229 protein-coding genes, 2 tRNA genes, 2 pseudogenes and 1 riboswitch (2 of these 234 cut by a window edge) are annotated in these 224,141 nt (G+C 57.9%); of the genes and pseudogenes, 127 read left to right on the top strand and 106 right to left on the bottom strand.

Annotated elements, in window-relative coordinates; genetic code table 11:
• A protein-coding gene (locus GS646_RS16630) for an SEL1-like repeat protein (protein WP_171679259.1) crosses the window boundary here: on the top strand, positions 1-759 show its end. 1,938 nt of this gene lie to the left of the window's left edge; 759 of the gene's 2,697 nt are visible here — the last part of the coding sequence; its start codon lies off the left edge, out of view; it ends in the stop codon at positions 757-759.
• Positions 760-824: 65 nt separating this feature from the next.
• On the opposite strand, the pseudogene GS646_RS16625 reads toward GS646_RS16630, so the two are convergent.
• Positions 825-1,013: pseudogene (locus GS646_RS16625) on the bottom strand (transposase); the annotation flags it as partial.
• 109 nt (positions 1,014-1,122) lie between these two features.
• Between GS646_RS16625 and GS646_RS16620 the strand changes: the two are divergent.
• Together GS646_RS16620 and rnhA are read left to right on the top strand one after the other, a co-directional pair.
• Entirely contained in the window at positions 1,123-1,452 is a 330-nt protein-coding gene (locus tag GS646_RS16620) for a hypothetical protein (RefSeq protein ID WP_171648247.1), read from the top strand.
• Between the two features lie 51 nt (positions 1,453-1,503).
• Positions 1,504-1,965, top strand: coding sequence for a ribonuclease HI (gene rnhA, locus GS646_RS16615; RefSeq protein ID WP_171648249.1), 462 nt, complete (start codon positions 1,504-1,506; stop codon positions 1,963-1,965).
• A 161-nt stretch (positions 1,966-2,126) separates the two neighbouring features.
• Here the strand turns inward: rnhA and GS646_RS16610 are convergent, their stop codons facing one another.
• A complete protein-coding gene (locus GS646_RS16610; protein ID WP_171648251.1) occupies positions 2,127-2,564 on the bottom strand; it encodes a hypothetical protein in 438 nt (145 codons plus the stop codon).
• Positions 2,565-2,983: 419 nt separating this feature from the next.
• Here GS646_RS16610 and GS646_RS16605 point away from each other — a divergent pair, with 419 nt between their 5' ends.
• A complete protein-coding gene (locus tag GS646_RS16605) occupies positions 2,984-3,871 on the top strand; it encodes an AraC family transcriptional regulator (RefSeq protein WP_171184535.1) in 888 nt (295 codons plus the stop codon).
• 189 nt (positions 3,872-4,060) lie between these two features.
• Here GS646_RS16605 and arsJ read toward each other — a convergent pair whose 3' ends face one another.
• From arsJ to GS646_RS16590, 3 genes are read right to left on the bottom strand one after another with little or no spacing between them, the layout of a single operon-like run.
• The gene (gene arsJ / locus GS646_RS16600; RefSeq protein WP_171184533.1) at positions 4,061-5,326 is read right to left on the bottom strand and encodes an organoarsenical effux MFS transporter ArsJ; all 1,266 of its coding nucleotides are present in this window, start codon (positions 5,324-5,326) and stop codon (positions 4,061-4,063) included.
• Positions 5,323-6,321 carry an ArsJ-associated glyceraldehyde-3-phosphate dehydrogenase gene (locus GS646_RS16595; protein ID WP_171648253.1) on the bottom strand — a complete coding sequence of 333 codons (999 nt, stop codon included), beginning with the start codon at positions 6,319-6,321 and terminating at the stop codon, positions 5,323-5,325. The genes arsJ and GS646_RS16595 overlap by 4 nt, the downstream gene beginning before the upstream one ends.
• Positions 6,318-7,151, bottom strand: a complete 834-nt coding sequence (locus tag GS646_RS16590; protein WP_171648255.1) for a helix-turn-helix domain-containing protein — start codon at positions 7,149-7,151, stop codon at positions 6,318-6,320. The genes GS646_RS16595 and GS646_RS16590 overlap by 4 nt, the downstream gene beginning before the upstream one ends.
• A gap of 226 nt (positions 7,152-7,377) precedes the next feature.
• Here GS646_RS16590 and GS646_RS16585 point away from each other — a divergent pair.
• Positions 7,378-7,453 (top strand) — tRNA-Thr (locus GS646_RS16585).
• A 275-nt stretch (positions 7,454-7,728) separates the two neighbouring features.
• Entirely contained in the window at positions 7,729-8,544 is an 816-nt protein-coding gene (locus GS646_RS16580) for a DUF2189 domain-containing protein (protein WP_171648257.1), read from the top strand.
• A gap of 255 nt (positions 8,545-8,799) precedes the next feature.
• On the opposite strand, the gene dxs is transcribed toward GS646_RS16580, so the two are convergent.
• From dxs to GS646_RS16550, 6 genes are all read right to left on the bottom strand, one after another.
• On the bottom strand, positions 8,800-10,728 hold the full coding sequence (dxs, locus tag GS646_RS16575) for a 1-deoxy-D-xylulose-5-phosphate synthase (RefSeq protein ID WP_171184523.1): 1,929 nt from the start codon (positions 10,726-10,728) through the stop codon (positions 8,800-8,802).
• Positions 10,729-10,744: 16 nt separating this feature from the next.
• On the bottom strand, positions 10,745-11,611 hold the full coding sequence (locus GS646_RS16570) for a polyprenyl synthetase family protein (RefSeq protein WP_171184522.1): 867 nt from the start codon (positions 11,609-11,611) through the stop codon (positions 10,745-10,747).
• Positions 11,612-11,854 carry an exodeoxyribonuclease VII small subunit gene (locus GS646_RS16565; RefSeq protein WP_171092993.1) on the bottom strand — a complete coding sequence of 81 codons (243 nt, stop codon included), beginning with the start codon at positions 11,852-11,854 and terminating at the stop codon, positions 11,612-11,614. It abuts the gene before it with no gap.
• Entirely contained in the window at positions 11,851-12,777 is a 927-nt protein-coding gene (locus GS646_RS16560; protein ID WP_171184520.1) for a histone deacetylase family protein, read from the bottom strand. The genes GS646_RS16565 and GS646_RS16560 overlap by 4 nt, the downstream gene beginning before the upstream one ends.
• 69 nt (positions 12,778-12,846) lie before the next feature.
• A complete protein-coding gene (locus GS646_RS16555; RefSeq protein ID WP_171184518.1) occupies positions 12,847-13,548 on the bottom strand; it encodes a response regulator in 702 nt (233 codons plus the stop codon).
• A complete protein-coding gene (locus tag GS646_RS16550; protein WP_171184516.1) occupies positions 13,545-14,057 on the bottom strand; it encodes a MarR family winged helix-turn-helix transcriptional regulator in 513 nt (170 codons plus the stop codon). The genes GS646_RS16555 and GS646_RS16550 overlap by 4 nt, the downstream gene beginning before the upstream one ends.
• 159 nt (positions 14,058-14,216) lie before the next feature.
• Here GS646_RS16550 and GS646_RS16545 point away from each other — a divergent pair, with 159 nt between their 5' ends.
• The 5 genes from GS646_RS16545 (at position 14,217) to GS646_RS16525 (ending at position 18,752) form a co-directional block, all read left to right on the top strand.
• Positions 14,217-15,083: a branched-chain amino acid aminotransferase gene (locus GS646_RS16545; protein ID WP_171105773.1), complete on the top strand. Its 867-nt coding sequence runs from the start codon at positions 14,217-14,219 to the stop codon at positions 15,081-15,083.
• A 108-nt stretch (positions 15,084-15,191) separates the two neighbouring features.
• The gene (locus tag GS646_RS16540; RefSeq protein ID WP_171184512.1) at positions 15,192-16,142 is read left to right on the top strand and encodes an AraC family transcriptional regulator; all 951 of its coding nucleotides are present in this window, start codon (positions 15,192-15,194) and stop codon (positions 16,140-16,142) included.
• Positions 16,143-16,253: 111 nt separating this feature from the next.
• A complete protein-coding gene (locus GS646_RS16535; RefSeq protein ID WP_171184510.1) occupies positions 16,254-16,619 on the top strand; it encodes a hypothetical protein in 366 nt (121 codons plus the stop codon).
• 137 nt (positions 16,620-16,756) lie between these two features.
• On the top strand, positions 16,757-18,325 hold the full coding sequence (locus tag GS646_RS16530) for an alkaline phosphatase (RefSeq protein WP_171648259.1): 1,569 nt from the start codon (positions 16,757-16,759) through the stop codon (positions 18,323-18,325).
• A 208-nt stretch (positions 18,326-18,533) separates the two neighbouring features.
• The gene (locus tag GS646_RS16525; protein ID WP_171184506.1) at positions 18,534-18,752 is read left to right on the top strand and encodes a hypothetical protein; all 219 of its coding nucleotides are present in this window, start codon (positions 18,534-18,536) and stop codon (positions 18,750-18,752) included.
• A 35-nt stretch (positions 18,753-18,787) separates the two neighbouring features.
• Here GS646_RS16525 and cobO read toward each other — a convergent pair whose 3' ends face one another.
• The 5 genes from cobO to GS646_RS16500 form a co-directional block, all read right to left on the bottom strand.
• On the bottom strand, positions 18,788-19,387 hold the full coding sequence (gene cobO, locus GS646_RS16520; protein WP_171184504.1) for a cob(I)yrinic acid a,c-diamide adenosyltransferase: 600 nt from the start codon (positions 19,385-19,387) through the stop codon (positions 18,788-18,790).
• 56 nt (positions 19,388-19,443) lie between these two features.
• The gene (locus GS646_RS16515; RefSeq protein ID WP_171184502.1) at positions 19,444-20,379 is read right to left on the bottom strand and encodes a DMT family transporter; all 936 of its coding nucleotides are present in this window, start codon (positions 20,377-20,379) and stop codon (positions 19,444-19,446) included.
• Positions 20,380-20,424: 45 nt separating this feature from the next.
• Positions 20,425-21,087, bottom strand: a complete 663-nt coding sequence (locus tag GS646_RS16510; RefSeq protein WP_371732098.1) for an HD domain-containing protein — start codon at positions 21,085-21,087, stop codon at positions 20,425-20,427.
• On the bottom strand, positions 21,071-22,171 hold the full coding sequence (gene aroC / locus GS646_RS16505; RefSeq protein ID WP_171648261.1) for a chorismate synthase: 1,101 nt from the start codon (positions 22,169-22,171) through the stop codon (positions 21,071-21,073). The genes GS646_RS16510 and aroC overlap by 17 nt, the downstream gene beginning before the upstream one ends.
• A gap of 125 nt (positions 22,172-22,296) precedes the next feature.
• Positions 22,297-22,737, bottom strand: a complete 441-nt coding sequence (locus GS646_RS16500) for a 6,7-dimethyl-8-ribityllumazine synthase (protein WP_171184494.1) — start codon at positions 22,735-22,737, stop codon at positions 22,297-22,299.
• Positions 22,738-22,808: 71 nt separating this feature from the next.
• Positions 22,809-23,009: riboswitch (FMN riboswitch) on the bottom strand.
• 54 nt (positions 23,010-23,063) lie between these two features.
• Here GS646_RS16500 and GS646_RS16495 point away from each other — a divergent pair.
• Positions 23,064-23,678: an FMN-binding negative transcriptional regulator gene (locus GS646_RS16495; RefSeq protein ID WP_171648263.1), complete on the top strand. Its 615-nt coding sequence runs from the start codon at positions 23,064-23,066 to the stop codon at positions 23,676-23,678.
• Positions 23,679-23,748: 70 nt separating this feature from the next.
• Entirely contained in the window at positions 23,749-24,357 is a 609-nt protein-coding gene (locus GS646_RS16490) for a glutathione S-transferase (RefSeq protein WP_171184490.1), read from the top strand.
• A 22-nt stretch (positions 24,358-24,379) separates the two neighbouring features.
• Here the strand turns inward: GS646_RS16490 and GS646_RS16485 are convergent, their stop codons facing one another.
• On the bottom strand, positions 24,380-24,823 hold the full coding sequence (locus tag GS646_RS16485) for a cytochrome c family protein (protein WP_171184488.1): 444 nt from the start codon (positions 24,821-24,823) through the stop codon (positions 24,380-24,382).
• A 464-nt stretch (positions 24,824-25,287) separates the two neighbouring features.
• On the opposite strand from GS646_RS16485, the gene petA reads away from it, so the two are divergent.
• The 3 genes from petA to GS646_RS16470 are packed head-to-tail and all read left to right on the top strand — an operon-like array spanning position 25,288 to position 28,028.
• Positions 25,288-25,872: a ubiquinol-cytochrome c reductase iron-sulfur subunit gene (gene petA, locus GS646_RS16480; protein WP_171093027.1), complete on the top strand. Its 585-nt coding sequence runs from the start codon at positions 25,288-25,290 to the stop codon at positions 25,870-25,872.
• Between the two features lie 14 nt (positions 25,873-25,886).
• The gene (petB, locus tag GS646_RS16475; RefSeq protein WP_171093028.1) at positions 25,887-27,218 is read left to right on the top strand and encodes a cytochrome b; all 1,332 of its coding nucleotides are present in this window, start codon (positions 25,887-25,889) and stop codon (positions 27,216-27,218) included.
• An 18-nt stretch (positions 27,219-27,236) separates the two neighbouring features.
• A complete protein-coding gene (locus tag GS646_RS16470) occupies positions 27,237-28,028 on the top strand; it encodes a cytochrome c1 (protein WP_171093042.1) in 792 nt (263 codons plus the stop codon).
• 144 nt (positions 28,029-28,172) lie between these two features.
• Here the strand turns inward: GS646_RS16470 and mtaB are convergent, their stop codons facing one another.
• Together mtaB and dapF are read right to left on the bottom strand one after the other, a co-directional pair.
• Positions 28,173-29,429 carry a tRNA (N(6)-L-threonylcarbamoyladenosine(37)-C(2))-methylthiotransferase MtaB gene (gene mtaB / locus GS646_RS16465; RefSeq protein WP_171184487.1) on the bottom strand — a complete coding sequence of 419 codons (1,257 nt, stop codon included), beginning with the start codon at positions 29,427-29,429 and terminating at the stop codon, positions 28,173-28,175.
• Positions 29,426-30,259 carry a diaminopimelate epimerase gene (dapF, locus tag GS646_RS16460; RefSeq protein WP_171184486.1) on the bottom strand — a complete coding sequence of 278 codons (834 nt, stop codon included), beginning with the start codon at positions 30,257-30,259 and terminating at the stop codon, positions 29,426-29,428. The genes mtaB and dapF overlap by 4 nt, the downstream gene beginning before the upstream one ends.
• A gap of 221 nt (positions 30,260-30,480) precedes the next feature.
• Here dapF and GS646_RS16455 point away from each other — a divergent pair.
• Positions 30,481-30,556: transfer RNA gene (locus GS646_RS16455), tRNA-Lys, on the top strand.
• Positions 30,557-30,773: 217 nt separating this feature from the next.
• Here GS646_RS16455 and GS646_RS16450 read toward each other — a convergent pair.
• Positions 30,774-32,150, bottom strand: a complete 1,377-nt coding sequence (locus GS646_RS16450) for a hypothetical protein (protein ID WP_171184485.1) — start codon at positions 32,148-32,150, stop codon at positions 30,774-30,776.
• A 397-nt stretch (positions 32,151-32,547) separates the two neighbouring features.
• On the opposite strand from GS646_RS16450, the gene GS646_RS16445 reads away from it, so the two are divergent.
• Positions 32,548-32,772: a hypothetical protein gene (locus GS646_RS16445; protein WP_171184484.1), complete on the top strand. Its 225-nt coding sequence runs from the start codon at positions 32,548-32,550 to the stop codon at positions 32,770-32,772.
• A 27-nt stretch (positions 32,773-32,799) separates the two neighbouring features.
• Here the strand turns inward: GS646_RS16445 and GS646_RS16440 are convergent, their stop codons facing one another.
• Genes GS646_RS16440 through GS646_RS16420 form a run of 5 tightly spaced genes read right to left on the bottom strand, consistent with a single transcriptional unit; the run spans position 32,800 to position 37,006 of the window.
• Complete coding sequence (locus GS646_RS16440) at positions 32,800-33,342, bottom strand: DUF3833 family protein (RefSeq protein ID WP_171184482.1); 543 nt, start codon at positions 33,340-33,342, stop codon at positions 32,800-32,802.
• Complete coding sequence (locus tag GS646_RS16435; RefSeq protein ID WP_171184480.1) at positions 33,339-33,956, bottom strand: DUF3833 domain-containing protein; 618 nt, start codon at positions 33,954-33,956, stop codon at positions 33,339-33,341. The genes GS646_RS16440 and GS646_RS16435 overlap by 4 nt, the downstream gene beginning before the upstream one ends.
• Positions 33,953-35,176 (bottom strand): MFS transporter, encoded by a 1,224-nt coding sequence (locus GS646_RS16430; protein WP_171184478.1) that lies wholly within the window; start codon positions 35,174-35,176, stop codon positions 33,953-33,955. The genes GS646_RS16435 and GS646_RS16430 overlap by 4 nt, the downstream gene beginning before the upstream one ends.
• Positions 35,176-35,721, bottom strand: coding sequence for a hypothetical protein (locus tag GS646_RS16425; protein WP_171184476.1), 546 nt, complete (start codon positions 35,719-35,721; stop codon positions 35,176-35,178). The genes GS646_RS16430 and GS646_RS16425 overlap by 1 nt, the downstream gene beginning before the upstream one ends.
• Positions 35,675-37,006, bottom strand: a complete 1,332-nt coding sequence (locus GS646_RS16420) for an NAD(P)/FAD-dependent oxidoreductase (protein ID WP_171184474.1) — start codon at positions 37,004-37,006, stop codon at positions 35,675-35,677. The genes GS646_RS16425 and GS646_RS16420 overlap by 47 nt, the downstream gene beginning before the upstream one ends.
• Positions 37,007-37,198: 192 nt before the next feature.
• Between GS646_RS16420 and GS646_RS16415 the strand changes: the two genes are divergently transcribed.
• Positions 37,199-37,924 carry an SDR family oxidoreductase gene (locus tag GS646_RS16415; protein ID WP_171184472.1) on the top strand — a complete coding sequence of 242 codons (726 nt, stop codon included), beginning with the start codon at positions 37,199-37,201 and terminating at the stop codon, positions 37,922-37,924.
• Positions 37,925-37,927: 3 nt separating this feature from the next.
• Here the strand turns inward: GS646_RS16415 and GS646_RS16410 are convergent, their stop codons facing one another.
• Positions 37,928-39,580 carry a DUF6504 family protein gene (locus tag GS646_RS16410; RefSeq protein ID WP_171648267.1) on the bottom strand — a complete coding sequence of 551 codons (1,653 nt, stop codon included), beginning with the start codon at positions 39,578-39,580 and terminating at the stop codon, positions 37,928-37,930.
• A 61-nt stretch (positions 39,581-39,641) separates the two neighbouring features.
• On the bottom strand, positions 39,642-39,929 hold the full coding sequence (locus GS646_RS16405) for an I78 family peptidase inhibitor (protein WP_171184468.1): 288 nt from the start codon (positions 39,927-39,929) through the stop codon (positions 39,642-39,644).
• Between the two features lie 129 nt (positions 39,930-40,058).
• Here GS646_RS16405 and GS646_RS16400 point away from each other — a divergent pair, with 129 nt between their 5' ends.
• Complete coding sequence (locus tag GS646_RS16400; protein ID WP_170488149.1) at positions 40,059-41,171, top strand: S-(hydroxymethyl)glutathione dehydrogenase/class III alcohol dehydrogenase; 1,113 nt, start codon at positions 40,059-40,061, stop codon at positions 41,169-41,171.
• Between the two features lie 57 nt (positions 41,172-41,228).
• Here GS646_RS16400 and GS646_RS16395 read toward each other — a convergent pair whose 3' ends face one another.
• The 4 genes from GS646_RS16395 to GS646_RS16380 form a co-directional block, all read right to left on the bottom strand.
• Positions 41,229-41,576, bottom strand: coding sequence for a hypothetical protein (locus tag GS646_RS16395; RefSeq protein WP_171184466.1), 348 nt, complete (start codon positions 41,574-41,576; stop codon positions 41,229-41,231).
• A 373-nt stretch (positions 41,577-41,949) separates the two neighbouring features.
• On the bottom strand, positions 41,950-42,888 hold the full coding sequence (locus tag GS646_RS16390; protein ID WP_171184463.1) for a DMT family transporter: 939 nt from the start codon (positions 42,886-42,888) through the stop codon (positions 41,950-41,952).
• A gap of 144 nt (positions 42,889-43,032) precedes the next feature.
• Positions 43,033-43,446: a group III truncated hemoglobin gene (locus GS646_RS16385; protein WP_171093071.1), complete on the bottom strand. Its 414-nt coding sequence runs from the start codon at positions 43,444-43,446 to the stop codon at positions 43,033-43,035.
• A 48-nt stretch (positions 43,447-43,494) separates the two neighbouring features.
• Positions 43,495-46,413 (bottom strand): error-prone DNA polymerase, encoded by a 2,919-nt coding sequence (locus GS646_RS16380; RefSeq protein ID WP_171184461.1) that lies wholly within the window; start codon positions 46,411-46,413, stop codon positions 43,495-43,497.
• 109 nt (positions 46,414-46,522) lie between these two features.
• On the opposite strand from GS646_RS16380, the gene GS646_RS16375 reads away from it, so the two are divergent.
• Positions 46,523-46,987, top strand: a complete 465-nt coding sequence (locus GS646_RS16375; protein ID WP_171184459.1) for a DUF1203 domain-containing protein — start codon at positions 46,523-46,525, stop codon at positions 46,985-46,987.
• On the opposite strand, the gene GS646_RS16370 is transcribed toward GS646_RS16375, so the two are convergent.
• A complete protein-coding gene (locus GS646_RS16370) occupies positions 46,984-47,973 on the bottom strand; it encodes an ABC transporter ATP-binding protein (RefSeq protein ID WP_171184792.1) in 990 nt (329 codons plus the stop codon). The two genes, GS646_RS16375 and GS646_RS16370, sit on opposite strands and share 4 nt — an antisense overlap.
• An 87-nt stretch (positions 47,974-48,060) precedes the next feature.
• On the opposite strand from GS646_RS16370, the gene GS646_RS16365 reads away from it, so the two are divergent.
• The 3 genes from GS646_RS16365 (at position 48,061) to polA (ending at position 51,659) form a co-directional block, all read left to right on the top strand.
• A complete protein-coding gene (locus GS646_RS16365; RefSeq protein ID WP_170533977.1) occupies positions 48,061-48,237 on the top strand; it encodes a zinc-finger domain-containing protein in 177 nt (58 codons plus the stop codon).
• An 82-nt stretch (positions 48,238-48,319) separates the two neighbouring features.
• Positions 48,320-48,790, top strand: coding sequence for a hypothetical protein (locus GS646_RS16360; RefSeq protein WP_171184457.1), 471 nt, complete (start codon positions 48,320-48,322; stop codon positions 48,788-48,790).
• A 70-nt stretch (positions 48,791-48,860) separates the two neighbouring features.
• Positions 48,861-51,659: a DNA polymerase I gene (polA, locus tag GS646_RS16355; RefSeq protein ID WP_171648269.1), complete on the top strand. Its 2,799-nt coding sequence runs from the start codon at positions 48,861-48,863 to the stop codon at positions 51,657-51,659.
• A gap of 42 nt (positions 51,660-51,701) precedes the next feature.
• Here the strand turns inward: polA and GS646_RS16350 are convergent, their stop codons facing one another.
• Together GS646_RS16350 and GS646_RS16345 are read right to left on the bottom strand one after the other, a co-directional pair.
• Positions 51,702-51,932: a DUF2798 domain-containing protein gene (locus GS646_RS16350; protein WP_171184452.1), complete on the bottom strand. Its 231-nt coding sequence runs from the start codon at positions 51,930-51,932 to the stop codon at positions 51,702-51,704.
• A gap of 62 nt (positions 51,933-51,994) precedes the next feature.
• On the bottom strand, positions 51,995-52,750 hold the full coding sequence (locus tag GS646_RS16345) for a hydroxypyruvate isomerase family protein (protein ID WP_171184451.1): 756 nt from the start codon (positions 52,748-52,750) through the stop codon (positions 51,995-51,997).
• Between the two features lie 178 nt (positions 52,751-52,928).
• Between GS646_RS16345 and GS646_RS16340 the strand changes: the two genes are divergently transcribed.
• Positions 52,929-53,885, top strand: a complete 957-nt coding sequence (locus GS646_RS16340; protein ID WP_171184449.1) for a DMT family transporter — start codon at positions 52,929-52,931, stop codon at positions 53,883-53,885.
• Here GS646_RS16340 and GS646_RS16335 read toward each other — a convergent pair.
• Entirely contained in the window at positions 53,868-54,443 is a 576-nt protein-coding gene (locus GS646_RS16335; protein ID WP_253746722.1) for a DUF1285 domain-containing protein, read from the bottom strand. The two genes, GS646_RS16340 and GS646_RS16335, sit on opposite strands and share 18 nt — an antisense overlap.
• A gap of 64 nt (positions 54,444-54,507) precedes the next feature.
• Here GS646_RS16335 and GS646_RS16330 point away from each other — a divergent pair, with 64 nt between their 5' ends.
• Genes GS646_RS16330 through GS646_RS16315 form a run of 4 tightly spaced genes read left to right on the top strand, consistent with a single transcriptional unit; the run spans position 54,508 to position 61,185 of the window.
• A complete protein-coding gene (locus GS646_RS16330; RefSeq protein WP_171648273.1) occupies positions 54,508-55,515 on the top strand; it encodes a MoxR family ATPase in 1,008 nt (335 codons plus the stop codon).
• Complete coding sequence (locus tag GS646_RS16325) at positions 55,512-56,387, top strand: DUF58 domain-containing protein (RefSeq protein ID WP_171184445.1); 876 nt, start codon at positions 55,512-55,514, stop codon at positions 56,385-56,387. Before GS646_RS16330 ends, GS646_RS16325 begins: the two co-directional genes overlap by 4 nt.
• Positions 56,384-59,146, top strand: a complete 2,763-nt coding sequence (locus GS646_RS16320) for a DUF4159 domain-containing protein (RefSeq protein ID WP_171184443.1) — start codon at positions 56,384-56,386, stop codon at positions 59,144-59,146. Before GS646_RS16325 ends, GS646_RS16320 begins: the two co-directional genes overlap by 4 nt.
• Positions 59,143-61,185: a hypothetical protein gene (locus GS646_RS16315; RefSeq protein WP_171093093.1), complete on the top strand. Its 2,043-nt coding sequence runs from the start codon at positions 59,143-59,145 to the stop codon at positions 61,183-61,185. The genes GS646_RS16320 and GS646_RS16315 overlap by 4 nt, the downstream gene beginning before the upstream one ends.
• Here the strand turns inward: GS646_RS16315 and pbpC are convergent.
• Both pbpC and GS646_RS16305 read right to left on the bottom strand, forming a co-directional pair.
• Complete coding sequence (pbpC, locus tag GS646_RS16310; protein WP_171648275.1) at positions 61,182-63,218, bottom strand: penicillin-binding protein 1C; 2,037 nt, start codon at positions 63,216-63,218, stop codon at positions 61,182-61,184. The two genes, GS646_RS16315 and pbpC, sit on opposite strands and share 4 nt — an antisense overlap.
• 36 nt (positions 63,219-63,254) lie before the next feature.
• Complete coding sequence (locus GS646_RS16305; RefSeq protein WP_171648277.1) at positions 63,255-68,681, bottom strand: alpha-2-macroglobulin family protein; 5,427 nt, start codon at positions 68,679-68,681, stop codon at positions 63,255-63,257.
• A gap of 116 nt (positions 68,682-68,797) precedes the next feature.
• Here GS646_RS16305 and GS646_RS16300 point away from each other — a divergent pair, with 116 nt between their 5' ends.
• Positions 68,798-71,056 (top strand): response regulator, encoded by a 2,259-nt coding sequence (locus tag GS646_RS16300; protein ID WP_171648279.1) that lies wholly within the window; start codon positions 68,798-68,800, stop codon positions 71,054-71,056.
• A gap of 84 nt (positions 71,057-71,140) precedes the next feature.
• Here the strand turns inward: GS646_RS16300 and yaaA are convergent, their stop codons facing one another.
• The 3 genes from yaaA to GS646_RS16285 form a co-directional block, all read right to left on the bottom strand.
• Complete coding sequence (gene yaaA / locus GS646_RS16295) at positions 71,141-71,911, bottom strand: peroxide stress protein YaaA (RefSeq protein ID WP_171648281.1); 771 nt, start codon at positions 71,909-71,911, stop codon at positions 71,141-71,143.
• A gap of 133 nt (positions 71,912-72,044) precedes the next feature.
• A complete protein-coding gene (gene recQ / locus GS646_RS16290) occupies positions 72,045-74,084 on the bottom strand; it encodes a DNA helicase RecQ (protein WP_171184432.1) in 2,040 nt (679 codons plus the stop codon).
• 78 nt (positions 74,085-74,162) lie between these two features.
• Positions 74,163-74,450, bottom strand: coding sequence for a YggT family protein (locus tag GS646_RS16285; protein WP_171178365.1), 288 nt, complete (start codon positions 74,448-74,450; stop codon positions 74,163-74,165).
• A 127-nt stretch (positions 74,451-74,577) separates the two neighbouring features.
• Between GS646_RS16285 and GS646_RS16280 the strand changes: the two genes are divergently transcribed.
• The 10 genes from GS646_RS16280 to smpB all read left to right on the top strand — a co-directional run bounded on the left by GS646_RS16280 (position 74,578) and on the right by smpB (position 82,790).
• The gene (locus GS646_RS16280) at positions 74,578-75,945 is read left to right on the top strand and encodes an MFS transporter (RefSeq protein ID WP_171184430.1); all 1,368 of its coding nucleotides are present in this window, start codon (positions 74,578-74,580) and stop codon (positions 75,943-75,945) included.
• Positions 75,942-76,805, top strand: coding sequence for a penicillin-insensitive murein endopeptidase (mepA, locus tag GS646_RS16275; RefSeq protein WP_171093108.1), 864 nt, complete (start codon positions 75,942-75,944; stop codon positions 76,803-76,805). Before GS646_RS16280 ends, mepA begins: the two co-directional genes overlap by 4 nt.
• Positions 76,778-77,662, top strand: a complete 885-nt coding sequence (locus GS646_RS16270; protein ID WP_171648283.1) for an esterase-like activity of phytase family protein — start codon at positions 76,778-76,780, stop codon at positions 77,660-77,662. The genes mepA and GS646_RS16270 overlap by 28 nt, the downstream gene beginning before the upstream one ends.
• A 91-nt stretch (positions 77,663-77,753) precedes the next feature.
• Entirely contained in the window at positions 77,754-78,401 is a 648-nt protein-coding gene (locus GS646_RS16265; protein WP_171648285.1) for a queuosine precursor transporter, read from the top strand.
• Between the two features lie 264 nt (positions 78,402-78,665).
• A complete protein-coding gene (arfB, locus tag GS646_RS16260) occupies positions 78,666-79,085 on the top strand; it encodes an alternative ribosome rescue aminoacyl-tRNA hydrolase ArfB (protein ID WP_171184425.1) in 420 nt (139 codons plus the stop codon).
• A 57-nt stretch (positions 79,086-79,142) separates the two neighbouring features.
• Entirely contained in the window at positions 79,143-79,889 is a 747-nt protein-coding gene (locus tag GS646_RS16255) for an SDR family oxidoreductase (protein WP_171184423.1), read from the top strand.
• 81 nt (positions 79,890-79,970) lie between these two features.
• A complete protein-coding gene (locus GS646_RS16250) occupies positions 79,971-80,987 on the top strand; it encodes a P1 family peptidase (RefSeq protein WP_171184421.1) in 1,017 nt (338 codons plus the stop codon).
• 113 nt (positions 80,988-81,100) lie between these two features.
• Complete coding sequence (locus GS646_RS16245; protein ID WP_171093120.1) at positions 81,101-81,514, top strand: cytochrome c family protein; 414 nt, start codon at positions 81,101-81,103, stop codon at positions 81,512-81,514.
• Between the two features lie 198 nt (positions 81,515-81,712).
• Positions 81,713-82,255 (top strand): isopentenyl-diphosphate Delta-isomerase, encoded by a 543-nt coding sequence (gene idi, locus GS646_RS16240; protein WP_171184417.1) that lies wholly within the window; start codon positions 81,713-81,715, stop codon positions 82,253-82,255.
• Positions 82,256-82,313: 58 nt separating this feature from the next.
• Complete coding sequence (smpB, locus tag GS646_RS16235) at positions 82,314-82,790, top strand: SsrA-binding protein SmpB (RefSeq protein WP_171093124.1); 477 nt, start codon at positions 82,314-82,316, stop codon at positions 82,788-82,790.
• An 83-nt stretch (positions 82,791-82,873) separates the two neighbouring features.
• Here smpB and GS646_RS16230 read toward each other — a convergent pair whose 3' ends face one another.
• The 4 genes from GS646_RS16230 to panB form a co-directional block, all read right to left on the bottom strand.
• Positions 82,874-83,443 carry a carboxymuconolactone decarboxylase family protein gene (locus GS646_RS16230; protein WP_171184415.1) on the bottom strand — a complete coding sequence of 190 codons (570 nt, stop codon included), beginning with the start codon at positions 83,441-83,443 and terminating at the stop codon, positions 82,874-82,876.
• Between the two features lie 78 nt (positions 83,444-83,521).
• Complete coding sequence (gene glpK, locus GS646_RS16225) at positions 83,522-85,000, bottom strand: glycerol kinase GlpK (protein WP_171184413.1); 1,479 nt, start codon at positions 84,998-85,000, stop codon at positions 83,522-83,524.
• Positions 85,001-85,069: 69 nt separating this feature from the next.
• Positions 85,070-85,921 carry a pantoate--beta-alanine ligase gene (panC, locus tag GS646_RS16220; protein ID WP_171648287.1) on the bottom strand — a complete coding sequence of 284 codons (852 nt, stop codon included), beginning with the start codon at positions 85,919-85,921 and terminating at the stop codon, positions 85,070-85,072.
• Positions 85,918-86,757: a 3-methyl-2-oxobutanoate hydroxymethyltransferase gene (gene panB / locus GS646_RS16215; protein WP_171648289.1), complete on the bottom strand. Its 840-nt coding sequence runs from the start codon at positions 86,755-86,757 to the stop codon at positions 85,918-85,920. The genes panC and panB overlap by 4 nt, the downstream gene beginning before the upstream one ends.
• Positions 86,758-86,927: 170 nt before the next feature.
• On the opposite strand from panB, the gene GS646_RS16210 reads away from it, so the two are divergent.
• The 6 genes from GS646_RS16210 (at position 86,928) to GS646_RS16185 (ending at position 94,428) form a co-directional block, all read left to right on the top strand.
• Positions 86,928-88,415: an ABC transporter substrate-binding protein gene (locus tag GS646_RS16210; protein WP_171184407.1), complete on the top strand. Its 1,488-nt coding sequence runs from the start codon at positions 86,928-86,930 to the stop codon at positions 88,413-88,415.
• A 134-nt stretch (positions 88,416-88,549) separates the two neighbouring features.
• The gene (locus GS646_RS16205; protein WP_253746724.1) at positions 88,550-89,548 is read left to right on the top strand and encodes a hypothetical protein; all 999 of its coding nucleotides are present in this window, start codon (positions 88,550-88,552) and stop codon (positions 89,546-89,548) included.
• Positions 89,549-89,588: 40 nt separating this feature from the next.
• On the top strand, positions 89,589-90,536 hold the full coding sequence (locus GS646_RS16200; protein ID WP_171184403.1) for an ABC transporter permease: 948 nt from the start codon (positions 89,589-89,591) through the stop codon (positions 90,534-90,536).
• The gene (locus GS646_RS16195) at positions 90,533-91,348 is read left to right on the top strand and encodes an ABC transporter permease (protein ID WP_171184401.1); all 816 of its coding nucleotides are present in this window, start codon (positions 90,533-90,535) and stop codon (positions 91,346-91,348) included. The genes GS646_RS16200 and GS646_RS16195 overlap by 4 nt, the downstream gene beginning before the upstream one ends.
• The gene (locus tag GS646_RS16190) at positions 91,345-92,943 is read left to right on the top strand and encodes an ABC transporter ATP-binding protein (RefSeq protein WP_171184399.1); all 1,599 of its coding nucleotides are present in this window, start codon (positions 91,345-91,347) and stop codon (positions 92,941-92,943) included. Before GS646_RS16195 ends, GS646_RS16190 begins: the two co-directional genes overlap by 4 nt.
• A 33-nt stretch (positions 92,944-92,976) precedes the next feature.
• On the top strand, positions 92,977-94,428 hold the full coding sequence (locus GS646_RS16185) for an aldehyde dehydrogenase family protein (RefSeq protein WP_253759609.1): 1,452 nt from the start codon (positions 92,977-92,979) through the stop codon (positions 94,426-94,428).
• On the opposite strand, the gene pncB is transcribed toward GS646_RS16185, so the two are convergent.
• Positions 94,425-95,717: a nicotinate phosphoribosyltransferase gene (gene pncB, locus GS646_RS16180; protein ID WP_171184395.1), complete on the bottom strand. Its 1,293-nt coding sequence runs from the start codon at positions 95,715-95,717 to the stop codon at positions 94,425-94,427. The genes GS646_RS16185 and pncB overlap by 4 nt on opposite strands.
• 164 nt (positions 95,718-95,881) lie before the next feature.
• Here pncB and GS646_RS16175 point away from each other — a divergent pair, with 164 nt between their 5' ends.
• Positions 95,882-96,412, top strand: coding sequence for a hypothetical protein (locus GS646_RS16175; protein WP_171093151.1), 531 nt, complete (start codon positions 95,882-95,884; stop codon positions 96,410-96,412).
• Here GS646_RS16175 and pncA read toward each other — a convergent pair.
• On the bottom strand, positions 96,409-97,002 hold the full coding sequence (pncA, locus tag GS646_RS16170) for a bifunctional nicotinamidase/pyrazinamidase (protein ID WP_171184393.1): 594 nt from the start codon (positions 97,000-97,002) through the stop codon (positions 96,409-96,411). The two genes, GS646_RS16175 and pncA, sit on opposite strands and share 4 nt — an antisense overlap.
• A 96-nt stretch (positions 97,003-97,098) precedes the next feature.
• Here pncA and GS646_RS16165 point away from each other — a divergent pair, with 96 nt between their 5' ends.
• Complete coding sequence (locus GS646_RS16165; RefSeq protein WP_171648293.1) at positions 97,099-98,004, top strand: rhodanese-related sulfurtransferase; 906 nt, start codon at positions 97,099-97,101, stop codon at positions 98,002-98,004.
• 65 nt (positions 98,005-98,069) lie between these two features.
• Positions 98,070-98,582 (top strand): potassium channel family protein, encoded by a 513-nt coding sequence (locus GS646_RS16160; RefSeq protein WP_171184389.1) that lies wholly within the window; start codon positions 98,070-98,072, stop codon positions 98,580-98,582.
• Positions 98,583-98,585: 3 nt separating this feature from the next.
• On the opposite strand, the gene GS646_RS16155 is transcribed toward GS646_RS16160, so the two are convergent.
• The gene (locus tag GS646_RS16155) at positions 98,586-98,915 is read right to left on the bottom strand and encodes a hypothetical protein (RefSeq protein ID WP_171093159.1); all 330 of its coding nucleotides are present in this window, start codon (positions 98,913-98,915) and stop codon (positions 98,586-98,588) included.
• A 186-nt stretch (positions 98,916-99,101) separates the two neighbouring features.
• On the opposite strand from GS646_RS16155, the gene betB reads away from it, so the two are divergent.
• Complete coding sequence (betB, locus tag GS646_RS16150) at positions 99,102-100,556, top strand: betaine-aldehyde dehydrogenase (protein ID WP_171648295.1); 1,455 nt, start codon at positions 99,102-99,104, stop codon at positions 100,554-100,556.
• Between the two features lie 220 nt (positions 100,557-100,776).
• Here the strand turns inward: betB and GS646_RS16145 are convergent, their stop codons facing one another.
• The 5 genes and pseudogenes from GS646_RS16145 to fliL form a co-directional block, all read right to left on the bottom strand.
• Positions 100,777-102,915, bottom strand: a complete 2,139-nt coding sequence (locus GS646_RS16145; RefSeq protein ID WP_171648297.1) for a hypothetical protein — start codon at positions 102,913-102,915, stop codon at positions 100,777-100,779.
• Positions 102,912-103,781 (bottom strand): annotated as a pseudogene (gene motA, locus GS646_RS16140) (flagellar motor stator protein MotA). The gene GS646_RS16145 and the pseudogene motA overlap by 4 nt, the downstream one beginning before the upstream one ends.
• Before the next feature lie 47 nt (positions 103,782-103,828).
• Complete coding sequence (locus GS646_RS16135; protein ID WP_171648299.1) at positions 103,829-104,413, bottom strand: MotE family protein; 585 nt, start codon at positions 104,411-104,413, stop codon at positions 103,829-103,831.
• Entirely contained in the window at positions 104,410-104,895 is a 486-nt protein-coding gene (locus tag GS646_RS16130) for a DUF6468 domain-containing protein (RefSeq protein ID WP_171184380.1), read from the bottom strand. The genes GS646_RS16135 and GS646_RS16130 overlap by 4 nt, the downstream gene beginning before the upstream one ends.
• Before the next feature lie 9 nt (positions 104,896-104,904).
• Complete coding sequence (fliL, locus tag GS646_RS16125) at positions 104,905-105,402, bottom strand: flagellar basal body-associated protein FliL (protein ID WP_171184378.1); 498 nt, start codon at positions 105,400-105,402, stop codon at positions 104,905-104,907.
• A gap of 118 nt (positions 105,403-105,520) precedes the next feature.
• Here fliL and fliF point away from each other — a divergent pair, with 118 nt between their 5' ends.
• Genes fliF through fliP form a run of 5 tightly spaced genes read left to right on the top strand, consistent with a single transcriptional unit; the run spans position 105,521 to position 108,708 of the window.
• Positions 105,521-107,104, top strand: a complete 1,584-nt coding sequence (gene fliF, locus GS646_RS16120) for a flagellar basal-body MS-ring/collar protein FliF (RefSeq protein WP_171184376.1) — start codon at positions 105,521-105,523, stop codon at positions 107,102-107,104.
• The gene (locus tag GS646_RS22960) at positions 107,104-107,301 is read left to right on the top strand and encodes a hypothetical protein (RefSeq protein ID WP_253746726.1); all 198 of its coding nucleotides are present in this window, start codon (positions 107,104-107,106) and stop codon (positions 107,299-107,301) included. The genes fliF and GS646_RS22960 overlap by 1 nt, the downstream gene beginning before the upstream one ends.
• A gap of 3 nt (positions 107,302-107,304) precedes the next feature.
• Positions 107,305-107,700, top strand: coding sequence for a hypothetical protein (locus tag GS646_RS16115; protein WP_253746728.1), 396 nt, complete (start codon positions 107,305-107,307; stop codon positions 107,698-107,700).
• Positions 107,693-107,980, top strand: a complete 288-nt coding sequence (locus GS646_RS16110; RefSeq protein WP_171093175.1) for a FliM/FliN family flagellar motor C-terminal domain-containing protein — start codon at positions 107,693-107,695, stop codon at positions 107,978-107,980. Before GS646_RS16115 ends, GS646_RS16110 begins: the two co-directional genes overlap by 8 nt.
• On the top strand, positions 107,980-108,708 hold the full coding sequence (fliP, locus tag GS646_RS16105) for a flagellar type III secretion system pore protein FliP (protein WP_171184374.1): 729 nt from the start codon (positions 107,980-107,982) through the stop codon (positions 108,706-108,708). Before GS646_RS16110 ends, fliP begins: the two co-directional genes overlap by 1 nt.
• A gap of 88 nt (positions 108,709-108,796) precedes the next feature.
• Here fliP and GS646_RS16100 read toward each other — a convergent pair whose 3' ends face one another.
• Positions 108,797-109,396 carry a phospholipid-binding protein MlaC gene (locus GS646_RS16100; protein WP_171184372.1) on the bottom strand — a complete coding sequence of 200 codons (600 nt, stop codon included), beginning with the start codon at positions 109,394-109,396 and terminating at the stop codon, positions 108,797-108,799.
• On the bottom strand, positions 109,386-110,201 hold the full coding sequence (locus GS646_RS16095) for a VacJ family lipoprotein (RefSeq protein WP_371732097.1): 816 nt from the start codon (positions 110,199-110,201) through the stop codon (positions 109,386-109,388). The genes GS646_RS16100 and GS646_RS16095 overlap by 11 nt, the downstream gene beginning before the upstream one ends.
• A gap of 290 nt (positions 110,202-110,491) precedes the next feature.
• On the opposite strand from GS646_RS16095, the gene GS646_RS16090 reads away from it, so the two are divergent.
• From GS646_RS16090 to GS646_RS16075, 4 genes are read left to right on the top strand one after another with little or no spacing between them, the layout of a single operon-like run.
• Positions 110,492-110,947 carry a RidA family protein gene (locus GS646_RS16090; protein ID WP_171184370.1) on the top strand — a complete coding sequence of 152 codons (456 nt, stop codon included), beginning with the start codon at positions 110,492-110,494 and terminating at the stop codon, positions 110,945-110,947.
• Positions 110,944-111,714, top strand: a complete 771-nt coding sequence (locus tag GS646_RS16085) for a glycerophosphodiester phosphodiesterase family protein (protein WP_171093183.1) — start codon at positions 110,944-110,946, stop codon at positions 111,712-111,714. The genes GS646_RS16090 and GS646_RS16085 overlap by 4 nt, the downstream gene beginning before the upstream one ends.
• Before the next feature lie 45 nt (positions 111,715-111,759).
• The gene (locus GS646_RS16080; RefSeq protein ID WP_171648300.1) at positions 111,760-112,947 is read left to right on the top strand and encodes a GNAT family N-acetyltransferase; all 1,188 of its coding nucleotides are present in this window, start codon (positions 111,760-111,762) and stop codon (positions 112,945-112,947) included.
• A complete protein-coding gene (locus tag GS646_RS16075; RefSeq protein ID WP_171184366.1) occupies positions 112,944-113,237 on the top strand; it encodes a 4a-hydroxytetrahydrobiopterin dehydratase in 294 nt (97 codons plus the stop codon). The genes GS646_RS16080 and GS646_RS16075 overlap by 4 nt, the downstream gene beginning before the upstream one ends.
• On the opposite strand, the gene GS646_RS16070 is transcribed toward GS646_RS16075, so the two are convergent.
• The 4 genes from GS646_RS16070 to GS646_RS16055 form a co-directional block, all read right to left on the bottom strand.
• Entirely contained in the window at positions 113,234-113,542 is a 309-nt protein-coding gene (locus GS646_RS16070; protein WP_171093188.1) for a hypothetical protein, read from the bottom strand. The genes GS646_RS16075 and GS646_RS16070 overlap by 4 nt on opposite strands.
• Positions 113,543-113,566: 24 nt before the next feature.
• Positions 113,567-113,914 (bottom strand): hypothetical protein, encoded by a 348-nt coding sequence (locus tag GS646_RS16065; RefSeq protein ID WP_171093191.1) that lies wholly within the window; start codon positions 113,912-113,914, stop codon positions 113,567-113,569.
• A gap of 10 nt (positions 113,915-113,924) precedes the next feature.
• A complete protein-coding gene (locus GS646_RS16060) occupies positions 113,925-114,170 on the bottom strand; it encodes a glycine zipper 2TM domain-containing protein (RefSeq protein ID WP_171093193.1) in 246 nt (81 codons plus the stop codon).
• 101 nt (positions 114,171-114,271) lie between these two features.
• Complete coding sequence (locus GS646_RS16055) at positions 114,272-114,757, bottom strand: peroxiredoxin (protein WP_171184365.1); 486 nt, start codon at positions 114,755-114,757, stop codon at positions 114,272-114,274.
• 99 nt (positions 114,758-114,856) lie between these two features.
• On the opposite strand from GS646_RS16055, the gene GS646_RS22955 reads away from it, so the two are divergent.
• Genes GS646_RS22955 through GS646_RS16035 form a run of 4 tightly spaced genes read left to right on the top strand, consistent with a single transcriptional unit; the run spans position 114,857 to position 117,458 of the window.
• Positions 114,857-116,068: an NAD(P)/FAD-dependent oxidoreductase gene (locus tag GS646_RS22955; RefSeq protein ID WP_171184363.1), complete on the top strand. Its 1,212-nt coding sequence runs from the start codon at positions 114,857-114,859 to the stop codon at positions 116,066-116,068.
• Positions 116,065-116,625, top strand: a complete 561-nt coding sequence (gene rsmD, locus GS646_RS16045) for a 16S rRNA (guanine(966)-N(2))-methyltransferase RsmD (protein ID WP_171184361.1) — start codon at positions 116,065-116,067, stop codon at positions 116,623-116,625. The genes GS646_RS22955 and rsmD overlap by 4 nt, the downstream gene beginning before the upstream one ends.
• Positions 116,618-117,259 carry an HAD family phosphatase gene (locus GS646_RS16040; RefSeq protein WP_171184359.1) on the top strand — a complete coding sequence of 214 codons (642 nt, stop codon included), beginning with the start codon at positions 116,618-116,620 and terminating at the stop codon, positions 117,257-117,259. The genes rsmD and GS646_RS16040 overlap by 8 nt, the downstream gene beginning before the upstream one ends.
• Before the next feature lie 19 nt (positions 117,260-117,278).
• Positions 117,279-117,458 (top strand): hypothetical protein, encoded by a 180-nt coding sequence (locus tag GS646_RS16035; protein ID WP_171648301.1) that lies wholly within the window; start codon positions 117,279-117,281, stop codon positions 117,456-117,458.
• Here the strand turns inward: GS646_RS16035 and map are convergent.
• The 3 genes from map to sfsA all read right to left on the bottom strand — a co-directional run bounded on the left by map (position 117,446) and on the right by sfsA (position 120,058).
• Positions 117,446-118,258: a type I methionyl aminopeptidase gene (map, locus tag GS646_RS16030; protein WP_171093205.1), complete on the bottom strand. Its 813-nt coding sequence runs from the start codon at positions 118,256-118,258 to the stop codon at positions 117,446-117,448. The two genes, GS646_RS16035 and map, sit on opposite strands and share 13 nt — an antisense overlap.
• A gap of 562 nt (positions 118,259-118,820) precedes the next feature.
• Positions 118,821-119,195, bottom strand: coding sequence for a hypothetical protein (locus tag GS646_RS16025; RefSeq protein ID WP_171184354.1), 375 nt, complete (start codon positions 119,193-119,195; stop codon positions 118,821-118,823).
• 167 nt (positions 119,196-119,362) lie between these two features.
• Complete coding sequence (gene sfsA, locus GS646_RS16020; RefSeq protein WP_171184352.1) at positions 119,363-120,058, bottom strand: DNA/RNA nuclease SfsA; 696 nt, start codon at positions 120,056-120,058, stop codon at positions 119,363-119,365.
• A 50-nt stretch (positions 120,059-120,108) separates the two neighbouring features.
• Here sfsA and GS646_RS16015 point away from each other — a divergent pair, with 50 nt between their 5' ends.
• The 4 genes from GS646_RS16015 to GS646_RS16000 are packed head-to-tail and all read left to right on the top strand — an operon-like array spanning position 120,109 to position 123,025.
• Positions 120,109-120,831 (top strand): molybdopterin-binding protein, encoded by a 723-nt coding sequence (locus tag GS646_RS16015; protein ID WP_171184349.1) that lies wholly within the window; start codon positions 120,109-120,111, stop codon positions 120,829-120,831.
• Complete coding sequence (locus tag GS646_RS16010) at positions 120,828-121,538, top strand: GNAT family N-acetyltransferase (protein ID WP_171184348.1); 711 nt, start codon at positions 120,828-120,830, stop codon at positions 121,536-121,538. Before GS646_RS16015 ends, GS646_RS16010 begins: the two co-directional genes overlap by 4 nt.
• Positions 121,539-121,568: 30 nt before the next feature.
• Positions 121,569-122,126 (top strand): peroxidase-related enzyme, encoded by a 558-nt coding sequence (locus GS646_RS16005; RefSeq protein ID WP_171184788.1) that lies wholly within the window; start codon positions 121,569-121,571, stop codon positions 122,124-122,126.
• A complete protein-coding gene (locus GS646_RS16000) occupies positions 122,123-123,025 on the top strand; it encodes an OmpA family protein (RefSeq protein ID WP_171184347.1) in 903 nt (300 codons plus the stop codon). The genes GS646_RS16005 and GS646_RS16000 overlap by 4 nt, the downstream gene beginning before the upstream one ends.
• Positions 123,026-123,103: 78 nt before the next feature.
• Here GS646_RS16000 and GS646_RS15995 read toward each other — a convergent pair whose 3' ends face one another.
• On the bottom strand, positions 123,104-124,009 hold the full coding sequence (locus tag GS646_RS15995; protein ID WP_171093217.1) for a LysR family transcriptional regulator: 906 nt from the start codon (positions 124,007-124,009) through the stop codon (positions 123,104-123,106).
• A 227-nt stretch (positions 124,010-124,236) separates the two neighbouring features.
• Between GS646_RS15995 and GS646_RS15990 the strand changes: the two genes are divergently transcribed.
• Both GS646_RS15990 and GS646_RS15985 read left to right on the top strand, forming a co-directional pair.
• Positions 124,237-124,677 (top strand): DUF4399 domain-containing protein, encoded by a 441-nt coding sequence (locus tag GS646_RS15990; RefSeq protein ID WP_171184345.1) that lies wholly within the window; start codon positions 124,237-124,239, stop codon positions 124,675-124,677.
• A 67-nt stretch (positions 124,678-124,744) separates the two neighbouring features.
• The gene (locus GS646_RS15985) at positions 124,745-125,353 is read left to right on the top strand and encodes a LysE family translocator (protein WP_171184343.1); all 609 of its coding nucleotides are present in this window, start codon (positions 124,745-124,747) and stop codon (positions 125,351-125,353) included.
• 6 nt (positions 125,354-125,359) lie between these two features.
• On the opposite strand, the gene GS646_RS15980 is transcribed toward GS646_RS15985, so the two are convergent.
• Positions 125,360-127,387, bottom strand: coding sequence for an NADPH-dependent 2,4-dienoyl-CoA reductase (locus GS646_RS15980; RefSeq protein WP_171648302.1), 2,028 nt, complete (start codon positions 127,385-127,387; stop codon positions 125,360-125,362).
• Between the two features lie 137 nt (positions 127,388-127,524).
• Between GS646_RS15980 and GS646_RS15975 the strand changes: the two genes are divergently transcribed.
• Positions 127,525-128,019 carry an RNA pyrophosphohydrolase gene (locus GS646_RS15975; protein ID WP_171184338.1) on the top strand — a complete coding sequence of 165 codons (495 nt, stop codon included), beginning with the start codon at positions 127,525-127,527 and terminating at the stop codon, positions 128,017-128,019.
• Positions 128,020-128,085: 66 nt separating this feature from the next.
• Positions 128,086-128,730 (top strand): hemolysin III family protein, encoded by a 645-nt coding sequence (locus GS646_RS15970; protein ID WP_171184337.1) that lies wholly within the window; start codon positions 128,086-128,088, stop codon positions 128,728-128,730.
• Between the two features lie 59 nt (positions 128,731-128,789).
• On the opposite strand, the gene GS646_RS15965 is transcribed toward GS646_RS15970, so the two are convergent.
• From GS646_RS15965 to GS646_RS15955, 3 genes are read right to left on the bottom strand one after another with little or no spacing between them, the layout of a single operon-like run.
• Entirely contained in the window at positions 128,790-129,779 is a 990-nt protein-coding gene (locus GS646_RS15965) for an adenosine kinase (RefSeq protein ID WP_171184335.1), read from the bottom strand.
• Positions 129,776-130,420, bottom strand: coding sequence for an endonuclease III (nth, locus tag GS646_RS15960; RefSeq protein ID WP_171093231.1), 645 nt, complete (start codon positions 130,418-130,420; stop codon positions 129,776-129,778). Before nth ends, GS646_RS15965 begins: the two co-directional genes overlap by 4 nt.
• Positions 130,421-130,477: 57 nt before the next feature.
• Positions 130,478-131,365, bottom strand: coding sequence for a serine hydrolase (locus GS646_RS15955; RefSeq protein WP_171184334.1), 888 nt, complete (start codon positions 131,363-131,365; stop codon positions 130,478-130,480).
• Positions 131,366-131,504: 139 nt separating this feature from the next.
• Here GS646_RS15955 and GS646_RS15950 point away from each other — a divergent pair, with 139 nt between their 5' ends.
• Both GS646_RS15950 and GS646_RS15945 read left to right on the top strand, forming a co-directional pair.
• Positions 131,505-132,356, top strand: coding sequence for a bifunctional helix-turn-helix domain-containing protein/methylated-DNA--[protein]-cysteine S-methyltransferase (locus GS646_RS15950; RefSeq protein ID WP_171184332.1), 852 nt, complete (start codon positions 131,505-131,507; stop codon positions 132,354-132,356).
• Between the two features lie 7 nt (positions 132,357-132,363).
• Positions 132,364-132,969 (top strand): glyoxalase superfamily protein, encoded by a 606-nt coding sequence (locus GS646_RS15945; RefSeq protein WP_371732096.1) that lies wholly within the window; start codon positions 132,364-132,366, stop codon positions 132,967-132,969.
• A 59-nt stretch (positions 132,970-133,028) separates the two neighbouring features.
• Here the strand turns inward: GS646_RS15945 and GS646_RS15940 are convergent, their stop codons facing one another.
• Complete coding sequence (locus GS646_RS15940) at positions 133,029-134,468, bottom strand: aldehyde dehydrogenase family protein (protein WP_171184328.1); 1,440 nt, start codon at positions 134,466-134,468, stop codon at positions 133,029-133,031.
• A gap of 214 nt (positions 134,469-134,682) precedes the next feature.
• Between GS646_RS15940 and GS646_RS15935 the strand changes: the two genes are divergently transcribed.
• Entirely contained in the window at positions 134,683-135,333 is a 651-nt protein-coding gene (locus GS646_RS15935; protein WP_171093240.1) for a peroxiredoxin, read from the top strand.
• Between the two features lie 221 nt (positions 135,334-135,554).
• On the opposite strand, the gene GS646_RS15930 is transcribed toward GS646_RS15935, so the two are convergent.
• Positions 135,555-136,244: an outer membrane protein gene (locus GS646_RS15930; protein ID WP_171105790.1), complete on the bottom strand. Its 690-nt coding sequence runs from the start codon at positions 136,242-136,244 to the stop codon at positions 135,555-135,557.
• Between the two features lie 255 nt (positions 136,245-136,499).
• On the opposite strand from GS646_RS15930, the gene GS646_RS15925 reads away from it, so the two are divergent.
• Entirely contained in the window at positions 136,500-137,135 is a 636-nt protein-coding gene (locus GS646_RS15925; RefSeq protein WP_171184325.1) for a DUF1326 domain-containing protein, read from the top strand.
• 6 nt (positions 137,136-137,141) lie between these two features.
• Here GS646_RS15925 and GS646_RS23240 read toward each other — a convergent pair whose 3' ends face one another.
• The 3 genes from GS646_RS23240 to GS646_RS15910 form a co-directional block, all read right to left on the bottom strand.
• Entirely contained in the window at positions 137,142-138,146 is a 1,005-nt protein-coding gene (locus tag GS646_RS23240; RefSeq protein WP_171648303.1) for a Hint domain-containing protein, read from the bottom strand.
• A 178-nt stretch (positions 138,147-138,324) separates the two neighbouring features.
• Complete coding sequence (gene pnp / locus GS646_RS15915) at positions 138,325-140,472, bottom strand: polyribonucleotide nucleotidyltransferase (RefSeq protein ID WP_171648304.1); 2,148 nt, start codon at positions 140,470-140,472, stop codon at positions 138,325-138,327.
• 118 nt (positions 140,473-140,590) lie between these two features.
• The gene (locus GS646_RS15910) at positions 140,591-140,878 is read right to left on the bottom strand and encodes a hypothetical protein (protein ID WP_171093251.1); all 288 of its coding nucleotides are present in this window, start codon (positions 140,876-140,878) and stop codon (positions 140,591-140,593) included.
• A 75-nt stretch (positions 140,879-140,953) separates the two neighbouring features.
• On the opposite strand from GS646_RS15910, the gene GS646_RS15905 reads away from it, so the two are divergent.
• Positions 140,954-142,555: a BCCT family transporter gene (locus GS646_RS15905; RefSeq protein WP_171184319.1), complete on the top strand. Its 1,602-nt coding sequence runs from the start codon at positions 140,954-140,956 to the stop codon at positions 142,553-142,555.
• Between the two features lie 60 nt (positions 142,556-142,615).
• Here GS646_RS15905 and GS646_RS15900 read toward each other — a convergent pair whose 3' ends face one another.
• The gene (locus GS646_RS15900; protein ID WP_171184318.1) at positions 142,616-143,386 is read right to left on the bottom strand and encodes a nuclear transport factor 2 family protein; all 771 of its coding nucleotides are present in this window, start codon (positions 143,384-143,386) and stop codon (positions 142,616-142,618) included.
• A gap of 181 nt (positions 143,387-143,567) precedes the next feature.
• On the opposite strand from GS646_RS15900, the gene GS646_RS15895 reads away from it, so the two are divergent.
• Positions 143,568-143,945, top strand: a complete 378-nt coding sequence (locus GS646_RS15895) for a helix-turn-helix domain-containing protein (RefSeq protein WP_171093255.1) — start codon at positions 143,568-143,570, stop codon at positions 143,943-143,945.
• Positions 143,946-144,035: 90 nt separating this feature from the next.
• Here the strand turns inward: GS646_RS15895 and rpsO are convergent, their stop codons facing one another.
• The 6 genes from rpsO to rbfA form a co-directional block, all read right to left on the bottom strand.
• Complete coding sequence (gene rpsO, locus GS646_RS15890; protein ID WP_170329634.1) at positions 144,036-144,305, bottom strand: 30S ribosomal protein S15; 270 nt, start codon at positions 144,303-144,305, stop codon at positions 144,036-144,038.
• 143 nt (positions 144,306-144,448) lie between these two features.
• Positions 144,449-145,462, bottom strand: coding sequence for a calcium-binding protein (locus GS646_RS15885; RefSeq protein WP_171184316.1), 1,014 nt, complete (start codon positions 145,460-145,462; stop codon positions 144,449-144,451).
• A gap of 94 nt (positions 145,463-145,556) precedes the next feature.
• Positions 145,557-146,060: a DUF1643 domain-containing protein gene (locus GS646_RS15880; protein WP_171093258.1), complete on the bottom strand. Its 504-nt coding sequence runs from the start codon at positions 146,058-146,060 to the stop codon at positions 145,557-145,559.
• 21 nt (positions 146,061-146,081) lie between these two features.
• Positions 146,082-146,987, bottom strand: coding sequence for a tRNA pseudouridine(55) synthase TruB (gene truB, locus GS646_RS15875; protein WP_171648305.1), 906 nt, complete (start codon positions 146,985-146,987; stop codon positions 146,082-146,084).
• Between the two features lie 54 nt (positions 146,988-147,041).
• Complete coding sequence (locus tag GS646_RS15870; protein WP_171648306.1) at positions 147,042-147,785, bottom strand: phosphodiester glycosidase family protein; 744 nt, start codon at positions 147,783-147,785, stop codon at positions 147,042-147,044.
• Positions 147,782-148,177, bottom strand: coding sequence for a 30S ribosome-binding factor RbfA (gene rbfA, locus GS646_RS15865; protein WP_171093264.1), 396 nt, complete (start codon positions 148,175-148,177; stop codon positions 147,782-147,784). Before rbfA ends, GS646_RS15870 begins: the two co-directional genes overlap by 4 nt.
• A gap of 91 nt (positions 148,178-148,268) precedes the next feature.
• On the opposite strand from rbfA, the gene dapB reads away from it, so the two are divergent.
• Positions 148,269-149,078 (top strand): 4-hydroxy-tetrahydrodipicolinate reductase, encoded by an 810-nt coding sequence (dapB, locus tag GS646_RS15860; RefSeq protein ID WP_171093266.1) that lies wholly within the window; start codon positions 148,269-148,271, stop codon positions 149,076-149,078.
• A 39-nt stretch (positions 149,079-149,117) separates the two neighbouring features.
• Complete coding sequence (locus tag GS646_RS15855) at positions 149,118-149,801, top strand: DUF2306 domain-containing protein (protein ID WP_171093268.1); 684 nt, start codon at positions 149,118-149,120, stop codon at positions 149,799-149,801.
• Here GS646_RS15855 and GS646_RS15850 read toward each other — a convergent pair.
• From GS646_RS15850 to GS646_RS15840, 3 genes are read right to left on the bottom strand one after another with little or no spacing between them, the layout of a single operon-like run.
• Positions 149,788-150,456, bottom strand: coding sequence for an ureidoglycolate lyase (locus tag GS646_RS15850; protein WP_171184310.1), 669 nt, complete (start codon positions 150,454-150,456; stop codon positions 149,788-149,790). The two genes, GS646_RS15855 and GS646_RS15850, sit on opposite strands and share 14 nt — an antisense overlap.
• Entirely contained in the window at positions 150,453-151,043 is a 591-nt protein-coding gene (locus GS646_RS15845; protein WP_171184307.1) for an HD domain-containing protein, read from the bottom strand. Before GS646_RS15845 ends, GS646_RS15850 begins: the two co-directional genes overlap by 4 nt.
• Positions 151,040-152,176, bottom strand: coding sequence for a TauD/TfdA family dioxygenase (locus GS646_RS15840; RefSeq protein WP_171648307.1), 1,137 nt, complete (start codon positions 152,174-152,176; stop codon positions 151,040-151,042). Before GS646_RS15840 ends, GS646_RS15845 begins: the two co-directional genes overlap by 4 nt.
• A 100-nt stretch (positions 152,177-152,276) precedes the next feature.
• On the opposite strand from GS646_RS15840, the gene GS646_RS15835 reads away from it, so the two are divergent.
• Positions 152,277-153,131, top strand: coding sequence for a LysR family transcriptional regulator (locus GS646_RS15835; protein WP_171648309.1), 855 nt, complete (start codon positions 152,277-152,279; stop codon positions 153,129-153,131).
• A gap of 4 nt (positions 153,132-153,135) precedes the next feature.
• Here GS646_RS15835 and GS646_RS15830 read toward each other — a convergent pair whose 3' ends face one another.
• Positions 153,136-153,318 (bottom strand): DUF1674 domain-containing protein, encoded by a 183-nt coding sequence (locus tag GS646_RS15830; protein ID WP_171093279.1) that lies wholly within the window; start codon positions 153,316-153,318, stop codon positions 153,136-153,138.
• An 88-nt stretch (positions 153,319-153,406) separates the two neighbouring features.
• Here GS646_RS15830 and GS646_RS15825 point away from each other — a divergent pair, with 88 nt between their 5' ends.
• From GS646_RS15825 to GS646_RS15795, 7 genes are all read left to right on the top strand, one after another.
• Positions 153,407-154,666, top strand: coding sequence for an RsmB/NOP family class I SAM-dependent RNA methyltransferase (locus GS646_RS15825; RefSeq protein ID WP_171648311.1), 1,260 nt, complete (start codon positions 153,407-153,409; stop codon positions 154,664-154,666).
• A gap of 90 nt (positions 154,667-154,756) precedes the next feature.
• Entirely contained in the window at positions 154,757-156,496 is a 1,740-nt protein-coding gene (locus GS646_RS15820; protein WP_171648313.1) for a heparinase II/III family protein, read from the top strand.
• 22 nt (positions 156,497-156,518) lie between these two features.
• Positions 156,519-158,108 (top strand): bifunctional phosphoribosylaminoimidazolecarboxamide formyltransferase/IMP cyclohydrolase, encoded by a 1,590-nt coding sequence (purH, locus tag GS646_RS15815; protein ID WP_171648315.1) that lies wholly within the window; start codon positions 156,519-156,521, stop codon positions 158,106-158,108.
• A complete protein-coding gene (gene lspA / locus GS646_RS15810; protein WP_171093286.1) occupies positions 158,108-158,584 on the top strand; it encodes a signal peptidase II in 477 nt (158 codons plus the stop codon). The genes purH and lspA overlap by 1 nt, the downstream gene beginning before the upstream one ends.
• A 50-nt stretch (positions 158,585-158,634) precedes the next feature.
• Positions 158,635-159,150 carry a DUF3035 domain-containing protein gene (locus tag GS646_RS15805; RefSeq protein ID WP_171093288.1) on the top strand — a complete coding sequence of 172 codons (516 nt, stop codon included), beginning with the start codon at positions 158,635-158,637 and terminating at the stop codon, positions 159,148-159,150.
• 81 nt (positions 159,151-159,231) lie between these two features.
• Positions 159,232-160,572, top strand: coding sequence for a pitrilysin family protein (locus GS646_RS15800; protein ID WP_171184295.1), 1,341 nt, complete (start codon positions 159,232-159,234; stop codon positions 160,570-160,572).
• Positions 160,569-161,879 (top strand): pitrilysin family protein, encoded by a 1,311-nt coding sequence (locus GS646_RS15795; protein ID WP_171184293.1) that lies wholly within the window; start codon positions 160,569-160,571, stop codon positions 161,877-161,879. The genes GS646_RS15800 and GS646_RS15795 overlap by 4 nt, the downstream gene beginning before the upstream one ends.
• A 21-nt stretch (positions 161,880-161,900) precedes the next feature.
• Here the strand turns inward: GS646_RS15795 and GS646_RS15790 are convergent, their stop codons facing one another.
• The 3 genes from GS646_RS15790 to deoC are packed head-to-tail and all read right to left on the bottom strand — an operon-like array spanning position 161,901 to position 166,114.
• On the bottom strand, positions 161,901-162,707 hold the full coding sequence (locus GS646_RS15790) for an SDR family oxidoreductase (protein ID WP_171648317.1): 807 nt from the start codon (positions 162,705-162,707) through the stop codon (positions 161,901-161,903).
• 27 nt (positions 162,708-162,734) lie between these two features.
• Positions 162,735-165,068 carry an aldehyde dehydrogenase family protein gene (locus GS646_RS15785; protein WP_171648319.1) on the bottom strand — a complete coding sequence of 778 codons (2,334 nt, stop codon included), beginning with the start codon at positions 165,066-165,068 and terminating at the stop codon, positions 162,735-162,737.
• A 47-nt stretch (positions 165,069-165,115) separates the two neighbouring features.
• Positions 165,116-166,114: a deoxyribose-phosphate aldolase gene (gene deoC / locus GS646_RS15780; protein WP_171184287.1), complete on the bottom strand. Its 999-nt coding sequence runs from the start codon at positions 166,112-166,114 to the stop codon at positions 165,116-165,118.
• Positions 166,115-166,314: 200 nt separating this feature from the next.
• Between deoC and GS646_RS15775 the strand changes: the two genes are divergently transcribed.
• The 6 genes from GS646_RS15775 (at position 166,315) to GS646_RS15750 (ending at position 173,622) form a co-directional block, all read left to right on the top strand.
• Positions 166,315-167,268, top strand: coding sequence for a metal ABC transporter solute-binding protein, Zn/Mn family (locus GS646_RS15775; protein WP_171184285.1), 954 nt, complete (start codon positions 166,315-166,317; stop codon positions 167,266-167,268).
• A gap of 3 nt (positions 167,269-167,271) precedes the next feature.
• On the top strand, positions 167,272-168,075 hold the full coding sequence (locus GS646_RS15770; protein WP_171648321.1) for a metal ABC transporter ATP-binding protein: 804 nt from the start codon (positions 167,272-167,274) through the stop codon (positions 168,073-168,075).
• Between the two features lie 3 nt (positions 168,076-168,078).
• Positions 168,079-169,284 carry a metal ABC transporter permease gene (locus GS646_RS15765; protein WP_171184280.1) on the top strand — a complete coding sequence of 402 codons (1,206 nt, stop codon included), beginning with the start codon at positions 168,079-168,081 and terminating at the stop codon, positions 169,282-169,284.
• Positions 169,281-170,210, top strand: a complete 930-nt coding sequence (locus tag GS646_RS15760) for a metal ABC transporter permease (protein WP_171184278.1) — start codon at positions 169,281-169,283, stop codon at positions 170,208-170,210. Before GS646_RS15765 ends, GS646_RS15760 begins: the two co-directional genes overlap by 4 nt.
• A 262-nt stretch (positions 170,211-170,472) precedes the next feature.
• Positions 170,473-172,335: a DNA mismatch repair endonuclease MutL gene (gene mutL, locus GS646_RS15755; RefSeq protein WP_171184276.1), complete on the top strand. Its 1,863-nt coding sequence runs from the start codon at positions 170,473-170,475 to the stop codon at positions 172,333-172,335.
• Between the two features lie 57 nt (positions 172,336-172,392).
• The gene (locus GS646_RS15750; protein ID WP_171648323.1) at positions 172,393-173,622 is read left to right on the top strand and encodes a DNA recombination protein RmuC; all 1,230 of its coding nucleotides are present in this window, start codon (positions 172,393-172,395) and stop codon (positions 173,620-173,622) included.
• Positions 173,623-173,625: 3 nt separating this feature from the next.
• On the opposite strand, the gene GS646_RS15745 is transcribed toward GS646_RS15750, so the two are convergent.
• From GS646_RS15745 to GS646_RS15735, 3 genes are read right to left on the bottom strand one after another with little or no spacing between them, the layout of a single operon-like run.
• On the bottom strand, positions 173,626-174,030 hold the full coding sequence (locus GS646_RS15745) for a hypothetical protein (protein WP_171093313.1): 405 nt from the start codon (positions 174,028-174,030) through the stop codon (positions 173,626-173,628).
• 45 nt (positions 174,031-174,075) lie between these two features.
• The gene (locus GS646_RS15740; RefSeq protein WP_171184272.1) at positions 174,076-174,726 is read right to left on the bottom strand and encodes a ChrR family anti-sigma-E factor; all 651 of its coding nucleotides are present in this window, start codon (positions 174,724-174,726) and stop codon (positions 174,076-174,078) included.
• 10 nt (positions 174,727-174,736) lie between these two features.
• Positions 174,737-175,393: a sigma-70 family RNA polymerase sigma factor gene (locus tag GS646_RS15735; RefSeq protein ID WP_171648325.1), complete on the bottom strand. Its 657-nt coding sequence runs from the start codon at positions 175,391-175,393 to the stop codon at positions 174,737-174,739.
• A gap of 146 nt (positions 175,394-175,539) precedes the next feature.
• Between GS646_RS15735 and GS646_RS15730 the strand changes: the two genes are divergently transcribed.
• The 4 genes from GS646_RS15730 to GS646_RS15715 all read left to right on the top strand — a co-directional run bounded on the left by GS646_RS15730 (position 175,540) and on the right by GS646_RS15715 (position 177,444).
• A complete protein-coding gene (locus GS646_RS15730; protein ID WP_171184268.1) occupies positions 175,540-176,313 on the top strand; it encodes a DUF1365 domain-containing protein in 774 nt (257 codons plus the stop codon).
• A gap of 85 nt (positions 176,314-176,398) precedes the next feature.
• The gene (locus GS646_RS15725; RefSeq protein ID WP_171093320.1) at positions 176,399-176,716 is read left to right on the top strand and encodes a DUF3775 domain-containing protein; all 318 of its coding nucleotides are present in this window, start codon (positions 176,399-176,401) and stop codon (positions 176,714-176,716) included.
• 239 nt (positions 176,717-176,955) lie between these two features.
• Positions 176,956-177,183: a DUF1127 domain-containing protein gene (locus tag GS646_RS15720; RefSeq protein ID WP_171093323.1), complete on the top strand. Its 228-nt coding sequence runs from the start codon at positions 176,956-176,958 to the stop codon at positions 177,181-177,183.
• A 57-nt stretch (positions 177,184-177,240) separates the two neighbouring features.
• The gene (locus GS646_RS15715) at positions 177,241-177,444 is read left to right on the top strand and encodes a DUF1127 domain-containing protein (RefSeq protein WP_171093325.1); all 204 of its coding nucleotides are present in this window, start codon (positions 177,241-177,243) and stop codon (positions 177,442-177,444) included.
• An 84-nt stretch (positions 177,445-177,528) separates the two neighbouring features.
• On the opposite strand, the gene GS646_RS15710 is transcribed toward GS646_RS15715, so the two are convergent.
• The 4 genes from GS646_RS15710 to GS646_RS15695 are packed head-to-tail and all read right to left on the bottom strand — an operon-like array spanning position 177,529 to position 181,028.
• A complete protein-coding gene (locus tag GS646_RS15710; protein ID WP_171648327.1) occupies positions 177,529-178,671 on the bottom strand; it encodes a saccharopine dehydrogenase family protein in 1,143 nt (380 codons plus the stop codon).
• A gap of 3 nt (positions 178,672-178,674) precedes the next feature.
• Positions 178,675-179,730: a saccharopine dehydrogenase gene (locus tag GS646_RS15705; protein WP_171184264.1), complete on the bottom strand. Its 1,056-nt coding sequence runs from the start codon at positions 179,728-179,730 to the stop codon at positions 178,675-178,677.
• 14 nt (positions 179,731-179,744) lie between these two features.
• Complete coding sequence (locus tag GS646_RS15700; protein WP_171648329.1) at positions 179,745-180,359, bottom strand: glutathione S-transferase family protein; 615 nt, start codon at positions 180,357-180,359, stop codon at positions 179,745-179,747.
• A gap of 18 nt (positions 180,360-180,377) precedes the next feature.
• Entirely contained in the window at positions 180,378-181,028 is a 651-nt protein-coding gene (locus GS646_RS15695) for a histidine phosphatase family protein (protein ID WP_171184261.1), read from the bottom strand.
• Positions 181,029-181,163: 135 nt separating this feature from the next.
• Here GS646_RS15695 and GS646_RS15690 point away from each other — a divergent pair, with 135 nt between their 5' ends.
• The 11 genes from GS646_RS15690 to GS646_RS15640 all read left to right on the top strand — a co-directional run bounded on the left by GS646_RS15690 (position 181,164) and on the right by GS646_RS15640 (position 192,996).
• Positions 181,164-182,351, top strand: a complete 1,188-nt coding sequence (locus GS646_RS15690) for a Zn-dependent hydrolase (RefSeq protein ID WP_171184258.1) — start codon at positions 181,164-181,166, stop codon at positions 182,349-182,351.
• Positions 182,352-182,645: 294 nt separating this feature from the next.
• Positions 182,646-183,740, top strand: a complete 1,095-nt coding sequence (gcvT, locus tag GS646_RS15685) for a glycine cleavage system aminomethyltransferase GcvT (RefSeq protein WP_171096794.1) — start codon at positions 182,646-182,648, stop codon at positions 183,738-183,740.
• An 18-nt stretch (positions 183,741-183,758) separates the two neighbouring features.
• Complete coding sequence (gene gcvH, locus GS646_RS15680) at positions 183,759-184,124, top strand: glycine cleavage system protein GcvH (RefSeq protein WP_171096793.1); 366 nt, start codon at positions 183,759-183,761, stop codon at positions 184,122-184,124.
• Positions 184,125-184,238: 114 nt separating this feature from the next.
• Positions 184,239-187,094: an aminomethyl-transferring glycine dehydrogenase gene (gene gcvP, locus GS646_RS15675; RefSeq protein WP_171189202.1), complete on the top strand. Its 2,856-nt coding sequence runs from the start codon at positions 184,239-184,241 to the stop codon at positions 187,092-187,094.
• Between the two features lie 198 nt (positions 187,095-187,292).
• Positions 187,293-188,447, top strand: coding sequence for a phosphoserine transaminase (locus tag GS646_RS15670; protein WP_171648333.1), 1,155 nt, complete (start codon positions 187,293-187,295; stop codon positions 188,445-188,447).
• A gap of 58 nt (positions 188,448-188,505) precedes the next feature.
• Complete coding sequence (gene serA, locus GS646_RS15665; RefSeq protein WP_171095699.1) at positions 188,506-190,101, top strand: phosphoglycerate dehydrogenase; 1,596 nt, start codon at positions 188,506-188,508, stop codon at positions 190,099-190,101.
• A gap of 121 nt (positions 190,102-190,222) precedes the next feature.
• A complete protein-coding gene (locus GS646_RS15660) occupies positions 190,223-190,951 on the top strand; it encodes a metallophosphoesterase (protein WP_171648335.1) in 729 nt (242 codons plus the stop codon).
• A 35-nt stretch (positions 190,952-190,986) separates the two neighbouring features.
• A complete protein-coding gene (serB, locus tag GS646_RS15655; protein WP_171188530.1) occupies positions 190,987-191,865 on the top strand; it encodes a phosphoserine phosphatase SerB in 879 nt (292 codons plus the stop codon).
• A gap of 42 nt (positions 191,866-191,907) precedes the next feature.
• Positions 191,908-192,237, top strand: a complete 330-nt coding sequence (locus GS646_RS15650) for a helix-turn-helix transcriptional regulator (RefSeq protein ID WP_171188532.1) — start codon at positions 191,908-191,910, stop codon at positions 192,235-192,237.
• Positions 192,225-192,653, top strand: a complete 429-nt coding sequence (locus GS646_RS15645; protein ID WP_171188534.1) for an SRPBCC domain-containing protein — start codon at positions 192,225-192,227, stop codon at positions 192,651-192,653. Before GS646_RS15650 ends, GS646_RS15645 begins: the two co-directional genes overlap by 13 nt.
• A gap of 22 nt (positions 192,654-192,675) precedes the next feature.
• Positions 192,676-192,996, top strand: a complete 321-nt coding sequence (locus GS646_RS15640) for a YciI family protein (RefSeq protein WP_171188536.1) — start codon at positions 192,676-192,678, stop codon at positions 192,994-192,996.
• 5 nt (positions 192,997-193,001) lie between these two features.
• Here the strand turns inward: GS646_RS15640 and GS646_RS15635 are convergent, their stop codons facing one another.
• The gene (locus GS646_RS15635; RefSeq protein ID WP_171648337.1) at positions 193,002-194,000 is read right to left on the bottom strand and encodes an asparaginase; all 999 of its coding nucleotides are present in this window, start codon (positions 193,998-194,000) and stop codon (positions 193,002-193,004) included.
• Between the two features lie 178 nt (positions 194,001-194,178).
• On the opposite strand from GS646_RS15635, the gene GS646_RS15630 reads away from it, so the two are divergent.
• From GS646_RS15630 to GS646_RS15615, 4 genes are all read left to right on the top strand, one after another.
• Complete coding sequence (locus GS646_RS15630) at positions 194,179-194,715, top strand: invasion associated locus B family protein (protein WP_171188541.1); 537 nt, start codon at positions 194,179-194,181, stop codon at positions 194,713-194,715.
• 168 nt (positions 194,716-194,883) lie between these two features.
• Positions 194,884-195,051 (top strand): hypothetical protein, encoded by a 168-nt coding sequence (locus tag GS646_RS15625; RefSeq protein ID WP_171180394.1) that lies wholly within the window; start codon positions 194,884-194,886, stop codon positions 195,049-195,051.
• Between the two features lie 175 nt (positions 195,052-195,226).
• Positions 195,227-196,414, top strand: coding sequence for a 23S rRNA (adenine(2503)-C(2))-methyltransferase RlmN (rlmN, locus tag GS646_RS15620; RefSeq protein ID WP_171095715.1), 1,188 nt, complete (start codon positions 195,227-195,229; stop codon positions 196,412-196,414).
• A gap of 327 nt (positions 196,415-196,741) precedes the next feature.
• Positions 196,742-197,317: a cytochrome P460 family protein gene (locus GS646_RS15615; RefSeq protein ID WP_371732093.1), complete on the top strand. Its 576-nt coding sequence runs from the start codon at positions 196,742-196,744 to the stop codon at positions 197,315-197,317.
• 5 nt (positions 197,318-197,322) lie between these two features.
• Here the strand turns inward: GS646_RS15615 and GS646_RS15610 are convergent, their stop codons facing one another.
• From GS646_RS15610 to GS646_RS15600, 3 genes are all read right to left on the bottom strand, one after another.
• On the bottom strand, positions 197,323-198,981 hold the full coding sequence (locus tag GS646_RS15610; RefSeq protein WP_171188546.1) for a U32 family peptidase: 1,659 nt from the start codon (positions 198,979-198,981) through the stop codon (positions 197,323-197,325).
• Between the two features lie 63 nt (positions 198,982-199,044).
• Positions 199,045-199,383, bottom strand: coding sequence for a hypothetical protein (locus tag GS646_RS15605; protein ID WP_152459322.1), 339 nt, complete (start codon positions 199,381-199,383; stop codon positions 199,045-199,047).
• Positions 199,380-200,300 (bottom strand): DnaJ C-terminal domain-containing protein, encoded by a 921-nt coding sequence (locus tag GS646_RS15600; protein ID WP_171188548.1) that lies wholly within the window; start codon positions 200,298-200,300, stop codon positions 199,380-199,382. The genes GS646_RS15605 and GS646_RS15600 overlap by 4 nt, the downstream gene beginning before the upstream one ends.
• Positions 200,301-200,460: 160 nt before the next feature.
• Between GS646_RS15600 and GS646_RS15595 the strand changes: the two genes are divergently transcribed.
• Positions 200,461-200,844: a hypothetical protein gene (locus GS646_RS15595; RefSeq protein WP_171095725.1), complete on the top strand. Its 384-nt coding sequence runs from the start codon at positions 200,461-200,463 to the stop codon at positions 200,842-200,844.
• On the opposite strand, the gene GS646_RS15590 is transcribed toward GS646_RS15595, so the two are convergent.
• Positions 200,845-201,942, bottom strand: coding sequence for a cystathionine gamma-lyase (locus GS646_RS15590; protein WP_171188550.1), 1,098 nt, complete (start codon positions 201,940-201,942; stop codon positions 200,845-200,847).
• A 3-nt stretch (positions 201,943-201,945) separates the two neighbouring features.
• Positions 201,946-202,788 carry a TIGR00730 family Rossman fold protein gene (locus tag GS646_RS15585; RefSeq protein ID WP_171188552.1) on the bottom strand — a complete coding sequence of 281 codons (843 nt, stop codon included), beginning with the start codon at positions 202,786-202,788 and terminating at the stop codon, positions 201,946-201,948.
• A 79-nt stretch (positions 202,789-202,867) separates the two neighbouring features.
• Here GS646_RS15585 and GS646_RS15580 point away from each other — a divergent pair, with 79 nt between their 5' ends.
• The 3 genes from GS646_RS15580 (at position 202,868) to dapD (ending at position 205,359) form a co-directional block, all read left to right on the top strand.
• Entirely contained in the window at positions 202,868-203,779 is a 912-nt protein-coding gene (locus GS646_RS15580; protein ID WP_171648339.1) for a threonine/serine dehydratase, read from the top strand.
• A 44-nt stretch (positions 203,780-203,823) separates the two neighbouring features.
• Positions 203,824-204,423, top strand: a complete 600-nt coding sequence (locus tag GS646_RS15575; protein WP_171188556.1) for a GntR family transcriptional regulator — start codon at positions 203,824-203,826, stop codon at positions 204,421-204,423.
• A 108-nt stretch (positions 204,424-204,531) separates the two neighbouring features.
• Positions 204,532-205,359, top strand: a complete 828-nt coding sequence (gene dapD, locus GS646_RS15570) for a 2,3,4,5-tetrahydropyridine-2,6-dicarboxylate N-succinyltransferase (RefSeq protein WP_171188558.1) — start codon at positions 204,532-204,534, stop codon at positions 205,357-205,359.
• Positions 205,360-205,416: 57 nt separating this feature from the next.
• On the opposite strand, the gene GS646_RS15565 is transcribed toward dapD, so the two are convergent.
• Positions 205,417-205,752 carry a cupin domain-containing protein gene (locus GS646_RS15565; protein ID WP_171648341.1) on the bottom strand — a complete coding sequence of 112 codons (336 nt, stop codon included), beginning with the start codon at positions 205,750-205,752 and terminating at the stop codon, positions 205,417-205,419.
• A 104-nt stretch (positions 205,753-205,856) separates the two neighbouring features.
• Here GS646_RS15565 and GS646_RS15560 point away from each other — a divergent pair, with 104 nt between their 5' ends.
• Positions 205,857-206,213, top strand: a complete 357-nt coding sequence (locus tag GS646_RS15560; RefSeq protein WP_253284805.1) for a hypothetical protein — start codon at positions 205,857-205,859, stop codon at positions 206,211-206,213.
• On the opposite strand, the gene GS646_RS15555 is transcribed toward GS646_RS15560, so the two are convergent.
• Positions 206,210-207,268, bottom strand: coding sequence for a transporter substrate-binding domain-containing protein (locus GS646_RS15555; protein ID WP_171095742.1), 1,059 nt, complete (start codon positions 207,266-207,268; stop codon positions 206,210-206,212). The genes GS646_RS15560 and GS646_RS15555 overlap by 4 nt on opposite strands.
• A 210-nt stretch (positions 207,269-207,478) precedes the next feature.
• Between GS646_RS15555 and dapE the strand changes: the two genes are divergently transcribed.
• From dapE to rnr, 3 genes are read left to right on the top strand one after another with little or no spacing between them, the layout of a single operon-like run.
• The gene (gene dapE / locus GS646_RS15550; RefSeq protein ID WP_171648343.1) at positions 207,479-208,618 is read left to right on the top strand and encodes a succinyl-diaminopimelate desuccinylase; all 1,140 of its coding nucleotides are present in this window, start codon (positions 207,479-207,481) and stop codon (positions 208,616-208,618) included.
• A 3-nt stretch (positions 208,619-208,621) separates the two neighbouring features.
• Positions 208,622-209,197 (top strand): TIGR04282 family arsenosugar biosynthesis glycosyltransferase, encoded by a 576-nt coding sequence (locus GS646_RS15545; protein ID WP_171648345.1) that lies wholly within the window; start codon positions 208,622-208,624, stop codon positions 209,195-209,197.
• A gap of 47 nt (positions 209,198-209,244) precedes the next feature.
• On the top strand, positions 209,245-211,503 hold the full coding sequence (gene rnr / locus GS646_RS15540) for a ribonuclease R (RefSeq protein WP_171648347.1): 2,259 nt from the start codon (positions 209,245-209,247) through the stop codon (positions 211,501-211,503).
• Here the strand turns inward: rnr and GS646_RS15535 are convergent.
• Together GS646_RS15535 and GS646_RS15530 are read right to left on the bottom strand one after the other, a co-directional pair.
• Positions 211,494-211,880 carry a DUF1801 domain-containing protein gene (locus tag GS646_RS15535; protein ID WP_171188569.1) on the bottom strand — a complete coding sequence of 129 codons (387 nt, stop codon included), beginning with the start codon at positions 211,878-211,880 and terminating at the stop codon, positions 211,494-211,496. The two genes, rnr and GS646_RS15535, sit on opposite strands and share 10 nt — an antisense overlap.
• Positions 211,877-212,575 carry a glutathione S-transferase family protein gene (locus GS646_RS15530; RefSeq protein ID WP_171188571.1) on the bottom strand — a complete coding sequence of 233 codons (699 nt, stop codon included), beginning with the start codon at positions 212,573-212,575 and terminating at the stop codon, positions 211,877-211,879. Before GS646_RS15530 ends, GS646_RS15535 begins: the two co-directional genes overlap by 4 nt.
• 84 nt (positions 212,576-212,659) lie before the next feature.
• Here GS646_RS15530 and GS646_RS15525 point away from each other — a divergent pair, with 84 nt between their 5' ends.
• Positions 212,660-213,373: a YafY family protein gene (locus GS646_RS15525; protein WP_171095754.1), complete on the top strand. Its 714-nt coding sequence runs from the start codon at positions 212,660-212,662 to the stop codon at positions 213,371-213,373.
• A gap of 87 nt (positions 213,374-213,460) precedes the next feature.
• Complete coding sequence (locus tag GS646_RS15520; protein ID WP_253758723.1) at positions 213,461-214,753, top strand: lytic murein transglycosylase; 1,293 nt, start codon at positions 213,461-213,463, stop codon at positions 214,751-214,753.
• A gap of 55 nt (positions 214,754-214,808) precedes the next feature.
• Here the strand turns inward: GS646_RS15520 and GS646_RS15515 are convergent, their stop codons facing one another.
• The 3 genes from GS646_RS15515 to GS646_RS15505 all read right to left on the bottom strand — a co-directional run bounded on the left by GS646_RS15515 (position 214,809) and on the right by GS646_RS15505 (position 218,281).
• Positions 214,809-215,987, bottom strand: a complete 1,179-nt coding sequence (locus GS646_RS15515; protein ID WP_171188575.1) for a peptidase S41 — start codon at positions 215,985-215,987, stop codon at positions 214,809-214,811.
• Between the two features lie 128 nt (positions 215,988-216,115).
• Positions 216,116-217,513 carry an aspartate aminotransferase family protein gene (locus tag GS646_RS15510; protein WP_171188577.1) on the bottom strand — a complete coding sequence of 466 codons (1,398 nt, stop codon included), beginning with the start codon at positions 217,511-217,513 and terminating at the stop codon, positions 216,116-216,118.
• Positions 217,514-217,588: 75 nt separating this feature from the next.
• Complete coding sequence (locus GS646_RS15505) at positions 217,589-218,281, bottom strand: GntR family transcriptional regulator (RefSeq protein ID WP_171188579.1); 693 nt, start codon at positions 218,279-218,281, stop codon at positions 217,589-217,591.
• A gap of 131 nt (positions 218,282-218,412) precedes the next feature.
• Between GS646_RS15505 and GS646_RS15500 the strand changes: the two genes are divergently transcribed.
• From GS646_RS15500 to GS646_RS15480, 5 genes are all read left to right on the top strand, one after another.
• A complete protein-coding gene (locus GS646_RS15500; RefSeq protein WP_171095764.1) occupies positions 218,413-219,498 on the top strand; it encodes a polyamine ABC transporter substrate-binding protein in 1,086 nt (361 codons plus the stop codon).
• 76 nt (positions 219,499-219,574) lie between these two features.
• A complete protein-coding gene (locus tag GS646_RS15495) occupies positions 219,575-220,702 on the top strand; it encodes an ABC transporter ATP-binding protein (protein WP_171095765.1) in 1,128 nt (375 codons plus the stop codon).
• Positions 220,702-221,592 carry an ABC transporter permease subunit gene (locus GS646_RS15490; protein ID WP_171188581.1) on the top strand — a complete coding sequence of 297 codons (891 nt, stop codon included), beginning with the start codon at positions 220,702-220,704 and terminating at the stop codon, positions 221,590-221,592. The genes GS646_RS15495 and GS646_RS15490 overlap by 1 nt, the downstream gene beginning before the upstream one ends.
• Entirely contained in the window at positions 221,589-222,407 is an 819-nt protein-coding gene (locus tag GS646_RS15485) for an ABC transporter permease (protein WP_171095769.1), read from the top strand. Before GS646_RS15490 ends, GS646_RS15485 begins: the two co-directional genes overlap by 4 nt.
• Positions 222,404-223,705 (top strand): FAD-binding oxidoreductase, encoded by a 1,302-nt coding sequence (locus GS646_RS15480; protein ID WP_171188583.1) that lies wholly within the window; start codon positions 222,404-222,406, stop codon positions 223,703-223,705. The genes GS646_RS15485 and GS646_RS15480 overlap by 4 nt, the downstream gene beginning before the upstream one ends.
• Before the next feature lie 9 nt (positions 223,706-223,714).
• Here the strand turns inward: GS646_RS15480 and GS646_RS15475 are convergent, their stop codons facing one another.
• On the bottom strand, positions 223,715-224,141 hold the final stretch of the coding sequence (locus tag GS646_RS15475) for a phosphotransferase family protein (protein WP_371732092.1). It continues 443 nt past the right edge of the window; only the last 427 of its 870 coding nucleotides appear in the window; its start codon lies beyond the right edge, outside the window; its stop codon occupies positions 223,715-223,717.

Genomic DNA, 224,141 nt, shown 5'->3' with positions numbered 1-224,141 from the left:
CTCGCTGAAGCCATGGACTGGTACCGAAAGGGGGCAGAGGCAGGCGCTGGCTTTGCTATGTATAGCCTAGGCCGCTGCTATAGGGCCGGTCTTGGTGTCGAGAAAAATCCGGCTGAGGCCGTGAATTGGTTTCGGAAAGGGGCAGAGGCAGGCCACCCAGACGCGATGACCAACCTTGGACACTGCTACGAGACCGGCTTCGGGGTCGAAAAAGACCTCGCTGAAGCCATGGACTGGTACCGAAAGGGGGCAGAGGCAGGCGCTGGCTTTGCTATGTATAGCCTAGGCCGCTGCTATGGAGCCGGTATTGGTGTCGAGAAAAATCCGGCTGAGGCCGTGAATTGGTTTCGGAAAGGGGCAGAGGCAGGCCACCCAGACGCGATGACCTACCTTGGACACTGCTACGAGACCGGCTTCGGGGTCGAGGAAAACGCGGCGAAGGCCGTGAACTGGTACCGAAAGGGTGCAGATACCGGCAACGGCGCCGCGATGAGGAATCTTGGTCTCTGCTACGACTGCGGTTACGGCATCGAAAGAAACCAGACAAAGGCGGTCGGCTGGTACCGAAAGAGCGCGCGAGCCGGCGACGCCACCGCGATGTTCTACCTAGGGCTTTGCTACGATACCGGCTGTGGTGTCGACAAGGATTCGGTAGAAGCACAACGTTTGTTCCGAAATGGAGCAGAGGCTGGCAACTCGGCCGCGAAACAAATCTTGCAAGACATCTCAAAGAAAAAACTAACACCCCGAAAACCTTAATAGAAAACTGGTAGCTATGAACCAGCGCCAGAAGTACGACAATGGGCTGCGTCTAGGCTCAGGACTCATAGCCAATAGATGACCAAAGCGGCGAGAGCGATTGCTGAGAGGAAGACTTTGGGACACCTGTCGTACCGCGTCGCCACACGGCGCCAGTCCTTCAATCTGCCAAACATGATCTCAATCCGATTGCGGCGTTTGTAGCGGCGCTTGTCGTATCGGACAGTTGTCTTGCGCTGTTTGCGGCCTGGAAGCCGCATTAGCTCAGCTGGTAGAGCAATGCATAGGGCAACCAAACTAGAGAACTAAGCAGCGATCAGGACGTCCATAACGGGCGTCTTTATTCTTTTTTGGAGAAACACAATGGAACTGAATGAACAGAACCGCGTGGCCGACAAACGGTTACGCCGTATCGGCTACGACAAGCGACGAGCGTTCACGAAGCGCCTGAGGTCAACCGCACGTGCCCGTCTGGGCCACGATAAGATTGATGACCAGCTTGCCCCTTGGGCCGACAAACCAAGCCACTGGGCCAGCATGAGAGTGCGCCCTGAGGTGGTAGTCACAGTCAACACCGCGCGTGAGCGCATGGTTAAGCAATTGGAGCGTGAGGTCTCTCAGAGCGAAGCGCTGTCATTCTTGGTTGAGCTTGGCCTGATCGCCATGACCGACCGAAGCGAGAACACCTGCTAACGACGCCGTAAGCGAACCCCAAGAACCTCATAGCGACAGAAAAAGAATCAAATGACAACCACTGAAATCACCATTCACACCGATGGCTCTTGCCTCGGCAATCCCGGTCGCGGCGGCTGGGCGGCAACTCTCCGACGATACGAAGGCGGCCAAGAGATCAAGAAGCGGTCCATACATGGCGGTGCCAAACATACCACCAACAACAGGATGGAAATTACAGCCGCCATTCAGGGCCTTAATAAGATCAAGAAAAACGAGAAAGCCGAGATCACCGTCTACTCTGACAGCAAGTTGCTCATCCAAGGTATGACTGATTGGCACCACAAATGGCAGACTAACGGCTGGCGTAAAGCGGGCGGTAAGGAAGTCGCGAACAAAGACCTCTGGCTTCGGCTACTGGCAGCCTGTGAAGGCAAGAACGTGCGCTGGGAATGGGTGCGTGGGCACAACGGCGACTGCAGAAACGAGGAAGTCGACGCCATCGCCTCAAGGGCCGCTGCAAACCTGCTCTGACTCAGCTTGCACCCCAAGAGAACCGCCCCACCCATTCAAAGGAAAACCCATGCAAGTGACTCACCAGGCACTCATTAAGAAATGACCAAACGTGGTGCGCCTGATTCCATCGCCAAGGGTATCGTCGCCAATATCCTACACATCCGTCGCGTCGACCGAGGTTACTGCGGTGGCCACCACAATTCCGTCGCGTTCGCGATGTCCTGTTCCAGTTCGGCTTCCAGTTTGCTTTCTTTTTCGATGTCGGTCGAGCCGTCTTCGTTCTGGCATAGGTCGTTTATCCACTTGGCATCCAACCGAAACTGAGCGAAATCCATCACCGCGTCCTTGACGGCATTTATCGCTTCACCGTGGTGAAATTCGGTGTGCTCGCGCAGCGTGTCGTTCAATTCCGGCAAAACGGTAAGCAAATCGGACAGTGGGATGCGGATTTCAGCTTTTCGCCCGCGTTCGTCGGCTCCGACGAAGAACTGCACCAAAAGATTGCCTTCCTTCGCGGCGGCCCACGTTATCTTTCCCGTTCGTCTGTCGCCATGGTTCGCGTCCTGCCAATGTTCAACAGTTGTATGGGGAAGTTCGATGCTCTTAATTCGGGCCATATAGCTCGATCCTTAAATTCTAGTAAGTTGTCACAGCCCGGGCAAAAGGTGCCGTGATAGGTTGCTTTCGTATTGCCGATATCACCCACCCGCGCGGCAGATGCAATTAGAGCCTTTGCAGCGCCCATGGTCGCGGTCGACAACCGAAGCAATCGCAACGTCTACTTCCGGTGGTGTAAAGTTCACCACTAAGATGGGACACTACCCGACGGGGCAAAATATCATTGTAAATCATATACTTAGAGATGTTATCGCGTGCGGAGCTTCCCCTCCTGCCGGGGTCGCCATTTATTTCAAGTCTTTCGGATATTGGCGGGTGATGGAACACGATGCCCCCGGGCTTTGCGGGTGCATCAAATGCGTTGTCTGCACGGCGGATAGCTGCGTAAATTGCGCAAGCTTGTTTTGGGAACACAAAAGTGCCGCTGAGATACGCAGATATTTACCCGTCTGAACCGCTGCTCAACAGTGACGCTATGGATCGTCCTTCAGCAGCGGCGCTGATGTCTGTGCGATACTTTCAGGCAGAGCCGGACCAGATGCCCGAAGAAGTGTTTGCGGAACACCATGTTTTGTTGAACTTGCAGGACAGCCCCCACCGCGTGCAGAACTGGCGTGATGGCACGCTGCGGGATTTCACCTTTTGCAAAGATGAGGTCATTGTTACGCCCGCAGGCGTGCGGTCAGGCTGGCGGTGGTTTGGGCCGTCGGATGTCATAGTTGTCACACTGGACCCGGCCAAGGTAGACCGTTTTGCGCAATCTGAGCTTGGGATGCTTCTTGATCCGCAGCAGTTTCGGGATCTTCCGCAATTTTCCGACCCTGACCTTTGCGTTGCAGGTGTTCTGTTGCGGGATGCGCTGGAGACGGATGACATGTCCTCGGCGGTTATGTTCGAGGCCATGAGCCGGGTGTTTCTGGTAAAACTTTTGCAGAAATACGGAAAACGCCGCGCTGAAGATATTGAACTGTCGTCGCGGTTCACGTCCCAGCACTATCAACGCGTTTTGGCTTATGTGCAAAAGCGCCTGGATCGCACGATCACCGTTGACCAACTGGCGTCCGAGGCTGGAATGAGCACGTCGCATTTTGCCCGGGTCTTCAAGGAAACGCTTGGGTCAACGCCTATGCAATATGTCATGTCGTTCCGGATCGAGCAGGCCATGAAGATGATCGAGGATCCCGGCCGTCCCTTCGGGGACATTGCGCTGGCTTGTGGGTTTTCGGATCAGGCGCATTTCACCCGCAGCTTCAAGCAAGTCACTGGACAAACCCCGCGTGCTTTTCGGGCTGCGCTGAACGGTTAAAGCGGGATCTTTGAAAGGCAGACGGACCGGTGCAAGTGATGTGGCCTCTGTCTTCGGACCTTTCATGTCATCGGGCTTGCGCCGAACCAGATAGGTTTCGGAAGATTCCGCCCTGAACACCAACGCTGCGCTGATGGCTTCGAATGCCGCGCCGGTCCAAATAATTTCAGGTCCGTGGCAGCAGAAGGCTCAGGACAGAGCCTCTGACGCCTGATCCGTGAGCTTGCCCGAGGTCAGCGCGGCCAGGGCAACCATCACGGCAGCTGTGCCCAGCACCAAGGCCAACCCCCCGATCTGGTAGGTCAGACCGGACAAAACGGTGCCGACCAGACGGCCTGTGGCATTGGCCATATAGTAAAACCCCACATCCATCGTCACACGCTCGGATCTGGTGAAAGCCAGGATCAGATAGGAATGCAGTGACGAGTTGACGGCGAAGATCGCGCCAAAAACCAGAAGGCCGATCACAAGCGTCACGGTTAACCAGACTTCAGGCCCATCTGACAGCAAAACTGCCAAGGTTAGAGCCGCTGGAACAAAAAAGAGCGCAATGGCCCAACTGCGTGCGGCACCTATCAGATCACCTTCGCTACGGTCTGCGGCGCGCAATATCCTTGGCGCGTTGGCCTGCACGGTGCCATACAGGATGATCCACAGGGCCATGAAAGTGCCGATCATGAAAAACGCGGCCCGATTGCCGTCTTCTGTGCCGTCAGACAGGACAGCGTAGAAATAGATCGGAATTCCAACCACAAACCAAACGTCCCGCGCGCCAAACAGGAAGACGCGGGCGGCGGACAGCCAGTTGACGTTGGCGGATTTCGAAAACACTTCTGAAAATTTTGCGCCCTTGCGCCCTTTGGGCAAACCCGGTGGCATGAAAAGGAAGACCGCCAATAGGATCAGCGCCAGAATCGCCGCCATCACAATGATTGCGGTCATGAAGCCAAGCGTTGCCAACATCGCAGCGCCCAGCAGAAAACCCAGGCCCTTTACCGCGTTCTTTGACCCGGTAAGAACGGCCACCCAACGAAACAAGCCTCCACCCTCAGCCGGTGCCAGTAGTTTCACTGCGGATTTCGAGGACATTTTGGCAAGATCCTTGGCCACCCCGCTTGCCCCTTGCACCACCATCACGAAGGAGACCGAGGCGGCGACGGTCCAGTTCGGATCAAGCTGCGTCATGGCGAGCAGCGCCAACACTTGCAGGCCCAGCCCGGCGTAAAGGGTTGAGGTCAATCCGAACCGAGCGGCAATCCAGCCGGCGGACAGGTTGGTCACAATCCCGGCAATCTCATAAAGAACAAACAGATAAGCCAACTGAACCGGCGAGAAGCCCAAGGTATGAAAGTGCAACAACACCAACATCCTGAGTGCCCCGTCGGTCAGCATAAAGGCCCAATAGGCCGCCGTGACCGCGATATAGGCCGACATGCCTTCGGGCCGTTGGGTCACAGCGTTGCCCCAACCATAAAGGCCACATCCACCAGACGATGCGCATAGCCCATTTCGTTGTCATACCAGGCGTAGATTTTCACCTGCGTCCCGTTCACCACCATTGTCGAGGGCGCATCCACAATCGATGATCGTTCATCATTGGTGTAGTCGGTCGAAACCAACGGGCGCGTCTCGTAACCCAGAATACCCTTCAACTCACCTTCGGCGGCTGCTTTGAAGAAGGCGTTGACTTCTTCGGCTGTCGTTTCCCGCTCGACTTCGAACACGCAATCGGTCAGCGATGCGTTCAGCAAAGGCACCCGCACCGCATGGCCGTTCAGACGCCCTTTGAGTTCGGGATAGATCAGCGTGATCGCCGTCGCCGAGCCAGTGGTGGTTGGGATCAGTGAATTCAGGGCAGACCGTGCGCGGCGCAGGTCTTTGGCAGGCCGGTCTACGATGGTTTGCGTATTGGTTACATCGTGGATCGTCGTCATCGACCCATGGCGGATACCAAGGTTTTCGTGAATGACTTTGACAACCGGTGCCAGGCAGTTGGTTGTGCAGGATGCGGCGGTCACGATCTTGTGGGCGGCAGGATCATAGGTGTCGTCGTTCACACCCACGACAATATTCGCCGTCGGGCCGTCCTTGACCGGGGCGGAAACCACCACTTTCTTCACGCCAGCGTCGAAGTAAGGGGATAGCTTCGCCTCGGTTTTGAACACGCCTGTGCAATCGATCACCACATCGACGCCATCCAAAGGCAGAGCAGTCAGGTCTGTGGTGCCGATGTATGGCAGATGCGTTCCGTTCACAGTGATGCTATTGGCATCGTGGCTGAATTCCGCATCCCAACGCCCATGCACGGTGTCGAATTCCAACAGATGCGCATGCATTTCGGGATCACCAACAGCATCGTTGATCCACGCGATTTTTGCGCCCCGTTCCAGCAAAGGCTTCAGCGCAAGCTTTCCCATCCGGCCAAGGCCGTTTAGTGCGTAGGTTGTCATTTTACGTCCTCAAAGGATGTTCGCCCGATGTCGTCGACAGCGGATTGCAATGCGATCCGATCGAGGCTTTCGACCGGCAGCGATGTAAAGGCTTGAATCCGACGCTTCAGCGCGCCGTAAGCGTTTTGAAAAGCCAGGCTTTTTTCGGCGTCAGTGCCGCCCGCCTTGACCGGATCGACCATGCCCCAGTGACCGCTGATCGGTTGACCTTCCCAAGCGGGGCATTCCTCATTTGCGGCCTGGTTGCAGACCGTGAAAACAAAATCCAGATCAGGCGCGTCCGGCCCTGAAAACTCGGATACATTTTTTGACCGCAGAACCGACGTATCGTGACCCTTGTCTTGCAGGACCTGAACCGCAAACGGGTTCAACTGGGAAAAAGGCTGTGTTCCGGCGGAAAAGACATTGAACCGGTCACCACCAATTTCCCGCAACAGAGATTCGGCAAAGATTGAGCGGGCGGAATTGCCCACGCAAATGAACAGCACGTTGAACTTCCGGTCAGTCATCGTCTCACTTCCCTTGGTTGAAGGCATACAAAGATCAGGTCGGCCACGGCAGCAGTTCACAATCAGAAAATCAAACATTTTCTGCACGTTAGCCATATCTATCGAATAGCGCAGGGATGTTCCGAGGCGCACTTGCGTCACAAGGCCCGACCGTTGCAGCGCGTTCAGATAATTTGACATGGTGCTGGGCTTGATCCCCAGTTCAGACGCCAGTTCCCCAGCAGGCACGCTGTCAGGAAACCGTCGCACTAACATGCGAAACACGGTGATACGCTGCGGGTGGCCAAGAATAGCCAGTTGATCGGTAATCTGTTCTATCATATTTCATGAAATATTGAAATAAAAGCAGTGAGTCAATTTGAACCGACTGACGTTACAAAAAATTCACAGAACGCAGTTTCCACCATATGGGTGGCCTCTTCTTGCCTCCCATCAGCACTTTGGTGCGGTACGTTAAAAGCGGATGTATCTGGACTTGCAGGCATCAGAGTGAGGGTTTAAATGACCCATCGCACCTGGACAGAACCAGTTCCGGCTGCAAAAGATTGCCTCAATAGCTCAGCTGGTAGAGCAGGTCCTTCGTAAGGACAAGGTCGGGGGTTCGAGTCCCTCTTGAGGCACCACTCTTCTCGTGTTTCTCAAAAGAGCCCGTATTGAATTCGTGTTCGTTTTCACGTTTGAGGAGCCTCGGTTGCAAAGGCGTCGACCTAAGGTTCTTTGTGAAAAGGTTCATTTCCCTATGCCCGCAGGCGGCCTGCACGCGGGTGTCGACCGTATCCCGACCTTGCCCCAATACCTTGCGTAAGGCATGCTTGTCTTAGGAGGATTGGTATCTGTTCACCGCTGGGTTTGTCGGTCAACGGATCAGCGCGGCGCTCTGCTTTGGGAGGAATGTGTCATGACATCCAAGACCGCAGGTTCCACACCACCAGACAACCTGACACCGCAGCAATCCATGCCCACGGTCAACAAAGTGACAGCGGATGACATCACCGCAGCGCTTAAGGCTGGGTTTTCCGATTTTCTGGCACGCCCTGTCATGAGCGGCTTTTTCGGCCTGTTCTATACAGTTTTCGGGCTTCTGTTGGTTTGGGCCCTGGTTTGGCTGGGCAAGATCTGGATGATCATTCCTGCAATTGTAGGATTTCCGCTGGTCGCGCCGTTCGCCGCTGCCGGGCTTTATGAAATGTCGCGCCGCTTGCAAAATGGGGAAAGTTTCGGGTGGTCCGAAATCCTTACGGTCATGGCCGATCAACGCAAGCGCGAAATGGGCTGGATGGCCTTTGTGACCTTGTTCATTTTTTGGGTGTGGGTTTATCAGGTGCGGCTTTGGTTGGCGATCATCCTTCAGAATGCATCCTTTTCCGATTTCGACGGGTTTTTGAATACTGTGTTATTCACGCCGCAAGGTTGGACCTTCTTGGCCATTGGCACCTGCGTCGGCGCGTTTCTGTCAGCAGCCCTGTTCACGGTGACCGTTGTCGCCATGCCGATGTTGCTGGACCGGGAAACCAATTTCGTTTCTGCGATGCTCACCTCTGTCCGCGTTGTCAGGGAAAGCCCTGTGGTCATGCTCACGTGGGCAGCAATCATCTCGTTTACCATGCTGATATCGCTGGTTCCCGCATTTTTGGGCCTGATCTTTACTCTGCCGATCCTTGGCCACACCACGTGGCACCTGTACCAGCGGGCCGTGCCGCCCGACGAGGTGTGATCTAACGGTAAGGCGTCTCCGATAGTTGAACGGGGGCAGACATATTTTTTTGCTGACAACGAAGAGGTTTAAGCTGCTTTTTCAGCGCCTATGTTCAACGGAGCGGCTAAGGTTTGTTTATTTGCAGTGAAACAATTTCGACCGACGAACTGGGAGCGCCGATACTCCTTCCACTAAGAACACTTCAATCGGCACAATCCTCATAGCACGCATCCCACTTGCGTCGGAGGAAGTCACCAGACCAATGCGCGCAGCTCAAGCGCGCTTTTCCCCGATTGATGCAACGCCCAAAACGTCCAGAACCTTGGCTTCGATCTGTTCGGCGTTCATGCCGGCCACGGCATACATGTCCGCTGGGCTGGCCTGATCGATGAACGTATCGGGCAAGACCATCGAGCGGTATTTCAGCCCTTGATCAAGAACGCCTTCCTCCGCCAAAAGCTGTGCGACATGGCTGCCAAAGCCGCCAATCGCGCCTTCTTCGATGGTGATCAGAGCCTCGTGGTTGGCGGCCAGATCCAGGATCAGGTCGCGGTCCAGAGGTTTGGCAAAGCGGGCGTCGGCGATGGTTGGGGTGATGCCCTTGCCCGCAAGGGATTCGGCGGCTTTCTGCACCTCAGACAATCGGGTACCGAACGAAAGCAGTGCCACGCGCGCGCCTTTCTGGATCACGCGGCCTTTGCCGATCTCAAGCACTTCACCGCGCTCTGGAAGGTCGACGCCAACGCCTTCGCCACGCGGGTAGCGGAACGCAATCGGCCCATCGTTGTGCGCAACAGCGGTGGCCACCATATGCATCAGCTCGGCTTCGTCGGCAGCTGCCATGACGACCATACCCGGTAGGTTGGACAAATACGCAATATCGAACGATCCGGCATGGGTGGCTCCGTCGGCACCCACCAGACCTGCGCGGTCAATGGCGAAGCGGACGGGCAGACGCTGAATCGCAACATCGTGCACCACCTGATCATAACCGCGCTGAAGAAAGGTCGAATACATGGCGCAGAATGGTTTCATCCCTCCGGCGGCCAGTGCAGCCGAGAATGTCACGCCATGCTGCTCGGCAATCGCAACATCGAAACAGCGCGACGGGTAGCGTTCGGCAAACAGGTTCAGACCGGTACCGTCTGGCATGGCGGCGGTCACGGCAACGATCTTGTCGTCTCGCGCAGCTTCATCCACCAAGGTTTTGCCAAAGACGGACGTGTAAGAGGGCGCGTTGGAGGGTGCCTTTTTCTGCTCACCCGTCACCACATCAAATTTGGCCGTTGCGTGACCCCTGTCACGGGCTTGCTCGGCCGGGGCGTATCCTTTGCCTTTCTTGGTCAGAACATGGATCAGGATCGGACCGGTCGCCCGCGCCTTGACGGTCCGCAGCACAGGCAGCAACTGATCCAGATCATGCCCGTCGATGGGGCCTAGGTAAGAAAAACCAAGCTCTTCGAACAGCGTGCCGCCGACGGCCATGCCTTTCAGCATTTCCTTGGCACGTTTGGCGCCTTCGCGGAAGGGCTCGGGCAGCAGCGAAACCGCGCCTTTTGCGGCGGCTTTCAGGTCATGGAACGGCTCTTCTGCATAGATACGGGACAGATAATTGGACAAGGCGCCCACAGGTGGCGCAATGCTCATCTCGTTGTCGTTCAGAATGACGATCAGTCGCTTGCCCAGATGGCCTGCGTTGTTCATCGCTTCAAATGCCATGCCTGCAGACATCGAGCCATCGCCGATCACAGCAATCGCATCGCCCAGCCCTTCGGGTGTGACACCTCCCAGATCGCGCGCCACAGCAAAACCAAGTGCTGCACTGATCGAAGTGCTGGAATGTGCTGCGCCGAACGGGTCATAAGGGCTTTCGCTGCGCTTGGTGAACCCGCTCAACCCATCCTTCATCCGCAATGTGCGAATACGATCGCGCCGCTCGGTCAGGATTTTGTGGGGATAGCACTGATGGCCCACGTCCCAAATGATCTTGTCGCGCGGCGTATCGAACACTGCGTGCAGCGCTGTTGTCAGTTCGACCACGCCAAGACCAGCCCCAAGGTGCCCGCCCGTCACGGACACGGCCGAGATTGTCTCGGCCCGCAATTCCTGCGCCAGCTGATGCAACTGCGCGTCCGAAAACTGCTTGAGATCCGCAGGGCGGTTCACAAGGTCCAGCAAGGGCGTATTGGGTCGGTCAGACATATGGCGCGTTCCTGGCTTAGCTGTCCCGGGCAATAACGAAGCGGGCGGCGTCCTTCAAGGTTTCTGCTGACGCACCGTACCCATCCAACGCAGCACAGGCCGTTTCAACCAGCTCTGTCGCGCGGGATTTGGCCGCCTCAAGACCCAAAAGCGAAACAAAGGTCGCTTTGCCTGCATCGGCGTCCTTTTGCAGCCGTTTTCCGGCCTTTTCGGCATCACCTTCAACATCCAAAATGTCGTCAGCAATCTGAAAGGCAAGTCCAAGAGCTTGGGCATAATCACGCAGAGGGGTCGGATCGGCTTGTGCCAACCGCGCTCCTGCGCAGACGGACCATTCGATCAACGCACCTGTCTTGCCTGCCTGCAGATGGGTGATTTGTTCCAGTGTCAAAGGTGTAGCCGCTGTTTCGGCTGCGATATCCAGCGCCTGACCCAGAACCATGCCTTGCGCCCCGCTGGCTTGGGCCAGAGTCAGAGCCAATTCTGCACGAATTTGCGCATCGCCGACTTCGGGTCGAGTGCACAGCTCAAACGCCAGGGTCTGCAACGCATCGCCGGCCAACACCCCGGTTCCTTCGTTCCATTTCACGTGAACAGTGGGCCGCCCCCGCCGCAGATCATCATCATCCATGCAGGGCAGGTCATCATGGACCAAAGAATAAGCGTGTAGCGCTTCGATCCCCGTTGCGGGCCAGATCGAACTGCCCACATCCACATCATGCAAGCGCGCGCTTTCCTGCACCAAAAAACCGCGCAACCGTTTTCCGCCTTGCGTTGCATAGGCCATGGCCCGCGTGACGTCGATATCGTCCAGCGCGCCCAGAATCAGGTCAAAGTGAGCCTGAATGCGCGCTGCATCCTGCGCCAGTCTTTCGCGAAACATTTACTGACCGTCGACAGGCGTGGTCCCGGTGGGCTGCCCCGTGGCATCCAGAGTGATGGCGGCCACTTTCTCTTCAGCCCGCTTCAACTCGTCCTCGCACCGTTTCTTCAGGGCCGCACCGCGTTCATACAGCGCGATCGACTGATCCAACGCCACATCGCCGCGTTCAAGCTGGCCCACAACGGCCTCAAGCTCTTTCATGGCCTGCTCGAATGTCATCTGCTCAACTGGGGTATCGGTCATCGTGCTGCCTTCATCAATTCTTCCACATGGGCGCGTGTGGCCGCGGCCAATGCGTTCAGATCATACCCGCCTTCCAGAGTCGAGACGATACGACCGTCACAAACCTCGTCAGCGATCTTGCACAGCTCGGCTGTGATCCACGCGAAGTCGCCGGTGGACCAGTTCAGATTGGCCAGCGGGTCGTCCTGATGGGCGTCAAACCCTGCGGAAATGATAATCAGATCGGGGTTGAACGCCCGCAAGCGCGGAAACGCCTGGGACTCGTACGCGGCGCGCATCTCGGCCCCGCCGCTGCCCGGAGCCAGCGGGATATTCAGAACCGTATCGTGAACCCCCGTCTCATCCGGGCGTCCCGATCCGGGCCAGAGGGGCATCTGCTGGCTGGTAACAACCAGCGCGCGCGCTTCATCCCACAGCAGGTCCTGTGTTCCATTGCCGTGATGAACATCGAAATCGACAACGGCGACACGGTTCAGCCTGTGGTGGTCCAGCGCATGTTTCGCGGCCAATGCCGCATTGCCGAACAAGCAAAACCCCATTGCAGTATCTGTTTCCGCATGGTGCCCCGGTGGGCGAATGGCGCAGAACGCGTTCGACACATCTCCGCTCAGCACCAGATCAACGGCCCGGACAACAGCGCCCGCAGCACGATAGGCGGCGTCTACCGAGCCCGGTGACATGAACGTATCCCCGTCAATCTGCGCAAACCCCTCAGACGGGCGCGTGGATCGAATATCGCGAATGTAACCTTCCGGATGCACCCGCAGCAGATCGTCATCTGCCGCCAACGGAGCGGTCACCCATTTCAGGTCCAACCCTTCCAAGGCGTGCAGGATATGTTCCAGCCGCGCCACTCGTTCGGGGTGACCGTCAGGTGTCACATGGCCCAGACAATCGGCATGGGTCAAAAGGGCAGTTGTCATCGGGGTCCCCTGTTCATCTGGCTAAAAATACCTTCGCCGAAGGCACAAAACCGCCGCGCAGCGGCACGCTTAATCTGGTGCCAGCATATAACCTGCGCCGCGGACGGTTTGCAGATATCTGGGTTGTTTCGGATCCTGCTCGATCTTGCGCCGCAGGCGCGTGATCTGTACGTCCACCGCGCGTTCCTGCGCCTGGCCTTTGTCGCGCCCCAGATCCTCGACCAGCTTCGCGCGGCTGATCGGTTCGCCGGGCTGGGCCGAGAAGATTTTCATCAACTGGCTTTCCGTTGCAGTCAGACGTACCGGCTCTTCACCCTGCCACATCTCGCCCCGCTCGATGTCATATCTGATCGGGCCAAGGTTGAGGATCTTTGCCGCCGTTTCCTCGGCAGGTGTTTCCGGCATCCTGCGCAGAATTGCGTTGATCCGCAGCAGAAGTTCCTTTGGCTCGAACGGCTTCGCCAGATAATCATCCGCCCCGGCCTCAAGCCCTGCAATCCGGTGTTCGGTTTCCCCTTTGGCAGTCAGAAGCAGGATGGGGGTGCTATGTGTCTCTCGCAGCGATTTTGTCAGGCTGACACCATCTTCGCCCGGCATCATCACGTCCAGAATGATCATGTCGAAATCCAGACCCGACAGGACCCGCCGCGCATGGGCCGCGTCCCGAGCCGCCGTGACCAAAAACCCGTTTCGCATCAGGAATTTCTTGAGCAGATCGCGAATGCGCTCGTCGTCGTCAACAATCAGCAGATGGGCGTCCATATCGCTCATGAGGTCGTATCCCGAAGTTTCGTATAGGCATGACGCATATCAGCATCCATCATTGCTTCAAGCACTTTGCGAAATCCGGCCACGGCTTCGGGACCGGCATCTTTGTAGGCCGCGCGCATTCGGGCGCGCTGCGCATCGGACAGAGTGGTTTCCAACGCCTGTCCCTTCTCTGTCAGAAATAGGTGGCGTTCACGTTTGTCCACTGTGCCAACGCGGCTTTCCACCAGCCCATCTTCGATCAAGGTTCGCAAAACCCTGTTTAGAGACTGCTTTGTGACTCCAAGGATCGCTAACAAGTTGTTGACCGTCGTGCCCGGCGCGCGGTTGATGAAATGGATCGCCCTGTGATGAGCGCGGCCATAGGCCATTTCGGTCAGGATGCGGTCAGGATCTGCGGTAAATCCGCGATAGGCGAAGAACATGGCCTCAATCCCCTGCCTCAATTGCTCATCGGTCAAAAACAACAGGCTCTCGCCCCCGTAACGCGGGGCAGGGCGGATGTCGGACATGGTACGCCTCATTCGTTACTCTGGGCCGAGTTTATGTCAGCCTTATTGACATTCCAAGGGTAGAGCGGTATCGAATCGCAGTTTTTGCGCAACATTATGTCCGCATCGGACCTAAGCGGCGCAACAATCGCAAATTCAACCCGGTTCAGGAGGTTTCGCATGGCGGGGTATGATGATCGTGATGGCACCATTTGGTTGGATGGCAAGCTGGTGCCCTGGCGTGAGGCCAATGTCCATATTCTGACCCACGCTATGCACTATGCGTCGTCCGTATTCGAAGGCGAGCGCGCCTATAACGGCAAGATATTCAAAAGCCGCGAACATTCCGAACGTCTGATCGCTTCAGCCGAAGCGCTGGATATGCCTATGCCCTATTCGGTCGATGAAATCGAAGCTGCGAAGGAAGAAGCGCTGAAAGCCAGCGGTCTGAAAGACGCCTATGTGCGTGCTCTGGTCTGGCGCGGCTCGGGCGAAGATATGGGCGTGGCATCGGCCAAGAACCCGGTGCGCATGGCTGTCGCGGTTTGGCCTTGGGGCGCTTATTACGGCGATGCCAAGATGCAGGGCGCAAAGCTGGACATTGCCGAATGGAAACGCCCCAGCCCTGAAACAATTCCGGTTCACGCCAAGGCCGCAGGTCTTTACATGATCTGCACCATCTCGAAGCACAAAGCCGAAGCCAAAGGTTGCTCGGATGCCTTGTTCATGGACTGGCGCGGGTATGTGGCCGAAGCAACCGGTGCGAACGTGTTTTTCGTCAAGGATGGAGAGGTTCACACACCCCTGGCCGATTGCTTTTTGAACGGTATCACGCGTCAGACAGTCATTCAGATGCTGAAAGACAAGGGCATCACCGTGCATGAACGCCGCATCAAGCCAGAAGAGATGGCTGATTTCGAACAATGCTGGCTGACCGGTACCGCAGCCGAGGTGACGCCTGTGGGGCAGATCGGCGAATATACATTCGAAGTGGGCGACCTGACCCGCGAGATTGCGGAAGATTACGAAAAGCTGGTTCGCTCGTAAGCTTTTAAACCCCCGCTTCGGCGGGGGTTTTCTGTGCAGAACGTGCACAACTTCGTGCAAATCGTCCTGTAGGCTGGACGATCTGCACATGTTGCGTATCTTTCGCGCATGTTAGATCTTCTCAGCGATATTCTCACGCGTCTGTCCCTGCGTGGCACGTTTTACTTCCGCACATCGTTCACACCGCCCTTCGGCATTCAGGTGCCGGGCTACGAAAACGTGGCGCGGTTTCATTTCGTGCAGCGCGGTGAGCTTAAAGTGCATGTCTCGACGACTGGCGAGACACTTAGGCTGCGGCAGGGTGACTTGATCCTGATTCCCCACGGTGCGCCGCACGCGTTGCTCTGTGCCGAGGTCAAGCCATTGGACGCGTTGCCTTTGGAACAGGTGCTCGAGGTGGCAGGCTACACAGGCGATGGTGTGCTGGTTTACGGCGGTCCTGACGACGAACGCGATACGCAGTTGATCTGCGGTCACTTTTCCTTCACGGGTCCAGCCGGACGGCAGGGCACTGGGCATATGCTGATCGACCGTCTGCCGCCCTACATCCTGATCGAAAACTACGGAGAGGAGTCCGGGGCCTGGATGGAATCGACCCTGCGAATGATCGGTTCCGAGGTCTCGGGCGCGAAAATTGGCGGCGACCTGATCGCGATGAAATTGTCCGAGGTGCTGTTCGCGCAGGCAATTCGGGTCTATCTGGAACGTCAGAGTCCGCAGGATTCAGCTTTGGCCGGGTTTGCCGATCTGCGCATCTCGCGGGCGTTGACCGCGTTCCATCAAGCCCCGGCTGAGGATTGGAGCGTCGCATCTTTGGCGCGAGAGTCCGGTATGTCACGCACTGCCTTTGCTCAGCTTTTTGCCGAGAAAATGGGAACGACGCCGATGCAATATCTCACAGACTGGCGGATGCAGATCGCCTGCCATGGTCTGACCGAGGCACGCTGGAACGTGGCTGATGCCGCAGCAGAAGTCGGATACGCCTCGGAAGCCGCGTTCTCGCGAGTCTTCAAAAAGCAGGTTGGTCTTTCACCGGCTGCATACAGGGCGATGCACTGATACACCAAAATTTACGAACGATCTGCATGAAATCAGAAACGGTCAGGAATTCAGCGTTCGGGATCACCAGATTAGCTTCCTTTCATCACTGGTTGAGGAAAGGAAAACCTTATGTCCCTTCGTTTTGTTACACGTTCTGTCCACGCGTATCTGGATTACCCGGTCGCCGTTGCCCTGATGACCTTGCCGTTCCTTCTGGGGCTGGGTCAGTCCAATCCGCTGGCCCTGTGGTTGTCTGTTGCAACCGGGGTGGCCGCCTTTGTTCTGACAGTTCTGACCGATCACCATCTGGGGATCTGGCGGGTTCTACCCTACAGGTTTCATCTGGCGGTGGACTTGCTGGTTGGCGTCACCTTTCTGTTTGCACCCAGTATCTTTGGTTTCACGGGTATGGATGCGGCGTTTTACTGGTTGAACGGTGCGGCTGTGGTGCTTGTCATCTCGCTCAGCGCGCCCGAGCAGGACGTCGCTGCCTGACGACGTTATCCACATCTGTCATGGTATCATCATGATACTGTCAAGAAACTGAGCCGCGGGTTTTACAAACTGGCGGCTCATATCGGCGCACCAATCGCGTGGTCGGAGAATCGATCACCAGACAGGAGAGCCTCACTATGACCAAGATCCTACGCCCAAACCGTCGTTCGTTTCTGGCGGGCAGCACCGCCTTTGCCGCTTCACTGGCCATGCCAGCCATCAGCCGCGCCGGATCGCGCCCCGTGTTCACACACGGCGTTCAGTCCGGTGACGTCGATACGACATCGGGCATGATCTGGACCCGCACGGATCGCCCCTCTCGCGTGATGATGGAAGTATCAACCACAGAAAGCTTCGCAGATGCCCGCACACTCCCGCCGATGGATGCCATCCCCAACAGCGATTTTGCTGTCAAACGTCTGGTCGAGGGGCTGCCATCGGATCAGGACATTTTCTACCGGTTCGTTGCTGCCGATCTGAGTGACATCAACACAATATCAGAGCCTATTATTGGCCAATTCCGCACTGCACCGACCTCGCGCCGCAACATTCGGTTTGCCTGGTCAGGTGACACCGCCGGTCAGGGATGGGGTATTGATGACGAAGGTATGCGCACCTACGCGACCATGGCGCAGCACAAGCCGGACTTCTTCATACATTCCGGTGACACCGTCTATGCCGACGGTCCTATGCAGGATGAGGTCGAAAAAGACGGCCAATTGATCTGGAAGAACACAACCCTGATCGACGAGAAACGCAAGGTGGCCGAAACACTGGACGAGTTCCGTGCCCAGTGGAAATACAACATGATGGACGAGCATGTGCGGGCCATGAACGCCGTTTGTCCGACCTTTTTCCAGTGGGATGACCATGAGGTTGTGAACAACTGGTCCGATGCGAAAGACCTGATTTCAGACGACCGATATACCGAGAAGTCGGTGCATGTTCTTCAGTCCCGCGCCGGACGTGCTTTCCACGAAATGACACCGTTGCGCATTACGCCGGCAGAGCCAGGTCGTGTGTATCGCAAGATTTCCTATGGTCCGATGCTGGACGTCTTCTTCCTGGACCTGCGCAGTTATCGTGGACCGAACGGCCCGTCGATGGAGGATGAAATCACGGATCAGTCCCGCATTCTGGGCGCGGAACAACTGGCATGGCTCAAGCAAGAGCTGGCAGGATCTCAAGCGACCTGGAAGGTGATCGCCTCGGACATGCCAATCGGGTTGATCGTCTGGGACAACTGGAAGGAACAGGCCGGAGTAGAGGCAATTTCGAACGGCGATAGCGGGCCGGCCAAGGGGCGTGAGTTGGAGATCGCGGACCTGCTGCGTTTCATCAAAACGGCTGGCATCACCAACACGGTCTGGTTCACCGCGGATGTCCACTACACCGCTGCGCACTACTATGACCCTAACAAAGCACAATTCCAGGATTTTGAACCGTTTTGGGAGTTTGTTTCAGGCCCGCTGCACGCAGGGACATTTGGTCCAAACACCCTGGACGGCACCTTCGGACCTGAGGTCAAATACGTCAAAGCGCCCGCCGAAGGGCAGGGGGTAAACCTTCCGCCCAGCGAAGGTCTGCAGTTCTTTGGTCTGGTGGACATTGACGGCGCGACCGAACAGATGACGGTTCGGCTGATGGACCGGGCAGATACCGAGCTCTGGTCGGTTACGTTGGACCCGCAGAATCGCGCGCTCTGATTTTTTATAAGGGCGTGTGTGCACCCCGAGAAATCCTCGGGGTGTTTTAGGGCTTGAAAATCCCGACTTAAATAGTCAGATTATGCTCAACGCCAGATGGTGTACCATCAAGCTTATGGTTTCGGGGCGGTTTGCAGGTTTAGCATGACTTTGGTGATAGCTTGCCGCCGCTCCGGAAACGAATCTGCCTAAACAGAACGAGGCTGAAATGAGCGAGTCGCTAGATGAAATTATGGCACGCCATGATGCGTTGGCTGCATGTGGATGCACTTGTTGCGACAGTGACTATTGCGCCTATGTCGACTGTCGAAAGCCGCGCCGTAAACAAACCGAAGCGATGCAGCCTGTAAGATCAAAACCTAACGATCTTACCCCACGCGCCTCGCTTCGAGAGATTGTTGAAGCGACCCTGAGCCGTTTTGGCTGAGTGACGCAGGCCAACGGGCCTACGTTAAAAAAGGGTCAAAAATCCACGCCGCGCTGGGCCTTGATCCCCGTTTGGAAAGGGTGCTTTTCCTCAGTCATTTCGGTCACAAGATCGGCATAGTCACGCAGGGCTTGGGGCGCGTCGCGGCCCGTCAGAAATACACTGGTTTTGTCCGAACGCGCGTTCAGGCCGTCGATGACTTGCTCAACTGATAGATACTCGTACCGCAAGGCAATGTTGATCTCGTCCAGAACGACTAGATCGTATTCGCCGCTGGACATCAGGGCGCGCGCCTTGTCGAAGGCGGCGTTTGCGGCAGCGATGTCGCGTTCGCGATCTTGCGTGTCCCAGGTGAAACCTTCGCCCATCGTGTGCCATGTCACCAGATCGCGTTCTTCGAAGAAACGACGCTCGCCTGTTTTCCACTTGCCCTTGATGAACTGCACCACGGCGACTTTCTGACCCCAGCCCAGGGCGCGTATGACCACGCCAAAAGCGGCCGAGGATTTACCTTTGCCCTTGCCGGTGTTGATCAGAACCAGACCGCGACCGGGATCCACTGCCTCGGACACTTTCTTGCGGTGCTTGGCCTGCACCTGCTGCATCTTTTCCTTGTGATCCTGCGCTTCGCTCATGGGGGAACCTCTTTGATTGTCCGGCCCAAACTAGGGGAAGATTACAAAAGGTAAAGTCACGCTTTGGGGTCTGTGACCGACCGGGCTTTGCCCCGCTCGAGCCCCAACTGGTGTTCGCGCCAGATTACAACGACATTGCCTGCGATGACCAAAGCGGCCCCAATCAGGATTGCAAGCGTTGGCAGTTCGTCGAACCAGACATAGCCAATCACAATCGCAAACAGCATGGTCGCGTAGTCATAAGGTGCCAGCATCGAAGCCTGACCAAAGCGATAAGAGGACGTCACCAAAATCTGCGCAACCCCGCCGATCAGGCCCATCATAATCAGTATTAGAGCCTGATTCAGCGTTGGCATCGACCATCCCCAGAACGCAGTCAGCGCCGATAGCAGCGTCGCAGTCATCGAGAAATAGAAGACGATGGCAGCTGGGTGATCAACCTTGACCAGTTGTCGGATATGGATCTGAACAAAGGCGCGCGCGACAGTAGCGCCCAAAACGCATAGCGCACCAATGGTGGCCGCAACCTCCATCTCGGTGCTGCCCAAGCGTGGCCAAATCATGATCAGGACCCCCAGCAGACCAAGCGCCACCGCGCCGATACGGATCAGACGAATGCGTTCGCCCAGCATCACGGCGGCCAGAATCAGGGTGAAGATCGGTGTGGCATAGCCTATTGCCGTCACCTCGGGCAGGGGCAGCAGGCTTAGGCCGGTAAAGGTAAGCCCCATGGCGCTGGTGCCCAGAACACCGCGCCAGAAATGGCCCATGGGTTTCTTGACCACAAAGCCCTTGGACAACTCACCGCGCGCGATGAGCCAGAGGATGATGACGGGAATCGCGAACAGGGACCGGAAGAACACCAATTGGCCCGGTGGGAATTCATCCGATAAAGCTTTGACCAAGGCGGACATCGACGTGAACAGGAACAGCGCGCCCAGTTTCAGCGTCACAGCCAGCAGAGGTCGATGCGATGTTAAGGGTTTTGTCATCGGCGCGAACCTGCGCCTTTGGCGGACAAAGATCAACGGGTGGGTTTAGTCGTTCACCCAGGATTGAGGCAGAGAATCGCCGATTTCCTCGGCGAATTCTTCGAGAAAACGGATCATACGTGCGGTGCGTTGTTCCGCAATCTGTCTGCCGGTCTGTGTCAGCATGTCGCCCGGCAGCCTCAGCAGTTTGACTTTCCAATGGTCGAGTGAGAAATGCAGGTCGTCCAAAGGCCGGTTTTGGGCAAAGGGATCTGCCGCGTCATACAAAGTGCGCCCCAAAGCACCTGAAACGGAAAAGTTGCGTGCGATGCCTATGGCGCCCAAAGCATCAAGCCGATCCGCATCGCGCAGGATGCGTGCCTCGGCCGTTTTTGGAGCAATATTGGCCGAGAAACTATGGGCTTCAATTGCGTGCTGGATGGCTCGAACCTGGTTCGAGTTATACCCCAAACCCTTCAGAATAGGCTCTGATTCCACTGCGGATTTGCGAGATGCCAGATGCCGGTCTGGATCATCCTTTGGCAGATTTACCAGATCATGCAGATAACTTGCGGCCAGCAGCACGGACATATCGGTTTGATCATCCGCGATGGCCTGAGCGTTGGTCCAGACCCGATCCAGATGGGCCAGATCATGAGCCGGATCCGTTTCCATGCGATGCGCGACCACCGCACGCAAGCGCGTGCGCAGATCAGCCGATCCGTCCACGGTTCTCTCCGATCTGACCGCGATGCAGAAGCAGGTGGTCGAGGATCACGCAGGCCATCATCGCCTCGCCAACCGGAACGGCGCGGATGCCGACGCAGGGGTCGTGGCGGCCTTTGGTGATGATCTCGGTCTCTTCGCCTGACTTGGTGATCGTCTTGCGTGTGGTCAGGATCGACGACGTAGGCTTCACGGCAAAGCGCACAACGATGTCTTGCCCGGTCGAGATACCACCCAGAATGCCACCGGCATGATTCGAGCTGTATTGCGGGCCGTTCTGGCCCATGAAGATCTCATCCGCGTTGGCTTCGCCGGTCAGTTCAGCGGCCGCCATGCCTTCGCCAATTTCGACACCTTTGACGGCGTTGATAGACATCATCGAAGCGGCCAGATCAGTGTCTAACTTGGCGTATACGGGCGCTCCGATTCCTGCTGGAACACCGCGCGCGACGACTTCAACGACCGCACCGACCGAGTTGCCGGACTTGCGCAGATCGTCCAGATACGCGGCCCAGTCTTCGGCAGCTTGCGCATCGGGTGTCCAGAACGGGTTCTTTTCGATCTGAGACCAGTCAAAGTTCGCACGGTTGATTTTGTGCGGTCCGATTTGCGTCATATAACCGGTGACTTGTACATTCGGCGCGATCTGTTTGATCGCCTCTCGCGCCAGCCCTCCGGCAGCAACACGCGATGCGGTTTCCCGCGCCGAGCTGCGCCCGCCACCTCGATAGTCGCGGATGCCGTATTTCTGCCAATAGGTGATATCGGCGTGGCCGGGACGGAACTTGTCCATGATATCGCCGTAGTCTTTTGACCGCTGATCGGTATTCTCGATCATCAACTGCACCGGTGTGCCGGTGGTCTGGCCTTCGAACACGCCGGACAGGATCTTTACCTGATCCGGTTCCCGCCGTTGAGTGGTGAATTTGTTCTGACCCGGTTTGCGCTTGTCTAGCCAGTACTGAATCATGGCTTCGTCGATTTGAACGCCCGGAGGGCAGCCGTCGACCGTCGCGCCTAATGCGGGACCATGGCTTTCGCCCCAGGTGGTGACGCGGAAGAGGTGTCCAAAGCTGTTCATCGACATGGGGCGTGCTCCTTTGCGGGTTGTGATTAGCGGGCAAGGCCCCCGGCCTCAAGCGGATTTGGTCTTTGATGACGTGAACGCCGCCCGGTGGGCGGCGCATTTGAGTATTTTTGAAAAGATGAAGCTTAGGCGGCCTGCGCGACTTTCTCGCGGGTATCCGTGATCATCAGTGCGGCCTGAGCCGCTTCGCGCCCTTTCTGAACGAAATGGTCGCGGTAGATCGCGTTGTGGTGGTCGGTTTCCTGATACTGGTGCGGTGTCAGCGAGACCGACAGGACAGGAACGCCTGTGTCCAGTCCGGCGCGCATCAGGCCATCAACCACGGCCTGCGCGACGAAATCGTGGCGGTAGATGCCGCCATCCACAACAAAGGCGGCGCACGCTACGGCGGCGTATTTGCCGGTTTGGGCCAAGTCGCGGGCCAACAGAGGCATTTCGAACGCGCCGGGAACGTCGAAGACATCGACCTGATCGGCGGGGATGAGTTCGAGGAAGCCGTCAAGCGCGCGGTCGACGATGTCGGAGTGCCATTTGGCTTTGACAAAAGCATAGCGGGTGTGTGTCATTATGATCTCCTTTCGCAACAGACACGTCACCCAAGGCGATCACGGGCAAGCACGCCGATTGCCGGCGTGTTGCACGTTCTCTTTCATCCGGACTGTAACCGTCGGCTCTGGCCTCTCACCAGATCTGCTTGACACCCTTTGGCGCTTCCACACTTTGTCCGAAAACCGGTTGCCGCTCTTCGGATCGTGGACACGTCTGGGCCGCTCGCGGGCTTACGGGTCGTCGCCCGCATACCGCCGGTGGGGAATTCCGCCCCGCCCTGAGAACAAGACGGACCTTGCATATCTTGGGTCTGGTCTGCAAGAGATTTGGCAGGAGGACCGCCATGCACCCGAACCCCGCCTTTCGCGCCGACGACCGCACGCGCCATATTGCGTATGCACGTGAACGAGGATTCGGCGTTTTGGCCTTGTCGACAGATGGTGCCCCGCTGTTGAGCCATGTGCCGTTTCTTCTGTCCGAAGATGGTCTGGTGGCTGAACTGCATCTTGTCCGCTCAAATCCCATCGTGCGCGCCTTGGGAACGCCGAAAGCGATGAAGATCGCGGTGCAGGGGCCGGATGGGTATATCTCGCCGGATTGGTACGAGGTCGAGGATCAGGTGCCAACCTGGAATTATGTGGCCGTGCATTTGACCGGGCAGCTGGAGCTGCGCCCGCAGGAGGAGCTGTTGGATCTGTTGAACCGGCAATCAGCCTTCTATGAAGAGCGCCTGCAACCAAAGCCTCCGTGGGATACGGCAAAGATGTCAGACGAGGCTCTGACCAAAATGATGCGGATGATCGTGCCGTGCCGAATACAGGTCGAGGATGTTCAGGGCACATGGAAGTTAAGCCAGAACAAGCCTGATGATGTGCGCTTGCGGGCGTCTGAACAGGTTGCGTCGTCGGGGATCGGGTCCGAATTGAGTGTTCTGCAAGAGTTGATGCGCAACGCCTAGCCGTCGGCGAAGTGTGGGCTTTCGTTTTTGTGGACCTCCTGTAAGGTCGGCACAAACAGGGAGCCTGCCGATGAAACTCTACCACAGTCTGACCTCGCCCTATGTTCGCAAAGTCATGGTATTGCTGCATGAAACAGATCAGCTTGAAGATGTTGAGCTGGAGACAGTGGCCGGAACACCGATCTCACCGGCTGAGCCACTGGTTAGCAAAGCACCGTTGACAAAAGTTCCAGCGCTGGAGCGCCCGGACGGGCCTACCTTGTTCGACAGCCGGGTAATCTGTGCGTTTCTGGATGCCCGTGCTGGTGGAAAGCTTTATCCCGAGGGCGCAGGTCGCTGGGATGTTCTGACACTCGAAGCGCTTGCTGACGGCATTCTGGATGCAGCCCTTTTGATGACTTACGAAGACCGCCTGCGTCCCGACGACAAAAAGTGGGATGCCTGGATTGAATCGCAGTGGGTCAAGATTGAACGGGCCTGTGCTGTACTGAACCAACGGTGGATGGCGCATTTGTCGGGCCCGTTGGATATGGGGCAGGTCGCCGTCGGCTGTGCGCTGGGCTATCTGGATCTGCGCCACGATGCGCGGGGGTGGCGCAAGGGCAATGACGCGCTTGCCAAGTGGTTTGCGGAGTTTGGCGAGCGGCCCAGCATGGTGGCCACCCGCCCTCAGGGCTAAAGCATCCGCAGCCGCGTCTGAGTCACTGGCTGAACGTCGCCAGATACGCGGCGATATCTTCCGCACCTTTCTTGAGTTTGACGCTCATGTTCGGGCGGGCGGTGTCGTCGTCGAGATAAACCTTGATGAACCCGATCGGGTCTTTGGAATAGGCGGCGATGTTTTCTTCGGTCCAGACCAGACCTTCTTCACCGGCGCGGATCATGTCGTCGGTGAACATGCCGATGGGCAGGCGTTCGCTGCCATAACGGTAGTCATTCTCGGATCCGGCAACCCGTCCGATGACGCCATAGAGATTCGGCCCGGTGATTCCGCCTTTGACCAGAACTTTTCCGTCTTTGATGATCGCGTGGCATGACGAGCAGCGGTTATACATCGCCTTTCCCTTTTCGGGGTCACCTGCGGCAAGGGTCTGAGTGGACAGGGCCAGCGTAAATAAAGCTGTGGTCAACAGGGTTTTTGGCATAGGGGGTCTCCTGACAGGAGTTCGCGCGTTTTGCCCGCTGTCCTGTATTCGCGCAAAAAGTGCAACGGGGTAAACCTGCACAATTTGCAATTTAAATCATCTATTTGGGGAATATGATTTTGCAGAAAACAATCCCGTTCCCGCCGGTTGGATTGTGAACATTCAAGGCGCAATTCAGCGTTACATGGCTGGAACGCTCCGCGCCTGCTGGGCGTCGTCTTTGGTGTCTGCTGGCAATCGAATCAAAGCAGCCTGATTCGACCTGATCAACAAAGTTGAGCGCAAGATTCACCAAAAAAACGGTCTCGTTCCCTAAATGAAGCGGCACATGCGGCGTATTGCGCGTTTATGAACGCTGGACGAACACTATTCTCCCCGATAGTAAGCGCGTTTAAGACGCCGCTTTCACGCGGTGCGCGAGCTTTTTGCCCGTCCGCGGGCGCCAGACAATCGGAGATAACCTCGTGTCCCACGCAGAAGACCACGAAGGCACCCGCAGAGATTTCCTGTATTACGTCGCTGGCGGCGCAGGTGTCGTTGCGACGGGTGCAGCCGTATGGCCCCTGATCAACCAAATGAACCCGTCAGCAGACGTGCAGGCGCTTTCGTCGATCCGCACGGATGTAAGCGGGGTTGAGCCGGGCACACAGCTGACAGTTAAATGGCTGGGTAAACCCGTGTTTATCCGTCACCGCACCGGTGCCGAGATTGCCGAAGCCCAGCAACAAGACGAAGAAGCCGTTGGCAACTTGCCTGATCCGCTGGCGCGTAACTTCAACCTGAACGCAGATGCACCTGCAACAGACGCCAACCGCGTCATGCCGTCGCCCGAAGGCGAAGCCGAGGGTGCCTGGATCGTTCAGATGGGCGTTTGTACGCACCTTGGATGTGTGCCGTTGGGTGATGCTGGCGACTTTGGCGGTTGGTTCTGCCCATGCCACGGCTCGCACTACGATCTGGCAGGCCGGATCCGTAAAGGTCCCGCGCCTGAGAACCTGCCTGTTCCACCTGCGGAATGGGTCGACGCAACAACCATCAAACTCGGCTAAGGGAGACCCAGTTTATGTCCGGAATTCCCCACGATCATTACGAGCCGAAGTCTGACGGCGAAAAGTGGCTGAACAGCCGCCTTCCCATCGTCGGCCTGCTGTATGACACCCTGATGATCCCGACCCCCAAGAACCTGAACTGGTGGTGGATCTGGGGCATCGTCCTGGCGTTCTGCTTGGCGCTGCAAATCGTTACCGGCATCATTCTGGTGATGCACTATACGCCGCATGTCGATCTGGCCTTTGCCAGTGTTGAGCACATCATGCGTAACGTGAATGGCGGTTACTTCATCCGTTATCTGCACATGAACGGTGCTTCGCTGTTCTTTGTTGCGGTCTACATTCACATGTTCCGCGGCCTGTATTACGGCTCGTACAAAGCCCCGCGTGAAATCACTTGGATCATCGGGATGCTTATCTACCTGATGATGATGGGTACCGCGTTCATGGGCTACGTTCTGCCTTGGGGCCAGATGTCCTTCTGGGGCGCGACCGTGATCACCGGCCTGTTTGGTGCGATCCCGTTTGTGGGTGAAGCAATCCAGACCTGGCTGTTGGGCGGGCCCGCTGTGGACAACGCCACGCTGAACCGCTTCTTCTCGCTGCACTACCTGCTGCCGTTTATCATTGCGGCGCTGGTCATCGTGCATATCTGGGCTTTCCACACCACCGGCAACAACAACCCCACGGGCGTTGAAGTGCGCCGTGGTTCGAAAGCCGAGGCCGAGAAAGACACATTGCCGTTCTGGCCCTACTTCGTGATCAAGGACCTGTTTGCGCTGGCCGTGATCCTGGTCGTGTTCTGGGCAATCGTCGGCTTTATGCCGAACTACCTGGGCCACCCGGACAACTACATCGAAGCCAACCCGCTGGTCACACCTGCACACATCGTTCCGGAATGGTACTTCCTGCCCTTCTACGCGATCCTGCGGGCCTTCACTGGCGAGGTTTGGGTTGTACAATTCGCAAGCTTCATCACCGGCGGTATCATCGATGCCAAGTTCTTCGGTGTGATTGCGATGTTTGGTGCGATCCTGGCCATGGCGCTGGCGCCCTGGCTGGACACATCGAGCGTGCGTTCGGGAAAATACCGTCCGATGTTCAAATGGTGGTTCTACCTGCTGATCATCGACTTCTTTGCCCTGATGTGGCTGGGTGCGATGCCCGCGGAAGAGCCTTATGCGACCTTCTCGCTGATCGCGTCTGCCTACTGGTTCGCCTATTTCTTCGTGATCCTGCCGATCCTGGGTGTCATCGAAAAACCGCTGACCCCACCGGAGACCATCGAAGAAGACTTCAACGCGCATTATGGCAAGGCTGACGCCGAAGCCACGCCGGCCGAGTAAGAAGAGGGACCGGATACCATGTTCAAGAAACTTGCAATCGGCGCTGCGTTTGCTCTGGCCCTGACCCCTGCTGCATCTTTTGCGGCAGGTGGTGGCGATCAGCATATCGAAGATTTCGCCTTTTCGTTCGAAGGTCCGTTTGGCACCTGGGATCAAAACCAGCTGCAACGCGGTCTGCAAATCTATACCGAGGTTTGCGCAGCCTGCCACGGCCTGCAATATGTTCCTCTGCGCGATTTGGAAGCGCTGGGTTACAACGAAGAGCAGGTCATCACCTATGCGGCGGACAATTTTGAGGTTTTTGACCCTGAATTGGACGATTTCCGCCCTGCGATCCCGACCGACCACTTCCCGGCCAATACAGCCGTTGGCGCACCTGACCTGAGTCTGATGGCCAAAGCCCGCGCAGGCTTCCACGGTCCTTACGGGTTGGGCATCAACCAGCTGGTCAAAGGCATGGGTGGCGCGGAATACATCGCCTCGTTGCTGGACGGCTATACTGGCAAGGAAAAGGAAGAGGCAGGCACCATCCTGTACGAAAACACCGCCTTCCCGGGTGGCTGGATTTCGATGGCCCCGCCGCTGGCAGAAGATCAGGTCGAGTTTGCCGATGGTCACCCCGCCAGTGTCGAAGCGATGTCCGAAGATGTTTCTGCGTTCCTGATGTGGGCGGCTGAGCCCAAGATGATGGACCGCAAGAATGCAGGCTTCGTTGGCGTCATCTTCCTGTCTGTTCTGTCAGTCCTGCTGTATCTGGTGAACAAGCGCCTGTGGGCGCCGCACAAAGGCAAACTCCGTCCTGAGGATTGATCCTTTTTCGGAGTTAGAAATCGAAACCCCCGCGCCACCCGGTTGCGGGGGTTTTTATTTGCGAGGTTGCTTGCAAGGGGCCAGCCCCTTCTTGGCCTTTGGCCAATTCAACCCCGAGGTATTTTGGACCAGATGAAGGGCGGATCAGACGGTGAGTTGGTCTGCAGTCTGTCCGGTGATCGCAGCCGTCACAATCTGACCTTCGGGCTGAGGCGTGGCGAAGGACACTTCGGTGAATTGCTCGGTCCGGCCCATATGGGGGTTTTCCATCAGGATATGATGGGTTTTGCCGATCTGTTCCGATAGGTGCTTTGCGACCTGAGCATCACCGGCCGCGCGCAGTCGCGCCGCGCGTTTTTTGATCACCGTTCCATTGACTTGCTGTGGGATCCGCGCAGCGGGCGTGCCGTCACGCTTGGAGTATGGGAAGACGTGCAACCAGGTGAGATTGCAGTCTTTGACCAGCCTAAGCGAGTTTTCGAAATGCTCTTCGGATTCCGTCGGAAATCCCGCGATAATATCGGCACCAAATGTCATGTCAGGGCGCAGCTTACGGGCGTCTTCGGTGAAGCGGATCGCATCGTCGCGCAAGTGGCGGCGTTTCATCCGTTTCAGAATCAGGTCGTCCCCGTGCTGAAGCGACAGGTGCAGGTGCGGCATCAGGCGTGGCTCGGTCGCGATGGCCTGCATCAGGTTCTCGTCGACCTCGATCGAGTCGATCGAACTGATCCGAAGGCGCGGCAGGTCGGGCACCAGTTTGAGGATGCGCATCACCAGATCGCCCAGCCGGGGCTGTGCGGGCAGGTCGGCCCCCCACGAGGTCAGATCGACCCCGGTCAGAACCACTTCGTTATAGCCCTTGTCCACCAGGCGCTTGATCTGGTCTACGACCACACCTGCGGGCACGCTGCGCGAGTTGCCACGGCCATAGGGAATGATGCAGAAGGTGCAGCGATGATCACAGCCGTTTTGAACCTGCACGTAGGCGCGTGAGCGTGTGCCAAAGCCGTCGATCAGGTGGCCCGCCGTTTCGGTCACGGACATGATGTCGTCGACCTGAACTGCTTCGGTTTCACCGATGAAATCGGCGGCCAAGCCGTTCCAGGTGTCTGGCTGCATCTTCTCGGTGTTGCCGATGACTGCGTCGACTTCAGCCATGGCGGAGAAGGTTTCTGGTTCCGTTTGCGCCGCGCAGCCGGTGACGATCAGACGGGCGTTGGGATTTTCGCGCCGCAGCTTGCGGATCTCTTGCCGGGCTTTGCGGACTGCCTCAGCCGTCACCGCGCATGTGTTCACCACCACAGCATCGGTCAGACCTGCCTGCTGTGACAGCTCTTTCATCGCCTCGGTTTCATAGGCGTTCAGGCGGCAGCCCAAAGTGGTGAATTTGGGCGGGTTCATCCCAAAGACCCCAAGAACTCAGGGGTGAGGGTGCCCGAGAAGACATGCGCTGTTGGGCCGGTCATCCAGACTCCATCCTCGCGCCAGTCGATCCAGATCGTGCCGCCATCCAGCTCGATCTGAACTTTGCGCCCCGTTAGACCGCGCCGTGCTGCTGCAACTGCTGTCGCACAAGAGGATGAGCCAGACGCCAGTGTGATCCCCACACCACGCTCCCAGACGCGCATACGGATATTATCCGGGCCGATCAACTGTGCGACCTGAACATTGGTGCGCTCAGGGTAGAGTGGATGGTGTTCGTAACGCGCGCCAAACTCGGTCAATGGAATTGCCTCGGCGTCTTCGACAAAGAAGGTGCAATGCGGATTGCCCATACCGGTTGCCGTAGGCGCGCCTTCGATTGGCAACTCCAGCGTGTCCATCTCTTCTGCCAGCGGTATGTCCTGCCAGTCCAGTTGAGGCTGTCCCATGTTTACCGAGGTCAGACCATCGCCGACATCTTTCGCAAAAAGGGCGCCGCGTTCAGTTGTCAGGGACAGTTCAGATTTTCCGGTCTCATCCATCAGAAACCGCGCGATGCAGCGTGTGGCATTGCCACATGCGGCCGAGGTTGATCCATCGGAATTGTAGAAGATCAGATGCGCGTCTGCCTGTCCGTTTTCAATCACGGCCAGTTGGTCGAATCCCACGCCAAACTGTCGATGGCCGATTCCCTTTGCAAGAGCCGGGGTGATCCGGGAATCGCGGGCGCGCGCATCCACGATGACAAAGTCATTTCCCAGCCCGTGCATCTTCATGAAGGGCAAACCGGTGTCGAGTCTCTGTTGCATAGCGGCGATATAACCCTGGTCAGAACATGAATCCACCCTGTTGCGCAGAATCGTGAAAAAAGGGGTTGACCCCCCTGCGACACCTGCCTAATTAGGCCGCCTATCGGGTCGCCGGAAACACAAGATGTGATGGTGAAACGAGGCGCAAAATAAGGGCTTGAACCTGATCAGGGAATTGCCTTAAAGAGCGCCACGGATCGAAGAGATCCAGCAAAAAGAGTGGGCCGTTAGCTCAGTTGGTAGAGCAACTGACTTTTAATCAGTGGGTCGCAGGTTCGAATCCTGCACGGCTCACCACTTTTTCATACTGTATCAAACGCTTCCGGCCGCAAAATGTGGCGCTGCAATTTGATCAGCTTGCGACTGTCTTGCACCGACAAAATTCGCAGACACTGGTGGTGTCCAGTGTTCCTGTAACACTGGTTTCGATCGATGAAACCATTTGAATAAAGAGCGTATCGACGCAGGTTTCACAGATGTGTCGATGGTCGTCTTGATGACAAAGGCCGCGGTACTACCACGTAATTCTTATCTCATCACGCTGACCTTCACTTCTAACAATTAATACCGGCTGGTCCGTTACGACCCCAAAAACGTATCTGCTTTTGTGCTCAACCGGGTGTCCATTGCTGGTAACTTTCACTTCGTCCTCTGCCAGACCTTGCGGTAGGGCAAGCGCATACCAGATTGCGCCGGGATCGGGGTCGGGGCTGGTTACATCCAGCGAGATGCTTCTGCCAGCTGGGCTGAATTCATACGCCCTGAGCACAGCACCAATTCGATTGTCTGCAATGGGGAACGGAGCTTGTAGTTCATCGCGTGAGACTGGCAGGCGAACAATAAGATTGCCAATTCGACCGTCCCGAATGGAAAGCGGAAGTGTGACATTCGATGTTCCGGCCGTCTCGTCGATCCCTGCGTTATCGAACGATAGAGAATACAGGTAGTCACCTTCAGGGGCCGTGAAATCTGGGAAACTCCTTGTTTTGAAAGGCGGTTCCATCACTTCTGAGTATCCTGCACCGCTGAGTTCCATCTTGTTTGGGTAAATCGCGCCGTCATTTATTGTCGCCACGGCCAACTGCAAACCGCCGATACCTGGCGGCAGTTCCTCCCACTCAGACTCTGGCGGTTCCGATGTGAGGATGCCTTCGCACATGTTGTAATTGGCTTTCCAGTAGCCACGGGACACACAAGTTGATGAACATGTGTAACACATTGGGTCGCAGTTAAGGTCCTGAAAGAGGTGCGGGCAATTGTCTCCACATGTGAAGTCGCGTTCGTTGTCTGGATCTGTTTCTTCGGTCGAATAGATCCCATCCAAAAGAACAAGTGACGGCTTGGACTTTTCAATGCGAGACGTAAGTTTGAGACGGTTGGGTTTGGAAGACACTTCCTCCGCCCGGTTGGATACCGTGACATCGACGCCTGCTTCGCGAATGAAAATAACTGGGTCAAATGGCTTGGGAAGATCAGATGGAAGCACTGAGACGATCAGATCGAGAGAGCCTGAATCAGGGATCTCCAGGATTGGGATAACGTCACGGAACGTTATGGGTATCGTTTGATCGTCGTCGGGGGGCTTCAGGTCGAAGATATATGTCGCAGATGATGGCACTTCTGCGAATATTTCAGAGACATCGACCCATTCTTGACGCGATGTCCCGTTGGACACGATGAGGCTGCCGTTTGCTGGTTTGCCTTCGTATTCAAATTTGACCGATAGTTTGCCAAAATTCTCTGGTTTTTCTACGTCGGCCAACAACACAACGGGCAGCGCAAGAAGGGACAGGAACGGGAATGCAAGGCGTGCGTATAGCGCCGCCGTGGTTTGTACTAACATTTGCTTAATCCAATACAAAAAAGGGCTTTTGGAAAATTCAGGTGTCAAAAATTCACCTGCCTCATTGTACACTTTTTTCGTTTATCCGTCGAGAATGGGCGCTCTAGTCGCTTAAACCAGCACAGCTTGGCAAAAACGCGCGACATTTCACAGCGCTGGCCCGGCACCTCCGTTTCATCAATGGTCCAATCGGAAGCTGTGTTGTCCCGGTTGAACGTGTCATAACGCGGTTTGATCTGTTTCGGCGACCGATCAAGGAAACACGATAAGACTTCGCTTTCAGCAATTTTATGCGTTGGTATAAGGCACGCTAAACGAGATACTCTTTTCACCCTGACAACGCTTGGTTGCGGGCGCGTTTTTGCCTATGCAAAATTGATTTTTTGCAACTAAACCGGTAGCCTTTCCAAAAAGGTGGACAACACCGGAGGCAGTGAGAGAGCAGATGCCACAAGCAAAAACACGTGTTTTGCGGGCCAGGGTGCCTGCGCGTATGATGGGCAAAAGGGACGGTCTGTTTTTCCTTTGGGGCGAGATCGAGCGCGCGCGCCTCAAAGCGGAAAGCGCGCTTGCGCCCGAGGCGGCCGCTTCTGATGGAACAAGAGCGAAGAGGGCAGGCTCGACCAAGGGATCATTGCAGGTTCCGACCGACGAATTCATCTTTTATTGATGAAATGAAAGGGTGAGCCCACGTCGCCTATTTCTTTTCAAAAAACAGGATCACTTCGCCCAGACGAACGCCAAAACGTGATACGTAGGCGCGGTTCAGCAGTCGATCATCATCCAACAACCACATCCAGTCGTCGAATTTGACACGCATCGTGCCTTCTTTGATCGGCAGGTCGATCTTGTACTTCCAGTTGAACGTATCGCCGCGTTCAATTCCGCTGGCCGTGCCCAAAACGCCAGGGGCAGTCCCTGTCCACGTATCTTCACCGGTTTTCGTCAGCGTCCAGATACGCTGTTCGGTGGCGCCATCGTCATAAACGAAATCTTCGACCAGCGTCAGGGTTTCGCCATCCCATGTCCCGTCGATATCCACCGTAAATCTGCGGGGGATATTGCCCAGAATATCCTGAAACTGACCGTAGGCCACTGTTTTGCCTTCGAAGAACTCTTCGAGATTCAGTTGCCGGTCGGACAAGAAGGTTTTGGGCACTTTCGGCTTGCTGGAACAGGCCGTCAGAAGCGCAAGGCTTGCTATGGCAAGAAAGGTGAGAAGGGAACGGAAAACACTCATTGCAGTGGTTTCCCTTCGGATGTCGCATCATACCCGTTTGCGCCTGGCACATGCGTGGTTTTTACATCGGGAGCAGGGCGCATCGTGGCAACCAGCTCAGCGACCTTGAGGCCGAACTTGCGCATCTCGGATCGGTTCATGATGACACCGTGTTCCGTCAGATACATCCAGTCTGTGACGTCCAAAGTGTGCCCGCCGGCATCTTCAGGCAGAATGATCCGATAAGTCAGCTTGACGGTCGATCCCGAAATGATGCCCCGACCCTCACCAACAATATCGTCCGCCGTTGCCGTGAACGTGTTGCCTGTGCCCAGTGTCAGATACCACTTTCGGGTCATCTGTTTGCCGTTGGAATAGGTGAAGTATTCAGACAGCGTGCCCGAGTTTCCCTTCCATTCGCCGACCATGCGCGCGACAAAGCTGTTCGACATCTTCCCATTGGGGCCATAGATCAGCCCTTCAGACAGGATTTCTCCGTTCAGATGCTCTTTCAGTGAAAAGGCCGGTCCGGTTCCTGTGTAGTCTGACGGAGATTGTGCGCGAAAGCTCAGCAGGCGGGCGCGGATGAAAACTGCGATCAGAAGGACCAGCAGGATGATGGCGATAGCGTTCATTTGCTTGTGACCTCGGTGGGCAGGGTCAAGACCATTCCAAACGCGCCGAGCTTGAGGATGCAGGGCAGCACCGCATAAGCAAGGTTGAGTGTCTCTAGCGCGTCAGCAGAATTGGTCTGACCGGGGGTGAAGCCGCTGCGTTCCAGCAGTGGCAAGGTGAAAAAGGCAGCCAGGGCGAGGCCCAGCTTGCCAGCGAAGGACCAGATGCCAAACGCGGCAGAGGCGTTCAGCCCGGCCCGAGTCAGGACGACAGAAAACATAGCGGGCAGCACGACCATATCCGCACCTAAGGCTGCGCCCGAGGCAAGGCAGATCACGGCAAACCCGGCTAGATTCCCAGCACTCAGGGTGGCGGCACCGATAAACCCCGCGATTGAGAGGGGCATGGCAATCATCAGAGTCTGTTTCGGGCCAATCCGGTTGCTGAGCTTGGCCCAAAGCGGCACACTTGCGCCCGCGCTGAGGAAGAACAGGATCAACAGCGGGCCTGCTTTGCCCGGCAGTTGCAACCGATCTTCAACAAAAAACAAAAACAGGGTCGAGGTGATGGCCACGGGAAGGCTGTTAACCAGCGCAAGCGCCAGCAGGCGAAGCCCTCCGGCCTGACCCAGCCCTGCAAAAGACAGACCGGTGCCGGTGATCGGCGTACGCCTCCAGATCGGAATAGTCAGCAACAGAGTCAGAACGGACAGCAGCCCCAGAAATACCCCAAACGCGGGATAGCCTTGGGCTTGCGCGCCAAATGCAACCAAAAGCGCCGGGGCGCTGGCGGCGATGACCACACCGGTCAGCTGCCCGCCTTCGCGATAGGCGGCCAAGGTCATAAGCTCTTGCGGGTCTGGACGTTTTGCCAAAGTTGCGCTGCGCCCGTACAAAAGGATGGTGCCCAGGCTGTAAGCCGAGAACAGCAGGATCAGAATCGCGATCAGCGCGGCGACACTGGCGCCCTGCGGCAAGCTAAAGAGCAAAGGGAACCCGACCGCCAGCCCTAACGCCGCCAGAGAAGCAAATACAAGCTGGCCCTTTGGCCACTTGTCGATTGCCCAGCCAATCAACGGGTCCTGAACCAGATCAACAAGGCGGATCACCAGCAGAACGGTTCCAATAACCCCCAGGCCAATACCCAGATTCACCGCCGCAAAGCGCGGCAGGTGGATATAAAGCGGAATGCCCGCCGCAGCGAGCATCAGCGCATACAGGCTGACCCGAGGATAAAGCATCAGCGCCCCTGAAGTTTCTGTGTAAACGAGGCTGACCGCGTGTTGTCGCCCAGAAATACAGACATGAAACTGCGTTTGATGCCCGGATAGGACATCGTGCAGGTCTTTTGCCCGTTCAGCCAGAAGCTCACCTTATTCGGCCCATCGGACACCGCGAGAAAGCTGTCCCCCTTCGTCACAGCTTTGAAGCACTGGTCCAGTTGATTGCGCACCGGGGCGGAACGTCCGATCCGCTCCATCTCGTCCAGAGTCGAGTTGACCAGCGCTTTTTTCTTGAAGTTCTTGCGGTAGGTCAGTTGCAGGCCGATATCTTCGCTCCAACTGAACGGCGCGCCGCCGGGGGTATAAAGTTTGGCGTCATAAATTGGCAGACCCAGATACCGAAAGGTTGCTGAGCCACGCAGTTGCGCGTCCTTCAACTCGTCCGTTACGGGCGATGCCAATACCCCTGACGGGGCCAGCAGCGCCGCTGCCAGTAGCGCTGCGTGCAAAATTCCCTTATTCGGCCGCCACAGGGATGGCCGGGTCGTTCCCAGAAATGCCATTGTCAGCTCCGATGGTTTGCGGGGTGCCGTTTATTCGCGCAACGACATGCATCGCGCTGGCAATCCCGTCTTCGTGAAATCCGTGCCGGTTATAAGCGCCGGCAAACCAAGTTCGGTTCTGTCCCTGCATCTCGCGGATTTGCCCTTGTGCTTTCAGGGCGGCTTTGTCGAACACCGGATGGGCAAATTCGACCTGATCATAGATTTTGTCCGCGGGAATTTCTGATGAGGCGTTCAGTGTCACAAACAGCGGATCGCTGTCCGGGATGTTCTGAAGCCGGTTCATCCAATAGGTCACGCCCACATCTCCGGCTTGCGAGCGATACGTCCAGCTGGACCAGCACGCGCGACGCTTGGGCATCTGACGTGGGTCGCAATGCAGAATTGCCGTATTGGGTTGGTAGCGGATCGCACCCAAAGCTGCGGCCTCGGCCGGTGTTGCGCCTTCGCCCAGAATGGCAAGGGACTGGTCCGAGTGCGTTGCCAAGATGATCTCGTCGAATTGATCAGTATGCCCTTGGCTGGTGACGCTGACGCCCATGTCGTCGCGATGAACGTGTTGAACCGGGGCGGCCAGCCTGATGTCACAGCCACGGGCGCGCAAGGCCGCGTCGATCCGGCGGACATATTCGATGCTGCCGCCTTTGACCGTGTACCACTGGTGTTGATTGGCGCGTCCACTGGCCAGCAGGGCATGGTTGCGGAAGAACTGCACAAGCGACCGGGCCGGGAACTGATCTACGAACTCAACCGGGGTGGACCAGATCGCGCCACACATCGGCATCAGATAGTTGTGCCGGAACCAGTGACCCAAACGCAGTTGATCGACCAATTCACCAATCGTTGTGTCGTCGTCCTTGGCGGCCTCGGGCGCTTCTTTGCCGAACCGCAGAATGTCTGCAATCATCTTGTAATAGGCGGGGCGCGCCAGATTGCGTTTCTGTGCGGTCAGGGTGCGCAGATTGTTCAACCCGTATTCGATGCGGCCATTGTCGATGGTCGCTCCAAAGCTCATTTCGCTTTTGATTACAGGTACGTTCAGCTCATCAAAAAGCTGCGTCAGGTAAGGGTAGGTCGCGTAGTTGAAAACGATAAAGCCGGTGTCGACCGGCTGGTCGCCGTTTTTGCCAGCCATCACCGTACGGGCATGTCCACCCAGCCTGGGTTCGGCTTCATACACCGTCACGTCGTTGTTTTCTGAAAGGTAATACGCGGCAGAGAGACCCGAAATGCCTGCACCTACAATCGCAATTTTCTTTCGTACACCCCGGGTTTCGTCGAACATTCCAGCCTCGTTATGTGACATTTTACAATGAGATACGCAGGGTATGGCGTGTTGGATCAATCCGGATGGAAGTTTTTAACAGATGCACTATCTTGTGACTTCGGGTTTCAGCGCCCGCTTCCTTGCGTCACCCTATGATCCACCGCGGATGCAGGGCCGTAAAAAGGATAACTTCAACAAAACGGCGCGGGTATGAGCAGCTTTGACGGAAAAACCTATTGGATCATCGGCGCAAGCGAAGGCTTGGGCCGTGCCTTGGCCGAGGCGTTGAGCCATAAGGGCGCGCATCTGATCTTGTCTGCACGCAACGCCGCGCGTTTGAATGAAATCTGTTCCAAGCTTCCAAATGCACGCGCGATTCATTGTGATGTGACCGATTTAGACTCTGTGCGTAGTGCCGTGGCCGAGGCTGGTCAGATCGACGGGCTGGTTTACAATGCAGGCGCTTACGAGCCCATGCGCTCGGGCGATTGGGATACCGATGCGTCGCTCAGGATCAGCGATGTGAACTATTCGGGGGCGTTGCGGGTGTTAGGTGAAACGGTTCCTGGCTTTGTTCATAAAGGTCAGGGAGAGATCACTTTGATCGGGTCGCTGGCCGGGTATCACGGTTTGCCTGCCGCTATCGGATATGGGGCCAGCAAGGCGGCGCTGATCTCGCTGGCCGAAACGATGCGGCATGATTTGGCGGGCACCGGTGTGACGGTGCGCATTATCAATCCTGGCTTCATCAAGACCCGCCTGACCGACAAGAACAGTTTCAAAATGCCGATGCTGATGACGGCTGAGGACGCGGCAGAGCGCGTGGTCAAAGCGATGTCGCGCCGCCGGTTCCGTACCGATTTCCCGGCACCATTCTCGTGGTTTATTCGTTTGATTGACTACCTGCCGGATCTGCTGGTGTATCGCGGAAAATAGACTCTAACAAAACTGCCCCTGACAGAACCAGCCTGCCGACATGGTGCCTCCGTGCCCGTAGAACAGCCATAGGCGTTCGCCCTGTTCCGTCACCACCACCCAGTAATCGCGCACGCCGCTGCGCCAGTTGGGATCGTCCAACCACCATTCCGGCGCGATCCGTTCCGGGCCAGTAGCCTGGGCCAGTAGCCAGTCGCGTCCGCGCCAGCGGAAGGCGGTTGGGACATCCGGGGTTTCCGGTGCCATAACCGGCTCGGGCTGCCACATCTGCAAGGGGCGTGGGCGCGGCGGTGCAGGCCAGTCGCGCGCGGGTTCCGACCATGCAGCCGCCAGCGTCTGTGCCGTTTTCTCGGGGATATGAGAGGCGGCGGGATGCCGTCTTGTGATCGCCTCCAGCCCCACCCGCGCACCCAGCTTGCCGATCAGGTCATCCACGGCTGTATTGCCCTCAAGCCGGTTACGGGCCACGCGGCGTGCCTCGGCGTGACCGGTGATGGTGCGGGCATGGATGGGCTCGGTCTGGATCGCCTCAAGCCGCAGCATGTCGATGCCATAGCCCGCATCGATCTTGTCAATTTTCATCTCTAACAAAGGACGAATGCGATGTTTGTCATAGGTCGGGCGGGCTAGTCCAATCTCGATGACCTCGGCCGCCTGATCGGCGCGATGCGCCTCTAGCCGCAGGGTGCGGACACCGCGATCTTTCTCTTCCAGCTTGGCGCAGAGGGTGGGCAGCACCCGATCGACAGCGGCCATCACATCCTCAATCAGGCCGATTGGGTTGGGCAACGTCATCCGCACCGCAAAATGATGTGGTGGGCGGGCCGGAGAAACCGGCTCGGGCGCGCTGCCCATGGCCTGATCCAGCCGCAATACCAACCCCCGCCCGAACCGCCGCGCCAGCGACGCGCGTGGCTGTCCCAGCAAGTCACCGATTCGGCGCAGGCCCAGACGGTTCAACTGCGTCACAACCGGGTCGTCCAATCGCAGCGCCGCGATGGGCAGGGGGCTGAGCGCGCCATAGGATTGCCCCGGCGCTGCAATACGCGCGCCACCACCCAAGGCCATCACCTGCGGTGCAGTCCCGCCTTTGGTCCAGTGCCGCCGCTTTCCTGCCCGGGCGCGGGTGGCGCGGGCTTCCTGGCTGATGGCGTCGCCGTTGCGGTCGGATGTGGCCTCTTGCCCTGCATAGCGCGCCAAAGCCCAGGCTGCGCCCAGCGTGTCGGCAATGCCCATTTGTACGCTGAGGCCCATATCAGCGCAGTCCGTTTCAAGCACGCTCAGCAGCGTCTCTTCCCCGCCAAACAGATGCGCACAACCCGACAGATCAACGATCAGCCCATCCGGAGCTTCTTCGGCCACCCAAGGGCTGAACTTGCCCGCCCAGCGGCGCAGCGCGGTTAGAAACGCGGCTTCGGCCGGGGCGTTGCGGTGCCGTGTGATCAGGCTGGCGCACATGGCATGTGCATCGCGCACGGGCTGGCCCACACGCAGCCCGGCGGCCTGTGCTTCAGTATTCAATGAGGTAATGACCTGCATGTTCGACTGCTCAGTAACCACAGCCAACGGCCCGGAATGCAGCCCCCGCGCGGCGCGGATCAGCCGTTCAGCCCCAAGACGGGGAAACCACAGTGAAAGTACTCGGCGTTTTGGCATCGGCAGACATCAAAATGTTCCCATTTTGTTCTTACCCGAGAATCAACGCCCGAGTCCACGCTTACCCGCAGGTCAGGCGCTGAATTACACCGGCACCATTTACAAAGACGTTCAGTCTGTCGATCCGGTAATCCTGCGTTGCAATGTCATCAGGTCCCAGCACACGGGTGCGTTCCGGCAAATCGGCCTGAATGGTCGAAACCGGCTGGCCCACCGAGTCGGCAAATGCTTCGCCCTGACAAAAGGCCAGATCAACCGGCGCGGCCTCGGGCGCAAGTCGCGCTTCTTCGGGGGCCGGGGTCTCGGCGCAGGCGGCCAGAAGGATCAGAATCGGTAAAAATCGGTGCATTGGCGTTCCTCATTCCGGCAATGTCGTTTCTGCAATATCAAACAATTAGCAAGTCTGTCATGAAAGCACAGTTGAAAACACCCTGCAATTGACGCAGGGTCGGGTCAAAGAAGACAGGGAGACAGTGATATGCGCACCCGTGCCGCCGTCGCCGTTCAGGCGGGCAAACCTTTGGAAGTGATGGATGTGAACCTCGAAGGTCCCAAGGCGGGCGAGGTTCTGGTGGAGATCAAGGCCACCGGCATCTGCCACACGGATGAATTCACCCTGTCCGGGGCAGACCCCGAAGGTCTGTTCCCAGCCATTTTGGGTCACGAAGGCGCAGGTGTTGTGGTTGAGGTCGGCCCGGGCGTCACCAGCCTGAAGCCGGGCGATCACGTGATCCCTCTTTACACTCCTGAATGTCGCGAGTGTGAATACTGTCTGCATCCCAAAACCAACCTGTGCCAGGCGATCCGGGAAACCCAAGGCAAAGGCTTGATGCCCGACGGGACCTCGCGATTCTCGACTTTGGATGGCGATCCGATCCTGCACTATATGGGCTGCTCGACCTTCTCGAACCATACAGTTCTGCCCGAGATTGCGCTGGCCAAAGTGCGTGAAGACGCGCCCTTCGACAAGATCTGCTATATCGGTTGCGGCGTCACCACTGGCATTGGCGCGGTGATCAACACCGCCAAGGTCGAGATCGGCAGCCGCGCCATCGTGTTTGGTCTGGGTGGCATCGGCCTGAACGTGATTCAGGGGCTGCGTCTGGCCGGGGCAGATCAGATCGTTGGCGTTGACCTGAACCCATCGAAAGTCGAGATGGCCACGAAGTTTGGCATGACCGATTTTGTGAACCCCAAAGAGGTCGAAGGCGACCTGGTTCCCTATCTGGTCAACCTTACCAAGGGCGGCGCGGATTATACCTTTGACGCCACCGGCAATGTCGGCGTGATGCGGGACGCGTTGGAATCGGCGCACAAAGGCTGGGGTGAATCGATCATCATCGGCGTGGCGCCGGCTGGGGCCGAGATCTCGACCCGCCCGTTCCAGCTGGTCACCGGCCGGTCATGGCGCGGCACCGCCTTCGGCGGCGCGCGAGGCCGGACCGATGTGCCCAAGATCGTCGACTGGTATATGGAAGGGAAGATCGAGATCGACCCGATGATCACCCACACCATGGGTCTGGATGACATCAACCACGGCTTTGATCTGATGCATAAGGGTGAGAGCATCCGGTCGGTGGTGGTTTACTGATAGCTGACTTTGGCAGGCCACCATAAGGTGGCCTGTACCTGAATCCTCCTTCTGAATTTACCCGAGAAATTCGCAGTTTTCTTCGATATAGGATCTAATCCTCAGCGCGGTTTCTTCTGTTTTGGCGTATGTGTCCTCGCCATGAAACAGCACCGAAAAATTTGTTAGCGAAATGACCACATGCGTATTGCCACCATTGCGATCGCTCCAGACGGCTTTACCTATTTCAATCTGTTTCTGAGCGGTTTTGCGCTTATGCCAGTATTCTTGTTGGCCGGACCAATCGTCACGCGCTGAGAGTGTGAATGATACGAAAGGATTGTCCCCGTCGCGCCCATCGAAGACCTTGGATTCTGGGATTGGATACCCGTCTGCGGCAAACTGGGCCTTAACTTCCTCACTCAACCCGTCCATCGGATGAAAGAGGTGCGCACCGACAAGGTCAATCTCAGCGAAATGCCAGAGAATACGACCGCCACCCTCTTGTTTTTCCCATTGTTCCTTTGTGAGCGTACATTCCTGGACGGTGAGTTTTGTGAAAAAGCGAGGCTCGTCATGTTCAGCGATAATTCAGGTTGCTGCATCCTCATTAGCCAGTGCCGACATGGTGGAAGTTGCCAAGGCCAAGAGCGTCAAAGCAAGTCTCATGTTGTGTTCTCTAAACTGCAAGGGTCAATCAATGCTCTACTTATGCGCGTAGTGTGCACAACTCACGCTATAGTTTGCGATTTTGGAGATTAGGCTAGTTCTGTTGCATCGGCGCCGGGTTGCTTTTGGATTATTTCCCCGGTCGCGACGCCCCTGTATCTGATCGTGGAGACCGTACCCGCAGAACCGGGGTGTTCACAGACGTGGTGTTAGAGCGACTCTCTCTCCAGACCACAAAGACACCGGACGCAATGATGATACTGGCCCCGACGGCGACCCAGCCGTCCGGGTGTTCCCCAAAGAAGACCATGCCGAAAATCGTGGCCCAGATGATCTGGCTGTATTGGCTGGGCGCGACAACCCCGGCGGGTGCCGCGCGATAGGCGAGGATGATCAGGTGCTGGGCGATAACCGAAAACACGCCGACCAGCGCCATCATGGCCAGATGCAGCAGGGATGGCGGCTGATACACAGCCGGCTGCGCAAGGCTCATGACCAGAATGGCCAGTAGCATAGGATAGAGGATCAGTACGGCGGATCGTTCCTCGTTCCCGATCTTGCGTACAAGAACAGAGCCAAACGCGCTGCAAAATGCGGCTGTCAGGGCGGCGAGGTGGCCGAGGGTGATGTCTGTCGCGCCCGGACGCAGAACTATCAGAACGCCGATCAGGCCAACACCGACTGCAGCCCAGCGTTGGATGCGCACAACTTCTCCCAGAATGGGGATCGACAGGACGGTCACAATCAGCGGGAAGGAAAACAGCAGCGAATAGACCTCGGCCAGTGGTAGCACCGAAAAGGCGTAAAAGGCGCAGACCATAGATGTAACCACAAGGCCCGAGCGCAACAGCACCAGCCAGGGATGATGCGGGCGGAAGTTGCTGGGCGTCCGGTCGGCCAGCATGGATACGGCCATTGGCACAAAGGAAAACAGCGTGGCGAAAAAGATGATCTGCATCACCGAATAAGTCCCGCCCAGCACCTTGATCAGCGCGTCGTGGCTGGCAAAGACCGCAAATCCCGCGAACGCGAAACCAAGTCCCCGGAGGGTGGTGTTTTGAGTGCTCATCGATATGGCCTCAGGTGATGTCGGTGTGGTGGCACTGTGTCGTCGCAGCGCAGAGGGGCTGTCTTGCCCCTGAGTAACCCCATTTTTGCGGTCCGCATAGCCCCTATTTTACCGCTAACATGGCAAAGCCGCCATGCAGAGGGATCAACGCAGGATCGGTGGCGCGTCTTTGGGTTGACGGGCCGATTGCACGCCTGCCTTCATCCCCACGCCGATACGTCGGGCCAGCGCGACCCATGGGATTGCGGTGTCGTGCGGCAGCGTCTGGGTGGCTATTTCTTCGAACAGGTCCAACCAGTGGGCGAACATCTCGGGTTTTACATCAGGCCGTTCGATATGGACCCGCTGTGGATTGCCGTCATAGCTGCGTTCAAACAAGATGGCGTTGCGCCAGAACGCGGCGATCTTTTCCTCATGCGCGGGCCAGTCGGTGACATGGTTGGCAAAGACCGGACCCAGCACAGCGTCTTCACGCACGCGGGCATAGAAGGCGTGGACCTGCGCATTGATCTGATCGGGTGTCGCCGGAAAGCGCGGCGGCAGGATGGGTCTGGTCATGAGGTCACCAAATTCGACTCTGTCCCGGGGAAGTATCCCCTTCAGCCGTCATGCAACAGGCGTGGTTTTGTCGCGCGGCTCGGGCGTCAGGATATGCCGTAGCAAGGCCACCGGATGCGCCCGCAGGCTAAGACGGGTGGCGACATAATCCTCGACCACCTGCTCACCCAATGTCATCTGCGGCAGATAGGCTTCGGGCTCGTCCAGCGCCTCACCTTCCAGATCCTGCGAGAACAGAGGCAAGGGCTTGGCGGTTGCAATCGCTTTGGCCTGCCACAATGCCTCGCGCCGGGTTAGGTCGCAGGCGGCGAAGGCATCGGCCTCGGCCAGCCGTTCGATCACCGACGGCCCCAGCCCCGCGCGACGCCACACATCGTCGACCTGATGGTAGCCGTTGCCGCGCGCGGCGGTCAGCCAGCTGGCGTCTTCTTCGCTGAGTCCCTTGATCTGGCGGAACCCCAGCCGCAGGGCCAGCCCGCCATGGCCGTCGGGCTCCATCACGTTGTCCCAGAAGCTGGCATTGATGCAGACCGGACGCACCTGCACCCCATGTTCCCGCGCATCGCGCACGATCTGGGCAGGGGCATAGAACCCCATCGGCTGTGAATTCAGCAGGGCGCAGGCGAAAATACCGGGATGGTGGCATTTGATCCAGGCGCTGGCATAGACCAGCAGTGCAAAGCTGGCCGCGTGGCTTTCGGGGAAACCGTATGAGCCAAACCCTTCGATCTGTGAAAAACACCGCTCGGCAAAGTCGTCATCATACCCGTTGCGCTTCATTCCGCGCAGGAATAGCGCGCGGAATTCGCTGACATTGCCATGCTTTTTGAAGGTTGCCAGCGACCGTCGCAGCCGATCGGCCTGTTCCGGGGTGAACCCCGCGCCCACAATGGCGATCTGCATCGCCTGTTCCTGAAACAATGGTACGCCCAGCGTTTTACCCAGCACCTCACCCAGTTCGTCCGAGGGGAAGCTGACCTCCTCCTCTCCGTTCCGGCGGCGGATATAGGGGTGAACCATGTCGCCCTGAATGGGGCCGGGGCGGATGATGGCGACCTCGATCACCAGGTCATAGAAATTGCGCGGCCGCATCCGGGGCAGGAAGTTCATTTGAGCACGTGATTCCACCTGAAACACGCCGATGCTGTCGGCTTTGCACAGCATGTCATAGACCACCGGATCCTCAGGCGGCAGGGTTGCTAGTGTATAGCTGGTCTGGTGGTGCTGACCGATCAGATCGAATGCCTTGCGGATGCAGGTGAGCATCCCAAGGCTGAGGACATCGACCTTGAGGATGCCAAGCGAGTCGATGTCGTCCTTGTCCCAGCAGATGACCGTACGGTCCTCCATCGTGGCGTTCTCGATAGGAACAAGTTCGTCCAAACGCCCCTCGGTTATGATAAAGCCGCCGACGTGCTGGGATAGATGACGGGGGAAACCGTCAATCTCATAAACCAGCATTAGAGTCTGTTTCAGGCGGCGGTCCTCGGGATCGAGGCCGATCTCGCGCATCCGGTGCGCCTCAAGCCCGACGGTCGAGAAGAAACCCCAAAGCTGCGAGGACAGCGCCGAGATCGTGTCCTCGGTCAGCCCCATAGCACGGCCGACCTCGCGAATGGCCCGCTTGCCGCGGTAATGCACGACCGTGGCGCAGAGCCCCGCGCGTTCGCGGCCATAGCGGTCATAGATGTGCTGGATCACCTCTTCGCGGCGTTCGTGTTCAAAATCCACGTCAATGTCAGGCGGTTCATCACGCGCCTCAGAGACAAAGCGCTCGAACACCATCGTACCCATCTCGGGGCTGACTTCGGTGATGCCGAGGCAGAAACAGACCACCGAATTGGCTGCCGAACCGCGCCCCTGGCACAGGATGCCCCGAGATCGGGCGAAATGGACGATGTCGCGGACGGTCAGGAAGTAGGGTTCATATTTCAGTTTGCCGATCAGCGTGAGCTCATGGGCCAACATCTTCTGAGCCTTATCCGACGCGCCCGCAGGATAGCGCCATTTCAGCCCCTCATGCGCCAGACGGTGCAGACGTTGGGTCGGAGTTTCCTGTTCGCTGCCTTCGCGGGGATATTCATAGCGCAGCTCGTCGAGCGAGAATGTGAGTTGCGTGCTGAGTTCATGGGCGCGGGCAACAGCGCCCTCGTGACCTTTGAAGATGCGCAACATCTCGGTCTCGGATCGCAGGCGCTGTTCCCCATTGGCAAGCGCTTCGCGGCCCAGATCATCCACCTTACGGCGCAGGCGGATGGCGGTCAGAACGTCGGCCAGCTTACGACGGGCCCCGTGATGCATCATCGGTGTGGCACTGGCGAGTGTGGGGATGCCCAATTGCTTTGATTCAATCTCTAACAAAGAGAAATATGCGCTGTCTGCACCATCGTATCGAGGGTGCATCAACAGGTTTATCCGCCCGGCAAAGCGGCGCGTCAGCTGTTGCGCTTGTGTCCTCCACGCGCTCGCGCCGCCTTGGGATCGGTCCGCCTGTGGCCAGAGCAGCAGGTGTAGACCGTCGGAAAACGCCAAAAGGTCGGACAGGTGCAGGATGCAGTCGCCTTTCTCGGCACGCAGGCGACCAGTGGACAGGATGCGGCATAGGTTGCCCCAGCCCTGCCGGTTCAGCGGCAAGGCGGTGACGGTAGGTGCGTCGGTAAAGATCAGCCGCGCGGCTGGGATCAGGCGCGGCACGGCGTGAATCGGATACGAGGGCGGTTTGGCGATGTGGTCAGGGTAGGGTGGGCCGATGGAGGTGTTCTGCTCTTCCCACTCCAGCCGTTCGCGGACCTTGCGGGCAATCTCGCGCGCCTGGGTGTGGGCGCGGACAATCCCGGCGACCGAGTTGTCATCGGCAATCGCAATGGCGGGCAGGCCCAGGGTGACGGCGCGCTCCATGTATTCCTCGGGGTGCGAGGCCCCGGTGAGGAAGGTGAAATTCGATGTGATCGACAGCTCGGCATACATGGCGAGTCACTATTATATTCACGTTTTGTTCTTTTTCGAGTCCTTTGCGCAGAAAACGGGTCGCTTGAGATCGATCAGATCGGCAGGGTCGGCAAAAAGGAGACCCGATATGTTCAAGATAACCGCACTGCCCACATCCGAAGTTCGCGCCCTTCAAGCTGGAGCGTCGGACGCTTATGGCGCTACGCCCGAGCGCACCGTTTCGACGGGTACAGGCAACCCTTGCCGCCACTGCCTACAGAACATTCCCGAAGGCGAAGAGATGATGATATTGGCCCATCGTCCTTTTTTAGAGACACATCCGTATGCGGAAACCGGCCCGATCTTTCTGTGTGCCGCACCGTGCGAGCGGTATGAGGGGGAAGAGATGCCCGAGATTCTGACCACCTCTCCTGACTACCTGATCAAGGGCTATGGTGCGGATGACAGGATCGTCTATGGCACCGGGGCGATCACGCCCATGGAGCAGATCGGCGCAGCGGTGAAGGGCATCTTTGCTCGACCGGATATCGCTTATATCCATGTCCGCTCGGCCAGAAACAACTGCTATCAGGCGCGGATCGACCGCGCCTAAAGCTTGACCCGGTGCATTCCCCGGCGCGGCTGATCCTGATCGTCTGCAGGTTCCTCGGCGCGCGACGATGTCAGTGCAAGGAACACATCCTCAAGATCGGCTTCCTCGGTACGCACGTCGCGAATGCGGATACCCACGGCACGGACGGCTTCCAGCACCTGCTCGGCGCTGGTTTGATTGCCTTGATATTGCAGCACAAGGCTACCATCGTCGCGCAGTCCGGCTTCGACCCCTTCGGTTACAGGCAGATTCACCACAGGGTTGTCTGGGACGATCACCATCGTCCGGCTGTCCATCCGACCCAGCAGGTTGGCGGTGCTGTCCTGTGCGATCTTTTCGCCATGGTTGATGATGGCGATCTCGTCGCACATCTCTTGCGCTTCTTCCAGATAATGCGTGGTCAGGATGATGGTCATGCCCTGTTCATTCAGTTTGCGCACATTGGTCCAGAGCATCTGACGCAGTTCAATATCCACACCAGCCGTGGGTTCATCCAACACCAGAATCTTCGGGTGATGCACCAGCGCCTTGGCCAGCAAAAGCCGCCGCCGCATCCCGCCCGACAGCGTGCGGGCATACGCCTCGGCCTTGTCGCTGAGACCCACCAGCTCCAGAATCTCATCGCTGCGGCGCTGCGCCTTTGGCACGCCGTACAGACCGGCCTGAACCTCCAACGCGCCACGTGGGGAAAAGAACGGGTCCAGGTTCAGCTCTTGCGGCATCACGCCAATGGCGGCACGCGACTGGCGCGGGTTCTGATCCTGATCGAATCCCCAAATTGATACATGGCCCGAGGATTTCACAACCAGCCCAGCGAGAATGTTGATTAGGGTCGATTTCCCAGCTCCGTTTGGCCCCAACAGCCCAAACACCGACCCGCGCGGAACGGTCAGGTCTATGCCTTTCAGCGCGTGTTTCTCGGGCTGGCCCTTGCCGCCGCGATAGGTTTTGCGCAGCCCTTCGATCCTGATTGCCGCATCGCTCATGTGGCTCTTGCCCCCGGTTTGCTCATCGCTCATAAACGCACCTAGTACATGCCCGCGAGGCCGACAACCGAAGAAGGATCGCCAGCCGTGACCATCGAAGCGCCGGAAACCAAGATCGTCGAAACCACCCGTGTTGCCTGTGATGGCGGTGAAGGTGCGTTGGGGCATCCGCGCGTGTGGCTGCAAATCCCCGAAGATACCGGCTGGGTCGAGTGCCCCTATTGCGACTGCAAATATGTTCTGAAGGGCACAGAACAGGGCTGATTGCCCGCCTAACCGGGTTTCGCCCAAATCTCGCCGCGATTTTCATGGTAGTGCGTTGGTACAACCATCGTAGGTGAGTGTGATGACCGACATGACTGCCACTGACACGGCCAACCCGGTTTTTGGTTGGATCGGGTTTTTCCTTGCTGCATTGGCTTTATTCGCTGCTTTGTTTGTGTTTTGGGCCGGTCCTTTTGCGCCGCAACACTCCGCCGGCGTTTCATTGGGTGAACTGGCGGCTGAGCTTGGCAAATCCACCTTGCGGGCCGCAGCCGGGCTTGAGCAGCCCGCACCCGTGGCCCAAACCCGCGACCTGGACGATTACTTGCAAATTGGTGTGGCGATGCTGGGTGGGCTGGCAATTGTTGTCTCGGTGATTGGCATTCTTCGTCACGAAAAACGACGCCCGGCCATCGCCGGAATGGCCATTGGAACTGGCGCGATCCTGTTCCAGTTCTTCGCCTTCGCTTTCTTCGCTTTCCTCGGCGTTCTGGTGATCATGGCGCTTCTGAACAGTTTCTCGGACGTTTTCGGCGGCCTCTTTGGTGGCTAACACACGTTCCTGACTGGTCACCCGCGTGCCCCTGTGGCAGAACCATCCCTGACCGACAGGGAGAGCGTGCATGAGCAATTTTGGAAAAGGGTGTCACCTGCATCTGATCGACGGATCGGCCTTTATTTTCAGGGCTTATCACGCGCTGCCTCCGCTGACTCGAAAATCCGACGGATTACCGATCGGGGCGGTCTCGGGCTTTTGCAACATGCTGCAGAAATATGTCGAGGGAAACGCCGGACCAGATGCGCCAACCCATGTCGCGGTGATCTTCGACAAGGGTTCGCACACGTTCCGGAACGATCTATACGATCTTTACAAGGCCAACCGCGAGGCGATGCCAGAGGATCTGCGCCCGCAGATGCCTCTAACGCGCGAGGCGACAAAGGCTTTCAACATCGCTTGCAAAGAGCTTGAGGGGTACGAGGCTGACGACATCATCGCCACGTTGGCCGTTCAGGCGCGTGAGGCCGGGGGCCGTGTGACTATCGTAAGTTCCGACAAGGACCTGATGCAGTTGGTCGGCGACGGAGTTGAGATGCTGGATGCGATGAAGAACAAGCGCATCGACCGGGATGGGGTTATCGAGAAATTCGGTGTGGGCCCTGAACGGGTGGTCGATGTGCAGGCTTTGGCCGGGGATTCGGTGGATAATGTGCCGGGTGCCCCTGGGATTGGCGTGAAAACAGCAGCTCTGCTGATCAATGAATATGGCGATCTGGAAACGCTGCTGGATCGCGCGGAAGAGATCAAACAGCCAAAGCGCCGTCAGACGCTGATGGAAAAACGAGACCAGATCGAGCTGTCCAAGAAGCTGGTGCAATTGGACGAAAACACACCGCTGGATTTCACTCTGGACGATCTTGAGGTCAAAGACCCGGATGCCGAAACCCTTCTAGGGTTCCTGGCCGAGATGGAGTTTCGCACTCTCACCAAGCGCATCGCAGATAAACTGGGGGCCGAAGCTCCGGTGATTGCTGACGCGCCTGCGCCTGCGGCTGAAGAACCGGAGGCAACGCTTATTCCGTTTGATGCGTCGAAATACGAGTGTGTGCGCGACGCCGAGGCCCTGCAAAAGTGGATCGATAAGTCCTATGAGCGCGGTTGGGTCGCTGTCGATACCGAAACCACCGGACTGAATGAGATGATCGCCGATCTGGTCGGCGTCTCGCTGTGTGTTGAAGCTGGTGAGGCTTGCTATATCCCGCTGACCCACCGCGATGGGACTGCCGATGATCTGTTCGGCTCGGATGCATTGGCTGAGGGTCAGATGCCGTTGGACGAGGCTCTAACCTTGCTGAAACCGATGCTCGAGGATCCGTCGATACTCAAGATCGGGCAGAACATGAAATACGATGCCAAGATTTTTGCGCGCCATGGCATCAACGTTGCCCCAATCGACGATACGATGTTGATGTCTTATGCGATGCATGGCGGCGAGCATGGGCATGGGATGGACACATTGTCCGAGCGCTATCTGAGCCATACGCCAATCCCGATCAAGCCGCTGCTGGGATCGGGCAAATCCGCAATCACATTCGACAAGGTTCCAATTGATGAGGCCACGGCCTACGCCGCTGAGGATGCGGATATCACCTTGCGTCTTTGGCAACTGTTCAAGCCTCAACTGCATCAGGTCCAAGTGACGACGGTGTACGAGACGTTGGAACGCCCCTTGGTGCCCGTCTTGGCCGAGATGGAGATGCATGGCATCAAGGTGGACCGCGATGTGCTGAGCCGTATGTCTAACGCATTCGCGCAGAAAATGGCCGGATTAGAGGCCGAAATTCACGAGCTGGCCGGTGAGACTTTCAATGTTGGATCGCCTGCGCAGTTGGGTGAGATTCTGTTCGACAAGATGGGTCTTGAGGGTGGCAAGAAGGGGAAGACCGGGAAATATTCGACCGGGGCGGACATTCTGGAAGATCTTGCGACCGAACACGAACTACCGCGCCGGGTGCTGGATTGGCGGCAGCTGTCCAAGCTGAAATCGACCTACACAGATGCGCTGCAGACCCATATCAACCCTGATACGGGGCGTGTGCACACGTCTTATTCCATCACCGGGGCGAATACGGGACGTTTGGCCTCGACCGATCCGAACCTTCAGAACATCCCCGTGCGCACCGAGGAAGGGCGACGCATTCGTGAGGCGTTTATCGCCGAGCCGGGCAATGTGCTGGTGAGCCTCGACTACAGTCAGATCGAACTTCGGATTCTGGCGCATATTGCGGATATTCCGACTTTGAAACAGGCATTCTCGGACGGGTTGGACATTCACGCCATGACGGCATCCGAGATGTTCGACGTGCCGCTGGATGAGATGACGCCCGACATTCGCCGTCAGGCCAAGGCGATCAACTTTGGTGTGATATACGGCATCTCGGGTTTTGGTCTGGCGCGGAGCCTACGCATTCCGCGGGCCGAAGCCCAGGGCTTCATCGACCGCTATTTCGAACGTTTCCCGGGCATTAGAGCCTATATGGACGACACCGTCGCCTTTGCCAAAGAACACGGCTATGTCCAGACCTTGTTCGGGCGCAAGATTCATACGCCCGAGATCAACGCCAAGGGACCTCACGCCGGGTTCTCAAAACGAGCAGCAATCAACGCGCCCATTCAGGGCACTGCAGCGGATGTGATCCGACGGGCCATGGTGCGGATGCCTGGGGCGATCAATGGGCTACCGGCTAAGATGCTGCTGCAGGTGCATGACGAATTGCTGTTCGAAGTGGCCGAGGATTCCGTGGATCAGGTGATCGGCGTGGCGCGCGACGTGATGGAGGGTGCCTCGGACCCGGCGGTTAAGCTGGACGTCAAGCTAAGTGTGGATGCCGGGCAAGGCGCGAATTGGGCCGAGGCGCACTAGCGACGCGCCTCATCCGGCCCGGCGGGCCCTCTTCGTCGCGGGTCAGTCCTGCGGCCCGACCATGCGGTTCACCATACGTTGCACGGAAGGGCCAAACAGCAGAATGACGGTGAAGGCGATGGGCCAGCAGAAGGCCCAGGATGCCATCCAATCTCCGAAAGTGCTGGGGCCGAACCCGATGGCTTTCACTGTTGCGATCCCCGTCACGATAAAGGACATGAGGCCGGACATGATCAGGCTGAATACGGCGCGGGCGTAGCGGGCTGGTATCATGGCGGGTATCCTGAAGGTCGTATTGCCTTTGATCTGCAACATTTGCCTGTAAAATACCAGTGCTAGGGCTGCATCCAATCAAGGCTGTCGGATGTTTGCGATGTCGAAGGTGTGTATTCGGCACTAACCCAACCGGTGTAACCGGACGCGTCCATGGTCGAGAACAAGTTCTGGAAATCGGTTAGTCCGCGCCCCGGTTCCGATCGGTCCGGGGCGGCGCCGATCTGCGCGTGGATGACCCTCGGGTGAAATTGTTCCCAAACGGCCTGCGCATCACCGTGGATCATGTGGGCGTGAAAGCTGTCATATTGCAGGCCGACATTCGGCCGGTTAACACGATCCAGCACCTCGGATGCAAGATCGAAATTGTTCAGGAAGTAGTCAGGCTGCGACACCGGATTGAGTGGTTCAATCGTAAATTTCTGCAGCGGGGCGCTATCGGCGGCCCATTGCAGGTTCTGGACAAAGCTATTCAGCGCATCCGACCCCGAGGCATATCCTGACATAATGTGGATGAGTCCCGGGCGCAGAACATCAGCATAGCGCAGGACACGGCGGATATCCGACTGAAACCGGGCCTCGCCGCCAGGAACCGCTGCGTATCCGGGTTGGCCGCCCGTATAATTGGGCGGTGGGGCGTTGATCAGTACCAGCTCTAACCCGTTGGCCAATAGGGCACGGCGGGTTTCTTTTGCGGCCATGTCATAGGGGAACAGGATCTCAACGGCAGTGAAACCAGCATCTGCGGCGGCTTGAAACCGGTCGAGATAGGGCAATTCAGTAAAGAGCAGGGACAGGTTGGCAGCAAATCTGGGCATGTGCGGTCTTTGGTTGTGGCAGTCCGACCCTAACCGTCACGCCTTTTCCGGGGAAGAGACTGAAAACGACAAGTTGTCGAAAACCGGCCAGATCATGTCCGCAGGATCAGTGACCGTCACGCCATACCAGCGAATCATTTCCAGGCTGTAACAACAAAAAAGGTCTGATCCCATGGCCATGAGCCCTGAACCCGCAAGCGGGAACGCGGCATCGTTCTCATCTGCGCGCAGTTCGGCCCTGTCGGGCAACGGACTGGCCGTGGCGTCGATGATGGCTTGGGCGGCCGGGTTTCCTGCGGCCGACGTGCTTTTGCAAAGCTGGCCCCCAGTTGCTCTGCTGGCGGCGCGCCTGGCTTTGGCTGTCGGTGCGATGTTACCGCTCTGGTTTATTCTTGACGGACCAAGCCGCGTATTGAGGGCGAAATGGGGCCGGGCAATGTTTGTTGGCAGTTTTGGGTACGGGATCGGCATGTTCCTTTTGATCCTTGCTCAGAAGTTAACAGACCCGGTAACCGTTGCAATTATTGCGTCCTGCGCGCCGCTGGCAGCAACGTTGCTTGAACTTGCCGCTGGCACCCGGCGTTTAAAGTGGAACTTTGCCATTGGCGTGCTGGTGTCGATTGTGGGCGGATTGATTGCCACCAGCGCCAATGCTCCGGCGCAACTGGGGCTGGGCGCTGTCTGTGCAATTGCGTCAACCGGACTTTTCTGCTGGGCCAGCATGGCGACGGTTCGCGACTTTCCCGAGCTCAGCCAAACCGGGCGCACCACGATCACCTTTACAGGTGGGTTGCTGATGGCCGGGGTTCTTTGTTTTGGGTCCGCGCAAATGGGTATGGATGTGATGCCGCGCGCAGCAGTGGATGCGCAGCAGGTTGGGATGCTTATGATCTATGCGCTGATTGCCATGGGGCTGAGCCAGGTTCTTTTCATCGCGTCAGTTGGTAAACTGGGCGTTGCCTTAGCGTCGTTCCATATCAACATCGCACCGTTTTACGTGATGCTGATCATGCTGATGCTGGGGGATGACTGGAACTGGACCCGCGCGCTGGGCGCGGGTGTCGTCGCTTTGGCCGTTGTCTTGGCGCAGGACCGCGCGCCTCGACGGTGCCGAGGATCAGCCAAGCTCGGTTGACGGGATCAGCCCAAAGAACTTTTGTCCAGACCAAACGCCAAACCAGCCGTCGTGATGGGTGCCAATCTCAACGAGGCGATAGAAACTTTTGCGATCTATGCGTGCTTCAAGATCGGAACGGATCATGATGTAGGGTGAAGGTTCGTTTGTCACCGGGTCGATAACGATCCGGATCGGATGACCTGAACCTGCAACAGCATGATCGCCTACATGAGTTGTAAAGGTCAGGTTTTGCTGCTCGCCTTCGCCCTCACGATCAAAATCCACGGCGACAAATGGGGCGTCTTCAACAGTGATTCCCACCTTCTCGACCGGTGTGACGAGGTAGTATTTCCCATCTTCTTTCTTAAGAATTGAGGAAAATAGCTTCACCAGCTCGAAACGGTTGATAGGCGAGCCTAAATAACTCCAGGTGCCATCTTTTGCGATATGGATGTCCAGATCGCCGCAAAACGGGGGATTCCAAAGGTGAACGGGCGGTAAACCCTTGGTTTTGGCCGCTTTGACTGATGCAGCCAGACCATCCGGCGACGGTTTCACAGGTTTTTGTCCGCTCATTGCTTTTGCCATTTCCTCGTAGCGCGATACACTTCAATCATATTAGTCCACGGAAGGGAAAGTCATGACCGAACCTGCCGACCTCGTAGCCGAGATCGAAGCGCTGGAAAACAAGCTGCAAGAGGCCAAGGCCTCGATCACCCGCCGCTTCATCGGGCAGGAAAGGGTCGTGGATCTGACTCTGACCGCGCTGTTATGCGGTGGTCATGCCCTGCTGATCGGTTTGCCGGGGCTGGGAAAAACGCGGTTGGTCGAAACGCTTTCGACCGTGATGGGCTTGAACGGCAACCGCATTCAGTTCACGCCCGACCTGATGCCCGCAGATATTCTTGGGTCCGAGGTTCTGGATACTGCCGATGACGGTTCACGGCATTTCCGTTTTATCTCTGGCCCGATCTTTTGCCAGCTGCTGATGGCTGACGAAATCAACCGCGCCAGCCCGCGAACGCAGTCGGCTTTGCTGCAAGCGATGCAGGAACGCACGGTGACAGTGGCGGGTGAAGATCGTTCGCTGGGAACGCCCTTCCACGTATTGGCCACGCAAAACCCGATCGAACAGGAAGGCACCTATCCGCTGCCCGAGGCGCAGCTGGACCGTTTTCTGGTTCAAATCGACGTCGAATACCCGGATCGGCAGACCGAGCGCGATATTCTGCTGGCCACAACCGGTGTGGAAGAGGAAGAGGCGCATCAGATTTTCAGCAAAGAAGACCTGTTGGCGGCCCAAGTCCTGCTGCGCCGGATGCCAGTGGGTGAATCGGTGGTTGAACTGATCCTTGATCTGGTTCGCGCGTTCCGCCCTGAGGAAGCAGGCGTGTCCGAACGCGTTTCGGAAACCGTGGCCTGGGGCCCCGGCCCCCGCGCGGCGCAGGCGCTGATGATGACGGTGCGGGCACGTGCGATGTTGCAGGGGCGGTTGGCTCCGAATGCCGAGGATGTTCTGGACATGGCGCGCCCGGTGCTCAGCCACCGGATGGCGTTGAACTTTGCGGCGCGGGCGCGCGGTGACAGCCTTGCCGAGCTGATTGACTCGACGGCTGCCGGTCTGATCCGCACCGAGGCCGCGGCGTGAATGCGGCGCTGACCCTTCGCGAAAGATCCGAGGCCGAGGCGTCCCGGCTGCCGCCCCTTTTGGCGCGGGCCGAGCATTTGGCCGGAACCGTCCTGTTGGGCGATCACGGGCGGCGGCGCTCGGGTATGGGCGATGATTTCTGGCAATACCGCCCCGCGCAAATCGGGGACAGCCGCAGGATGATCGACCACCGCCGTTCGGCGCGGGGGGATCAGCAGTTTGTGCGCGAGCGCGAATGGCAGATCGCGCAATCGGTGATGCTTTGGGTCGATCAAGGTGCGTCTATGCGGTTTTCGTCTGACAAATCGCTGCTAACAAAGGTGGATCGCGCCCGGTTGTTGGGGCTGGCAACCTCGATCTTGCTGGTACGCGGCGGAGAACGTGTCGGCCTGACCGGCACAACCCTGCCGCCCCGGCGCGGCAACGCGCAGATCATCCGTTTGGCGCAAGCCTGGTCTGAAGATGATCAAACGGATTACGCCCCGCCTGAACACCGTGCCATGATCCCCCATGCCCGCGCCGTGTTTATCTCGGATTTCCTTGGTCCCTTGGATGAGGTTGAATTGGCCCTGACCAAAGCAGCTGACCGCGGCGTGCGCGGTGTGGTGTTGCAAGTGCTTGATCCAGTCGAAGAGACATTTCCGTATCGGGGCCGGACGATTTTCGAAAGCGTCGGAGGATCTGTCCGACACGAAACCCTCAAGGCGGCTGAGTTGCGGGACCGCTATTTGGAACGTCTTGCACGCCGCAAGGATGCCCTGACGCAGTTGTGCCGTGCAACCGGCTGGCAACTGGGCTTGCACCATACGGGCGATAGCGCACAAGCGGCTCTATTGTGGCTCTATCGGGCCCTGGATGGGGGCACGCGATGACGGTTCTTGCGGGCATAGGCTTTACCGCGCCATGGGTTTTGCTGGGGCTTTTGACCCTGCCGATCCTATGGCTGATTCTGCGCGCTGTACCGCCCGCACCGATCCGCCGGATGTTCCCGGCTGTTACGCTGTTGTTGGGGCTGAAGGATGACGAAAGTGTTTCGGATCGTACCCCATGGTGGTTGTTGCTGCTGCGGATTTTGGCGGCTGCGGCCATTATCATCGGTCTGGCCGGACCGGTTCTGAACCCATCGCGGGATGAGACCGGCACCGGTCCGCTGTTGCTGGTGCTGGATGCCAGTTGGGCTGGTGCAACGCGCTGGTCGGCTACGCTGGACCAGATAGACACTCAACTGTCCGAAGCCGGACGTGCAGGACGAACTGTTGCGATTCTGCGCCTGACAGAGCCGGAAGAACCCGTTTTTCAAGCGGCCGAGGCATGGCGCGGGCGCCTTCCGGGACTGACCCCAAACCCTTGGCAACCGACCGCAGATCAGCTTTCGCAAACCATTGCGGCACTGGACGAGGTTGAAGGCGGCTTTGAAACGCATTGGTTCAGCGACAGGTTGGACTATGCCCAACATGCAGGGTTGGTTTCTGCCCTTCAGGCGCGTGGTGATGTGACGGTCTATCAGGGGGCATCAAGGCCCATTGCGATCCTGCCGGCAGCCTATCAGGACGGGCTGATCCAATTGACGGTTCAACGCGCGGGTCCCGGCCCGGAAGAACGGGTGACGGTTCTGGCACAGGGGCGCGATCCGGCAGGCACGGCGCGGGTGCTGCATTCGGTCGACCTGACCTTTGAAGCCGGGGAAACCACGGCGCAGATCGAACTGGCACTGCCGTCGGAATTGCGCGCTCGGATCACGCGCTTTGAAATTCAGGGCCAAAGATCAGCCGGGGCCGTGACCCTGACAGATGACAGCTTGCGTCGGCGTGAGGTTGCGCTGATTGCCGGCACCCTGAACCGTGAAGGGCTGGAGCTGTTGTCGCCTCTGCATTACCTGACACAGGTTCTGATCCCCACGGCAGATTTTGTCGATGGTGGTCTGCTTGAGGTTCTGCCTGCGAACCCGGACGTGATTGTCCTGTCGGATGTCGCGCAAATGTCGGATACCGAAGAGGCCGGTCTGATCGAATGGGTCGAACAGGGTGGCCTGCTGCTGCGGTTTGCTGGTCCGCGCATGGCAGCCAGCGATCTGGGGCGGGACACCGAAGACACCCTATTGCCCGCACGTCTGCGCAGCGGCGGACGATCTGTTGGTGGCGCGATGAGCTGGGGTGAGGCCAAGACCCTGGCCCCGTTCCCCGAGAATTCACCGTTCTACGGATTGGATATCCCGGGTGATGTGGTCGTCTCGACCCAGGTCATGGCTCAACCAGACCCTAATCTGGCGGATCGCGTGATTGCGTCTTTGTCCGACGGAACGCCATTGGTAACGCGCAAGGCGTTGGGATTGGGGCAGGTGGTGCTGTTCCACGTGACCGCAGATGCAGAATGGTCCAGTCTGCCGCTGTCGGGCCTGTTTGTCGAAATGCTGGATCGTCTGGCCGTGGCCTCGGCTGCGAAATCCCGGCAAGAGGCGCAGTTGCAGGGCACCACGTGGGAGCCGGTGCAGATCATGGACGGTTTTGGCACATTGTCTGACGCGGGCACGCTGGTTGGTGTGGACGGGGTGCAGTTGATTTCAGGGCAGATCGGGCCGGATCTACGTCCGGGCCTGTATGAAAGCGGCAAGCAGAAGCTGGCGCTGAATGTTGTTTCCGAGGATAGCGAACTGCGTCCGGTGGTCTGGCCAGCCAATGTGCCGATCAAAGGGCAAGAGGCCAGCACCGAAACGCCGCTGTCAGGTCTGCTGCTTAGCCTTGCCCTGATCTTGCTTACAATCGACGTGATCGCCTCTTTGGCTCTGTCCGGCCGGTTGGGTTTGGCTCGTGCTGCTGCCGGGGTTCTGGCGGCGTTTCTGCTGGTGCCCGAGGTTCAGGCGCAGACGCCGGAAGACACCGAATTCGCCTTGGCGGCGACGCATGAACTGGTTCTGGCACATGTGCTGACCGGCGACGCACAGGTGGACGATATTGCGCAGGCAGGGTTGCGGGGATTGGCACAAACCTTGTTCTATCGCACTTCGGTGGAACCCGCTGAACCAATCGGCGTCGATCTGGAACGCGATGAGCTGGCATTCTTTCCGCTGCTGTACTGGCCGATTTCCCCAAGCCAGCCTCAACCTTCTGCTGAAGCTTATGCGAAACTGAACGCCTATCTGCGCTCGGGTGGGATGATCCTGTTTGACACGCGTGATGCGGACATCGCTGGTTTCGGCGCGTCCAGCCCGAATGGCCGCAAGCTGCAGCAACTGGCTGCACCGCTGAATATCCCTGCATTAGAGCCGATTCCACGTGATCACGTTCTGACCAGAACGTTCTATCTGTTGCAGGATTTCCCGGGCCGTTACTCTGGCACAGAAGTCTGGGTGGAAGCTGCGCCACTGGATGCGGAACAGATCGAAGGGATGCCGTTCCGCAACCTCAATGACAACGTGACCCCGGTCGTCATCGGTGGGAATGACTGGGCCGGGGCCTGGGCAGTGGATCGCAACGGGCAGGCTCTGCTGCCTGTCGGGCGCGGTTACGCCGGAGAACGGCAGCGAGAACTGGCCAATCGTTTTGGCGTCAATCTGGTGATGCACGTGCTGACCGGGAATTACAAATCCGATCAGGTCCACGTGCCCGCCCTTCTGGACAGGCTAGGACAATGACCGGAACCGTCATATTCGACCCACTGATCCCGTGGCCTATTCTGGCCGCTGTGGGTGCGATTGCCGTGGCTGGGGTTGTGTTGGCCCTGTGGCGTGGCCTGTCGGGCTGGGCGCTACGTGGGTTGGCGGCTCTGGTGGTTCTGGCGGCTCTGTCCGGTCCGGTTTATCAGATCGAAGATCGCGCACCGCTGACAGATATTGTCCTGATGGTCGAGGATGAAAGCGCCAGCCAGTCGCTTTCGGACAGGGCGGAACAAACCGCACAGGCTGCCGAGGAACTCGCTGCCGAGATTGAGGGGCGCAACAACACGGAACTGCGCCGCATTCAGGTTGGCGACGGGGACGGGGATGAAGGCACGCAGGTTATGGCCGCCCTGAATGAGGCTTTGGCCGAAGAACCCCGTGCCCGGATCGCTGGTATCCTGGTGGTGTCAGACGGGATTGTGCACGATGTCGATCAGGCCCCGGACCTGCCCGCACCGATGCACCTTCTGCAAACCGGGCGTGAAAGTGACTGGGATCGTAGGCTTATCGTCCGCAATGCGCCGGCGTTTGCCATTATTGGCGAGCCGGTCACATTGACCCTTCGGGTGGAAGACAGTGGTGCTGCACCTGCGGGCGCGGCGACTGCGCCACTAGAGATTTCGGTCGATGGCGGCGCACCCGAGCAGTTCAGTGTTCCCATTGGTCGTGATGTAGAACTGCCCATCACGCTGCCCCATGGCGGGCGCAACGTGATCCAATTTTCTGTGCCGCAGGCCGACGGTGAATTGACCGACCGAAACAACACTGCCCTGATCCAGATGAATGGCGTTCGGGATCGTCTGCGCGTTCTACTGGTCTCGGGGGAGCCGCATCCCGGTGGACGCACATGGCGCAACCTGTTGAAATCCGACAGCTCGGTCGATTTGGTACATTTCACAATTCTGCGCCCACCTGAGAAACAGGATGGTGTGCCTGTTGATGAGCTGTCCCTTATCGCCTTTCCCACGCGTGAGCTGTTTCTGGAAAAGATCAACGATTTCGATCTGATAATCTTTGACCGTTACAAGCGGCGCGGCATCCTGCCAGCGATCTATCTGGACAACGTTACCAGTTACATCAATGACGGGGGCGCGGTTCTAATTGCGGCAGGTCCCGATTTCGCCAGTGCCGATAGTATCTTCCGATCTCCTCTGGCGCCGATCTTGCCGGCGCAGCCTTCGGCACGAGTGTTCGAAGAACGGTATGTGCCAATGGTCAGCGACTTGGGGCAACGTCATCCGGTGACAACCAATCTGGGCGATTCCGAGGATTGGGGGGCGTGGTTGCGTCAGATTGACGTGAATCACCGCTCGGGCGAGGTTTTGATGACAGGTATTGAAGAACGCCCGCTGCTGGTTCTGGATCGCGTTGGCGAGGGGCGCGTTGCGATGCTGGCCTCCGACCACGCTTGGCTGTGGAGCCGCGGTTTTGAAGGTGGTGGCCCGCAGTTGGAACTGCTGCGCAGGCTGGCCCATTGGATGATGAAGGAACCCGAATTGGAAGAAGAGGCGCTGTGGGCCGAGGCCAACGGGCAATCGATGCGCATCATTCGCCAGACGCTTGAAGATGAGGTTGGGCCAGTGACGGTGACGCGCCCGAATGGCGAGACTTTGGAAATCACCTTGGAAGAAGTTTCTCCCGGTCGGTTCGAAGCACAATACTATGGGCCAGAGATCGGACTGTACCGGTTGCAGGAAGGCGACCATATGGCCGTGATTGGCCTTGGCCCTGCTGCACCGAAGGAGTTTGAGCGTACCATCGCAACCGGCGATGTTCTGGAACCGATCTTGGCCAATATGCGGGGTGGCGTGATCCGTTTGGAAGACGGTTTGCCATCCATCCGCGACGTGCGCGCAGGGCGTCCTGCGGCTGGCCGGGGTTGGATCGGTCTGACCCCACGAAATGCGTATGAAACACGGGATGTTACGCAGGCGGGTCTGTTGCCGCCCTGGCTGGTTCTGCTACTGGCAGGAGGGTTCCTGTTGGGCGGTTGGCTGCGCGAAGGGCGGCGCTAATCAATCCTGATTGCTGCCCGGTCCGATTGGCCCTGCGCATCCACCACAACAAGCAAGGTGAAACCGGCCCCCGGGTTGGGGATATCGAACTCTCGCTGCCGCTGTCCAGTCAGCACGGGCACACCATCCGCCAGCACTGAAAATGGCGCGACACCCCCGCGCAGTTTGACCGTTAGGGGTGCTCCAAATGTCTCTAACACGGCGTTTTCAGGCGGGAACAGCAGGTCCGGCGCCGAAGGATCATTTTCAAAAGCCGCCGTGCGGGGGCGGAAACGTTGCAAGGGTTGGGGCAATTGCGCAGCGCCGACCAGCAAGGTCGAGGGCGGCGGCGGACGCAGCGGGGAAAGCGCGGGTTTCAGCAGGCTGAAGGCTTCGGCCAGAAGCGGTGCGGCGAGATCGCCTCCGAACGCGCCGGGAACTGGCGTTCCGTCCGCACGACCCAGCCAGACCCCAATGACATGCTGCCCGTCAAAGCCGATGGCCCAGGCATCGCGGTGGCCATAAGATGTGCCGGTTTTATAGGCCAGCGCCCCTGTCGCACCGCCTGCTGGGGGTGAAAGCCCGGCCAGAATGTCGGCAACCTGCCAGGCAGAGGTTTCTGACAGAACGCGCGGAGTTTGCCGCGTATCCGCCAGAGCGTCATGATGCAGGATCGGGCCTTGCCCACCGGCTGCAAGAGTGGCGTAAATCTGTACCAGATCGCGCAGGCTCAACCCCACACCGCCCAATGAGATCGCCAATCCGGGCGTGCCGCCGTTCAGACGTGGTTCTGATCCAGCCAAGCGCAGCGCCGTCATCACGCGCGCAGGTCCCAACGCGTTTGTCAGACGCACAACAGGAATGTTCAGTGATAATTGCAGAGCGTCCCGAACCCTTACATCGCCCCGGAATGCGCCATCAAAATTGCGCGGGGCGTATCGACCGAACATTACGGGGCTGTCGCTGATCAGGGTCTCGGGGTGGGCCAGTCCCTGATCGAAGGCCAGCCCATAGACCAGTGGTTTCAAAGTTGATCCAGGCGACCGCAGCGCTTGGGTCATATCCACAAAGCCCTGACGGGCATCCTGATACCCGGCGGACCCGACCGAGGCCAAAACCTCACCACTGCGGTGATCCGCGACGATCAAGGCCCCGGATACGCGCGGCCCGGCACGGATAGCGGCTTGGGCCACCAAACCCTCCAACCGGGCCTGCAACCGGGCGTTCAACGTCAAATCGACCGCGCCGGTTGCCGGGGTCAGACGTTTCACGCGGTCGGTCAGGTGCGGCGCCAGACGCGGGAAGGTTCGCATGTGGTCTGGAATGGTTTCTGCTATGGCCGCGCTGGTTTCAGCCGCAGTCAGGGTGCCATATCGCTCGAGCCTGCGCAGAACCCGGTCACGGGCTACTCGGGCTGTCTCTGGCTGACGATCCGGGCGCCGAGCTTCCGGGGATTGCGGCAATGCGATTAACAGGGCCGCCTGTGCTGCGGTCAACCGAGTTGCGTCTTTTCCAAACCATGCACGGGTACCGGCTCGGATACCTTCCAGATTGCCCCCATAGGGTGCGTGGGTCAGATAGAGGGTCAGGATTTGCCATTTGCTTAACTGCTGCTCCAGGGCCAATGCGACTCTAATTTGACGAATTTTACCGCTCCAGCGCCCGGTTGAGCCATCTTCGATCAGCCGCGCGACCTGCATGGTCAAGGTTGACCCACCGGACACCGTGCGTCCATTCCAAAGGCTTTGCCCCACAGCGCGAAGCATCGCAACCGGGTCCACTCCGGCATGTGTCCAGAACCGTTTGTCTTCGTACCGGACGAGCATTGCGGTGAAATTCGGATCGACCGCACCGGGATTCAGTCTCCAAATCCCATCTTCAACGGGAAACGCACGCAAAAGGTCGCCATTCCGGTCCTGCATCTCGACTGATGTTTCGGTCAGAACAGGGGGAAGAACTGTGGCATCGACCCAGCGGTGCAGACCGTCCCGTGCCAGTGCCGTCAGATAGAGGGCACCGGCCAGAGCCAGCAGAAGCCTCGACGGCCTATGCATGACAGCCACCCGGGCAGTGATATAGCGCGGTGCAAATCACTGAACCTCGATCCGGCCAGTCGCTGTATGCGCGCGGTTTTGCGGGCGGTACATATCCTCGACCGAGGCTGCAGGATGATGGAAGACACCCGGCGTAACAGCGCGCGCGACGTAGGCCAGCGTCACTGTTTCTCGCCCGGACAGATCAACAGCGGCGAGGAAACGGTCCGAGCGGAACTCGGTATGGGTGGCATCGGACAGATCCAACCAGTCAAGCGAACGCACATCGCCTGAACGCAACAGGCTGGGGTTGTCGATTTCGATCCCTGCGGCAAGTGGATCATCGACCATCAGCCGCGCCCCGCCACTTTCGAACGGGGTCACTGTCAGAACCGTGACAAACCTTTCACCGGTTTCAAAGCTGTTGGCGTCAATCGGATCGCCATCCATCGAGTAATATTGCCGTTCGATCGAATAACCGGTGCCACCCGCCTCCGGCGGAACCTCAGGAATCCCGGTGACTGTCAGGGTGATGTCCGTTGCTTGGCCGTCACTTGCCGTGATATTGACCTCATCCACCTGACCAGACTGCAGAACCTGCACAAACGGACCAGACACCTGAGAGCCGTTGACGGTCAAGCCCGATCCAGTCGGATCAGACACCAGCGCATGGGCGGCCAAAAGCGACCACGTTGCCTCTTGCGTGGACAATGGGGCGCGACCGGCGCTGACACGTTGGATCAGTGCGTCGCGATTGACGGCCTCGCTGCCCGCGCCCACGGCAAGGGTCAACAGACCCGCCGAATCCCGCAGGTGTGTGCCGTAATCCGCGCGCCAGTAATTTTCCTGCTCATCGGGGACCTGTTCCAACATGCGAGCGGCACGGTTGAACATCGCATCCGCCCGAGTCTGATCGCCATAAGATGCCAGCGCTGCGCCCAATTGTGCAGCTGCCAATGGGGTGTCAAACGCATCCCCTTTGACATCTGCATAGTAACGCAGATCACCCATCGAGGCTGCGCCTTCTCGTGCCAGAACCATCAGGGTATAGGCAATATCCTGACCGCCTTCGTCGAAGTCGGGCGCATAGTTGACCCTGTTTCGAAGGTTATCCATGGCCTGGGCAAAGGCGCGATCCGGCACTGGGTATCCCTGAGCGCGCGCACGGGACAGGAAGTCTGTCACGTAAGCGTCCAACCAGAAATCTCCGCTGTCCGCGCGCCACAGGCCAAAGGCACCATTGGCAGCCTGACGGGTCAGGACGCTGCGAATGGACTCTGTGATGCGCCGATCCACCACCGGACCGTCCCCCAGCCCCGAGGCTTGCGCGACGGATGACAGATAAAGCAGCGGCAGGGCTTTGCTGGTGATCTGTTCCGTGCAGCCATAGGGGTAACGGTTCAACTGATCCAACAGACCGGGCGTGTCGAACTTTGCCAAAGCTCCGGCAGATAGGATGGCCTTGGCCGAACCGGGCTGGAACCCGTCAAATACGTCCTGCGAAAACAGGAAACTGTCGTCGCCCCCCAACGCGAAACGTCGTGTCTGTGCAATCACCGGATCGTTGGCACGTACGGGCATGCGCAGGGTTTGCGACAGGTCGCGGCCGTCCGGTGTGGTGATCGAAACACTGATTTCGGGATCGCCAACAACGCTGGCTGTGACGGGGATGTCAAAGATCGCCTTGCCACCGTTTTCCAACACAAAGCTGGTCGGTGCCGCGCCCAGCTCCAATCCACCGGAAGCCGTCAGACCAAGTGCCATCTCTCCGGGTGTGCCATCGGCATGAACGATCTCAAGCCGCATTCGGCTTTGATCTCCGGGGGCAAGGAAGCGCGGCAGGCTGGCGGTGACGACCACCGGATCGCGGACGATCATATCGGCTTCGGCCTGCCCGACCGCTTTGGGTGACCACGCAACCGCCATCAATCGGACAGTGCCATTGAAGGCGGGTAGGGGAACGTCCACCTCAACCTCTCCGTCCGGGCCGACCTGAACCGGGCCGCTGAATACGGCCATCAAGTCTTGCGTCGGAGGTGGGGATTGGCGACGCAAGCCGTTGTCGGCGTCACCGCCGGAACGGACGGTGCCCATCGCTCCGGTCATGCCGTCGATCAGGCGCCCGTAAACGTCGCGCAGATCCACGCCAAGACGGCGTTGCCCAAAGTAATATTCCTGCGGATCCGGGCTTTCGAATCCAGTCAGGTTCAGAATGCCCACATCCACTGCAGCCAGTGTCAGCCAGACAGGGTCATTCTCCGAGGCGTTCTCGACCCTAACACGGGCCTTTTGCGTTTGCTGTGGCGATGTGACCTCGGGCACATCAATTGCGACGTCCAGTTTGCGATCTGCTGGATCAATGGTGGCATGTGCTACACCCATCGCACGCGCCGGGTTTTGACCTGCTACGACGTTCATCGGACGGATGACCGTGGCGGTGACATACGCCCCCGCACCCCAATCTTCGGTCACTTGGATCGGGATCACGGTTTCACCTTCCGGCACGTCCACCATCTGGCGATGGATCAGCCGGTTGGACAGGATTTCGATCTGGGCAACGCCCGCCATGCGCGGGACGATCCGCAACTGCGCGGTATCACCTGCGCGATAGCTGTCACGGTCCAGCGACATCTCAAGCCGGTCCGGTGTAGTTGACGCATCCGCGGCCTGATACCAGCCTGCATAGAAATCGACGGCGGTTTCGGCATATGTGCCGTCGACGCGCTGGACGACCAGTTCATAACGGCCCCAATCCACGGGCTGCGCCAGAGTCAAAGGATCGGTAGAGATGTCCACTTCGCCGGTGGCAATGCGCGTGCGGCGGGTTGTCGGTTCCCAATTCCAGTTGCCGTACAGCTGATACCACTGATACCGCGTCTCGACCCGGTTCAGAGTCCAGCGCAGGCGCATAGGGCTGGGCGTTAGATCAGGAGCGAGGGCGACGATCTGAAACGCAGCTTCGGTACCTTCGGGAACAACCTCTTCGAACAAAGTTTTGACACCGATCGCCGGCTGCGGTGGCAGGACCGGAGCAGACAGGCGACGTTCAACCGGACGGCCAGAGCCATCGGTCAATCGTGCGATGATTTCAGCCTCAATGGGCTTTCCTTCAGTCTCTAACACTGGAATTTCGACGGCTACGGTGGCCTGTCCCGCCGCATCCGTGCGCGTGTTTCCGAAATACGTGCTTTTGATCACGGCCTCAGCATCGTAGCGGCCAAAGCGGTAACCTTCGTACCCCAGAACGGTATCCGCGGCGCGCGCGATGACCTGTCCGTCAATGCTCAGGTCAGATCCCGGCGCACCAAAAAGATAGCGCGCATCTATGGAAAGCGGTGGGCTATCGCCGGGCCGCAAGGGCGCGTCGGGTAGGGACAGATCGAAATCGATACGTTCAGGCAGAAAGTCCTCGACCAGCACCGTCTGACGCGCCAGTGCCTCGCCTTTGGGGTCAGATTTGATCTCAAGCTTCCAGGCCCCACGCGGTACGTCTACGGCCACAGGCAGTGCAAAAACATGCCCCCCGACAACGCCCCCGTCCGAGACAGATCGACGGTATTCAACCCCGTCCGGGCGATACAGGATCGCTGTGAGGGGCAGCCCTACGATTGCCTGTGCCTCACCATCTCGGGACAGCGCGGTGACATGGATGACCTCTCCGGCACGATAGGCACCCCGGTCCGTGGTCAGGAAGACATCAACCGGCCCCGCAGGCGCGCGCCCTTCAACGCCGCGATCCGACAGGTCAAAGGCGGGATCGGTGAGGGACAAAAAGCTGAAATCGCTGTCCCCGGCAGAGGCCATCACCAAGGCAGGCGCACTGGCCCCTTTTCCGCGGATCAGGCCGGGATCGAAGGTGGCATAGCCGGTTTCATCGGTCCGCGCGGTTGCGATGACCGCGTTTGCATTAGTGACCAGCGAAACCTCGACATCCTGACGGGGTGCCGCATCGCTGAGGCCGCGCACCGTCACGTGAAGCCCATCTGTGCCAAGTGCGGTGCTGATCCCCAGATCGGACAACACAAACCATTGCGTCGCGCCGGGGTCGTCATAAGGATCAGCCCCGGGAACACGGGCTGTCAGCGCATAGATGCCTGCAGACTGACCAGCGATGGCCTCTGCCATAGGAAGGCGCGCTGTCATGGTTTGGTTCAACTGATTGGATACCTCGGCAGTGCCGGTCCAGATATCCTCGGCAATCTGGTCCGAGAATTCCTCTTCCTGCCATTCACTGAGCGGACGGCCAAAGAAGTCCTGTTGCACCGCGCGCAACAGGTTCCGGTCGCTGACCCGCCGCAGGATCAGCTCCAGCTCAGTAACGTTGACCGTTTCGACCGGCAAAGCCGCATCCGCAGATTTCGGAAGAACATAGCTGCGTCCGGGAAACCGAACCGACGGTGTGCGGTCGCGTACATAGTGGGTCAGTTCAACGTTGCGATTCAATGCCTCACCCGAAGCGGCAGGCAAACCTTGGCGTAAAGTCAGGCGATAGCGCTGGCCATGCGCGACCCCATCTACGCAAAGCTGCTTTTCGTCGACCTGAACAACCAAGCCGGTGTCATTGCGCTGCACATAGGGATCGTAGTCAACACCGGCCTTGACAAGAGGTTCCGAAAACTCAACACAGATCCGGGGCGCGACCGCGTCGCTCTCGACCGAGGTATCGACCACTCGAAACCCGTATTTCCCGATTGCATCATCCAGCGCGGCCAGTACGTCCTCACGCGGCTGAAGCTGTTCGGCCAGCCGAAGAGCGGGGATCATGTCGCGGCCACGGTCCACGGCTTCCAGAGCGTTGGCCAAAGTCATCAAGGCCGTGATTTGTGATCCCGTGCCCTCGGACCGCAAATAACCATTGATCGCGGCATTCAGTGCACGGTTTCGAAGATCGCGCCGCTCGTTCCAGCCTGAGGGATTAATGGTCAGCAACAGGCGCGCGTATTCCACCCAAAGATCCGGTGCATCGCTGAGAGACACGGCAACACCGGTCCATTGCATCGCTTGTGTCGCACTGCCCGCGCTATTCGCTGCGTCCAACACAGCTTGCAGGTCGTAACCGCCGGCAGGATGCAGGAATCCCAGGTTGCGCGCCTGATCTGTCGCCCGATTCAAATCAGCAGAACCCAGCACGCTCAACGCCGCCGCACGGGTTTTGCCCAATATCAGAGCCTGTTCCGAAGTCGTTACCTTTTGCGCGGAAAGCGCACCCTGATACGCCTCTTGCTGGGTCACCCCGTCCTTGGGAAAGCAGGCATTGGATCGCGTGTTATAGGTGAAAGCTGTGCAGCGATCATTGGCCGAGCAAGCCCGAATGCATGATTTCAGATCTGTGTCAAACAGCGCATCCAGATCTGACCCATAAAAATCGGTATCCCGCGTGGTGATATAGCGGAAGTCAGGCACGGCGTTCTGCGCCAGAGCGGTGACGGGCAGGATCAAGAGTGAAAAGATATAAGTTATTGAAATAAAAACAAAGCGGTGCATGCTGCCCTCCTCTTTGTGCTCAGCCTTGCATGGCGCGCGCCGGTTGCGCAACGGCTTAAACAGTTTTTCATTCTCTGCCGCGATGCTGAAATCTGTACATCCCGGAAAAGATCACAATGAGTCTTGCACAAAAATTGGCACAGGAGCGGCGCGCGCGGCTGGCCGCCGAGCGTATGTTATCGCTGAAACAGGCCGAGCTTTCGGCGGCCAACCGGAAACTCGGCCAGCATGCCATGGCTTTGACCAAACGTATCGGTGAAACACAGGCCGAGGTCGAAACCGTCCGGGATGAGAATGAAAAGGTCAAATCCGATCTGACCGTAGCTCATGCCAAGATCGAGGTGGCAGAACGTCGTCTGTGGCACTCAATTCAGACCATCCAGGACGGTTTTGCTTTTTTTGACTGCGATGGTCGCCTGATCGGGGCCAACACCGCTTATCTAGGTGTTTTCGATGGTTTGGATGAGGTGGTGCCCGGGATAACTTATCCTCGAATTCTTGAATTGCTGACAACCGAAGGCATTGTTGACATTGGGGATGAAACCGCTGACGCGTGGCGCGCCAAGATGCAAATGCGTTGGAAGCGTGCCAATCCGCCACCGATCGTGTTGCAACTGTGGAATGGGCAATACATTCGTCTGATCGACCAACGGGGAAGCGGCGGCGACGTTGTCAGCCTTGCGCTTAACATCACGGCTTCGGTGCGACATGAGACCGAACTGACAGCAGCGCGTGAACGGGCGGAGGCGGCCAACCGCGCCAAATCCGCGTTCTTGGCTAACATGAGCCACGAAATCCGCACTCCGATGAACGGCATCGTCGGGATGAGCGAGTTGCTGGACGAAACCCCTTTGAATGAAGAACAGCGCTTGTACGTCAATACGATCAGAAACTCAGGTGAAGCCCTGCTTGTGATTATCAATGACGTTCTGGATTATTCGAAAATCGAAGCTGACAAACTTGTCCTGCACCCAGAGCACTTCGACCTAGAGCGCTGTATTCTAGAGGTTGCGATGCTGTTGCAGCCCAGCGTACGCGACAAGGGTCTGACATTGCTGGTAGATTATGATTTGTTCCTGCCCACTCTGTTCGTCGGTGATCCGGGCCGGATTCGGCAGGTTTTAACCAACTTGGTTGGCAATGCGGTCAAGTTCACGTCCGAAGGGCACGTTTTGATCCGTGTTACTGGTGTGCCTCATCCAGATGCACAAACCTGCGATATTCATGTAGCCATCGAAGACACAGGCATCGGAATCGAGCCTGAAAAAATCGGCCATATCTTTGGCGAGTTCAATCAAGTTGAAGACGAACGCAACCGCCAGTTCGAAGGTACGGGGCTGGGGTTGGCCATCACCAAACGCCTGATTTCCATGATGGGCGGCGCGGTCTGGGTCGAAAGTGAGATGGGGCAGGGGTCCTGTTTTGGGTTTCGCATATCGCTGCCCACCGCCGAAGGTCCGCAACCCGAACCTCCAGATCTGAAAGATTGTGTGAAACACGTCATGGTGGTCGAAGATCTGGCCGTAAACCGGGCCATCCTTGCGAAGCAGCTTGGCCGCCTGGGTGCTGAAGTCACCGTTTGTACTTCGGGGGGGGAAGCGCTGGCCAAAATAACTGATCGGGTTGAGCTGGTCTTGTGCGATCACGACCTGCCGGACATGGACGGGTTGGACCTTGCAACCTCGCTCAAAGACCGGGGCTGGGGGGATCTGCCTGTGATCGTGATGTCCGCAAATCCCGCTTTGATACACGCCCATCCGGCGCGCGACCTGGTGAGCGGCGTTTTGCAGAAACCAATCCCCCGGTCTGAACTCTATGGCAGGCTGATGGCTCTCAAAGCGTCTTCTACGGCTGATTGCTTGGCCAAACCGAAAATTTATGAGTCTAATAAGGACAAAACCAAAGAAACCAATACCCGTCACATGAAAATTCTCGCGGCGGAAGACAACCGTACCAATCAACTGATCCTGAAAAAGATGGTAAAGGATTTGAATATCGACCTGCGCTTTGCATCGCATGGCCTCGAAGCGGTTGAGATCTATCAGGAGTTCGAACCCGATCTGATATTCATGGATATCTCTATGCCAAAAATGGACGGGAAACAGGCCACCACGGAAATCCGAAAGCTCGAGGTCGAAACCGGCCGACACGTCCCCATTGTTGCCTTGACCGCTCACGCGATGGCAGGGGACGATGAGGGGATCCTATCTGCCGGGCTCGACCATTACCTGACCAAACCTCTGCACAAGACACTCATCCATCAAATGATCCTGCAACATCAACCAGACGACGTGACCCGCGTTGATGAAACCAATCCTGAAGAGACCAGCAGAGGCTGTAGTGACAACAAACATGATCCTGCTTCATCTGGCTAAATATACCTCGGGGAGCGCGAGGGGCTGACCCCTCGCTTCCTTCCTGACACGCAATCAATGATCTTTGTTGTTTTACAGATGTTTTCAGGCCGCATAGGGTCTAACAAAGACCGGTTTGTCCTCTTCTGACAGGTCCGCGCGATAGGCATAACCGCCTGTGTCGAACTCCAACAAAGCCTTGGGGTTGGTCAGGCGGTGCTGGATGATGTAACGCGCCATCGCACCGCGTGCTTTTTTAGCAAAGAAACTGACGATTTTCGGGGTGCCGTTCTTATCTTCCATGAACACCGGCGTGACGACACGCAGTTTCAGCGCATTTGGGGCAACCGCGCCAAAATATTCCTGGCTGGCGCAGTTGATAAGAACATCGCTGCCAATTTCCGTGCCTTGTGCATTCAGCGCTTTGCTGAGCTGGTCGCCCCAGTAGTCATAAAGATTCTTGCCGCGCCGGGTTTTCAACTTGCTGCCCATCTCCAGCCGATAAGGCTGAATCGCATCCAGCGGTCGCAGCATGCCGTAAAGTCCCGAGAGGATGCGAAGGTGATCCTGGGCCCATGCCATTTCGTCCGCATCCAGAGATGCAGCCTCTAAACCTTGATAAGTATCGCCAGCAAAGGCCAGCGCTGCAGGGCGCGTAGCCTCGGCCTCGGGCGCGTCCACAAAGGCGCGATAGCGGTCGCGGTTCAGGCGTGCCAGATCGTCGCTCAGGCTCATCAGCTTTTTCAGGTCGCCAAGTGTCAGGTTCCGTGCGGTCTTTGACAGCCGGATCGCGTCATCCTGAAAGTCGGGCTGTGTGACCGCGACATCCCGCTCTGCCCAATCCAGCCGCTTGGCCGGGGAAATCACTACCAGCATATCCGCCCTCTTTCCTTGCCTGATTTGGTGTATCTAGGTCGTTTTGCGTTTTACCAAAAGTGCTTTTGTCGAAAGGCGCGGTCGACCATAGGGAGAGGCAGCGTCTTTTGACAGCATTGAAACGCAAAACGAACTAGCCCGCCTCACGCAGCACGTCCAGAAAGGCAGCGCCAAACCTTTCGTGACGCCGATCACCCAACACTGTCTCGATCCCGCGCGGATCATCCGGCCGCATCTGCGCCACCTTCGCCAGTTGCGAGGCCGAGCAGGTCAGCGGCTTATCTATCCCATCGGGGCCGCGCGATAACTGAGACTGTACTTCGAGCAAACGATCGTAAATCTCACCTTGGTCCCGCCCCGCCAGTTTGCGGCGGGCTGGGTGCACGGCCTCAACCGCGCCTGCGATGACTTCAAGGAAGGTGTCGCCATAGCGTTCCAGCTTTTTGGCACCAACACCGCCAACACGCGCCATGTCATCCAGTGTAGCGGGGCGTTTTTCAGCCATTTCGATCAAAGTGCGATCAGGGAAGATCACATAGGCTGGCACACGTGCGGTTTCTGCCAAAGCGCGGCGTTTGGCCTTAAGTGCCGACAGCAACGGTGCGTCTTCCTCGGACACCATGGCTTTCACTGCGGGGCGGCGCGTGGCCTTTCGGATCGTGTCCTTGCGCAGGTTGATCTGCGCCTCGCCTTTCAGGATCGGCTTGGCAGCTTCGGTCATGCGTAACGCGCCATGGCGTTCTGGATCAGGGCGGACCAGATCATGCCCCATCATCTGCCGGAAAATCGCTTGCCATTGAGGGCGCGACCAGTCTTTGCCGATGCCCCAAGTGGACAGATCGTCGTGACGACGCGCGCGTATTTTGTCGGTCTCGTTCCCCAGCAGAATATCGATCAGATGGCCCGCGCCGAACCATTCTTCGGTGCGCAAGATACAGGAAAGGGCCATGCGGACGGGGGTGGTGCCGTCGAAGACCTCGGGCGGCGTGTCGCACAGATCGCATTTCCCGCAAGGTTCGGCCTGTTCGCCGAAATAGCCCAACAGAGTTTGACGGCGGCACACCAGCGCCTCGGCCAGACCCAGCAAAGCGTTCAGGCGGGCGTGGTCGGCCATGCGGCGCTCGGGCGGGGCCAACCCTTCGTCTATCTGCGACCGTCGCAGGCGGATATCGTCGGGGCCGAATAGGGTCAGCGTCTCGGCGGGGCCGCCATCGCGCCCAGCGCGGCCAATCTCCTGATAGTAAGCCTCGATGGATTTGGGCAGGTCCGCATGGGCGACCCAGCGGATATCGGGTTTGTCGATGCCCATGCCAAAGGCAACCGTGGCAACGATGATCAGACCATCCTCGCGGGCGAAGCGCGCCTCGACGATGCGCCGGTCCTCGGGATCCATACCGCCGTGATAGTGGCAGGCGGTGTGGCCTTCGTCGCGCAAAGCCTTGGCCAGCACTTCGGTCTTGTTGCGGGTGCCGCAATAGACAATGCCGGATTGACCCTTACGGGCAGCGGCGAAATCGAGGATCTGTTTACGCGGCCCGTCCTTGGCAGCAAAAGCCAGATGGATGTTGGGCCGGTCAAACCCACGCAGAAACTTGTGTGGTTCGATGCCGTCAAACAGTTTTTCGACAATCTCGTCTTGCGTCTCTGCATCCGCCGTGGCGGTGAAGGCAGCAAGAGGGACGTCCAGCGCGCGCCGAAGTTCACCGATCCGCAGGTAATCCGGGCGGAAATCGTGGCCCCACTGGCTGACGCAATGCGCCTCGTCCACGGCAATCAGGCTGACATTGATCCGGCGCAGCATGCCTAACGCCGACCCGGCCGCCAGACGTTCCGGTGCCATGTAAAGTAGCTTGAGCCGTCCGGCCTCCAAAGCTTCCCACACCGCGTCGGTTTCTTCAGGTGTGTTGCCCGAGGTCAGCGCCCCGGCCTCGACCCCGGCCTCCTGCAACCCACGCACCTGATCACGCATCAGGGCGATCAGTGGCGATATCACTACGGTCACGCCATCTCGCAGCAGGGCGGGCAGCTGAAAACACAGAGATTTACCGCCCCCGGTCGGCATGATCGCAAGCACGTTTTCGCCAGCGGTCACGGCATCGACTATCTCTTCCTGTCCGGGGCGGAAGTCATCGAATCCAAAGACATCTCGCAGCAAGGGTGCGGAGTCGAACATCTGCGGGGTTGCCCTGTTTTAAGGTTTATCTGCTCTTAAGACAGGACAATCACATACTAAGATTCGGTGAACAAGAGGTCAGTAGAAATAGGGTGCATTGTTGATCAGGATGATCCGCAGCGCATAGACCCCGATCAGGACCACCAAAGGTGTCAGATCCAGCCCGCCCATATTGGGCAGGATGCGACGGATTGGGCCGTAAATAGGCTCTAATATGCGGTTCAACCCGTACCAGATTTGCGCAACCAGTTGCTGGTGCAAGTTGAGCACCTGAAAGTTGATCAGCCAGCTCATGATCACATGGGCCAGAATGATGAACCAGACAACGTCCAGGATCAGCAGCAGGATTTGGATCAGCGACAGCATGGGTTCTCCGTTTTCTTGTTGGCCGAGACCTAAGCACCACAGCGGCAAAGAGCAAGTGCCTGACACTCAACGCTTGCGAATTGAACCAAACCCCCGTCTTATAAACACAACAATAACAGAGGCAGAAATGGCAGAGATTTCCAAACGCAAGCGCATCTGGGGCTGGTGGTTCTTTGACTGGGCCAGCCAGCCGTATCACACGCTGTTGGTCACCTTTGTCTTTGGCCCATATTTTGCCGGGGTGGCAGCCGGGTATTACGCGAACAGTGGACTGGATGCCGAAGCCGCAGCCGCGCAGGCACAAACGGTCTGGGCGAACTGTTTGACGATCACAGGGTTAATCATTGCCTTTGGCGCGCCTTTGCTGGGGGCGATGGCGGATGTGTCGGGGCGGCGCATTCCGTGGATCTTTGCGTTTTCGGTTATGTACGCGGTTGGATCCGGCGCGTTGTGGTACACGATGCCCGATGGCTCGAACATGTGGCTGATGCTGTCGGCCTTTGGGCTGGGTTTCGTGGGCGCGGAATATGCGCTGATATTTATCAATTCTCAGCTACCTGATCTGGGCGACGACAGTGAAGTGGGCGAGATTTCGGGCTCGGGCTTTGCATTTGGCTATTTTGGCGGCCTGATCTCACTGGCGATCATGTTGGCGCTGTTTGTGGAACAGGCGAACGGCAAAACACTGATCGGAATGGAGCCTGCCTTGGGTCTAGATGCGGCGACCCGGGAAGGCACCCGTTTTGTCGGCCCGTTTACGGCTGCTTGGTTCATTCTGTTTATGGTGCCCTACTTCCTGTGGGTGCGCGATGACGCACCAAGTGACAAAACGGGCAGCGTGGGTGAAGCGCTGCGTCTGCTTGCAAAATCAGTGTCTAACCTGCGCCATCGCGTCAGTCTTGCCAGCTACCTCGGTTCGTCCATGTTCTTCCGTGATGCGCTGAACGGGCTTTACAGCTTTGGCGGTGTCTACGCGCGTTTGGTGCTGGAGTGGGACCTGATCAAGATCGGAATTTTTGGGATTGTCAGCGTTTTGGCAGCGGCGGCATTTTCCTGGATCGGCGGCAAGCTGGACAAGAAATACGGCCCCAAACCCGTGATCATCGTTGCGATTTGGGTTCTGATATTCGTCTGCGCCACTGTGGTCATGATGGATCGGACGCAAATCTATGGCATCCAGCTCGAAGAAGGATCCAGTTTGCCGGATATCGTTTTCTTCGGCTGCGGTGTGTTGATCGGTGGTATGGGCGGCATTCTTCAATCGGCCAGCCGCTCAATGATGGTGCGCCATACTGATCCCGAGGCTCCGGTGGAAAGCTTTGGGCTTTATGGTCTGTCGGGGCGCGCGACAGCATTTGCGGCACCGCTTTTGATCGGAATTGCAACAACCGTGACCGGCAGTGCCCGGCTGGGGGTGTCACCCATCGTTGGGTTGTTTATTCTGGGACTATTCCTGATGCGCTGGGTCAGACCGGAAGGGGATCAGAGCAGATGATTTTAAAGCGTTTTTTGATAATCGTGGCTGCACTTGCTTTGGCGGGTACAGCGACGGCAGAGCCGTTGGCAAAGCAGTTGTTCGGTGCGCAACGGGTCAATTCGCAACAAAAACCGGCCGCGTTCGGCAGTTATTCGCGCGGATGCGCCGCCGGATCAGTGCAATTGCCCGAAACCGGGGCCACTTGGCAAGCTATGCGTCTGTCACGCAACCGCAACTGGGGACACCCCGAGGCGATCGATTACGTCAAGGACCTCAGTAAGTTTGCCGCGAAACAGCCGGGCTGGAACGGTCTCTATATAGGGGATATCAGCCAACCACGGGGTGGCCCGATGACGTCGGGCCATCGGTCCCACCAGCTGGGTCTGGATATCGACATCTGGATGCTGCCCGGGGACAACATGCGTCTCAGCCGCAAAGCGCGCGAGAATATCTCGTCTATTTCTCTGCGTCGCGCAAATGGGGCTTTTGTCAACGGGAACTGGACGAAACAGCACCATGCTGTTCTGCGCGAAGCCGCCAAAGACAAGCGTGTCGCGCGTATTTTCGTCTTTCCCGGTGCTAAAGTACAAATGTGCAAGGATGAGAAGGGCAACCGCGCCTATTTGCGCAAGATCAGACCATGGTGGGGGCATCACTATCATTTTCACGTCCGTCTGAAATGCCCCCGAGGGTCGAAGGGTTGCGTCAATCAGGACCCGCCCCCCAAGGGCGATGGATGCGCTCAGGCGCAGGAATGGGTGAACAACATCCTCAATCCGCCGCCACCTGACCCAAATGCCCCAGCCCCCAAGAAACGCCGGGAATATGTTCTGGCTGATTTGCCACAACAATGCGCCGCCGTTTTGCAGTCCAACTAAGCGTCTTTCTGTTTGCGGCCACGGCAGTTGTGGCGGTCGAAATCAAGTCCGCCACCCATCTGCACAGTTTTGAATGGAATAATCCGGCGGATTGGTTTGGTGGGTTTTCGGCGCTGCACGTTCTGGGCGACAGTCAACAGATACTGGTGCTGAGCGATCGGGCCAGAATAGCCACGGCTCGCGTCGAGCGGGACGGAGACCAGATCACCAGCATTTATGTTTTGGATCAATGGCGGGTCTTGTCCAGCCAGGGGAGCATTATGAAAGGTGGTGTAGGCGATTCCGAAGGGCTTGCGTTGGCACCAGATGGTGGGCTCTATATCTCGTTCGAAGGGGTGCACCGGATCGCCTATTATCCAGAGCCAGGTGCCAAGGCGCGAGTTTTGCCGCGACCCCCGGGCTTTAACGACCTCGCTGACAATGGGTCTTTCGAAGCTCTTGCCATCGATGTGCGCAGCCAGCTTTACACAATGCCGGAAAAAGACCGTACGGCTGAAGGGGACATCCCGGTTTACCGTTGGAACGGTGATGCATGGTCGATCCCATTTGTCTTGCCGCAGCGCGATGGTTTCAAACCTGTCGGCGCCGACTTCGGCCCGGACGGAAAGTTTTATGTGCTCGAGCGTACGCTGGGTTTTTTCGGCTTTCGCTCGCGGCTGCGTCGATGGGATGTGGCCGATGACGCACCCAGCGCCGAAGAGGTCCTGTTCGAAACAACAAAAGGCGCGCATGACAACCTCGAAGGGCTGTCTATCTGGCGTGACGGTCAGGGCCGTTTGCGGGCCACGATGATCTCGGATGACAACTTTCTGGCTCTGCAGCGAACCGAATTGGTGGAATATCTCCTGCCCGATTGACAGAGCCACGGCAAGGGTCTAAACGCACGGCTTGCCTTGGGACGGTCCCTTGGCCAAGTCGCCGCTACCTTGTTAAAACGGGCATCAAAACATGCAACGCGCTTACATTCCCGGCATCATTGCCATGGCCGCCATTGTTGTGGCCTCAAACATCCTGGTCCAGTTCCTGATCCTTGACGGGCTGTTGACCTGGGGTGCTTTCACCTATCCGCTGGCCTTTCTGGTTACAGACATCGTGAACCGCGTCCACGGCGTCGTTCCGGCCCGCAAGGTCGTGTTCGCCGGGTTTGTCACCGGTATCATCTGTTCGCTGATCGGCAGTCAGATCATGCTGCAAGGCGACGGTTTTGAATACGCCGCCGTACCGCTGCGGATCGCAGTTGCCTCGGGCACGGCCTTCCTGATCGCTCAACTGACCGACGTCACCGTGTTCAACGCCATGCGCGGCGGCCGCTGGTGGCGCGCACCCTTGGTCTCGACGCTGGTTGGATCAGCGCTCGATACCGCCATCTTCTTCACCATCGCCTTCTCGGCCTCGGTCACTTTCTTCGGTGCCAACGCCGATGCCGCGATCAACTGGGCGTGGGAGCCTGTACCGTTCATGCTGTCCGGCCCGATGGCCCCGCTGTGGGTGACGCTGGCTTTTGCAGACTGGCTGGTGAAACTGTCGCTGGCGCTGATTGCTTTGATCCCGTTCAAAGTCATTGTTGCCCGGCTGACTGCCGCACAGCCTGCGTAAAAAAGTGCTTTGAGAATGGCGCATCTTGTGTCAGGCTCAAAGTTAACCGCAACAGATAGAAAAGGAGGTGATCCAGTGTCAAGAAAGAGATTGGAGAGAGGTGTCGGAACAACCGGGGGGAAAGCCTGCTAGGGCAGCCCTTGGCGGGGCGTTCGCTCCGGCTGGTCGATTGATCTAACCGACCCGACCTCCTTAACTTTCGAAGGGCCGTCCCAAAAGGGGCGGCCCTTTCTGTTTCCACCCGTGCCATGTAAGGTCGGGCCCATGTTGCGCATCACCGACGATATCATCCTGCAAGACTGGGAAATGACCGAAAGCTTTGTCCGTTCTTCCGGTCCCGGTGGGCAGAACGTCAACAAGGTCTCCACGGCTGTTGAACTGCGGTTCGAAGCAACGCGCTCCCCCTCTTTGCCGGATCCGGTCAAGAGCCGCTTGAAACGGCTGGCCGGGCGGCGCTGGACCAAAGAGGGCGCAATCATCATCCAATGTGAAGAAACCCGTTCTCAGGCCCGAAACCGTGAAATCGCGCGCGCTCGGCTGGCCGAACTGATCACCCGCGCGCTCGTCAAACCCAAACGGCGCATTGCCACCAAGCCGACCTACGGGTCGGTCAAGCGCAGGTTGGCGGCCAAGAAGGCGCGCGGCGACGTCAAAGCACTGCGGGGCAAGGTCTCGGAAGAATGATCTGGCATCTTTTCGATGCGTTGTTACTCTGCCCCTGATAGGCAGGAGGGCAACGCCATGAGGCTGGAGGGAAAAACCGCAATTGTCACCGGTGGCGCATCCGGGTTCGGCGCAGGGATCGTGCAGAAATTCCTTGACGAAGGCGCGCGCGTCATGATCGCGGATATCAATGGCGAAGCGGCGCTGGATCTTGCGAACACACTCGGAGAACGGGCAATCGGACACCAGGTTGACGTTGCAGACGGGGCTTCGGTTCAAGCCATGGCAGATACCGCAAGGCGTCAGTTCGAAGATCTGGACATTCTGGTGAACAACGCAGGTGTCACGCATTTGCCGACCCCGCTCGAAGATGTCGCCGAAGACGATTTCGACCGCGTGTTCAATGTAAACATGAAATCGGTCTATCTGACCGCCCGCGCCTTTGTTCCGGCGATGAAAGCACGCGGGGCAGGTGCGATCCTGAACGTGGCCTCAACGGCTGGGTTATCCCCGCGTCCCAACCTGAACTGGTATAACGCCTCAAAAGGCTGGATGATCACGGCAACCAAGACCATGGCCGTGGAACTTGCCCCGACCGGTGTGCGTGTAAACGCGATCTGCCCGGTTGCCGGAGAAACACCGCTGCTGAAATCCTTCATGGGCGAAGACACGCCCGAGATTCGCGCCAAATTCCTATCGACCATCCCGCTGGGCCGCTTCTCCACACCAGAAGACATGGCCAATGCTGCCTGTTTCCTCTGCTCGGACGAGGCCAGCATGATTACGGGTACAGCGCTTGAGGTTGACGGTGGCCGCTGCATCTGATCCGCTCTTCATCTGGCCAAAAATACCTCCGCCGGAGGCAGCGCGCTTGCGCGCTTTTCGGCCTGAACATCGAAGCAAAAAATGACCCCCGGACCCAAAAACCTGATCACCGATATCCCCGGCCTGATGGTCGGCAACGCGCAGGACGACACGCTGAAATCCGGCGCGACAGTTTTGACGGCGCAGGCTCCGTTTGTGGCTTCGGTCCATGTGATGGGGGGCGCACCCGGGACGCGCGAAACCGATCTTCTTGCACCAGACAAAGCCGTGACACATGTGGATGCGATTGTATTGTCTGGCGGCTCTGCCTTTGGACTGGATGCCTGTTCCGGCGTCTCAGACGGGCTGCGCAAAAGGGGGCTGGGTTATCCGGTCGGCGACGTCACTGTGCCCATAGTTCCGGGCGCGATCCTGTTTGATTTGCTCAACGGTGGTGACAAAAACTGGGTTGAAAACCCCTATCGTGCCTTGGGTCGCACAGCGTACGAGGCAGCGTCGGACCAATTCGATCTCGGCTCAGCAGGCGCCGGCACCGGAGCCTTGGCTGCGATGCAAAAGGGCGGGCTGGGCTCTGCTTCGTGTGTTCTGGACAGTGGCGTCACTGTTGGCGCGCTGGTTGCCGCCAATCCGCTGGGCAGTGTGACAACACCTGGGGATCAACACTTCTGGGCGGCATCGTTTGAAATGGGTGATGAGTTCGGTGGTTTAGGGCCTGATCCCAATGCAGCTCTTGGTGCGCCGCAGGCCAGCCGCAAGGCGCAGGCGATGAAATCCGCAGACCCGAGCAAAACAAATACTACCATTGCCGTCGTCGCAACCGATGCAGCCTTGACCAAGCCCCAATGTCAGCGGATGGCCGTTGCCGCCCATGACGGCATTGCCCGTGCAATTGTGCCCGCCCATACACCGGGCGACGGCGATCTGGTGTTTGCCACCAGCACCGGTGTGCGACCCTTGTCAACCGAAGCGGAGCTGGGGCTGATTGGTCACGCTGCTTCGGTTTGTCTGGCACGGGCCATTGCGCGGGCGGTTTATCTGGCGACTCCGGCCGCAGGCGACCTTTTGCCCTGCTGGTCCAGGGTACATGACATAAGTTAAGGACATCCCTTTTGTCGCAGTGGCACAGTAGGCCTGCGCGGCAATCTGCGCGTTGACTCTTTTTTGCGCCGAAGGTCCATTCGGTGCAGCAAATTTGTATCGGAGCAATAGCTATGAATCGCATCCTCGCTACCGCAATTGTCGGCCTTCTGGCCCTGCCCGCCTATGCTGAAGGCGATGCCGAAGCCGGTAAGAAAGCCTTCAACAAATGCAAGTCCTGCCACCTGATCGCTGACCCGGAAGGCGAAGTGATTGTCAAAGGCGGTAAGACTGGCCCGAACCTGTATGGCATCGCTGGCCGCACTGCTGGCACATATGAGGGCTTCAAATACGGTGACAGCATCGTTGCTGCAGGTGAAAAAGGTCTGGTTTGGGACGAGACGACCTTTGTCGAATACTCGCAAGATCCCAAAGCTTTCCTGAAATCCTATCTGGATGACACTGCGGCCAAGTCGAAAATGACCTTCAAGCTGAAAAAAGGCGCCGAAGACGTCTATGCCTATATCGTCAGCGTTTCGGGCGAATAAGCCGTAACGCAAGGTGCAACAGCACAAGGACCAAAGGCCGCAGCCCCTGCGGCCTTTCGTGCGATTGATGCCGGGGCAAATCACGGCCACTTTGGTATCAGACAGGTGGTTTCCACCCGTCGCACAGCCAGACCGATCCGGCGGCAGCTAAACTCACAACAACCGCCCGGTAAATGGACTGGCAGCAGGAGAGGACAGATGGGAATCATGATCCCGGCCTGGGTCGACGGCGAATTGACCCCTGTGGACAAGCTCGAAGCGCATGAAAAAGGGCTCAAGCACAAGGCTGTGTCCGTGTTTGTTGTGCGCGGAACGGAAATTCTGCTGCAACGTCGCGCAATGGGCAAATACCACACGCCCGGCCTGTGGGCGAATACCTGTTGCACGCATCCGGATTGGGATGAAAGCTCGTCGACCTGTGCGGTGCGCCGTTTGCGTGAAGAGCTTGGGATAACCGGTCTCTATCCAGAATACCGGCACCGTCTGGAGTACCACGCGGATGTCGGCAACAACATGGTTGAAAACGAAGTTGTCGACGTCTTTCTGGCCCATGTTCGCGGGCAGCTAAAGATCGACCCTAACCCTGACGAAGTTATGGATATCCGCTGGATCGACTATCATGATCTTCTGGCAGAAGTAACCCGTCACCCGGATCGTTTCACGCCATGGCTAAAGATCTATCTGCACAAATATGCTGACACGATTTTTGGCCCTGATCTGATCATTTCTGCCAAATCCTGATGCAGTTGGGAAAACCCTGCCTTGCAAGGTCGGCGCAAGCCGCCTAAATCAACGCGTCATGGCCAAGCAGAAGACAGACCCGAATTACAAGGTAATCGCCGAAAACCGGCGCGCCCGCTTCGATTACGCGATCGAAGAGGATATCGAGTGCGGTATTGTATTGGAAGGGTCCGAGGTCAAGTCCCTGCGTGCTGGCGGGTCGAACATTGCGGAAAGCTATGCTTCGGTCGACGACGGGGAACTGTGGCTGATTAATAGCTATATTGCGCCTTACGAGCAGGCCAAGGTGTTCAAGCACGAAGAACGTCGTCGTCGTAAGCTGTTGGTGTCACGCAAGGAATTGTCGAACCTGTGGAATGCGACGCAGCGCAAGGGGATGACGCTGGTGCCGCTGGTCCTGTATTTCAACCACAAGGGTCGGGCGAAGATTAAAATCGGCATCGCCAAAGGTAAAAAGATTCATGACAAGCGTGAGACGCAGGCCAAGCGCGATTGGTCACGTCAGAAGCAGCGGCTTTTGAAGGATCACAGTTAGACCGCGCTGGCTTGGTGTGACCGAGTGTAATCTGCTGCGTCGCCTACACTTACGGAAAAGGTCGGCAAGCAGCCCGTGATGCCCTATGGCCTTGCCCTTAAAGAAGGCTTTCGCCATTCGAACCGTTCCACAGCGCTGTCCAGCGGCACTTCCGTCAATGCGGCCGTGTAGTTGCTGACGACCTTGTTTGCGATGCCCAAAACAACCTCTAGCGCGTTTTGCTGAGTGTATCCGGCGGCCAGAAATTTATTCAGGTCGGCTGGCGCGATGCTGCCCCGGGTGCGTACCATGGATTTGGTGAATTCATGCAGCGCATTGAGCTTTTCGTCGGGCAGTGTGTCGCCAGAGCGCAGGCTTTCCACAGCATCAGGCGTCAGCCCGGCCATTCGCGCCAATTTTGTGTGCCACGGGACGCAATACTCGCAGTTGTTCTCGAAATTCACGGTCAGATACACCACTTGCTGCTCTGCCGCCGTCAGTGTTGTTTTGGCAAACTCGTCCAGACAATCCAGGTGGGTCTTAAGCAACTGTGGGGACAGCGCCATAACGCCCTGCAAATTCGGAATCACCCCGTAGTCTGCTTTGGCCTTGTCCAGGAATGGCTTCGCGTCTTCGGGTGCGTTGTCAGGAGTGAGGACTTCAAAAGACGTCATAGCGTTTCCTGCAGGGATTGCGTTGCAAGTCAGCCCACGCCAGCGGCGCAGACATGTTTCGGAAAACAATTCTATGGATCAAAACGCCATTGCGGCCTGTACTGCGCGTTGCCAGCGGGCATAGGCCGCATCGCGGTCGTCCTGCGCCATTTTTGGCTCAAACCGTGTGTCCAGCCGCCATGTTTCAGCAAACCCATCTTGATCGGGATAAACACCGGCCTTCATGCCAGCCAGCCATGCGGCCCCCAATGCAGTTGTTTCCTGCATCACCGGACGATCCACCGGCGCGCCCAGACAGTTCGACAGGCCCTGCATGGTCCAGTCAGACGCACTCATCCCGCCGTCGACGCGCAAGATGACATTGGTGTCTGCCCCCCAGTCGCCCTGCATGGCATGCCACAGGTCACGGGTTTGGAATGCGATGCTTTCCAGCGTGGCGCGCGCGATTTCGGCCCGGCCCGAGCCACGGGTCAACCCGAACATCGCGCCACGGCAATCGGGTTTCCAATAAGGTGCGCCCAATCCGGTAAAGGCAGGCACAAGAATGACATGTTGGTTCGGATCTGCCTGAGCGGCAAGATCACCGCTTTGAGGTGCCGAGTCGATGATCTGCAGTGCGTCGCGCAGCCATTGCACGGCTGCCCCGGCGATAAAGATCGATCCTTCCAGCGCATAGGTGCGCTGTCCATCCAACTGATAGGCAACGGTCGTCAACAGGCGGTTTTTCGACTGAACCGGCTGCGCGCCCGTGTTCAGCAACGCAAAGCAGCCCGTGCCATATGTGGATTTCATCATGCCCGGCTGGAAACAGGCCTGCCCGATTGTGGCGGCCTGCTGGTCTCCCGCAACGCCCAAAATAGGAATGTCGCCCCCGAATAAAGTGGTGGAGCCGAAATCCGCAGCGCAATCAAGTACGTCAGGCAAGATGGTCAGGGGTACATCCAGCAGGTCGCAAATCTCGGCGCTCCATGTGCCTTTGTGGATGTCAAACAAAAGGGTGCGGGCGGCATTGGTGGCATCTGTGGCATGGACACGGCCTTCGGTCAGTCGCCAGATCAGGAAACTGTCGATCGTGCCAAACAGCAACTCTCCGGCATCGGCCCTCTCACACGCGCCCGAAACGGTATCCAACAGCCATTTCACCTTGGTGCCCGAGAAATATGGGTCCAGCAGCAATCCGGTTTGGGCGGTGACGTCATCCTCGCACCCGGCCTGTTTGTAGCGTGCGCAGATATCGGCGGTGCGGCGGTCCTGCCAGACGATGGCGTTGTGGATCGCTTTGCCGGTGTGTTTGTCCCAGACGACGGTCGTCTCACGCTGGTTGGTGATCCCGATCCCGGCGATCTGATCGGCGGAAATGCCGGTGGTTTCCATCACCTCGCGGCACACGTGCAAAACACTGGACCAGATATCTTCGGGGTCATGTTCAACCCAACCTTCTTGCGGGAAGTGCTGAGGGAACTCTTGCTGTGCGGTGCCAACCGGCTGCATTTGCGCATCAAACAGTATGGCGCGCGAGGACGTGGTGCCCTGATCGATTGCCAGAATATAGGTCATGTCCGCTCTCCCCCGGTCTCGTTTCGCGGGACTTTAGCGCAAACAATGGCGCAGGGGCCAGAGCAGAAATCAGGCTGGATCAACCGGGATATTATCGATCAGACGAACGCCATCGGCCCATGCAGTTACGAACAGGCGGGCTGGCCTGCTGGCACTGGGCAGGCTTTCCAGCGTCTCGGCGCAGCGCAGGTCCACGTATTCGACCTCTGAAAACCCGGCGGCCAGCAAGCGCGCTTTGGCATCTTGCGCCAGAGTTGCGAAATCACCGCCCTCTGCCAGGTTTTGTGCGACCTGTTGCATGACCTTGTTCATATGTTCTGCGATTTTTAGCCCATCAGGGGAAAGCAGAAGGTTGCGGGACGACATCGCCAGCCCAGAAGGCTCGCGCACAGTCGGGCAGCCGATCACCTCGATTGGAATGTCCAAATCACGGGCCATGCGCCGGACAACCAGCAGCTGTTGGTAGTCTTTTTCCCCGAAATAGGCTCGATCTGCTTGCGTTTGGAGAAACAGCTTGGCGACAACGGTGGCTACGCCCTCGAAATGGCCTGGACGGAAAGGGCCTTCCATCATATCGGTCAGGCCAGAGACAGAAACCGTGGTGGAAAAGCCGTCAGGATAGACTTCCTGCGGGTCCGGTACATAGATCGCGTCCACGCCGTAAGGGGACAGTTTTTTGGCGTCTTCATGTTCAGTGCGGGGGTAATTTGCCAGATCTTCGGGGTTGTTGAACTGTTTGGGGTTCACAAAGATCGTCACGATGACCCGGTCACACCCTTCCTTTGCGGCCTGCGCCAGCGACAAATGCCCTTCGTGCAGCGCACCCATGGTCGGAACCACGCCGATCGCATCGCCATTGCGGTGCCATTCAGTGGTGTTGGCGCGCAGCTCTGCCAGAGACCGCAAAATCGGCGCGGTCATGCTTTGGCCCCTTTGGTCGGAGCCTGATCTGCAAAGACGTGTTCGTCTGCCGGGAAGGCCCGTGAGCGCACCTCGGCGGCGTATTCCGCGATGGCAGCCTCGGCCAATGGGCCCAGTTCGGCATAGCGTTTGACAAACTTGGGTTTGAAGGCGGTGAAAAAGCCGACCATGTCGTCCACGACCAGAATCTGCCCGTCACAGCCTGCGGATGCGCCGATTCCGATAGTTGGGATCGCAACCTCTTCGGTGATCTGGTCTGCCAGTCCTTGGGGAACTTTTTCCAGAACGACTGAAAACGCACCGGCCTTGGCCACGGCGCGGGCATCTGCCATAACGGCTTCTGCCTGCTCGGCACGACCCTGCACCTTGTAGCCACCCAGCGTGTTGATCGATTGTGGCGTCAGCCCGATATGCGCCATCACGGGGATGCCGCGCTTGACCAGAAAGCGGATGGTTTCAGCCATCTCGACGCCACCTTCCAGTTTCACGGCCCCAGCACCTGTTTCCGCCATAAGGCGCGCGGCATTCCGGAAGGCATCGGCCGGAGAATGTTCGTAGCTGCCAAACGGCATGTCGACGACCATCATCGCCTTGTCCAATCCGCGCGATACAGCCTGACCGTGCAGGATCATCATCTCCATCGTAACGCCCAGCGTGGATTCAAGCCCGTGCAGCACCATGCCGACGCTGTCGCCCACCAGAACAAAGTCGCAATGCGCATCCATCAGACGTGCCATGGGCGTGGTATAGGCGGTTAGCGAGACCAAAGGCGCGCCGCCTTTTTGGGCGCGAATATCCTCGGCATTCGGGGCTTTCTTGCGGGCGGTGGCGCTCATGTGTCGCTCCTGCAGGTATTATGTTGCAGTGCGGCATAGCAGACCGAACAGGGCCAAAGAAACCCCGGTTGCGCGAACATTCCCTTGATTGACCTCAGGTTTACAGGAAAACTGGTCTCAAAATGGCCCTGAAAACAAGGGTGCAACCAGTTTCAGTAGGGAGAGTTCACATGACAAAATTCATGTTTCGGACATTTGCGTCGACCTTGGCGGTAGGCGTCAGCCTGTTTGCCTCGCAGGCTTTTGCAAAATCGGACATCACCATCGCGATGCAGCTTGAACCCCCGCATCTGGACCCGACCAGCGCCGCGGCACAGGCCATCGACTCGGTGGTCTATACAAACATTTTCGAAGGTCTGACCCGGTTCATGGGCGATGGCTCTGTCGTGCCTGGCCTGGCTGAAAGCTGGGAGATTTCTGACGATGGTACGGTTTATACCTTCAAGCTGCGCGATGGTGTGACCTTCCATGACGGCACAACCATGGATGCCGAGGACGTCAAGTTCACCCTTGATCGCGCCACAGCCGAAGACAGCGCGAACGCCCAGAAGGCGCTGTTTGCCGGGATTGAAAGCGTTGAGGTTGTCGATCCACTGACTGTCAAAGTCACTCTTTCGGAACCAAACGGCAATTTCCTGTTCAACCTGGCTTGGGGGGATGCGGTCATTGTCGCGCCCGACAGCATCGAAAACATCAAGACCAACCCGGTCGGCACCGGGGCCTACACCTTTGGCAACTGGGTGCAGGGCGACAGCATCACGCTGAACCGCAACCCCGAGTATTGGGGCGATCAGCCCGCGTTAGAGACTGCAACCTTCAAGTTTATCTCGGATCCAACCGCCGCTTTTGCCGCGATGATGGCCGAGGATGTGGACGTATTCGACAACTTCCCGGCGCCGGAAAACCTGCCGCAGTTCGATGCCGATTCGCGTTTTCAGGTTCTGGTCGGTACAACCGAGGGCGAGACGATCCTGTCAACCAACAACAAACAGCCGCCGTTTGACGACATTCTTGTCCGGCAGGCCGTAGCTCATGCCATCGACCGGCAGGCGATTATCGATGGAGCGATGTTTGGCTATGGCACGCCGATTGGAACCCATTTTGCACCGCATCATCCGGCCTATGTCGATTTGACCGGCGAGTCCGCATATGACCCGGAACAGGCCAAGGCGCTGCTTGCCGAGGCCGGTTTTGAGAACGGGTTCGAAACTACACTACACCTGCCGCCACCGTCTTATGCACGCCGGGGCGGTGAAATCGTTGCCGCGCAACTGGCCGAGGTCGGCATTACGGCCGAGATCATCAATGTCGAATGGGCGCAATGGCTGGAATCGGTGTTCAGGGGCAAGGACTTTGGGCTGACGATTGTCAGCCATACCGAACCCATGGATATCGGAATCTATGCGCGGCCAGATTACTACTTCCAATATGAAAGTTCCGATTTTCAGGCGCTGATGGATACGCTGAACGCCACCACCGATCCTGATGAACGCAGCCGTTTGTTGGGTGAGGCCCAGCGTCTGATCTCAACCGATTATGTGAATGGCTATCTGTTCCAATTGGCCAAGCTGGGCGTCGCAAAGGCCGGTGTGCAGGGGTTGTGGGCAAACGCCCCCACAGCAGCGATCGACCTGACACAGATCAGCTGGTCTGAATAATGCCTGAACCGGGGCTTTTTGGCAGGGCCCCGGTCTCACTCTCTTTTCGTGTGTCTCTCGCAATGGTCTTGTATCGCGGTTTTTGTTTTCTTTTACTGGCCCTTTGCCTTTCGTCGATTGCGCCGGACAGGGGCTTGGCGCAAAACGTATTGGGTGGGCGTCTGGATGCATTGACCGGCACGCCTGAAAACCCGCTTGACGTTGGCATAGGTATCCGCATCGACCAGATCACCAGCGTCGATCAAAAGGCCGAAAACTACGGCGCCGTTGTGGTTTTGCGGGTCGAATGGACGGATCCTGCGCTGGCATTTGATCGTGCCGAGATCGGGCGCGAGATCCGGGTGTTCAACCCGCCGGATCTGGCAGATCATGCCGCCGATATCGGCACCGTTTTGCCCGCCTTTGTCATCCACAACCAGCAATCCAACAAATGGATACACGAATCTGCTGCGTCCCTGCGGTATGACGGGCGCGTGGTTTATGTCGAGAAATCTTCGCTGACATTACAGGCACCGCATTTTGATTTCCGTAAATACCCGTTCGACACACAGGAGTTCCACTTCGAAGTCGTATCAATCTTTCCCTCTAACTACGTGAACTACCGCCCGCTTGAAGAATACTCGGGACTTGGCGATCTGTTGGGGGAAGAAGAGTGGATTTTGGACAATGCACGTCTGGAAGCAACCAAGGTCACAGGTTTGTCCGGCAGGGAAAGCGATCAGGTCGCGCTTGTTTTCGAAGGTAACCGGCACCTGACCTACTACGTCATTCGGGTTTTCTTGCCGATGCTGGTTCTGATTTCGGTTGGCTGGGCGCTGTTTTTCCTGGATGAATACCGCCGCAGGATCGAGATTGCGGGCGGCAATCTGCTGGTCTTTGTTGCATTCAACTGGGCGATCTCGGCAGATTTGCCAAAGCTGGGCTATCTGACCTTTCTGGATTTTGTCCTGCAATGCATGTTCCTGATGACCGGGGCCTTGATTGTGTTCAATGTGGCGTTGCGGAAACTCAAAGTGTCCGGAAGGGAAGGCACAGCGCGGACGTTGGACAATTACGCGATCAAGTGGATCTATCCTCTGGGCTATGCCGCAATCGTGGCTTACGCGGTTTTCGCCTATCTTCTGGTGCCTTAGACGCTGGACCCGCGCCTGATGTGACCCTAACGTGGTGCCAATGCTCCGCTATGCCTTTAAACGCCTGATTTCGCTGTTGATCAGCTTGGCCGTCGCCTCGGTCGTCATCTTTGCGGTGATCGAGGTCGCTCCGGGCGATCCGGCCTCGTTCATGCTGGGCGTGAACGCGCAAGAAGACACGCTGGCAGCGTTGCGGGCTGAGCTGGGCCTGGACGGGTCAAAAGTGCAACGGTACCTCAACTGGGTCGGCGGAATGCTGGTGGGGGATTTTGGTACGTCCTACACGTACCGCACGCCGGTGTCCCAGATGATCGCAGACCGGCTTTGGGTGTCGCTGCCGCTGGCACTTTATGCGCTGACTCTGTCAACCTTGATTGCGTTTCCCGCCGGGATCTACGCCGCCGCCCGCCGGGGCAAGCCGGGGGATCTGGCGGTAATGGGCGCCACTCAGTTGGGCATTGCCGTGCCCAATTTCTGGTTTGCGATGATGCTTGTGCTGATCTTCGCCATCAACCTGCGCTGGTTCAATGCAGGCGGGTTTGTCGGTTGGAGCAACGGGTTGTGGGCCGGACTACATTCGCTGACCCTGCCCGCAATCGCACTGGCCTTGCCACAGGCGGCTATCCTCGCTCGCGTTATGCGGTCGGCTCTGCTGGACATTCTGGGCGAGGATTTCATGCGCACCGCCCGGGCCAAAGGGTTGACCCAACGTCAGGCGCTGTGGCGGCACGGGGTGCGAAATGCGCTGATCCCGGTGCTGACCATCATCGGCTTGCAGTTCTCCTTTCTGCTGGCCGGGTCGATCATCATCGAACAGGTATTCTACCTGCCTGGCCTTGGGCGGCTGGTGTTTCAGGCCATCTCGGCTCGTGATCTCATCGTCGTTGAATCGGTGGTCATGTTACTGGTCTTTGCCGTAATCACCGTGAATTTTCTGGTCGATCTGGCTTATGCCGCCGTCGACCCAAGGCTGAGGAGCAGGACATGAGCCGCAACCTGTTTCTGGGCGCTTGTTTGTCTTCTCTGGTGGTTTTGGCCGCGCTGATTTCGTTTGTCTGGACCCCCTATGATTACTCGGCCTTGAGCATTCCAGAGAAGCTTCAGCCCCCAAATGCGCAGCACTGGTTCGGTACGGATCACTTCGGGCGTGACATGTTTTCGATGATCATGGTTGGTGCGCGCACGTCCATTGCGGTGGCTTTGGTGGCCGTGGGGATCGGTATGGCGCTGGGGGTCCCGCTTGGCCTGACAGCCGCGGCCCGCAAAGGATCGTGGTTGGATGAGGTCATCATGCGCGGCAACGATCTGGTTTTTGCCTTCCCCTCGCTGGTTATCGCCATCCTCATCACCGCCGTGTTTGGTGCCGGAGCGATTAACGCCATCATTGCCATCGGCATTTTCAACATCCCCGTTTTTGCCCGTATCACCCGGGGTGCGGCCCTGTCGCTGTGGGAGCGAGAGTTCATCCTTGCCGCGCGCGTGTCGGGAAAAGGGGCAACGCGGATATCGGTCGAGCATATCCTGCCCAATGTCGCCAACCTGCTGATCGTGCAGGGCACCATTCAGTTCAGTCTTGGAATTTTGGCTGAGGCCGGTCTGTCCTACGTCGGTCTGGGGGCACAGCCGCCCACGCCAAGTTGGGGCAGAATGCTGGCGGATGCGCAGACAATGGTCAGTTTTGCCCCGCATTTGGCTCTGATTCCAGGCGTGGCGATCATCGTCACAGTCCTGGGATTGAACCTGCTGGGCGACGGGTTGCGGGATTGGCTGGATCCCCGGATCAGGGTGGCGCGGGCATGAGTTTGTTGCGCATCAAGAACCTGTCACTGTCGATCCATGGGACATCGATCCTGAAACAGGTCGACCTGTCCATCGATCACGGTCAGATCGTCGCCGTCACGGGTGAAAGCGGTTCGGGTAAATCCATGACGGCCTTGGCAGTGATGCAGTTGCTTCCGAACGGAGAAGAGGTAGACGGCTCGCTCCAACTAGAGGGCAAAGATCTGCTGACCCGGTCCGAGGCCCAGATGTGTGCTTTGCGCGGCGCATCCATCGGAATGGTTTTTCAAGAGCCGATGACAGCGCTCAACCCCGTTAAAACCATTGGCGATCAGGTGATGGAAACGATCCTGATCCACAAGGCGATGCCTCCTTCTCAAGCCTGGGTGCGCGCTCAAGAGGTTCTGACCCGCGTCGGTTTGCCTGCCGATCGATTCCCTTTGTCCCGCTATCCACATGAGCTGTCTGGTGGGCAGCGCCAGCGTGTGGTGATCGCCATGGCCATTGCACTGCGCCCCAAGCTGTTGATCGCGGATGAGCCGACAACGGCGCTGGATGTCACCACACAGGCGCAGATCCTCGATTTGCTCAAGGGGCTGGTGCGCGAATATGACATGGGTCTGCTGATGATCACCCATGATCTGGCCGTGGTCGCGGATATGGCTGACCAGATCACCGTCATGCGTCACGGCGAAGTGGTCGAAAGCGGCGCGACCAATCATTTGATGCACAACATGCAGCACCCCTACACCCGTATGCTGTTTGAGGCATCCGGCCATCAGGTCACGCTGCCAGAGCCACCGCAGCCTCAGCCGTTGCTGGAGGTGAGCCAGGTCGTGCGCGCGTACCGCCTGCCCCGAAAGGGCTTGTTTGACAGGCCGCTTCATCACAGGGCTGTGGATGGTGTGAGCTTTACCCTCAATCGAGGAGAGCGTTTGGGGCTTGTGGGTGAGTCTGGCTGCGGAAAATCGACCCTAACACGGGCTATTTTGGGGTTAGAAGAGGTGCAATCGGGCCAGATTCGACTGGACGGGCAGCCTGTGTTCACAGGTCACAAACCCAACCTTGCGGTGCGCCGGAAGATGCAGGTGGTTTTCCAAGACCCCTTTGGCAGTTTCAACCCGCGCCACCGTGTTGCGCGTCTGATCACCGAACCCTTCCATCTGCTAGATACTCCGCCGACTGGATCGGACCGTCAGGATCGGATCGCTGAGATGCTGACAGCGGTCGGCCTCAGCCCGGATGACGCGGGTAAGTACATTCACGAGTTCTCGGGCGGGCAGCGTCAGCGGATTGCCATCGCGCGGGCGCTGATCATCCGACCTGAATTGATCCTGTTTGACGAAGCTGTCTCGGCGTTGGACGTATCGGTCCGAGCGCAAATCCTGGATCTGCTGGCCGAGCTTTGCGACGCCTACGACCTGACCTATCTATTCATCAGCCATGACCTGAGCGTTGTGCGCACCGTCACCGATCGCGTGTTGGTGATGCAATCCGGTCAGATCGTTGAACAGGGCGAGACCAATCAGGTCTTTGAAGCGCCACAACACCCCTACACACAAACTCTGATCGCAGCCGCACCGCGATTGCCAGAGATTGAGATGATATCGGCCTAAAACTACTGATTAGAGCCTGAAATGGAGGCAAAATTGACGCAAAAGATATGGTTCGACCCCGCTCTTTGCCTGATTGATGGACGCTGGGTGCCCGCGTCCTCGGGTGAATCCCTGCCGCTCATCAACCCCTCGGACGGGACCGAAATCTGCCAGATCGCACGTGGTTCAGAGACAGATGTCGATGCCGCAGTTCAAGCGGCTCAAGCCGCATTGCAGGGCGATTGGGGGCGTAAAACGGCGTTGGAGCGGGGGCGTATTCTGACGAGGTTGGGTCAGCTGGTGCTGGAACGGGTCGAGGATCTTGCGCAGCTTGAGGCAATGGATGTGGGTAAGCCGCTGACGCAAGCCCGTGCCGATGCTGTTGCGCTGGCCCGGTATTGCGAATTCTATGGCGGTGCAGCGGATAAGGTGATGGGAGAGACCATCCCCTATCTTGATGGCTACACCGTTTATACGCTGCGAGAACCGCATGGGGTGACGGGCCATATCGTGCCGTGGAACTACCCGATGCAGATCATTGGGCGTTCGGTCGGGGCGGCGCTGGCCATGGGCAATGCTTGCGTTCTGAAACCCGCAGAGGAAGCTTGTTTAACGGCACTGGCTTTTGCTCTTCTGGCGCAGCAGTCGGGCTTGCCTGCCGGTGCTTTGAACGTCGTACCCGGTCTGGGGGCTGAGGCGGGCGCGGCGCTGTCCGCACATCCGGGGGTGAACCATATTTCGTTTACCGGCTCGGTGGCCACGGGAGCCCTGGTGCAACAGGCAGCTGGCCGCAATGTGGTGCCTGTAACGCTGGAACTGGGCGGAAAATCCCCGCAACTGGTCTTTGACGATGCCGATCTGGACGCGGCGCTGCCGTTTTTGGTGAATGCTGGCATACAGAACGCAGGCCAGACGTGTTCAGCCTCGTCCCGCATTCTGGTTCAGCGCGGCGTGTACGATCAAGTCAAGTCCCGTATGTCTGAAGCCTATGAACAGCTGACCGTCGGACCTGCAATGCAGGATTTGCGCGTGGGGCCCTTGATCTCGGACCGGCAGAAACAGATCGCCAGTAGTTTTCTGGGCAAAGGCACGGATCTTACCATCGCGGCACAGGGGCAGATTGTCAGTGACGCGCCTGAAACCGGCGCTTACGTTCGGCCCACCTTGTTTGCAGATGTATCGCCCGATCACGTGCTGGCACGGGATGAGATTTTTGGCCCGGTTCAGGTTTTGATCCCGTTTGACACCGAAGAACAGGCTCTAACAATCGCTAACAGTACGGAATACGGCCTGGTTGCCAGCATCTGGACGCGTGACGGGGCCCGGCAGATGCGACTGGCGAAAGGGCTGCATTCGGGGCAGGTGTTTATCAACAACTACGGTGCCGGGGGCGGAGTTGAATTGCCCTTTGGCGGTGTTGGCAAATCCGGTCACGGTCGCGAAAAAGGGTTCGAGGCTTTGTACGGGTTCTCACAACTGAAGACGGTTGCCGCCTATCACGGTTAGACAACAACCTCGATCGCTTCTTGCGCGCCGACCCCGAAAACACGCTTGTACCGCTTGATCTGGTCTTGTGGTCCCATCGCCTTTTCCGGGTTGTCCGACAGCTTCACCGTCGGGCGACCGTTGGCAGAAACCGCTTTGCAGACCAATGAGAACGGGGCCAGTGCGTCATTGGGCACAAGTCCGCGAAAATCGTTGGTCAGCAAAGTGCCCCAGCCAAAAGAAATATTGGCACGACCGGCGAATTGGGAGTGCAATTCCTGAATTTTCTCGACATCCAGACCATCTGAGAAAATGATCCGCTTTTGCGTCGGATCTTCACCGCGCGACTTCCACCACTCGATCGCCACTTCGGCCCCTGCCGCCGGGTCGCCGCTGTCGATGCGAATACCGGTCCATCCGGCCAACCAGTCGGGGGCGTTGTCCAGAAAACCTTTGGTACCGTAAGTGTCGGGCAAGATGATACGCAGGTTGCCGTCATGCTCATCATGCCAGTCGCTTAGGACGTCGTAAGGGGCTTGCGCCAATTCTGCGTCGGTGTCGGCCAGCGCTGAATAGACCATGGGTAATTCATGCGCGTTGGTGCCTATGGCCTCAACTTCGCGCCGCATGGCGATCAGGCAATTTGACGTCCCGGTAAACGACGGACCCAATCCTTCGATCATGGCTTGCACGCACCAATCCTGCCACAGGAAGGAATGCCGCCGCCGCGTGCCGAAGTCCGCGATGCTCAGACCGCCAACCGAGCTCAGCTTTTCGATCTTTTCCCACACGCGGGTCATCGCGCGGGCATAAAGCACCTGCAGCTCGAACCGTCGCATATCATTGAGAACGGCGCGCGATCGCAGTTCCATCAACACCGCCAGCGCAGGGATTTCCCACAGCATGACCTCATGCCATTTGCCTTCGAACGTTAGTTCATACTGATCGCCCTTCCGTTCCAGATGGTAGGGCGGCAGGCGCATATTCTCGAACCATTCCATGAAATCCGAGCGGAACATCTGTCGTTTTCCATAGAACATATTGCCCCGAAGCCAGGTGCTTTCGCCCCGGCTCAGGCTAAGTGAGCAGATGTGATCCAGCTGTTCCCGCAGTTCTCCTTCGTCGATCAATTTCGCCAAAGGCACGTGATTCGACCGGTTTATCAGGGAAAAAGCCACAGTTGTTTGGGGCTTGTTTCGAAACACTGACTGACACATCAGCAGTTTGTAGAAGTCCGTATCGATCAAAGACCGGACAATAGGGTCAATCTGCCATTTGTGATTGTATACACGGGTCGCAATGTCGACCATGGGGAACTCCTGCAATTTCCGTAGTTAGATCAATCGACAACGGGAATGGCAAGAGTCGCTGATTTGGTGACAATGCCAGTATGACGTCACATTACCGGCATATTGTGCATTGTTTTCACCAGTTAGTGAGAAGAGGGGATGGAAATACGGAACTGAGTTTGTGAATGGGTCTCGAGTACGATTTTGATATTGTTAAAGCTGCACTAGACGATTTTGACTCTGAAAAGCCGGGGGCTCAGAGGGATGGGGGCCGTCAGGTGCATGCAGTTTTCCGCGACATTAGAACTGCGGATGCTTTGCGGGGAACTTCGCCGAAAATCCGCAAGATGTTCCTGGACGCCGGGTTCAGCCTTGAGTCGCGCAACAGCGGCATCGTGCCGGGGGTTTTCCCTGCCGAGGATCAAGCCGACCGGGTGCGGGTTCTGAGGTCACTGTTTGCCAATATAAAGACGCATGGGGTTCGCGGGGAATATTGCGGCGAATTCGACCTGATGGATTTCCTGACCTACGTGCGTGTTGCGCAGCCGATGGCAGGGATCGTGCGTGCGCGTCAGGTGCGTACGCCACCGCCAAAACCGGTGCAGCCTAGCAACGACCGGCGAACAGTACCTGGCCGCATCGGGTTGGCTTTGGGGTTGGCAGTCGTTTTGTTTGTGATTCTTAAGCTTCTGGCAGCCGCCGGGACGACCCCTTAAATCAGGGTAACTCCGGCGTCGCGCATGGCCTGTTCCGCTGCGGCCAGCGACCCCTCCATATCAATGGCGCGGCAGGCGTCCATGCGAACAGTGACATCAAACCCCAACCGTGCGGCATCCACGGCCGAGTAATGAACGCAGAAATCAGTGGCCAAACCAACCAGCGTCAAGCGGTCGATACCTCGTGTTTCCAGATACCCTTTCAACCCTGTGGGCGTTTTGTGATCATTCTCAAAGAATGCAGAGTAGCTGTCGATGGCACCGCGAAACCCTTTACGGAGGATCAGATCGCCATTGACGCGGAGACCAGAGTGAAAAGCGGCCCCCTGCGATCCTTGAACACAGTGGTCGGGCCAGAGAACCTGAGGGCCGTAGGGCATCTCGATCAAATCAAACGGGTTTTTACCCTCATGTGAACTGGCGAATGAGGAATGTCCTGCAGGATGCCAGTCTTGTGTCAGGATCACAGCGTCAAAATCGTCCATCATTGCGTTGATGGGGGCCACGATTTCATCCCCCCCTGCCACCGCCAAAGCACCGCCGGGGCAGAAATCGTTCTGAACATCTATGACGAGCAGGGCATGGGTCATTGCGGCCTCCTTTGATTGTCTTATCGGTAGGGGGCGGGGCGTCAGGCGTCAATGCACTCCCTTGCGGCTTCGGGTCTACGAAGGTAAATCGCGCCTATGTATACCATCGCTGCCCTGTATCATTTCACACGTTTCCCGGATCCCGCCGCGTTGCGCGACCCGCTGCTGGACCTTTGCCGCGCCCAATCAGTCACCGGCACATTGCTGCTGGCGCATGAAGGGGTCAACGGCACTATCGCAGGTCCGCGTGCTGGGATTGATGCGGTTCTGGAATATATTCGCGCCTTGCCCGGTTGCGCGGATCTTGAGTGGAAAGAGGCGACCTCGGATCATCCGCCATTTGGCAAGATGAAGGTGCGGCTGAAGAAAGAGATCGTGACTATGGGGCAGCCGGATGTCGACCCGCGTGCCCGCGTTGGCAACTATGTCGAGCCGGAGGAGTGGAACGACCTTATTCGTTCGGACGATGTTGTGGTCATCGACACGCGCAACGACTACGAAGTGGCAATAGGCACGTTTGAAGGCGCAATAGACCCTGAAACGGCCAGTTTCCGCGATTTTCCGGCGTGGTGGGAAGAAAACAAGGACCGTTTTCACAACAAACGCGTCGCCATGTTCTGTACCGGCGGTATCCGCTGCGAAAAATCCACCAATTATCTGCTGGGGCAGGGGGTTGAGGATGTCTATCACCTCAAAGGGGGCATCCTGCGGTATCTGGAAGAGACGCCCGCTGAAGACAGCACCTGGCAGGGTGAGTGTTTTGTGTTCGACAATCGCGTATCCGTTGGCCACGGCCTTGTAGAAGGGCCACACATGCTTTGCCACGGTTGCCGCCGACCGATCTTGCCTGAGGACATGAAATGCCCGGAGTACGAACATGGCGTGTCCTGCCACCAATGTATCGATGAGACGTCCGAGGCCGATAAAATGCGCTTTCGCGAGCGGCAAAAGCAGATCCTGCTGGCGCGCGAACGGGGTGAGACGCATTTGCGGCAGGATTGAATTCGGGTTGCAGGCCATTGCTTTAGGTCGGATGATCACCTGGAAATCAGCTTGAAGGGGCACTCATGCGCCGCAAACCCACAACACTGGAAGAGTGGAAGTCGACCTTTTTGGCTGCGTTGGGTTTGGTTCTGGCAAGCTTTCTTGCCTGGTATGGCCTTTCACGCCTGAGCGAAACGACCGCAGGTGACACGATCGGCACAATCGCTTCGGTTGGTCTGTTGATCTGGCTGGTGTCGCAGTCCTGGTACTACATGACCCAGGTAAAATCGCCGCGCAGGCTTTTGTTCCTAATGGGGGTGTCGTTCATACAGGTGGTCCCATTCCTGTTCGCTGCGGTATATGGCGCGTTTGGATATAACGATCATTGTGTCGTCGGCGCGCAGGGTCCGGGTGACATTCTGTATTTTTCCTATGTGACCTTCACAACGGTTGGATATGGCGACATGTCTCCAACCGGCCTGTGTCGCGGGCTTGCCGTGTCCGAGGCTGTGACAGGATATATCCTGTTGGGTATGTTCGTTGCAGCGGCGGTCGCGCTTTATGCGCGCAATCACAGCCATGAAGACCCTAAATAGGCTCTATTTGTTGTGATCGATCCAGCGCGACATCATTTTCTTGTCGCGAAAACACTCGGACGGGATAGGGCGGCGTTTGCTGCGTGAAATCCGCTCGGCAAAGGCGACTTGCTTGCCTGTTGGGTAGTTGTCGAATTGCGACGTGCTGCGCGGTTTGTGCGTTGAAATCCAATCCGAAAGCAGCTTTCGGTCACGTTGTGCCTCGACCGGTATCTCCAATGCCGATTTTTCGGCAATTGCGCGGGCATAGCGCATCTGTCGGTCCGTCACCGGAAGCAGATGATAGTCGTTGCTGGGCCCGTTTAGGGCAGATTGGCGCGTGTGCTGGGCCATCGGTTTATCCTCTGACTATGTAGAACATAAATAGAACATTAACCGAAAATTTCAAGGTTTGGGGGCTTCGGTTGGCATGATCCTGCCGTCCGAATGAATTTATTGACTGGTCAATCAATAATCTTTAGGGCCGATTTCAACGAACCAATTGTCCCGTTCAGACGGGTGAATAGAAGAGGACTTGGTATGAAGTTTCAGCCCAAAGCCAGCCATTTCATTGATGGCGCGTATATCGAAGATACAGATGGTGCCGCCATCGACGTGATTTACCCGGCCACTGGAGAGGTGATCGCGCGATTGCATTCGGCAACACCGGCGATTGTTGAACAGGCTCTGAACAGTGCCAAAAGCGCACAAACATCCTGGGCGGCGATGTCGGGAACCGAGCGGGGCCGGGTGTTGCGCCGAGCGGCTGACATCATGCGCGAACGCAATTACGACCTTTCCGTTCTGGAAACCCATGACACTGGGAAGCCGATCCAGGAAACCACCGCGGCGGATGCCACTTCGGGCGCGGACGCGCTGGAATACTTTGGTGGATTGGCCGGCAGTTTAACCGGCGAACACATTCCTCTGGGCGGCGGCGATTTTGTCTATACGATCCGCGAGGCTCTGGGCGTTTGCGTCGGGATTGGGGCATGGAACTATCCGACCCAAATCGCCTGCTGGAAAGGGGCCCCGGCGCTGGCCTGCGGCAATTCCATGGTATTCAAGCCATCCGAGACCACGCCCCTTTCGGCGTTGAAAGTCGCAGAAATCCTCATCGAGGCCGGCGCGCCAAAAGGCGTTTACAACGTGATCCAGGGATATGGGGATGTGGGCGCTTCGCTGGTCACTGATCCGCGCGTGGCCAAGGTTTCGCTGACCGGCTCTGTTCCGACGGGCCGCAAGGTCTATGCCGCAGCAGCCGAGGGCATGAAACACGTCACCATGGAATTGGGCGGTAAATCCCCGATGATCGTGTTTGATGACGCCGATATCGAAAACGCGGTTTCGGGTGCGATCCTGGGCAACTTCTATTCCTCGGGTCAGGTCTGCTCCAACGGCACCCGCGTGTTTGTGCAAAAGGGTATCAAAGAGGCCTTCCTCAAACGTCTCTCCGAACGTTTGGCCAACGCCAAAATCGGCGATCCGATGGATGAGGATGTCAGCTTTGGTCCGATGGTCAGCGAAAATCAGATGAATATCGCGCTGGGCTATATCGAAAAAGGCAAGGCCGAGGGTGCGCGTCTGGTTTATGGCGGAGCGCGGCTTGATGGCGACGGGTTCTACATGCAACCCACAGTTTTTGCCGACGTGACCGACGACATGACAATCGCGCGCGAAGAAATCTTTGGTCCGGTCATGTCGGTGCTGGATTTTGACACCGAAGCCGAGGTCATGGCCCGCGCCAACGACACTGAATTCGGTCTGGCCGCTGGTGTCTTCACCAGCGATCTGACACGCGCCCACCGCGTTGTGGCGGGGTTTGAGGCAGGTACCTGCTACATAAACACCTACAACCTTGCTCCGGTCGAAGCCCCGTTTGGCGGATCGAAAATGTCCGGCGTGGGGCGCGAGAACTCGAAACTGGCGATCAACCACTTCAGCGAGATGAAAACCGTCTACGTCTCAATGAACGACGTCGAGGCACCCTACTGATAAACGATGGTTCGGCTATAGACCCGTTTTCTGCGCCCGGCACAAATGTCGGGCGCAGAGCATATCAACAGGGCTGCAATCCGTTTTTTTGGATTGCTGATACTTGCGAAACCTACCTCGGCGAGGACGAAGCCTTGAATGGCTATCGAGGGGTTCATCCCACGACGTAGTATTCCCGCATTGTGAAAACTTGTTGACCGCGGCACGCGAGAAGCGCGTGTCACTCTCTATTGATCGAATTGAACATCTCAGCGATCTGCTGTCGGGTCGTTTCACTGTTTTCAAGCAGATCCTGTGCGTCTTTCAATGGTTTTTCCAATTGCCTTTCAGGGGGAGCAATCAAGGACTGAGTGGTCCGGTTTAGAATCGCGTATTTCCCATCCGTAGGATCAACCGTGTCTCCTGGCAAACCTGCCAACCAGAAAAGCCGGTTTGCTGCCTCGTCTTGCTCCAAACTCTGCAGGACCTCAGCTGCGCCCGTAAAGTCCTGCGCTACTTCCATGGCCTGTGCTCGCAACGCCCGCGCTTTGTCCGAGTCGTCCTTAGCCAATTCAAGCAGCGCTTTGTGGGGGCGTTCCGAAAGCATGGCTGCCCTGGCTCGCAAACGGGCCCTTTCAGCCCGACGGGTTTGATCTTCGGTTCTGTTTGACAGAGCAAACGCCTGATCCGCGAACCCGAGCGTGGCGAGCCGATCAGCCAATGCGATTGCGGCGTCTGTGGTCAGGGGTGGCGTTTTTTCCTTCTGCAGGATGTGAAATGTTTGCTGTAAGAAGGTCACGTCATCGGACCGCTCTGCCAACAGGTGCAGATGCCGATTGAACGCGCGGTCCCTGTCCTGCCCGTTTTCCAGCGCCAGAATGATATTGAATGCAGGATCAAAGTCCTGACTAAGGCTCAGCGCAATCGCATGGGTGCGGGCCCTCATAGGGCCCAGATCCGAGCGCCGATACTCAACCGAAAAAGACGCAGCCAACTCAAGCTCTTGCGTGGAAACGGTTTTGCGCTCGGTCCAGCGCTTTTCTACCAAACGGGCCAAGGCCACCGGTGCTTCAGGCGTTGCTTCGGTTGCCGTAACAACCTCGGTCAGCAACTTTTCTTCACGGGCTCCGTTGCCTTCGGCTGCGGCAATCATGGCCTTGGCGCGCGTCGTGCTGGGCGACACGCTTTCTTCAATACGCTTGACTGAACGTATCACTCTGCGCGCGGCTTCCAATTGGTTTCCTTCGACGAGAATTTGTGAAAGCTGCATACCAAACCTGCGGCGGAGATGATCCGGCAATCCTGCATATGCTTGCTCGATTGCTTCGACATCGGCATCGGCAGCTAACGCATTGTCAGAAAGGACAGCCCAAAGCGCTGCATCGCTGTCGCAACGTTGCAAACCACTGAACGGACTGGTGTTTTGCACCGCCGTTTCGTCTACGATCCGCGCAATCGCCTTGATGCGATCCGCTTCATCAGACACTAACTCGGTCAATTCTAAAACGGCCAAAGCCTCGGCCCCAAAGCCGTGGTATGCATACAGCTTAGCCAGTTTCAGAGCGCTGTCTTCGTCGAGCGTGTCAAACTCATGATAAAGCGCTGTACGCAGAACAGATACCTGCGTGGCGAATGGGTCCGCTGTGGACCAACTTGAGAAACCCAATTCGGACGTCGAGATGCAGGCTTTTTGAAGGTCGAGTTGCAGAACCTCGGAATTCAACACATCCTGCAGATCGTCCAGCACAGTCGTCAGGCGTATATTCGCACTCAAGCCGCTCAACAGTGGATCTTCATTGGATGTGATAGAACTGCGCGGTCCAACCGGGGCCAGATGCAGATCAAGCAGCTTACGGTCAGCGCCCTGCAAAAACCGAGTCGACAGTTGGTCTTTTAACCCACGCTCAAGAAGCGGCAGGTCAAGCCCTGACATTTGCGCGTTTGTATCCGAAGCAGTTGTTGCATTAACGGGCCGTTGTTGCATCGGCGGTGGAATATCAGCCAGCAACGGCGGCAGGAACTCTCCCGGCGTGATGTCGAGAACGATCATCGACCCTCGGTACAGAAAAGCCGAAGCCACGCATTCGCAGCCGAACTCAAGGTCCAAAGCGTCCCCGGGTTGAGCCTGTGACAGCGATTCAAGACGGTTCGTCGTCAATCTGCTGAAAACCGATCCTGTTCGAAAGGTCACGCCGCCCAAGTCCACCGTCAATCGCGCGCCGTCTCTGCGCTGGGCCAATCTCCATTCTGTGTTCGGCGGCACTTTAAACACCAAACGCGTATAGCCGTCATGCTCACCTGACCGAACTGCCACGTCTTGCGCCGTGGCTGAGGTGGCCGCTGCGACAACAGCCGATATCAACAGTCCGAGATGTTTCATGCGGCCGCCTGCTTTAGGTCCTTCAACGCTTCTTCAAGTTCGGTAAAGCCGGGGCGGTTGTGCGTGGGTGTATTCTGACGGCCGACCTCGATACACATGGCAGCATTGTGGTTGTGCAGGTTTGCGACCAAAACTTCCTTGATAAGTTGATAGAAGTGATTGTCTTACTCGACCACGGATTTCAATTTCCCGGCAAAGGGGCCCACCAGACCATACGCCAGGAAAACCCCAAGGAACGTGCCTACCAAAGCACCGCCGATCAGCTTGCCCAGCACCTCGGGAGGTTGATCGATCGAGCCCATGGTCTTGATGACCCCCAAAACCGCTGCCACGATTCCAAGCGCGGGCAAGCCGTCGGCCACTGTCTGTAAGGCATGGCTCGAGTGCATCGCGTGATGAAAATTCGCCTCCATCCGCTTTTCCAGCACCTCTTCCACTTGGTGGGGATCATCATAATTCATCGCGGCAGACCGCATCGTGTCACAGATCAGATCAACCGCTTCCTTGTCGGCTTGAATCTTGGGGTAGGCAGAAAACAGGCTGGAGTTTTCCGGATCTTCGATATGTTGTTCAACCTCAACCGGATTGGCGCGCGCAATACGGATCAGCGAAAACAAAAGGCAGAGAAGGTCGCGATAGTCTTCGGGTTTCCATTTCGGACCTTTGAAGACCTTGCCCATATCCTTGACCGTGTGTTTCACACCGCCCATGTCATTGCTGATCAGAAAAGCGCCAACTGCTGCACCGCCGATCATCATCATTTCGAACGGCAGAGATTTCAGAATGATGGTCATCTTGCCGCCAGCAGCAAGGTAGCCGCCGAAAACCATCACAAAAATGACGACAATTCCTACAATTCCAATCATTTGAAATCTCCGGTTAGAGGGTGCGCTAGACGGGGTGACACAGGTAACTATTCCAGTGGGGCTGAGGCGTTGCGCCCGGCCATGACCACGCTGATCGTATAGGCCGCCTCAGGACTGAGACCCGCCAGAATCCCAGCCGCAGAGTCGGGCGGCATACGGGACAGGAATCCAGCTGCAAAAGTTGGCTCCATGGTTTCAAATAACGCGGCGGCATCTTTGGGTTTCATGGTCTGATAAACACCTGTCAGACGGGTCAGATCTTTCTCGGCGGCGTTGTCGGCAACGGCCAGAGTAGCGCGCAAAGACTGCTCTGCCTCTTCAAGCGCAACCAAACGCGTCTCAATCGCTTGACCGGCGATCTCCAGCGCCTTTTCCTGTTCACGAAGCATGTCTTCACGTTGCTTGACCCGTTCTTCTCGCTTTAGAAGTTCATTCAAGAGCGCCTGAATATCGCGTGCCTTTGGTGCTGTGGGTTTGGATTCTGCAAACTCAGATTCTGTCGGCTTCGCAAGGGCTGGTCCCGCCTCTAACCCGATACGAATAACGGCAGAGCCGAGCATCAGTAAGGCAATGACGGTTAGGACGCCGGCTCGCGGGCGGCCGTCTTGTCGGGAGGCGCGGCGACGGCTCATGCCTGGGCTCCGTCCTGATTGCGGTCATGGCGGAAAAACATCAGCCCATCGGGGGCTTTGTTTTGCTGTTCCTTCCCTTCAGGCGCAGCGGACTCGGCGGGGTCTGCGGAGATTTCTTGCTCAATATCGCATGGCTCTTTTGGTTGGGTTGCATCAGAAACCGGCTCTTCCGTTGCATCCGGCTTAGGTGCCTCTTCGGGGACAATGTCATGCATTGACGCCATCATGAGTTCCAGCCGCTGAGCGACGGTTTCAGCCCGTTGTGTCAGCGCCCCAAGCTGTTCACCGGACTGATCAGATGCGTCACGTGCGTTATCCAGAGATTTCTTCAGCTCTTCCGCTTGTGTTGATAGCACGGCCACGGCGCCACCAACGCCTTTCTCAAGGTCGGTAAACCGCTTAAGGCGGCGCGATAGAACAAAACAGTACAGACCCGCACCCAGCGCGCCAGCGACCAGCAAAATATCCGCAATCAGCTCCAATTTCGCCTCCTAATTCAGTACAAATTCCATGACCAGCACGTCGCGAACGCGACCGTCGCCTACAACAATTTCAACGCGCCGTAGCAAGTGGCCACGGATGCGCATCAGCGCCAGCGGATCTTCAAGATCGTGCAACTCCACTGCCCGCAGATATCCGTTCAGAACATCCATGATCCGCGGCAGCATTTTTTTGACGTCAGCCACATACGGGGCGTTCACTTCGAGCTGCGCGTGAAATTTCAGATGCCGAGAACTGCCCGAATTCACAGATACGATCACGGGTGGCAGATCTACGAACCCGACATCTGCCAATGCTCTGGCTGGCGTGTCCTTTTCGACGTCCTGACTTGATTCTTTTGCGGCTTTACCGCCGAACGGAATCAGCCCTGAAGAGGTCAGGAAATACCCGCCAGCAGCCCCGGCAATCGCCAGAATCACCCCGATGAGTATTGCTTTTTTTCCCTTTTTGTCAGGGGCTTCTGCCTGTTCAGCCGTTGCGTCGGTCATGACGTCCTCATTCATCCGTTCTGTCGTTTCATAACCGGTCAGGGACTAACCGATTGTTAAGGGCAATCGTCCAAACAAGAGATGCGCCGGGCAGAATGTCGGCGAGTCGGAGGTGAGCGTGCAGCAGATCGGAACTGTCTGGGCAAGTTTGGACAGGCGTAAACAAATTTTCGTTGCTGGTGCGGTTGCGCTGGTGTTTTTGGGAATTCTGGGAATGTCCCGCCTTGTAACGGCGCCGTCCATGACGCTGCTGTATGCAGGCCTGGAAAGCGGCGCGGCGGGGGATATCGTGCGTGCCCTGGATCAGCGCGGTGTCATCTATGAGATTCGCGGTGGATCAATCTATGTCCCCGGCGCGCAGCGGGATGAGTTGCGGATGACCCTGGCCAGCGAAGGTCTGCCAGCGAATGGCAACCGGGGGTATGAACTGCTGGATTCGCTGAGTGGGTTTGGCACCACCTCGCAGATGTTCGATGCAGCATACTGGCGCGCAAAAGAAGGTGAGCTGGCGCGCACAATAGTCGGCAGCCGGCACGTCAGCCAGGCACGTGTGCACATCGCCAACGGATCGGCGAACCCATTCCAGCGCAGTGTATCACCTACGGCTTCCGTCTATCTGGTGCCTTCTGGCGCCGACATCACCAGCGACCAGGCCAAGGCCATCCGGTTCCTGATTGCCTCAGCCGTGAGCGGGCTTGCGCCCGAGAACGTGACCGTGATCGACTCGAACGGGGCCGTGATCGGTGGGCAGGACACAGCTGTTGCCGCTGATACAGCGGAAGACAAATCGCGCCAGCTGCGTGAACGTGTTCTGCGTTTGGTCGAAGCGCGCGTTGGAACCGGAAATGCGGTGGTCGAGGTCAGCGTGGACACTGAGACCAAGACCGAATCCATCCGCGAGCGTCGCTTTGATCCCAAGAGCCGTGTGGCGATCAGCACGGATGTAGAAGAACGCTCGGACAGTGCCCGCAATCAGTCTTCCGATGTCACCGTGGCATCGAATCTGCCCGATGGAGATGGGGCTGGCGGGGATGAGTCAAACTCCACCGCCACCCAAACGCGTGAGCGTGTGAACTATGAGGTCTCTGAGACAGAGCTTGAAGTGCACACCGCGCCCGGTGCGATCAAACGACTGACGGTTGCTGTGTTGGTGAACGGGACCCGGACTGTGGATGCCTCGGGCGTGGAATCATTTGCACCGCTGCCACAGGCAGAGCTGGACGCGCTTCAGGAACTGGTGGCTTCGGCCGTGGGTTTCGATGCCGCGCGCGGGGACGTGATAACTCTGAAGTCTCTGGATTTACCGATAGTAGAGCCGCAAGGCACCTTGGCGTCGTCTTCAATGTGGCAAAAGATTCATCTGGATGCCATGTCCCTGATCCAGATGACGGTTTTGGCTGTTGTCTCGTTGGTGCTTGCGCTGTTCGTCATCCGACCGATCCTTATGAAGCCTGCAATGACGACGGCCCTGTTGCCCGCCGCTGACGAAGCAAGTGAAGGCGCTTCGGTTCTGACTGGTGAAATTGCAACGGGCGAGGGTGCTGATTTCGCACCTTTGCCGCCACAGGGGGGCGTTCCTGTTCTGAGCGATAGCGCCACTGAAGATCCGGTCGCGCGATTGCGGACAATGATCGGCGACAAGCAAGAAGAAACAGTCGAGATTCTGCGCAGTTGGCTTGAAGAAGGCGAGGAGAGGGTGTGATGTCTATTGCCCATCTGCTTGAGGATTTCACCGCTCAGACCAGCACCGGCAACGTTCTGCTGCTGGATGAGGAAACGCTGGAAGAACAAAGGCTCGCATCTTTCGAAGAAGGCTACGGGGCTGGTTGTGAAGACGCCTCTCAGGCTCAAGAGCAAAACCGTGGGAAGGTTTCGGCCGAGCTTGCGCAGTCGCTGTAGGACATGTCTTTCACCTGTCACGAGGCAATGATGCGGATGACCATGTCTTTGGAGCCGATGTTTGAAAGTCTGGTCCAAAAGGTTTTGCCCCAGATGGTTGAACAAGGGCTGGCCGCACGTCTTGTTGAACAATTGTCCGAGATGGCACGGTCGCAGATCGAGCAGCCGATGCAGATCATGGTGCCGACCGGATGCGCTGAAGATGTTAAGGCGCTGTTGCTCTCGGGCACGCATCGCGAACCGAATGTCATCGAAGATCCTTCGCTCGAGGCCGGGCAAGCCCGCCTGCAGGTCGGAACCAACCGGCGCGAAGTGGATTGCAGCGCTTTGCTGACCACCGTCGCACAGATTTTTGACGCTTATGTTTTTGAGGCAAGAGAGGCTTTGTCCAATGAATGACACTCAAATCCCGCAAACAGAAAAACCAAACCCGTTTGAATCTGTCCCGATCGAGGTGACAGTCTCGGTTGGTCGTGCCCGTCCGCTAATCAGGGATCTGTTGAACATGGGCGAGAACGCGGTTTTGACGCTGGACAAACGGATCGAAGATCCGGTCGACCTTTACGTCGGGGACCAGCTGGTTGCGCGTGGTTTGCTGGAAGAGATGGAGGGCGACCAGGCCGGACAATTGGCTGTGCGCCTGACCGAGATTGCCGACCTTCAAAACGGGATCGGTTGATGCGCTTTGCGATCTGGCTGGCTCTGGCTATTGTGCTGACCCCATCGCTCGCTGCAGCGCAGGATGTGACTTTGTCCCTTGGCGAGGGCGGGTCGATATCGGCCCGGACCATCCAGTTGATCCTTTTGATCACGGTGTTGAGCATAGCGCCGGGCCTGGCTGTTATGATCACCTGTTTCCCGTTTCTGGTTACAGTGTTGTCGATCCTGCGACAGGGAATAGGCTTGCAGCAATCGCCGCCCAATATGCTGATTGTCAGTCTGGCGTTGTTTCTGACCTATTTCATCATGGACCCCGTGTTCACCGAAGCCTGGGAAAGTGGCATTCGCCCGATGATGGAGGAAACGATCGGGGTCGAGGCCGCGCTGGAACGGGCGCTGGGCCCCTTCCGCACTTTCATGGCAGCCCGCTTGGATGCGGATACTTTTTTTGCCATGGCTGCCCTACGTCCCGGTGGAGATGAGATTGAACTGTCAGCGCAAGCGCCGCTATCCGTCCTGATGCCGTCTTTCATGCTGTCCGAAATCGCGCGGGCTTTTCAGATTGGCTTTCTGATTTTCCTGCCGTTTCTGATCATCGATCTAGTTGTTGCAGCGGTGTTGATGTCGATGGGTATGATGATGGTCCCTCCGGCAATCGTATCCTTGCCATTCAAACTGGCGTTCTTTGTCATAGCAGACGGCTGGGCGTTGATTGCAGACGCTTTGGTGCGCAGCTATGCGCCCTGAAATCGAAAAAAGGGTCAGAAGAACCTGACCCTTTCGTATGCTCTGGCAAGATCTTCGAGCTGGCGCGTGACCACGCCCGGCCGCAAGGTCAGCCTGTTTTGTTCAGATCTCTGATCAGTTGATCCAGATTGCCTTTCCGGGCATCCAGCATAGCGCCGATTTCGGTGCGTTCGGTCAGCAGAAGGTTCACGCCTTCGATGAACATATTATAGAACTTGTCCCGGCCCGACTTGTCGGAAACCAGAAAGGTCACGTCAAAGGGGGCCGAGCCGCGCAGTTTGACCAGCGTCCGAACTTCGTACCCGGCCTTGATTTTCCGGGCATTGCGCACATCGACCTCGCCGCCAATGAACTCTCGGAACCGGCGGCCATATTTACGCGAGATATAGCCCTGGAACGCTTTGGTGAACTTTTTCAATTGGGCCGGGCTGGCCGTTCGGGCATCAGCACCCAGCGCGTAACGCGCCATGATGGGAACATCGCCATATTGAACAAATATCTTTTCGAAGTCGCGCAGCATTGCTTTTTCAGACTTGCCTGAATCGATCACCCGATTGATGTCGGCAACCACGCTGTTGACCAGCGCTTTTGCTGCGGCTTCGGTCTGTGCCAAGGCTGGCATCGGCAGCAGGGCCAATGCAAGGCCCGAGGCGATGAAGTGGCGGCGGTTCAACTCGTTATTCGGCATAGGGGTCCTCGTAGGGGTCTAAAAAGGGGTCCCTGACCGGGTCTGTCCCGGTTTCGGCATAGGGGTCAGAATATAGATCCAGATAGGCGTCTTCGTCATCTCTTGCCAGTTCAAAGCGGCGATTTTGCAGAAAGATCAGGCGTGCCTGCGCGTAACTGTCTGCACTTTCATAAAGAATCGAATCGACTGTATCCGAGAACCGGCCGCGATCTCCCATGCGGCGGACGATCTCGGCGTATACGCCAATGTTGTCGACGGGTCGCACCGGAGAAAAATTGATTGGGTTTGAGAACAAGTTGATCACAACCCCGATCGCATCCCGTTGGGTCGATGGGCCGTAGAAGGGAAGCTCAATATATGCGCCTTCGCCCACACCCCACACATGCAGCGTCTCGCCGAAATCGGTATCCACTGGTGGCAGGTTCAATTCATCCGCCGGTGCGGAAAGACCAAAGCCACCCACAGTCATGTTGATCACGAAGCGCAGCAACGCGTTGCCCATCTGTTTCGGATTGCCCTGCAACAGGTAATCAACGGCCTGCCCTGGCAGCGAGATGTTTTCGGCGAAGGTGCTGAAACTGGTCACCATCGGGTCAGGAACGATCTTCACATAGCCTTTCGAAGCAGGGCGGAACAAGAATCGGTCCACACCAAGGTTGAACTTGTGGATCGCCCGGTTGTTGTTCTCATACGGATCAAAAACGTCGCTACGCGAGGCCCCCTCGGGCGGGGTCGTAGCGCAAGCAGACAGAATGGCCATGCATGACAGGACAATAAAATGTTTCAGGCGCAATCTGCTTGGCACGGTTTGCTTCTCCCAAAATGGTCCGACACATGGTCCGCCGGACGTTCAATCAAAATCCACGTGCTGGGGTGGCACAAGTTCTGTCACTAGTCGTTTCGGGTCTTAAATGAAACACCTTGCGTGTAACCTGTCATTTGGGGGCGGGTAAAGTGACCAAGGATCAACAGCTCGTAATAAGTAAAGAAACGCTCAGATCGCTGGCAGACAGGACATTGCCGGTTTTCGACTTTCCCAAACCAAGCTTCCCGGTTAGCGTCCGGCAGAGTCGAATTTAGGGAAGGACCCTCTCAATGAGCATCGCCGCAAAACTGGAAACCCTGGGTGTTACACTGGATGAAGCGCCTGCACCCGCTGCCAACTATGTGCCATTCGTGCGCATGGGCAACATCGTTTATGTGTCGGGCCAGATTTCGAAAACCGATGAACTGATCACCGGTAAACTGGGGGATGACATGGATGTCGAAGCCGGAGCCGCAGCGGCACGGGTTTGCGCGATCAATCTGTTGGCACAGGTCAAAGCAGCCTGTGGCGGCGACATCGAAAAGCTGGTGCGCGTGATCAAATTGACCGGGTTTGTTAACTCGACGGCGGATTTCACGCAGCAGCCGCAAGTGATCAACGGCGCGTCCGATTTCCTTGTCGAGGCGCTGGGCGATGCCGGTCGCCATTCGCGCTCTGCCGTCAGTGCCGCGTCACTGCCGTTGGGCGTCGCGGTTGAGATCGAAGGGATTTTCGAAGTCCAATGACACCCACATTGCCGTCAGAGTTTCTTCAACGCCCGATTGCGCATCGGGCGTTGCATGACATTTCCGACAACCGCCCTGAGAACAGCCGCGCCGCCATTCAGGCTGCAATTGACGCCGGATATGGGATCGAGATTGACCTGCAACTGACTGCAGATGGTCAGGTGATGGTCTTTCACGACTATGACCTCAAGCGTCTGACCGGGCAGACCGGCGCGATTCAGCAGATCACCGGGGCAGAGGCGTCGGCGGTTCCGTTGCTGCATTCCGACGGTGAAGGTATCCCGTCGCTGAAAGAAGTACTGGATATTGTCGCCGGTCAGGTGCCGTTGCTTGTTGAGTTCAAAGATCAGGACGGAGCCATGGGCACCGGCATCGGTCCGCTGGAGCAAGAGGCCCTGCGTATTCTGTCGGGCTATGAAGGCCCGCTGGCGCTGATGTCGTTCAACCCGAACTCGACCGCTGAACTGGCGCGCCTGGCCCCGCATTTGCCATGCGGGATCGTAACATGCGCCTTTGAGTCGGAGGATTGGCCGTTGTCTCAAACCGTCCGCGAACACCTGCGCGACATTCCGGATTTTGAGCGGAGCAACGCCAGCTTCATCAGTCACGAGGCTGCCGACCTGACGCGCCCCCGCGTGGCCGAGTTGAAGGCGCGCGGCGTGCCGATCCTTTGCTGGACCATCCGGTCGCCTGAACAAGAGGCAGAGGCCCGTGAAGTTGCCGACAATGTGACATTCGAAGGGTATCTGGCTGCGCATTCAGCTTGAACCCACTCTGACCTGTCACAGATAATGGACAGGCACGGAGGACATATGGATCAGGCACAGATCGAAATTCAGGTACTAGGCACCTTGTCGCAGATTTCTGCGGCAGAGTGGGATGCCTGCGCCTGCCCCGAGGCCGCTAACGGCGGGCGGCCTCTTGATCCCTTTACGACCCATCGGTTTCTGCTGGCGCTGGAAGAAAGCGGGTCGGTCGGGCGCGGCACAGGCTGGCAGCCCCAATATCTGACGGCTTATCTTGACGGGATGCTGATTGCAGCGGCCCCAATGTACGCCAAATCGCACAGTCAGGGCGAATATATCTTCGATCACAGCTGGGCCCATGCCTATGAAAGCGCAGGTGGGCGATATTACCCCAAGCTGCAGATTTCGGTGCCGTTCACCCCTGCAACCGGACGACGTTTTCTGGTGCGCCCGGGTTACGAGAGGATCGGCATGTCAGCCCTTGTGCAAGGCGCAGTGCAACTGGCGGCAGACAATCAGGTCTCATCGGTGCACGCGACCTTTTGTACTGAAGACGAAGCGCTGGCCGGGGAACAGATGGGCCTGATGTTGCGCATCTCGCAGCAGTTTCACTGGTTAAATGAAGGCTATTCTGATTTCGGCGCTTTCCTGATTGCCCTGTCATCACGCAAACGCAAGAATATCCGCAAGGAACGGGCGCAGGCCAATGACTTTGGCGGTGACATCCGCACCCTGACCGGCGACGCGTTGCGCCCGGAACATTGGGATGCATTTTGGCGGTTCTATCAGGATACCGGTGCGCGCAAATGGGGCTCGCCCTATCTGACGCGTCAATTCTTTGATATTGCGCAGGAAACCATGGCAGACGACATGGCCTTGGTGCTGGCGGAACGAGATGGCTATGCCATCGCGGGTGCGTTGAACTTCATAGGTAGTGAAACGCTTTTTGGGCGGTATTGGGGCTGCGTTGAACACCATGCCTGCCTGCATTTCGAATTGTGCTATTATAGGGCGATAGACTTTGCCATTGCCCATGGTCTGGCCCGGGTCGAGGCGGGCGCTCAGGGTGAACACAAACTTGCGCGAGGCTATTTGCCAACGCGCACGCATAGCTTGCACTGGGTCGGCGATCCGGGTTTTGCTGATGCCGTCAAAAAATATCTGGACGCCGAAGGCCGTGCAGTGGGAGAAGAGATCGAGATTCTAACGGACTACGGCCCGTTCAGGAAATCGAACCCGGAGGAACAGCAATGACCGAACTCTTGTCGACCGAAACCCGTGGCCCGCTGCTGGATCCGCTGTTCAAGAACGGCTGGACGATGGTCGAAGACCGAGACGCGATCACCAAAACGTTCATCTTCGACAATTTCGTTTCTGCCTTTGGTTGGATGACCCAAGTAGCGATTTGGTCTGAGAAATGGAACCACCACCCGGAATGGTCAAACGTGTACCGCACGGTTGAAGTCGTTCTATCCACCCATGACGTGGGCGGGCTGTCCTCGTTGGATGCCAAGCTGGCACGCAAGATGGACAGTCTTTGCTAGCGATCGTTGCCTGAGCCCTGGCCACCGGCGAGGGACGCGGCAGTGCCCATCTGTCGGAACTCGGCAGGTGTCACAGTCCCGTCGCTGACGTCAATGGATCTTGGGATACCCGTTGTCTTGTTTCCAATCTGGCGCACGCTGCGCGCGGCGGGGTTAATGTCGAGACAACGGTTTTCATAACAGGTCAGCCCGGATAGATTGATTTGAATGCGGGCCTGACCGTCCGGCCCCGTCACAACCGGGGCCTGCGGAACGTCACACGCTGCGACCAACGCCAATACACCCAAACCAATCCATTTGTTCATCTCAAACTCCTGTCCGTGGCAGGCCTAGTCCAGCTGGCCATTGCCATCCTTGTCCGCAGCGTTGAAATCCTCACCCATCTGAGCATCATATTCCGCTCTTGAGATAAAGCTGTCCTTGTTGCGGTCAACATCCTGAAACTGCTTGATGTCTAAAAACGGCTTTGCCTCGTCCAGCCCCAAAGTGCCATTCTTGTCTTCATCCATGGTCTGGAATGCGTAATCCGAGAATGCGTTGAACTCATCCTTGGACAAGAAGCCATCATTGTTCGCGTCAATGGCGTTCAGCTCTTTTTCATGCAATTCAGCAACGGTTTCCGCTGTTGCTGCAGATGCCAGAATAAAGGCTGCGGTTATGAAAATTGCTCGTGTCATGTCCATCCCCTCAGCATGCAAATCTTTGACCTTCAAATCCGCCAGCAGCAGCGCCTGCCGCGGTCAGTATCGTCTTGCCCGACCCACCGCCGAACTGGTTGCCGATGGCGCCACCGATCAACGCGCCGCCCAATGTGCCGCCCAGGCACGCGATCTCGTGCTGGCGCGCGGCTTGTTGTTGTGGGGTAGGGGCCGGTCCGCAGGCCGAGATCAGGGCTGCACCGGTCAGAATGAGTGATAATGTCTTAAGTTTCATAAAGAACTCCACGTATGCGTAGGCCAAGTATTTGCGCAATGGAGCAAGGCTTCAAGTTAATTTGGGGTGCAAAGGCCCCGGATACCCGGGGCCGATGTTGTTCAAATGGCCTCTAACAAGCCCTCACCGGCAGAGATCTCACAAGCGCCTGGATTTTCTTCCAAATTCAAGGCTGTGACTTTGCCGTCTTCAACCAACATGGCATAGCGCTTGGATCGTGCAATCAGACCGACAGGCGGGGCGTCAAAATCCATGCCAATGGCTTTGGTGAATTCCGATGTCGCATCGGCCAACATGGTCAATCCGGCCTCGGACGCGCCTGTCGCTTCGCCCCAGGCTTTCATGACAAACGGATCGTTGACTGAAATGCAGATGATTTCATCCACGCCTTTGGCGTCGAACTGATCTTTCGTCCGCATGAAGCTGGGCACATGCGCCGAATGGCAAGTCGGCGTAAACGCACCCGGAACGGCGAAGATCACCACTTTGCGGCCCTTGGTCTTTTCTGAAATCCGAACCTCTTCCGGCCCCTCCGCGCCCATCTGGGTCAGTGTCGCTTCGGGAAGGGCGTCTCCTGTTGAAATCATTTTTCAGCTCCTGTTGTTTGGATTTGCAGAATTGGGCTTAGCCGCAATATAGGTGGTCCAAACACGGAGACCACGGGAAAACTGCAGGGTGGGCAAAACATGAGCCAAATTGTCGTGATCGGTGCCGGTCAGGCGGGGGCATCTTTGGTGGCGCGGTTGCGCAAGGATGGGTTCGACGGGGACATCACTCTTATCGGGGCTGAACCGCATTTGCCCTATCAGCGCCCGCCTTTGTCCAAGGCATACCTTCTGGGCGAGATGGAGCTGGAGCGCCTGTTCCTGCGACCCGAGAGTTTCTATGCCGAGAACAACATCACCCTTCGTCTGGGTCAGCACGTCACGGGCATCGATCGGCAAGCCAAGACTGTGACGTTGGGGGACGAGGTCATTTCCTACGACGAACTGGCGCTGACCACCGGGTCCGATCCGCGCCGTCTGCCCGCGGCTATTGGTGGCGACCTGGAAGGTGTGCATGTGGTGCGTGATCTGGCGCATATCGACGATATGGAGCCCAAGGTCACTGAAGGTGCCCGTGCGCTGATCGTGGGCGGTGGCTATATCGGGCTCGAGGCCGCAGCCGTCTGCGCCAAGCGCGGCGTCAAGGTGACTCTGGTCGAGATGGCCGACCGTATCCTGCAACGGGTCGCGGCACCCGAGACCAGCGACTATTTCCGCGCATTGCACAGTGACTACGGCGCTGACATTCGCGAAGGTGTTGGGTTGGATCGGTTGATTGGCGAAAACGGCAAGGTCACAGGCGCCCTTCTGACCGATGGAACCGAACTTGAGGTTGACTTTGTTGTAGTTGGTGTCGGCATCGCGCCCGCAACCCAATTGGCCGAGATGGCGGGGCTTGAGTTGGACAACGGCATCAAGACCGACGCCCATGGCCGCACTTCGGATCCGTCAATTTGGGCGGCAGGCGATTGTGCTTCGTTCCCGCACGGTGAAGGCCGGATCAGGCTAGAGAGTGTGCCCAACGCAATTGATCAGGCCGAGATCGTCGCGCAGAACATGCTGGGCGCTGCCAAGGACTACACCGCGACGCCGTGGTTCTGGTCGGACCAGTATGACGTCAAGCTACAGATCGCCGGTCTTAACACCGGATATGACCGCGTTGTGACCCGCAAGGGCGAAGGGCAGACCGTGTCCTTCTGGTACTACAAGGGCGATCAGTTGATAGCTGTGGATGCAATGAACGATCCCCGCGCGTATATGGTCGGCAAACGCTTGATCGACGCAGGCAAGACGGCCGATCCGGCCATCGTGGCGGATCCGGACGCGGACTTGAAGCCGCTGCTCAAAGCGTGAGGGTCATCGCCGGAGAGTTCCGGGGCCGCGCTTTGGCCTCGGTCGGCAAAGGGGATGCGGGGGCACGTCTGCGCCCCACCACTGACCGTGTGCGCGAAAGCCTGTTCAACGTCCTGACCCACCAGATCGACTTTGACGGTTTGCGGGTGCTGGATCTGTTTGCAGGTACCGGGGCGCTGGGGCTCGAGGCGCTGTCGCGTGGTGCGGCGCATGTCACCTTTGTTGATGACGGGCGCGTGGCGCAGGGATTGATCCGCAAGAATATCGACCTGACACGCAGCGCCGCGCGCACTGACTTGATCCGCCGTGACGCCACGCGGCTGGGAGACAATCCAAGCGTGCCTTATGATCTGATCTTTCTTGATCCCCCTTATGGAAAGGCCATGGGCCAGAAAGCTGTTACCGCTTTGGCAAACGGCTGGCTTGCCGAGGATGCACTCTTGGTTTGGGAAGAAAACACCCCGATGCAAGCACCCGCAGGGTTCAAGCTGCACGACAGTCGGAAATACGGCGACACGCATATCTCTTTGATGTGGAAAGACGAGTCGGATGCATGATCTGGTGATTTTCGATTGCGATGGCGTTCTGGTCGACAGCGAAGTGATCTCGAACCAGGTGCTGATGGGCAATCTGGCTGGTTATGGCCTGCACCTGACATTGCCTGAATGCATGTCGCTGTTTGTAGGCGGAACGATGGTTGGAGTACGCGACAAGGCACGCAGCATGGGTGCCGATCTACCCGAGGGCTGGGTGGATCAGATCTATGCTGAAACCTATGACCGCCTGCGCAAAGGGGTACCTTTGGTGCCTGGTGTTTCCGAATTGTTGGCGGCACTGGATCAAAACGGCATCCCGTTCTGCGTTGCGTCAAACGGCAGCCCGGACAAGATGAAGATCACTCTGGGTCAGAATGGGATTTGGGACCGGTTTAAGGACGTTATGTTCTCGGCTCATGTTCTGGGAACTGGCAAACCGGACCCAAAGATGTTCAAGCTGGCCGCTCAGCGCTTTGAAGCAAATTCCCCTGTGGTTATTGAAGACAGCCAGAATGGTGTAACAGCGGCCGTGCGGGCAGACATGCGCTGTTTGGCCTATGCCCCGCACGGAGGCGGCGACAGCTTGGCTGATCTGGGTGCCGAAGTCATCACGGATATGGCACAGGTGCACCGGCTTTTGGGACTCAGAGCCTGAATTGTGCTAACGTGCGGTCATGGACCGCGCCCTTACACCCTTTAGCTGGACGTTTGCCCGCGACGCCGAAGCCTCAACCGGGCCCGAGCGCAAGCCGATGCGCGCGCCGGTTTTTATCCACGACGCGGTGACGCCTTGGGGGGCAGAGACAATGCTGCTGAAAGTGACGCGCGAACAGGCTGCCGATCAGGAGGAATAGGTCGGGTGGAACTTGTCGCCCGGCGAGAGTGTAAAAATCTCGACCCCATCCGCCGTAACACCCACCGAATGCTCGAACTGTGCCGACAGTGACTTGTCGCGGGTCACAGCTGTCCAGTCATCGGCCAGCGTCTTGGTTTCAGGACGGCCCAGATTGACCATCGGTTCGATGGTAAAGAACATACCCTCTTCCAGAACCGCGCCAGTGCCCGGACGGCCATAGTGCAGAACGTTGGGCGGCGCGTGGAACACGCGGCCCAGACCATGTCCACAAAAATCGCGTACAACACTCATCCGGTGCGCTTCGACATAAGCCTGAATGGCGTGGCCGATATCGCCAAAAGTGTTGCCGGGCTTGACCATCTCGATGCCCTTGAACAGCGCGTCATGGGTTACTTGGATCAGCCGTTCTGCCTTGCGGGGCAGTTTCCCGGCCACATACATGCGCGAGGTGTCGCCAAACCAGCCATCGACGATGACAGTCACGTCAATGTTCAGGATGTCGCCATCCTTCAGCTTTTTTTCACCCGGAATACCATGGCAAACGACGTGATTAACGCTGATGCAGCTGGCGTGCTGATAGCCTTTGTACCCAATCGTGGCCGAAGTTGCGCCTGCGTCTTCAACCATCTGAGTGATCAGCCCGTCAATCGCGCCAGTCGTCTGGCCGGGAAAAACGTGTTCTGCAATATCATCCAGAATGCGTGCCGCCAAAGCCCCTGCCGCGTGCATTCCGGCAAAGTCGCTTTGTTCATAGATGCGGATGCCGTCTTTGGTCAGGCGGCCACGATGTTCTTTCATCGACGCTAAGCTCCAAATGTTTCGCGCAGCATTCCTTTTACGCTGCTTGTGCAGAAAGTACCAGAGGGCGCAGGGTCACACTCCTTGAGCGAAGTAGTTCGACGGCTTATCGGTTTCAACAGCCGCTAGTTCATGTCGTCTTTACGACCCTATGTCGCAACAGGCTCAATCCCACGCTATTTTGGGGGGCGGAGTGCCACAAACTTCCAAACGAGCGGACAGTGCTATCAATTTACCCTTGGTCGCGGCTATTTCGCCTTCCAAGTCATCTCCCGACAAACTGGATACGGGAACTCCGATCAACAGCACACCAACAGCGTCACCAGCAACCGCTTGTTTCTGGGCGGAAACCAAGGCGGGTACTCTGGCGACCTCTTGTTGGTAGAGTTGTCGTGCCTTCGCGCAGGAAACGTCGCTATAGACATCCCCTATTGGAACCGGTGCAATCGAACTTGGTTGTTCCGCGCACGCGGTGACGGCGAGAAGGACTGCCAATGTGATTAAGTTTTTTGGCATGCTGAACTCCGTGATTTCTGACAAAAGGCGACAGTTTCGCGAAGGCTCAGCAGGTATAGGTGAACTCCCACTGAGGGTCGATGACCAGTCGGGCAGAACGGATGTCACATGTTCTGCCGGTTGACTTCAGGTATTCTGCCGCTGCCGATTGAAAGACCAACTGCGTGGGGTCCATACTGCCAGCCAAGCCGAATGTTGCCCCTTCGGCGGCACCTGCCAATGCCGCATCTCCCAAGCTGGGCGTCAGCATAATCAAGCCGCTTTCAGGCTTGTCGAAGATGCGCCAGGTTCTGCCATAGGCTTCGAAGTTTATTGGGTCGACGTCGCCATATGTCTTCATCGCGTAACTCATGCCCGAGCAAGAGGCCGTGTATAGGAGTGCGGCGCACAGAACGGTCATACCAATAGCTTTGTATCGCATGACAAATCTCCCCCCGAAATTGTCGTGCTGAGTAGCAAAGCTTTTTGTGCGCTAATTAACCTTGATATGAATCAACAAATACCGTTTTAAGAATATATATAGTGAGCTTTAGGTTTGACCCGAGACGCCAGGCTTTCTTGTTTCTCGAGGGTGCTGCTGAATGGGCTCTAGATCTGTTTGGGTAAGACTGCGACACCCAAAGGTGAAATCTCTGTCCCATACACCAACCGTTCCACCCCCTGCGCCTGTGCTGATTCAAACGCCGCCGCATAGGCCGGGTCAATATCAGCCGCCAGTGCAAACTGGTCGCAATCGGTGCGTTGTACCAGATACAGCATGATCGCGCGGTGTCCTTGCGCGGCCATTGCTGCCAGCTCGCCCAGATGCTTGGTGCCGCGCGCCGTGACACTGTCGGGAAACTCGGCCAGGCCGGGCTGGCGCGAGAGGGTCACGCTTTTGACCTCGACATAGGCGTGGGGCAGGCCCGGCCCGGTCAGTAGGAAATCGATGCGGCTGTTTTCGCCGTATTTCACCTCGGGCCGGACGGTGTCATAGGCGGCCAGTTCTGCGATCTCACCAGCTTCAAGCGCTGCCCTTAAGGCGCGATTGGGAACCGAGGTGTCAACGCCAGTGAAATGCCCGTTTTCGTGATCCACCAGTCGCCAGCCGTATTTCAACTTTTTCTTCGGGTCGTCATTGGGTTCCAGCCAGATTTTCTCGCCCGGTTCGGCAAGCCCCATCATCGATCCCGGATTGGCGCAATGGGCTGTAACCTCATGCCCGTCTTCCAGCGTGCAATCAGCCAGAAAGCGTTTGTAGCGACGGATCAGGCGGGCGGGGACAAGAGGGGTTTCAAAACGCATGGTTCAGGGCCTATACCTGCCCCTGAGAACGATCAAGAGGGGAGAGCGCCATGGCCAATCCAACCGCAGCGATGCTGGTGATCGGGGATGAAATCCTGTCCGGCCGCACCCGTGATGCGAATATGCATTTTCTGGCGCAGGAGCTGACGAAACATGGCATCGACCTGAAAGAAGTGCGCATTGTCAGCGATGACGCCCCTGCCATCGAAGGGGCGGTTAAGGCATTGTCTGATGCCTATGACACCGTCTTTACCAGTGGCGGCATTGGTCCGACCCATGATGATATAACCGCCGATTGCATCGCGCGGACCTTCAATACGCCGATTGATATCAGGGATGACGCGCGGGCATTGTTGCAGGCGCATTACGACAAATCGGGGTTGGAACTGAACGCCGCCCGACTGCGCATGGCCCGCATTCCCGATGGTGCGGCGCTGATCGACAATCCGGTCTCGACTGCACCGGGCTTTACTCTTGTGAACGTGCATGTGATGGCCGGTGTGCCTTCGGTGTTTCAGGCGATGGTGGCCAGTGTTCTGCCAACGTTAACCGGAGGCAACCCCTTGCTGTCGCAAACTCTGCGCGTGGATCGGGGCGAGGGCGATATTGCCACAAACCTGTCCGCCTTGGCCGAAGAGTTCAGCGACCTGTCCATCGGCTGTTATCCGTTCCAGATCAACGGAGCCTTCGGTGCCAACGTCGTGATACGAGGCACTGACGGAGGGCGGATTGATGCGGCGATGACCCGTCTGGCGAAAGAGTTGCAACTTTGAGCTTGAACTGGGCGGATATTGTCGACGGCACATGGCCTGCCGCAGGCTATAAGGCGCTTGGCCCGTTCCAACTGCGCGAAGGGCGGGGTGGCGGGTCACGTGTTTCTGCGGCCAATGCGCTGGGTCCTGCAACAGACGCGGATATTGACGCCGCCGAGGCTGCAATGCTGGCCATGGGACAGAAACGCATTTTCTGCCTGCGTCCGGGTGATGAGGCGCTGGATACAAAACTGGCTGATCGGGGGTACAGCGTTCTGGACCCGGTCAACATCTATGCCTGTCCGGTCGACCTGCTGACAGATCAACCGATCCCTCCGATCATGGTCTTTTCGGTCTGGGAGCCGCTTGAGATCATGCGCGAAATCTGGTCTTCGGCTGGGATAGGCGCAGAACGGCAAGCGGTCATGGCGCGCGCGAAAGGTCCCAAGACCAGCCTGTTGCTGCGCCATAACGATAAACCCAGCGGCGTGGCATTTGTCGCGATGCACGGGGATGTTGCGATGGTCCACGCGCTTGAAATTCTGCCCGATCATCGCCGCCAAGGTCTGGGCCACTGGACCATGCGCGCGGCGGCAATCTGGGCGCGGGATAATGGCGCGCAGACCCTCAGCGTGATCTGCACCAAAGCCAATGCAGGTGCCAATGGCCTTTATCGCGCGCTCGGGATGGAGCTTGCAGGCGAATACCATTACCGTCACCTTGAGTGAACTGAAGAGGCTGCCGTGACACAAAAAGACATGCCCACCGCGCTGAACCTGCCCATGGTCGATCCGCTGCCGCCGGAAACGCAGAAATACTTTGATATCTGTGTCGAAAAGCTGGGAATGGTGCCGAACGTATTGAAAGCCAACGCATTCGACATCGACAAGCTGAACGCCTTCACAGCGATGTACAATGACCTGATGCTGGCCGACAGCGGCTTGTCCAAGCTGGAGCGCGAGATGATAGCGGTGGTGGTATCGTCGATCAACAAGTGCTTCTACTGTCTGGTCGCACATGGCGCGACGGTGCGTCAGCTGTCGGGTAATCCGCAACTGGGTGAGATGCTGGTGATGAATTACCGCGTTGCGCCGCTGGATCCACGTCAGCGTGCGATGCTGGATTTTGCTGCCAAGATGACTACCTCCAGCGCCGAGATCGAAGAACCCGACCGGCAGAAGCTGCGCGATGTTGGGTTCACCGACCGGGACATCTGGGACATTGCCAATGTTACCGGTTTCTTCAACATGTCCAACCGGGTGGCCAGCGCGACAGCAATGGTACCCAACGAAGAATATCACGCACAGTTTCGATGATCCGTACGGCTGTCCTTTTATCAATGCTACTGACGGGGCCGGTTCTGGCGCAGGACCTGACCCTGCCCACCAGTGCGCGCCAGATCAGTGACCGAACCTCGCCGTTGGACAGTTATGACCTGCCGACGGGGCCTTATGAGAACGGGGCAGTGCCTTCTGACACAATCGAAGGTCGGGTTGAGCGGTTCACGTGGCGGTTACAGGCAGGTTCCAGCACGACACTGCAATTATTGTCCCCGCTGCGCGACCAGATCGAGGCGCAAGGCTACAAGATCCTGTTTGAGTGCGAGGCGCAAGCATGCGGCGGCTTCGATTTCCGTTTCTGGACGGAAGTTGTGCCGACACCAGACATGTATGTCGCCATTCAGGATTACCGTTTCCTTTCAGCGACCAAGGGGTCCGTTGCGCTTAGCTTGTTGGTCAGCCGCAACCCGCCAGATGGCTACGTACAGTTGATCCGCGTAACGCCGCAGGATGCGCCTGACCCTGATCCGGTTTTGGTCGAACAGGCCGTCGAAGGCTCGGGCGGATTGCTGGAGGCTCTGACAAGCGCAGGGCATGTAATCCTGGATGATTTGCATTTTCCAACCGGCGAGGTGGCATTGGGTGAAGGGCCGTTCGCCTCGCTGACTCTGGTCGCCGGTTACCTGTCTGACAACCCCGATACGCGACTTGCGTTAGTAGGGCATACCGATGACACTGGCGCGCTGTCGGCCAATATCTCTGTCAGCAAAAGCCGGGCCGAGGCCGTACGCACCCGATTGATCGAGGCGCATGGCGTGGCCCCCGAGCGGATCGAGGCGCAGGGCGTGGGCTATCTGGCTCCGATAACGTCCAACGCGACGCCCGAGGGGCGCGACCTGAACCGCCGGGTCGAAGCGGTTTTGCTGGTCAACTGAACAGGTACGGTCAAGCCTAAAGGCAAAAAAAGACCCGCACTTTGACATGCGGGTCATAAGGTTGGTCTTCAGGGAGAATTACCAGTCCATCGGGCCTTTGTCGTGGTAGGAATTGACCAGGAAGTCGATGAAGGCCCGAACTTTGGGTTGTGTGAAGCGGCCAGGCGGGTAGACGGCATAGATGCCCTGAACCTCGTCCGGCAGAGATGGCATGGCGTCGACCACCTGTCCTGATTTTAACGCTTCGGCATAAAGATAGCTGGGAAGGTAAGCGATCCCCAGCCCCGAGATGGCCGCGTTCAGCAGCGATTGCCCGTCATTCACGCTCAACCAGCCCGCGGTACGCACCTGGCGTTTTTCACCCGATGGCGCGGTCAGTTTCCAGACGTTGCCCGAGGATTGGCTGGAATAGTGCAGCAGCTTGTGTTCGTTCAGATCATCGATCTTCTGCGGGCGTCCGAAGCGTTCAATATAGCTGGGTGCAACCACCATGCGTTTCACGGTTTCAGTTAGCTTACGGGCGCGCAGCGTGCTGTCTTCCAGCTCGCCGATGCGGACGGCCACGTCAAATCCTTCGGAAATCAGTTCGACATAACGGTTGTTCAGAACCATGTTCACTGTGATGTCGGGATAGGCGGCCAGGAACTCGGACAAAACGGGGGACAGGTGATTCACGCCGAAGTCGGTGGCAACGCTGATGCGCAGCAGGCCCGATGGGGCCGATTGCATCGACGTAACCAGCGAATCTGCTTCGCCCGCGTCATTCAGAACACGCCGCGCGCGGTCATAGTAGGCAAGGCCGATTTCCGTCGGCGACACCCGGCGTGTGGTGCGGTTCAGCAACCGGGCCCCCAGACGCGCTTCGAGGCTCGAGACATGTTTGGACACGGCGGATTTGGAGATGCCCATCTTTTTGGCCGCATCGGTGAAGCCACCTTGGTCCACCACATTGGCGAAGGCTTCCATTTCAGTCAGTCGGTCCATACTCGTTCCCCAGATCTTGATTTCCTCTCTGACTATGGCGCTGAATCTGGGCGGAAACGCGGCAGACATGGGATAATATCAGGGATTTGAATCGGATCGTTTGCGTATGGGAAACGCAGAAACAGTGGTTTCCAAATGCGCCTGTGCCCCTGTCTGGCTGTGTTTTTTGGCGCAGCGACCTAATGTGTTACCTTGAGGATGGCATTTTTGTGACAAGGGAGGAGACCATGAAGACCGTTTTCACCATCGCTGCCTTTTGCCTTTTTGCGGGCTTTGCACACGCCGGGGGTGAGACGCCTTCGAACCCCGACGCGAAGGTTTATTTCGTTAATCTATCTGACGGTGACACAGTGCAATCACCGGTCACGGTTGTCTTCGGTCTCAGCGGAATGGGCGTCGCCCCGGCCGGGACCGAGAAGGAAAACACCGGCCACCACCACCTGTTGCTCAACCGCCCCCCGATTGGTGAGGGCGAGGATGGAGCGGATGAGCTGGCTTATGGCCTTCCTGCCGATGACAACCATATGCATTTTGGCGGCGGCCAGACCGAGGTGACACTGGACCTGCCCGCAGGTCAGCACACGCTGCAACTGGTATTGGGCGACGCGGGTCACGTGCCACATAACCCACCGATTGTGTCCGAGGTGATTACGATTACCGTTGAGTAGGTGGCCGCACGCCTGTTTACTTTCCGTTTGATGTGGGGAACTCTCCGGCAAGTGGTCGGAGGGTTCTATGTCGCTTGAGTTTTTCATTACATCTTTGATCGTCGTGCTGTTGCCGGGCACCGGCGTCATCTACACGCTGGCCATTGGGCTTGGCCGAGGATTTCGCGCCAGCATTGCGGCGGCAGCAGGCTGCACGCTTGGAATCGTACCCGCCGCTGTGGCCAGCATTATCGGCTTGGCCGCTCTGCTGCATACAAGTGCGCTGGCCTTTCAGGTTCTCAAATACCTTGGGGTGCTCTACCTGTTCTATATGGCGTGGGGGATTGTCCGCGAGGGCGGTGCGATGGAGGTCAGCGCGAATAAATCAGCCAAAGGGTACCTTAGAATTGCGGCGACCGGCACGCTGATCAACGTGTTGAACCCCAAACTATCGTTGTTCTTCCTCGCGTTCCTGCCGCAATTTTTGCCCGCCGGCACAAACCATGCAGGGCTGGCTTTGGTGCAACTCGCGCTTGCCTTCATGGCGATGACCTTTGTTGTCTTCATCGCCTACGGGGCCTGCGCGGCCTTGGCGCGGGACTACATAATCCACCGCCCGTCAGTGATGGCCTGGATCAAACGGTGTTTTGCAACGGCCTTTGGCGCGCTGGGGGTGAAACTTGCGCTGTCCGACTGACCGAGCTTAAAGCTCGGCCGCCAATCGTGTTCCCTGATTGATCGCCCGTTTGGCGTCCAGTTCGGCCGCTACATCCGCACCGCCGATTACGTGGGGGGTAACGCCGCGTTCGATCAGCGCGTCCGCCAGCGACCGGTCTGAAACCTGCCCGGCACACAGAACGATTGTGTCCGCCGAGATCGCGGTCGGGTCAGCACGGTCTTCGCCAAAGCTGACATGCAGGCCGTCATCGTCGATGCGCTCATAGTTCACACCGCCCACGAAGTTGACGTTTTTCATCTTCAACGCTGCACGGTGAATCCAGCCAGTTGTTTTACCCAATCCCTTGCCGTGTGCCTGTTTCTTGCGCTGTAGCAATGTGACCTGACGCGCAGGCGCGCTGGGTTGAGGCCCTTCTGGCGCAAGGCCCGAGCGGTGCTCGGCCGGGTCTGTTACGCCCCATTCCTTCATCCAAAGCGGCAAGTCGGTGGTTGCGCTGTGCCCGTCCTCCAAAAGAAATTCGGAGACGTCAAAGCCTATACCGCCTGCGCCGATTACGGCGACGGATTCGCCGACTTCGGCCTTGCCACGCAGCACGTCGATATAGCTGAGGACATTTTCTCGATCCTGCCCCGGAATCTGCGGATCGCGCGGGGTGACGCCGGTTGCGATGATCACCTCGTCAAAGCCGGTCAGATCGTCGGCGCTGACCTCACGGTTCAATTTCACCTTTACGCCCAGATCGGCCATCATGGTGCGATACCAATCGACCAGCCCCCAAAACTCTTCCTTGCCCGGAACCTGTTTGGCCATGTTCAACTGCCCACCAATCTCTGCGGCGCGGTCAAACAAAGTCACGTTGTGGCCGCGCTGGGCAGCGGTCATCGCGGTGGACAAACCGGCTGGGCCCGCACCGACAATGGCAACGTTTTTCTGCGTCGAAGCAGGCTCAATCACCAGTTCAGTCTCATGACAGGCGCGGGGATTGACCAAACAAGACGTCAGCTTGCCGCTGAATGTATGATCCAGACAGGCTTGATTGCACGCAATGCAGGGTGCGATTTGCGCAGATTGCCCCGCAACGGCTTTGTTGACGAAATCGGCGTCTGCCAGCATCGGGCGGGCCATCGACACCATATCGGCACAGCCGGAGGCCAAAACCTCTTCGGCGACCTCGGGCGTGTTGATCCGGTTCGAGGTGATTACAGGTATCGAAACCTTGCCCATCAGCTTTTTCGTCACCCAGGCGAAAGCAGCACGCGGCACACTGGTGGCGATGGTCGGAATCCGCGCCTCGTGCCAGCCAATGCCGGTGTTGATGATGGTGGCACCGGCCTTTTCAACCTCTTGCGCCAGTTGCACCACTTCTTCATGGGTCGAGCCGTTGGGGACCAGATCAATCATCGACAGGCGGTAGATGATGATGAAATCGCGGCCAACGGCCTCACGCGTGCGGCGCACGACCTCGATAGGCAAGCGCATTCTGTTTTCGTAGGTCCCGCCCCAGCGGTCTGTGCGTTTGTTGGTATGGGTCACAAGGAACTGGTTCAGGAAATACCCTTCAGACCCCATGATCTCGACCCCGTCATAGCCCGCCTGTTGGGCCAGAACGGCGGCGTTCACGATGTCGCTGATCTGTTTTTCGATGCCGTCTTCATCCAGCTCATTTGGCGGAAAGGGTGAGATAGGGGATTTCACCGGACTGGGGGCCACGCATTTCGGGCCATAAGCATAGCGGCCTGCGTGCAGGATCTGCATCGCGATCTTGCCGCCTGCTTCGTGCACCCGCTGGGTGACGATGGAATGGTTCGCCACCTCTTTTTCATTGGTCATCATCGACGCGCCGGGCAGAACCGAGCCCTCAAGATTTGGACCAATGCCACCTGTCACCATAAGCGCCACGCCGCCGCGCGCCCGGTCCGCATAGAATTCAGCCACCCGGTTCCAGTCACCGGTTTCCTCAAGCCCCGTATGCATCGAACCCATCAGCACGCGGTTCTTCAAGGTGGTAAAGCCCAGATCCAGCGGGGCCAGCATGTTTGGGTACGCAGTCATGGCGAAACTCTCCCTCCCGAATATGCGAGTTAGATTGACCTTCGCGTCATCTTTGTCACGCGAAACCCCACGTCACCCTCTTTGCTGTTGCCCCTGTGGTTGTTAGAGATTGGCGGAACAATCCGATGAGGCCCCGTATGACCCCCGAAGATATCGCCAAGCTGCCCTACCGTCCTTGTGTGGGGCTAATGCTGATAAATGCGGACGGCAGGATTTTTGTGGGTCAGCGCAATGATCGCCACAAAGACGCCTGGCAGATGCCGCAGGGCGGCGTGGACAAGGGCGAAGACCCGCGCGATGCGGCCCTGCGCGAGTTGTGGGAGGAAACCGGGGTAACCTCGGACCTGGTGGAGATCGTGGCCGAAACCGACGGTTGGCTGCCCTACGATCTGCCGCAGGACATCGTGCCCAGGATCTGGAAAGGGCGCTATCGCGGGCAAGAGCAGAAATGGTTCCTACTGCGCTTTGTCGGTAAGGATGATCAGATCAACATCGAAACCGACCACCCAGAGTTTTCACAATGGAAATGGCAAGCGCCTGATCGGTTGATCGACGAGATCGTACCGTTCAAACGGGACGTGTACGAGCAAGTGCTGGCGGCTTTTGAAGACCACCTCGGCTCGTATAAGTGACGCTTGGGAAAGTTGGACATCCTTTTGGCGGGACTTTAGCGCAGAGCTGTTTTTAACTGGCCAGTCATGATGAAAACCACCTATCCCAGCCCCGCGCGTGCGCATCGTACCGCCGACATGATTGTCCATGTGATCGGTTTGTCCCTGATCCTGACGGCTGGCAGCCTGCTGATCGTGAACGCCTATCAACGTCTGGATGTTGCGCTGCTTCTTGCGGTCATCGTTTATGTTCTCAGTGCACTTGCGTCGAACCTTGCGTCCTGCGCCTATCATTTTGCGCCTTGGCATGATCGCCGCAAGCTGTTGCGCCGTATCGACCACGCCGCGATTTATCCCAGTATCTGCGGGACGTTCACACCATTCTTCGTTCAGGCGGGCACGGCATGGACCATGACCTTGCTTTGGGTGTGCTGGGGGCTGACCATCGCAGCCGTCTGGAACAAGATCGCGAATGAGACGGTTAAGTCGCGATGGTCGACGGCATCATACCTTGGTTTGGGTGGTATCGGTTTAGGCGCAATCCCAGACATGACCACCGTTCCCGCAGCCACCCTTTGGTGCATTGCGGGCGGTGCAGTCAGCTATGTCGTTGGAACGATGTTTTACGCCCAAAAGACACTGCCGTTTCGTTATGCGATTTGGCACGTCTGGGTGAACCTGGGTGGGGTTCTGATGTTCGTCGGAATCTGGCTGGCGCTGTTTTCTAACTAAAGGGTAGGGTTGGGGCGCTGACGCCCCAATCCATTTTGTGAAAAGGACCCGATCCGAGGTCAGAGCAACCCTTCGGCGCGCAGCAATTCCTGCATGTTTGCCTCGGGGCGCGGACCGATATGGCTGATGACTTCGCGGGCACAGACATTGCCGATCTTTGCGCAAGTCTCATAATCCCGACCTGTGGCCATGCCAAACAGGAAGCCTGCAGCGAACTGATCACCCGCACCTGTTGCGTCCACGGGCACAATCTTTTCAACCGGCACGTCAATGCGGCCGTCACTATTCAGAACTGTCACACCGTCGCCTGACCGGGTGCAGACAACCAACGGACAGATGGCGGCGGTTTTGGCCAGCGCTTCCTCCAGATCGTCGGTTTCGAACAGCGACTTGATCTCGGCCTCATTGCCGATCACGAAATCCAGTTCGTTTTCGATCAGCAACAGGAAATCGACGCGGTGACGTTCCACGCAGAACGGGTCGGAAATGGCAATACCGGCCTTTCCGCCGCCCTTGTGACAGGCGCGCGCGGCTTCAAGAAACGCGGCTTTGCCCTTTTCCTTGTCGAACAGATAGCCTTCGAGGAACATGATCTGGCTGTTTCCTGCAACGTCATCCGAGACGTCCTGCGAGGACAGCTCGGATGAAATCCCCAGATAGGTGTTCATCGACCGCTCACCATCGGGCGAAACAAAGATCATCGAACGCGAGGTCGGCAGCTCTCCGCCCGGAACCGGCGGGTTCACGAAGTCAACGCCGTCTTCGTTCATCGCATCCGCATAGAACCGCCCCAGCGCGTCGTCGTGCACGCGCCCGATAAAGGCAGCGTCCAGTCCAAGGGCACCGGCCCCCGCGATGGTGTTGGCGACCGAACCGCCAGGCGTCTGCACGCGGCCTTCCATCGAGGCATAGAGAACTTCACCGCGCTCCTGCTCGATCAGCTGCATGATGCCTTTCTCGATGCCCATCAGTTCCAGGAAACTGTCGTCGGCCTGGGAAATCACGTCTACGACGGCATTTCCGATGCCGGTCAGTTGGTAAGTTTTCATTGGGTTTTGTCCTCGAATCGACAGAGATCACGGATGATGCAGGTCGGGCATTGCGGCTTGCGTGCCTTGCAATGGTACCGGCCATGCAGGATCAGCCAGTGATGTGCATGAAGCTGGAAATCAGCAGGTATGTTGTCTTCTATGGCGCGCTCGACCGCGTCCACGTCCTTACCGGGGCAAATGCCGGTTCGGTTGCCGACGCGAAAGATATGCGTATCAACCGCCTGAGCAGGTTGCCGCCACCACATGTTCAGAACCACGTTGGCCGTCTTGCGCCCGACACCCGGCAGCGATTGCAACGCAGCACGGGAATTGGGAACCTCGCCGCCGTAATCTTCGACCAGAATCCGGCTAAGCTTGATGACGTTTTTCGCTTTCTGACGGAACAGGCCGATGGTCTTGATATGTTCGATCAGACCCTCTTCGCCCAGGTCCAGCATCTTTTGTGGTGTGTCGGCGATCTTGAACAATTCGCGCGTGGCTTTGTTGACGCCCGCATCGGTCGCCTGCGCCGACAGCGCGACGGCCACGACCAGGGTATAGACGTTCACATGCTCAAGCTCGCCCTTGGGTTCGGGGTCGGCCTCCTGAAAGCGCGTAAAGATCTCGCGGATCGTATGATAGTCGAGTTGTTTTGCCATCCGGGCCTTAATGCCGTGGGATTGTGCGGGCTGCAATTGAAAACACGCTTTATGTAGTCATGCGCGAAGCTCGTTTAGCTTGGTTGCAAGCTTTACAGCTTCAAACTCTGCAGGGGTCTCGTCACCCATTGGGCAAAAGCTGGCCACCAAAAGCCCGGAAGGGGTGTCTGGAAACTGCGCGATCAAATTTGCCGAAAACGGGCCGCATCCAGTGTGCCCGATAACGCGGCCCACGGGTTGGGCCGCACCGATCATCAGACCAAGCCCATAGCCGGTTTCGCTCCAAACCCGTCCCGGAATAGCCGGGCCTTGCATGGAACGGCTGAGCAACTGGTCTTTACTTGCAGCAGATAACAGATCGCCGTTCAGGACGGCGCGTAACAGGCGCAAGGCGTCGGTTGCAGTGCCCATAAGGCAGCCGTGGTAGACCCAGTCCGGGTGATAACCATGCGCGTTCCAATACAGTTGTTCGAAATCATCCCGTGTCCGAGCAACACGCGCGGTCAGACCCAGCGGCTGGCAAATACGAGCCTGCATGATTTCGGCCAGACTGGCGTTGTGCACCTCTTCCAGAAATTGGCGCAAGAGCAGATAGCCCACATTTGAATATACCCAGTTCGTTCCGGGCGGGTAGGCGAGGTTGCGAAAATCTGCTTCTGCCAACAACTGCTCGACAGACCAGGGATCTGCACCTTGCGCGACGGCATCTCCATAGCCCGGTAGCGCCCCATAATCTCTCAGCCCGGCGCGGTGCTGCATCAATTGGCGCAGCGAAAACGGATGCTCTCGGAACGGTGCATCAAGATCGCATTGCTGGCGTTCCCACGCCTGCATGACAAGAACTGCGATTGCAGTTTTGGTGAAGCTCCACCAGGGAAACAGGGATTCACCGCACTCGTCCAGAAGAACGCGGCCTGTTTGGTCCATGGCGGCGGAGAGGGTCATGTTCGGCCCGGAATTGATTGGATGTGGTTCGACCCTAAGTCAGATCAATTCTCAAAGAAATACGGTTGCGCAAGTTTCGGGTCGCTCACCAATAGGCAGACGACGTATAGTCTGGGAAATAGTGCAAGAGGTAAGCGACATGAATGTCCAGACCCCGGAAAGCGGATACCACTACAACGTCATGCGCCGCGCAATCGACCTGATCGATCAGGGTGGCGAGGGCCTGAGCCTCGATGAGCTGGCCCGTCAGATGGATATGAGCCCCGCCCATTTTCAACGCTTGTTCTCGCGCTGGACCGGGGTATCGCCGAAACGGTATCAACAATACCTCACGCTGGGCCACGCAAAGGCCCTGCTGCGCGAGCGGTTCACCACATTGGAAACCGCGCATAACGTTGGCCTGTCCGGCAGCGGCCGCCTGCACGATCTGTTCCTGAAGTGGGAATCCATGAGCCCCGGCGAATACGCTCGGAAAGGCGCAGGATTGACGATCTATTGGGGCTGGTTCGAATGCCCCTTTGGCCCTGCGCTGGTCATGGGCACAGACAAGGGCATCTGCGGCATGGCATTCGGGGCAGAGACCGGGGAAGAGGCCGCGATGGATGACATGATCTCGCGCTGGCCCAAAGCGGATTTCGTTGAGGATCCGATGCGTTTGCGTCCTTGGGTGCTGAGTGCCTTTGGGGCTGCCAGCGACCGGTTGGAACCAACGCCGCTTTACCTGATCGGATCGCCTTTGCAGATCAAAGTGTGGGAAGCGTTGATGCATATCCCTTCTGGGCAGGTCACAACCTATTCCGAGATCGCGCAGCGCGTAGGCTCACCACAAGCTGTTCGCGCCGTGGGAACGGCAGTTGGGCGCAATCCGGTCAGTTGGTTGATCCCTTGTCACCGCGCGCTGCGTAAATCAGGTGGGTTAGGTGGTTATCACTGGGGTCTGCCGGTGAAGCGCGCCATGCTGGCCTATGAAGCAGCGCAGGCAGACGCCTGATTGACAGATGACCCGACCGCTGCCAAAAGGCACCGCAGGTTCGGGTCCCCTGCCGTTCGCGGCCTTTGGCTTTGGTGAAACCCGGTTTGAAAGACATCTGTTGCCCTTTTTCCGGCGCGCGGATGGTAATGCGAACCCCGTCCAGACTTCGCGCCCGTTCAAAGACACGAGGCACATGATGACACGACTCCAAACCGTTGCTCCGGTTGAAGAGCTGAAAGAGCAGGCAAAACGCCTGCGGGAAAAACTGAAAGCGACGGGCGTATCCCTGTCGCATAGCGCCACACTGGAACTGCTGGCCCATCAGCACGGCGTACGAGACTGGAACACATTGCATGCAATGGCCGGAAATCGGATGCACCTGCGTGTAGGTGACCGGGTTGAGGGACGATACCTGGGTCAGGCATACACGGGGGAAATTCGCGGCATAACTATGCTGGGCGATGGCGCGCGCCGTCGTGTTACCCTGCATTTCGATACGCCCGTCGATGTGGTGCGGTTCGATAGCTTTTCCGCCTATCGACAGCGCGTCACCGGAGAGATTGGCTGGGATGGTCAATCCCTACGGCACACATCTGACGGAGAGCCTCAGCTTGTGGTGCGGCCTGTTTGAAACACTAAGGGCGGGGCACCTGTATTGCCCCGCCCAAATTGATTGACTCATTGGACAACTTATTCAGCCGCCCATCCGCCGACCGCTTTGACTTCAAGGAAGTCTTCCAAACCGAAAACACCACCTTCGCGCCCGTTGCCGGATTGCTTCATACCCCCGAACGGAGAGCCTGCGCTGCGTGACTGGCCGTTCATCTCGACCATGCCCGACCGCAAGACACGTGCCATACGATTGGCCCGCGCGCCGTCTTGCGTCTGAACATAGTTGGTCAGGCCATACGGCGTGTCGTTAGCGATCTCGATAGCTTCTTCTTCGGTGTCGAAGGGGATCATGGTCAGAACCGGACCGAAGATTTCTTCGCGTGCGATGGTCATCTGATTGTTGGCGTCGGCAAAGACTGTAGGGCGGACATAATAGCCTTTGTTCAGCCCCTCTGGCCGTCCGGTGCCACCAGCCACCAAACGGGCACCTTCGTCGATGCCTTTCTGAATCAGGTCCTGAATCTTGGTCCACTGGACCTCATTCACCACCGGGCCAATGTGGCGGCCTTCTTCGATGGCAGGGCCGACCTTGACCATGTTGGCCACTTCAGTCGCCGTTTCCACCGCCTTGTCGTAAATCGGGCGCTGCACCAGCATCCGGCTGGGTGCATTACAGCTTTGGCCCGTGTTTTGCATCATGTGCAGCACACCGCGTTTGACGGCCTTGTCATCTGCATCCTCAAAGATCACATTCGCGCCTTTTCCGCCCAATTCCAGATGCACTTTCTTGAGTGTCTCTGCAGCGTTCTTCGAAATCGCGGTACCAGCACGGGTCGAGCCGGTAAAGCTGACCATATCCACATCTGGATGGCCGGAAAGTTGCGAACCAACGCCCACCCCGTCACCGTTAACCAGATTGAACACGCCGGGCGGAAAGCCTGCCTCATCCATCATCTCGGCAAAGATCATCGCGTTCAGCGGGCTTTGTTCTGATGGTTTCAGCACCATGGTACAACCCGCAATTGCAGCCGCACCGACCTTGAGCGTGATCTGATTCATCGGCCAGTTCCACGGCGTGATTAGGGCGGCGACGCCGACCGCCTCATAGATGATGCGATCATTGGGGGCGTGGTCGCCCAACGGGCGTTCGAACTCAAACGCCTTGGCGGCGCGGATGAAGTTTTTCAGGTGGTAGATACCCGCCCCGGCCTGCGCCGAACGGGCCAGATCAATCGGTGCACCCATCTCAAGTGACATGGCTTGCGCCAGATCCTCGGAACGCGTCGCGTAAAGTTCGATTAGTTTTTCCACCAGCGCAATGCGGGTTTCCACCGGAGTCGCCATCCAACCGGGCAGCGCGGCTTTGGCCGCTGCAACAGCCGCATTTGTGTCGGCTTCATCACCCAGTGAAATCACAGCACAGGGTTCCTCGGTCGAAGGGTTGATCACTTGAAAATCATTGGGCGACGAAGGAGAGACCCACTGACCGTTGATGTAAAAATCCCGCTTTTCGATCATCGTGAATCCTCCTGATGGATCGGCACTAACCCAGTTGTCAGCGCATACTCTGGCAGCCATACCAAGATCGAGCAATAGCGAATTTGATCAAATTATTTTCCTTTAACGCGGTCGAATTCCGTATCCCTGAGCGCAGGGGATGGTTTAACCTGCGCGCAAAGTGACTAGGTTCCAAGCAACCGACTCAGGTTTTTAACAGGAAAGGAGATGCCCCATGGGTTTGCGCATCAACGATACCGTCCCAAATTTTACAGCAGAAACGGATCAGGGCACCGTTCAGTTTCACGACTGGATCGGCGACAGCTGGGCTATTTTGTTCTCGCACCCAAAGGATTTCACCCCTGTTTGCACCACCGAGTTTTCGGCTGTTGCGCAACTGAATGACGAATGGGCCGCGCGCAACACCAAAGTGATCGGCGTATCGGTCGATGGGGTCGAAGACCACAAGAAGTGGAAGAAGGACATCGAAGAATACGGCAAGGCCAACCCCGGTTTCCCGATCATCGCCGATGACGGTTTGGCTGTGTCCAAAGCCTTCGACATGTTGCCCGCAGAAGCCTATCTGCCTGACGGTCGCACTCCGGCTGACAGCGCAACTGTGCGTTCGGTTTTTATCATCGGCCCGGACAAGCAACTTAAATTGTCGATGACCTATCCAATGACCGTGGGTCGGAATTTTGCCGAGATCCTGCGCGCTCTGGACGGGCTGCAGATGTCGGCTAAGGGCGTTGCAACCCCGGCTAACTGGGTACCGGGTGAAGATGTGATCATTCCGCCTGCAGTGTCGAACGATGAAGCAAAAGAGAAGTTCGGCGAGTTTGAAACGATCTTCCCTTATCTGCGCAAAACCAAGGCGCCGTCCTAAATCGGTTGCCGGTTCAGAGGGGGGGCTGTCTGCCCCCCATCGCGCCTTTCGGCACGATTCCCCCCGAAGGTATTTTCGGCCAGATGAAGCAGGCGGTTGTTACGGGCAGGGCGATCCAAATTACATCCGACGTGAGTTGTGTTGCTTGAATGCCCCCGCACCTGAGGTGCGAGGGCTAGAAGGCGGCAGAAAACCGGAGAGAAACCTGACGCCCAAAGCGATCAGAACTTGTAGCGCAGCCCGAAATTCACGCTGAATGTGTCCAGATCGTCTTCAACTGTGCCCGTCAACGCGCCGTTCGGGGCCAGCCGCTCCGACGATACGTCAAAGGCGCGGGCATAGCGGGCGTCTACGGTAAAGGCGGTCGACGGGTTGATGTCATATGCCACGCCTGCGATCACCTGAGCCGCAAGAGCGGTGTCGCTGTCATCCAGTGCCACACCGGGGCCGTAAGCGAAATCCAGATCCGAGTAGGTGGCACCCAGACCAAACCCTGCAAACGGGGTCAGCGCACCGGCTTGTTTGAAGTCGAACAAGATGTTGGCAAAGAGCGAGGTTTGCGAAACGTCGCCAGAGATGTTGCCTTCTGGTGCTGGTCCGTTGCCGGTAAAGTTCACACCATCCACGTCGCTGTCGCGATAGGAAAGCTCCAGTTCGATTCGTGTTCCGATCGTGTCATTGGACCACTGCGGGATCTCTTTACCAATGGCCACGCCCAGGCCGAAACCTGCATCAAAGTCTGTATCGACCGATTGTGTTGCGCCCCCGATTGTGCCCGAAAAGTCGCTGTCTTGCAGTTGGCTGTAGCCGATAAAGCCCTGAACATAGGTGCCGTCACCCAGGCTTTGTGCGGTTGCTGCGGTTGTGCCCAGCATCAGGGCGGCGGAGGTCAGGATGAAACGACTAACCATGATCATGTCCTTTGTTCCAAAACGTTTCCCTGCTTAGATCATGTGTCTGGTGGTGCATGGAAAGGGTTCCGGCGGTCACATCGGGTCACTCTAATTTGGCGTCATGTGATAGAATAAATCGCATATTCGAGTTGTTGTCGCTGAATGGCAGGCCGTCGATTTCTGATCTGCGCAGGGACGTGCTAGTATGGCTCAAGGGGGCTGTTCCACAGGCGAAGGCCATCGGGATTTCACTGTACTTTGCAGGAGAGAACCATGGCGTTTACAGATTGGTATGTTGAAGGAGAAAGCTTCGGAAACTGCAATTGCGGTTATGCCTGCCCTTGCCAATTCGAAGAACTACCCACCCACGGAAACTGCCGGGGCTTCGAAGTGCTAGAGATTGGCACAGGGTATTTCGGTGACACTGATCTGGGTGGTGCCAAGGCCGCGCTGATCTATGCCTGGCCGGGGCCTATTTTCGAGGGCGGCGGAGAAATGCAGGTTGTCATTGATCCTGCTGCGACCCCAGCACAGCGCGCGGCGCTGGAAAAGGTCTTTCACGGTGAGGAAACGGAGGAGATGGCGACGCATTGGTACGTGTTCCGTGCCATGTGCGAAAAGGTGCACGACACGCTCTACCTGCCGATTGATTTCGAAATGAACATGGAAGAGCGGACCGCCCGTGTGTCCATCGGCGATGTGCTGAGCTCGACAGGTCGCCCCATTGAAGCCCCTCATGGCGGGGGACCGCATCGCGTACGAATCGATATTCCTGGCGGTATCGAGTTCTCTGTGGCCGAGATCGGCAGCGCTACAACGCGCGCAGACGCGGCGATCAAGCTGGATTTGAACGACAGCTATGGCCAATGGCACGTTTTGAAACACGGGCCGGGTGGTGTTGCCCACTAAACCGAGTTAGGCGGCCTTCTTAAGCGCATTTGGGTAAACCCGCCAATTTGGAACCTTCAGGTCTGATTTCAGCATTCCGGCTTCGAAAGGTTTAAGGACCGGTAGCACCGTTGGTCCGTAACCAGTCGCGCCGTGGGACAGGTCCGGGAACAGGTCGAACAACTTGCGCAGGGTGGCAGGTGCCATTGCACTGAGGGTCGTGTCGCCGGGATAAAAGGATTCGGACCAGATTCCTTCGACATTCACCAGCTCATGCTGATCTAAAAGGATGTGAACATATTCGATCCCCTGCTCAGGCGGGTCCTGCACAATGCTTTGCCCATTTATCAACGCCTTCGCCGGGGCCAACATCACGGTCTCGCCATGCATCAGTTCCATCATCGCTGAGGTTACAGCGACCCGATGTTGCGGCGACATCAGCAGGTCGCGCGTGGGGCAGTTCGGACCGAAACAGCCCGCCTTGAAACGCACTGGGCACAGATGCGGAGAGGAGCGCAGCTTTTGCGTCGACAGATGCCGTCGACCGATCCAGCGCACCGGGCGGATGCGTCCACCTGTGGTCAGGACAGGGTCCCCAGGTTCCAGTTCTTCCACCTGGCGCTGCCCGGTGGGGGTCAGGATCAGCGACCCTGTGGTGAAGCACACGAAAGACGGCAAGCTCTGATACGGGGTAGAAGATGCGGTGCCGCCAAAGCTGGTGTCTTCGATGGTGTCATTCAGCGCAGCTTGCCCCGAAGTGACGATGATATAGCGCGGGTTGCTGAACTGGATCAGGGTGAAACTGACAGGCGCGCCGTTGATCGTTCCGGTATACGTCTCTAACGTACTGAAATTCTGAGACGAGGCGGTAAAGCCCGGCAGCCCGGACAGGTCCAATTGGGTGCTGTCGGGGTCTGGGTCATCTAAGATCGCGTCGTTGTCCGTTACTTCAACAGAATACGCGGCCGTGATATCGACGTTGCGTGTGCTGAACGGGTCTGCACTGATTTCATAGACTGTAATCGTGGCCACGGTCGCACAACATCCCTGAGAGCAACTAAGTCACCCTTAAGGTTGTGCTAATACGTTTAAGAAACGTTAATGGTTGATTTACCTAGACCAGATTACGGGGGGAGTGGTCGGAGCCACACCTTAACAAAAAAGGCCCCGGACAGCGCCGGGGCCTTTCGAGCCAGAAGATAGGTACAGATTACTCTGCGTCTTCTTTCTTTTCTTTCTTCTCGGGAACGATCTCTTCGCCGGTTTCCTGATCGACGACTTTCATCGACAGGCGGACCTTGCCGCGATCGTCAAAGCCCAGCAGCTTGACCTTCACTTCCTGACCTTCCTTCAGAACGTCTGACGGATGGTTCAGGCGGCGGTTTTCGATCTGGGACACGTGGACCAGACCGTCGCGCTTGCCAAAGAAGTTCACGAAGGCGCCGAAATCGACGATCTTGACCACTTTACCGGTGTAGATCTGACCTTCTTCCGGTTCGGCCACGATCGAGTAGATCATGTCATAAGCCTTCTGGATCGATTCACCATCGGGCGAGGCGATCTTGATCACACCGTCGTCGTTGATGTCGACCTTGGCACCCGAAACCTCAACGATCTCACGGATGACCTTACCGCCCGAGCCGATCACTTCGCGGATCTTGTCGGTCGGGATGTTCATGGTCTCGATGCGCGGGGCGTGGACCGAGAATTCGTTGGTCTCGGACAGGGCTTTGCCCATCTCGCCCAGAATGTGCATCCGACCTTCTTTGGCCTGTGCCAGAGCGGTTTCCATGATCTGCGGCGTGATACCTGCGACTTTGATGTCCATCTGCAGCGAGGTGATGCCGTTCTCGGTACCTGCCACTTTGAAGTCCATGTCGCCCAGGTGGTCTTCGTCACCCAGGATATCGGTCAGAACAGCGTAATCGCCATCATCTTCCAGGATCAGACCCATGGCCACACCGGCAACCGGTGCTTTCAGCGGAACACCTGCGTCCATCATCGACAGCGAACCGCCGCAGACAGAGGCCATCGAGGACGAGCCGTTCGATTCCGTGATCTCCGAAACCACGCGTACGGTATATGGGAAGTCGGTCGGCGCAGGCAGAACCGCCTGCAGCGCGCGCCATGCCAGCTTGCCGTGACCGATCTCACGACGGCCGGGCGAACCCACGCGGCCTACTTCACCCACCGAATACGGAGGGAAGTTGTAGTGCAGCAGGAAGTTCGATTTGAAGTTGCCATGCAGCGCGTCGATGAACTGCTCATCGTCGCCGGTGCCCAGCGTGGTCACAGCCAGCGCCTGCGTTTCACCGCGGGTGAACAGGGCGGAACCATGGGTACGGGGCAGCAGCGAGGTTTCGGCTTCGATGGCGCGTACATCGGTGGTCGAACGACCGTCGATGCGCTTGCCGCCTTTGACGACGTCGCCGCGCAGGATGCCGGCCTCCAGCTTTTTCATCGCCGAGCTGAGGTTGCTGTCTTCCAGCTGTTCCTCGGTCAGCGCTTCTTTGATCGCTTCGCGGGCAGCGGCAACAGCGGCGGTGCGCTCTTGCTTGTCGGTGATCGCGAAGGCGGCGCGCATCTGCTCTTCACCGGCTGCGGAAACAGCGGCGTACAACTCCGAGTAATCGGGGGCGACAAACTCAAACGGCTCTTTGGCGGTTTCTTCGGCCAGCGAGATGATCAGGTCGATGACCGGCTGGATTTGCTCATGAGCGAATGTCACGGCACCCAGCATTTCGGCTTCGGACAGCTCGTAAGCTTCCGATTCCACCATCATCACGGCGTCTTTGGTACCGGCCACAACCAGGTCCAGACGCTGTTCGGGGTTCAGGCGCAGGTCCTGCATATCGTCCACGGTCGGGTTCAGGACGTATTCGCCATCCACGAAACCAACACGGGCACCAGCGATCGGGCCCATGAACGGCGCGCCCGAGATGGTAAGGGCAGCCGAAGCAGCGATCATTGCAACGATGTCGGGATCGTTGACCAGATCGTGGGACAGCACGGTGCACATCACCAGAACTTCGTTTTTGAAGCCGTCAACGAACAGCGGGCGGATCGGACGGTCGATCAGACGCGCGGTCAGCGTCTCTTTCTCGGTCGGGCGCGCCTCGCGCTTGAAGAAGCCACCCGGAACCTTACCGGCGGCGTAGTATTTTTCTTGGTAGTGTACGGTCAGCGGGAAAAAGTCCTGACCGGGCTTTTGTTGCTTGGCAAAGGTCACGTTAGCCATGACGCTGGTTTCGCCCAGCGTGGCAATCACAGTGCCGTCCGCCTGACGGGCAACCTTGCCGGTTTCCAGTGTCAGCGTCTCTTCGCCCCACTGAATCGATTTCTTCGTTACATCAAACATATGCGTATCCTAGAACGGAGCACTCCCGCCCCTGCGGGTCTCCGGTTTGCATGGCGGCCCCATTGCCGCCGACCCCACTTTATCTTCCATTCGAGTGCCGGGGTCAGGGCACAACGTCTCAGATACCGCGCGCATACATGAGAATGCGTTGGAAGGAAAGAGAAACCGCATCCGGTGGCTGGATCATGCTGAGACTGGCAATGGCTTTCCTTATGAGCTCAATTTTCAGGTCAAAACTTGAAACTGAGCGTGGCGAAACACAGCGTTTCATTCCGGTCAGACGGTAAAAACTCGCAAGAGAGCTTTCATCGCTAACATATGAAAAATCGAATGCAATTGTAAAAATAACAAGGCTGTATAAGCTTTTACGAATAAGCCCGCGGTCGAAATGACGGAAACGCGCCAAGGGGGTAACTATCTCATAACCGTCCGCCGACCGAATACCTTGGCGTTTGCAAAAAGCGAACAGAAGGGCAATCGAATGGCACAAACAAAGAAGATGCTGGATCCGGACCCCCGGATTTACGACTTCGAAACGGAATATGAGCTGGGGCAGGACAACGTCCGGCCATTTGGTCTGGATATTCACAACCCGGTTTTTCTGATCTCGAGTATTTTGATCTTTGCGTTCGTTCTGATCGCATTGGCCAACCAAGAGGCTGCGGCTTCTTTCTTCGGCTGGCTCCGGCCCTGGCTGACCAGTACGTTTGACTGGTTCCTGGTTCTTTCGGTTGACGCGATCACCCTGTTCTGTCTGGTGTTGATTGTTTTGCCCGTTGGTAAAGTACGGATCGGCGGCAAAGACGCCAAGCCTGACTATTCCTATGCTGGATGGATCGCGATGATGTTCGCCGCCGGTATTGGTATCGGTCTGCTGTTCTTTGGCGTGATGGAGCCGGTCTACTATAACTTTGCCGAAGGCGGGAATGCGCGGCCCTTGGGCATTGATATCGCAGTTCCAGGCAATGAATATATCGGCATCGTCGGCACAATCCACCATTGGGGGCTGGAAGGTTGGGCGGTCTATGCCGCTGTGGGCCTGAGCCTTGCAATCTTTGCCTATAACCTGAATCTGCCACTGACCCTGCGGTCGGCCTTTTATCCGATCCTGGGTGAGCGCGTCTGGGGCTGGTGGGGCCACCTCATCGACACGCTTGCGGTGTTTGCGACGTTGTTCGGCCTGACGACCTCTTTGGGTCTTGGGGCGCAACAGGTTGCGGCAGGGCTGAACGAGGTGTTCGGCATCGAACCCAGCCCAACCGTGACCGTCCTGCTGATCATCGGCATCACCATGATCGCGCTGGGATCAGTCCTGATGGGGATGGATGCAGGCGTGAAACGGTTGAGTGAGATCAACATGATCATGGCTGTGGGCTTGTTCCTTTTCGTCATTGTTGTCACCGGCGTTGGTACAGCCATCGCGCGGTATTTCAACGTGATGGTGGATTACGTGACGCACCTTCCGGCGCTGTCGAACCCGTTCGGGCGCGAAGACACCAGCTATTTCCACGGCTGGACGACGTTCTACTGGGCCTGGTGGATCGCATGGTCGCCGTTTGTGGGTATGTTTATCGCCCGCATCTCGAAGGGACGCACGGTGCGAGAGTTTATCCTCTGCGCGCTGTTGGCCCCAACTGCGGTCTGCGCCCTGTGGATGTCAACCTTTGGCGGTGCGGCCATCGACATGCTGAACGCAGGCGGAGCCGAAGGCGTCCGCGCCACGGTGATCGACAGCTACGCCCCCGAAGGTGCGCTGTTCGGCTTCCTGAAAGAGCTGCCGCTTTATGGCATCGTTGCGCCCATCGCGCTGATCCTGATCGTGGTGTTCTTTGTCACCTCGTCCGACTCGGGCTCGCTGGTGATCGACACGATTACCGCAGGCGGCAAGATGGATGCGCCAGTTGTACAGCGCGTGTTCTGGTGCACGCTGGAAGGTCTGGTCGCCATCGCCTTGCTGCTTGGGGGTGGCCTATCCGCCCTGCAGGGTGCTGCGGTTTCAACAGGGATACCGTTCACGCTGGTGGTCCTGATAATGTGCTACTGCCTGTGGCTGGCGCTGAAATCGGAAAAGGCGAAGATGTAAATACGACCGCTATGAAAATTGAAAACGCCCACCAGATGGTGGGCGTTTTTTGATCCGGTATTAAAACTTGCCGTTGTCATGCGCCATTTCAGACGGGATGGGTGAGACGACATCCCAATGCTCAACAATTTTCCCGTCCTCTACGCGCCACATATCAAAGAAGGCCCATGGCTCACCGCCCATGATGGCATCGGTGGCCACGAAGACGAAGTTACCTTCGGCCACGGCAAATTGAGGTTCAAATTTGGTGATTACCATGCCTTGCGCAGCAAAGGCTTCGATCGCGGCCATCAAGCCCGACAGGCCATCCTCAATCGAAGGATTGTGCTGCATATAGACCTCTGGGTCCATGTAGGTTGTGACGTTCTCTGGCGCGGCACCGCCCAGCACATCACGCACAAAGCCCAGCACCAGCGCCTTGTTTTCTTGGGTTTTGTCGAGGTCGGTAATTTCAACCGGCCCGTCCGTCATGCCACGCCCTGACGCAGTGGTTTTGGGGATGGGTTGCAGATTGTCCCAGTGTTCGACAACCTTTCCATCTTCCACGCGGAAGATATCAAAGGCCGCAAGCGACGAGGCTCCAAACGCGTCGGCATTGTCATAAGTGTTGTGCAGCACAACCATGTCGCCTTCGGCAATCACACGGTGGGTTGTGGCAGTCATGCCGGATTGTCCAACCAATGGGATCAGCCCCATCAGCCCTTCAGCGCCGGTCGGAACCTGCGGATTGTGCTGGATGTAATCGGCGCTCACCATCTGGCGTGCGGCTTCTGGGTCGTGATCGATAAAAGCGGCTGATAACAGGGCGAGGACAAGCTCTTTAGGGGTCATGGTCAATTCCTGATGATTCGAGTTGTGCTGATAGTAAGTATTAAAAACGCACCACATTTCAATTACGCACTAAAAAGTCACGAGGTTACTCCTAGGATACTCCATTAAAAAACATAGCCTTGCGATTATTTCGGGAGGTTCTATTGTTGTTATAAGTTACTAAACCGCACCAGAGGTCCTCATGCTCCCCATTGGCGTCAACAGCAAGGCCGAAGCGTCCAACTGCTCGATCCGTTCGGTTCTGTCCAACGTCACCGGCAAATGGCGGATGATCATCATTTTGGCCCTTGAGGATGAGCCGAAACGGTTTGGAGAGCTCAAACGCTGTATTGGGGACGTGACGCAACGTGTGTTGACCGAAAACCTGAGAGGGTTGCAACGGGATGGGTATTTGACTCGCACTGTCGATCCCGGCCCGCCTGTCGCGGTTTCTTATGCGCTGACACCTTTGGGTCGCGACCTGTTGGAGCTGCTCAAGCCGCTTGTCTATTGGTCACACGAACAAATGGATCAGGTCAAATCCGCGCGCATGGAATATGAACGGGCCCACCCAGATTGAGGGCACCTGACTCCCAGCTGGTTGACCTGCACAAAAAAACGCCCGCCAAAGTGACGGGCGTCTGAAATCTGCAAGCGATGTGGTCCGAACTTAACGGCGGATGCCCAGCTTTTTGATCAGGTCCTGATAACGCGCTTCTTCTTTGCCCTTCAGGTAGTCCAGCAGCTTACGGCGCTGAGCAACCATTTTCAGCAGACCGCGACGACCGTGGTTGTCTTTTTTGTGGGTCTTGAAGTGCTCGGTCAGGGTGTTGATGCGCGAGGTCAGGATGGCAACCTGTACTTCAGGCGAACCGGTGTCGCCTTCTTTGGTTGCGAATTCTTGCATGACGCGTGCTTTTTCAGCGGCAGTGATCGACATCGGGGTCTCCTTTAAAGGTTAGAGTTGATGGCGCAGGCCGGGATGTCGTCCAGCACAGGCCCATGGAGAAAACCGCACCGATTCCGATGCAGATGGGCGCGTATAGGCGCATTTTTGTCAAATGGCAAAGGGAATCTGCGGGGTCAGACCATCTGCCCATACTGTTCCAGTTGGGCTTCGGTGATCAGTTGGATATCGGCTGCCGTCATCCCTTCCGCACCATAAACCTGAGCCACTTCCTGACCGTCGATGATCACCCGAGTAAGATTTGAATCTTCAGTGTCAGGTTCCACGGCTATTTCAGGCTCGGATTCGTTCTCCCAAGTGACAAGCAACTTATCCTCACCCGGCTGGAACCCCAAAACGGTTATATCGTCTTCACCTTGCCCCACCACAATGTCATCGGCCCCCTGACCGCCGGTCACCACATCGCCGCTGCCGGCCAGAAGGGTGTCATTGCCGGCACCACCATTCAGGAAATCCTGTTCGGCTGCACCGTCTTCTATTCCGAATACAAAATCGTCCCCGTCGCCGCCAAAGATCGCATCCTCGCCTGCGTCTCCGGTCAGGACATCATCCCCAAATCCGCCTTGTAGTGCGTCATCATCAGCCCCACCTGCCAAAGTATCATCGCCCTGCCCACCATAGAGCTCATCTTCGCCCTCGCCTCCGTCCAGAGTGTCGTCGCCGAAATGCCCGAACAGAGCGTCATTGCCCGTGTCCCCAAACAGCAGGTCATCATCCGCTTCGCCATGCAGGACATCGTTGTCCCGCCCGCCATAGATGGTATCTATCCCGTCGCCGCCATGCAGGACGTCGTCCCCCTGGCCCCCGTGGATCGTATCTTCACCGCCATAGCCGTTGATCTGATCCACACCGTCCCCTCCGGTGATGATGTCCGGGCCGTCTTCTCCGGCAATCACCAAATCGCCTTCGAATTCGGAAAGGACGATACCGGTGGACAGGGGTTCGACCTCGGTTTCGACGTGGTCTTCGACGTTTTCGCCGATTTCCAGAAATTCCCCGGTTTCGGCTTCGGTCGGCGGCTCATCTTCGGGAATGTCTTCTGACGTGTCCTCGTCTTCGATCAGCATGTCGCTCATCGCGTAGGCTGCACCGCCAATGGCGGCCAGTCCGATCAATCCGGTCAGAAACATGACACTCCTCCGATAGCAGAATGCTCCGAGGATGAGTGTTTCATGCCGGGGACAGCGGCGTCAAAGACAAGCCGTTGAAATGGTTAATACTTTATCACCACTGCTCGGGTCGCTGAGTGTATGCGATGTAAAGGGGGTGCTTTGGGTGGCCGTCTTTGGTCAAACCCAGATGGAACAGGGGTTGACCCGTCTGACGCAACAGCTGTTCAACTGCCAGGCCACGGTCCAGATGTGCGCCGTGGGTGCCCCAGGCGGCGATGACCTGATCGGCCCATGCGACGCCGTCCAGAATAGCTTTGTCATTCGCAGGCCCGACCGGCTCGGCGGCAGCGCGCATCTTGCGCGGGTCGGTGTCGCGCCAGGCAAAGATGTTGGTCACCTGAAACGCGCCAAACCCCAAGGCCCGCGCACGCCGTTCGCAGCGCTCCACCGTGGGGTCATTCTGCACCTCGGTCGCGGTCGAAGGGTTCAGCATCACGAACAAAGCTTTGCGGCCTGCCGGATCCCATACGCGGGTCAGGCTATAGCGATAGTGCTCGCAATCGGAATAGACGGCGGTTGAGGGCGCATCGCCCTTGGTATGCGTTCGGGTGATCATGCCAACCGCCTAGCACGTGTTTCAGGAAACGAACACCCGGCTGGGATGCAACTCGCCTGATTTGTAGACACCCACAGCCACCGCTTTACCATCCAGCGAGGCCCAGGCTTCATCGCCGTATTCGACGTCTGATGCCAGCACCATGCCGGGATTGCCGTTGCGCAGGCGAGTGGCACCCTCAGGGGAGCATTTCAATTCGGGCAAGTCCGACAGGCCGGTTTCCAGCGGGTGCAGATACGCGTCCAGTGCAGTGGTCTTGGCCATCTCGTCGATTTGTTCGACGGTCAGGCCATCTTCGGCCTCAAACGGGCCGGACCAGATGCGGCGCAGCTCCCTAACGTGTCCGTGGCATCCCAATGCCTCACCCAGATCGCGCGCGATTGAGCGGACATAGCCCCCTTTGCCGCAGGTCATTTCCAACACCACGTGGTCTTCATCGGGGCGGTCGACAAGGATCAGTTCCTCGACCCAAAGGGGTCGGGCGGTCAGTTCTACATCTTCGCCATCGCGGGCCAGTTTATAAGCGCGCTGGCCGTCGATCTTCACCGCAGAGAACTTTGGCGGAACCTGCATGATGTCGCCCAGAAACGGGGTCAGCGCCTGTTTGATGTCCTCATCCGATGGGCGCGCATCGCTGCTTGCGATTACTTCGCCCTCGGCATCGTCAGTGTTGGTGGCTTGACCCAAACGCACGGTGAACGTGTAAGCCTTCAGCGCATCGGTGATATAGGGAACGGTCTTTGTCGCCTCACCTAAGGCCACGGCCAGAACGCCGGTTGCTTCGGGGTCCAGTGTGCCCGCATGGCCCGCCTTTTTGGCATCCGTCGCCCAACGCACCTTGTTGACCACCGACGTAGAGGTCATGCCCGCAGGCTTGTCCACAACCAGCCAACCGGAAATGTCGCGACCCTTGCGTTTGCGTCCCATCTTGCACCTTGCCTTTTGCTGAGGCGCGCGGGTTAACGGATCACACCCGCCCTGTCAATTTGCACGCATGTCCTCAACTACACCCACAATCGGTCCCAACGAGAATCCCAGATCCGAGCGATTGCCTGCCCGGTCATACATCCGTGAGATATTGCCATCCAGAAACAGCGCGTTTGGGGTGTTCAGAACATCGCGAAACAGGCTGCCGAATTCGTGGAAGGTGACATAATCTTCAGAAATGGCGAAAACCGCCCGCGTGCCATCAGCGCTCGTGCCAACGCCGTTGCGGATATAGCGCGAGGTCGAATCAGGCAGAAAGCGCGGGTGCAGTCCGCCGTCGATCACCAGCATTGGGCCGGATTGGGTGGCAAAGCGGCAGGTGGGGGCCTGGTCGACGAAATCCAGTGTCTCGAACACATCGGCGCGCCCGTCACGGATGCAGAAAACGCCATTGGGCAGCAGGCCGAAATTGCCGGGGCCGGGGTTCGGGATCACCCGCATCTGCTCCTGCCCATCCTCGACATAATGGCCGACGGGCGAGCGGTCGTCGTGATACATGCCGGCGTTCATCGCAAAGGCCAGCCGTTTGCCCTCGGGTTCAAGCGTCTCGTTTACCGATGAGAAATGCCCCAACACTTCGCCGTCTTCACCCCTCAGAAACAGGCGCAGATCTGCTGCAGTCGCATCGACCTCGCAGACGGTGTAGCGCAGATCCTCATGAGTCACCTTTTCGCAGGTCACCGCAGAGGCTTGCGCGGCCCATAAAGCCGCGCCCAAAATGGTCAGTGCCCGGATCACTCGTCCAGATCGCGGCGCACCGCGTCCTGCTGGAACATGCGGCGGGTGTCGTCCAGACGGTCAAACGTGTCATCCAGACGGAACCGCAGATCGGGCGAGAACTTCAGGTTCAGTTTCTTGCCGATCACGCGTCGTAATTCGCCTTTATTGCGGGCCAGCAGGTCGATCACGTCCTCTTGCCCTTTGCCGCCCAGAGGCAGCACATAGGCGGTGGCGATTTTGAGATCGGGTGAGGTACGGACCTCACCCACGGTGATTGACATGCGGTTCAGGTCAGGGTCGTGGACATCTCCGCGCGCCAGAACTTCGGACAGGGTGCGACGGATCAGTTCGCCGACACGCAGCTGTCGTTGGGACGGGCCGGGGCCATCGTGGAATTTGTTCTTTGCCATATCTCCGATCTAAGCCCAAAGCGGGGCTTTGCCAAGCGGGCGCGAACGGGGTAGGAGGCTTTGAGCCGACTTAGCGAAAAGGACCAGCGCAATGACCCATATTCCGGGGATCGTTATCACAGGAGCTTCGGGCCGTATGGGGCAGATGCTGATCAAGACTGTCACTGACAGCGAACAGGCGCGTTTGGTTGGTGTGGTGGAACGTAAGGGCCATGACTGGATCGGACAGGATGTGGGCACGGCCATGGGTGGTCAGGCGCTGGGCGTCACCGTCACCGATGACCCGCTAGAGGCGTTTGCGCAAGCGCAGGCGGTGATCGATTTCACCGCGCCCGAAGCGACTTTGGAATTTGCCGCTCTGGCTGCGCAGGCGCGCTGTGTTCATGTCATCGGCACCACGGGCATGTCCGACGAACAAATCGCGGCACTTGAACCGGCATCACGCCACGCCGTGATCGTGCGGGCGGGCAATATGAGCCTTGGTGTAAACCTGCTGGTGCAACTGACAAAGAAAGTCGCTGCCGCATTGGATGAAGATTTCGATATCGAGATCATCGAAGGCCACCACCACCACAAGGTCGACGCGCCCTCGGGCACAGCGTTGATGCTGGGTGAGGCGGCCGCGGAAGGGCGCGGCGTCAATCTGGCGGATGTGTCTGATCGAGGCCGTGATGGCATCACCGGTGCGCGCAAGCGGGGTGATATCGGCTTCCACGCCATTCGCGGCGGCGATATCGTTGGTGAACATGATGTGCTGTTCGCTGCCCCTGGAGAACGCATCGTCCTGCGCCATTTGGCCTCGGACCGCGCGATCTTTGCCCGCGGCGCGCTGAAGGCGGCGCTGTGGGGGCAGGGCAAAGCGCCGGGTCAGTATGACATGGTGGATGTGCTGGGTTTGTAGGCCCTTAGACGGATCGCCTTAAGGCGCTAAGGTCAGATCATGCGGATCCTGAAATCGCGTGTGGCAATCGGATTGTTGTTGGCAGTGTTCTATCTGACGCTGCTGCCGTTTGTGCTGCATGGCTTTGGTATGATCAGCATTGGGCTGTCGCATGATGCGCCTGCGCAAAGCTATTTGTTTGCAGACGGTCAGAGCGTCGGCAACGCGGCGATGATTCTACATATCTTTGCCGGAACGGTGTTGGTAACACTGGTGCCGCTGCAACTGGTCCGCGCCCTTCGGCAACGCTTCAACTGGTTTCACCGCGCCTTGGGTGTTGTGCTGATTGCGCTGGCTCTGATCACCGGGCTGGCCGGGATGACCTATATTCCCCTGCGTGGAACAATCGGTGGTCCAGTCATGACTGCCGGCTTTTTCCTGTATGGCCTGTGCCTGTTTGCCTCGGCGCTGATGTTGGCGCGCATGGCGCTCAGCAATGATCGCGCGGGGCACTGGGCCTGGGGGCTGCGGCTGTTCTGGCTGGCGCTGGGATCATGGCTTTACCGGGTGCATTACACGCTGTGGTATCTGCTGACCGGCGGATTGGGGTCAGAGCCCGACTTCTCGGGCCCTTTCGATCTGGTTCAGAACTTTGCGTTCTTTGTGCCCTATTTGCTGGCCGCGCAGATCTGGATCATGCGCAAACGGTCAGAGCATCAAGGGGCTTTGGTTACAGGTCCTTGATCCTGTCTTCGCGCAATGGGCAGGCCAGGTACACACCGAACTCTTTCCCGATATCAGCGCTGACTCGTGCGTGAACCGCACCCTGTCGGTCTAGGAATCTTTGGTCATCTTCGACCGGGAATATCCCCTCGTGCCAGATGCCCGGATGGATATAGAGGCCACGCGAGCCGTCGCACCAGAACGCCACCACCTTGTCGGGCGTCAGGTTGTCACCGGGCAGAGCGGCGGGGACAATGAAAGGCTTGTTGTCCAGAGGCCAAAACATCTGTCCGCCATCGGGGTGATAGTTCATGTGCCAGAGCAATACCTGATCACGGGGCGCGGTTTGCCGATCCGTCTGCGCGGTTTGCGGATCCGTGGACCAGCCAAGAACGTAATGCCCTTTGACGGCTTCGTTCTCGCCATACAGCACGTCGCCTCGCCAGTCACATTTGAACGTGCCTTCGACCCAGCCGCCTTCGTCGCCGGTGCCTTCGTCTATGGGGCGCCAACCTTGTTGCGGCCAGCGGACGATCTCGATTTCAAACGTCTCGGGGTCATCGACCAGACAGCCATAGCCTTTGACCGTCTCTTCCGTTGCGCGGATCAGAGGAACTTCGTGCCAGGGTAACGAGGGCTTGGAACTGGCCTCGAAGATGTATTCAGGTGCAGTCATGACGTGCCCAGATGTTTGTCGACCATGCGCTGCACCATGGGTGCAAAATGAGCGAAATCGGGGGTCTCCATATCCGCGCGTTTACCGGCCTCATCCAGATAGCGAACCTGAATGATCTCTTTCAGGTTTGGGTTGGATTCGAATGCGGTAACCTCTTCTTCGCTCATCGGGCCGCCCTGCAGTTCCAGCGTATGAACCGAGGCGGCAGACAAGCGCTGGAAATACTCGGGCTTGGTGGCGCAGAGATACCGTTTGGCCGCCACGTGATAGCGGCAGCAATCGGTGATGACCGAGGGGAAGAACTGTTCCAGCACCTCGGCCCCTGCATCCTCGTGATGGCGGTCTTCGGTATCGTCGGGGTGATAGGTGCCAAATTCGGAGGTGAAATGGCCAATGTCGTGCAGCAACGCGCCGACGATGATTTCTTCAGGCTGGCCGTTCTGCTCGGCGATGGTGGCCCCTTGCAGCATGTGTTGGGCCATGGTGACAGGTTCGCCCAAATATTCCTCATCGCCGCGGCGCTCGAAAATATCACCGATGAACTCTACGATATTGTCGCGGTTTAACGTCGAGAAATCGGGTTTCATTCAGCGGCCTCCGGGTGCGTTATTTCCATCGCGGCGAGTGTGGACAGCAAGCCGTCCTTGTCAGCATAGCATCCCTGCAACCAGCGTGAGCCCGCGCCGGAATAGCCCAGCCGCGCATGCAAGACGCGGGTGTTGTCGACGATGAAGCTTTCGCCGGGTTCAAGCTTGAACGACACGCCCATAGCCGGGTCGTCGATGATCTCGCCGAATTGACGGTAGGCGGCATAATACGCTTCCATCTGTTCGAAGGGGATGTCCACAAACGGCGCAGTTGAGCGGTTGTTGAAACGGACGCCGATCAACTCTCCGTCCGGAGACAGTTCGATCATCGGACGGCGCGACTGCAGCCAAACCCCGTCTGAACCCTTGTATTCGAACCGCGCCGGGTAGCCGGCCAACAGGGCAAAGCCTTCGGGATTCTGCACACGCAGCTTTTCGGCCGCGCGGAAACCATCGACTACGATCGAATCTCCGCCTTCGGCAGAATTCTCAAGGCAATAAAGGATTTGCAGCGTTGGCACCGGATCGCGATACGGGTTGTCGGTATGCGCCTGCAAGCCAAGTCCGGTATAGGCAAGGTTGGTCGGGTTCACCTCATTCCGCACTTCGAAATAGGGTCCATAGTTCGTCTCGCGTACATAGCCGAACAAATCAGCCACTTTCAGCAGCGATTCAGGTTCGGTCGGGCCACCTGTTAACTTGGCAAACCCGAATTCCGCGACGGCTGCCAGCCAATCACGCTTGGCGGTCGGGCTGACGTGAACTTCATTCCAGTCGCCGCTGGGTGCATTGATGCCGCTTTCCCACGTGGTGATGCCCGGGGCGATGCGACCAAACGCGTTTTCCTGATCGCGGTCATAGATGTGGTCTGCCAACCATTCGGCGGGGAAGACCACGGTCTTTTCCTCGGGCTGGAACGTGATCTTCAGATCGCCAGAAACAACCTCGGCCGCGCTGATTGAGACGTCGGACGGAATGTCGCCGATCGTGATCAGGCGCTGACCGTTTCCGGGTGAGCGGGTCTCAGGATCAAGCGCGTTGTCGCGCAACCAGATCGCGTGAAAGCGGGCTTCGGCTCCGGTGTCGAATGCGACGGTCACGACCGAAGCGTCATAAGTGGCGGTGCGCAGCATTGGGGGGTCTCCTGTTCGGCGCGAGCTTTGGTTGAGCAGATACGCCGTTCATGGCATTACGACAATTAATCCTTATTTCGGCTGAGGCTTGGAAAAACTTATGGCTAAGAAAAAGATCGGACTGCCGCCGCTGGACTGGTTGCGCGTGTTCGAAGCTGCGGGGCGTTTGGGTGGATTCTCGGCTGCGGCCAAAGAGTTTGGTTTGACTCAGGCCGCTGTAAGCCAAAGGATCGGTAATCTCGAGGCATGGCTGGGCCGGTCTTTGTTCGTGCGCGAAGCGCGGGGCGTGTCGCTGACGGTGGAAGGCGAGAGCTATTTGCCTTTGGTGCAAGACAGCTTGCAGGCGTTAGAGCGCAATACCGAGGATCTGTTCGGAAAGTCCCCACGAGAGCTGCGCGTCGCCGGATTGTCGTCCAACATTCACGCGCTTGTCCTGCCGGCCTTGCCAGCGTTTCAAAAACTGCGGCCCGAGGTTCGGGTGCTGACCGATTCAGGGGCACGCCGGTCGACTTTGGATGAAGAGCGGACCTGGCTGCAAATCCGATATGGCCGTGGCATTTGGGCCGGGCGCGATGCGGCCTTGATCGCGTATGAGGTTCTTGTGCCTATGGCGGCACCGGGAATCGAGTGGGGTGCGCCTTTGATCGATTTGCGCGGAGAACGCCCCGGATGGCGGGAATGGGCCCAGAAATGCAATCAGGAGGATGCACCGCCGTCCCAAATCAGTTTTGATTCGATGGAACACGCGATCTCGGCAGCGCGGCGCGGGCTGGGAGTGGTGCTGGGATCGGTTCCTCTGGCTTTCGCCGACCTTCAAGAGGGCCGGTTGCGCAGGATGGGCCTGCCGGAGTTGCAAACCAAAGACGGGTATTGGCTAACCTGGCCCGAAGATCGGGCGAAGTCCAAAAAACAACGCGCATTGATCGAAGACTTTTTACAGGCGCTGCGCGGCTGAGCGCTTAGAAATCGATGGCGATGCCCTTCTTTTCCCAATCGCCATAGCGGGCCGGGTCCGGTCCATCGCGACCGCCCAATTCCTTGGGCAACGCCTTGGCCTCAGCCTCGGCTTTGCGCCGGCGTTCTTCCGCTTCGGCCAGTGCGCGTTGGGCGGCTGGGGGCAGGTCTTTGCGGTCGTCACTCATGACATCGGGTTCCTTTCCGTGCTGTGTCTTGATATACGCCCGCGTCCGCCATTGGCAATGCGGGCGCAAGTCACAGTAAGGCGGTACCATGGCAAACAGCGCAACAGCAGCACGGCGCAGCGCAATCTTTCTTCTCGATCAGGTTCTGGGTGAGGGTCGCCTGTTGTCCGAATGTCTTGCCGCAGGTGCATTGGACCGGCTGGGGCCTGAAGATCGCGCGCGTGCTCAACGGTTGGCGTTGGAGACCTTGCGCGGGCTGGAACGCGCCGACAGGTTGCTGGACAATCACTTGAACCGCACGCCTGCTCTGACAGTCCATAACGCGCTCAGGCTGGGCGCAGTCGAGCTGTGTAACGGTGAAGCGGCGCATGGTGTGGTGAATTCCATGGTCGAGATCATTAGCCGTTCGCGCAAGCATGGGCGTCTGAAGGGCCTGGTGAATGCGGTTCTGCGCAAGGTGGCCGCCGAAGGCCCTGAAGCCTGGCCCAAAATGCGTGTCCCGCGTTTGCCGGAATGGCTTCGTGATCCCTTGATCATGGCGTGGGGCGCGGGTGCCGTGGCTGGAATGGAACAGGCGCATTTCACAGGCGCACCGCTTGATCTGACTTTGAAGCCAGGGTCGAATGGTCCCGCGGGCGACGTGCTGCCGACAGGCTCAATTCGTCTGCAGGATGCCGGTCAGGTTTCGGCCCTGCCGGGATACAAAGCCGGGGACTGGTGGGTGCAGGATGCGGCGGCGGCCTTGCCGGTTCGCGTCCTGGCTCCGAAGGCAGGTGAGAACGTGCTGGATCTTTGCGCTGCTCCCGGCGGCAAAACGATGCAACTGGCTGCAGCGGGAGCGGACGTTACGGCCTTGGATGTTTCAGAAGCTCGGATGGAGCGGGTGCGCGAAAACCTTGCACGGACGGGTCTGACGGCGCAGGTCATTGTCGGCGATGCGCTGGAACATGAAGTTCAGTATGACGCGATTCTGTTGGACGCACCGTGTTCGGCAACAGGTACGATACGGCGGCACCCGGATTTGCCCTTCGCCAAAGATGGGTCTGAATTCGGCGACTTGATCGAGCTTCAGACGCAGATGCTGGCCCATGCATGGGGTTTGTTGAAGCCCGGCGGGCGCTTGATTTATTGCACCTGTTCATTGCTGCCGGACGAAGGTGAAGTGCAGATCGAAGAGGCGTTGGAGATGCATCCCGACATGAGCGTGGATCGCGACGCAGTGAACATAGCGGGTGTTGATACGGATTGGATAACAGAAGAAGGCGGCCTGCGTCTGCGGCCTGATTACTGGCCGGATCGCGGTGGCATGGACGGGTTCTACATCGCCTGTCTGACCAAATCCGCCTAAGCGGACGCTTTTCGATGACTTGACGATCGGCGCGGTCTATCGTTGGGTCTCAAGCGCCAGCAGAGCGCAAGGGGCAGAGTAACACACGTCATGTCGAACTCGGACACCATGACCAGTCGGTGGATGCGGTTTCAGAACCGTTTCTACGCGCGCCTGAGCCAGCGGCAAAGGGCGGTCACGGGGTTTGTCGCGCAACCGGATCCGCGCACTGTGGGCTCGTTTGCGCGTGGTCGGCAACTGGTTGCCGGAAACCTTTTGTTCGCCGGGTATCTGGTCGAGGCGGAAGACACCGGGTTGTGGGACGTCGCAGCCCCCAGCGCGGGCTTTGACGACGAACGCCATGGTTTTGCCTGGTTGGACGATCTGGCTGCGGTTGGAGACATGCGCGCACGTGAAAAGGCGCAGCGCTGGGTTTTTGGCTGGATCGAAGCGCATGGTCGTGGCCAAGGTCCCGGCTGGGTGCCTGATCTGACCGGTCGGCGCGTCATGCGCTGGATCAACCACGCGATTTTCCTGCTGCGCGGTGCAGATGAAAGGCAAAGCAAGCTGTTCTTCCGCTCGCTGGCGCAACAGACATGGTTTTTGTCCAAACGCTGGCAGGCGGCGACCCCCGGCTTGCCCCGGTTTGAAGCTTTGGCGGGTTTGGTTCAGGCCGGGCTGGCGTTGGAAGGGCTGGAGCAGATGGCCGATCCGGCGTTGCGGGCGCTTGCCAGCGAATGTGATCGGCAGGTGGACGCGCAGGGTGGTATCCCCACACGCAACCCAGAGGAGTTGCTGGAAGTTTTCACACTGCTCAGCTGGACGACGGCGGCGCTGAATGATCTGGGGCGCGGAGCGCCTGTAGCGCAAGTCAATGCAATCAAGCGGATCGCGCCGACCCTGCGCAGCCTGCGCCATGCGGATGGGGCGCTGGCGCGGTTCCATGGTGGTGGTCGCGGAATTGAAGGGCGGCTTGAGCAGGCCCTTGCTCAAAGTGGCGTCAAACATAAGGCGGCGACCGAATTGCCGATGGGCTATGCGCGCCTGTCTGCCGCGCGCACCACGGTAATCGTTGATTCCAGCGCGCCGCCCACTGGCGCGGCCTCGTTCAATGCACATGCCTCTACGCTGGCGTTCGAGTTGACCTCGGGGCGGCGTCCGTTGATCGTGAATTGCGGGTCGGGGGCCAGCTTCGGGTTGGAATGGCGACGCGCTGGGCGGGCAACGCCCTCGCATTCGACATTGTGCTTGGATGGGTTTTCCAGCGCCCGGTTGGCCAATCCATTGCCGGGCCGCGAAAGTCAGGCGTTGGTGGATGCGCCACAGGACGTGCCAGTTGATTTCGAGGACGCGTTTGAAGGCATCCGCTTCATGGCCGGTCATGACGGATATGCCAAAGTGTTCGGCCTGACCCATGCCCGGACTTTTGAGTTGCGCTTCGATGGCCGCGAGCTTGCGGTCGAGGATATTCTGCTGACTGCGACCGACAAGGCGAAGCGCCAGTTCGACAAGGCGATGGACGCCTCAGCGCTCAAGGGGATCGGGTACGATATCCGTTTTCATCTGCATCCTGACGTGGATGCGGCGCTGGATTTGGGCGGGGCGGCGGTGTCCATGGCGCTCAAAAGCGGTGAGATCTGGGTTTTCCGTCATGATGGCATTGGAAAATTGTCCGTCGAGCCAAGCGTTTACCTTGAAAAAGGGCGATTAAAGCCACGCGCGACAAAACAGATCGTTCTATCCGGGCGCGCAATGGAGTATGCGACGCGCATCCGGTGGACGCTAAGCAAGGCGCAGGACACAGCCTATGCCGTCCGCGATACGCACCGGGACGAGCCAGAATTCGACTGACGCCAAAAGGACCTTTGGACCCATGACCGATCTTCACCCCGTGCGCCGCGCGCTGCTTTCCGTATCCGACAAAACCGGGCTGATCGAGCTGGGCAAGGCGCTGGCCGAGCGCGGGGTAGAGCTGCTGTCGACCGGCGGCACGGCAAAGACGCTGCGCGACGCCGGGCTTGCGGTGAAGGACGTAAGCGAAGTCACCGGCTTCCCTGAGATGATGGATGGTCGGGTCAAGACTTTGCACCCGATGGTGCATGGTGGGCTGCTGGCGTTGCGCGACAACGACACTCACGTCGCTGCGATGACCGAGCACGGGATTGGTGCGATCGACCTGCTTGTTGTGAACCTTTATCCGTTTGAGGCCACCGTCGCCAAAGGCGCCGAATACGATGAGTGTGTCGAGAACATCGACATTGGTGGCCCCGCGATGATCCGCGCGGCGGCCAAGAACCATGCCTTTGTGAACGTTGTGGTTGATGTTGAGGATTACGAAAAATTGCTGGGCGACATGGATCAGCACAACGGTGCAACCTGCCCGAAATTCCGACGCAAGCTGGCGCAGAAAGCCTATGCCCGTACAGCTGCTTACGACACCGCCGTGTCCAACTGGTTGGCTGACGCGCTGGAACTTGAAGCACCTAAACGCCGTGCCTTTGCAGGCGAGTTGAAGCAGACCCTGCGCTATGGCGAGAACAGCCATCAACAGGCTGCCTTCTATACGGACGGCACCAACCGCCCGGGTGTGGCCACTGCCGTGCAGCATCAGGGCAAGGAACTCAGCTACAACAATATCAATGACACCGATGCGGCGTTTGAGCTGGTTGCTGAATTCGACCCTGCTCAGGGCGCGGCTTGTGCTATTATCAAACATGCCAACCCTTGTGGGGTGGCCAAAGGCGCGACGTTGCTTGAGGCATACAAGGCCGCGTTCGACTGCGATCGCACTTCGGCCTTTGGTGGGATCGTGGCATTGAACCGGCCGCTGGATGCGGAAACCGCGCAAGAGATCACCGGGATTTTCACCGAGGTCGTGATTGCCCCCGGAGCATCTGACGAAGCCAAGGCAATCTTTGCGGCCAAAAAGAACCTCCGCCTGCTGACGACCGAGGGTCTGCCAGACGTGACCGCCGGTGGCAAAACCGTTCGTCAGGTAGCTGGTGGCTTGCTGGTTCAGGACAAGGATAACGGGTTTGTCGGCATGGATGATCTGAAGGTCGTCACCAAGAAAGCCCCGACGGACGAACAGATGCGCGATCTGCTTTTTGCCTGGAAAGTGGCCAAACACGTCAAGTCCAACGCCATTGTCTACGTCAAAGACGGTGCAACCGTGGGCGTGGGTGCGGGTCAGATGAGCCGGGTGGATTCGGCCCTGATCGCTGCCAAGAAAGCCGAACGGATGGCGGATGTGCTGGGCCTGCCTCAGCCGCTGACCATCGGATCTGCTGTCGCCTCTGACGCTTTCTTTCCTTTCCCTGACGGTCTGATGGAAGCGGCTGAGGCCGGTGCAACCTGCGTCATCCAACCCGGTGGCTCCATGCGCGATGACGAGGTGATTGTTGCTGCGGATGAGGCCGGTCTGGCTATGGTCTTCACCGGTATGCGGCATTTCCGTCACTGATGCGGTCTGGCCTGCTTCTCTGGGCGGCGATTGCCGCCTTTGCGATCGACCAGATCAGCAAGTATCTGGTCGTTCACGTTATGCGCGTGGCCGAACAACCCGGTGGTATCGACGTTCTGCCCCCGCTGCTGGTTTTCAAATACGGTGAGAATCGCGGCATCAATTTCGGTCTGTTTCAGGGGAATTCCGACGCCGCGCGTTGGGTGCTGATCGGTATCTCGATTGCGATCTGTGTTGGCGTTCTCATCTGGCTCAGCCGTACAGCCGCATCAAAACTCATGCTCTTTTGCGCAGGTCTGTTGATAGGCGGTGCGCTTGGAAACGTGGTGGACCGGCTGTTATACGGCTATGTGCTGGATTTCCTGAACATGTCATGTTGCGGCATCAACAACCCGTTTGTGTTCAACCTTGCTGATGTGTTCATATTTGCAGGCGCTTTGGGGTTGGTTCTGTTCGACAGCAAAAAGCCCTCGTGACGCGCGGAATTATATGAGATAAAAGCGCCAGAAACAGGTTGGAGAAACCAATGCGGATGCCGCGCGCCATATTTGTTCTGACTGTTGTCGCAGCGGTTGCGGCATGTTCGAATCCCGGTCTGCGGGATCTGGCGCCTCCGGGGCAGGGTCCGGATGAGTTTTCGGTCTTGCCGGTCAAACCGCTGACGCAGCCTCAGGATTATGCGTTTTTGCCTGCACCCACACCGGGCGGTGGCAACCTGACAGATCCGAACCCCAATGCCGAGGCCGTTGCCGCACTAGGTGGAAACCCTGCCGCGTTGAACCCAAATGCGGCGGTACCGTCGTCCGACGCAGCACTGGTCACAGCCTCCAGCCGGTATGGCGTCGCGCCTGATGCCCGCCAGGTTGTCGAAGCCGAAGATGCCGCGTTCCGCAAGCGCCGTGGTCGTTGGACCGGATTGCGCCTGTTCCCGGTGGATCGCTACGGTCAGGTCTATGAACGGCAATCGATCAATCCGTACGCGGAAACCGATGCAGCCCGTAGTGCCGGTATTGAAACGCCGTCCTCTCCTCCGAATGAATAATTCTTAACTTTCCGTCATCGGGCTTGAACCCGGGCCGCACCACCGTAGTTTCAATACCAGAAACGAAACGGAGGATGCCCCATGGTTCGGGCCCTAGCCCTGTCGGCTGCCCTTATCGCTGCCACCCCGGTCTTGGCCGAGGGCGGAAAAGAAGCGGTTACCACATTCACTTTGGACAACGGCATGGATGTCGTCGTCGTCGAAGACCACCGTGCACCAGTTGTGCAACACATGGTCTGGTATCGCGCCGGATCTGCGGATGAACCGGTGGGGACATCCGGGATTGCGCACTTCCTGGAACACCTGCTGTTCAAGGGCACCGATACGCTTGCTCCGGGCGAGTTTTCGGCCACAGTTGCGGCCAATGGTGGCAATGACAATGCGTTCACCTCATACGACTACACCGCGTATTTCCAGCGCGTCGCGACTGATCGGCTTGAGTTGATGATGCAAATGGAATCCGATCGGATGCGGAACCTTCGCCTGAGCGAAGAGGATATCCTGACCGAGCGTGATGTGATCCTTGAAGAGCGTAACCAAAGGACCGAGAACAACCCGCGCTCTTTGTTTGGGGAACAGATGAACGCTGCGCAATACCTCAACCACAGCTACGGCGTGCCGATCATTGGCTGGAAGCACGAGATGGAAGAGCTGGACATGGAAGATGCATTGTCATTCTACCAAACTCATTACGCGCCCAACAACGCCATCCTGGTGGTCACAGGCGATGTCGAACCTGATGAGGTCCGCGCGCTTGCCGAACAGTATTACGGTGTGATCCCGGCCAACCCGGACTTGCCCGAGCGGATGCGGGCGCAAGAACCACCTCAAACGGCCGAACGGCGACTGACTTACAAAGATCCGCGTGTAGCGCAGCCCTATGTGCAGCGCAGTTATCTGGCCCCCGAACGCGATCCGGGTGAACAGGAGAAGGCGGCGGCCCTGTTCCTGTTGGCCGAACTTCTGGGTGGCAGCACCACGTCTTATCTGAACGAAAAACTCCAGTTCGATCAGCAAAAGGCCGTCTATGCAGGCGCATTCTACCGCGGTGTCTCGCTGGATGACACGACCTTCGATTTGCTGGTTGTTCCGGCGCAGGGTGTGTCACTGCAAGAGGCCGAAGATGCCATGGATCAGGCGGTCGCTGATTTTATCGCTGAAGGTGTGAAAGAAGACGATCTGAACCGCATCAAGATGCAACTGCGCGCGTCCCAGATTTATGCCCGCGACAATGTTGATGGGATCGGCAACCGGTATGGCCGCGCCCTGACCAGCGGTTTGACGGTCGAGGATGTGCAGGCTTGGCCCGACATTCTTCAGGCCGTGACCGGAGAAGAGATCATCGCCGCTGCCCGCGAAGTCCTGCAACCAGAAACATCTGTCACGGGATGGCTGATGCGTGATGATGAGGTGACGCAATGAAACGGTTTCTTGCAACTCTGATCGCCTGCGTGGTTGCTCTGCCGGCCCTGGCTGAGATCGAGATCAAAGAGGTGACTTCACCTGGCGGGATCAAGGCCTGGTTGGTCGAAGACCACGCGATCCCCTTCACTGCGTTGGAATTGCGGTTCCGTGGCGGGACGTCGCTGGACGATCCGGACAAGCGCGGTGCTGTGAATTTGATGAGCGGCCTGATCGAAGAAGGCGCGGGCGAAATGGACGCCCAGACCTATGCCCGCGAACTGGAAGCTCTGGCCGCGTCTTTCTCGTATGATGCGGGTGATGATACTGTGTCAATCTCGGCGCGATTTCTGACCGAAAACCGGGATGAGGTGGTCGACCTTTTGCACACCACGTTGCACGAACCGCGTTTCGATCAGGATGCGATTGAGCGCGTGCGCGCGCAAATCCTTTCTGGATTGCGCTCGGATCAGACCGACCCGAATGAGATTGCTGGCCTGAACTTTGCTCAGATGGCCTATGGCGACCATCCTTATGGGTCTGAAGGGAAGGGCACGATCGAAAGCGTCTCGGCCCTGACGCGGGATGACGTGGTGGCCGCGTATGACAGCGTCTTTGCCAGGGACCGCCTGTATGTCGGGGCGGTGGGCGACATTACGGCGGAAGAACTGGGCACGTTGCTGGACAAATTACTCGCCGATTTACCGGAATCTGGGAAACCCATTCCTGACAAAGCCGATGTGTCCATTCCGGGTGGCGTCAGCGTCGTCGAGTTCGACACGCCGCAATCCGTGGCCCTGTTTGGTCATGCCGGGATTGATCGGGATGACCCGGATTTCTTCGCTGCGTTTGTCTTGAATCACATTCTTGGCGGGGGCGGGTTTGAAAGCCGTCTGATGCAGGAGGTGCGTGAAAAACGTGGTCTGACATATGGGATCGGAACCTATCTGGTGCCCAAGGATCTGGCATCTGTCTATCTTGGGTCAGTTTCGTCGGCCAATGACCGCATTGCCGAGGCGGTTGAGGTGATCCGTGACGAATGGGCCAGGGCCGCGACCGAAGGCGTAACCCAGAAAGAGCTGGATGATGCCAAGACTTATCTGACTGGTGCATATCCGCTTCGGTTTGATGGCAACGGGCGGATTGCCGGGATCATGGTCGGGATGCAGATGGAAGACCTGCCAATCGACTATATCGCAACCCGCAACGACAAGGTGAATGCCGTAACGCTGGAAGACGTGAACCGCGTTGCGTCCGAATTGCTGGACCCGGACGGGCTGCATTTTACCATCGTCGGAAAACCTGTCGGTCTTGAAACCACGAACTGAGCATGAGGGGGTGAGCGTGTCTCACCCCCTCATGCTGCGCAGCATCTCACCCATCATCTGTCCAAACTTGCCCGAACCGCGTTGATACAACGCGCCATCCACGGCCAGAACCGTGCCGCTGATATAGCTGGCCAGATCCGAGCAGAGGAACAGGCAGGCATTGGCCACGTCCTGAGGTTGACCCCAGCGGCCCAACGGTACATCGCGGCGCAGCGCTTCACCGGCGTCCGGGGTGGGGGCCAGACGTTTTGCGCCTTCGGTGCCTTCGATGAATCCCGGCACGACCGAGTTCACGCGAATCCCTTCAACACCCCATTCCATCGACAGCGTCCGGGTAATCTGATCGACACCTGCCTTCGCGGCACAGACATGGGCTTGGCCTTCATAAGGCAGGTAAGATTGCGGGGCCGAGATGTTGATGATGCTGGCACCGGGGCGTTTCAGGTAAGGGTAGGCCCCTTTCATCACGTGGATCGTGCCCATCAGGTCAATGTCGATCACCGTTTTGAACGCGTTGACTGACATCTCGGATGCCAGCGCCGGGAAGTTCCCCGCAGCGCCGGACACCAGCACGTCGAAATCGCCATAGGCGTTGTGAAACTGTTTCAGACCAGCGGCGACAGCATTCGGATCACGCACGTCAAAGGCCGCCCCGATGGCGTCCTGTGCGCCTGCGGCTTTCAGCGCGGCCACAGTGTCGTCCACCTTTTCCCGTGACCGGCTGGCGACGGCCAGTTTGGCACCCGAGGCCGCAAAGGCCTCGGCAATGCCTCGATTGATACCGCTGGTTCCGCCAACGACGATGACGGTTTTTCCTGCAAAGTCCATATGGGCCTCCCGTGATGCGCGGGGGCCCTACTCGCCGTAGGGCACCCAGATGTTTTTCACCTCGGTCGCAGCCTGAAGGAAGCGGCGGGAATGATCCATGCTCCAGTCAAATGCCGTTGCGTTATTGACCCAGGTCCGTTTCAGGTTCCCGGCCGAGACCGCTTCGACCTCTTTCGAAAGGTCAGTGGACGAGAAGGACCAGACCGCGTCCACGTTCAGATGCGAGGCCAGAGGTTTCGCCAGTTCCGCGTGGCTGCCGGTCAGTATGTTGACCACGCCTGCGGGGACGTCCGAGGTCTCAAGAATCTGGTAGAAATCGGTTGCTGCCAGCGGGTAGGGCTCGGATGCCGCCAGAACCACCCGGTTACCCATCGCAATCGCAGGCGCCATCGCCGAGACCAGACCCAGCAGAGGCGCTTCATCGGCACAAAGCGCGCCGATAACACCCACAGGTTCCTTCATGGCAATGGCCACACCCCGGATCGGGACGCCATGTACCTGACCGTCATATTTGTCGGCCCAGGCAGCTGCGTTGAACAAGCGTTGGATCGAGGTTTCGACCTCTTTCGCGCCATCCTTCTTGCCGGTCATGGTGTCGATGCGCGCGGCGAATTCACTCGCACGGGCCGAGAGGTTCTCGCCGATGTAATACAGAATCTGTGCCCGCAGATGGCCGGTGGTCTTGGACCAGCCTTTCGCACCTGCCGCGGCCTCGACCGCGTTGCGCACGTCTTTGCGATTGGCCAGACCCACGTGGCCAAGCAGACCGGACTTGCCCCAAACGGGTTTAGAATAGCCACCGTCGGGCCGCGCCTGCTTGCCACCGACATACATCTTGGCAGTTCGGTCAATCGGATCGACCGGAGCCCCTTCGCCGATTGTAGCTTCGACCTTTGCCAGAGGTTTGGCCTTGCCTTTGGACTTGGTGTAAGCCGTCAGACCTTCCCAGCCGCCTTCGCGGCCAAAGCCACTTTCGCGCACGCCGCCAAAGCCTGCGGCGGCGTCGAACAGGTTGGTGGCATTCACCCAAACCACACCTGCAACCAACTTGGGCGCGATATCCAGCGCAAGGTTCACATTCTCAGTCCAGACTGTCGCGGCCAGCCCGTAACGGGTGTTGTTGGCCAGTTCGACCGCTTCAGCCGGGGTGCGGAAGGTCGAGGAGACCAGCACCGGGCCGAAGATTTCCTCTTGCATCAGCGGGTCGGATGTCTCGAGCCCCGAGATCAGCGTTGGCGGGTAGTAGCAGCCATTTGCGGGCAGTTCACAGGCGGCCTGATGCACGTGACCCGCCGTATTGCTTTCGACCATGCCCTTGATGGTCTGCAACTGAACCGGATCCACAACCGCGCCCACGTCGATGCATTTGTCCAGAGGATTACCCACCCGCAAACCATCCATCCGCGCGCGCAGCTTCTCGTGGAACCGATCTGTAATGCCTTCCTGCACCAGCAGGCGAGACCCCGCGCAGCAGACCTGACCCTGATTGAACCAGATCGCATCGACCAGACCCTCGATGGCACTGTCAATATCGGCATCGTCGAACACGATGTAAGCGGACTTGCCGCCCAGTTCCAACGTCAGTTCCTTGCCTGAGCCAGCCGTTGCTTCGCGAATACGCCGACCCACGACGGTCGAGCCGGTAAAGGCGATCTTGTCCACGTCGGCGTTCACGATCATCTCGCCCACCGCGCCGTCGCCGGTCACGATGTTGACGACACCCTTCGGCAGCCCGGCTTGCGAGCAGATATCTGCAAACAACAACGCAGTCAGCGAGGTGTACTCGGCCGGTTTCAGAACCACCGTATTCCCCATCGCCAGCGCAGGTGCGATTTTCCAGGCCAGCATCAACAGTGGGAAATTCCACGGGATGATCTGACCACAAACGCCCAAAGCCTGCGCATCGGGCAACTCGGCCTCCATCAACTGCGCCATGCCTGCGTGGTAGTAGAAATGCCGCTGCGCCAGAGGGATGTCGATGTCCCGCGATTCACGTATCGGTTTGCCGTTGTCCATGCTTTCCAGCACCGCAAACAGGCGTGCGTGTTTCTGCAAAAGCCGTGCAATGGCATAGAGATACCGCGCACGACCCGCACCGCCTAGCTTCTCCCATTTCGGTTGCGCTTTGCGGGCAGCGGCCACGGCGGCGTCCACATCGGCCTGTTTCGCCTGCGTCAGTTTAGCCAGCACCTCTCCGGTCGCCGGGTTGCGGCTTTCAAACCCTTTGCCGGGTTTGGTAAAGCCGCCATCGATATAGTGACCGAACTTGTCGCCCTGATCGACCAGCCAGGCCAGCGCCTCGGCAGCGCTTTCTGGGGCGGGGCCATAGTCCATGGTCTCGAAGATTTCTTTGACTGTCATAACTTCATCTTTTCCCAAATACTCACTGTCCAGACATTTCAGCAGGCTCAGCCCATCGAATGTCTGTATCCAGCCGAGTAAGCCCCAGTCACATAGTGTTCCAACTGCCGCTCGATGTCGCCCAGCAGAGAAGAGGCACCGAAGCGGAACAGGTCGGGTTCCAGCCAGCGATCGCCCAACTCATCCTTGATCAGCGACAAGTACACCAGCGCGTCCTTGGCTTTTGAAATACCACCGGCGGGCTTGTACCCAACGCGATACCCGGTGCGATCATAGAAATCCCGAATGGCGCGGATCATGACCAGCGAAACGGGTAGGGTTGCGTTGACGCTTTCCTTGCCGGTTGAAGTCTTGATGAAATCCGCGCCAGCCATCATGCAGACCAGCGAGGCGCGGGCGACGTTACGCAAGCTGCCCAGCTCTCCGGTTGCCAGAATGGCTTTGACATGGGCATCGCCGCAGGCCACGCGGAAGGCTTTCATCTCATCATACAACGCCTGCCAGTCCCCTGACAGCACATGACGGCGCGAAATGACGATGTCGATCTCTTCGGCACCGGCTTTCACGCTTTCCTCAATCTCGGCCACGCGCAGGTGGAACGGCGACAGGCCGGCCGGGAAGCCAGTGGATACCGCAGCGACCGGAATGCCGGTGCCTTTCAGGGCATCCACCGCGGTTTCTATCATGTCGTGATAGACGCAGACGGCACCCGTGGTAATCTGCGGCATATCCAGCGCCTGCAAGACGGAACTCGCAACCGGCTGCCGCGCCTTCGCGCAAAGGCGGCGCACGCGGCCTACTGTGTCATCGCCTGACAGCGTGGTCAGGTCGATCATCGTAACCGCCTTCAGCAGCCACGCCGCCTGATAGTCCTTTTTGACCGACCGCCGACCGGGAAGGGTCGCAGCCCGGCGCTCAATGGCCGAGGTATTGGCTTGAACGGCGCGGACCCAGTCAAGATCAAGATCCACTCCCGGATTTCGGGGTTCGGTTACTTGCGGCAGATGCGCGGTGCGCACGGGGCTTTCTGAGCTCTGCGTATCCATAGTCACGTCCTTTGGGAGGTTTGCGACAAATTCGCACGGCAGACCGGGGAATGGAAGGTGTTGGATGTATTTGAATGGCAATTTTTTGACCATTTGGACAAAAAGAGCGTGCTTTCTTGCGAATAATTCGCATTAGCGTTGACTTAGTTGCGAATGGTTCTCATATTCAGTCTCAACTGGACGCAAAACTGAGGTCGAAGATGATTCGTCGGAGTTTTCTTGCAGCGTTGGCGTTGGCCCTTTCGATGCCAATCGCCGCTTGGGCTGAAGCGCCACTCAAAGTGGTCGCGACAACAGGCATGATCGCGGATGCAGCGCGCCAGGTGGGCGGTGATCAGGTTGAGGTCACAGGTCTGATGGGGCCGGGCGTTGACCCTCATGCCTATCGACAGACCCGCAGCGACATCGTTGCCATGACCCGCGCTGACCTGATCCTTTGGCACGGTTTGTATCTGGAAGCACAGATGGAAGATTTCTTCCACGATCTCGAACGCAAACGCGCTGTGGTCGCAGTGGCCGAAGGGGTCGATAAATCCAAACTGCGTGCCCATGACGATTACGCAGATAAATACGACCCGCATTTGTGGATGTCGCCCGTGCTTTGGCGCGAAGTTGTGCTAGAGGTTCAGGATGCCTTGACCGACGTTCGTCCCGAAGCGGCAGGCGTGTTTGCAGCCAATGCACAGGCCCATCTGGCCGATATTGACCGTTTGGCGGCTTATGCCGAGGATGTCCTGTCTTCGGTGCCCGAGAACAGCAGAGTACTGCTTACCGCCCACGACGCATTTGGCTATTTCGGTCAGAGCTACGGGTTCGAGGTTCTGGGCATTCAGGGCATCTCGACCCAGTCCGAGGCGGGTTTGAACCGGATCAGCGAATTGGTTGACCTGCTGGTTGACCGCCAAATCACGGCTGTCTTTGTCGAAAGCTCGGTCTCGGATCGCTCAATTCGCGCATTGATCGAAGGGGCAGCGGCCAAGGGGCACAAAGTGACCATCGGTGGTGAGCTTTTTTCGGATGCGATGGGCGCAGAAGGCACCTATGAGGGTACCTATATCGGGATGCTGGATCACAACATCACAGTTATTGGCGGTGCGTTGAACGGCGACGCCCCCGGTCGAGGCATGGACGGCAAACTGTCTGCGGGGTTTTGAATAATGCTGGGTCTGGTCAGCAATGACGGTGTGACGCTTGAGGATCGCGGGCTGGGCGACAGCCCGCTTGCGGTGCGAGGCCTGACCGTTTCCTACGGACAAAAGCCTGCTGTGTTTTCGGTTGATATGACCGTCCAGCCCGGTGCCATGACTGCCATCATTGGCCCAAACGGTGCGGGCAAGTCCACGCTTCTCAAGGCGGCGCTGGGAATCGTCACCCCCTTATCCGGTCAGGTGACGGTATTTGGACGGCCGCTGGAGGCGCAGCGCGCGCGTATTGCCTATGTTCCGCAACGGGCCAGCGTGGATTGGGATTTCCCAACGCGCGTGATTGATGTTGTGCTGATGGGTCTGTCGCGCGAGCTTGGGCTTCTGGGGCGCGTACGTGCCCGCCACAAGGCATGTGCGATGGACTGTTTGAACCGTGTCGGGATGCGGGACTTCGCGGACCGTCAGATCGGCCAGTTGTCCGGCGGCCAGCAGCAGCGCGTGTTTCTGGCTCGTGCTTTGGCGCAAGGCGCGGATCTGTACTTGCTGGATGAACCTTTCGCCGGGGTGGATGCCGCCACCGAGAAGGCCATCATCGCGGTGCTGAAATCTCTGAAAGAAGCCGGCAAGACGGTTGTGGTGGTGCATCACGATCTGGCGACCGTGACCGACTACTTCGACCACGTTTTCCTGATCAATACCCGCAAAGTGGCCGAAGGGCCGGTGTCCGAGGCGTTCACTGCGGAAACGTTGCAAGCGGCCTATGGCGGGCGTTTGGCAACTGCGCAGATCGATCAGATATCGCGCGCGCTGGGATAACACATGATTTGGGACGCTCTGACCCTGCAGCTTGGCTATAACGCCACGCTGGTCGCAGTTGGTGCGACGTTGCTGGGTGTATCGGCCGGTGTGACAGGGACATTCCTGTTCCTACGCAAACGTGCGCTGGTCAGCGATGCCATCAGTCATGCAACTCTGCCGGGCGTCTGTCTGGCCTTTATGGTCTTGGTCGCGCTGGGCGGGGATGGGCGCAATCTGCTGGGCTTGCTGGCAGGGTCTGCAATTTCAGCGTGGGTTGGGCTTCTTTGCATGAACTGGTTGACACGGCGCACCCGACTTGCCGAAGACGCAGCAATCGGTGCAGTTCTGTCTGTCTTTTTTGGCTTTGGGATCGTTCTACTGACGATCATTCAAACCATGGGCGTCGGGCGTCAGGCAGGTTTGGAGGGTTTCCTGTTAGGCTCGACCGCCGGAATGCTGTGGGCAGATGCCATGATCATCGCCATCGGTGGTGCGGCGACGCTGCTTCTGGTTCTGATCCTGCGTCGCCCCATGACCCTTGTCGCCTTTGACCCGGAATATGCTGCCACCCGTGGCTTGCCGATCCATCGCATCGATCTTGCGATGATGGGGCTGGTCATGGCGGTCACTGTGGTCGGCCTGAAAATTGTGGGCTTGATCCTGATTGTGGCGCTTCTGATCATTCCGGCAGTCACAGCGCGGTTCTGGTCCGAGCGTTCCGAGCACGTCGTCCTGCTTGCGGGGCTTGCCGGAGGTCTGGCCGGGTACATCGGTGCTGCCGTTTCCGCTTCTGCCCCCAACTTGCCGACTGGACCGATCATCGTGCTGGTCAGCTTTGCATTCTTCGTCCTGTCCTTGTTCTGCGCCCCAAAGCGCGGGGTTCTGGCGGCGGTGTTGCGGCATCTGCGCTTCCAGCGCCGGGTGCATATCCGCCAGGGTCTGTTGGCGCTGGCGCAGGGGCAGAAGATTTATGAACCGCTTACACTGCGCCTGCTGCGTCGTGCGGGTCTGGTCCGGCCAGACGGGGTCGCCACGGACACTGGCAAGGCGCGGGCGGCCAAGGCGCTGCGCGATGAAAAACGCTGGGAAATCGTCCGCGCGGATCAGGCGCATGAGGCGACAGCTGCGCTCTATGACGGGCTGCGGGACATCGAGACCGTTCTGACCCGTGATCAGATCGCTGAAATCGACCGTCAAATCGGTGGGCCGCAAGGAGTGCCGGCATGAGTGGTGAGGAGTTCGTCCCACTGTCGCTGACGCCACTGCTGATTGGCACATTTGCGGCCATCGCCTGCGCCTTGCCCGGCAACTTTCTGGTGCTGCGCAAACAAGCGCTGATTGGCGACGCGATCAGCCATGTGGTGCTGCCGGGTATCGTGGTGGCGTTCCTGTTGACCGGGGCGATATCGACCTGGCCAATGATGCTGGGCGCTGCAGGGGCGGCGATTGTGGCTGTGGTTCTGATCGAAGCCATTCGCCGACTGGGTCAGATCGAACCCGGTGCTGCCATGGGTGTTGTCTTTACCACAATGTTTGCGGCGGGTGTTTTGCTGCTTGAGCAAACAGATACCTCGACTGTGCATCTGGACGTTGAACATGCGCTTTACGGCAATCTGGAAAGCCTGATCTGGCTGGACGCAACAGGTTGGGGATCGTTGCTGGATGTCGACGCTCTTGCGGGTCTGCCACCTGAACTGCCTCGGATTGCTTTAACTCTGGTGGGCGTGTCTGTGTTCACCTGGCTGTTCTGGCGACCGCTAAAGATTTCCACCTTCGATGAAGGATTTGCGCGCACGATCGGCATTCGCACGGGTGCTCTGAGCATGGCATTGGTGATAACAGCGGCCATCGCGGCGGTGGCGGCATTTGACGCGGTGGGCTCGATCATCGTGATCGCCATGTTCATCTGCCCTCCGGCGGCGGCGCGGATGCTAACTAACCGGCTCGAGGCGCAGATTGTATGGAGCATAGTGTTCGCCACGGCCTCGGCAGTGTCGGGCTATGTATTGGCTGGGTACGGCCCCTTGTGGTTGGGCGGGTCGGATGCAGTCAGCGCGGCTGGCATGATTGCCACGATGTCTGGTCTGATACTTGCCGCAGCCGCCATGTTCGGACCGTGCCGCACGCGTATCGGGGCGCACACTTCTGCGTGATCGGGCATGTTCCCGCCGCACCTGTCCGCACGTCATCGGCCAATCTCTGCCCAGATGCCCAAATGATGAATCTTAAGCAGCATTTAATACCGGCACATGTTACACGCCGTCCATTCATTAGCTGAATCACACCACTCACTTGGTACGTCCGGGTGGACCTGAGCGCTAAGCCGTTCACGGCCATCCGGACACCCCCTCTCTGATCAAAAGACCTGCGTAAACCAGTGGCAGAATCGCGCAAGGCTGTGCTAGGTCTAGGGGTATGGCGCAGGCAAACCCCAATATCAGCGAAAATCGCCCGGTAATTCGGCAACTGGATGACGCTGCAATCAACAGGATTGCAGCCGGTGAGGTGGTGGAACGTCCGGCCTCTGCCGTGAAGGAACTGGTCGAGAACGCAATCGATGCAGGAGCCACGCGGATCGCCATCGATATTGCGGATGGGGGCAAGACTCTGATCCGCGTCACAGATGACGGCTGCGGTATTTCGGCAGATGATCTGCCGCTGGCGTTGTCCCGCCATGCCACGTCAAAGATTGACGGATCGGACCTGCTGAACATCCATACCTTTGGGTTTCGCGGAGAGGCGCTGCCTTCTTTGGGTGCGGTCGGGCGTCTGACCATCTCCAGCCGCGTACCGGGTGCCGAGGCGGCGCAGATCCACGTTGCGGGCGGCAAGATGGGCGCGGTCAAACCCGCCGCCCTGCGCGCGGGCACAGTCGTCGAACTGCGCGATCTGTTCTTTGCCACGCCCGCCCGGCTGAAGTTTATGCGCACCGACCGGGCCGAGACGCAAGCCATCACCGATACGGTGAAACGGCTGGCCATGGCCGAGCCATCCGTAACCTTCACGCTGCGCGATGTGTCCGGTGGCGGTGAAGGTCGTGTGACCTTCCGCGCGGATCGCGAGAACGGAGATCTCTTCGATGCGCTCCACGCCCGCCTGGCCCGCGTGATCGGGCGCGAGTTTGCCGAGAATGCGCTGCAAATCGACGCCACGCGCGAAGGCATCCGGCTTTATGGCTATGCTGCCTTGCCGACCTATTCGCGCGGTGCTGCGGTGGCGCAGTATCTTTTTGTTAATGGCCGCCCTGTGCGTGACAAGATGCTGACTGGCGCTTTGCGGGCCGCCTATTTCGATTTCCTTAGCCGGGATCGGCATCCGGCGGCGGCTTTGTTCATCGACTGTGACCCGACGCTGGTGGATGTGAACGTTCATCCCGCCAAATCCGAGGTACGGTTCCGCGACCCCGGCGTTGCGCGCGGTCTGATTGTGTCCAGCCTGCGCCATGCTCTGGCCGAGGCCGGGCATCGGGCATCCTCAACCGTGGCCAATGCGACCCTGGGGGCGATGCGGCCCGAACCTGCGCAATCTGCCCCGGCCCGTGTGTATCAGATGGATCGACCTTCGCCAGCAGCGCGGCAGGCGGCGTATCGGGCGCAATCTCCGGGCTTTGCTGAACTGGCTCAGGATTACAGCGGCAGCATTGTCGAGCCCACCCCGGTTTCGCCGATTGCCGAGACAGAAGAACCTCAACCGCAGGACCTGCCATTGGGGGCTGCGCGGGGGCAGGTGCACGAGAATTACATTATCGCGCAAACCGCTGACGGTATGGTGATCGTGGATCAACACGCCGCACATGAACGGCTGGTTTATGAAAAGCTCAAAAACCAGATGGCGGAAAACGGCGTTGCGGCGCAGGCGCTTCTGATCCCGGAAATCGTGGAGCTGTCTGAAGGCGATTGTGCGCGTCTGATGGCCGTAGCTGATAACCTGACGCGCTTTGGTCTGACCATCGAACCCTTCGGCGGCGGGGCCATCGCTGTGCGTGAAACTCCTGCCATTTTGGGCGAGGTCGATGCCCGCGCGATGATCCTGGATATCCTTGATGAGTTGGCTGATCAGGGCGAAAGCCAGATGGTTCAGGCAAAGATCGAGGCAATCCTCAGCCGGGTGGCCTGCCACGGCTCTGTCCGCTCGGGTCGCCGGATGCGCGCCGAAGAGATGAACGCCCTGCTGCGCGAGATGGAGGCAACGCCGCATTCCGGTCAGTGCAACCATGGGCGGCCGACTTACGTGGAATTGAAGCTCAGCGATATCGAGCGGTTGTTCGGGCGCAGTTGATCCGTCGTTCAGAACCTATTAAGAAGATCGAAACAAAACGAGAACATAAAGACTGACATGATCCAGATTGCAGGCACCCAAATCCCTTTGAATGACCCGGTTCTTCTGACCGGTGGCGGGGTTGTCCTGCTGATCCTGCTGCTTTTGTTCCTGTCGCTGCGGGCGGCCAATCGCTCGGCCCGGATGGCAGAACCTCTGGAGCGGCAGATGGCGCATCTGGGACAGCATGTGCAGCAACTGGGGCAGGGGCAGGAACAATTGCGCGGCGGTCTTCAGCATGTCTCGGACACGCAGGCCAATGCGCAGGTGCAAGTGATCCAAACGGTTGAAGCGCGCCTGTCCTCGGTTCAGCAGCAGATGAATGACCGGCTGGCGGACAACGCGATGAAGTCTGCACGCGCGCTGGCCGAAATGCAGGAGCGGATGAAAGAATCGCTGCATGGGTCATCGAAACAGACCGCGACATCCCTGACCCAATTGCAGGAGCGTCTGGCCGCGATCGACAAAGCGCAGGACAATATCACCAAACTGTCTGGTGACGTTCTCAGTCTGCAGGATATCCTGTCGAACAAGCAGACGCGTGGAGCGTTTGGCGAAATCCAGCTGACGGACATTGTCTCAAAGGCACTGCCAAGGGACAGTTTCCAGTTGCAGGCTACCCTGTCGAATGGGCGTCGTGCGGACTGCCTTATCCATCTGCCGAACCCGCCCGGCCCCATCGTGATCGACAGCAAATTCCCGCTGGAGGCGTATGAAGCGCTGATCGGCGCAACCAATGACGCTGAGCTGAAAGCGGCGTTGCAGATGTTCCGCAGCACAGTGCGTAAACATATCAACGACATTGCCGAGAAGTACATCCTGGACGGTGAAACCGCCGATGGTGCGCTGATGTTCCTGCCGTCCGAGGCCGTTTACGCCGAGCTTCACGCAAAGTTCCCTGAGCTGGTTCAGGAAAGTTTCAGCAAGCGCGTGTGGATCGTTTCACCCACCACCTGTATGGCGACGCTGAACACGATGCGCGCGATCCTGAAAGATGCCCGGATGCGCGAACAGGCAGGTGCGATCCGCAAAGAATTGGGACTGCTGCACAAGGATGTGGAGCGTTTGGGTGATCGTGTGACCAATCTTGATCGTCATTTTGGTCAGGCGGCCAAGGATATCTCGGAAATCAAGATCAGTGCGGAGAAAGCTGGCCGACGGGCGCAGCGTCTGGACAATTTCGATTTCGAAGAAATCGCACCTGATGCCGCGTCAGACGTTGTGCCTTTGGCGCGTCACGAAGGTTGAGACTTACTGGATTGACAAGTCCAGGTTATACCCGACGGTTTTGCCGGTATCTCGGTCATTGCCCATCAGATAGACACGGATTGTATAGTCTCCGTCCTCTGGCAGGTTAATCCGGGCGGTGTTGCCGTCAATCGATCCATTGTAGATCGCGACCCCATCACTGCCCGGGGGCAGGATATTGAAATAGACCACGCCGTTCCCATTGGTGTCACTGACCTGAAGGTCGGCAAACATCTCCTGACCGGCTTTTGCACCCAACACATAGTCGAAGTATTCGTCGCCAGTGACAGCCCCGTTGACCATGGTGCCATAATTGCCGGACTGAAATTGCACCTCTGCGGTCATCTGGGCAAACGCCGCAGGCGCGAAACAAAGCAGAAGGGCCGACAAAAGAAGTTTTCCTGTCATATCTGTTTCCTTTCAAGCTTCGCTTTGGCCGGAACCCACCAGCAGTCAGATGCGCAGGAAGGGCTGAAACAAACGCGGCATAAGCTTGTTGAATTTCAACGGTGCATCTGTGACTGCAAGACAAATGCAGTCTTCCGAGATATCCGCGACAGGTGTGTGTTCCAGATCCTCGTCAGCGATCTCAACATCGCCGCGTGCAAAGTGATCCACCTCGTCCGAAAACGCACCCTGCAAAACCATAGTCAGTTCCATGCCCTGATGACCGTGATCCGGGACCGCAGCACCGGCCGGGATGAACAACAACCGTGCCGTGGCCTCTTTGGTGGTCGGCAGAATGGCCTGCTTCACACCCATTCCAATGGATTTCCAGCGGATGTCCGCGACGGTTCCGCCCACATAGTCCTGCAAAGGGGTAGGCAGCACGGCGCAGCCCGGTCGCGCGGGCTTGGGGGTCGGCGCACCCTGCGCAATCAAGGCCATGGTCGCCGCGAGTGAGGCGTTAGACATGGCGACCGAGCCTGCCTGATCATCCAGAACCTGCCCGCCAACGGCGTCAAAGCTCTCGGCCCGTGCGCGGCAATGGTCACACAGGGAAAGATGGGTTGCGACCATCAGATCGAACGCCTCGGGCAGAGTTCCTGCGGCATATGCCATCAGCAGGTCATCTGTCAGGTGATGTTTAATCGACTTGCTCATCTTACTCATCTCAGTTCATCGCGTGGCGCAAGCGGTCCAGCGCCAGCCTAATACGTGACTTGATCGTTCCCAGGGGCAACCCGGTCTGAGACGCAATTTCGCGGTGACTCAGGTCGCCGAAATACGCCTTTTCGATCAGCTCTCTCTGCGCCTCGGGCAACGCCAACATGGCGGTGCGCAGCTGCGCGGTTTCCTGTTGCAGCGCGATCACGTCGTCCTGTTCAGGCTCGGCCTCGGGTCCCCATCCCAGTTCCTCGGGTTCGGGGCGGCGTTGCTTGCGCAGAACGTCGATGCGCTTGTTCCGAGCAATCGTGAAAACCCACGTGGCTACGGTGGCCCGTGTTGGATCGAACAAATGGGCCTTGTGCCACAAGGTCGCCATCACCTCTTGTGCGCATTCTTCGGCCATGGTGGCATCAGACCCTGATTTTATCAGGAACGCCTTGATGCGTGGCGCGAAGTGTTGGAACAGCTCGGCAAAGGCCGACTGGTCCTGCGCATCCCGGATGCGTTTGACGTGTTCCACCCACTCGGTTCTGGTGTCGCAACTGGCTTTCGTTCCGTTCACCTGTCTACCCTTGATGCGTTTCTTCCCGCGCCAAGGCTGAGGGGCGGCTGTGTCAGCCGCAGGTTCGTCCAAGGTCGCAGTATTGATCTCGGTAAACATAACCACATTACGGGCCGCGCCCCAAGCCGGATCACTTTATCGGGACATTATGATCCAACTCGCGCTATTTTCCGTAACACTACTATACAAATACGGCGGAAAACGATGCTGTTTTAAGCGGTTATGGGCAGGTCTGAAAACACACGATGGCAAAAGAAATAGATCATATCGCGGGCCACACTTATCACGGGCGCAAGGGCGGGATAGAAAACGCGTTTCGGTATTCGGTCGATTACATCCTGTTCGACCCCGAGGCCAAGTTGACAACACCCCTTTTGTTTTCACGTGACCGCGCAAACCTCGCCAATTGGCGTACGCGCGATCATGGCGGCGCGCCCAGTCAGGGCGAAGGTGCCGCGTGGGTGCGTACCCGCCTTGACGAGATGGCCGTGCCGCAACCGGCGCGGATAATGTTGCTGACACAGCCACGGGTTCTGGGGCATGTGTTCAACCCTGTCAGCTTTTGGTTCTGCTTTGACGGGAACGACCGACTCTATGCGGTGGTGGCCGAAGTGACAAACACCTTTGGGACACGTCACAGCTATCTATGCCACAAGCCTGGCTTTGCGGTCATCGAGCCATCGGATCGGGTGGTGGCGGACAAGCTGATGCATGTTTCGCCATTCCAGAAGATCGAAGGAAGCTATACGTTTCGGTTTGATTTCCGCCCTGACAGGGTTGGTGTTTGGATCGACTATACTCGACCTGACGGTGGGTTGATCGCCACCTTGACAGGGCCCCGTCAACCGCTGACCAATCGGGTGATCCTGTGGTCCTTGCTGCGGCGTCCGTTTGGGGCCCGGCGGACATTTACTCTGATTGTTTGGCAAGCGTTCAAACTGTGGCTGAAAAAGGCAACCTTCCGCCCGTTCCGCTCCCAGCCTGTCCCCGATCAGCCAATGTCGCGCGTTCGGGACTGACCCGCAGTTTGCGTAAGATCAAAGACTCAGGCCCCTGTCGATGATTGTGATGGTTTGACAACCGCGAACAACAGGAGCTGAGGACATGTTGGAAATTTCGGCAAGGAAAGTTGCCCAGGTGGCCATGATGGGCCGCGAACTGAACCGGGCCGAGGGCGAGCTGCGGGCGTTCATTGATCGCATGGGCGAAGACGAGCAGGCCGAACTGGTCGCCATCATGTGGATCGGTCGCGAAAGCTTTTTCGCCGAAGATTTGGCCGAAGCCATCGCCACCGCCAAGTCCGAAGCCTCGACTCCCTGCGCCGACTACCTGATTGGAACCCCACACTTGTCGGATCACCTGGAGAACGGGTTGGATGCTTTGGGCATTTCGGCTGAGGATGTTGAGAACGACCTGATGTAGTTCGTTTTCCAAGCCAAATACGAGGATGGCGGTTTTGCCGCCATCTGGGCTTTATCTATGATTGAGATACACTTTGCTGGCGTAAATTGCGGACACGCCTCGGCATAACTCATCCTCCGCATGCTTTCTCCGGCCCAGACTTAAACAAACCTTAATGATGCGCTTTGATAACGTTAAGGCGGCGTCCCCAAATTTGATGTCACCAAGACAACGCAAATCAAGTTTAGGAGGACAAAGACATGGTACATACCCAAGCAGTAAACACCCAGAACGGCCTTCTCGATGGTCTGTTTTCGAAGTACGCCGACAAAAAGGTCGAGCACTTCCGTCGCCGAATTCTTGCAAAAACTGTGCGTGATCTTGAGGCGCTGGATGATCAACAACTTGCCGATATCGGGGTTCAGCGGGACCAGATCAATCGATGCGCGTATGAGAGTGTTTACCACAACAAACCCTACCGCCAGTGATGGAGCGTTTGCCCTGAGTTAACACATCCCCAGGTCTATGTTTGTGAGGTTATCCGTATGTTTGACGTTATCCCGCCCACCAATCAGCCGGCACCGGCTGCCAGTGCATTGCTGTTGTTCGACCGTGCCATGCGTATCCGATCGATCAGCTCCGACATTGTTCGTGCGGCACAGCATCTCAATGCGCTGACGGATCATCAATTGTCCGAGCTTGGCATCAATCGAAGCGACATCGAAGACACGATTGAGCGGTACATCTGAAGGCCCGAAAGGGAATGCAAGTCATGCCTAGCCAAGAACTATGAAAGCCATTCCAGCAAAACTGGGATGGCTTTCACCTTTCAATCAGGCCAAGTGATCGACGATCTGCAAATGTTGTGCCAGCGTGTCGATCTCTCCCATCCAACCCTGTACAAGCTTCGGATCGCTGGGCGCGGCGTGAACGCCCGCCGGGATCGCGCGATTCAGAACCGCTTCGACGGCCAGAGACACCGGGATCGACACCAGACGCGCCATCGCGGTGCCGCGTGCATCCCCCCAGGCATCCATGACATAGGTCTTGTTCCAGACCTCAATGCCGTCTTTTTCCGCCTTCAGACCAACGCACAGCACAACGCGGTCTGGTTCGCCCTCATCATAGGCGTTTTCGTCCCAGAACTGGTCCGACATCACTTTCAGGCGGGCGTCGCCTTCGGGCCCGGAAAGAGTTTCGATCTCGGTGAACACGTCCGACCATGCTTCGGCCCAGCCGTTCAGACGCAGAGTGCCGCGGACGAATTCCTTGACCGGCCAGTGATCCTCGAAATGGTACTGCGTCATGAACGGGATCGAGTCGCGGTTCGGGTAAACCTCGAAGCTTTCCGGTGTGGGCAGCGGAGCGATATAGCTGCTGATGGCGTCCCACGGACGGGCAACATCCAGCGGGGCATAGTCGCGGATTGACTTCGAGGGCGAGCGCAGCGCTTTCAGAACACCCAGAGGTGACCAGCTGAACTTGTAGCGGAACGGGTTGGGCGTTTTCGGGATCCCGCCGCAATACGAGATAAAGCTCAGGTGGTTTTCAGGATCGAACGCATCTGAAGCGCGATAGTCGTCGACCAACGCATGTGCCATCAGGTGATCGATGCCCGGATCCAGTCCAACCTCGTTGACCAGCGCGACACCAGCCTCACGTGCCTTGTCGTCCAGCGCGCGCATCTCGGGCGCGATGTAAGAAGATGAGACGAAGTTGGCCTGTTTCGAGATCGCCAGCTCTGCCAGCGGAACATGCCAGTCGCCCGGCAGCATCGAGACGATCACGTCGCCCTTGCCCAGCACCTCTCCCAGGGCGTCGATGTCGAAGGCCCGGATGTCGTCGGTCCGGTCTCCGACCTCAGCCTTGGCTTTTTCGATGGTTCGGTTCCAGACGGTGACCTTGTGCCCGCCTTCGATCAGGCGGCGCAGGCCGGGAATGGCCGACAGGCCGGTGCCACACCAGTGAATCGTCATCGTTCAGATCCCTTCAATATGCGTTTTGTAGGTTGCTTCTGCCCGACCCCAGACGCCGCTGTCCAGATCGGTCAGAGTCAACAAGGACGGCAGCAGTTGCGCGGCATAGTCTTCCGAGCTTTCGACCGGCAGCATGGACGGCAGATTGTCGATGGCCATCACGTCCATCACCGGATCATTCGCCACGCGAAGGGCAGGCGCGTCCCATGTAGTTGCGCGGTCGTAGACCGGCACCGGGTTGTAATCGCTGTCCGGGTCGCAGGCGACGTCGCCTATGGCGGTCAGCTTTCGCGGTTCGGTCAGCGCCTCACGCGGAACAAAAACCGGCGTGCCGGGACGCGCGAAAATGCAATTCAGAAACAGATCGTGGTCCAGAATCTCAGGGAACGGCCCGCCGCTGGCGGTCTCGGCCATGTCCCATTTGGTAACGGCAACACCCATGGCTTCGCACAGATCGGCAGCGCCGGTGCCAACGCGGCCCAAGGCGCCGATGACAATGGCGGTTGGTCGTTCGGCCCCTGTGGCGTCCAGTTCTGCCAGCAAATCGGCATTCAGCGCGTCCTTACCGGCATAAATCCCAACAGGAGGGCATTGCTCGCCCCGTTGCTGCGCAGCCCAGGTTTTCAGCGTGACTGCCGCACCGGCATACCCGGCCCAATAGCCAAAGGCCGCAACCCGGCGACCATCTTCATCCACCAGATATTCCAGATCATACAGCGTGCCGCCCCCGGCCTTGAACCGTTCCAGCAAAGCGCGGCCGGAATGCTGGCCCTTGTAGGCATGTCCGAACATGATGTGGCGGTGGGGCAGGGGCGTGCCATCTTCGGGCAACTCTTTGAGGCCGAAAATGATCGCGTCCGCCGGGGCGTCGGGCCACGTGTTTTCAGGTGCGATCTCGCAGCCTGCGTCCTTGTAGCCGTCGATTGGAATGGCGCGGACATGGCTTTCCTCGACCGTCACGCGGATGCCAGCCGCGATCAGCGCTGCGGCCCCTTCGGGGGTCAGCCCAACCCGTTCCTCGTTCGGGCGCTGTTCTGCCCGGACCCAGAGATGTGTCATCGTAATTCCTTTTGTCAGAGCATTCCGGCGGCACGGACCGCCTGAACCGAAGGCCGCGCCTCCATCGCCTCGCGGAAGGCAAGAATTTTGGGAAAGGCCGAGACATCGACGCCATCGCCTTCCAGCCAGCTGCAAACCACATAAAGATAGGCATCTGCCAGCGAGAATGCCTCACCCAGAACAAACGGCCCACGCAGGCCGTTTGAACAGATGTATTCACAGGATGCTGTCATTGTTTGTGGGACCTTGTCCTTCATGTCTTTCCAGCTGGGCTTCTTGTCCGCCCATCGCGCTCCGCGCACCTTGTGCGCGTGGTTCACGTGCATGGTCGACGCAAGATAGAACATCACTTCACGCATGCGCGCGGCCATGACTGGATCAGCAGGGACTAAATCTGCCGACGGCGCTTGGGCAGCGATAAATTCCAGCAACGCTCCGGTTTCGGTCAGGATGCCACCGTCAACCACTAGCGCCGGAACCCGACCTTTGGGGTTGATCTGACGGTAAGCCGGTTTGGTCTGCTCGCCCCCGGCGAAATCCAGTTGGATCGCCTCATACTCCAACCCTGCCTCTTCCAGAGCAATCACAACAGCGACCGAGATCGTGCGAGGGGCAAAATAAAGCTGCATGGGGTATCTCCGATCTGACTACAGGTGGGTTTGCGCGAATTGCCGGTCGGGTGCCTCAAGATGCGGGACAGCATTGAACAGAACCGGACTCAGCTGGGTGCCAATCGGGTGCAGACGATGCATCGACGTGTTCATGATGGCAAGGGCTACCCGCGCCATCGATGGAATATCCAACCCCATCGCCTGCCGTACCACCATCGAGATCAGCCCGCCCGAGGTGACAACAATGGCGGGTCCGCCTTCGGTTCCGATTTCACTCAGCGCATCACGAACACGGGTCTCGAACTCTTCGAAGGTTTCGGGCGTGTTCTTGATGTCGCCATTGGCCCAGGCGGCAAAGGTCTTGGGCAGATGTTCGACAAACCCCTCGCGATCCGTTGGGATTGCAATGCCGTGCTGTTCTTCGAGCAATTGTGCCAGTGTGAAATACTCGATCTCATTCAATCGTGCATCACGGATAGGGTCAGACAGCCCCATGCTTTGGGCGGTTTCTGCATGGCGAGTCAGAGTGCCGCAATAAACACGGGTATAGTGGCTGCGCGTGTCGCGCAGATGTGCGCCCAGCCAACGAGCTTGCTGATGCCCCAAGTCGCTAAGCCTGTCGTAACTTACTTCGTCGCGCGCTGCGGTATTGGCCTGCCCGTGCCGCACCAATGTGATATGTGACATGTTGGTCCCTCTTGCGCAGACGTCTTAGGGCAGGTTCCACCCCGGGACCAGAGGGGTTTCACCTGCCACAGAAAAAATCCTCGCCGCAGTTTTATTTGTGGCTATGGTCCGCCCACGGAAAATTCGGAGGGTGTCATGCCAGTCAATCACGAACGGTTCTTGGCGGATTTGCACAAGCTGCGTGAATTTGGGGCGTCGGGTGTCGGCAAGGGCGTAGTCCGGCCGGCCTATTCACAAGCGGACATCGACGCGCGCAATTGGCTTGCTGAGCGTATGGTGGACGCCGGGCTGACACCACATTTCGACCCGGTCGGAAATCTGTTCGGGTTGACCGAAGGTTCCTCGTTGCTGATGGGGTCGCATTCCGACAGCCAGCCCGAAGGTGGCTGGCTGGACGGCGCGCTGGGCGTCATCGCCGCGCTTGAAATCGCGCGTTCCAGCGACCGGCCAATCTCGGTTGTCAGCTTTCAGGACGAAGAAGGCCGGTTTGGTGTAACCACAGGCTCGGCCGTTTGGTCAGGCGGCCTGCCATTGGATCAGGCAGATGGTTTGAAAGATGGCGCGGGCGTCAGTTTTGGGGCCGCGCGGTCTTCGATGTCCGAATTGTCTGGTGCTTTTGTGGACCCGTCCCGGTTCAACGGCTTTATCGAGATGCATATCGAACAAGGCCCGTCCCTGGACGCGGCAGGCGAGCAGATTGGCGTCGTCACCGATATTGTCGGTATCCGTGATATGTTGATCACTTTTGAGGGTCAGCAGAACCATGCAGGCACAACGCCGATGCACCTGCGCCGGGATGCGTTTCAGGCGCTGTCCTTGTTCAACACCCGTCTCAATGAACGCTTCCGCAATGTGGTAACGCCACAGACTGTCTGGACCATCGGGCGTGTCGATGTGCATCCCAATGCCTCGTCTATCGTTCCGGGTCGGGTTCGGTTCTCGATGCAATGGCGCGATGGCGACGCGGATCGGCTGGTTCGGATGGAAGAGATCATTCGCGCAACAGCTCAGGAAGTCGCTGAAGAACAAGGGATGGCATTGGATTATGGCCCGATGCTGGGGCTCGAGCCTGTTGCCATGGACCAGACATTGCGGGAAGCGCTTGAAAGTGGTGCGCGGCAAGTGGCGCCGGAGAAATGGCGCAAGATGCCGTCGGGCGCATTACACGACGCGACGAACGTGTCCCGCCTGATGCCGGTTGCCATGCTGTTTGTGCCTTCGATCAACGGAATCAGCCATGATTTCGCTGAAGATACCGCAGAATGTGATCTGCTTGCTGGTCTCAATGTGTTGGATGTCGCCGTACAGGCGCTTGGTGGGTGACGATGTAAGGTGAAGTAAAAAATGATTACTTATCAATATCTTAAATCCGTACAGAATAGGGCCGCGCCCGAAAAGTGAGCAGCATCAGATGTCGAGACGGAAACGGTCAGATAAGGAGTGTTGCCTAAGGGAAAAAAGTTTCCTATAGGAACATCAATGTGCATACGCCTGTATGCAGACGTGTCGCAAAGGCAGTGTTTAAGGCGCAAGCTGACTGGAATCGTTGCAATCTTTTCAGCTTGGGGCAGACTGACGAGGCGGCACTCTAAACGCTAGATACGGAAAGTACCCGCCATGACCGATATTAGACGCACGCCCTTGTACGATTTGCACGTTGAGTTGGGTGGTAAGATGGTTGATTTTGCGGGTTGGGAGATGCCTGTCCAGTATCCGATGGGGATTATGGGAGAGCATAAGCAGTGTCGTGAGAAGGCGGCGTTGTTTGATGTATCTCACATGGGTCAGGTGATTTTGCGCGGTGAGAATGTGGGTGAGAAGCTAGAAGCTTTGTGCCCTCAGGCTTATGCGACGCTGAAGGAAGGCAAGGCGCGGTACGGGTTCTTTACGAACGCCGATGGCGGGATCATGGATGACCTGATCGTGTCGAATGCGGGCGATCATTACTTTGTGGTGGTGAACGCGGCGCTGCGGCATCAGGACATTCCGCATATGCAGGCCAATCTGGACGGCGTCGAAGTGACCGAGATCTTCGACCGCGCGCTGGTGGCGGTGCAGGGTCCCAAGGCCGAGGATGTGGTGGGGGAACTTTGCCCCGCTGCCCGCGATCTGAAGTTCATGGAAACCACCGTGGCCGATATCAACGGCGTTGAATGCCGCATCTCGCGTCTGGGCTATACCGGCGAGGATGGCTACGAGATCTCGATCCCCGAGGACAAGGCGATCGAGATCAGCAAGGCGTTCCTGGCCCATGAAGATTGCGAACCGGCGGGTCTGGGCGCGCGCGACAGCCTGCGGCTCGAGGCGGGGCTGTGCCTCTATGGCAATGACATTGATCAGAGCACCTCGCCCATCGAAGCATCCTTGGGCTGGGCCATTCAGAAACGCCGCAAGGAAGAAGGCGGCTTTCCGGGCGCGGATCGCGTGCAAAAGGAACTGGCCGAGGGCGCAGCCCGCAAGCTGGTGGGCATCAAGCCCGAAGGTCGCGCACCGGCGCGTCAGGGCGTCGAGGTGCAATGCCTTGAGGGCAACACGATTGGTCAGATCACCTCGGGCAGCTTTGGCCCCACGGTGGGTGGCCCGGTTGCGATGGGTTATGTGAGCAAAGGCCATGGCGCGCCCGGTGAGAAGGTGAACCTGATCATCCGGGGCAAGGCGCAACCGGCCGAGATCGTGGCGCTGCCCTTCGTCACACAGAATTACAAGCGTTGAAGTCAGGAGAGAGACAAGATGGCAACCTATTATTCCGAAGAACATGAATGGCTGACCGTTGAGGGCGACACCGCCACGCTGGGCATCACCAAACACGCGGCTGAACAGCTGGGTGAGGTGGTGTTTGTCGAGCAGCAGGAAGTGGGCGACGAGTTCGAGAAAGACGGCGAGATCGGCGTGATCGAATCCGTCAAGGCGGCCTCGGAACTTTACGCTCCGGTCGATGGTGAGATCGTCGAAGTGAACGAAGCGCTGGCCGACAACCCCGGCGCGCTGAACGACGACCCCGAGGGCGAAGCCTGGATCTACAAGGTCAAGATTGCGGACGCGTCGCAGCTTGAAGACCTGATGGACGAGGCCGGATACAAAGCCTTCATCGGGTGACCCAAACCCGGAGCCCCGTCTTTGGGGCTCCCCCGCTTCATCTTTTTCCAAATACTCCCGCCGGAGGCTCCCGCAGTCTCCGCCGGCCCTGACCTATCCGTGAGGAGCGCAAAGATGGCCTTCAAACTGACCGACTACGAAGCCTATGACTTCGCCAATCGCCGCCACATTGGCCCAAGCCCAACCGAGATGCGCGACATGCTCAAGGTGATCGGCTTCAAGACGCTGGACGAACTGATCGACGCCACCGTCCCGCCCGCGATCCGGCAGAAAGAGCCGCTGGACTGGGGTCCGGCGATGACGGAACGTGATGCTCTGTTCCACATGAAAGAGGTGGCGAGCAAGAACAAGGTTCTGACCTCGCTGATCGGTCAGGGCTATTACGGCACCACCACACCCGCGCCGATCCTGCGCAACATTCTGGAAAACCCGGCCTGGTACACCGCCTACACGCCGTACCAGCCCGAGATCAGCCAGGGTCGTCTTGAGGCGCTGTTGAACTTCCAGACCATGGTCTCTGACCTGACCGGGCTGGACGTGGCCAACGCCTCCTTGCTGGACGAAGCCACAGCGGCTGCCGAAGCCATGGCCATGGCCAAGCGTGGCGGGCGGTCCAAGGCCAACAACGCGGCCTTCTTTGTCGACAAGAATTGCCACCCGCAGACCATCGCGGTCATTAAGACGCGCGCCGAGCCTCTGGGCATCGACGTGCAGGTGGGTGATCCCGACGGCCTGGATGCGGGCGCGGTCTTTGGTGCGATCTTCCAATACCCGGGCACCCATGGTCACGTGCGCGACTTCACATCGGAAATCGCCGCGCTGCACGAACATAAAGCCATTGCCATCGTCGCCGCCGACATCCTGTCGCTGGCGCTGCTGAAGTCCCCGGGTGAGATGGGCGCGGACATCGCCATCGGCTCGACCCAGCGCTTTGGCGTTCCGATGGGTTATGGCGGCCCGCACGCCGCCTATATGGCAACCACCGACAAGCTGAAGCGCTCGATGCCGGGCCGGATCATCGGTGTCAGCATCGACAGCCGTGGCAACAAGGCCTATCGCCTGTCGCTGCAAACCCGCGAGCAGCATATCCGCCGTGAGAAGGCGAACTCGAACGTCTGCACCGCGCAGGCGCTGCTGGCGGTCATTGCCTCGATGTATGCCGTGTACCATGGCCCCGACGGCATCAAGGCCATCGCGCAATCGGTGCACCGCAAGACCTCGCGCCTGGCCGCTGGTCTGGAAGAGGCGGGCTTTGCCGTTGAGCCGGAGGTGTTCTTCGACACCATCACGGTTGAGGTTGGCCACCTGCAGAAGACCGTCATGGAGGCTGCCGTGGCGCGCGGTGTCAACCTGCGCAAGGTTGGCGAGACCAAGGTCGGCATCAGCCTGGACGAACAGACCCGCCCCGAGACCATCGAGGCCGTCTGGGGTGCCTTTGGCATCGACCGCACCGATGACAGCTCGAACAAGCAGTACCGCCTGCCGGACTATGCGCTGCGGGAAAGCGAATACCTGACCCACCCGATCTTCCACAAGAACCGGGCCGAGGCCGAGATCACGCGTTATATGCGCCGTCTGGCCGACCGCGATCTGGCGCTGGACCGGGCGATGATCCCGCTGGGCTCGTGCACCATGAAGCTGAACGCCACGATCGAGATGATCCCGGTCACCTGGCCCGAGTTTGGCAATCTGCACCCGTTCTGCCCCGAAGATCAGGCGCAGGGCTATCACGAGATGATCGCCGATCTGAACGACAAGCTGTGCCAGATCACCGGCTATGACGCGATCTCCCAGCAGCCCAACTCGGGCGCGCAGGGCGAATATGCGGGCCTTCTGACCATCCGCAACTACCACTTCGCGCGCGGCGAAGGGCAGCGCAATGTCTGCCTGATCCCAACCTCGGCGCATGGCACCAACCCGGCTTCGGCCCAGATGGTGGGCTGGCAGGTTGTGCCGGTTCTGGCGGATGAGAACGGCAATATCGATGTGGCCGACTTCCGCGCCAAGGCGGAAAAGCATTCGGACAACCTGGCCGCCTGCATGATCACCTACCCGTCGACCCATGGCGTGTTCGAGACCACCGTGCAGGAGGTCTGCCAGATCACCCATGATCACGGCGGTCAGGTCTATATCGACGGCGCCAACATGAACGCCATGGTGGGTCTGTCGCGTCCGGGGGATATTGGCGGTGACGTCAGCCACCTGAACCTGCACAAAACCTTCTGCATTCCGCATGGCGGTGGCGGCCCCGGCATGGGTCCGATCGGCGTCAAGGCGCACCTGGAAGAGCACCTGCCGGGCCACCCGGAATACGGCACCGCCGTGGGTCCGGTCTCGGCAGCGCCCTTCGGCTCGCCCTCGATCCTGCCGGTCAGCTGGGCTTATGTGCTGCTGATGGGCGGCGCGGGTCTGACGCAGGCGACCAAAGTGGCGATCCTGAACGCCAACTACATCGCTGCGCGCCTGAAGGACGCCTATCCGATCCTCTACACCTCGGAAACGGGGCGTGTGGCGCATGAATGCATCCTCGACACCCGTCCGCTGGACGAAGCGGCGCATGTCACCGTCGACGATGTGGCCAAGCGTCTGGTCGATTCAGGCTTCCACGCGCCGACCATGAGCTGGCCGGTGGCGGGCACCCTGATGGTGGAACCCACGGAATCGGAACCCATGGCCGAACTGGATCGTTTCTGCGATGCCATGCTGTCCATCCGGGCGGAAGCGCAGGACATCATCGACGGCAAGATCGACGCGGAGAACAACCCGCTGAAAAACGCCCCCCACACGGTGCGCGATCTGGTCGGCGACTGGGACCGCCCCTACACCCGTGAACAGGCCTGCTTCCCTCCGGGCTCCATGGGCGTCGACAAATACTGGTCCCCCGTCAACCGCGTCGACAACGCATATGGCGACAGAAACCTCGTCTGCACATGCCCCCCAATGGAAGAATATCTCGACGCAGCCGAGTAAACCCAAAACAAAACCCCGCCAAATCAATGGCGGGGTTTTCGCCAATCGGAAACAAGCGTTCCGATGTGATGCCTCTTCAAATGTCGTTTTTGCCCGGCCAAGCGTCTTTTCTGCTTGCTGCAGCTGCAAAGCCCCCATAGCTCTGTCCGTGGGACACCCCTCCCCAACGAGGGGCGTGTATCTGGAAGGGTAATACAGATGACGATTGAACAACCGGCAACGCGGCCGGGAAATCCGCGTTTTTCCTCGGGCCCTTGTGCCAAACCCCCCACATTTGAGCTGTCCAAGCTGGCCGATGCTGCGCTGGGTCGTTCTCACCGCGCTGCTGTTGGCAAGGATAAGCTGAAAGCTGCCATCGAAGGCACGCGTGAGGTGCTGGGCATTCCTGCGGATTACAAGATCGGCATCGTTCCTGCCTCGGACACCGGCGCTGTTGAGATGGCGCTGTGGTCGCTGCTAGGTGAGCGCAAGGTCGAGATGCTGGCTTGGGAGAGCTTTGGTGCGGGCTGGGTGACGGATGTGGTTAAGCAGCTAAAGATCGATGCCGAGGTTAAAACCGCCGATTACGGGAATATCGTCGATCTTGATTCGGTCGATTTCGCCAATGACGTCGTGTTTACGTGGAACGGCACCACCTCTGGCGTGCGGGTTCCCAACGGCGACTGGATCGCAGATGACCGTCAGGGTCTGACAATCTGCGATGCCACCTCGGCGGCCTTTGCAATGGACCTGCCCTGGGACAAGCTGGATGTGACCACCTTTAGCTGGCAAAAGGTTCTGGGCGGCGAAGCAGCGCATGGGATGTTGATCCTGAGCCCTCGTGCCGTTGAACGGCTGGAAAGCTACACCCCAGCATGGCCGCTGCCCAAGATTTTCCGTCTGACCAAAGGCGGAAAGCTGATCGACGGTATCTTTACCGGTGCCACGATCAACACGCCTTCTATGTTGGCGGTCGAGGATTACCTGTTTGCGCTGGACTGGGCGCGCTCGGTCGGTGGCTTGCAGGGTTTGATTGCTCGTGCGGACGCAAATGCCAATGCGGTTCATGTGTTCTGTGCACAAAATGACTGGATTGCCAATCTGGCCGAAGACGCGGCGACGCGGTCGAACACATCCGTGTGCCTGAAGTTCACCGACGCGCGCATTCAGGACGGAGCCAGCTTCGCCAAGGCTGTGGCCAAACGGCTTGAGGTTGAGAATATCGCGCTGGACATCGGGGCCTATCGCGACGCGCCTGCGGGTCTGCGTATCTGGTGCGGCGGTACGGTTGAGACCTCGGATATCGAGGCGATGTTGCCTTGGTTGGCCTGGGCCTTCGAGGCCGAGATCGCAGCGCAAACCGAAGCTGCCTGACCTTTTTTGCCGGGCCGGTTCAGGCCCGGACCTTCCATACAATTCAAGGACCAGAGATATGGCCCCTAAAGTACTCGTATCTGACAAGCTCAGCGAAACCGCCGTGCAGATTTTCCGCGATCGCGGCATCGATGTGGATTTCATGCCCGATCTGGGCAAGGACAAAGACAAGCTGGCCGAGGTGATCGGTCAGTATGACGGTCTTGCCATTCGTTCCGCCACCAAGGTCACACCGACCATTCTGGAGAAAGCCGACAAGCTGAAGGTCATTGGCCGCGCTGGTATCGGCACGGACAATATCGACAAGGATGCGGCCTCAAAAAAAGGCGTGATTGTGATGAACACGCCGTTCGGCAACATGATCACGACCGCAGAACATGCGATTGCGATGATGTTTGCCGTGGCGCGGCAAATCCCTGAGGCCTCTACCTCGACCCATGCGGGCAAGTGGGAAAAATCCAAGTTCATGGGGATCGAGCTGACCAACAAGACGCTCGGCGTAATTGGTGCTGGCAACATTGGTGGTATCGTCTGCGAGCGCGCATTGGGCCTGAAGATGAAGGTCGTCGCCTATGACCCCTATCTGGGCGAAGAGAAAGCCGCGCAAATGGGCGTGGAAAAAGTCGAGCTGGACGAGTTGCTGTCGCGCGCCGACTTCATCACTTTGCACGTGCCGCTGACCGACCAGACCCGCAATATTCTGAGCCGCGAGAACCTTGCCAAAACCAAGAAAGGCGTGCGCATCATCAACTGTGCCCGTGGTGGATTGGTTGATGAAGACGCTTTGGCCGAAGCGCTGCAATCCGGTCACGTGGCCGGGGCGGCTTTTGACGTGTTCAGTGAGGAACCCGCCAAGGAAAACGCGCTGTTCAATCTGCCCAACGTGGTCTGCACGCCCCACCTTGGTGCGGCTACGACCGAAGCGCAGGAAAACGTGGCGTTGCAGGTGGCCGAGCAGATCTCGAACTACCTGCTGACCGGTGCTGTGGAAAATGCGTTGAACATGCCCAGCGTGACGGCGGAAGAGGCGAAAGTCATGGGCCCGTGGATCAAGCTGGCCGGTCATCTGGGCAGCTTCATCGGCCAGATGACGGATGAGCCGGTCAAGGCGATCAACATCCTCTACGATGGTGTGGCTGCTGAAATGAACCTTGCCGCGTTGAACTGCGCCGTAGTCGCGGGGATCATGAAGAAGTTCAATCCCGAGGTGAATATGGTTTCAGCCCCGGTTGTCGCCAAGGAACGCGGGATCAAAATCTCGACCACCAATCAGGACAAATCGGGCGCGTTTGAGGGCTACATCAAAGTCACCGTTGTAACCGATAAGCGCGAACGTTCGATCGGGGGCACCGTGTTCAGCGACGGCAAGCCGCGCTTTATCCAGATCAAGGGCATCAATATCGATGCCGAGATCGGCGCTCATATGCTGTACACGACCAACGAAGACGTTCCGGGTATCATTGGTGCGCTGGGTCAGACTATGGGTGAGAACAACGTTAACATCGCGAACTTTACCCTTGGTCGGTCCGAGGCAGGCGGTGAAGCCATTGCGCTGCTTTACGTGGACGAACCGGTTCCGGCCGAGGCACGCGCCAAGCTGGCGGAAACGGGCTTGTTCACGCAGATCAAACCATTGGTGTTTGATGTCGCCTGACGTGGCCTGTTGAGTTTGAGAAACAGTTCAGGACCCGGTTTTGAAAAGATCCGGGTCCTTTGTTCGCTGAAATCGTGTTCTGAGGCACAAGCGAGCTGAACCTTACCGGCGGAGGATGTCAATGACACAGCCTGTCTATGTAATCGGCGATTTGCACGGGCAGGTGGCCGAGCTAGAGCGCGCACTTTCTCTGATCCAACATGATGGTGGCCCGGATGCTCAGGTGGTGTTTTTAGGGGATTATGTGGATCGCGGCCCCGATAGTCGGGGCTTGATTGATCACCTGATCACCGGGCGTGATGCGGGTCGGAACTGGATCACCCTGCTGGGCAATCACGACCGTATGTTCGCCTGGTTCATGGAAGACATCCCGCGCCACGATCCGCATCTACTTGTGGGGTATCACTGGCTACATGACCGGTTGGGCGGAATCGAGACACTACGTAGTTACGGAGTGGAGTTTGAAGGTCAAATACGGTTGGAAGACTTGCACCGGATGGCAAAGGGGGCAGTGCCGAAATCGCACCTGACCTTCCTGCGCGATCTGGTGTTGATGCACCAAACGCCCGAACTTGCTTTTGTTCATGCGGGCATTCGCCCGGGCGTGCCGCTCAATGAACAACGGGCAAGTGATCTGGTCTGGATCAGGCAGGAATTTCACAACCATCGAGGTACGCATCCCAAGCTGATCGTGCATGGTCACACGCCAGTGGATCAGGCGAAGCATTATGGAAATCGCGTCAACCTGGATACAGGCGCGGGCTATGGGCGTCCGGTGGGTGTGGCCGTGTTTGAGGGGCAGACCTGTTGGGAACTGACTGAACAAGGACGCAGTCTTTTGATCCCTTAGTTCGCCGCACACGCGCAAGGTATTGGAGAATGAATATGTATGTCGCAACTTTGCTGACCAATCCTGCAGCGCCTTCGCTGGACAGTGCCCTGCCCGAGTCGTTGCGCAATGCGTGGGGTGGTGGGGATGTTATCTGGCTCAGCCCGGATGAGGCGGTAGAGTTTGAACTGAGCGACATGCCCGACAATCGCTGGGACGTCTGGGCGGACTTGCAGGGCATGGGTGTCGACCTGATCGTGCAACCTGCAGAAGGACGGCGCAAAAAGATGCTGCTGGCCGATATGGACAGCACGATGATCCAGCAAGAATGCATCGATGAACTGGCGGATGAAGCGGGTGTAGGTGAGCGGGTCAAGTACATCACTGCCCGCGCCATGAACGGAGAGCTGGATTTCGAAGGGGCGCTGATCGAACGGGTCGGTTTGCTCAAGGATCTAGATGAAAGCGTCATTGGAAAAGTTTTGGCCGAACGGATCACCCTCATGCCGGGTGGTAAGGCATTGCTGGCCACGATGCGGTCGAACGGTGCCTATGCTGCGTTGGTATCGGGCGGGTTCACAGCCTTTACGGCACGGGTGGCAGAGTTGCTGGGGTTTGATGAAAACCGGGCCAATACGCTGTTGGCTGAAGACGGGAAACTGACGGGCGATGTTGCGCGTCCGATTTTAGGGCGTCAGGCCAAGATCGAAGCACTTGAACAGATCTCAACCCGGCTTGGGCTGTCTGAGAAAGACGTGATGGCAGTGGGCGACGGGGCAAATGACCTTGGAATGCTGGGCCGGGCAGGAACCGGAGTTGCCCTTCATGCCAAGCCTTCGGTTGCCGCCCAATGCGACGTGCGCGTGAATCACGGTGACCTGACGGCGCTGCTTTATCTGCAAGGTTACAGCCGCGCTGACTTTGCAGACGAATAACCGAGGCTATCTTTTATTTAACATTTATGTTAAATAGAGGTCATGAGAACGCTTCTGACCGCCTTTTCAGCACTGTCTGACGCCACCCGATTCTCGATTGTTGAACAATTGATGGAACAGGGTGAACTGCCTGCCGGTGACCTGATCGAAGGGCGAGGTGTCTCGGGGGCTGCGATCTCGCGCCATTTAAAGGTCTTGCGTGAAGCTGGTTTGGTGCAGCAGCGCGTCCAGGGCACACAGCGGATGTATTCTGTCCGTCCCGAAGGGCTGCGGATGATCGCCGATTGGACCATATCCAAACGTCAATTCTGGGAAAGCAGCCTCGATCGTCTGAGTGACATTATCGAAAGGGAGAATTCATGGCCGACCTGAAACTGGAGCGGGACTTCCCCGTCAGCCCTGAAGATTTGTTTGCATGGATCAGCGACGGCAGCAGGTTGTTGCAGTGGTGGGGTCCCGAAGGAATGCACGTGCCCGAACACAATCTGGATTTTTCACGAACAGGCCCATGGTATTCGGTTATGGAAAACAGCGAGGGACAGCAATACAAGGTTTCAGGCCATGTGACCCATGTCGATCCACCCAAATCAGTGGGCTTCACATGGGGCTGGCATGATGATCAGGACCAGCGTGGCAACGAAAGCCACGTGACCTTGTCGGTTGCGGAGACAAGCACCGGATCACGACTGACACTGGACCACAAAGAACTGGCCGATGCCGAAGCGGCGGCCAACCACAATCAGGGTTGGACATCTTCGCTGCGTAAACTCGAAGCACTTTGCAAATAGGTTTTCATCAGGGAGGAGCGACATGCCCCAATTTTTGTTTGTCTATCATGGGGGTCACACCCCAACCGACCCCGTCGAGATTGAGGCGACCATGGCCGCCTGGGGTGCCTGGTTTCAGGACATGGGTGAGGCGCTGGAGATCCCCGGCAACCCGGTGGGACAATCCTATACCGTCAGCAGCAGCGGGGTCGTTGACAACGGCGGTGCGAACCCGGCCTCGGGCTTTACGGTGATCAAGGCCGACAGCATCGACGTAGCGACAGCGATGGCCAAGGGCTGTCCGATGGTCGTCAACGGTTCAGGCTCGGTCGAAGTGGCCGAGGTGCATGAGATCGAGATGTGAGGACCTTAGCCGGGGAAGCCCGGCGCAGGTTTGATCACACCGCATTCCAGCCCGCGACGGCTGTATTGTGTGGCGTTCATGAATTTGCGGGTGTCCGGGTGATCGGCCTCCAGCACACCAAGGCTGACTAGAATGGCGGCAATCGCGCATTCGCTGGCGCGGGTGGTGCCGTCGGTGATCTTCAGCGCAACGCCCATGCGTTTTTCCGGGATTATGGCCACAAAGACGGCCTCGGCCCCGGTCTTGATGGCGACGCGGCCGTTCATTGCGCGCATCAGTTCGGTGCAGGCGCGGGTCTCACCGGCCACCAGTTCGGGGTGCTTGACCATGGCCGCAACCAGTTGTGCCGCAGCATCGCTGGACCGGTCCGAGCGGTCTGCCGCGCTGGCAAACCACGCCATCGACCGTGCCAACCCCGCAAGTGAGGTCGCGAAATTCGGAGCAGAACACCCGTCGATGCCATAGCCGGGACTGGTTTCACCGGTTGTCTCTTCGACGGCTGACAGGCACGCCTGTTGTACAGGGTGGTCAATTTCCAGATATTCCGGTCCTGCGCCCATATGCTGACCCAGTGTCAGAAATCCGCAGTGTTTGCCCGAGCAATTGTTGTGGATCTGGCAAGGCGTATCATCAGCCAGAATCAGCCGGTCCCGCGCAGCGGTGTCCGCCGGTTCCTGTGGGCCGCAGCGCAGATCATGCTCGGTCAGCCCCAGGTGATCCAGCCATGCTGTTACCCGATCGGTGTGGATCGCGGCACCGTTATGTGAGGCGCAAGCGAGTGCAAGATGTTCGCTGTTCAACCCGTATTTCGCCGCTGCGCCCGATGTCACCAAAGGAAGCGCTTGGATCATCTTGGCCGAAGACCGTGGATAGACCACAGCCTTTGGATCGCCCCAGCTGCGCACGATCTCACCCGTGTCATCACAAATGACCGCGTGACCCAGATGCAGGCTTTCCAGCAAAGACCCACGCCACAGTTCTGTCATTGGTACGGGTTGCGTCATCTGGACCTCCGAAATTATGCGCAAAATTCTGCCAATCGCCCTTTCGCCTGTGGCGAAATCTGCGTTAGTGTGTGTATGTCGGCAATCATCGGAATGCGCAACGGAATAGACGGGCCAGAAGGGTTCGCAGCCATGTCCGATGGGTTTGAGGTATGGGTCGAGCTAGGAGGCTGGACAAATGGGATCAATGCTCGTTCGTGTGATTGCGGGCCTGTCTTTGGCAGGGACGGTCACGACAACTGCAATCGCTCAGCAGGCAAGCAGCACCAACCGTGTTGCCGTGAAGACGGATTGGAGCGTCTTTGTCGAAGAAGACCCAACAGAATGCTGGAGCGTTGCAACCCCGGATGAAACCGTCAATACGCGCGGCGGTCGCGTGGTGTCCGTGCGGCGTAGTGACATTTTGCTGTTCGTGGTGTTCCGCCCCGGTGAGGACGTAAATGGAACAGTGTCGTTTACGGGTGGGTATCCGTTTGCGGCGGGTTCGACCGTCAACGTCAAGATCGACGACGCCGAATTCGAATTCATAACCGATGGCGAATGGGCCTGGCCTTCGACACAAGGGCAGGAACCCAAAGTGATCGAAGCGATGAAGCGCGGGAACGAGGCTGTTCTAACGGCGCGCTCGGAACGCGGGACGCAGACGAAAGACACGTTCTCGTTGCTGGGCTTTACTGCGGCAATTGACGATGCGAAGCAACGCTGCACCAATTAAGTCAGCGTATTTCGGTGCAGGCCCCGTCGGTATGGCGGGGCTTTTCTTTTTTATGCTGTCCGGCGCGCCAGCATTACGCTACGTCCGCGCCCGCACTTGATCCGTATCAAAGTAAGCTCTCGCTCTTTTTGAACTAATTAGTTCAGAGGAAACGAAGGAGTTGCCCCGATGCTGAACAAATTTCTTGCTGCGCTCATGATGATCTCGGCCATGGTGCTAAGCGCTTGTGAAAACACAGGTGAGACATACCCGGTGACTGGCGAACAGTGCGGTCCGGAAGACCCGGTTAAGACTCTGGATGCCGAAGATTGCTACATTCCGCCGGCAGGTGTCTGATCGGGCTTTGATCTGCACGGATTGAAACAAGCCGAAGGCCGCAGTGACACCGTTACTGCGGCTTTTCTGTGCAGGTCCGCCAATTGTCACGAATCCTTTTGATCTTTGCGCAGGTTCCTATATAGAGGCGCATCCCAAGCCAGAATCCTTCGAGATACGCCTCAGAGAGCCCAAAATGTCGCCCAAAGCGCCGATCACTCAAGATGTCCTGACCCTCCCTCGCAAGCTGCCTGAGGGCAAGATCAACCTTGTCGGGCTGACCCGCGACCAGTTGCGTGCCGTTCTGATCGAACATGGCACGCCGGAAAAGCAGGCAAAGATGCGCACCGGTCAGATCTGGCAGTGGATCTATCAATGGGGTGTGCGCGACTTTGCCGAGATGACCAATCTGGCCAAAGCCTACCGCGCGCAACTGGCCGAGCATTTCGTGATCGAAATCCCCGAAGTTGTGACCCGCCAGGTGTCCGAGGACGGCACCCGCAAATATCTTTGCCGTATTGCTGGCGGGCATGAGGTTGAGGTCGTCTATATCCCCGAAGAAGATCGCGGCACGCTCTGTATCTCGTCTCAGGTCGGGTGCACGCTGACTTGTTCGTTCTGCCACACGGGCACGCAGAAACTGGTGCGCAATCTGACAGCGGCCGAGATCGTCGGTCAGGTCATGATGGCCCGCGATGACCTTGACGAATGGCCCACCCCCGGCGCGCCCAAGGATGAAACGCGCCTGCTGTCGAACATCGTTCTGATGGGTATGGGCGAGCCGCTTTACAATTTCGAAAACGTCCGCGACGCGATGAAAATCGCGATGGACCCAGAGGGGATTTCCCTGTCGCGCCGCCGTATCACGCTGTCGACGTCGGGCGTGGTGCCCGAGATCGCGCGCACGGCTGAGGAAATCGGCTGTTTGCTGGCGATCTCATTCCATGCCACCACGGATGAGACCCGCGACGTGCTGGTGCCGATCAACAAGCGTTGGAACATTGAAGAATTGCTGCAGGCGCTGGCCAGCTATCCCAATGCGTCGAACTCGGAACGGATTACCTTTGAATACGTGATGCTGGATGGCGTCAACGACAGTGATGAGGATGCACACCGCCTGATCGATCACATCAAGCGTCACAACATCCCGGCCAAGATCAACCTGATCCCGTTCAACGAATGGCCCGGCGCGCCGTATAAGCGCAGCTCGAATAATCGCATCCGGGCTTTTGCGAATATTATCTACCATGCGGGCTATGCATCGCCCATTCGCAAGACGCGTGGCGAGGATATCATGGCAGCCTGTGGGCAACTGAAATCGGCCACGGAACGCGCCCGCAAATCCCGCAAACAGATCGAGGCCGAAACAGGGTTGAGCCAATAAGGTTTTCCTTCTCGGGCCCGGATTGATCAGATCACGTAACAGGTGATTTCAACTGCGGTCTGCACGCCATAAGTGTGCCTGTAAACTTAATGTTTCAGGTGCTGAAACCACATGCATAATTTGCTATGTTTCCCATGCCCGCCACTGGCATGTGCTTTTTCAAATCGATGCACAAGTCGGTGAACTGACCGGGCCGAAGCTGGCAAGTTATTGCGGTGCCGCTAGACTTACGAATGCGCTGTCAAGCGGTGCACAGGCGAACTGATTTTCAGGTGGGCCACTATTATGAACCAAAGTTTTTCAAGGATTATCCGGAGCGGAACCGCTGTGCTTGTATTGGCAACAGGCTCTGGCTTGGCTTTTGCTGACAGTGAAAACGCTCATATCGCAATTGAAAACCCTGCTGAGCTGAGCAAGGAAGAGGCATTAAGGCATTACAAGTCGCTCAATCGTCGAATGGCGCGCGGCTATGCAGCGGCGCAACTGGACCTGATCCTGAACTACCAAAGCTGGCCGCTGTTCAACGATGCACCCTATATTTCAGCAACTCATGGCCAGCGGTTTGTGAACAGTTATGCCAACCGCATGGCTCATAACTATGCGACTTTGCTGGAAGGCGAGGAACTGCCAATGGGTTCGGTTCTGGCCAAAGATAGCATGACGGTGACGGATGAAGGCCACATTCACCCCGGCGCTATGTTCATAATGGAGAAACTGGCAAACGGGGCGAACCCGGATACAGCGGATTGGCGTTATATCATGGTTCTGCCAGACGGCTCGGTTTTTGGCGACACTTTGGGTGATCGCGCCGGTGAAGTGGCCTATTGCCATGTCTGCCACGAACAGGTGGCGGATCGCGACTATACGTTTTACGTGCCGGAGGAGTATCGCAAGAGCGAATGACCGGATCAGGCCGGTTCGCCCGGTAGCTTCAATTCCGTCGCCTCGCGGCGGCTGAGTTGTTCGCCTTGTTTGCGTTTTGACAGAACTTCTCGAGCCAGCGCATATTTCTCATCCTGCCAGAAGATCAGGCACCCGTTGCACCCCTTGCCACAGCAGCCTTCGGTGCCGATACGGTTGGTCTTGAACCGGCGTTCATTTCCATCCTCGCCGATCTTTTCAACCAGTTCGTCGCGACGACGGGCGTAAGCCGTCGGGTTGTCGCGGCCCGTGGCTTCCAGCCCTTGAACCAGTTTGTCGAAACGAATGCGGCTCCAGTGTTCATCGGTCAGGGCGCGTTCCTTGCGCAGAACCGAGTAAACCGGGAAGCGCGCGCGCAGATCGTCAATGTCTTCGTGATCGAACAGGGTGAAAGGCAGCCGGATGGCTGTCTTCGTGCTGCCATGCACCACATCCAGCCGCTTGCCGTCAGACGCGCGTTCGAAATCGTAGACCCGCAGCAGAACCGTATCGCGTGAGATAGGCGAGACAAAATCCAACACGTCGCCCGGTTCCAGCTTGTTCTTCACCTCGACCAGAAAGGCGTCTTCAGTCACTTCGGTGACGATCCCCGCATACTCCCACTGCGCGATCGAAGCGGTGTGTTCATAGTCATGCGCGAAGTTGGTCAGACGTCCTTCGTGGAAGGCGAGAGTGTAGCCTCGGTTTCCGACGGTTTCCAGTTCGCGCATATAGGGCTTCGGGTCCCAGTTCTCGGGGTCGGCGTTGTAGTCATCGATGGCCATCCGATACGCCCGTGCAACGATGGCGGCGTAATACTCCGACTTGCCGCGCCCTTCGACCTTGAGGCTGTCGACACCGATCTTCAGGTATTCATCCAGCTTCGGCATGATACACAGATCGCGCGAGTTCAGGATGTATGACCCCCGGTCATCCTCTTCGATGGGCATCAAGTCACCGGGGCGGCAACCTTCTTCCAGCAGGAATTCAAACAGGTCGGCGTTTTCATCGGTGATGCGCAGTTCCTGATGTGTGCCGTCCTTCAGGCGCAGCTTCAGGCCATAGTTCCAGCGGCAGGAATTGGCGCAATTGCCCTGGTTAGCCCCGCGTTCCGCCATGAAATTCGACAGCAGGCAACGACCGGAATAGGTCATGCACATGGCGCCGTGCACGAAAGCCTCAAGCTTGATGTCAGGGCACTTCTCGCGGATTTCTGCAAGTTCGGGGTACGAGACTTCGCGCGCCAGAACCACCAGTTCTGCGCCCTGGTCCTGCCAGAACTTCACCGACAGCCAGGAACAGATATTGGCCTGGGTCGAGATATGCAGCGGCAGTTCGGGTGCGCGTTCGCGGACATATTGGAACACACCCGGATCAGCAATGATCAGCCCGTCGGGCTGCACCTTGCGCACCGTGTCGATATATTCATCCAGTTTCGGGATGTCTTTGTTGTGCGAAAACAGGTTCAGCGTCAGATAGGCGCGTCGGCCATGGCTATGGCAGAACTCAATTCCTTCGATCACCTCGTCCAGCGAGAACTCGGATTTCGTGCGCAACGACATATCGGGTGTGCCCAGATACACCGCGTCTGCGCCGTAAAGGATGGCGAGCTTCAACTTGCGCAGATTGCCCGCAGGCATCAGCAATTCGGATCGGGACTGGGTCATTTGGCCACCTGGCAAAGGATCAAGGCGGCCTTCTACGCCATATAGGCCGAGTCCAAAACCCCGTTATCTGCGACGGAATCGCGCTGTGCCGATCACTTCAACCAGTTGCTGACGCACCGGTTCGGGTTGAGCCTCGACCGCGTTCAGAACCTCGCGCAGTTCGGCCCGCAGCCCGTGCATCTGATCAATCAGTGAGATCATCATCGACAGCGCATCCGCCTCCATGTCGTACTGTTCGTGCAACTCGCAGGCCAGTTCCAGACGGGCGACGTCGATACTGTGATAGATCAGCCCTTGGTCTGATTGTTCGGGGATCACAATCTCTGCCGCCAGATACTCGGTCAGTCGGTCCGAGGTCAGTCGGGCGACGGTTTCGATCAGTTCCTTCTCGGTCAAGGTCATGACGGCATTCCTTTCCGCGGGTCGTAGCTGTGCGTCTCGCGCCAGGTCTCCATGAACTGTTTCAGATCGTCATCGATTGTGTCGGGCATCGAGACGGTCAGTTCGATCAACTGATCCCCACGCTCGGACGAGCCGCGTTTTTTGACACCCTTGCCCCGCAATCGCAGGGTTTTACCACTGCTTGTGCCTGCCGGGACGCTGACATTCACGCCGCCATCAATCGTAGGGGCCGGTACTTTGCCACCCAGAATCGCCTCATCAATGGTGATGGGCAGCTTGATGTGAATGTCGTCGCCCTGACGATCAAACACCGGATGACTGGCCACCGAAACAGTTACCAGAGCATCGCCTGGAGGGCCTTCACCATATCCCGGTGCCCCTTTGCCCCGCAGGCGGATGGTTTGGCCATCGGTTATACCTGCGGGGATTTTGACTTCGATCCGGTCGCCGTCTGGCAAGGTCAGTTTCTGGCTGGCACCGAATACGGCATCCAGAAAGCTGATCTGCAGCGAATAGTTCAGGTTGTGCCCCGGCGCGTGAAACTCATGGCCGCGCTGGCCGCCAAACCCACCACGGCCCCTCATGAACTCGGCGAAGATGTCGGACATGTCGTCCGGGTCTGCCTGACGTCCGCGATAGGGGTTTCCAGCGGCTTCAGCATATTCACGGTAGTACTGTTGTTGCGGGCGTTCCTGACCCGAGGCGTCAATCTCACCATTGTCATACCGGGCACGGGTTTCCGGGTCTTTCAGCAAGTCATATGCAGCTGCAGCGGCTTTGAACTTTGCCTCAGCCTCTGCATCGCCGGGCTTCAGGTCCGGATGGCATTCCTTGGCAATGCGCCGATAGGCTTTCTTGATCTCGGCGGCGCTGGCGTCTTTGGCCACGCCAAGAACGGAATAGGGATCGTCGCTCATCTCACACTCATGGCTCAGGGACAGGTCTGATCTTGATGAATGTGTTCTACCATGCGATTTCAACGGGTCAAAAGGAAGAGGCGATTGAATTGCCTCGTAAAATCCTGCAGGTCTGTTAACATCTGCATGTTTCTAATTGTTGATTGACGGAGATCGTCACATGTCGCGTAGAATTAAATCGGCTTTGGCCTTGCTGGCAGGGAATGCCATTGGGTTGTTGCTTGCCTCGCTGATACTGTCAGGATTTGCGATCAAGCCGATCTCTTTCATCGTCGTTGTAATCGTCTTCACCGTCGTGCAGCTGATTGCCGAACCCCTGATCCTGAAGCTGGGTGAAAAGAAAGCGCCTGCGCTGAAGGGCGGGATTGCTTTGATCGTGACCTTTGTGGGCCTGTTGGTGACTGATCTGATAACCGCTGGGCTGACCGTAGGTGGAGTTGCGAACCTGTTGGGAGCAACGCTGTTGGTCTGGCTGGGGGCGCTGATCGCCAGCGTTGTGCTGCCGATCTACGTGTTCAAAGAACTGCGCGAAGCCAAGAAGTAATCATAGCGCGTTCAAGCTGGCCTCGATGGCTTGCCACAGTTCTTCTACAGGTTCGCATCCGACGGACAGGCGGATGAAGGCGGGATCGACATCGTCGCCCCATCGCGCGCGACGTTCGGCTGAACTGTGGACGCCCCCGAAAGAAGTGGCGGAGCGCAGAAGAGGGCAATCGTTAATGAAGGCTTCGGCTTTCTCTTCACTTTCCAGTGTCAGGGACAGCAGAAACCCAAAGCGTGCCGTCTGTGCCTGCGCCAGCTTGTGGGATGGATCGCCCGGCAGACCTGGATAGCGGACCTGTTTCACTGCGGGGTGTGCCGCCAATTGTTCCGCTAATACCTGTGCCGAGCTACACATGCGGTCGAAGCGTACATCCAGCGTTTCCAGCCCGCGATGCAGCAGCCACGCCTCATGCGGTCCGGGGATTGATCCGGACACTTTTCGCCATTCCTCGACCCGTTCCATGATATCGTTGTTGCGGCAGGCCACATGGCCCATCAGCATGTCGGAATGCCCGCCCATCGCCTTGGTATCTGACGAGACAACCACATCAATGCCCAGTTCCAGTGGGCGTTGACCCAGCGGGGTCATCGTCGTGTTGTCGGCAATTGTCACTCCCCCGGCGGCGCGCACCTGTTCGGCAACCACTGCCAGATCGATCATATCCAAACCGGGGTTCGAGGGGCTTTCTACAAAGACAACATCGAACCCACCAAAACCGCCGTTGGTAAAGGCGACAGTGGGTCGTTCCTCAACGGTCACGTCCAGACGTGAAAGGAAACGATTGGCCAGCAGGCGTGTCACGTAGTACCCGTCCGACGGGATCAGCAGGCGTGATCCGGCCTTGAGGGTCGCGAACAACGCTGCCGAGATCGCTGCCATCCCCGAAGGGAATGTCAGGCAGGGTGCGTCCTCCAGATGGGCCAGAACATGTTCCAGATGCTCCCAGGTTGGGTTGTCGACGCGGCCATAAGTCCGCAAACCTTCTGTCACGCCGGGCAGGTGGTACATGCTGCTTTGGGTCAGCGGCAGGGTTACCGGCTCACCGGCGTTCAACGCGTTGCCGCGCAGGTGCAGCATCTCTCCGGTTTTAGAAGCCATAGCTCAGCGCCCCGGAATTTCGTCGCGGGGCGGGGCGGGTTCCCAGTTCTCGATGATCTCGACCGCCTCTTGCGCAGTGTCGACAAAGCGGAACAGGTCGAGGTCTTCGTCCGAGATGGTGCCGGCATCGGCCAGCGCTTCCCAATTGATGACCTTTTCCCAGAATTCGCGGCCAAACAGCAGGAAGGGCACGCGGTCCATCCGCCCGGTCTGGATCAGGGTCAGGGATTCGAACAGTTCATCCATGGTGCCAAAACCGCCGGGGAAGATGGTGATGGCGCGGGCGCGCATCAGGAAATGCATCTTGCGAATGGCAAAGTAATGGAAGTTGAAGCTGAGGTCCGGCGTCACATAGAGGTTCGGCGCCTGTTCATGCGGCAGCACGATATTCAAGCCGATCGAACACCCACCCGCGTCCTGCGCGCCACGGTTTCCGGCCTCCATCACACCGGGACCACCGCCGGTGACGATGACGTTCTCACGGCATCCGGTTTCGTTTGACTTTTCGGTCATTAGCCGCGAGAACTCACGCGCCTCATCGTAATATTGTGACAACCCGGCCAAAGTCTCTGTTCGAGCGGTGTGTTTCTGCGACGGTTCCGGAATGCGCGCGCCGCCGAACATCACAATGGTCGAGGTGATGTCGCGCTCGGTCATGATCATCTCGGGCTTCAGCAATTCCAGTTGCAGACGCACCGGGCGCAATTCGTCCCGGCACAGGAATTCGTCATCGGCAAAGGCAAGGCGATAGGCAGGTGAACGCGTCTGCGGCGTGTCCGGAACCTCACTCGCGGTCGAGCGGTCGGTCTGCGCGTCGCGGAACGGGTTGTGGCGGTCTTCTCTCATAGGTGATCGATCCCTGCTTGCGTGTTTGACAAACAGCTATAGGGTTCGCGATCAGAGCGCCAGTCACGGAAAGACAAGAATGAATTGGAAAAGTGAAATTTCAAAAGCCCGCGACCGTATCGCCGGATATGCACAAGTGACCCCAGTGATGGAAAGCCGCATTCCGGGCTATCCGATCGAGCTGAAGCTGGAGCACATGCAGCACACTGGCAGTTTCAAGGCGCGGGGGGCGTTCAACACGCTGCTCAGCATGGAGGTGTCACAAGCCGGTTTGGTTGCGGCGTCTGGTGGCAATCATGGTGCGGCGGCGGCGTATGCCGCGCAGGCGTTGGGCTATCCCGCCAAGATATTCGTGCCAGAACTGGCAGGCCCGTCGAAAATAGCGTTGATCCGGCAAACCGGCGCGGATTTGAGCGTTGTATCTGGTGAATATGCCAACGCGCTGACCGCGGCGCAGGAACATGAGGCGGCTACCGGTGCCATGCAAATTCACGCCTATGACGCACCGGCTACAGTGGCAGGGCAAGGGACTTGTTTTGCCGAATGGGATGCTCAGGGGTTGCAGGCCGATACGGTTCTGGTTGCGGTCGGTGGCGGCGGTCTGATTGCCGGTGCCCTGGCGTGGTTTGACAGCGCGCGCAAGGTTGTGGCGGTCGAACCTGAAACCTCTTGCGCCTTGAACGCTGCCTTACAGGCGGGTGAGCCGGTGGATGTCTCGGTCTCGGGAATTGCAGCCAATGCTCTGGGTGCGCGGCGGATCGGACAGATCTGTTTCGATCTGGCGCAGGGGATGAGCTCGGTTCTGGTGTCGGACGACGCGATAGCGGATGCGCAAAAGGCGCTTTGGCGGAACCACCGTATTTTGGTCGAGCCCGCAGGTGCAGCAGCCCTCGCAGCATTGACGTCGGGTGTCTACCAGCCCGAACCGGATGAGCGTGTTGCTGTTCTGCTGTGCGGCGCAAATATTGCACCGGACCCGTTTGCAGGGTGAATTATCGGCTTGTGAACGGGTGGGGTGAATTTTATCTATAATCCATGTCCGCTACGATTTCCGACACGATCTACCAAAGCCTGAGCCAGCAAATCATCACCGGAGAACTTGAGGCCGGGGAAAAGCTGCGGCAGGACCATATTGCCCGCCAGTTTGACACCAGCCACGTCCCTGTACGTGAAGCCTTGTTGCGGCTTGAGGCGCATGGTTTGGCCCGGCATGAGCCTCGCCGCGGGATGCGTGTCACTGCGCTGGACCCGGCAGAAGTGCGTGAGGTGATCGAAATGCGCGTGGCGCTGGAAACCCTTGCGTTGCAGCAATCGGTGCAGAACATGTCTCCGGTCGCGTTGGACAAGATCGATCACGCACGCATCGCCTGTGATGAGGCGCAGACGATGCCGCAATGGGAAGCCTTGAACCGAGCCTTCCATCGCGCCATTTTGACGCCGTGCGGCTTGCCCCGGCTTTTACACGCCATCGACGATCTGCACATCGCAAGCGCCCGTCATCTGTTTGCGCATTGGCGGTCAAAATGGGTGCAACAGGTGGACAAGGATCACGCGGCACTTGTTCAGGCCCTCAAGCGCAAGGACCTGAGCACTGCAAAAGGTATCCTGACCCGCCATATCCGCCGCGCCAGCTGATTCCAGACCTTTCAGACGCAAAATGACCCGTGTTCGTCGCATTGCGCCATGGGTTCCACTTGCGTATAGGCCAAACCGACACGAACAGATTCTGTAGGGAGACGCCCCATGTCCAACGCGCAACTGGAAGCCGCCATCGAAACCGCCTGGGAGGCGCGCGACACAATCACGCCCGCCACCACCGGCGAACAGCGTGAAGCGATCGAGGATACGCTGAACGCGCTGGACAGCGGGTCGCTGCGCGTTGCGGAAAAGCTTGAGAATGGCGACTGGCATGTGAACCAGTGGGCCAAGAAAGCGGTTCTGTTGGGCTTCCGCATCAAGGATATGGAAATCCAGTCCGGTGGTCCGCAGGCTGGCGGCTGGTGGGACAAGGTGGACAGCAAGTTCGCCGGTTGGGACGCAAGCCAATGGCAAGCAGCCGGGTTCCGCGCCGTTCCGAACTGCGTTGTCCGCAAGTCTGCTTATATCGCGCCTGGCGCCGTTCTGATGCCGTCTTTTGTGAACCTGGGCGCTTATGTCGACGAAGGCACCATGGTTGATACATGGGCCACGGTCGGATCCTGCGCGCAGATTGGCAAAAACGTTCATCTGTCCGGTGGTGTCGGCATTGGCGGCGTGCTGGAACCGATGCAAGCTGGCCCGACCATCATCGAGGACAACTGCTTTATCGGCGCACGTTCGGAAGTGGTCGAAGGTTGCATCGTCCGCGAAGGTTCTGTTCTGGGAATGGGCGTGTTCATCGGTAAATCCACCAAGATCGTGGACCGTGAAACCGGAGAAGTCACCTATGGCGAAGTACCGCCCTATTCGGTGGTCGTTGCCGGTTCGATGCCTTCGAAGAATAACATCAGCCTGTACTGCGCCGTGATCGTGAAGCGAGTGGACGAAAAGACCCGCTCAAAAACAGGCATCAACGAGCTGCTGCGCGACTAAAACCGCCAAAACATCAATGAAGGGCTGTCGCTTTTGCAGCAGCCCTTTTTTTGTGATTCAGACTTTGATCGGATAGCGGTCCGGTTCTTCAAAAACGTCGATCACCCGAGTACCCGCCTTGATCTTACCGCCATGTTCGACCCCCGATGGGATCGAATAGCTGTCGCCCGGGCGGTATGTTTTGGTCTCTGCACCGATAGTCAGTTCAACTTCGCCTTCAATTACCGTTCCCCATTGGGCTTTGTGGGAATGTGCAGGCAGTTCGAAGTCCTTGAGAAACGTGAAAAACGCGACCAATCCTGCATCCGACCGTATCACGGCGGTTTGAACGACGTCTTCTGGGAACGGCACATCGAGGCTGGGAAATGCTGTGATGAAATCGGGATAGGTCATGAAATTGTCCTGTTTTGTCATGGTTCGGCTGTTTCCCGGCACTATGGACGCCAGATTGCCTGTCTGCAATTCCGGGCTTCTTGACCGTCGGCGGGCACGCAGCTATGGCCCTGCGCATGGAAAAGCAAAAGAAACCTTCGCGTCAGCAAGTTTATACTCTTCTGGTCCAGATCGGCCGCAAGGATGGTGACGGGCTGCCCGAAGGGGCGACCGGCGCGGCGTTGATCTGCTATGCCAGTGGCGTCGACGAGGCCGAGGCCGTGCGCGAAACGGTAGCGATACTGAAGCAGGCCGACACGGCACCGTTGGACGTCACCGGGTATGGCACACTCGCCGAACGCGAGGCGCAGGGGCACGATATCGAACCGGACGAACGTGCCCTAATGCAGCGCGCGCTGGACGAAAATGCTGTAATCGTTGCGCAGATGACGCCGTTTTTTGGAGACGAGGCAGAAGCCTAGTTCCGCATCCCGAACCATTTGCGGTAAATTTCGTCATAGGTTCCGTCTTCGCGCAGTGCCAGCAGGGCCTGATTGACATCCTCGACCAGCGGCGAGCCTGTCGGGAAGGCGATACCGTAATTCTCGCGCAGGAAGATGCCACCCGTCATAGACGCGATCCGCCGTCCCTCATGCGAGGCGAAATAGGACAGGACAGGCGCGTCAAACACGACGGCGTCAAGTTCCTCGGCCTTGAAGGCGTCCAGCATCTGCTCCAGTCCGGGATAGCCGGTGAACTCGATCTCGCGCCGGTTTAGAAAACTTGCCGCGGTCGAGTTGGAAATGGTGCCGACATTTTTGCCATAGAGATCGTTGACCGAGTTCACGCTGCCGGTAATCGCGTCCACCGTCATGACCGAGGTGATGCGTGCGGTAAAAACCGATACGATGAACAATGACGATACAACCAGCACAACCCCCAACATTCGCCCAAACGGGGTACGGGGCATACGTTCCTCGAAACCGCCATTCACAACCAGGTTCAGCGCCCACCAGAACGATGGAAACCAGGCTTCGTTCAGTTTGCGGTCGAAATAGGGTTGGGCACGGCGCTCAAAGCTCCACATCAACATGCCGCCGCCAAGGAGAATGGCGAAGGCCAGACCGATAGCGATGAAGAGTTCTTTGGACAGCAGTGCCTGTACCAAGGAAGGCTGGCGAACTGCGTCTGACGGCACCATGATCTGCAGCCCGGCCTCAAAGATCGGCTGGCTGAAATCCATTTGTGTTTCACGCATCGCCGTGATCGAGATATTGGCGATTGCAAGGTCAGCAGACCCGTCCTGCACAGCGCCCAGCATATCTGCAAAGGCATCCACGCGGTTGACGGTGTAATCCCAATTCAGGGACTCAGCCAGTGCAGCCAGCAAGTCCATCGAGAAACCCGTTTCGGCCCCGTCTTCGACATAGGAAAACGGAGGGCGGGTCACGGTTGTGACAGAAAGGGACTGTGCCAGGCTCTGCTGTGCGATGACGGCGAAAGTCAGGCAGATCAGAGCGTATAAAGCGCGCTTCATATTCAATTCACCTGTTTCGCGGCCCTGTAACGCGATTGTGCGGCGCACGGCAAGGTGGTCGCTGGGTAAATTGTCATATGGGGTTGGGGTATCGCTTTGACACCTTTGCATTCAGGTGATCGATTTTTTTGCCATTTGGGGTTGGAAAACCGGCCAATTCGTTGAATCTGTGCGCGAACCCGCAAAAGACGTAGCTTCTGAGGCCCCTGCATGACCGACCCTGTTCAATTGACAGCTGACCTGATCCGTTGCCCATCGGTCACACCTGAAGAGGGCGGCGCGCTTGAATTGCTTGGGTCGGTTCTGTCGGATGCGGGCTTTGAGTGCACGCGCGCCGACCGTGGGGGCATCAGTAACTTGTTCGCTCGGTGGGGCCAGAAAGGCCATGCGCGCAGCTTTGGGTTCAACGGCCATACCGATGTTGTTCCGATAGGCGACGAAGCGGCCTGGACGATGCCGCCTTTCGGAGCCGAGGTGCGGGATGGTGTGATGTACGGGCGCGGCACTACCGATATGAAATCAGGCGTTGCGGCCTTTGCCGCCGCTGCGGTGGATTTCGTGCGCGACACGCCGCCGGACGGGGCCATCATCCTGACGATCACGGGTGATGAAGAAGGTGATGCGCTGGACGGTACCACTGCTTTACTCGACTACATGAGCAGCGCGGATGAGCGCATGTCGGTCTGTCTGGTCGGTGAGCCAACATGCCCGAACACGATGGGCGAGATGATGAAGATCGGCCGTCGCGGCTCGATGACGGCATGGTTCACGATAACCGGAGTGCAGGGGCATTCGGCCTATCCGCATCGGGCCAGGAACCCTTTACCTGCGATTGCGCGGCTGATGGATCGGCTGGCAAGTCACGAGCTGGATCAGGGCACGGACCACTTCGACGCCTCTACATTGGCAGTTGTTACGATCGACACCGGGAACGCTGCCACCAACGTGATCCCAGCCCGGTGCAGCGGCGCGGTGAATATCCGTTTCAACGATTTGCATTCCGGTGCAAGCCTAAGCGATTGGTTGCGAGCAGAGGCCGATCAGGTGGCTGCCGAGTACGGCGTTGAGATGGATGTAAAAATCAAGATTTCCGGCGAAAGCTTTCTGACCCCGCCGGGGCCACTGTCTGATCTGGTGGCCAAAGCGGTCGAAGCGGAAACCGGTGTTACGCCCGAGTTGTCGACAACAGGGGGCACATCGGATGCGCGTTTCGTCAAAAACCACTGCCCGGTGGTCGAGTTCGGGCTGGTCGGGCGCACCATGCACCAGGTGGATGAATGCGTTGAGGTGGCCCAGATCGAGCAGCTCAAGGCGATCTATACGCGCATCCTGACGGACTATTTTGCCTAAGCCATGCAGCGCACATTGGTGATCATGGTGAAAGAGCCGCGTCCGGGTCGTGTGAAAACACGGCTGGGGCGTGATATCGGCATGGTTGGTGCGGCCTGGTGGTTCCGGCATCAGACCCGGACTTTGATCCTTCGGCTGCGTGATCCGCGTTGGCAAATCGTCCTTGCCGTGGCGCCAGATGCCGAGGGTCTGACCAGCCGTATCTGGCCAGCTGACCTGCCGCGCGCGGGACAGGGGCGTGGTGATCTTGGACAGCGCATGGGTCGCATGCTGCGGGGCATGCCTAAAGGTCCGGTTTGCCTGATTGGTGCCGATATTCCGGGGATTACGCGCAGACATATTGCCGGTGCTTTTGACGCGCTAGGGCGATCTCAAATGGTGTTCGGCCCTGCACCGGATGGGGGGTACTGGCTGGTTGGTGCGCAACGCTATGCGGCCTTGCCGGTAGGTCTGTTTCGCAATGTGCGCTGGTCGACAGAACACGCTTTGTCGGACACGTTGGCCACGGTTCCCGGCGCGCGGGTTTCGTTGCTGGATCACCTGCGCGATGTGGATACATTAGCCGATCTGAAAGCCTGAAGTTTTTTGATCATGACGCGGTCGCAAACGCGTGATAGGCCGAAGATATGACTCGCATCCCCACCAAGCAGGAGGTCCTTGACTGGATCTCGGCGAACCCAACCCTAACGTCGAAACGCGATATCGCCAAGGCCTTTGGCATCAAGGGCGCGGATCGGATCGATCTCAAGCGCATTCTCAAAGAGCTTGAGGCAGAAGGGCATCTGGAAAAGCGCAAGCGCAGCTATCGTGACCCGGATCGCCTGCCGCCCGTCAGCGTGTTGCAGGTGAAGGCCCCGAATGAAGATGGTGATCTGTTCGCGCGTCCCCTGGAATGGCATGGCGAAGGTGTCGAGCCCATCGTTCTGCTGATCACCCGCGCAAGCGATCCGGCATTGGGTGAAGGCGACCGAATTCTGGCCCGCCTGACTGTGGTGCATGAAGAAGATCACAATTACGAGGCCCGCCTGATCCGCCGCATCGGTACTAATCCGCGCAAGATCGTCGGTATCTTCCGCAAGGGGGCCGAGGGCGGGCGGATTGTGCCCATCGACAAGGCAAGCTCTTCTGAATGGCTGGTGCCTGAAGGCGCGGTTTTGGGCGCCAAAGACGGCGAGTTGGTCGAAGCTGAACAGGCGGGACCTAAAAACCGCATGGGTCTGCCGCGGGCGCGCATTGTCGAACGCTTGGGTGATCCGACCGCGCCCAAGGCGGTGTCACTGATCGCGATTCATCAGCATGGCATCCCGGACGATTTCCCCGACAAAGTGATCGATGAGGCTGACAAGGCCAAGCCTGTTGGTTTGAAAGGCCGCGAAGACCTGCGGGACATGCCGCTGCTGACCATCGACCCCTCGGACGCGCGGGATCATGACGATGCATGCTATGCCCATACCGACGACGATCCCAAGAACCCCGGCGGGCACGTGATCTGGGTCGCCATTGCCGATGTCGCCGCCTATGTGCAGCCCGGAACGGCCCTGGATCGTGAGGCACGAAAGCGGGGCAACTCCAGCTATTTCCCGGATCGTGTTGTGCCGATGCTGCCGGATCGCTTGTCGGGCGATTTGTGTTCCCTGCACGAAGGGGTGCCCCGCGCCTGTATCGCTGTGCGAATGCAGATCGATGCGGATGGGAACAAGATTGGGCACAGGTTTGTGCGTGGTCTGATGCGGTCGGCTGCGTCTCTGAACTATACCGAGGTGCAGGAGGCCATCGACGGCAACCCGAATGACCGTACCGGCCCGTTGCTGGAAACGGTTCTGAAACCGCTCTACGCCGCTTATACTGCTTTGAAGAAGGCGCGGGCTGTGCGGCAGCCCTTGGAGCTGGATCTGCCCGAGCGTAAAATCGTGCTGTCCGAAACCGGGGAAGTGACGAGCGTGGCGTTCCGCGACCGGCTGGACGCCCATAAGCTGATCGAGGAGTTCATGATCCTCGCCAATGTCGCCGCTGCTGAAACCCTGATTGCCAAGCGCCGCCCGCTGCTGTTCCGTGTGCACGAGGAACCCGCGCCTGAGAAGTTGGAAAGCTTGCGGGAAACAGCACAGGCGGCGGGTTTGAACCTGGCCAAGGGGCAGGTATTGCAGACCCGGCATCTGAACGCATTGCTGAACGCAGCTGCGGGGACAGAGGACGCGGAACTCATTAACCTGACCACTCTGCGGTCGATGGCGCAGGCTTATTATAATCCTGAGAACTTCGGGCATTTCGGGTTGGCGCTGCGCAACTATGCACATTTCACCTCACCTATCCGCCGCTATGCCGACCTGATCGTACATCGCGCTCTGATCTCGGCCCATGGCTGGGGCAAGGACGGGCTGACCGAGGATGAAATCACGCGCTTGGACGAGACAGCCACGCACATCTCGGACACTGAGCGCCGCTCGATGATGGCCGAGCGGGACACAACTGACCGCTATCTGGCAGCCTATCTAAGCGAGCGGGTGGGCAATGAGTTCTCTGGTCGGATCAGCGGCATCGCCCGGTTCGGGGCCTTCGTGAAGATGGACGAGACCGGCGCGGACGGGCTGGTGCCAGTGCGTTCGCTTGGGCGTGAGTTCTTTCATTTCGATCGAGAGGCCGGGACGCTGATGGGATCGGATACCGGTCTGATCATCGCCATCGGCCAGCGCGTCACAGTACGGTTGACAGAGGCGACGCCTGTAACCGGTGGTCTGGAACTGGAACTCTTGTCGATCGACGATCAGGCGCTGCCGCGCGGACGGGGTCATTCCAAGCGGGCGACCCGCCGAAAGGCTGTCAGCACCAAGCGTAAAAAAGACAAGATCAAGCGCAAGGTGGAACGCAAGCGCCGTCAGAGGTGATAGGTCAGCGCCCGGGCGATCAGCCACCCGTGGCGGTTCGGATCTATCTGATGCGGGTCGTCGAACAGAACGGCGCGGGTTCCGTCAATGCGATCTTCATTCGGGAAGGCTGAAGTGAAGTCACCCATCAATCGGCTTTGACAATGCACAAACAGTGCAAAATTGGCCGCCTTGTGTGCCCCCAGTCGGATCGTTGATCCTTTGGGCGCCAGGTACGCAGGTTGGCCCCAGCGCAGCTCCTCTCGCAGCGGGTTGGCGGCGGGCAGAGTTGTTGCCGTGTCAATGATCAGGTCACGCAGCGCAAGGGCCCCTGCGCGCGCGGGCGGTGCCAGGGCCTCGAATGCTGCGGCGACTTTGGGGTTATCAAAAGGTTTCAAACGGGTATCGCCTGTTCCATCCGGTCCACGTAACTGTTCAACACATTATCCTGTTTGATGCGCCGGGTCAGCGGGGTATCCGCAGGCGTTGCGCGCATTGCAGCTAGCATTGGACCGACGCTCATGTCCGCAGACGTCGGCTGATCCCCCAGCAGGAAGGAGGATTGCCAAAGATAGGCCGAGATCGCCTCGAGATCGCGTTCAACCCTGTCCAACCGTTCGGACAGCGAAAACCGCCCAATCCCTTGAGACGTGATCCCCTTCAGAACAGACTTTCGGATTGCGTTGGACGCCGGCTTGCGGATCAGGGCCGGTATCCCGGTAAAGAAGGTTTCACGCAGGATCGGCCATACGTCGTCATTGCCCCAACGATCCAGAACGATGTGAAAATACAGATGTTCTTCGGCCATCCTGACCAAAGCGCGGGATTGCGCTTTTTCAACATCTGTAAGCCCATGATCGAAATCCGCACCCTGGTCTTGTTCCAGCCAGTCACGGATCAGGTCACTGTCGGGGATCAACCGATCGGGCGTGCGCAGAACGGGTAGTTTCTGGTGCGGCATCTTTCGGGGATCAAGCATGTCAGAGCGCTGCCATTTCTGGCCGGAATGTTGCAGCATTAAAGCCGTTTTGACGCAGAACGGGCTGGCACTGAACAGGCCGAAGGCAGAAGGATAGGTGAGAAGGGTCAGCATCACTTTGCTCCGTCTAAGGGGATGCTTGATACCTAGTCGGCACTGATGACAGTTACTGACATCAGGTTTAAGCTAGGGTGTATCATGTCTCGCACAGCACGACTGTTCCAATTGATGCAGGCCCTGCGTTCTGGCCCGTCGCCGAAAACCTCGGCGCAACTGGCGCAGGATCTGGATGTGTCTGCCCGGACGATCCATCGCGATATCGATGCGCTACGTGGTCTGGGGGCCGTTATCGACGGCGAAGCGGGGTTTGGGTTTACCCTGATCGAGGATGCAACATTGCCCCCGCTGGGTTTCACCGATGATGAGCTTGAGGCGCTGGTTCTGGGCCTGCGCGAAGTACAGGTTATTGGTGACCCGGCCTTGGCGGATGCCGCCAGTGCCGCACTGCGAAAGTTGCAGGGCCGCTTGCCACCGCGTCAGTCGCACAGGCTGAGTCACGCAATTCTGGCGGCCACCCGATTTAATCGTCCTCCGGCACCGACGATAGACGCTTCAACCCTGCGGCAGGCAGCCTGGGACGAGCGCACGGTAGAGTTTTCGTATACCGACGCAAAGGGAGAGGCCACGCGTCGGCGCGTGGATCCGCTTAGCATCGTCTATATGGACCGCTCGAATGTGTTGCTCAGCTGGTGCCATCTGAGGCAGGATTTTCGCGTTTTTCGCCTGGACCGGATGCAGGATATGTGCGTGACGGATCAAAGCTTTAGGCCAAACCGGGTGCCGATGCTGCGCGATGTGCTGGCCCGCATCCGCGCCGACCGGGAAGCACAAGACTGCGAGACAGGTGCCTGAGCGCTTTGTGATTTGCCGATTTTGCGCTACCTTAGGGTTGAGCAGTAATCAGGAAAAATCGGTATGCATAAATGCGTAGGCGGCGTCATGACCGTCGCATTATGGGCATCCATGGTGCAGGCGGACACAACAGACACTGGAAAATGGTCGGGCAGTGATGCTCTTGGCGAAACGATACAGCTGGCTTCGGCAGACTTGGCTGTTTCGCTTCGACCCGTTCCGCGACCATCGATCGAGGCGCTGCAGGTTTCTGCAGCAGCGGCAGCACGGTTTCAGGTCTGGCTGAGCGCGTTTCAGGATAGGGCGCGGCAGCAGGGAATATCGCAACGGACGCTGTCTCAGGTGTTTTCGGATATAACCTTTGACGAAGACATCATCGCGCGGGATCGAAATCAGGCCGAATTCTCGAAGCCGATTTGGGCTTATTTGGATTCGGCGGTTTCGGACACGCGATTGTCAAACGGGCGAGCCGCCATGCAACGGCACCGGCAAGTGCTGAAGCGGATTGAGGCTGAATATGGTGTCGAGAAAGAGGTTGTAACGGCAATCTGGGGGCTGGAAACCTCGTTTGGGTCTTATCGTGGCAGTAGCCGCACGCTCAGGTCTCTGGCGACACTGGCCTTTGACGCAAGGCGTGCTCAGTTCTTCGAAACCCAGTTGATCGCTGCCCTGCAGATCGTGCAGGCAGGTGATGTCAGCGCTGCGAACATGTTAGGCAGCTGGGCGGGTGCGATGGGCCACACGCAATTCATGCCGACCTCGTATCTGGATCATGCGGTCGACTTTGACGGAGATGGCCGCCGCGACATCTGGTCAGACGATCCAACGGATGCATTGGCCTCGGCGGCGTCGTATCTGGCACAGCACGGTTGGACCAAGGGGCAACCTTGGGGGGTTGAGGTGCGATTGCCCGCAGGCTTTGACTACGCTTCGGCCCGGCGAGACTTCACCCGGATGCCGTCCGAATGGGCTGCACAGGGTGTTGTGGGAACCGATGGCAACGCTGTTCCAGACCACGGTCAGGCGGCGATCCTGCTTCCGGCCGGATGGCAGGGCGTTGCCTTGATGATCTTTGACAATTTCAGCGTGATCGAAGCGTATAACGGGGCAGACGCCTATGTGATCGGTATCGGGCATCTGTCTGACCGGCTTGCCGGAGGCGTGTCGTTTCAATCCAACTGGCCGCGCGCGGACAGAGTGTTGAGTTTTTCCGAGAAAAAGGAACTGCAAACCCGCCTGACCGAAGCCGGGTTCGACACAAAGGGCATTGATGGGCGTACCGGACCAAATACTATCAACGCCGTGCGAGCCTATCAGCTGGCACAGGGGTTGCGCCCGGACGGGTATCCGACTGTGAAACTGTTGGATCGGTTGAGGTGACCGAGTAGCGGGCCGTCTATGTTTGCTTGAGCCGGGTGTGCGCGACGCAACTGCGTTAAGCCAATTCTTCAACCAGCCTGTTGTAGGCAGTGTCCTCAGGCGTTGTGTCAAACGGTGTCGAAAACCATTCCCGATCAATTGCAAGCCTATGGACAGGCACGAGCTGACGGGCGATGTCAGACGGCGTCGTTTGATCCGTCGTTCCGGTTTCCCAATCGTGAAGCGCAGTTGAGTATCGAACAACGGCGCCGCTGTTCGGCAATTCGATCAAGCCGCCTTCCGCAAAGAACTTGAGCCCGTCGCCCATTTCTTCACCGACGATCGTCAGCTTGTGCCCAAGCCGATACCTGAGGATCGCGACAAAGACGATTGCTGCAGAAAAGGTGAATTTGTCCACCAACACCGCACATCCGCACCGCTGGGTACTTTCGGTGATTGCATCGATCAGAGGCATGGTTGCCAAAAAGTCGCCCCCGGTGTTGCTCCGAACATCGATGACAAGGAAATTGTCGCGGCGGGCCCGAACCTGTGTGGCGGCTTTATCGATTGCTTCGGCAAGCGCGCTTTCACTGGGATCGAAGAAACTTGGCAGCTTCAAAGCGAGACCATTTTCAGAACAGTCGTGGATTTCCACGAACCCTTTGTCATTCCTTAGGGGATCGACTTTGCCGTGTTCGTTCCGTGGATACATTTCTGACGCCAGAACAGTATCGCCGTTCGCCACACTTACTGAGTGTCTGCGCCCGTCAGCGCCTTGAAGGTGATACTGTGTCTCATGGTCGAATGGTGCGAAACCCAGTTCGGCCAACGCTGCTGGCCAGGCAAATATCAAAGGTCCAATTACACGCTTTCGTTGCGGTGTTCCTGACAGAAGAGAGGCTGCCGCGCGTTCGATCTTTTCTACAGGTGTACCGTTAACGCCGAGCAGCTTACTGGGCGCAAGTTCCGCAAATGGCGCTGAGGATTTGGTTAGAAAAACCGATCTCCCAAAGCTCACAAATCGCAGCGGCAGGACTGAGATCGCGTCGTTCGGGATCAGGCGCGTGTGGCCGTTGCCGGAAAGGGCCAAGAGGCGCATTGCCGACAGCAAGAACGGCTCTCGCGCATTCCGAGTCGCGTGCTTCCGCGCAGCTTCGATATTGGCGTCGATCTTTCCTGGATCGACCGTCGCAAAGCTTGGGTCGGTTCGTTTCACGACGTCCAGAATGGATTCGAAGTCTTGGCTCAGCGACACAAAGGATCCTAACGTCCCGGGAAAAAGGAATGTCTAACAAGGGCTAAACTGGACAGTATCATCTGGCCAAGCCCAAAAACAAAAGGCGGCCATTCCAGCCGCCTTTACCGTGTTCCCGACCGCGCCGATTAAGACGCCGCTTTCATTAAACCCTGTGCAATAATCTCGGCCTGCGCTTCATCCAATGACTTGTGGATCCGCACAAACATCTCATCGATGTCTGCCGGAGTCAGGATCAGGGGCGGTGAGATAATCATCCGGTCGCCGACATGACGCATGATCAGGTTATTGGCAAAACAACGGTCGCGGCAGATATAGCCCACGGTGCCCGGTTCGGATGCGAACTTGGCGCGGCTGGCCTTGTCTGGGGTCAACGCGATCGACGCCATCATGCCAACGATTTTCGCCTCACCCACCAGCGGATGATCGGCCAGCGCCTCCCATTTCTGTTTCAGATAGGGCGCTGCTACGTCGCGGACATGCTCGACGATTTTCTCTTCTTCGAGGATGCGTAGGTTCTCCAGCGCCACAGCAGCGGCGACAGGGTGGCCGGAATAGGTGTAACCGTGGTTGAACTCGGTGCCGCCGATCACTTGGGCGATCTCGTCATTCACGATGGACCCGCCGATCGGCGCGTAGCCCGAGCTAAGCCCTTTGGCGATGGTCATGATATGCGGCTTGATTCCAACGGTTTGCGAACCGAACCAATTGCCGGTACGGCCAAATCCGCAGATGACCTCATCCGCGATCAACAGGATGTCGTACTTGTCACAGATGCGTTGGATTTCCGGCCAATACGTGTCCGGCGCAACGATCACGCCGCCTGCGCCCTGCACGGGTTCGGCGATAAAGGCTGCAACGCGGTCTTCGCCTAGTTCCAGAATAGCCTCTTCCAGCTCGCGAGCACGGGCCAGTCCGAAGTCTTCGGGCGACATGTCACCACCTTCGGCCCACCAATTGGGTTGGTTGATGTGGTGAATGTTCGGGATCGGGATGCCACCTTGCGCATGCATCCCTGCCATGCCGCCCAGCGAAGCAGACCCCACGGAAGACCCGTGATAAGCGTTGTGGCGGCTGATGATGATGTTCTTGTCCGGCTGGCCCTTTTCGGCCCAATAGGTGCGCACCAGACGAATATTTGTATCGTTAGCCTCGGACCCGCCCGCAGCAAAGAAGACGTGGTTCAGATCGCCCGGTGCCAGCTCGGCAATTTTTGCGGCCAGCGCAATGGCCGGAACATGGGTCGTTTTGAAAAACGTGTTGTAATAGGGCAGTTCACGCATCTGACGCGCGGCAACTTCTGCCAGTTCATCGCGACCGTACCCGATATTGACGCACCACAAACCTGCCATGGCGTCCAAAATCTCTTCACCCTCACTATCGGTCAGGTAAACCCCTTTGGCACGGGTAATCACACGCGCACCTTCCTGACCCAGCGCGCCATTGGCGGAAAACGGATGGAGGTGATGCGCTGCATCCAGCGCCTGCAACTCGGCGGTCGGCATATGGTTGGTGATGGTGGACATCAGAGATTCTCCCACAAAAGCAGTTGGGGATCACAATATGATCAAATTTTACACTGTCAATCGAATCGGAGGGAATTAGGCGGAATTGAGGGACTCCGAGATCAGCTCCATACCTTGCTCAATGTCCTGAGCCGTTGCTTTTGCCGCCATTTCAGCGTCGCCGTTACGCAATGCAGTGATGATATCTTTGTGCCGGTCAGGAAGGCTCTGTGTGCCAAAGCGACCGCAAACAACCCGCAAAGACGGGCCAAAGCGCAACCACAGCCGTTCGGCAAGATCAATGAGGATAGCGGCATTGGCGTGGGAGTAGAGTGTTTCATGAAACGTTTGGTTCAAACGCAGATATCCGCCAACGTCGCCATCTGCGATCATGCGATCCAAATGCTTGTCGATGCGTTCCAGATGATCAATGTTTTCCGCCTGCAAATTGCCAGTTGCGCGTCTGGAAAGCTCTGATTCTATTGAAATTCTGGCAAAAATCATCTGCTCGATATCGGCGGCGCTCAAAAGCGGAACGCTGACGCGGCGGTTGCCCTGAAACACCAGTGCCCCATCCGAGATCAAACGTCGGATCGCTTCGCGTACCGGGGTCATTCCAACACCCAGCGAATCAGTCAAACCTTGGATTGTGACGGGCTGCCCCGGGACCAGTTCCCCAAACAGGATCTGATATCTGAGGGTTTGATAAACCTGCTCATGTGCGGGTTGTTTTCCGCTGTCGGTTGGAGTTGCAGATGCCTTATTTTTGATCAAATCCAATTGGTTCATCCTATTTCGACTAACCCTGACTTGTCAGGTGACAGACCTCGTGAAACCATACGCTGGATCAGGGGAAAACGCAAAACTTGATCAAATCCAAAAAAACGGGAAAATAGCCGTACACTTGCAGGGAGAAGAATATGACAATCAAAACGCTGACCATGACAGCGGTCATCGCATTGGGGACTTCGGCGGCTTTCGCTGAAGAGGTGCGTGTCTACAACTGGTCCGACTACATCGACGAAGAGCTTCTGAGCAAATTCGAGGAAGAAACTGGTCTGACCCTCATCTACGACGTGTTTGACAGCAACGAGGTTCTGGAAACCAAGATGCTGGCTGGTGGTTCGGGCTATGACGTGGTGGTGCCTTCTGGCACGTTCCTTCAACGTCAAATTCAGGCAGGGGCGTTTCAGGAACTGGATGCGGCCAAACTGTCGAATGCGGGCAACCTTTGGGACGTTATTCAAGAGCGAACTGCAGGGTATGACCCAAACAACGCCTATTCGATTAACTATATGTGGGGCACCACGGGTATTGGTGTGAATGTCGACAAGGTCAAGGAAGCCTTGGGCGACGATGTGGCACTGAACAGCATGGATCTGGTTTTGAAGCCAGAGAACATGGAAAAACTGGCGTCGTGTGGTGTTCATTTCCTTGATGCGCCAGCCGAAATGATACCGATGACCTTGCAGTATATCGGTGAAGACCCGGACAGCCACGATCCGGATGTGATCAAGAAAGCCGAAGACGTTCTGATGGGCGTTCGTCCGCACATCCAAAAGTTCCACAGTTCGGAATACATCAACGCGCTGGCGAATGGCGACATTTGCGTTGCCGTGGGTTGGTCTGGTGACATCCTGCAGGCGCGAGACCGCGCAGCCGAAGCCGAGAACGGTGTAAACATCGAATATCATCCGTTCGCGGAAGGATCGCTGATGTGGTTTGACCAAATGGCGATCCCGGCGGATGCACCGAATCCGGAAGGCGCGCATAAGTTCCTGAATTTCATCCTGGATGCCAACAACATGGCTGCCGCGTCCAATTACGTCTACTACGCCAATGGCAACAAAGCCTCGCAGGAATTCCTTGAGGAAGACGTGATTGGTGATCCGGCAATCTATCCGGATGATACGACAATGCAAAACCTGTACATCACGACGCCTTACCCTGCGAAAACGCAGCGTGTCGTGACCCGCCTTTGGACCAAGATCAAGTCAGGTACCTGATCCGGTTTCACGGCGCGGGGCGGTCGAATGACGGCCCCGCACACAAAATGTCCAAACTGACTATGCGGGGGCTGCCTTGAATTCTGACGTCTTTGCGCCGTGGGATGACCCACAGGCGAAACCCTTGATCCAGTTTCAGAACGTGACCAAGCGCTTCGGCGAGTTCACGGCGATCGACAATCTGTCACTGGATATATTCGAGCGTGAATTCTTTGCCCTGCTTGGTCCGTCGGGATGCGGCAAGACAACGATGATGCGGATGCTTGCCGGGTTCGAAACCCCAACCGAAGGTCATATCCTGTTGGGCGGTCAGGATATTGACCCTATTCCACCCAACAAGCGCGCTGTGAACATGATGTTCCAGTCATATGCTCTTTTCCCGCATCTCAGCGTCTGGGAAAACATCGCGTTTGGTCTGCGTCGGGACAATATGCCGAAACACGACCTTGAAGAACGGGTTGAAGAAATGCTGCGCCTGACCCGATTGGAGCAGTTTGCCCGCCGTAAGCCGCATCAGATTTCAGGTGGACAACGACAGCGCGTTGCTTTGGCGCGCTCTTTGGCGAAGGCTCCAAAACTTCTGCTGTTGGATGAACCGCTGGGCGCGCTCGACAAGAAACTGCGCCAAGATACGCAGTTCGAATTGATGGATATTCAAGAGAAAACCGGCACCACATTTGTGATCGTCACCCACGATCAGGAAGAGGCCATGACAGTCGCCAGCCGAGTGGCGGTGATGGATCAGGGACAATTGATGCAGGTTGCTACGCCCGACCGGATCTACGAGAACCCGGCCTCGGTTTATGTTGCTGATTTCATTGGGGATGTGAATATTATCGAAGGCCGTGCAGCCCCATCGGGTGAGGATACTTATCAGATTGATTGGGCCGAAGGTCAGGCTCCTATAACGGCGTCATCATCAACGGGCTTCTCAAACGGTCAGTCCTGTCATCTGGCTATCCGCCCCGAGAAGGTGACCATCTCAGCCGAGAGGCCAGCCGATGCGGTCAACGCTGTTCAGGGCAAGGTTCATGACATTGCCTATCTGGGCAATCTGTCCACCTATCATGTGGAATTGGCAAACGGCACAATCATCAAGGCGCAGACGGCCAACACCCGCCGAATCTCGCGCCGTTCGTTCACTTGGGAAGACCCGGTCTGGCTGTCGTGGACAGCGACGGCTGCGGTTTTGCTGGCGAACTGATGCGCCGCGCCGTTCTGATCGCCATCCCTTATGTCTGGTTGCTGGCACTGTTTCTGGTGCCATTCTTCATCGTTCTGAAGATATCGCTGTCAGACACCGCACTTGCCATCCCGCCTTATACTCCGACGCTAGACCTGTCCGCCGGTTGGGCGGGGATCAAAGAGTTTTTCAGCGAACTGGATTTTGAGAACTATGTCTGGCTGACTGAGGATGATTTGTATTGGAAAGCCTACCTGTCCAGCGTCAAGATCGCTTTGATCTCGACCTTCTTTACATTGCTGGTCGGCTATCCCATCGCCTATGGCATGGCCCGCGCGCCTCAGGAATGGCGGCCAACGCTTATGATGCTGGTGATCCTGCCCTTCTGGACCTCATTCCTGATCCGAGTTTACGCGTGGATGGGTATCCTTTCGAACGAAGGGTATCTGAATCAAATCTTGCTGTGGACGGGTCTCATTTCGACGCCGCTGACGATCCTGAATACCTCGACCGCTGTCTATATTGGCATCGTTTACACCTATCTGCCCTTCATGATTCTGCCGATCTATTCGGCGTTGGAACGTTTGGATGGGTCGCTGATTGAGGCGGCCGAAGATCTGGGCTGTTCGCGTTTGCAAGCCTTCTGGCTGGTGACCATTCCACTGTCCAAACCCGGCATCATTGCAGGTTGCTTCCTTGTAATGATCCCGGTGATCGGTGAGTTCGTGATCCCCTCGCTTCTGGGCGGTTCGGGCACGCTGATGATTGGCAAGGTGTTGTGGGAAGAGTTCTTCTCGAACCGTGACTGGCCGGTGGCCAGTGCAGTGGCGATTATCTTGCTACTGATCTTGGTGGTTCCCATCGTGCTGTTCCAGCGCAACCAGCAGAAACAGGCGGAGAGTGACGGATGAACAGGTTAAGCTGGTTCAATACTGTTTCGCTGACGCTGGGATTTGCGTTCCTTTACATCCCGATGATCATCCTGATCGTTTTCAGCTTCAACGAAAGCAAACTGGTTACGGTCTGGGCCGGGTTTTCCACCAAGTGGTACGGAGAGCTTCTACAGAACGAGGCGTTTTTGGATGCCGCCTGGGTCACAGTCCGGGTAGCGGTTTTTTCGTCAACACTGGCAACCATTTTGGGAACGGCTGCTGCATATGTGCTGGTCCGCAGCGGGCGTTTTTTTGGTCGGACGCTGTTTTCTGGCATGATCTACGCGCCGCTGGTGATGCCCGAAGTGATCACCGGCCTTTCGTTGTTGCTGCTGTTTATCGGCATCGGTCTGGATCGAGGAATTCTGACCATCGTTCTGGCGCACACCACCTTCTCAATGTGTTTCGTGTCGGTGGTTGTATCCTCGCGTCTCATCACATTTGACCGGTCATTGGAAGAAGCAGCGCTTGATCTCGGATGCTCACCCGCGCAAGCTTTCCGCCTTGTCACACTGCCGATCATCGCACCGGCGGTGATTTCGGGCTGGTTGCTTGCCTTCACCTTGTCGCTGGATGATCTGGTGATTGCGTCTTTCACATCAGGGCCGTCTGCGACGACCTTGCCGATCAAAATTTTCTCGGCCGTGCGTCTTGGTGTAAGCCCGGAAATCAACGCGCTGTCCACGATCATGATTGCTGTGGTGACGGTTGGGGTCATCACGGCCTCGCTTGTAACCAAACGAGCAATGGTTCGTCAGCGGCAGGACGAATTAGCCGCTGCGCGCACCGAATGAAGCGGATTTTTCCGAACTACGCGTACAGCAACGCACCACGCGACGGGTGTTGGTGGGATGAAACGGTTTCCGGCCCCGATTGGCCAGAGGTTCAGGAAGACCTGCAAGTAGATGTCGCCGTGATCGGCGGTGGTTTTACGGGGATTTCTGCGGCCTTGCATTTGGCTGAAACCACTTCGGTTGCGGTATTCGAAGCTGGCCCTCCGGGATGGGGTGCGTCCGGACGCAATGGCGGCTTTTGCTGCTTGGGTGGCTCAAAACTGAACGATGCCGCGATGGCACGACGGCATGGTCGCGCCGAGGCGCTGGCCTATGAAACAGCCGAAGCAGATGCCGTGCAGTTGGTCGCCGATCTTCTGGCGCGGTATCACATTGATGCGGACACGCATTCGAACGGTGAAACCCAACTTGCGCATTCAAAACACGCGATGGATGTGTTGCGCCAAAAGTCAGACAAGACCGGGATAGTGCACGAGGCCAAAGACTTGCCCGCGCTGGGAATGGAGGGGGCATTTTACGGGGGGTACACGATGCCCGTCGGATTTGGGTTGAACCCACGGAAGTACCTTTTCGGGATCGCACGCGCCGCCAAGACCAAAGGTGCACATCTGTTTCAGAACAGCCCGGTTTTGGGTGTCAATAAAACCGCTTCGGGGTTTGCATTGCGAACCCCAGGAGGGCAGGTCAATGCGCAAGTTGTTTTGGTTTGTACCAACGGGTATTCCAGCGAAGATATCCCGGATTGGATGTCAGGGCGTTACCTGCCAGCACAATCGACCGTTATGGTCACGCGACCGCTCAGCCAGACCGAGCAATTGGAACAGGGCTGGACCTCGGCCCAGATGTGCTATGATACGCGTAATCTTCTGCATTATTTCCGCTTGATGCCGGACGGGCGATTTCTGTTTGGTATGAGGGGTGGGTTGCGCTCTTCTGCCCGTTCAGAGGCATCAATCCGGGCAAAGGTTCAGCAGGATTTCAAAAAGATGTTTCCCGCCTGGTCGAAGGTCGAAGCCACGCATATGTGGTCCGGCTTGGTGTGTATGTCGCGTGCGTTGACGCCCTATGTTGGACCTGTACAGGGGCAACCGGGTATGTTTGCCGGCTTTGCTTATCACGGAAATGGCGTTGCCATGGGAACCTACAGCGGACGGGCGCTGGCCAGGTTGGCCCTGGGGCAGAGTGCCGGTTTGCCTGCAGCTATGTGCCAAACGCCTGAAAAATTCCCACTGGGGCGCTGGCGTCGCGCGCTCATGCCGCCAGCCTATGCCCTGATGGGCCTTGCGGATCTTAGATAAAGGCGAAAGTCACAGGGCCGCTGCTTCCAGCTTCAGTCCTTCGGCATAATCGGGCGCGCCGTTTTCCGCGCGCCACAGGCAATAGGTGGCCATGCGCCACGCATACCAAGGTTTTAAGCGCAGGTAACGGTCCGCAATTTCCGGATCGCCGTAGGCGTTCAGAAACTGCTCTTCTTCGAACTTTGCCAAAGCGGCCCCTCGGTACAGGCGTTGCATGGCCGGAGAAAGAAACAGTGCCAAATCCTCGGTTGGATCACCAAGGGCAGGGCATTGCCAGTCGATCAGTGTCAGGTTTGTTCCTGCAACCAGGATGTTCCCAGCTACCGGGTCGCCATGAATCAGGCACGTCTTTTTCGCAGGCGCCACCGTTTCCATGGGTTGCTGTTCCAACAATTTGTGCCGCGTCTCGGATGAGCAGCCCTGCAGAATACGAACC

This window comes from Ruegeria sp. HKCCD4315, from assembly GCF_013112245.1.
Lineage (GTDB): Bacteria > Pseudomonadota > Alphaproteobacteria > Rhodobacterales > Rhodobacteraceae > Ruegeria.
The sequence above is the reverse complement of the archived record's forward strand: the minus strand, read 5'-3'. Positions and strand labels throughout refer to the sequence as shown.

Coding starts and splice junctions, on each gene's coding strand:
- GS646_RS16620 (WP_171648247.1), top strand. CDS start 1,123: ATGGAACTGAATGAACAGAACCGCGTGGCCGACAAACGGTTACGCCGT.
- rnhA (WP_171648249.1), top strand. CDS start 1,504: ATGACAACCACTGAAATCACCATTCACACCGATGGCTCTTGCCTCGGC.
- GS646_RS16610 (WP_171648251.1), bottom strand. CDS start 2,564: ATGGCCCGAATTAAGAGCATCGAACTTCCCCATACAACTGTTGAACAT.
- GS646_RS16595 (WP_171648253.1), bottom strand. CDS start 6,321: ATGACAACCTACGCACTAAACGGCCTTGGCCGGATGGGAAAGCTTGCG.
- GS646_RS16590 (WP_171648255.1), bottom strand. CDS start 7,151: ATGATAGAACAGATTACCGATCAACTGGCTATTCTTGGCCACCCGCAG.
- GS646_RS16580 (WP_171648257.1), top strand. CDS start 7,729: ATGACATCCAAGACCGCAGGTTCCACACCACCAGACAACCTGACACCG.
- dxs (WP_171184523.1), bottom strand. CDS start 10,728: ATGTCTGACCGACCCAATACGCCCTTGCTGGACCTTGTGAACCGCCCT.
- GS646_RS16570 (WP_171184522.1), bottom strand. CDS start 11,611: ATGTTTCGCGAAAGACTGGCGCAGGATGCAGCGCGCATTCAGGCTCAC.
- GS646_RS16565 (WP_171092993.1), bottom strand. CDS start 11,854: ATGACCGATACCCCAGTTGAGCAGATGACATTCGAGCAGGCCATGAAA.
- GS646_RS16560 (WP_171184520.1), bottom strand. CDS start 12,777: ATGACAACTGCCCTTTTGACCCATGCCGATTGTCTGGGCCATGTGACA.
- GS646_RS16555 (WP_171184518.1), bottom strand. CDS start 13,548: ATGAGCGATATGGACGCCCATCTGCTGATTGTTGACGACGACGAGCGC.
- GS646_RS16550 (WP_171184516.1), bottom strand. CDS start 14,057: ATGTCCGACATCCGCCCTGCCCCGCGTTACGGGGGCGAGAGCCTGTTG.
- GS646_RS16545 (WP_171105773.1), top strand. CDS start 14,217: ATGGCGGGGTATGATGATCGTGATGGCACCATTTGGTTGGATGGCAAG.
- GS646_RS16540 (WP_171184512.1), top strand. CDS start 15,192: ATGTTAGATCTTCTCAGCGATATTCTCACGCGTCTGTCCCTGCGTGGC.
- GS646_RS16535 (WP_171184510.1), top strand. CDS start 16,254: ATGTCCCTTCGTTTTGTTACACGTTCTGTCCACGCGTATCTGGATTAC.
- GS646_RS16530 (WP_171648259.1), top strand. CDS start 16,757: ATGACCAAGATCCTACGCCCAAACCGTCGTTCGTTTCTGGCGGGCAGC.
- GS646_RS16525 (WP_171184506.1), top strand. CDS start 18,534: ATGAGCGAGTCGCTAGATGAAATTATGGCACGCCATGATGCGTTGGCT.
- cobO (WP_171184504.1), bottom strand. CDS start 19,387: ATGAGCGAAGCGCAGGATCACAAGGAAAAGATGCAGCAGGTGCAGGCC.
- GS646_RS16515 (WP_171184502.1), bottom strand. CDS start 20,379: ATGACAAAACCCTTAACATCGCATCGACCTCTGCTGGCTGTGACGCTG.
- aroC (WP_171648261.1), bottom strand. CDS start 22,171: ATGTCGATGAACAGCTTTGGACACCTCTTCCGCGTCACCACCTGGGGC.
- GS646_RS16500 (WP_171184494.1), bottom strand. CDS start 22,737: ATGACACACACCCGCTATGCTTTTGTCAAAGCCAAATGGCACTCCGAC.
- GS646_RS16495 (WP_171648263.1), top strand. CDS start 23,064: ATGCACCCGAACCCCGCCTTTCGCGCCGACGACCGCACGCGCCATATT.
- GS646_RS16490 (WP_171184490.1), top strand. CDS start 23,749: ATGAAACTCTACCACAGTCTGACCTCGCCCTATGTTCGCAAAGTCATG.
- GS646_RS16485 (WP_171184488.1), bottom strand. CDS start 24,823: ATGCCAAAAACCCTGTTGACCACAGCTTTATTTACGCTGGCCCTGTCC.
- petB (WP_171093028.1), top strand. CDS start 25,887: ATGTCCGGAATTCCCCACGATCATTACGAGCCGAAGTCTGACGGCGAA.
- GS646_RS16470 (WP_171093042.1), top strand. CDS start 27,237: ATGTTCAAGAAACTTGCAATCGGCGCTGCGTTTGCTCTGGCCCTGACC.
- mtaB (WP_171184487.1), bottom strand. CDS start 29,429: ATGAACCCGCCCAAATTCACCACTTTGGGCTGCCGCCTGAACGCCTAT.
- dapF (WP_171184486.1), bottom strand. CDS start 30,259: ATGCAACAGAGACTCGACACCGGTTTGCCCTTCATGAAGATGCACGGG.
- GS646_RS16445 (WP_171184484.1), top strand. CDS start 32,548: ATGCCACAAGCAAAAACACGTGTTTTGCGGGCCAGGGTGCCTGCGCGT.
- GS646_RS16440 (WP_171184482.1), bottom strand. CDS start 33,342: ATGAGTGTTTTCCGTTCCCTTCTCACCTTTCTTGCCATAGCAAGCCTT.
- GS646_RS16435 (WP_171184480.1), bottom strand. CDS start 33,956: ATGAACGCTATCGCCATCATCCTGCTGGTCCTTCTGATCGCAGTTTTC.
- GS646_RS16430 (WP_171184478.1), bottom strand. CDS start 35,176: ATGCTTTATCCTCGGGTCAGCCTGTATGCGCTGATGCTCGCTGCGGCG.
- GS646_RS16425 (WP_171184476.1), bottom strand. CDS start 35,721: ATGGCATTTCTGGGAACGACCCGGCCATCCCTGTGGCGGCCGAATAAG.
- GS646_RS16420 (WP_171184474.1), bottom strand. CDS start 37,006: ATGTTCGACGAAACCCGGGGTGTACGAAAGAAAATTGCGATTGTAGGT.
- GS646_RS16415 (WP_171184472.1), top strand. CDS start 37,199: ATGAGCAGCTTTGACGGAAAAACCTATTGGATCATCGGCGCAAGCGAA.
- GS646_RS16410 (WP_171648267.1), bottom strand. CDS start 39,580: ATGCCAAAACGCCGAGTACTTTCACTGTGGTTTCCCCGTCTTGGGGCT.
- GS646_RS16405 (WP_171184468.1), bottom strand. CDS start 39,929: ATGCACCGATTTTTACCGATTCTGATCCTTCTGGCCGCCTGCGCCGAG.
- GS646_RS16400 (WP_170488149.1), top strand. CDS start 40,059: ATGCGCACCCGTGCCGCCGTCGCCGTTCAGGCGGGCAAACCTTTGGAA.
- GS646_RS16390 (WP_171184463.1), bottom strand. CDS start 42,888: ATGAGCACTCAAAACACCACCCTCCGGGGACTTGGTTTCGCGTTCGCG.
- GS646_RS16385 (WP_171093071.1), bottom strand. CDS start 43,446: ATGACCAGACCCATCCTGCCGCCGCGCTTTCCGGCGACACCCGATCAG.
- GS646_RS16380 (WP_171184461.1), bottom strand. CDS start 46,413: ATGTATGCCGAGCTGTCGATCACATCGAATTTCACCTTCCTCACCGGG.
- GS646_RS16375 (WP_171184459.1), top strand. CDS start 46,523: ATGTTCAAGATAACCGCACTGCCCACATCCGAAGTTCGCGCCCTTCAA.
- GS646_RS16370 (WP_171184792.1), bottom strand. CDS start 47,973: ATGAGCGATGCGGCAATCAGGATCGAAGGGCTGCGCAAAACCTATCGC.
- GS646_RS16360 (WP_171184457.1), top strand. CDS start 48,320: ATGACCGACATGACTGCCACTGACACGGCCAACCCGGTTTTTGGTTGG.
- polA (WP_171648269.1), top strand. CDS start 48,861: ATGAGCAATTTTGGAAAAGGGTGTCACCTGCATCTGATCGACGGATCG.
- GS646_RS16350 (WP_171184452.1), bottom strand. CDS start 51,932: ATGATACCAGCCCGCTACGCCCGCGCCGTATTCAGCCTGATCATGTCC.
- GS646_RS16345 (WP_171184451.1), bottom strand. CDS start 52,750: ATGCCCAGATTTGCTGCCAACCTGTCCCTGCTCTTTACTGAATTGCCC.
- GS646_RS16340 (WP_171184449.1), top strand. CDS start 52,929: ATGAGCCCTGAACCCGCAAGCGGGAACGCGGCATCGTTCTCATCTGCG.
- GS646_RS16335 (WP_253746722.1), bottom strand. CDS start 54,443: ATGAGCGGACAAAAACCTGTGAAACCGTCGCCGGATGGTCTGGCTGCA.
- GS646_RS16330 (WP_171648273.1), top strand. CDS start 54,508: ATGACCGAACCTGCCGACCTCGTAGCCGAGATCGAAGCGCTGGAAAAC.
- GS646_RS16320 (WP_171184443.1), top strand. CDS start 56,384: ATGACGGTTCTTGCGGGCATAGGCTTTACCGCGCCATGGGTTTTGCTG.
- GS646_RS16315 (WP_171093093.1), top strand. CDS start 59,143: ATGACCGGAACCGTCATATTCGACCCACTGATCCCGTGGCCTATTCTG.
- pbpC (WP_171648275.1), bottom strand. CDS start 63,218: ATGCATAGGCCGTCGAGGCTTCTGCTGGCTCTGGCCGGTGCCCTCTAT.
- GS646_RS16305 (WP_171648277.1), bottom strand. CDS start 68,681: ATGCACCGCTTTGTTTTTATTTCAATAACTTATATCTTTTCACTCTTG.
- GS646_RS16300 (WP_171648279.1), top strand. CDS start 68,798: ATGAGTCTTGCACAAAAATTGGCACAGGAGCGGCGCGCGCGGCTGGCC.
- yaaA (WP_171648281.1), bottom strand. CDS start 71,911: ATGCTGGTAGTGATTTCCCCGGCCAAGCGGCTGGATTGGGCAGAGCGG.
- recQ (WP_171184432.1), bottom strand. CDS start 74,084: ATGTTCGACTCCGCACCCTTGCTGCGAGATGTCTTTGGATTCGATGAC.
- GS646_RS16285 (WP_171178365.1), bottom strand. CDS start 74,450: ATGCTGTCGCTGATCCAAATCCTGCTGCTGATCCTGGACGTTGTCTGG.
- GS646_RS16280 (WP_171184430.1), top strand. CDS start 74,578: ATGGCAGAGATTTCCAAACGCAAGCGCATCTGGGGCTGGTGGTTCTTT.
- mepA (WP_171093108.1), top strand. CDS start 75,942: ATGATTTTAAAGCGTTTTTTGATAATCGTGGCTGCACTTGCTTTGGCG.
- GS646_RS16270 (WP_171648283.1), top strand. CDS start 76,778: ATGCGCCGCCGTTTTGCAGTCCAACTAAGCGTCTTTCTGTTTGCGGCC.
- GS646_RS16265 (WP_171648285.1), top strand. CDS start 77,754: ATGCAACGCGCTTACATTCCCGGCATCATTGCCATGGCCGCCATTGTT.
- arfB (WP_171184425.1), top strand. CDS start 78,666: ATGTTGCGCATCACCGACGATATCATCCTGCAAGACTGGGAAATGACC.
- GS646_RS16255 (WP_171184423.1), top strand. CDS start 79,143: ATGAGGCTGGAGGGAAAAACCGCAATTGTCACCGGTGGCGCATCCGGG.
- GS646_RS16250 (WP_171184421.1), top strand. CDS start 79,971: ATGACCCCCGGACCCAAAAACCTGATCACCGATATCCCCGGCCTGATG.
- GS646_RS16245 (WP_171093120.1), top strand. CDS start 81,101: ATGAATCGCATCCTCGCTACCGCAATTGTCGGCCTTCTGGCCCTGCCC.
- idi (WP_171184417.1), top strand. CDS start 81,713: ATGGGAATCATGATCCCGGCCTGGGTCGACGGCGAATTGACCCCTGTG.
- smpB (WP_171093124.1), top strand. CDS start 82,314: ATGGCCAAGCAGAAGACAGACCCGAATTACAAGGTAATCGCCGAAAAC.
- GS646_RS16230 (WP_171184415.1), bottom strand. CDS start 83,443: ATGACGTCTTTTGAAGTCCTCACTCCTGACAACGCACCCGAAGACGCG.
- glpK (WP_171184413.1), bottom strand. CDS start 85,000: ATGACCTATATTCTGGCAATCGATCAGGGCACCACGTCCTCGCGCGCC.
- panC (WP_171648287.1), bottom strand. CDS start 85,921: ATGACCGCGCCGATTTTGCGGTCTCTGGCAGAGCTGCGCGCCAACACC.
- panB (WP_171648289.1), bottom strand. CDS start 86,757: ATGAGCGCCACCGCCCGCAAGAAAGCCCCGAATGCCGAGGATATTCGC.
- GS646_RS16210 (WP_171184407.1), top strand. CDS start 86,928: ATGACAAAATTCATGTTTCGGACATTTGCGTCGACCTTGGCGGTAGGC.
- GS646_RS16200 (WP_171184403.1), top strand. CDS start 89,589: ATGCTCCGCTATGCCTTTAAACGCCTGATTTCGCTGTTGATCAGCTTG.
- GS646_RS16195 (WP_171184401.1), top strand. CDS start 90,533: ATGAGCCGCAACCTGTTTCTGGGCGCTTGTTTGTCTTCTCTGGTGGTT.
- GS646_RS16190 (WP_171184399.1), top strand. CDS start 91,345: ATGAGTTTGTTGCGCATCAAGAACCTGTCACTGTCGATCCATGGGACA.
- pncB (WP_171184395.1), bottom strand. CDS start 95,717: ATGGTCGACATTGCGACCCGTGTATACAATCACAAATGGCAGATTGAC.
- GS646_RS16175 (WP_171093151.1), top strand. CDS start 95,882: ATGGGTCTCGAGTACGATTTTGATATTGTTAAAGCTGCACTAGACGAT.
- pncA (WP_171184393.1), bottom strand. CDS start 97,002: ATGACCCATGCCCTGCTCGTCATAGATGTTCAGAACGATTTCTGCCCC.
- GS646_RS16165 (WP_171648293.1), top strand. CDS start 97,099: ATGTATACCATCGCTGCCCTGTATCATTTCACACGTTTCCCGGATCCC.
- GS646_RS16160 (WP_171184389.1), top strand. CDS start 98,070: ATGCGCCGCAAACCCACAACACTGGAAGAGTGGAAGTCGACCTTTTTG.
- GS646_RS16155 (WP_171093159.1), bottom strand. CDS start 98,915: ATGGCCCAGCACACGCGCCAATCTGCCCTAAACGGGCCCAGCAACGAC.
- betB (WP_171648295.1), top strand. CDS start 99,102: ATGAAGTTTCAGCCCAAAGCCAGCCATTTCATTGATGGCGCGTATATC.
- GS646_RS16145 (WP_171648297.1), bottom strand. CDS start 102,915: ATGAAACATCTCGGACTGTTGATATCGGCTGTTGTCGCAGCGGCCACC.
- GS646_RS16135 (WP_171648299.1), bottom strand. CDS start 104,413: ATGAGCCGTCGCCGCGCCTCCCGACAAGACGGCCGCCCGCGAGCCGGC.
- fliL (WP_171184378.1), bottom strand. CDS start 105,402: ATGACCGACGCAACGGCTGAACAGGCAGAAGCCCCTGACAAAAAGGGA.
- GS646_RS22960 (WP_253746726.1), top strand. CDS start 107,104: ATGTCTATTGCCCATCTGCTTGAGGATTTCACCGCTCAGACCAGCACC.
- GS646_RS16115 (WP_253746728.1), top strand. CDS start 107,305: ATGTCTTTCACCTGTCACGAGGCAATGATGCGGATGACCATGTCTTTG.
- GS646_RS16110 (WP_171093175.1), top strand. CDS start 107,693: ATGAATGACACTCAAATCCCGCAAACAGAAAAACCAAACCCGTTTGAA.
- fliP (WP_171184374.1), top strand. CDS start 107,980: ATGCGCTTTGCGATCTGGCTGGCTCTGGCTATTGTGCTGACCCCATCG.
- GS646_RS16100 (WP_171184372.1), bottom strand. CDS start 109,396: ATGCCGAATAACGAGTTGAACCGCCGCCACTTCATCGCCTCGGGCCTT.
- GS646_RS16090 (WP_171184370.1), top strand. CDS start 110,492: ATGAGCATCGCCGCAAAACTGGAAACCCTGGGTGTTACACTGGATGAA.
- GS646_RS16085 (WP_171093183.1), top strand. CDS start 110,944: ATGACACCCACATTGCCGTCAGAGTTTCTTCAACGCCCGATTGCGCAT.
- GS646_RS16080 (WP_171648300.1), top strand. CDS start 111,760: ATGGATCAGGCACAGATCGAAATTCAGGTACTAGGCACCTTGTCGCAG.
- GS646_RS16075 (WP_171184366.1), top strand. CDS start 112,944: ATGACCGAACTCTTGTCGACCGAAACCCGTGGCCCGCTGCTGGATCCG.
- GS646_RS16070 (WP_171093188.1), bottom strand. CDS start 113,542: ATGAACAAATGGATTGGTTTGGGTGTATTGGCGTTGGTCGCAGCGTGT.
- GS646_RS16065 (WP_171093191.1), bottom strand. CDS start 113,914: ATGACACGAGCAATTTTCATAACCGCAGCCTTTATTCTGGCATCTGCA.
- GS646_RS16060 (WP_171093193.1), bottom strand. CDS start 114,170: ATGAAACTTAAGACATTATCACTCATTCTGACCGGTGCAGCCCTGATC.
- GS646_RS16055 (WP_171184365.1), bottom strand. CDS start 114,757: ATGATTTCAACAGGAGACGCCCTTCCCGAAGCGACACTGACCCAGATG.
- GS646_RS22955 (WP_171184363.1), top strand. CDS start 114,857: ATGAGCCAAATTGTCGTGATCGGTGCCGGTCAGGCGGGGGCATCTTTG.
- GS646_RS16040 (WP_171184359.1), top strand. CDS start 116,618: ATGCATGATCTGGTGATTTTCGATTGCGATGGCGTTCTGGTCGACAGC.
- GS646_RS16035 (WP_171648301.1), top strand. CDS start 117,279: ATGGACCGCGCCCTTACACCCTTTAGCTGGACGTTTGCCCGCGACGCC.
- map (WP_171093205.1), bottom strand. CDS start 118,258: ATGAAAGAACATCGTGGCCGCCTGACCAAAGACGGCATCCGCATCTAT.
- GS646_RS16025 (WP_171184354.1), bottom strand. CDS start 119,195: ATGCGATACAAAGCTATTGGTATGACCGTTCTGTGCGCCGCACTCCTA.
- sfsA (WP_171184352.1), bottom strand. CDS start 120,058: ATGCGTTTTGAAACCCCTCTTGTCCCCGCCCGCCTGATCCGTCGCTAC.
- GS646_RS16015 (WP_171184349.1), top strand. CDS start 120,109: ATGGCCAATCCAACCGCAGCGATGCTGGTGATCGGGGATGAAATCCTG.
- GS646_RS16005 (WP_171184788.1), top strand. CDS start 121,569: ATGCCCACCGCGCTGAACCTGCCCATGGTCGATCCGCTGCCGCCGGAA.
- GS646_RS16000 (WP_171184347.1), top strand. CDS start 122,123: ATGATCCGTACGGCTGTCCTTTTATCAATGCTACTGACGGGGCCGGTT.
- GS646_RS15995 (WP_171093217.1), bottom strand. CDS start 124,009: ATGGACCGACTGACTGAAATGGAAGCCTTCGCCAATGTGGTGGACCAA.
- GS646_RS15990 (WP_171184345.1), top strand. CDS start 124,237: ATGAAGACCGTTTTCACCATCGCTGCCTTTTGCCTTTTTGCGGGCTTT.
- GS646_RS15985 (WP_171184343.1), top strand. CDS start 124,745: ATGTCGCTTGAGTTTTTCATTACATCTTTGATCGTCGTGCTGTTGCCG.
- GS646_RS15980 (WP_171648302.1), bottom strand. CDS start 127,387: ATGACTGCGTACCCAAACATGCTGGCCCCGCTGGATCTGGGCTTTACC.
- GS646_RS15975 (WP_171184338.1), top strand. CDS start 127,525: ATGACCCCCGAAGATATCGCCAAGCTGCCCTACCGTCCTTGTGTGGGG.
- GS646_RS15970 (WP_171184337.1), top strand. CDS start 128,086: ATGATGAAAACCACCTATCCCAGCCCCGCGCGTGCGCATCGTACCGCC.
- GS646_RS15965 (WP_171184335.1), bottom strand. CDS start 129,779: ATGAAAACTTACCAACTGACCGGCATCGGAAATGCCGTCGTAGACGTG.
- nth (WP_171093231.1), bottom strand. CDS start 130,420: ATGGCAAAACAACTCGACTATCATACGATCCGCGAGATCTTTACGCGC.
- GS646_RS15955 (WP_171184334.1), bottom strand. CDS start 131,365: ATGACCCTCTCCGCCGCCATGGACCAAACAGGCCGCGTTCTTCTGGAC.
- GS646_RS15950 (WP_171184332.1), top strand. CDS start 131,505: ATGAATGTCCAGACCCCGGAAAGCGGATACCACTACAACGTCATGCGC.
- GS646_RS15945 (WP_371732096.1), top strand. CDS start 132,364: ATGACCCGACCGCTGCCAAAAGGCACCGCAGGTTCGGGTCCCCTGCCG.
- GS646_RS15940 (WP_171184328.1), bottom strand. CDS start 134,468: ATGATCGAAAAGCGGGATTTTTACATCAACGGTCAGTGGGTCTCTCCT.
- GS646_RS15935 (WP_171093240.1), top strand. CDS start 134,683: ATGGGTTTGCGCATCAACGATACCGTCCCAAATTTTACAGCAGAAACG.
- GS646_RS15930 (WP_171105790.1), bottom strand. CDS start 136,244: ATGGTTAGTCGTTTCATCCTGACCTCCGCCGCCCTGATGCTGGGCACA.
- GS646_RS15925 (WP_171184325.1), top strand. CDS start 136,500: ATGGCGTTTACAGATTGGTATGTTGAAGGAGAAAGCTTCGGAAACTGC.
- pnp (WP_171648304.1), bottom strand. CDS start 140,472: ATGTTTGATGTAACGAAGAAATCGATTCAGTGGGGCGAAGAGACGCTG.
- GS646_RS15905 (WP_171184319.1), top strand. CDS start 140,954: ATGGCACAAACAAAGAAGATGCTGGATCCGGACCCCCGGATTTACGAC.
- GS646_RS15900 (WP_171184318.1), bottom strand. CDS start 143,386: ATGACCCCTAAAGAGCTTGTCCTCGCCCTGTTATCAGCCGCTTTTATC.
- GS646_RS15895 (WP_171093255.1), top strand. CDS start 143,568: ATGCTCCCCATTGGCGTCAACAGCAAGGCCGAAGCGTCCAACTGCTCG.
- rpsO (WP_170329634.1), bottom strand. CDS start 144,305: ATGTCGATCACTGCCGCTGAAAAAGCACGCGTCATGCAAGAATTCGCA.
- GS646_RS15885 (WP_171184316.1), bottom strand. CDS start 145,462: ATGTTTCTGACCGGATTGATCGGACTGGCCGCCATTGGCGGTGCAGCC.
- GS646_RS15880 (WP_171093258.1), bottom strand. CDS start 146,060: ATGATCACCCGAACGCATACCAAGGGCGATGCGCCCTCAACCGCCGTC.
- truB (WP_171648305.1), bottom strand. CDS start 146,987: ATGGGACGCAAACGCAAGGGTCGCGACATTTCCGGTTGGCTGGTTGTG.
- rbfA (WP_171093264.1), bottom strand. CDS start 148,177: ATGGCAAAGAACAAATTCCACGATGGCCCCGGCCCGTCCCAACGACAG.
- dapB (WP_171093266.1), top strand. CDS start 148,269: ATGACCCATATTCCGGGGATCGTTATCACAGGAGCTTCGGGCCGTATG.
- GS646_RS15855 (WP_171093268.1), top strand. CDS start 149,118: ATGCGGATCCTGAAATCGCGTGTGGCAATCGGATTGTTGTTGGCAGTG.
- GS646_RS15850 (WP_171184310.1), bottom strand. CDS start 150,456: ATGACTGCACCTGAATACATCTTCGAGGCCAGTTCCAAGCCCTCGTTA.
- GS646_RS15845 (WP_171184307.1), bottom strand. CDS start 151,043: ATGAAACCCGATTTCTCGACGTTAAACCGCGACAATATCGTAGAGTTC.
- GS646_RS15840 (WP_171648307.1), bottom strand. CDS start 152,176: ATGCTGCGCACCGCCACTTATGACGCTTCGGTCGTGACCGTCGCATTC.
- GS646_RS15835 (WP_171648309.1), top strand. CDS start 152,277: ATGGCTAAGAAAAAGATCGGACTGCCGCCGCTGGACTGGTTGCGCGTG.
- GS646_RS15830 (WP_171093279.1), bottom strand. CDS start 153,318: ATGAGTGACGACCGCAAAGACCTGCCCCCAGCCGCCCAACGCGCACTG.
- GS646_RS15825 (WP_171648311.1), top strand. CDS start 153,407: ATGGCAAACAGCGCAACAGCAGCACGGCGCAGCGCAATCTTTCTTCTC.
- GS646_RS15820 (WP_171648313.1), top strand. CDS start 154,757: ATGTCGAACTCGGACACCATGACCAGTCGGTGGATGCGGTTTCAGAAC.
- purH (WP_171648315.1), top strand. CDS start 156,519: ATGACCGATCTTCACCCCGTGCGCCGCGCGCTGCTTTCCGTATCCGAC.
- lspA (WP_171093286.1), top strand. CDS start 158,108: ATGCGGTCTGGCCTGCTTCTCTGGGCGGCGATTGCCGCCTTTGCGATC.
- GS646_RS15805 (WP_171093288.1), top strand. CDS start 158,635: ATGCGGATGCCGCGCGCCATATTTGTTCTGACTGTTGTCGCAGCGGTT.
- GS646_RS15800 (WP_171184295.1), top strand. CDS start 159,232: ATGGTTCGGGCCCTAGCCCTGTCGGCTGCCCTTATCGCTGCCACCCCG.
- GS646_RS15795 (WP_171184293.1), top strand. CDS start 160,569: ATGAAACGGTTTCTTGCAACTCTGATCGCCTGCGTGGTTGCTCTGCCG.
- GS646_RS15790 (WP_171648317.1), bottom strand. CDS start 162,707: ATGGACTTTGCAGGAAAAACCGTCATCGTCGTTGGCGGAACCAGCGGT.
- GS646_RS15785 (WP_171648319.1), bottom strand. CDS start 165,068: ATGACAGTCAAAGAAATCTTCGAGACCATGGACTATGGCCCCGCCCCA.
- deoC (WP_171184287.1), bottom strand. CDS start 166,114: ATGGATACGCAGAGCTCAGAAAGCCCCGTGCGCACCGCGCATCTGCCG.
- GS646_RS15775 (WP_171184285.1), top strand. CDS start 166,315: ATGATTCGTCGGAGTTTTCTTGCAGCGTTGGCGTTGGCCCTTTCGATG.
- GS646_RS15770 (WP_171648321.1), top strand. CDS start 167,272: ATGCTGGGTCTGGTCAGCAATGACGGTGTGACGCTTGAGGATCGCGGG.
- GS646_RS15765 (WP_171184280.1), top strand. CDS start 168,079: ATGATTTGGGACGCTCTGACCCTGCAGCTTGGCTATAACGCCACGCTG.
- GS646_RS15760 (WP_171184278.1), top strand. CDS start 169,281: ATGAGTGGTGAGGAGTTCGTCCCACTGTCGCTGACGCCACTGCTGATT.
- mutL (WP_171184276.1), top strand. CDS start 170,473: ATGGCGCAGGCAAACCCCAATATCAGCGAAAATCGCCCGGTAATTCGG.
- GS646_RS15750 (WP_171648323.1), top strand. CDS start 172,393: ATGATCCAGATTGCAGGCACCCAAATCCCTTTGAATGACCCGGTTCTT.
- GS646_RS15745 (WP_171093313.1), bottom strand. CDS start 174,030: ATGACAGGAAAACTTCTTTTGTCGGCCCTTCTGCTTTGTTTCGCGCCT.
- GS646_RS15740 (WP_171184272.1), bottom strand. CDS start 174,726: ATGAGCAAGTCGATTAAACATCACCTGACAGATGACCTGCTGATGGCA.
- GS646_RS15735 (WP_171648325.1), bottom strand. CDS start 175,393: ATGTTTACCGAGATCAATACTGCGACCTTGGACGAACCTGCGGCTGAC.
- GS646_RS15730 (WP_171184268.1), top strand. CDS start 175,540: ATGGCAAAAGAAATAGATCATATCGCGGGCCACACTTATCACGGGCGC.
- GS646_RS15725 (WP_171093320.1), top strand. CDS start 176,399: ATGTTGGAAATTTCGGCAAGGAAAGTTGCCCAGGTGGCCATGATGGGC.
- GS646_RS15720 (WP_171093323.1), top strand. CDS start 176,956: ATGGTACATACCCAAGCAGTAAACACCCAGAACGGCCTTCTCGATGGT.
- GS646_RS15715 (WP_171093325.1), top strand. CDS start 177,241: ATGTTTGACGTTATCCCGCCCACCAATCAGCCGGCACCGGCTGCCAGT.
- GS646_RS15710 (WP_171648327.1), bottom strand. CDS start 178,671: ATGACGATTCACTGGTGTGGCACCGGCCTGTCGGCCATTCCCGGCCTG.
- GS646_RS15705 (WP_171184264.1), bottom strand. CDS start 179,730: ATGACACATCTCTGGGTCCGGGCAGAACAGCGCCCGAACGAGGAACGG.
- GS646_RS15700 (WP_171648329.1), bottom strand. CDS start 180,359: ATGCAGCTTTATTTTGCCCCTCGCACGATCTCGGTCGCTGTTGTGATT.
- GS646_RS15695 (WP_171184261.1), bottom strand. CDS start 181,028: ATGTCACATATCACATTGGTGCGGCACGGGCAGGCCAATACCGCAGCG.
- GS646_RS15690 (WP_171184258.1), top strand. CDS start 181,164: ATGCCAGTCAATCACGAACGGTTCTTGGCGGATTTGCACAAGCTGCGT.
- gcvT (WP_171096794.1), top strand. CDS start 182,646: ATGACCGATATTAGACGCACGCCCTTGTACGATTTGCACGTTGAGTTG.
- gcvH (WP_171096793.1), top strand. CDS start 183,759: ATGGCAACCTATTATTCCGAAGAACATGAATGGCTGACCGTTGAGGGC.
- gcvP (WP_171189202.1), top strand. CDS start 184,239: ATGGCCTTCAAACTGACCGACTACGAAGCCTATGACTTCGCCAATCGC.
- GS646_RS15670 (WP_171648333.1), top strand. CDS start 187,293: ATGACGATTGAACAACCGGCAACGCGGCCGGGAAATCCGCGTTTTTCC.
- serA (WP_171095699.1), top strand. CDS start 188,506: ATGGCCCCTAAAGTACTCGTATCTGACAAGCTCAGCGAAACCGCCGTG.
- GS646_RS15660 (WP_171648335.1), top strand. CDS start 190,223: ATGACACAGCCTGTCTATGTAATCGGCGATTTGCACGGGCAGGTGGCC.
- serB (WP_171188530.1), top strand. CDS start 190,987: ATGTATGTCGCAACTTTGCTGACCAATCCTGCAGCGCCTTCGCTGGAC.
- GS646_RS15650 (WP_171188532.1), top strand. CDS start 191,908: ATGAGAACGCTTCTGACCGCCTTTTCAGCACTGTCTGACGCCACCCGA.
- GS646_RS15645 (WP_171188534.1), top strand. CDS start 192,225: ATGGCCGACCTGAAACTGGAGCGGGACTTCCCCGTCAGCCCTGAAGAT.
- GS646_RS15640 (WP_171188536.1), top strand. CDS start 192,676: ATGCCCCAATTTTTGTTTGTCTATCATGGGGGTCACACCCCAACCGAC.
- GS646_RS15635 (WP_171648337.1), bottom strand. CDS start 194,000: ATGACGCAACCCGTACCAATGACAGAACTGTGGCGTGGGTCTTTGCTG.
- GS646_RS15630 (WP_171188541.1), top strand. CDS start 194,179: ATGGGATCAATGCTCGTTCGTGTGATTGCGGGCCTGTCTTTGGCAGGG.
- GS646_RS15625 (WP_171180394.1), top strand. CDS start 194,884: ATGCTGAACAAATTTCTTGCTGCGCTCATGATGATCTCGGCCATGGTG.
- rlmN (WP_171095715.1), top strand. CDS start 195,227: ATGTCGCCCAAAGCGCCGATCACTCAAGATGTCCTGACCCTCCCTCGC.
- GS646_RS15610 (WP_171188546.1), bottom strand. CDS start 198,981: ATGACCCAGTCCCGATCCGAATTGCTGATGCCTGCGGGCAATCTGCGC.
- GS646_RS15605 (WP_152459322.1), bottom strand. CDS start 199,383: ATGACCTTGACCGAGAAGGAACTGATCGAAACCGTCGCCCGACTGACC.
- GS646_RS15600 (WP_171188548.1), bottom strand. CDS start 200,300: ATGAGCGACGATCCCTATTCCGTTCTTGGCGTGGCCAAAGACGCCAGC.
- GS646_RS15595 (WP_171095725.1), top strand. CDS start 200,461: ATGTCGCGTAGAATTAAATCGGCTTTGGCCTTGCTGGCAGGGAATGCC.
- GS646_RS15590 (WP_171188550.1), bottom strand. CDS start 201,942: ATGGCTTCTAAAACCGGAGAGATGCTGCACCTGCGCGGCAACGCGTTG.
- GS646_RS15585 (WP_171188552.1), bottom strand. CDS start 202,788: ATGAGAGAAGACCGCCACAACCCGTTCCGCGACGCGCAGACCGACCGC.
- GS646_RS15580 (WP_171648339.1), top strand. CDS start 202,868: ATGAATTGGAAAAGTGAAATTTCAAAAGCCCGCGACCGTATCGCCGGA.
- GS646_RS15575 (WP_171188556.1), top strand. CDS start 203,824: ATGTCCGCTACGATTTCCGACACGATCTACCAAAGCCTGAGCCAGCAA.
- dapD (WP_171188558.1), top strand. CDS start 204,532: ATGTCCAACGCGCAACTGGAAGCCGCCATCGAAACCGCCTGGGAGGCG.
- GS646_RS15565 (WP_171648341.1), bottom strand. CDS start 205,752: ATGACCTATCCCGATTTCATCACAGCATTTCCCAGCCTCGATGTGCCG.
- GS646_RS15560 (WP_253284805.1), top strand. CDS start 205,857: ATGGCCCTGCGCATGGAAAAGCAAAAGAAACCTTCGCGTCAGCAAGTT.
- GS646_RS15555 (WP_171095742.1), bottom strand. CDS start 207,268: ATGAAGCGCGCTTTATACGCTCTGATCTGCCTGACTTTCGCCGTCATC.
- dapE (WP_171648343.1), top strand. CDS start 207,479: ATGACCGACCCTGTTCAATTGACAGCTGACCTGATCCGTTGCCCATCG.
- GS646_RS15545 (WP_171648345.1), top strand. CDS start 208,622: ATGCAGCGCACATTGGTGATCATGGTGAAAGAGCCGCGTCCGGGTCGT.
- rnr (WP_171648347.1), top strand. CDS start 209,245: ATGACTCGCATCCCCACCAAGCAGGAGGTCCTTGACTGGATCTCGGCG.
- GS646_RS15530 (WP_171188571.1), bottom strand. CDS start 212,575: ATGCTGACCCTTCTCACCTATCCTTCTGCCTTCGGCCTGTTCAGTGCC.
- GS646_RS15525 (WP_171095754.1), top strand. CDS start 212,660: ATGTCTCGCACAGCACGACTGTTCCAATTGATGCAGGCCCTGCGTTCT.
- GS646_RS15520 (WP_253758723.1), top strand. CDS start 213,461: ATGACCGTCGCATTATGGGCATCCATGGTGCAGGCGGACACAACAGAC.
- GS646_RS15510 (WP_171188577.1), bottom strand. CDS start 217,513: ATGTCCACCATCACCAACCATATGCCGACCGCCGAGTTGCAGGCGCTG.
- GS646_RS15505 (WP_171188579.1), bottom strand. CDS start 218,281: ATGAACCAATTGGATTTGATCAAAAATAAGGCATCTGCAACTCCAACC.
- GS646_RS15500 (WP_171095764.1), top strand. CDS start 218,413: ATGACAATCAAAACGCTGACCATGACAGCGGTCATCGCATTGGGGACT.
- GS646_RS15490 (WP_171188581.1), top strand. CDS start 220,702: ATGCGCCGCGCCGTTCTGATCGCCATCCCTTATGTCTGGTTGCTGGCA.
- GS646_RS15485 (WP_171095769.1), top strand. CDS start 221,589: ATGAACAGGTTAAGCTGGTTCAATACTGTTTCGCTGACGCTGGGATTT.
- GS646_RS15480 (WP_171188583.1), top strand. CDS start 222,404: ATGAAGCGGATTTTTCCGAACTACGCGTACAGCAACGCACCACGCGAC.